This is a genomic window from Pseudomonas sp. MF08875 (genome assembly GCF_059862525.1).
In genome coordinates this window covers 1-197,104 of record NZ_JCBCUW010000003.1, presented here as the reverse complement: position 1 = coordinate 197,104, position 197,104 = coordinate 1, and the positions used below count along the sequence as shown (strand labels likewise).

Here is a 197,104-nt window from a genome sequence, read left to right as displayed (position 1 = left end):
CTGAGTCAGCTGCCGGTAATGCGTAGTCATCTGCGCTTGAATCCTTCGGTGTGAGAGCCTGGATTCTACCGGTGGCTGGCTCTCTGCCTCTCGTTTCAAGCGTTGCGCTTATTCTATGAATTCAGGCTATATTTCTTACAACTTGAACAACTTTGCTTTAACCCTGTCCTACCAGGCCAATGGCTAATAACAAGAACAAACACCCGCGAGATCTGTTTATACATCATGCCATCACATACAACGGTTGTATTAAACGAATTCAATAAAAAAGGCCCTGCACTGCAGGGCCTTTTCTTATACACACCAGCTAAAACATCAAAACAGCTTGCGGCCCTTGTTGGCCGCAATGCGCATGCGCAATGCATTCAGTTTGATAAAGCCCGCTGCATCTTCCTGGTTATAAGCGCCACCATCTTCTTCAAAGGTCGCGATATTGGCATCGAACAGCGACTCATCGGACTTGCGCCCAGTGACAATCACATTGCCCTTGTACAATTTCAGGCGAACCACACCGTTCACGTGAGCCTGGGAAGCATCAATCATTTGTTGCAGCATCAGACGCTCTGGGCTCCACCAGTAGCCGGTATAGATCAGGCTGGCGTACTTGGGCATCAACTCATCTTTAAGGTGAGCGACCTCACGGTCCAGGGTGATGGACTCAATGGCGCGGTGCGCACGCAGCATGATGGTGCCGCCAGGGGTTTCGTAGCAGCCACGGGACTTCATACCGACGTAACGGTTCTCGACGATATCCAGACGACCGATGCCATGTTCGCCACCGATGCGGTTCAGGGTGGCCAGAACGGTGGCCGGAGTCATTTCGACACCGTCCAGGGCAACGATATCGCCGTTACGGTAGGTCAATTCCAGATACTGCGGGGCATCGGGAGCCTTCTCCGGGGAGACGGTCCAACGCCACATGTCTTCTTCGTGCTCGGTCCAGGTGTCTTCCAGCACGCCACCTTCATAGGAGATGTGTAGCAGGTTGGCGTCCATCGAGTACGGGGATTTCTTTTTGCCATGACGCTCGATCGGAATGCCGTGCTTCTCGGCATAATCCATCAGCTTCTCGCGCGACAGCAGGTCCCATTCACGCCACGGCGCAATGACTTTCACACCGGGCTTGAGGGCGTAAGCGCCCAGCTCGAAACGCACTTGATCGTTGCCTTTACCGGTCGCGCCATGGGAGATGGCATCGGCACCGGTTTCGTTGGCGATTTCGATCAGGCGCTTGGCGATCAACGGGCGGGCAATGGAAGTACCCAGCAGGTACTCGCCTTCGTAAACGGTGTTGGCGCGGAACATCGGGAAAACGAAATCACGCACAAATTCTTCGCGCAGGTCGTCGATGTAGATTTCTTTCACGCCCATGGCTTGTGCCTTGGCGCGTGCAGGTTCGACCTCTTCGCCCTGACCCAGGTCAGCGGTGAACGTCACCACTTCACAGTTGTAAGTATCCTGCAGCCACTTGAGGATCACCGAAGTGTCCAGGCCGCCGGAATACGCCAGAACGACCTTGTTTACGTCCGCCATGCCATCACTCCACCGGGTTCTACGGAAAGCCGACAAGTCTACCGTTCCAAGCGGATGATTTACAGTGGCGCGACAGCTTATGACGACGAAGCGACAGATTATGTCGAGCGGGCGACTAGCGCTGCTTCAAGACGTCGCAGCCGCGTTGGACGTGGAAGCGGCTTGCGGGGCCGGTTTCTCGACGGGCGCGACCCGTTGCAGATGAATGTTGACCCGACGGTTCTTGGCCCGGTTGGCGGAGTTGGTGTTGGCCACCAAGGGATAACGTTCGCCATGGAACCTGATGGTCACCTGGGATTCTTCTATGCCGTTGGCCTTGAAGAACTCCATCACCGCCAAGGCCCGGCGGCGCGACAAATCGCGGTTGGTCAAACGGTTGCCGCTGTTATCGGAGTGGCCGTCGAGTTCGATGTGGTTGACCGTGGGGTCGGCCTTCATATAGTCGAGCATCACTTGCAACTTGGCCTTGGCTTGCTCATCGAGCTCGATGCCGCCGCCCGGAAACCCAACCTGGCCCAGCTTCACTTGTTCGAAGTTCATGGGCAGGAGCTTGGCCACGCAACCTTGATAGTCGCTATAGGCCTTGCTGAATCGCACCGGCAACAGGCGGATTTCCGAAACCCCTGCGTCGCGGGAGTAGTGGCGCACGACAGGGCTGCGGCCGTCCATCAGGCCGCTGATAAGCCGGCCAGCCTGGGCTTGAGAGCTGTTGAACAGTACATCGCCACTGCCACTTCTGACCGTCCCCAAGTTGATATCAGCACGCCCCGGCTGCCACGGGGCCGCCGCCGCCAGCAATGTCGCCGAGCCACCGCCGAGCAAGGCGTTAAAGGCTTTGAGGCGAAACGTCGCCTGCTCGCCCGCGCGGCGCACGAACTCGCCAGAGCCGAAATCGGTGATCGGCTGCGCCAGGCGACACTCGAACTTGTCGCCTTCGACCTTCCACTCAATGCTCTCCAGACGAGTCTGGAAAGTCAGGGCCATGGCCGGCAGGCTGGCAAACACACTGAGCAAGGCTAGATAACGCTGGCGCACGGGCGGCTCCACTGGCTTCTACAACTGAAAAGACCGATACATTCATTTACGGCATACCTTGAGCATATCGGTTGCCAGCGACAAAACTTGATAGCGAGTGCCTGCAAGAGTCTTTTCCGGTAGCATTCGCCTCAGTTTGACCCGCCTGGAATCCCCAATGTCCGACCGCCTGACCCTGCTGCGTCCCGACGACTGGCACATACACCTGCGTGATGGTGCTGCTCTGCCCAATACTGTGGCGGATGTTGCGCGCACCTTTGGTCGCGCCATCATCATGCCCAACCTGGTACCCCCGGTGCGCAACGCCGCTGAAGCCGATGCCTATCGCCAGCGCATCCTCGCTGCGCGGCCGGCCGGCAGTCGCTTCGAGCCGCTGATGGTGCTGTACCTCACCGACCGCACCCAACCGCAAGATGTCCGCGAGGCCAAGGCCAGCGGCTTCGTGCACGCCGCCAAACTGTACCCGGCTGGCGCAACCACCAACTCGGACTCCGGCGTCACCAGCATCGACAAAATCCTGCCGGCGATCGAGGCCATGGCCGAAGTCGGCATGCCTTTGCTGATTCATGGTGAAGTCACCCGTGGTGATGTCGATGTCTTCGATCGCGAAAAATTCTTTATCGATGAACACATGCGCCGCGTGGTCGAGTTGTTCCCGACCCTGAAAGTGGTGTTCGAGCACATCACCACCGCCGATGCAGTGCAGTTTGTCAGCGAGGCTTCGGCTAACGTGGGGGCGACCATCACCGCCCATCACCTGCTCTACAACCGCAATCACATGCTGGTGGGCGGTATTCGGCCGCACTTCTATTGCCTGCCGATCCTCAAGCGCAATACTCACCAGCAGGCACTGCTCGACGCCGCCACCAGTGGCAATGCCAAGTTTTTCCTCGGTACCGACTCGGCCCCCCATGCTCAGCACGCCAAGGAAGCCGCCTGCGGTTGCGCTGGTTGCTACACCGCTTATGCGGCAATCGAGTTGTATGCCGAGGCCTTCGAGCAACGCAACGCGCTGGACAAGCTCGAAGCGTTCGCCAGCCTCAATGGCCCGCGCTTCTACGGTTTGCCGGCCAATACCGATCGCATCACCCTGGTCCGCGAAGACTGGACCGCCCCTACCAGCCTGCCGTTCGGCGAGCTGACTGTCATCCCGCTGCGCGCCGGTGAAAAACTGCGCTGGCGCCTGCTGGAGGAACACCCGTGAGTGAAGACCATTACGATGACGAGCAAGAAGGCCATGGCGGCGGCGGTTCCCGTCACCCGATGGCGGCCCGCTTCCGGGGCTACCTGCCTGTCGTGGTCGACGTAGAAACCGGCGGCTTCAACTGCGCCACCGACGCACTGCTGGAAATTGCCGCCACCACTATTGGCATGGACGAAAAAGGTTTCGTGTTCCCCGAGCACACCTATTTTTTCCGCGTCGAGCCTTTCGAGGGCGCCAACATTGAAGCCGCTGCCCTGGAGTTCACCGGAATCAAGCTCGACCACCCGCTACGTATGGCAGTGAGTGAAGAAGCCGCGCTGACTGACATCTTTCGCGGTGTACGCAAAGCGCTGAAGGCCAATGGTTGCAAACGAGCGATCCTGGTCGGTCACAACAGCAGCTTTGATCTGGGGTTCCTCAACGCCGCCGTGGCGCGCCTGGACATGAAGCGCAACCCATTTCACCCGTTCTCCAGCTTCGATACCGCCACACTGGCCGGCTTGGCTTACGGCCAGACTGTACTGGCCAAGGCCTGCCAGGCTGCGGATATCGATTTCGATGGCCGCGAGGCGCATTCGGCGCGCTATGACACCGAGAAAACCGCAGACCTGTTCTGTGGCATCGTCAACCGTTGGAAGCAAATGGGCGGTTGGGAAGACTTCAACGACTGATCGGCTTTGCTTGCCCCATAAAAAATCCGGAGCCCCATAAGGGCTCCGGATTTTTTGTGCCGGCTCAATAAGGGTCTATTGGAACAGCGACTCGCTGGATAAGCCATTTTTTTCCAGGATCTCGCGAAGACGTTTGAGCCCCTCGACCTGGATTTGCCTGACCCGCTCCCGGGTCAAACCAATCTCAAGGCCAACATCTTCAAGGGTACTGCTCTCGTGGCCACGCAACCCGAAGCGGCGTATCACCACTTCACGCTGTTTGTCCGTCAGCTCCGAGAGCCACTGGTCGATGCTTTGCGACAGATCGTCGTCCTGCAGCAACTCGCAAGGGTCGGTAGGGCGATCGTCCGTCAAGGTGTCCAGCAAGGTTTTATCCGAATCCGGACCTAGCGAGACATCCACCGAGGAAACCCGCTCGTTAAGGCCTAGCATGCGCTTGACCTCGCCCACCGGTTTTTCCAGCAGGTTGGCGATTTCTTCAGGGGAAGGTTCGTGATCGAGTTTTTGCGTCAATTCCCGTGCGGCCCGAAGGTAGACGTTCAGTTCCTTGACCACATGGATCGGCAACCGGATGGTCCGGGTCTGATTCATGATCGCGCGCTCGATGGTCTGACGGATCCACCAGGTTGCGTAGGTCGAAAAACGGAAGCCTCGTTCCGGGTCGAACTTCTCCACCGCGCGGATCAAACCGAGGTTGCCCTCTTCGATCAGGTCGAGCAGTGAAAGCCCACGATTGACATAGCGTCGGGCGATTTTCACCACCAGCCGCAAGTTGCTTTCAATCATGCGCTTGCGCCCGGCCGGGTCGCCACTTTGCGACAAGCGCGCAAAATGAACTTCTTCTTCCGGTGATAGCAGTGGGGAAAAGCCGATTTCATTGAGGTACAACTGGGTCGCGTCGAGCGCCCGGGTGTAGTCAATGTATTTGTGTTGCTTGAGTGAAGCGGAGTGTTTGGATTTGGTGCGAACTGAAGGTGTTGCAGATCCCTCATTCGACATCGAATCCGTAGCGATGCCGGCCTCCATCAGGAGAACCTCATCATCGATGTCAAACTCCGGCACTTCTTTACTGAGAGCCATTGTTATAGTCCTTTGGTGAGTTCGACCTCAAGCTCAAGCGGCGCCTTTATCCTTGGCAACGCTGGAGCCTGTTCCTTCTACGTGAGGGAACAGGCTGACAACCGATCAACGGCGTGGCAGGAATTGCAGTGGGTCTACAGGCTTACCCTGACGGCGAATCTCAAAGTGCAGTTTCACCCGGTCTGTACCAGTTGACCCCATTTCGGCAATAGCCTGCCCGACTTTGACCTGCTGCCCCTCCCGAACCAACAGCCTGCGGTTATGACCGTAGGCACTGACGTAGGTATCGCTGTGTTTGATGATGACGAGCTCGCCGTAGCCCCGCAAGCCACTCCCGGCGTACACGACCGCCCCATCAGACGCAGCTAAAACAGGCTGTCCCAAATCCCCGGCGATATCAATCCCTTTATTCAAACTACCGTTTGAAGAGAATTTTCCAATCAAAACGCCATTTGCCGGCCATCCCCAACCCTTGGGCGCCGGGCCTGCGGGCGGCAGCGGCGCGAGGGTAGGCTTACTCGCCGGAGCGGTTATCACGCCGTTGGTAGTGCCCGCCGGGCGACGGGTCACAGTGGTCTTGCTGGAAGAAGACGGGGTCGAAGTGGACTGCGTGACGACAGTGGTTGGCGTTGAACCCGAGCGACCATCGAAGCGAATCGTCTGACCCGGATGGATGGTGTAAGGCGGTGGAATATTGTTGCGTGCAGCGAGGGCCTTGTAGTCCCAACCATAGCGGAAGGCGATCGAAAACAGGGTGTCGCTGCGTTTGACCACGTACTGACCTGTGGTCACTACCGGCCGCTGAAGCGCTGCATTATTGCGATCGACCACCCGTACATTGCCCTTGGGCGTGCTGGAACAGGCAGCCAACATGGAACTCAAGACAAGGCCAATCACCAGTCGCTGAAAGCTTTTTACATCCATACGCTGCGCAATGGCTGTGAGACTCACCCGCCGCTCCCTTTGTGGTGGCTGATAAAAAAGAGTGCCCGTTGAGGCTTGGAATGTCGCCAGTATAACCGGCTGCGCATGCTTTACCGACGCCAAGGCCCATTCGATGGGTTTATCTGGCTATCGGTTCATGCTCGGGTTTTGTTTATTCTTTTCGGCGCCGTTATAGGACAGGCGACCGCGCACAGAATTCATCGCGTTTATATAAATGCTCAGGCCAGGGGGCCATTGAGCAACGGCACAAAACGTACGGCACCGAGAACCTGCCGAGAAAAACCCTGCTCCTCGCGGGTAATCAGCATCAATTGCTGAACTTCGCCAGCCCCCACCGGAATCACCAACCGCCCGCCAGGGGCCAACTGATCGAGCAAGGCCTGCGGCACATCAGTGGCCACCGCAGTGACGATAATGCCGTTATACGGTGCCAGCGCCGGCCACCCTTCCCAGCCGTCGCCCCAGCGGAACACCACGTTTCGCAGGTTCAACTCCACCAGGCGTTCCTTGGCGCGGTCCTGCAGGACCTTGATGCGCTCAACGGAAAACACCCGTTCCACCAATTGCGACAGCACCGCCGTCTGATAGCCCGAGCCGGTGCCGATTTCCAGCACCTTGTCCAGAGGCCCGGCGGCCAACAGCAGTTCACTCATGCGCGCGACCATGTACGGCTGGGAAATGGTCTGGTTGTGGCCAATGGGCAGCGCGGTGTCTTCGTAGGCGCGGTGGGCCAGCGCTTCATCGACGAACAGGTGCCGTGGTGTACGGCGGATCACCTCCAACACCTGGGCGTTGGACAACCCTTCTTCATACAAGCGCTGGATCAAGCGCTCCCGCGTGCGCTGGGAGGTCATGCCGATACCGCGCCGCAGCATGTCGTCTTGCTCGCGAGCCATCAGCGCAGCCCCTCCAGCCAGCCTTCGACGCTGGCAAAGGCGTCGTTGAAGGTGCGATCGAGTTGCAACGGCGTAATCGAAACGTAGCCCTGCATCACCGCGTGGAAATCCGTACCAGGACCGCAGTCGTCGGCATCGCCAGCAGCCGCGATCCAGTAGCCGGAACGGCCGCGCGGGTCGACCACTTCCACCGGTGCCGCCGCCCGGGAACGGTGCCCCAGGCGCGTCAGTTGCACGCCGCGGATATGATCCACGGGCAGATTAGGCACGTTGACGTTGAGCACAGTGCGCGGTGGCAGCTGTAACCCGGCCTGGGCCTCGATCAGCTTGCGCGCGAAGTGGGCGGCCGTCGGCAGGTTCTCGACCTGGCGCGAGACCAGCGAAAACGCGAAGGACGGACGCTCCAGGAAACGCCCTTCCAGCGCCGCGCCGACGGTGCCCGAATACAGCACGTCATCCCCCAGATTGGCGCCCAGGTTGATCCCGGATACCACCATGTGCGGCGCCTGCGCGAGCAAGCCGTTGACCCCCAGGTGAACGCAGTCGGTGGGGGTGCCGTTGACGCTGATAAAGCCGTTGGCCAGGGTTTGCGGATGCAACGGACGGTCGAGCGTCAGCGAGCTGCTGGCGCCGCTTCGTTCCTGGTCCGGGGCGATCACCACGCACTCGGTGTAATCCGCCAACGCAGCATGAAGCGCGGCGAGGCCGGGGGCCGTGACCCCGTCGTCATTAGAAATCAGAATACGCATGGGCTGTCCGTCTGCCCCACCGGCACCAGATCGACAAGCTCGCGCACCAGTACAGTGGCAAAGCATCCGGCCGGCAGGACGAATTCCAGTTGCAGAATGTCAGGCTCGGGATAATGCCACGTCAAACCGCCAATGGGCAGCCGCAGGATTCGACGCTCATGTTTCATGCCCGCGGCCACCAGCCAATCGCGCAGGTCCGGCTCACTGCCCGCGACACCTTGCTCCAAGGCATGGGTCGCGCCGCCGGCCGGCGACTCGCCTTCGCCCCACTGCGGCCCGGTGGGGTGCAGGTCGAGAATGGCCAAGCGCGGATCACTGCACTCGGCCTCCCCGGCCGGGAAGAAGCTGCGGCTGTCGGTGAAGGCCAGGAGGTCGCCCACCTGGGCGCGCTGCCAACTGCCGTCGGCAACCCGCGCCGCCAGTACTTGGTTGAACAAAAAACTGCGGGCCGTGGACAGCAGCCGCGAGCGCACATTGCGTTGCTCCGGCAGTGCCTTACGCACAGCCCAGCCACGGGCGTCAACCACATTGCCGCCGTTGTGGCCGAAACGTTGCGTACCAAAATAGTTGGGAATGCCCTGACGGGCGATCAAGCGCAAGCGCTCGTCGATGGCCGCGTGGTCGCCGCTCAGTTGGGTGAGGCGCAAAGTAAAGCCGTTGGCCGAATGGGCACCGCGTTGCAGTTTGCGTTTGTGCCGCATGCTTTTGAGGATGGTCAACGTGTCGTTCTGCGCTGCCGACAGATCCGGGTCGGCCTTGCCCGGCAGTTGCAAGCTGAACCATTGGCGCGTCAACGCCTGGCGATCCTTGAGGCCCGCATAGCTCACCGTACGCAACGGCACGCCGGCAGCCTTGGCGATGCGCCGCGCCGCTTCTTCGGTGTTGAGGCCGCGTTTTTCGACCCACAACCACAGGTGTTCGCCATCGCCGCTCAAGGGGATATCGAGCACTTCATCGACCTGGAAATCTTCCGCGCTGGCTTTGAGTACGGCACTGCCAAGGGATTCGCCGTAGGCACGTGGGCCCAGCAATTGCAGGTCGTTCATGAGCGTTGCAACAAGGCGACGGCGTGCACCGCGATGCCTTCTTCACGGCCGACAAAGCCGAGCTTTTCAGTGGTGGTGGCTTTTACGTTCACTTGATCCAACTCGACCTGAAGATCCGCGGCAATCAACGCACGCATCGCTTCGATGTGGGGGGCCATTTTCGGCGCCTGGGCAATGATGGTGTTATCGACGTTGGCGACTTTCCAGCCTTTGGCATGGATCAATGCGACAACGTGGCGCAGCAGCACGCGGCTGTCGGCGCCCTTGAATTGCGGGTCGGTGTCCGGGAAGTGTTTGCCGATGTCCCCCAGCGCCGCCGCGCCGAGCAGGGCATCGCTCAAGGCATGCAGCAGCACGTCGCCGTCGGAATGGGCCAGCAGCCCGCAATGGTGGGCAATTTGCACACCGCCCAGGGTGATGAAATCGCCTTGTGCGAAACGGTGTACATCGTAGCCGTGGCCAATACGCATAAAAAAACGCCCCGATTGAGTCAGGGCGTGATTCTACCTGCTTTGGCGCACATTAGGCGCCTAGCGCACGCGCGTGATGGGCCAAGTGCTCGTCGATGAAACTGGCGATGAAAAAGTAGCTGTGATCGTAGCCCGGTTGCAGGCGCAGGGTCAGCGGATGGCCCGCCAGCCTGGCGGCCTGTTGCAGGGCCAGAGGTTTGAGTTGGGTTTCAAGGAAGTCATCGCGGTCGCCCTGGTCCACCAGCAACGGCAGCTTCTCCCGGGCTTGGGCAATCAGCGCGCAGGCATCCCATTCGCGCCAGCGCGAGCGGTCCTCGCCCAGGTAACGGGAAAACGCTTTCTGACCCCAAGGGCAGTCGATGGGGTTGTTGATTGGCGAAAAGGCTGACACCGATTGGTAACGCCCCGGATTGCGCAATGCACACACCAGCGCCCCGTGACCGCCCATGGAGTGACCGCTGATACCGCGCTTCTCCGAGGCCGGGAAATGCGCTTCGACCAACGCCGGCAATTCCTGCACAACATAGTCATGCATCCGATAGTTTTTTGCCCACGGCGCTTGCGTAGCATTGAGGTAGAACCCGGCCCCCAAGCCAAAATCCCACGCGCCATCCGGGTCGCCCGGCACATCGGTGCCACGGGGGCTGGTGTCCGGGGCGACGATTATCAACCCCAACTGCGCCGCCATGCGCTGGGCGCCGGCCTTGTGCATGAAGTTCTCATCGGTGCAGGTCAGGCCCGACAGCCAATACAGCACTGGCAACTTGGCGCCCGACTCGGCCTGCGGCGGCAGGTACACGGCAAACACCATGTCACAACCCAACACCTCGGAGCGGTGCCGGTAACGCTTGTGCCAGCCGCCGAAGCTTTTCTGGCAAGAAATGTTTTCCAGGGGCATTGAAGGCTCCCAGCCGCAAGCGTCAAACCACAGGCTGCAAGAAGGCGCACCCTCTTGCAGATAACTGCTTGCCGCTCGCCACTATTGGTCAGAAGTGGATGACAGTACGAATGCTTTTGCCTTCATGCATCAGGTCGAAAGCCTTGTTGATATCTTCCAGGCCCATGGTGTGGGTGATGAAGGTGTCCAGTGGGATCTCGCCGGTCTGGGCCATTTCCACGTAGCTGGGCAACTCGCTGCGCCCACGCACGCCGCCAAACGCCGAACCGCGCCAGACGCGACCGGTGACCAATTGGAATGGCCGGGTAGCGATTTCCTGGCCCGCACCGGCGACGCCGATAATCACCGACTCGCCCCAGCCCTTGTGGCAGCACTCCAGCGCCGCGCGCATCAGCTGCACGTTGCCGATGCATTCGAAGGAAAAGTCCACGCCGCCGTCAGTCATATCGACAATCACCTCCTGGATCGGGCGATCGAAATCCTTGGGATTGACGCAGTCAGTGGCACCCAGTTGCCGAGCGATGTCGAACTTGGCCGGATTGATGTCGATGGCAATGATGCGCGCCGCTTTGGCCTTGACCGCACCGATCACCGCCGACAAGCCAATGCCGCCCAGGCCGAAGATCGCCACGGTGTCACCCGGCTTGACCTTGGCGGTGTTGAGTACTGCGCCGATGCCAGTGGTGACGCCGCAACCCAGCAGGCAGACCTTTTCCAGGGGCGCATCCTTGGCGATTTTCGCTACGGAGATTTCCGGCAGCACGGTGTACTCGGAAAAGGTCGAAGTACCCATGTAATGGAAAATCGGCTGGCCTTTATAGGAAAAGCGAGTAGTGCCGTCAGGCATCAGGCCTTTGCCCTGGGTGGCGCGAATGGCCTGGCACAGGTTGGTTTTGCCCGACAGGCAGAACTTACATTTCCCACATTCGGGCGTGTAAAGCGGGATCACATGATCGCCCACCGCCACCGATGTCACGCCTTCACCGATGGCCTCGACTACCGCGCCACCTTCATGGCCAAGGATCGACGGGAAGATGCCTTCCGGGTCCGCGCCGGACAACGTGTAGGCATCGGTGTGGCAGACCCCGGAGGCCACGACTCGCAGCAGAACTTCGCCTGCCTTGGGCATCGCGACATCGACTTCAACGATCTCAAGGGGTTTCTTGGCCTCGAAGGCAACGGCGGCGCGTGACTTAATCATGCTGACTCTCCAGTGAATTAAAACGAGGCTGGGAGTGTAAAACAGCGCTGAACGATTAATAATCCAACCAAAAGCAAAACATTATTGCTACACAGGGATAATCAAGGAAGCCGCCATGACCGAGAACCGCTGGGAAGGCATAGACGAATTCGTCGCCGTGGCCGAATGCAGCCAGTTCACCGCAGCCGCCGAGCGTCTTGGGGTTTCGTCCTCCCATATCAGCCGACAAGTCGCACGCCTTGAGGAGCGCCTTCAGACAAAACTCCTCTACCGCAGCACCCGTCGCGTGACCCTGACCGAGGCCGGCCAGACGTTCCTGCAGCACTGCCAACGCCTGCAGGACGGTCGCGAAGAAGCCTTGCGCGCCGTGGGCGACCTGACCAGTGAACCCAAGGGCATGTTGCGCATGACCTGCGCGGTAGCTTACGGCGAGCGTTTTATCGTGCCGCTGGTGACCACCTTCATGGGCCTCTACCCGCAGTTGCGGGTGGATATCGAGTTGAGCAACCGCCCCCTGGACCTAGTGCATGAAGGCCTGGACCTGGCGATTCGCCTGGGCCGCTTGCAAGACTCGCGGCTGGTGGCTACGCGCTTGGCGCCCCGGCGCATGTACCTGTGCGCCTCGCCTTCCTACTTGGAGCGTTACGGCCGGCCCCATAGCCTGTCGGAATTGAGCCGCCACAACTGTCTGATCGGTAGCTCCGACCTGTGGCTTTTACAGCAGGATGGCCGGGAATTTTCCCAACGGGTCCAGGGAAACTGGCGATGCAACAGTGGGCAAGCGGTGCTGGATGCGGCGCTGCAAGGCGTCGGGCTCTGCCAATTGCCGGATTACTACGTGCTGGAGCACTTGCACAGCGGCCGCTTGATTGCCCTGCTCGACGCCCATCAGCCGCCCAACACCGCCGTTTGGGCGCTCTACCCGCAGCAACGGCACTTGTCGCCCAAGGTGCGCAAACTGGTGGAGTTCTTGAAGGAAGGCTTGGCCCTGAGGCCGGAATATCGCGGTTGAAGCTTATGTACGGGTGGCCCAGCGCAGGCGCAGCCACTCCAGGTCTTCCGGGCGGGTGACCTTGATATTGTCCGAACGGCCCTCGATCAGGCGTGGCGCCAGGCCCGCCCACTCCATGGCCGAGGCTTCGTCGGTGACCACGGCATCCGCCACCAGGCTGTCGGCCAAGGCCCGGTGCAAGGCGCCGAGGCGGAACATCTGCGGGGTGTAGGCCTGCCAGATCTGGCTGCGATCCACGGTTCCCAGCACCCGCCCCTGGGCATCGACGCGTTTGAGGGTGTCGCGGGCCGGCACCGCCAGCAAGCCGCCCACCGGGTCGTCGGCCAATTCGCTGAGCAAATGGTCGAGGTCATCCCGGGCCAGGTTCGGCCGCGCGGCGTCGTGCACGAGCACCCAGTCATCATCGCCCGCGCCCTGGGCGTGCAGATGCAATAAAGCATTGAGGACCGAGCCGGAACGTTCATCGCCGCCCTCGACCCGCTGGATCCGCGTATCGCTCGCGCATGCCAGGTTCGGCCAATAGGGATCGTCCAGCGCGAGGCTGACCACCAGGCCTTTGAGGGACGGGTGATCGAGGAAACAGCCGAGGCTGTGTTCAAGAATTGTGCGTGTGCCCAAGGCCAGATACTGCTTGGGGCGGTCCGCGGCCATACGGGCACCGACGCCCGCGGCAGGAATCACGGCCCAGAAGGCCGGCAAGACAGGAATCATTGAGCCAACTGGTAGAGGGTTTCGCCCTCCTTGACCATTCCCAACTCATGGCGAGCCCGTTCTTCAACGGTCTCCATGCCTTTTTTCAACTCGGTGACTTCCGCGTCCATCACTCGGTTACGCTCCAGCAACCCTTCGTTCTCGGCGTGCTGGTCAGCAATTTGCTGGGTCAAGTCGGCCACTTGCGCCAGGCTGCCATTGCCCACCCATAGGCGGTACTGCAAGCCGGCCAGCAACAAGAGCAAGACAAGGAACAACCAATTGGGACTGCGCATCGAATATCGGGTTTCCAGTGAAAAAAGACAGCCACGCCAACAACTTCGGATCAACCAATAGCACGAAGCCTGGAAGAACCAGGCCCGTACCAATAAGACATCAGATTAGTGGCAAAACCGTCGATCGCACGACTTTTCCGACACAATCCGGTGTCTTTTTTACCATTTAGTGCTTAACCGCGAAACTCACCACGGCCGTTGTACTTGGCCTTGGCGCCCAGTTGCTCTTCGATACGCAGCAATTGGTTGTACTTGGAGACACGATCGGAACGGCATAGCGAGCCGGTCTTGATCTGGCCAGCCGCAGTCCCGACCGCCAGGTCGGCAATGGTCGAGTCTTCGGTTTCGCCGGAGCGGTGCGAGATCACGGCGGTGTAGCCAGCAGCCTTGGCCATCTGGATGGCTTCCAGGGTTTCGGTCAGGGTGCCGATCTGGTTGAACTTGATAAGGATCGAGTTGGCGATCTTCTTATCAATGCCTTCCTTGAGGATCTTGGTGTTGGTCACGAACAGGTCGTCGCCCACCAATTGGGTTTTCTCGCCGATCTTGTCGGTAAGAATTTTCCAGCCAGCCCAGTCGGACTCATCCAGGCCATCTTCGATGGAGATGATCGGGTAGCGTTCGGTCAGGCCCTTGAGGTAATCGGCAAAACCTTCAGCGGTGAACACCTGGCCTTCGCCGGACAAGTTGTACTTGCCGTCTTCAAAGAACTCGCTGGCCGCGCAGTCCAGAGCCAGGGTCACGTCGGTGCCCAGGGTGTAGCCCGCATTGGCCACGGCTTCGGAGATGACCTTGAGGGCATCTTCGTTGGACGCCAGGTTCGGCGCGAAACCACCTTCGTCACCCACCGCAGTGCTCAGGCCGCGAGCCTTGAGGACAGCCTTGAGGTGATGGAAGATCTCGGTGCCCATGCGCAGGCCATCGGAGAACGTCTTGGCGCCGACAGGCTGCACCATGAATTCCTGGATATCGACGTTGTTGTCGGCATGTTCGCCGCCGTTGATGATGTTCATCATCGGCACCGGCATCGAGTACACACCCGGCGTGCCGTTGAGGTTGGCGATGTGGGCGTACAGCGGCAGGTCCTGGTCCTGGGCTGCCGCCTTGGCCGCAGCCAGGGACACAGCGAGGATCGCGTTGGCACCCAGGGAGCCTTTGTTCTCAGTGGCATCCAGGGCGATCATCGCGTGATCCAGGCCTTTCTGGTCAACCGGGTCCTTGCCCAGCAGCAGCTCACGGATCGGGCCGTTGATGTTGGCTACGGCCTTGAGTACGCCCTTGCCCAGGTAACGGCTCTTGTCGCCATCACGCAACTCCAGTGCTTCACGGGAGCCGGTGGAAGCACCGGACGGCGCGCAGGCGCTGCCGATGATGCCGTTGTCGAGAAGCACGTCGGCTTCCACAGTGGGATTGCCACGGGAGTCGAGAACTTCACGACCTTTGATGTCGACGATTTTTGCCATTGTTGTAAACACTCCAAAGTTGACGAAAACGACGCAGCTGAAGGAAACCTGAGTCGTCTGCGCGGTACGCGGGGCAGCCCGGCAGACAACAAAACTCAGGCCCGAGGGCCTGAGTCATAAAAACGTGCGGTACTTTACCGGAGAAATCAGCTTTACGCGGTTTCTACCGTCGGAAAACTCTTCACCAGTTCGTCCAGGGCCTTGAGCTGGGCCAGGAACGGCTCCAGCTTGTCCAGACGCAGGGCGCAAGGGCCGTCGCACTTGGCGTTGTCCGGGTCGGGGTGGGCTTCCAGGAACAGGCCGGCCAGGGCTTGGCTCATACCTGCCTTGGCCAGGTCGGTGACCTGGGCGCGGCGACCGCCCGCTGAATCGGAGCGACCGCCAGGCATTTGCAGCGCGTGGGTCACATCGAAGAAAACCGGGTACTCGAACTGCTTCATGATGCCGAAGCCGAGCATGTCCACCACCAGGTTGTTGTAGCCGAAGCTCGAACCACGCTCGCAGAGGATCAACTGGTCGTTACCCGCTTCCACGCACTTGCTCAGGATGTGCTTCATTTCCTGAGGCGCGAGGAACTGGGCTTTCTTGATGTTGATGACCGCGCCGGTCTTGGCCATGGCCACCACCAGGTCGGTCTGGCGGGACAGGAAGGCCGGCAACTGGATGATGTCGCAGACCTCGGCCACCACGGCAGCCTGCGCGGGCTCGTGCACGTCAGTGATGATCGGCACGCCGAAGGCTTGCTTGATGTCCTGGAAAATCCGCATGCCTTCTTCCAGGCCTGGGCCACGGTAGGAGGTCACGGACGAACGGTTGGCCTTGTCGAAGCTGGCCTTGAACACGTAAGGAATACCCAGTTTCTGGGTAACCTTCACATACTCTTCGCACACCTGCATGGCCATGTCGCGGCTTTCCAGCACGTTCATGCCGCCGAACAGCACCATTGGCTTGTCGTTGGCGATTTCGATGTCGCCGACACGGATGATTTTCTGTGCCATGGGGATCACGCCTTCTTCTGGTGTTGAGCCAACGCGGCCTTGACGAAACCGCTGAACAACGGGTGACCGTCACGGGGCGTCGAGGTGAACTCGGGGTGGAACTGGCATGCGACAAACCACGGATGATCCGGCGCTTCGACCACTTCCACCAGCGCGCCATCACCGGAGCGACCGGAGATTTTCAGGCCGGCCTCGATCAGGCTTGGCAGCAGCTTGTTGTTGACTTCATAACGATGGCGATGGCGTTCGACGATCACGTCCTTGGCATAGCAATCGTGTACCAGGGAGCCGGCGACGAGCTGGCAGTCCTGAGCGCCCAGGCGCATGGTGCCGCCCAGGTCGGAGGATTCAGTACGGGTCTCGACGACACCGGTGGCATCTTCCCACTCGGTAATCAGGCCCACGACCGGGTGAGCGCTGGTGTGGTCGAACTCGGTGGAGTTGGCGTCCTTCCAACCCAGAACGTTACGGGCGAACTCGATGACCGCCACTTGCATGCCCAGGCAGATACCCAGGTAGGGCACCTTGTTTTCGCGGGCGAATTGCACGGCGGTGATCTTGCCTTCCACGCCACGCAGGCCAAAGCCGCCGGGTACCAGGATCGCGTCCACGCCTTCGAGCAGCGCGGTGCCCTGGTTCTCGATGTCTTCGGAATCGATGTAGCGCAGGTTGACCTTGGTGCGGTTGGTGATGCCAGCATGGCTCATCGCTTCGATCAGCGACTTATAAGCATCCAGCAGCTCCATGTACTTGCCGACCATCGCGATGGTGACTTCGTGTTCCGGGTTGAGCTTGGCGTCGACCACCTTCTCCCACTCGGACAGATCCGCGCCTTCGCATTGCAGGCCAAAGCGCTCGACGACGAAATCGTCCAGGCCCTGGGAATGCAGGATGCCCGGGATCTTGTAGATGGTGTCGGCGTCTTCCAGGGCAATCACCGCACGTTCTTCGACGTTGGTGAACTGGGCGATCTTGCGACGCGAGGAGATATCGATCGGGTGGTCGGAGCGGCAGACCAGTACGTCCGGCTGCAGGCCGATGGAGCGCAATTCCTTGACCGAGTGCTGGGTCGGCTTGGTCTTGGTCTCGCCAGCGGTGGCGATGTACGGCACCAGGGTCAGGTGCATCAGCATCGCGCGCTTGGCGCCGACTTCAAAACGCAACTGGCGGATCGCTTCTAGGAACGGCTGGGATTCGATGTCGCCCACGGTGCCGCCGATCTCGACCAAGGCCACGTCGGCATTGCCGGCACCCTTGATAATGCGGCGCTTGATTTCGTCGGTGATGTGCGGGATCACCTGGATGGTGGCGCCCAGGTAGGCACCACGGCGCTCCATGCGCAGCACGTGTTCGTAAACCCGGCCGGTGGTGAAGTTGTTGTCCTGGGTCATGGTCGTGCGGATGAACCGCTCGTAGTGGCCCAGGTCCAAGTCGGTCTCGGCGCCGTCGTGGGTGACGAACACTTCACCGTGCTGGAACGGGCTCATGGTGCCCGGGTCAACGTTGATGTACGGGTCCAGTTTGAGCATGGTGACCTTAAGTCCCCGCGCCTCCAGGATGGCCGCCAATGAAGCCGATGCGATGCCTTTCCCCAATGAAGAAACAACACCGCCCGTGACGAATATGTAGCGCGTCATGAAAAACCCTAGAAGTCTGCGTTAAAGCGGTCCGAGCCGCCGGGGAAAGCGAAGGAAGGCCGAAGCCCCCGATCACCTGCATTAATTACAGTGCATCTTTCAAAAAAACCGCCGCGTTGGGACAGACCGGAAGTGAAACCACCGGTACGTTGTTCGCTACACATTTTTTGGAATCGCCCAGCAAAGACTGCTTGGTAATCGGCAACTGCTGCAATTCAGGCGAATCCACAGAAGTTGTATCAAGAAGGGAGCGTAGTCTACCGGAAAGCCCCTTCCAGCTCAAACCTTGATCTCAGGCAGGAGGCTGCCACCGCAATTGCCACGGGCCATCGGCAGCACCATCCAGGCCCGCCACGCCGCCCACCGCCAGCAGTTCGCCGCCTCTGTACAGCAGCGGCAATCGGCCACGGGCAAAGCCTGGCACACCCCGTTCGTTGAGCAAACGCTTGAGATCGCGATGGCCGCGCCCCACCACCGCCATCACTTCGCCGCCCTGGCGATAACGCACCCGCAGCCGCCCGTCGGGCGCCGTGCCGGTCAATGCGAGGCAGCCGTTATCCGGCAACGCCAAAGCTTGGCGCGGATCGACCCAGCCCAGGTCGCCAACCGGTTCGCGCAGCCAGGCACCGGCCAGCCACCACAGGCGCCCGCCCGCGCGCTGCAACTCGCCGTCCGCCAGCCGCCAGCGTGGATGCCGACCTGGCGCGGCGTCGCGCAGGCTCTCCCATCCCGCCCAGTGATCGCTGTCCGGCAACCGGGTCATGGGCGCCAGCCAATGGCTCAGGGCATTGCGTTGCCGGGCCGGGGACAGTCCGGTAAACGCCGCCATTTCCAGCGAAGGCAGCCCCAGCCAATCGAACGCGCAGGCCGCGCGGGCCGTTTGCAAATCCATCAGCGCCAACTCATCGAGCAAGCCTTGGGCTTCCTGCACATGGGCGGCGCTGCGGGCCATGGCGGCCACGGCTTGTGGCCAGCGCTGGAGCAATGCAGGAAAGATCTCTTGTCGCAGATAGTTGCGGGAAAACTGCTGATCCTGGTTGGACGGGTCGTCAATCCAGCACAAGCCATGCTCGCGGGCATAGGCCGCCAACTCGGCCCGCGACACGTCCAGCAGCGGGCGCAGCAACTGCCCTTGCCCCAGCGCACGCTGCGGCGGCATCGCCGACAGGCCTCTGACCCCAGCACCGCGCAACAGGCGAAACAGCAAGGTTTCGGCCTGATCGTCACGGTGCTGGGCGGTGAACAGCACCTCGTTGCTCCCCAGGCTTTGAGCGAAGGCAGCATAGCGGGCCTCACGAGCCGCTCGCTCAAGGCTCGCCCCGGCCTTCACCTGCACGTGGATCACCCGCAATGGCACGCCAAGGGCGTCGCAAACAGCCTGGCAATGTGGCGGCCACGCATCCGCCACCGATTGCAGGCCATGATGCACATGGATGGCCGTCAGCCTGGGCAGGGAATGGGTGTGCGCCAATTGGGCAAGAAGGTGCAGCAGGACGGTGGAATCGAGCCCCCCGGAGAAGGCAACGTGCCAGATCGGGGACGTGCGCCAAGGGGCCAGGTTCAGCAGCAGTTTGGCGGGTAGATCCATGGCTGACTGATTCATTTCGATCACTTCGCCCAAATCCAATGTCGGAACGGGCCGGACGGCGCTCCGCTTGCCCGCGAAGAGTCCATGGCCTCCAACATTAATGTTGGTTGTGCCGACGCCTTCGCGAGAAAGCCCGCTCCCACAGGGGTGTCGCTGGGTCAGGTCAGAGACCGTAGCTCATCAAACGCTCATAGCGACGGGCCAACAATGCATCGTTATCGAACTTTTTCAGCATCGCTAACTGCGAACTCAGCTCGGCGCGAATCGATGCAGCGGCGGTAGCCGGGTCACGGTGGGCGCCGCCCAAAGGCTCGCCAATCACCTTATCGACAATGCCCAGACCCTTGAGGCGCTCGGCGGTGATGCCCATGGCTTCGGCGGCGTCCGGAGCTTTTTCGGCGGTTTTCCACAGGATCGACGCACAGCCTTCCGGTGAGATCACCGCGTAGGTGGAGTACTGCAGCATATTCAGTTGGTCACACACGCCAATCGCCAGGGCGCCGCCGGAGCCACCTTCACCGATCACGGTGGCGATGATCGGGGTTTTCAGGCGCGCCATGACGCGCAGGTTCCAGGCAATCGCTTCGCTCTGGTTGCGCTCTTCGGCGTCGATGCCCGGGTACGCGCCCGGGGTGTCGATGAAAGTCAGGATCGGCATTTTGAAACGCTCGGCCATTTCCATCAGGCGGCAGGCCTTGCGGTAGCCTTCGGGGCGCGGCATGCCGAAGTTACGGCGTACCTTTTCCCGGACTTCACGCCCTTTCTGGTGGCCGATAATCATCACCGGTTGGTCTTCGAGGCGGGCAACGCCGCCGACAATGGCCGCATCGTCGGAGAAATGACGGTCACCGTGCAGTTCGTCGAACTCGGTGAAAATGTGCTCGATGTAGTCCAGGGTGTACGGGCGCCGCGGGTGACGCGCCAGGCGCGCGATCTGCCAACTGGTCAGCTTGCCGAAGATGTCTTCGGTCAGGGTGCTGCTCTTGGCCTGCAGGCGGGAGATCTCATCGCCGATATTCAGCGAATTGTCGTTACCGACCAAGCGCAACTCTTCGATCTTGGCTTGCAGGTCGGCGATTGGCTGTTCGAAATCTAGAAAATTCGGGTTCATAGGCGTCCGTCTTGGGTCGACGTCCAAGAGAGCTTGGGCCGGCCGGTTGTCTATTCGCGCCCTACCTTAAGGGAGAGGCGCGTTCAGGTCGAGATTAAAAATTCAGGTCAGGACCGGCGCCCACGCGGGGCACCAGGCCATCAACGGTATTGGAGGAAGACGTTGTCTCGCCCGAACTGGTCACGCAAGGCTTGAATCAAGCTGTCCGCCGGGTCGATTCGCCAGGTTTCGCCGAACTGTAGCAGCGCCTTGGCATCGGGGCCGCTGTATTCCAGGGTGATCGGGCAGGCACCGCGATGACGCTTGAACAAGTCGCCCAGCACCCGCAATTGGTCGCCCTTGAGGGCGTCGGCCTGCACCTTCAGGCGCAGGCTCTCGGCCAGGTTCGTGCGTGCGTCTTCCATGCTCATCACGCGCTTGACCCGCAGGCGCAAGCCACCGGAGAAGTCGTCGTTGCTGACCTCGCCTTCGACCACCACCATCGCGTCGGTCTGCAACAACGATTGCGCCGAATGGAATGCCTCGGCAAACAGCGACGCTTCGATGCGCCCGGAGCGGTCATCGAGGGTGATGAAGCCCATCTTGTCGCCCTTTTTGTTCTTCATCACTCGCAAGGCAATAATCATCCCGGCGACCGTTTGGGTGTCGCGCGCCGGTTTCAGGTCGATGATGCGCTGACGGGCGAAGCGGCGGATTTCCCCTTCGTATTCGTCGATCGGGTGGCCGGTCAGGTACAGGCCCAGGGTGTCTTTCTCACCTTTGAGGCGTTCCTTGAGGGTCAGTTCCTTGGCCTTGCGGTGGTTGGCGTAGACATCCGCGTCCGCCTCGACGAACAAGCCGCCGAACAGGTCGGCATGGCCGCTGTCATGGGTGCGCGCGGTCTGTTCGGCAGCCTTGATGGCTTCTTCCATGGCCGCCAGCAGCACAGCCCGGTTACGGTCGATATTGGCCTGGTAGGCCTTGGTTTCATCGAAGAAGTGCGGGCCGAGGCGGTCTAGGGCGCCGCTGCGGATCAAGCCGTCCAGGGTGCGCTTGTTGATGCGTTTGAGGTCGACCCGGGCGCAGAAATCGAACAAGTCCTTGAACGGCCCGTCCTGGCGCGCTTCGGTGATGGCCTCCACCGGGCCTTCGCCGACACCCTTGATGGCACCGAGCCCGTAGATGATCCGGCCTTCGTCATTAACGGTGAATTTGAATTCCGAGGCGTTCACATCCGGCGCGTCGAGACGCAGCTTCATGGTGCGAACTTCTTCGATCAAGGTGACAACCTTGTCGGTGTTGTGCATATCCGCCGACAACACCGCCGCCATGAACGGCGCCGGGTAGTGCGCCTTGAGCCAAGCGGTCTGGTACGACACCAGGCCATAGGCGGCGGAGTGGGACTTGTTGAAGCCGTAACCGGCGAATTTCTCCACCAGATCGAAGATGTTCCCCGCCAGGTCCGCGTCAATATTGTTGGTTGCGCAACCTTCGATGAAGCCACCGCGTTGCTTGGCCATCTCTTCGGGTTTCTTCTTACCCATGGCCCGGCGCAGCATGTCCGCGCCACCAAGGGTGTAGCCGGCCATGACCTGGGCAATCTGCATCACCTGTTCCTGGTACAGGATGATGCCGTAGGTCGGCGCCAATACGGGCTTGAGGCCCTCGTACTGGTAGTCGCAGTGGGGATACGCCAACTCGGCGCGCCCGTGCTTACGGTTGATGAAGTCGTCCACCATGCCCGATTGCAGCGGGCCGGGGCGGAACAGCGCCACCAGGGCGATCAAGTCTTCCAGGCAGTCGGGCTTGAGCTTTTTAATCAGCTCTTTCATGCCACGCGACTCAAGCTGGAACACCGCCGTGGTTTCGGCTTTTTGCAGCAGGCTGTAGGTGGGCTTGTCGTCCAGCGGGATGAACGCGATGTCCAACGGCGCTTCATTGACCTTGGCGCGGTCGCGGTTGATGGTCTTGAGCGCCCAGTCGATGATCGTCAGGGTCCGCAGGCCAAGGAAGTCGAACTTCACTAGGCCGGCCGCCTCCACGTCGTCCTTGTCGAACTGGGTTACCAGGCCATCGCCTTCTTCGTCGCAGTAAATGGGCGAAAAGTCAGTCAACTTGGTCGGTGCGATCACCACGCCACCGGCGTGCTTGCCGACGTTACGCACCACGCCTTCGAGCTTGCGGGCCATGGCCCAGATTTCTGCGGCCTCTTCATCGACCTTGATGAAGTCGCGCAGGATTTCTTCCTGTTCGTAGGCTTTTTCCAGGGTCATGCCGACTTCGAAGGGGATCATCTTCGACAGCTTGTCCGCCAGGCCATAGGACTTGCCCTGCACCCGCGCCACGTCGCGGATTACAGCCTTGGCCGCCATGGAACCGAAGGTGATGATCTGACTGACCGCGTTGCGGCCGTACTTTTCGGCCACGTATTCAATGACCCGGTCGCGCCCGTCCATGCAGAAGTCGACGTCGAAGTCGGGCATCGAAACCCGTTCCGGGTTAAGGAACCGTTCAAACAGCAGGTCATATTCCAGCGGGTCGAGGTCGGTGATCTTCTGCACATAGGCCACCAGCGACCCTGCACCCGAACCCCGCCCCGGGCCTACCGGGACGCCGTTGCTCTTAGCCCACTGGATGAAGTCCATCACGATCAGGAAGTAACCGGGGAAGCCCATCTGGATGATGATATCCAGCTCGAAATTCAAACGGTCGACATAGACCTGGCGCTTGGCCTCGTAATCCTCAGTGGTGTCCCGGGGCAGCAGGACGCTGAGGCGCTCCTCAAGGCCATCGAAGGACACTTTGCGAAAGTATTCGTCGATGGTCATGCCATCGGGGATCGGGAAGTTGGGCAGAAAGTGCTTACCCAGTTTCACTTCGATGTTGCAGCGCTTGGCGATCTCCACGCTGTTTTCCAGCGCCTCAGGCAAGTCGCTGAACAGCTCGGCCATTTGCGCGGCGCTCTTGAGGTACTGCTGGTCGCTGTAGTTCTTGGAGCGACGCGGGTCGTCAAGGGCGCGGCCCTCGCCAATGCACACGCGGGTTTCGTGGGCTTCGAAGTCTTCGGGCTTGATGAAGCGCACATCGTTGGTTGCCACCAGCGGCGCGCCAAGCTTCTCGGCCAGGGCTACGGCCGCGTGCAGGTGCTCTTCGTCGTTGGGCCGGTTGGTGCGCTGCACTTCCAGGTAGAAGCGCTGCGGGAACACCGCCATCCAGTCCCGTGCCAGGACCTCGGCCTCGTCCGGGTTGCCGCCCAACAGGGCCAGGCCGATCTCACCCTCCTTGGCCGCTGACAACATAATCAGGCCTTCACTGGCCTCGGCGACCCATTCGCGCTCGATGATGATCGAGCCATTGCGCTGGCCATCAATGAAGCCACGGGAAATCAGTTCGGTGAGGTTGCGATAGCCAACCGCGTTCATCGCCAGCAGGCTGATGCGGCTCAGGGCATTGTCCGGGTCTTTGTTCGACAGCCACAGGTCAGCGCCGCAGATCGGCTTGATGCCCGCCCCCATGGCGGCTTTGTAGAATTTGACCAGGGAACACATGTTGTTCTGGTCGGTGACCGCCACGGCCGGCATGTTCATACCGACGAGGGTCTTAACCAGCGGTTTGATCCGCACCAGACCATCGACCAGGGAGTATTCAGTGTGCAGGCGCAGGTGAACGAATGAAGCCGGCATAGTGATCCTGTCCAGAAAGCGTAAAGACAACAAGGCCCGGATTGTACCGGGCCCTGAGTAAAACATCAGCCTGTTGGCTAAACCCTGGTCTTGGCGTCCAGCGCCTCGTAGGCCAGGCGCACCGGTGCGAAAGAGCGCCGGTGAATCGGTGTGGGGCCCAAGCGCGCCAGGGCTTCGAGGTGCACTGGGGTGGGATAACCCTTATGCCCGCCGATGCCGTAGCCGGGGTAGATCAGTTCCATGGCGGCCATTTCCCGGTCACGGCTGACCTTGGCCAGGATCGAGGCGGCGGCGATCGCCGGCACCTTGCTATCACCCTTGACCACCGCTTCGGCCGGCATCGCCAGCTTCGGGCAGCGATTACCGTCGATCATCGCCAACTTCGGCTGAATGCTCAGGCCCTGCACCGCGCGCTGCATGGCCAACATGGTGGCGTGCAGGATGTTGAGCTCGTCGATTTCCTCGACTTCCGCCCGGGCGATGCACCAGCTCAGGGCTTTTTCGCAAATTTCGTCGTAGAGCTTTTCGCGCCGGGCCTCGGTGAGCTTCTTCGAATCATTGAGGCCGATGATCGGGCGATTGGGATCGAGGATCACTGCCGCCGTGACCACCGCGCCGCACAACGGGCCGCGGCCCACTTCATCGACACCGGCCACCAGGTCCTGAGCATCGGCGACCAGAGTGAAATCCAGGCCCATTTGCTTGAGGCTGCTCATACGGATTTGCCGATCAGGTTCAGCACCGCGTCCGCCGCTTGATTAGAGGCGTCGCGGCGCAAGGTGCGGTGAATTTCGTCGAAACCGCGGGTTTGTTCCTCACCCCCGTCGATCAGGGGCGCCAGGGTCAGGGCCAAGGCGTCGGCAGTGGCCTCGTCCTGCAGCAACTCGGGCACCAGCAAACGCTGGGCCAGCAGGTTAGGCAACGAAATGTAGGGGCTTTTGACCATGCGCTTGAGAATCCAGAACGTCAACGGCGCTAAGCGATAGGCCACTACCATCGGCCGCTTGTATAACAAGGCTTCAAGGGTCGCAGTGCCAGAGGCGATCAACACCGCATCGCACGCAGCCAAGGCCTGGTGGGAACGGCCGTTGAGCAGGGTCAGTGGCAGGTCGCGGCCGGCGAGCAGCTCTTCCAGTTGCGCACGGCGCTCCGGGCTGGCGCAGGGCATGACAAACCGCACGCCAGGACGCAACGCACGCAAGCGTTGGGCAGCATCGAGAAACAACGCCCCCAGGCGCCCGACTTCACTGCCACGACTGCCTGGCATCAACGCCACTAGAGGGCCATCAGGTAGCCCCAGTTCTTCGCGGGCCGCAATGCGGTCGGCCTCCAGTGGAATGGCATCGGCCAAGGAGTGCCCCACAAACCGCACCGGCACACCCTTCTCTTCGTAGAACTGGGCCTCGAACGGGAACAGCGTGAGCATCAGGTCGCAGCCTTCGCGGATTTTCAGCACGCGCTTCTGCCGCCATGCCCAGACCGACGGGCTGACGTAGTGCACGGTCTTGATCCCGGCCTGGCGCAGCTTGAGTTCGATATTGAGAGTGAAGTCCGGAGCGTCGATGCCGATGAACGCATCCGGCTTCTCGGCGATCAGAGTCGCGATGAGCTTCTTGCGCCGTGCCAGCAGCTCACGCAAGCGCCCGAGCACTTCCACCAAGCCCATGACCGCCAGGCGCTCCATCGGAAAATAGGACACCAGGCCCTCAGCTTCCATCAGCGGGCCGCCGACGCCGATGAATTCCACATCGGGGTGACGAGCCTTGAGCGAACGCATCAAACCTGCGCCCAGGATGTCCCCGGATGCCTCACCCGCCACCAACGCAATACGCAAAGTCGTCATGGTTATCGGGTAATGCCGCGGGACGAGGACTGGATCGAGTCACGGAATACCGCGACTTCGGGGAACTGCGCCGAGGGTTCGGCCAATTGCGCCAATGCCTGGTCAACCGTCAGGCCTTGGCGATAAACGGTTTTATAGGCGCGACGCAGGGCGTGGATCACCTCGTCGCTGAAGCCGCGACGGCGCATGCCTTCAAAATTCATGCTGCGTGCTTCGGCGGGGTTGCCAAATACGGTCACATAGGCCGGTACGTCCTTGCCAATGGCCGTGCCCATCCCGGAAAAGCTGTGGGCGCCGATGTGGCAATACTGGTGCACCAGGGTGAAACCGGAGAGGATCGCCCAGTCTTCGACGTGAACATGGCCGGCCAGTGCGGTGTTGTTGACCAGGATGCAATGGTTACCGATCACGCTGTCGTGACCGATATGGGCATAGGCCATTATCAGGTTGTGGTCGCCCAGGGTGGTTTCGCTGCGGTCCTGCACGGTGCCGCGGTGAATGGTCACGCCTTCGCGGATGACATTGTGGTCACCGATGACCAGGCGGGTTTCCTCGCCTTTGTATTTGAGATCGGGGGTGTCTTCGCCTACCGAGGAGAACTGGTAGATACGATTGTGCCGGCCGATCCGGGTCGGGCCCTTGAGAATCACGTGCGGCCCGATCACCGTCCCCTCGCCGATTTCCACACCGGCACCGATGATCGACCAGGGGCCGACCTCGACATCGTCGGCCAGTACGGCCGACGGATCGATGATTGCGCGAGGGTCAATCAAACTCATAGCTTGCGTTCCGCACAGATGATTTCAGCGGAGCAGACCGGCTTGCCGTCCACCGTGGCCTGGCACTCGAACTTCCAGATCTGACGCTTGCAACTGATGAACTTGGCTTCGAGGATCAACTGGTCACCCGGCAACACAGGCTGGCGGAAACGCAGTTTGTCGGAGCCGACGAAGTAGTACAGGGTGCCATCCGCCGGCTTCACGCCCATGATCTTGAAGCCCAGGATACCCGCGGCCTGCGCCATGGCCTCGATAATCAGCACACCCGGCATGATGGGGTGGGCTGGAAAGTGACCATTGAAGAAGGGTTCGTTGATGCTGACATTCTTGTAGGCACGAATGCGCTTGCCCTCAACATCCAAGTCCACCACCCGATCCACCAGCAGGAACGGGTAACGGTGAGGCAGGTATTCGCGAATCTCGTTGATGTCCATCATTTCGGGGGGAAGCCTGTAGTAAAGATTGGGAGCACGCGACAACGCGCACTCCTCAAGTAGCAAATCAAGGAGGCAGTCTAGCGGCCGTGCACACTTGATATGGAAAGGGTATCAGCCATCAGATGAAGCAATACCGCCGGGGGTCACGTCCCCTACACGCTTTTCCAGTTGGCGCAAACGCCGCGCAATGTCATCGAGTTGCCGAATGCGGGCCGCGCTTTTGCGCCATTCGGCCGCGGGCTGCATTGCCGTGCCGGAGGAGTAGGCACCCGGCTCGGTAATGGAGTGGGTGACCATGGTCATGCCGGTCAGGAACACGTTGTCGCAGATATCGATATGCCCCACCAGGCCAACGCCACCGGCGAGCATGCAATGCTTGCCGATCTTGGTGCTGCCCGAGATCCCCACGCACGCAGCCATGGCCGTGTGGTCACCGACCTGCACGTTGTGGGCAATCTGGATCTGGTTGTCCAGTTTCACGCCGTTGCCAAGAACTGTATCGGCCAATGCACCGCGGTCAATGGCGGTATTGACGCCGATCTCGACGTCATCGCCGATCAATACACCGCCCACTTGCGCGATCTTCTGCCAGACACCCTTCTCATTGGCAAAGCCGAAGCCCTCGCCACCCAGCACGGCCCCGGACTGGATCACCACACGTTTGCCGATGCGCACGTCGTGGTAGAGCGTGACCCGCGGGGCCAGCCAACCGCCCTCGCCGATCTGCGAGCGAGCGCCGATAAAGCAATGGGCGCCCACGGTGACACCGGCCGCAATGTGCGCACCGCTCTCGATCACGGCAAACGGGCCGATGCTCGCCAGCGGATCGACCACTGCGTCCTCGGCCACCACCGCTGTCGGGTGGATACCAGCCTGTGCCACGGGCTTGGGGTCGAACAAATGGGAGACCCGTGCGTACGCCGCGTAAGGGTCGGGCACCACCAGCGCGTCGCCGGCATAGCCTTCGGCATCCGCGGCCTTCAACAGCACCGCAGCCGCGTGGCTATCACCCAGGTACTTGCGATACTGGGGGTTTGCCAGGAAGCTCAACTGAGCTGGGCCGGCCTCTTGCAAAGTGGCCAGCCCAGTGATTTCTTTCTCCGGGTCGCCACGCAGGGTGGCGCCAAGGAACTCGGCCAACTGGCCGAGTTTTTTAGTCGCGATCATGGATTACTTCAGCTGATTCATACGCTCGATAACTTGGCGAGTGATGTCGTACTGAGGTTTGACATCAATCACTGCACCCCGCTCGAAGACCAGGTCAAAGGCACCTTTCTTGATGACTTCTTCCACGGCGCTGTCGAGCTTTGGCTTGAGTTGCTTGAGCATTTCACGGTCGGCAACGGCTTTGGCTTCGTTCAGCTCCTTGGATTGGAACTGGAAGTCGCGGGCCTTTTGCTTGAATTCCAGCTCGAGACGTTCACGCTCGCCCTGGGCCATTTTGTCGCCACCGCTGACCAGGCGATCCTGGATGCCCTTGGCGCTGCTTTCCAGAGTCTTGAGCTTGGTCAACTGCGGGCCGAACTTTTTCTCGGCATCCACGGCGTACTTCTTCGCCGCATCGGACTCCAGCAAGGCCATTTGGTAGTTCAGTACCGCGATTTTCATTTCGGCAAATGCCGGGGTCGCTACCAGGACAGTCGCCAGGAGAACCAATTGAGTCAACTTACGCACGATGCACTCCTACAAAATCCATTGTCGTTATCTAGGGTCAGACTCTTAGAAAGTCTGGCCAAGGGAGAATTGGAACACCTGGGTCTCAGCCTCATCCGGTTCCTTGATCGGCATCGCCAGCGCAAAGCTCAACGGGCCGAGTGCGGTAATCCAGGTCACGCCAATACCGACGGAACTGGCCAGACCATCAAGACCGATGTCGTTGCATTCAACTTTTTTGCCTTTAGTCGTCTTGCCGGTATTGCAGTTGGTGTCGAAGACATTACCCACATCCCAGAAGACCGAGGTCCGCAACGAACGCTGATCCTTGATGAATGGCAGCGGGAACAGAACTTCCACGCCACCTTGAATCAGGACGTTGCCACCGAACGGCAGTGGGTCCTGGTCCGGGTCCTTCTTGTTCGGAGTGCTGCGCGGACCAAGGGTGCTGTCCTTGAAGCCACGTACCGAGTTGAAGCCACCGGCATAGTAGTTCTCATAGAACGGCAAGCCGTCGGTGTCGCCATAGCCGTCACCGTAACCCAGTTCGGTGTGCAGGCGCATGGTGTAGTTATCGCTCAACGGCTGGAACAACTGGCCGCGATAATCAAGCTTGAAGAACGCCAGGTCGCTGCCCGGGGTGGTGGCCTCCAACACTACGCTCTGGGAATGACCACGGGTGGCCAGCACGCCTTTGTTCAGGGTGGACTCGGACCAACCGGCCGAAGCTTTGAAGTTCAGGTAGTTATCACCTTCTTTGGCCACGAAATCATTGATCTCGTCGACGGTGTAGGTGCCCGTGTTGATCTTGTCCTGCTGAGCTGTGAGGCCGAAGGTCAAGCGGGAAGTCTCGCTGATCGGGTAGCCGACGCTGACGCCCGCACCCAGGCTGTCCACGGCGTAACTGGCCAGATCGACATCGAGTTCGTCGTAGTCAGTGGTGCGATAGAAGGCGTTGTAGCCCAGGCTGACGCCGTCGGCAGTCCAGTAGGGGTCCACATAGCCGAAGTTATAGCGGCTCTGGTATTCGCTGCGGGTCAGGCCGACGCTGACCTTGTTACCCGTACCCAGGAAGTTGTTCTGGGTGATCGAGCCGCCGAGGATCAGACCGGCGCTCTGGGCAAAACCCACGCTGGCGGTGATCGAGCCGGAGGCTTGTTCTTCAACGCTGTAGTTGACGTCGACTTGGTCATCCACACCCGGCACGGCCGGTGTCTCGACGTTCACTTCCTTGAAGAAGCCCAGACGCTCCAGACGGGTCTTGGACTGGTCGATCAGGTAGGTCGAAGCCCAGCCACCTTCCATCTGGCGCATTTCGCGACGCAGCACTTCGTCTTCGGACTTGGTGTTGCCACGGAAGTTGATGCGGTTGACGTAGGCACGCTTGCCCGGATCGACCACGAAAGTGATATCAACCGTGTGATCTTCGTCGTGGGGCTGCGGCACGCCGTTGACGTTGGCGAAGGTATAGCCTTCGTTACCGAGGCGGCGGGTAATGAGTTCGGAGGTGGTGGTCATCAACTTGCGCGAGAACACCTGGCCCTGTTGCACCAGCAGCAATGCCTTGACCTGCTCTTCAGGGACTTTCAGATCACCGCTGAGCTTGACCTCACGAACGCTGTACTTCTCGCCTTCGTTGACGTTGACGGTGATGTAGACGTGTTTTTTGTCCGGCGTGATCGACACCTGGGTGGAGGCGATATCCATGTTGATATAGCCACGGTCCAAGTAGTAGGAACGCAGCCGTTCCAAGTCACCGGACAGCTTTTCACGGGCGTACTTATCGTCGTTCTTGAAGAAGGACAACCAGTTGGTGGTTTTCAGCTCGAACAGGTCGATCAAGTCGTCGGCCGGGAAAACAGTGTTGCCCACCACGTTGATGTGCTGGATCGCCGCAACCGTACCTTCGTTGATGTTGACCTTGAGGCCGACGCGGTTACGCGGCTGCGGCACCACTTCGGTGTCGACCGTAGCCGAGTAACGACCCTGGGCGACGTATTGGCGCTGCAGCTCGTTACGCACACCTTCGAGGGTGGCACGCTGGAAAATCTCGCCTTCGGCCAAGCCCGACTGCTTGAGGCCTTTCATCAGGTCTTCGGTGGAAATCGCCTTGTTGCCATCGATCTCGATGCTGGCGACAGAAGGACGCTCGACGACCGTGATGACGAGGACATTGCCGTCACGCCCCAGTTGGATGTCTTGAAAGAAACCGGTTTTGAACAGCGCACGAGTGGATTCCACCAGGCGACGATCGTCAGCCTGTTCACCGACGTTCAACGGCAAGGCACCAAAGACGCTACCCGCGGAGACCCGCTGGAGGCCATTGACGCGAATATCGGAGATAGTGAAGGACTCGGCGTGAACTTCGGCGATCATCAATACGGAGAGAACCGCAGTTAGCAGCAGACGTTTCATGAAGTCCTTTCTTATTCCAACTGGCAATAAACAAACTGCCGCAAAATGCGGCAGATTCGCAATTCGGCGAAGCGCTACAGCCGACCCAGATCGTTGACCAGGGCAAGCAACATCACCCCGACCACCAAACTGATACCGATCTGTATCCCCCAACCCTGCACCCGATCCGACAAGGGGCGACCACGCACCCACTCGATCAGATAAAACAACAAATGCCCCCCATCCAGTACCGGGATGGGCAACAAATTTAGAACTCCAAGGCTAATACTCAGATAAGCCAGGAAATTCAGGAAATCAGCAACGCCCGACTGGGCAGAAGCGCCCGCCACTTTAGCAATGGTTATCGGTCCACTCAAGTTTTTTACCGAGAGCTCGCCGAACAACATTTTCTTGAGTGAATCCAGGGTCAGCACACTCATGGTCCAGGTGCGTCGCGCGCCCTCGCCAATGGCCTCCAGCGGGCCGAAACTGACCTCGCGGATCATTTCCGGCGGCCAGTCGATACCTTTGACGCCAGCCCCCAAGTAGCCACTGGCAGCTTTCCCATCACCACGACTGGCCAAGGTAACCGGCACATCGATCCGTGCCCCATCACGCTCGACTTGCAGAATGATTGCGGTTGCAGGGCGCACGCGTACCCAGTCCACCACCTGCTGCCATTCATTCAGCGCCTGGCCATCGACCGCCAACAGACGATCACCGGTTTTCAGGCCAGCAGCCTGGGCCGGACCTTTGGGGTCCAGTTCCGCCAGCACCGGCGGCAACGCCGGCCGCCACGGACGAATGCCCAGTGAGCGGATCGGATCCGGCTCGTCGGCCCCCTTGAGCCAGCTATCCAGCACCAGCTCACGGGGCGAATCAGCGGAGGCGCCCGGCTCGCGCACCAGCAATTGCAGGGAGCCGCTTTCACCCAGGCGCCGCACCAGTTGCAGATTAACGGCAGCCCAACCGGAAGTCGGCTCGCCATCGATGGCGACGATTTCCTGCCCAGCTCCCAGGCCAGCCTTGGCGGCGATACTGCCCGCCTCTACGGCACCAATGACCGGCCGCACCTGCTCGCTGCCGAGCATCGCCAACACCCAGAAGAACACCAGGGCCAGCATGAAGTTGGCAATCGGCCCGGCGGCCACGATGGCGATACGCTGGCGGACGGTCTTGCGATTGAAGGATTGATCCAGCTGTTCGGCCGGCACCTCGCCTTCACGCTCATCGAGCATCTTGACGTAGCCGCCCAACGGGATGGCGGCGATCACGAATTCCGTGCCATGGCGGTCGTGCCAGCGCACCAGCGGCATGCCGAAACCCACGGAAAAACGCAGAACCTTCACGCCACAGCGACGCGCGACCCAGAAGTGACCGAATTCATGGAAAGTGACCAGCACACCCAGCGCAACCAGGGTGCCGACAATCATATAGAGCGCGCTCATTTACCTTCTCCACATTCCTGACCCGCCCAGACTCGCAGCCTCATGCTACCGCCCGTGGCGCTTGAGCCACTGCCCGGTCAACTCGCGCGCCCGGGCATCCGCCGAGAACACCGCGTCGAGCTCATCGACCGCCACCACAGGCTCACGATTCAAAACTTCCTCGATGATACTCGCGATCTCCGGGTAACGGATGCGCCCCTCGAGAAACGCTGCCACTGCCACTTCGTTGGCCGCATTCAGGGACGCCGGCGCACTCGCGCCCGCCTCTGCTGCTTGACGCGCCAGGCGCAGGCAAGGAAAACGCTGCTCATCCGGGGCCTGGAAGTCCAGGCGCGCGATAGCGAACAGGTCCAGCGGCGCCACGCCGGAGTCAATGCGCTGCGGCCACGACAAGGCATTGGCGATGGGCGTGCGCATGTCCGGGTTACCCAACTGCGCCAGCACCGAACCGTCTATGTAGTCCACCAGCGAATGGATCACGCTTTGAGGATGAATGACTACTTCGACCTGGGCCGGCTTTGCATCAAACAGCCAGCAGGCCTCGATCAACTCCAGGCCCTTGTTCATCATGCTGGCCGAATCCACCGAGATCTTGCGGCCCATGGACCAGTTCGGATGGGCACAGGCCTGTTCCGGCGAAACGTGCTCAAGCTCCGACAGGGGCGTGTGTAGGAACGGGCCGCCGGAGGCGGTCAACAGAATCCGCCGCACGCCGACCTGCCCCAGGCCCCTGGCAAAATCGCCGGGCATGCACTGAAAAATCGCGTTGTGCTCACTATCCACCGGCAACAGCAACGAACCACTCTTGCGCACGGCTTGCATAAACAGGGCGCCGGACATCACTAGCGCTTCTTTATTGGCCAGCAAGATTTTCTTGCCGGCATGTACGGCCGCCAGGGTCGGGCGTAAGCCTGCCGCACCGACGATCGCAGCCATCACGGCATCGACCTCAGGATCGGCCGCAACTTGGCACAAGCCCTCTTCGCCCACCAGCACTTCAGTACGCAAGCCCGCGGCTCGTAACTCATCCTGCAAGTCCCGGGCGATGGCTGCCTGCGGCACCACCGCGAAACGCGGCGTATGGCGCACGCACAGTGCGAACAACTCCTTGAGGCGGCTGAAACCGCTCAGGGCAAACACCTGATAACGATCCGGGTGGCGGGCAATCACATCCAGCGTGCTCAGACCGATGGAGCCAGTCGCCCCGAGCACGGTGACCTGCTGGACCCGACTCACGAAGCCGCCATCCACAGCAGCACGGCGAATACCGGAACAGCTGCGGTCAGGCTATCGATACGATCCAACACACCGCCATGGCCCGGCAGCAGGTTGCTGCTGTCCTTGATCCCGGCCTGGCGCTTGAACATGCTTTCGGTCAGGTCGCCCACCACGGAAATCAGCACCACCACCGCCGCGCCGATCAGGCCGGACAGCATCTGGGCAACGCCCCATTCGCGAACGACGCCAACCGCCAGGGTAATCAGCAGGCTCAGCAGCAAACCGCCATAGACCCCTTCCCAGCTCTTGCCCGGGCTGACCTGTGGCGCGAGCTTGCGCTTGCCGAAGGCCCGACCGGAAAAATAGGCACCGATATCCGCCCCCCAGACCAGCACCATCACGGCCATGATGAGCCAGTTACCCAGCGGGTACTGCTTAATCAGAACCAGGCCTTGCCAGGCTGGCAGCAGGATCAGCAGGCCGATCACCAGCTTGCAGGCTGCGCTGGACCACAGCGGTGCAGTGCGCGGGTAAGTCAGCACCAGGAACGTCGCCACCACCCACCACAACACCGCGGCGCCGAGCACCCAAGGCGCCAGCCCCGGGAAGGTGTGCATAAGGAACAACGCCGCAGCGACCAGCACCGCGAAGGCAACGCGCTGGGGCTGGGCAGCAAAGCCGGCCAGCCGCGCCCACTCCCAGGCCCCCAGGGTCACCACCAGAGCGATGAACAAGGCGAAACCCGCCCCTTCGAGCAGGAAAAACCCGCACAAGGCGATCGGCAGCAGGATCAGTGCAGTAATGATTCGTTGTTTAAGCATTAAACCCGGGCTCCAGCTTCGACCTGCTCGCTCGTTTTACCGAAACGGCGCTGGCGGGAAGCGAAATCGGCCAGCGCGGTACGCATGGCATCGTGTTTGAAGTCCGGCCAGAACAGGTCGGAGAAATACAACTCGGCGTAAGCCAACTGCCACAGCAAGAAGTTGCTGATGCGGTGTTCGCCGCCGGTACGGATGCACAAGTCCGGCAATGGCAGGTCGCCGGTGGCCAGACAGGTTTGCAGCAACTCGGGCGTGATGTCCTCAGGTTGCAAGTGCCCGGCCTGGACTTCCCGCGCCAAACGCTGGGCAGCCTGGGCTATATCCCACTGCCCACCGTAATTGGCCGCAATTTGCAGCACAAAACGGTTGCTGCCGGCAGTCAGCGCCTCGGCCTCACGCATCGCCGCCTGCAATTGCGGATTGAAACGCGAGCGGTCACCGATGATGCGCAAACTGATGTTGTTGTCATTCAGGCGCTTAGCCTCGCGGCGCAGTGCCTTGAAGAACAGGTCCATCAAGGCACTGACTTCGTCGGCCGGGCGCTGCCAGTTCTCGCTGGAGAATGCGAACAGCGTCAGCACTTCGACCTTGGCTTCGGCGCACACCTCTATAACGGCGCGCACCGCGTCCACGCCCGCCTTATGCCCGGCAACACCGGGCATGAAGCGTTTCTTGGCCCAACGGTTATTGCCATCCATGATGATCGCGACATGCCGCGGCACAGAGGACAGAACCGCTTGCTTGGTCTTTTCCATGAAAACGCCCAGACCCTTATACGGCCATCAGGTCAGCTTCTTTTTGCTTGGTAGCCGCGTCGATTTCAGCCTCGGCCTTGTCGGTCAGCTTCTGGATATCAGCGGCAGCACGGCGCTCTTCGTCCTCGCTGATTTCCTTGTCCTTAACCAGCTTCTTCAGCTCACCCAACGCATCACGACGGATGTTGCGCACAGCCACACGAGCGTCTTCGGCAGCGCTGCGCGCCTGCTTGGTGAAGCCCTTGCGGGTTTCTTCGGTCAGGGCAGGCATCGAGATCAGCAGCAACTCACCCAGGTTGGTCGGGTTGAGGTTCAGGCCTGCACTCTGGATAGCCTTATCGACCGCAGCGAGCATGTTGCGCTCGAAAGCCACGACCTGCAGGGTGCGCGAGTCTTTCACAGTGACGTTGGCGACGCTGCTCAATGGGGTGTCGGCGCCGTAATAAGGCACCATCACGCTACCGAGGATGCTGGGGTGTGCCTTACCGGTACGAATCTGGCCGAATGCGTGGCTCAGAGACTCCAGGGATTTCTGCATACGCGCTTGGGCGTCTTTCTTGATGTCGTTAATCATTGCTGGCTTTCCTCGATCAGCGTCCCTTCAGCGCCGCCATGCACGATGTTCAGCAGGGCGCCGGGCTTGTTCATGTTAAATACGCGCAGCGGCATTTTATGGTCGCGGCACAGGCAAATAGCTGTCAGATCCATCACACCCAGCTTGCGATCCAGCACTTCATCATAGGTCAGATGATCGAACTTCTCGGCATGCGGGTCTTTGAATGGGTCAGCAGTGTACACCCCGTCCACCTTGGTGGCCTTGAGCACCACATCGGCGTCGATTTCAATCGCGCGCAGGCAGGCGGCCGAATCCGTGGTGAAGAACGGATTACCCGTACCAGCGGCAAAAATCACCACTTCCTTGGCATTGAGGTGACGCATGGCTTTGCGGCGGTCGTAATGGTCAGTCACCCCGACCATGGAGATCGCAGACATCACGATGGCGGAGATATTGGCGCGCTCCAGCGCATCGCGCATGGCCAGGGCGTTCATCACAGTGGCCAGCATGCCCATGTGGTCGCCTGTAACGCGATCCATGCCGGCAGCGCTCAATGCCGCGCCGCGGAACAGGTTGCCGCCACCGATCACCAGACCGACCTGGACACCGATGCCGACCAGTTGGCCGACTTCCAGCGCCATGCGATCCAGGACCTTAGGGTCGATCCCGAACTCTTCCGAGCCCATCAGGGCCTCGCCGCTAAGCTTGAGTAGAATGCGTTTATAGCGAGCCTGATAACCACTGCCCTGCTGAGCCATTGCGAATCTCTCCTGCGGCGTATTTTAAAAATTCTTTGCAAGCTGTTTGCAGCCTGCGCTTACTTCTAGCTCGACGCTATCACAGCGCCATCGGAACACGGCTTTGTAAGCCAGTTCCGGGAAGAAACCAAATAAATTGGCAACCCCATTTGAAAAGAGGCTGCGCGCGTGAGCGGGCAGCCTCCTTTGGGCGACAGTTGGAAACCGTCTTATTGCTTGCTGGCAGCAACCTGCGCGGCAACTTCAGCAGCGAAGTCGTCCACAGGCTTCTCGATGCCGTCGCCTACTTTGAAGTAGGTGAAGGAAACGATTTCAGCGCCGGCTTTCTTGGCCAGGTCGCCGACCTTGATTTCAGGGTTCTTGACGAACGCCTGCTCAACCAGGCTGGCTTCGGCCAGGAACTTGCTGATGCGGCCTTTAATCATGTTTTCAACGATGTTTTCCGGCTTGCCGGCGATCTTGTCAGCGTTGAGGGACAGGAATACGCCCTTCTCACGCTCGATCGCTTCAGCGGAAACTTCCGACGGCAGCAGGAACTCAGGGTTGGTCGCCGCTACGTGCATAGCGATGTCCTTGGCCAGTTCAACGTCGCCGCCCTTCAGAGCCACCGCAACACCGATCTTGTTACCGTGCAGGTAACCACCGACCACGTCACCTTCAACCCGTGCCAGGCGGCGGATGTTGACGTTTTCGCCAACCTTGCCGACCAGAACCAGGCGATCGGCTTCTTGAGCTTCGATCAGCGGAGCGACGTCAGTCAGTTTGTCGGCGAACGCCTTTTCAACGCTTGCAGCAACAAATGCCTTGAAGTCGTCCTGCAGAGCCAGGAAGTCGGTCTGCGAGTTCACTTCCAGCAGAACGGCGGTTTTACCGTCTTCTTTCAGAGCGATAGCACCTTCAGCAGCGACGTTGCCTGCTTTCTTGGCAGCCTTGATGGCGCCGGAAGCACGCATGTCATCAATGGCTTTTTCGATGTCGCCGCCGGCCTTGGTCAAGGCCTTTTTGCAATCCATCATGCCTTCGCCGGTACGCTCACGCAGTTCTTTAACCAACGCTGCAGTAATCTCTGCCATTTTCAAAATCCTCTTGGATAGGTTTTCAACCATTCCACCCGATCAAACGGGCGATCAATTCTTCCCGAATCTCCGTTGTAGGCCGCCGCACATTACAGCCGTTGCAGCTAGGTTGCCGACAAATGGTTTTCGAGGTGGCAAAAAGGGGGCCAAGCCCCCTTTTTGCTTACTGAGTCAACGCCAGGGCGTCGATTACTCAGCTGCGGCTACTGGAGCTTCTTCAACGAACTGCTCGGTACCGCCAGCGACGTGGTTGCGGCCACGGATAACAGCGTCAGCCATCGCGCCCATGTACAACTGGATGGCGCGGATTGCGTCATCGTTGCCTGGGATGATGTAGTCAACGCCTTCCGGGCTGCTGTTGGTATCGACAACGCCGATAACCGGGATACCCAGCTTGTTGGCTTCGGTGATCGCGATGCGCTCGTGGTCAACGTCGATCACGAACAGTGCGTCAGGCAGACCGCCCATGTCCTTGATACCACCCAGGCTGCGGTCCAGTTTTTCCAGGTCGCGAGAGCGCATCAGCGCTTCTTTCTTGGTCAGCTTGGCGAAAGTACCGTCTTCGGCCTGAACTTCAAGGTCACGCAGACGCTTGATGGAAGCACGAATGGTCTTGAAGTTGGTCAGCATGCCGCCCAACCAGCGGTGATCGACGTACGGCGAGCCGCAACGTGCTGCTTCTTCAGCAACGATCTTGCCAGCGGAACGCTTGGTGCCGACGAACAGAATCTTGTTTTTGCCCTGGGCCAGGCGCTCTACGAAAGTCAGAGCTTCGTTGAACATTGGCAGGGTTTTTTCAAGGTTGATGATGTGGATCTTGTTACGCGCGCCGAAAATGTATTTACCCATTTTCGGATTCCAGTAACGGGTTTGGTGACCGAAGTGGACACCGGCTTTGAGCATATCGCGCATGTTGACTTGGGACATGATAGTTCCTTGATAAGTCGGGTTTGGCCTCCACGTATCCCAATGACCAACCAGCAGCATAAAGCTGAAGGCACCCAGGTCATCGTGTCGACACGTGTGTGGATTTAAGCTTCGCGGGGCATCCCCGGAAAGCGGCGCATTTTATACCACAGACAAGTCAAAAACGAAACCTGGAATAGCATCGCCATCGCCACGTTCTTGGCCTCTGCGGGAATCGCCCAGAAATGCGCCCTCGCGCCTATATAGAAGGCGCAATGCACAGACCCTCATGATTTGCGCCGATCGTCTGTTAGAATCGCGTTTTTCCGGGCCGCGGGCAGGCTTGCCGTCAAAGCCGCCGCGCGCGCCCACATTCCTTCAAGTTGCGCCTTCGAGCGCTAGAGAGCCCGTATGACCGTCACCCTCAAGACTCCAGAGGACATCGCAAAAATGCGTGTCGCCGGCAAACTGGCCGCCGACGTGCTGGAAATGATCGCCGAACACGTCAAGCCCGGCGTCACCACCGAAGAGCTGGACCGCCTCTGCCACGACTACATCGTCAACGTCCAGGGCGCTATCCCGGCGCCGCTGAACTACAAGGGCTACCCCAAGTCGATCTGCACCTCGATCAACCACGTGGTCTGCCACGGCATCCCGAACGAGAAACCACTCAAGGATGGCGACACCCTGAACATCGACGTAACCGTCATCAAAGATGGCTATCACGGCGACACCAGCCGCATGTTCCACGTCGGCACCGTGCCGGTCTGGGCCGAGCGCCTGTCCCAAATCACCCAGGAATGCATGTACAAAGCCATCGAACTGGTCAAGCCTGGCTGCCGCCTCGGCGACATCGGCGAAGTCATCCAGAAGCACGCGGAAAAGAACGGCTTCTCGGTGGTGCGCGAGTTCTGCGGCCACGGTATCGGCAAGGTGTTCCACGAAGAGCCGCAGATCCTGCACTACGGCCGCGCCGGCACCGGCATGGAGCTCAAGGAAGGCATGACCTTCACCATCGAACCGATGATTAACCAGGGCCGCGCCGACACCAAGGTGCTGGGCGATGGCTGGACCGCCATCACCAAGGACCGCAAGCTCTCGGCCCAGTGGGAACACACCCTGGCGGTGACCGCCACCGGCTACGAGATATTCACCCTGCGCAGCGATGACACCATCCCTCGCGTTTCGGCCTGATCCGCCCCGCGCCCAGCGCCTATAAAGGAAAGCAATCGATGCCGCAGGTGGACCCAGAACTCTTCGACCGCGGCCAGTTCCAGGCCGAACTGGCCCTCAAGGCCAGCCCGATTGCCGCTTTCAAGAAGGCCATTCGCCAGGCCCGCGAAGTGCTCGACGAGCGCTTTCGCGCCGGGCGCGATATCCGCCGCTTGATCGAGGATCGCGCCTGGTTCGTCGACAACATCCTGCAAAAGGCCTGGGAGCAGTTCACCTGGAGCGAGGACGCCGACATTGCCCTGGTGGCGGTCGGCGGCTACGGGCGCGGTGAGTTGCACCCCTACTCCGACATCGACCTGCTGATCCTGCTCGACAACGCCGACCATGAGATTTTTCGCGACTCCATCGAGCGTTTTCTCACCCTGCTGTGGGACATCGGCCTGGAAGTCGGGCAAAGCGTACGTTCGGTGGACGAATGCGCCCAGGAGGCCCGCGCCGACCTGACGATCATCACCAACCTGATGGAAAGCCGCACCATCGCCGGCCCCGAGCGCCTGCGCCAACGCATGCTGGAAGTCACCAGCACCGCGCACATGTGGCCGAGCAAGGAATTCTTCCTGGCCAAGCGCGCCGAGCAAAAGGCCCGGCACCACAAGTACAACGACACCGAATACAACCTGGAACCCAACGTCAAAGGCTCCCCCGGTGGCCTTCGGGATATCCAGACCCTGCTCTGGGTGGCGCGCCGCCAGTACGGCACCCTGAATCTGCGGGCCCTGGCCGGCGAAGGCTTCCTGGTGGAGAGCGAAAACGCCCTGCTGGCGTCGTCTCAGGAGTTCCTCTGGAAAGTGCGCTATGCCCTGCACATGCTGGCCGGGCGCGCCGAAGATCGCCTGCTGTTCGACCACCAGCGCTCTATCGCCAGCCTGCTGGGCTTTACCGGCGATGACGCCAAACAAGCCATCGAAAGCTTCATGCAGCAGTACTACCGAGTGGTCATGAGCATCGCCCAGCTCAGCGACCTGATAATCCAGCACTTCGAGGAAATCATCCTCGCCCCGGCCGACGAGGCGCCGCCCCAGCCCCTCAACTCGCGCTTCCAACTGCACGACGGCTATATCGAAGTCAGCCACGTCAACGTGTTCAAACGCACACCGTTCGCCATGCTGGAAATCTTCCTGCTCATGGCCCAGCACCCGGAAATCAAGGGCGTGCGCGCCGACACCGTGCGCCTGTTACGCGAACATCGCCACCTGATCGACGACGATTTCCGCAACGATATCCGCAACACCAGCCTGTTCATTGAACTGTTCAAGTGCGAGATCGGCATCCACCGCAACCTGCGCCGGATGAACCGCTACGGCATTCTCGGGCGCTATCTGCCGGAGTTCGGCTTTATCGTCGGGCAGATGCAGCACGACCTGTTCCACATCTACACGGTCGATGCCCACACCCTGAACCTGATAAAGCACCTGCGTAAGCTGCAATACACCCAGGTGTCAGAGAAATTTCCGCTGGCCAGTAAGCTCATGGGCCGCTTGCCCAAGCCTGAGCTGATCTACCTCGCCGGCCTGTACCACGACATCGGCAAGGGCCGCCACGGCGACCACTCGGAAATCGGCGCCGTCGATGCCGAGGCGTTTTGCCAGCGTCACCAATTACCGCTGTGGGACAGCCGCTTAATTGTCTGGTTGGTGCAAAACCACTTGGTGATGTCCACCACGGCCCAGCGCAAGGACTTGTCCGACCCGCAAGTGATCCACGACTTTGCCCTGGCAGTAGGCGACGAAACGCGCCTGGACTACCTCTACGTGCTCACCGTGGCCGACATCAACGCCACCAACCCCACGCTGTGGAACTCCTGGCGTGCCAGCCTGCTGCGCCAGCTCTACACCGAGACCAAGCGCGCCCTGCGCCGCGGCCTGGAAAACCCAGTAGACCGCGAAGAGCAGATCCGCCAGACCCAGAGCGCGGCCCTAGACATCCTCGTGCGCGGCGGCAACGACCCCGACGACGTGGAGCAGCTCTGGTCGCAACTGGGCGACGACTACTTCCTGCGCCACACTGCCGGCGACGTCGCCTGGCACACCGATGCCATCTTGCAACAGCCCGCCGACGGCGGCCCGCTGGTGCTGATTAAGGAAACCACCCAGCGCGAGTTCGAGGGCGGCACGCAGATTTTCATCTACGCTCCCGACCAGCACGACTTCTTCGCCGTAACCGTGGCCGCAATGGACCAGCTCAACCTGAACATCCACGACGCACGGGTCATCACCTCCAGCAGCCAGTTCACCCTCGACACCTACATCGTGCTCGACACCGACGGCGACTCGATCGGCGACAACCCGGAGCGGGTCAAGCAGATCCGCGACGGCCTGACCGAAGCCCTGCGCAACCCGGACGACTACCCAACCATCATCCAGCGCCGCGTACCGCGCCAGCTCAAGCACTTCGCCTTCGCCCCGCAAGTGACCATCCACAATGACGCCCAACGCCCGGTGACCGTGCTGGAACTCAGCGCCCCCGACCGCCCGGGCCTGCTGGCGCGCATCGGCGGGATCTTCCTGGAGTTCGACCTGTCGTTGCAAAACGCCAAGATCGCCACCCTGGGCGAGCGCGTGGAAGACGTCTTTTTCATCACCGATGCCCACAACCAGCCGCTGTCCGACCCAGAGCTGTGCCAACGCTTGCAGGACGCCATCGTCGAGCAGTTGAGCGTCAACCAGGAACCCAGCGCGCAAGGTTTCAAGCTAACGATCTGAGCCCACTCACACCCCTGTAGCACAACGGCGCCGGCCCACCGCCCTTGCGGCCGCGCCTGCCTCCACACTGAATGCACGAGCCTGTGACCATGAACAACGCCCTGAACCAGTTGCAGCCCTACCCCTTCGAGAAACTGCGAGCCCTGCTGGGCAGCGTGACGCCAAACCCGGACAAACGCCCGATTGCCCTGTCCATTGGCGAACCCAAGCACAAGTCCCCCGCGTTCGTGGCCCAGGCGCTGGCCGACAACCTCGACCAAATGGCGGTCTACCCCAGCACCCTGGGCCTGCCAGCACTGCGCGAAGCCATCGCGACGTGGTGCGAACGACGCTTCGACGTGCCCCAGGGCTGGCTCGACCCGGCACGGCACATCTTGCCGGTAAACGGCACCCGTGAAGCCCTGTTCGCCTTCACCCAGACCGTGGTCAACCGCAGCGACGACGCCCTAGTGGTCAGCCCCAACCCGTTCTACCAAATCTACGAAGGCGCGGCGTTCCTCGCCGGGGCCAAGCCGCTGTACCTGCCGTGCCTGGCCGACCACGGCTTCAACCCCGACTTCGATGCCGTGCCGGCCGACGTCTGGGAACGCTGCCAGATCCTGTTTCTGTGCTCACCGGGCAACCCCACCGGCGCACTGATCCCGCTCGACACCCTGAAAAATCTCATCGCCCTGGCCGATAAGCACGACTTTGTGATCGCCGCCGACGAGTGCTACAGCGAACTGTATTTCGACGAACAGACCCCGCCACCGGGCCTGCTCAGCGCCTGCGTGGCACTGGGCCGCCAGGACTTCAAACGCTGCGTGGTGTTCCATAGCCTGTCCAAGCGCTCCAACCTGCCCGGCCTGCGTTCAGGCTTCGTGGCCGGCGACGCCGAAATCCTCAAGGCGTTCCTGCTGTACCGCACCTACCATGGCTGCGCGATGCCGATCCAAACCCAACTTGCCAGCATTGCGGCGTGGAACGACGAAGAACACGTCGCCGCCAACCGTGCCCTGTACCGCGAAAAATTCGACGCGGTACTCGACATCCTCAGCCCAGTGCTGGACGTGCAGCGCCCCGATGGCGGTTTCTACCTGTGGCCCAACGTACAGGGCGACGACGCCGCGTTCTGCCGCGATCTGTTCGTCGAAGAGCACGTCACCGTCGTGCCGGGCTCGTACCTGTCACGCGAAGTCGATGGCCACAACCCCGGCGCCGGTCGCGTGCGCCTGGCACTGGTCGCCCCCCTGGCCGAGTGCATAGAAGCGGCCACCCGCATGCGCGACTTCATTATCCGCAAGCGCTAACTTACAGCGCCCCACCCTGTGCAACGCAGGGTGGGGCCACCATCAAAAGCCAAACAAAAATATCAAGTTACAGCAGCACCATCCCGCGCACTTTACAACCTTCACTATCAAACTAACCTTCTATAAACAAAACAACTTACGCCTCTACGGAAAGAGGCCACCATGCAATACAACAAGGAAGTTATTCTATGCCCCCCCACCACTTCTGCAAGATAACCTGCCCACACAATGAACAGCACGCTTATAGCTGTGCGATTAACGAAAACCCGCTTAACGCACTCTGCCAACCCACTAACAGCCGTTCAAAACGCGCCGTTGGCTTCTATAGCAAGTTCTGGAGCCCTGGCCGGACTATCACCATCACCTTCACGCAGGCTTTGCCTGAAGCGATCAAGGCCCGAGTTGAGCAGGTCATCCGGATGTGGGAGCCCTATGTCAACTTGAAGTTCGAGTTTGAAGACGGTGACCATGGCGATATTCGTATTGCACTGAACGCCAAGTTCAACGAATCAGTGATGGGTACCGACGCGTTGTCCGTCCCCTCCTATGAGCCAACGCTGAGCATCGCAACCCCGCATACCAGCGAGGATTTCAACCCCACGCTCTTGCATGAGTTCGGCCACGCTCTAGGGTTGAGCCACGAACACCAACATCCCAGCGCCAACATTCCCTGGGACAAGGAAAAAGCCTTTCGTTATTTCCAAGAAACCCAAGGATGGACTCTCGAGGAAATCACCTACAACTTGTTCGATATCGATAATAGCCCCGATATTTATCGTGGCTCTTACGACCCCCACTCCATCATGCATTATGAAATACTCAACGATCTAACCATCGGCGATTGGACAGTTGGCTATAACACAGAACTCAGCGAACAGGACAAAATCAGTATCAGTAATATCTACCCACCTGCCTAAATTTTTAACCCACCTAAAAACCAGGCACTTCAGGGCAGGCATCAAAAACCATCATCCTTTGACCCCGCCCTGATTCATAAAAGCCTATAGAACTACAATTTTCCGACCAAACACCTCGTTACAACAACGACACTTCACAACTGCACCGTTGAAACTAACCTAACTCTTGCCCCTTCCTACACACACCATGAACAACCGAGAGACACCCCCATGAATACAGACGATCTTCGCAAAGTTCCCACGCCCTCCGTACAGAAGGCGGACAATACCAATAGCACTGAAAATTCATCTCCTGCAGAATCCGCCGAAGACTCTAACAAAGCGAAACGCTCAACGGGTTTTATTAGTAAGTTCTGGCCTAATCGCAGTACGATCACCGTCAGTTTCATGGAAGATCTTTCCGACGAATTGAAATACCGAGTAGAACGAGTCATTCGGCGCTGGGAACCTCACATGAGTCTGGCCATGGAGTTCGTGGAAGGCAGACAGGCAAATATCCGCATTTCCCTCAATGGCATGCAGAATCGCTCAGAATTAGGTAATAACGCACTGTATATACCCGCTGACATTCCAACCCTGACGCTGGCGACCCCGTCCAACCACCCCTCGTTCGAGCCCGACCTCCTGCATGAGTTCGGCCATGCGCTAGGTTTGAACCATGAACATCAGCATCCTGACGCCAACATCCCCTGGGACATGGATAGAACCTATCGTTACTTCAAAGAGAGATTCGGTTGGGATGAGAACGACGTCAACAGCCAAATTTTCGAAGTTCATTACGACGCAGATGTATTTCGCGGCAGTTATGACAAAAAATCCATCATGCACTATCAAGTGCCTAATGAAATCACTCTTGGCGACTGGGAAGTAGGGGTCAATACCACTATTAGCGAGCAAGATAAAATTAACTTGCGCAAGATCTATCCATCCAACTAATTACGCACATTCCCCTGAATCAAAATTCAGCGCACGCCCCGGCCAATCAATCGGCAGCGTCGTGCGCTGATAGATCAAAGGCTATGGTTTTCACTTCACCTGGCCCAAATTCGCCTCACTCATGTCGAGCTCTCCCAGTACTTCACGCAATACGTCGTCGCCTATCTGGTGATGCCGGCTCAGGCTGTACAACTCCAGGCGCTGGGCCCGCAAAGCTTTCAAGCGCAGGCGCCGCTCCAACAGATCCATCTGCGAGGCCAGGGCCTGGGCTTCGGCGGAATCGTTGAACACCTCCAATTGATGGCGGTACTCGGACATGATCCGCGCCTTAAGCTCCGCGGCCAGGGCCGCTTGCGCCGCGTCCTGGGGGTTGATGGCCTCGGCCAACTCCTCCACCTCCAAGGCATGGATCGCCGCCTCGGCGGTCTTGCGCCAGGCGTCACGAATTTCACTGCGACGCTTGTCGTCCGGGCTGGCCTCGATGCCGCGTAGCAGCAAGGGCAAGGCGATGCAGGCCGCAATCAACGACAACAGGATCACCCCGGCGGCGATAAAGATCAGCAAGTCGCGCTCAGGGAAATCCTTGCCCGGGCCGATCAGCAGCGGCACCGACATCACGCCCGCCAGCGTCACCGCCCCACGCACCCCACCCACCGTCAGCAACCAGCACGAGCGCGCCGTCGGCACCTGGGTCAATTCGCCCTTGCCGCGCCAGCGCCGCAGCAGGCCGGACAAACGCCAGATGCTTTGCACCCAGACAAAGCGCAACAACAGCAGGGCGAGGAAAATCGCCACCACGTCCAAGCAGCGATAGAGCAGCGTCGGCCACAGCGAACTCTCGTGGCTGACCACCGCCTTGATGATGTCCGGCAGTTGCAGGCCCAGCAGCAGGAAGATCAGGCCATTGAAGGCGAACTCCAACAGCGACCACACACTGCGGTTGAGCAGCCGCGTGCTGGTCTGGCGCGGCAGCAAATCGAGCCAGCTCTGCATCATCCCCGCCGCCACCGCCGAGAGGATGCCCGAGGCGCCAAGGCGTTCGGCCAGCACATAGGCGGCGAACGGCAGCAACAACATGAACACCACGTGGGTCGCCGGGTCGTCCCAGCCGCGGGCGATCATCCACGCCCGCAACCGCCCCACCAGCCAGCTCAGGGCCACGCCAATGGCCAGGCCGCCCAGCGCCACCAAGACAAACGTCAGGCTGGCGTTGGCCAGGGAAAACACCCCGGTCACGGCCGCCACCAGGGCGAACTTGAAGGTCACCAGGCCCGAGGCGTCGTTCATCAGCGCCTCGCCCTGAAGCATGTGCATCAGGGGCGTGGGCAAGCGGTTCTGGGAAATCGCCGAAACCGCGACGGCATCGGTGGGCGACAGCACCGCCGCCAGGGCAAACGCCACCGCCAGCGGGATGCTGGGCAACAGCCAATGAATGAAGTAACCAGTGCCCACCACCGTGAACAGCACCAACCCCACCGCCAGGGTCAGGATCGGCCCGCGCAACTTCCACAATTCGCGCTTGGGCATGCGCCAGCCATCGGAAAACAACAGCGGTGGCAGGAATAAAAACAGGAACAGTTCCGGGTCCAAGGCCACATGCAGGCCCAGGGTCGGCCACGCCAGCAAGGCCCCGGCGCCGATCTGCACCAGCGGCAGCGGCAGGGGAATCACCCGCCCGACCAAACGGGAAACGCTCACCAGCATCAGCAGAATGAGGACGGTATAAGCGGTTTGCATAAAGCGTGATTCCCAGCGATGGCATTTATCAGGCAACAGATGGCCATTTAAGTGCCATATTAGCCACTTAAGCTAGCGCCCACCGTTGCACCAAAGTCGCACCGCCGCCCGCGCGGGCGCACAAAACCCGATTGACGCCGACTCATGGCATAATCCGTGCCCTTTGGTACCCGGCACCTGTTAAAGGAGGCAATTTCTTGACCGCTCCAAGCAAAACGTTGCACCTTTTCGGCATCAAAGCCTGCGACACCATGAAAAAGGCGCGCACCTGGCTCGATGAACACGCTGTCAGCTATGACTTTCACGACTATAAAACCGCCGGCATCGACCGCGCGCACTTGACCCAATGGTGTGACGAGCACGGCTGGCAAGTGGTGTTGAACCGCGCCGGCACGACCTTTCGCAAACTCGACGACGAATGCAAAGCCGATCTCGACCAGACGAAAGCCATCGAACTGATGCTCGCCCAACCCTCGATGATTAAGCGCCCGGTGCTTGATCTGGGTGACAGAACCCTGATTGGCTTCAAGCCAGAAATCTACGCGGCAGCCCTCACGTAAGCCTGCCCATTCTTTTTTGTAGAGGTAACCGCATGTCCAATTCTTCGTTCAGCCTGGCCTTCGGTGTCGGCACCCAGAACCGTCAAGGTGCATGGCTGGAAGTGTTCTACGCCCAACCCCTGCTCAACCCATCGGCTGATTTGATCGCCGCCATCGCGCCGATCCTGGGTTACAGCGAAGGCAACCAGGCTATCGCCTTCAGCACCGCGCAAGCGGCGCAACTGGCCGAAGCGGTCAAGCCGTTCGACGCCACCCAAGCCGCCCTGCTGACGCGCCTGGCCGAAAGCCACAAGCCGCTGGTGGCCACCGTCCTGGCGCAAGACAGCCAACTGAGCTCCACCCCCGAGGCCTACCTCAAGCTGCACCTGCTGTCCCATCGCCTGGTCAAGCCCCACGGCCTGAACCTGGCCGGGATCTTCCCGCTGCTGCCGAACGTGGCCTGGACCAGCCAGGGCGCCATCGACCTGGGCGAGCTGGCCGAGCGCCAGCTCGAAGCACGCCTGCGCGGCGACTTGCTGGAAGTGTTCTCGGTGGACAAGTTCCCGAAAATGACCGACTACGTGGTTCCGGCCGGCGTGCGCATCGCTGACGCCGCGCGCCTGCGCCTGGGCGCTTACGTGGGCGAAGGCACCACCGTCATGCACGAAGGTTTCGTCAACTTCAACGCCGGCACCGAAGGCCCGGGCATGATCGAAGGCCGCGTCTCGGCAGGCGTGTTCGTCGGCAAGGGTTCGGACCTGGGCGGCGGTTGCTCGACCATGGGCACCCTGTCCGGTGGCGGCAACATCGTCATCAAGGTCGGCGAAGGCTGCCTGATCGGCGCCAACGCCGGCATCGGCATCCCCTTGGGCGACCGCAACACCGTGGAGTCGGGCCTGTACATCACCGCGGGCACCAAGGTGGCGCTGCTGGACGAGAACAACCAACTGGTCAAAGTGGTCAAGGCCCGCGAACTGGCCGGCCAGACCGACCTGCTGTTCCGCCGCAATTCGCAGACCGGCGCCGTGGAATGCAAAACCCACAAATCGGCCATCGAACTGAACGAAGCGCTGCACGCTCACAACTAAGCAGCCACTCGATGCCCCTGGAACGGGTCGCCTTCGGGCGGCCCGTTCGCCCATACGAGCCCCCGACACCATGCTTGTGCCCTCGCCCTGGCGCGCCGACTTCCCGGCCATCGCCGCCCTGCAACGCCAGGCCCAGATCTACCTGGACAACGCCGCCACCACGCAAAAGCCCCAGGCCCTGCTCGATGCCCTGCACCATTACTACGCCAATGGCGCAGCCAATGTGCACCGTGCCCAGCACCTGCCCGGCGCCCACGCGACCCAGGCCTTTGAAGACAGCCGCCACAAAGTGGCGCAATGGCTCAACAGTGGCGATAGCGGGCACATCGTCTTCACCCACGGCGCCACCAGCGCGCTGAACCTCCTGGCCTATGGCCTGGAGCCTCTTTTCAACCCGGGCGATGAAATCGTCATCAGCGCCCTGGAACACCACGCCAACCTACTGCCCTGGCAGCAACTGGCCCAGCGCCGGGGGCTGAAACTGGTGGTCGTACCGGTGGACGCCGAGGGCCTGATCGACCTCGCCGCCGCCGCACGCCTGATCGGCCCGCGTACCCGCGTGCTGGCCGTCAGCCAGTTGTCCAACGTCCTCGGCACCTGGCAGCCGTTGGCGCCGCTCCTGGCCCTGGCCAAGGCCCAAGGCGCCTTGACCGTGGTCGATGGCGCCCAGGGCGTGGTCCATGGCCGCCATGACGTGCAGGCCCTGGGCTGCGACTTCTACGTGTTTTCCAGCCACAAGCTGTACGGCCCCGATGGCGTGGGCGTGCTCTTTGGCCGCCACGATGCACTGGCGCAACTGCGCCACTGGCAATTTGGCGGCGAGATGGTGCAAGACGCCGACTATCAACACGCCACCTTCCGCCCCGCGCCCCTGGGTTTGGAGGCCGGCACGCCGCCGATTGCCGCCGTGATCGGCCTGGGCGCCACCCTCGATTACCTCCGCTCCCTCGACCAGGACGCCGTGGCCGCCCACGAAGCCGCGCTGCACGACTACCTGCTGCGTGGCTTGCAGGCGCGCAACGGCATTCGCCTGCTGGGCCGCCCCCACGTGGCGCTGGCCAGTTTTGTCGTCGAAGGCATACACAACGCCGACCTCGCCCACTTGCTCACCGAACAAGGCATCGCCGTGCGCGCCGGCCATCACTGCGCCATGCCTCTGCTCAAGGGCATGGGGCTGGCCGGGGCGATCCGCGTCTCCCTGGCGCTGTACAACGACTCCGACGACTTGGAGCGCTTTTTCGAGGCGCTGGATCAGGCCCTGGAGCTGTTGCGATGAGCCTGCCCGGCGAGGCCGAACAAGCCTTGCAAGCCTTCGCGGCCGCGGGCGCCTGGGAGCAACGCGCGCGCCTGCTGATGCAATGGGGTGAGCGCTTGCCGGCCTTGAGCGATGAGGAAAAAACCGAAGCCAACCGAGTGCAGGGCTGCGAAAGCCTGATGTGGCTGGTGGGCGAGTTGCAGGACGGCCACTGGCAGTTTCGGGCCAGCAGCGAGGCGCGGTTGATCCGTGGGTTGGTGGCGTTGCTGCTGGCGCGGGTCAATGGCTTGTCGGCAGCAGACCTGCAAACCGTCGATTTGCCGGGTTGGTTTGCCCAACTGGGCCTGTCGCGCCAGTTATCGCCGTCGCGCAGCAACGGCTTGAATGCGGTATTGCAGCGCATGCGCCAACTCAGCCAAGCACAGGGCTGACATGGGCACGGGCTTGCCAGCGTTGGCGGGCCTTCAATCGCGGCCGTATTGCCTGGCAGATTGCTATCGCAGGCAAGCCCGCGCCTACAGGTAGCGCGATACTCAGGGCGCCTTCACCCGCTCCGCAGGCCGGCGCACACCAGCCACGATCTTATCCACCGCTTTGGTCGCCGCGACCATGCCGAACGTCGCCGTGACCATCATCACCGCGCCAAAACCACCGGCGCAGTCCAGTTTCACGCCGTCGCCCACGAAGCTCTTTTGCAGGCAAATGCTGCCGTCGGGTTTCGGGTAGCGCAGCTGTTCGGTGGAGAACACGCAAGGCACGCTGTAATGGCGCGTCACTGTGCGCGAGAAGCCGTAGTCGCGGCGCAGGGTGGAGCGCACTTTTGAGGCCAGCGGGTCGTTGAAGGTGCGGTTCAGGTCGCAGACCTGGATCAGCGTCGGGTCGATCTGCCCGCCCGCGCCGCCGGTGGTGATGATCTGGATCTTGCGCCGCTTGCACCAGGCAATCAGCGCGGCCTTGGCGTTGACGCTGTCAATGCAGTCGATCACGCAGTCGATATCCGGGGTGATGTACTCGGCCATGGTCTCGCGGGTGACGAAGTCGGCCACCGCGTGCACCGTACAGTGCGGGTTGATGCCGCGCAGGCGCTCGGCCATCACCTCGACCTTGGCCTTGCCCACGGTGCTGTCCAGGGCGTGCAACTGGCGGTTGCTGTTGCTCACGCAGACGTCGTCGAGGTCGAACAGGGAAATCTCCCCCACCCCTGAACGGGCCATGGCTTCCGCCGCCCAGGAACCGACCCCGCCCACCCCGACGATGGCCACATGGGCCGCCCGCAACCGCGCCAGGCCTTCGATGCCATACAAACGGGCGATACCGGCAAACCGTGGATCTTCTGTGCTCATTGACCATTACCCCAAAAACCGGCGCGCATTATAGGGCCAGCCGCCGCCAAGTTCTAAGGCTGATTGCCGCCCGGCCCAACAGGGGGAGCGAGTCTGCTCGCGATGACGGCATTCCCACTACCGCTGAGTTTTCGCCGCCAGACGTAAGCACTTTCCCCTTCAAATGTGCGCCAACCTACCAGCAAGTGTAGGATGCGATCCCTTTGCCACTGCCGAACGCGCCCTCGTTCAACAGCCCAAGGGACCCGCTCTCGTTATGTCATCGCGTAAATTTGGACTCAACCTGGTGGTTGTGCTGGCCATCGCCGCCCTGTTCAGCGGTTTCTGGGCGCTTATCAATCGCCCAGTCAGCGCCCCCGACTGGCCTGCACAGATCTCCGGTTTTTCCTACTCGCCCTACCAACAGGGGCAGTACCCGCAGAAGCACCAATACCCCACCAACGAGCAGATGCGCCGCGACCTGGAGATGCTCAGCAAACTCACCGACAACATCCGCATTTATTCGGTGGACGGCGCCCTGGGCGAGATTGCGACCCTGGCCGAAGAGTTCGGCCTGCGGGTGACCCTGGGCATCTGGATCAGCAAGGACCTGGCGCGCAACGAGCGGGAAATCCTCAAGGCCATCGACATCGCCAACCACTCGCGCAGCGTGGTGCGGGTGGTGGTGGGCAACGAGGCGGTGTTTCGCCGTGACATCAGCGCCGACGACTTGATCGTGCTGCTCGACCGGGTGCGCGCCGCCGTCAAAGTGCCGGTGACCACCTCCGAGCAGTGGCATATCTGGAAGAACAACCGGCAACTGGCCCAACACGTGGACCTGATCGCCGCCCACATCCTGCCCTACTGGGAAAACGTGCCGGTGAATGAGGCAGGGCAGTTCGTCATGGACCACGCCCAAGCGTTGAAAAAACGCTTCCCGAAAAAGCCCCTGCTGCTTTCCGAAGTAGGTTGGCCGAGCAACGGCCGCATGGGCGGCGGCGCCGACGCCACCCCGGCCGAGCAGGCGATTTACCTGCGCAGCCTGGTCAACCGCCTCAACCGCCAGGGCTACAACTACTTTGTGATCGAAGCCTTCGACCAACCGTGGAAGGCCAGCGACGAAGGCTCGGTGGGCGCCTATTGGGGCGTGTTCAACGCCGCGCGCCAGCAGAAATTCAACTTCGAAGGCCCGGTAGTGGCCATCCCCCAATGGCGCGTGCTGGCCATCGGCTCGGTGGTGCTGGCGTTGCTGTCGCTGACCCTGCTGATGATCGACGGCTCGTCACTGCGCCAGCGCGGGCGCACCTTCCTGACCTTTATCGCGTTTCTGTGCGGTTCGGTGCTGGTGTGGATCGGCTACGACTACAGCCAGCAATACAGCACCTGGTTCAGCCTCACCGTGGGCTTTTTGCTCGCGCTCGGCGCGCTGGGGGTGTTTATCGTGCTGCTGACCGAGGCCCATGAATTGGCCGAAGCGGTGTGGACCCACAAGCGCCGCCGCGAGTTCCTACCCGTTGAGGGAGCTTCACCCTACCGGCCCAAGGTGTCGATCCACGTGCCTTGCTACAACGAGCCGCCCGAGATGGTCAAACAGACCCTCGATGCCCTGGCCGCCCTCGACTACCCGGACTACGAAGTCCTGATTATCGACAACAACACCAAGGACCCGGCCGTGTGGGAGCCGGTGCGCGACTACTGCGCCAGCCTGGGCCCGCGCTTCAAGTTCTTCCACGTCGCGCCCCTGGCCGGGTTCAAGGGCGGCGCGCTGAATTACCTGATCCCCCACACCGCCGCAGATGCGCAGGTGATCGCGGTAATCGATTCCGACTACTGCGTACACCCCGACTGGCTCAAGCACATGGTCCCGCACTTCGCCGACCCGCAGATCGCGGTGGTGCAGTCGCCCCAGGACTACCGCGACGCCCACGAGAGCACCTTCAAAAAGCTCTGCTACGCCGAGTACAAGGGGTTTTTCCATATCGGCATGGTCACCCGCAACGACCGCGACGCGATCATCCAGCACGGCACCATGACCATGACCCGCCGTTCGGTGCTCGAAGAATTGGGCTGGGCCGACTGGTGCATCTGCGAAGACGCGGAGTTGGGCCTGCGGGTGTTCGAGAAAGGCCTGTCGGCGGCCTACTCCCACACCAGCTACGGCCAGGGCCTGATGCCCGACACCTTTATCGACTTCAAGAAACAGCGTTTTCGCTGGGCCTATGGCGCGATCCAAATCATCAAACGCCACAGCGCCAGCCTGCTGCGCGGCCAGGGCAGCGAACTGACCCGCGGCCAGCGCTATCACTTCCTCGCCGGGTGGCTGCCGTGGGTGGCCGATGGCATGAACATTTTCTTCACCGCCGGTGCCCTGCTGTGGTCGGCGGCGATGATTATCGTGCCGCACCGGGTCGACCCACCGCTGCTGATCTTTGCCATCCCGCCGCTGGCGCTATTCGTATTCAAGGTGGGCAAGATCCTGTTCCTCTACCGCCGCGCGGTGGGGGTGGACCTCAAGGACGCGTGCTGCGCAGCCCTGGCCGGGTTGGCGTTGTCCCACACCATCGCCAAAGCGGTGCTGTATGGTTTTTTCACCCGCAGTATTCCGTTTATTCGCACGCCCAAGAACGCCGCCACCCACGGCTTCTGGCGGGCGATCTCGGAGGCCCGCGAGGAGCTGTTCATCATGCTGCTGTTGTGGGGCGCGGCGCTGGGCATCTGCCTGGTGCAAGGCCTGCCGGGCAATGACATGCGCTTCTGGGTGGCCATGCTGCTGGTGCAATCGCTGCCGTACCTGGCGGCGCTGGTCATGGCGTTTCTCTCATCCCTGCCCAAACCTGGGCCGGCGAGCGCATAAAACCACCGAACGGCGGCCAGTGGCCGCTGTTTTGCTATAAGATTACGGCCCTTTGTGCGCCTCGCCCCCAAGGCCTGCCCGCTGCCACAGCGAGGCGCCAGCGGTTTTATTCAGCCTTGTGCCCATACCCTGTTTCCCGGAGTTCTCCATGACGGCCCACGCCGACCTTTCGCCCACCCTGCAACTCGCCTGTGACCTGATCCGCCGCCCGTCCGTGACGCCGGTCGACGCTGACTGCCAGAAGCTGATGATGCAGCGCCTGGGCGATGCCGGTTTCCAGTTGGAGCCGATGCGCATCGAGGATGTGGATAACTTCTGGGCCAGCCACGGCAAGCACGATGGCCCGGTGCTGTGTTTCGCCGGCCACACCGACGTGGTGCCCACCGGCCCGGTACAGGCCTGGCAGACCGACCCGTTCGACGCAGTGATCGACGAGCACGGCATGCTCTGCGGGCGCGGCGCGGCGGACATGAAGGGCAGCCTGGCGGCCATGACCGTGGCCGCCGAGCGGTTTGTGGGCGACTACCCGGACCACCGGGGCAAAGTCACCTTCCTGATTACCAGCGATGAAGAAGGCCCGGCCCACCACGGCACCAAAGCCGTGGTCGAACGCCTGGCCGCGCGCAAGGAACGCCTGGACTGGTGCATCGTCGGCGAGCCGTCGAGCACCACCCTGGTGGGTGATGTGGTCAAGAATGGCCGGCGCGGCTCCCTCGGCGCCCGCCTCACGGTGCGCGGTGTGCAGGGCCACGTCGCCTACCCACACCTGGCGAAGAACCCGATCCACCTCGCCACCCCAGCCCTGGCGCAATTGGCCGCCGAGCATTGGGACAATGGCAATGCGTTCTTTCCGCCCACCAGTTTCCAGATCTCCAACCTCAACTCCGGCACCGGCGCCACCAACGTGATCCCCGGTGAACTGGTGGCGGTGTTCAACTTCCGCTTCTCCACCGAGTCCACAGTCGAAGGCCTGCAAAAACGCGTTGCCGATATCCTCGACCAACATGGCCTGGACTGGCACGTGGACTGGGCGTTGTCGGGCCTGCCATTCCTCACCGAACCGGGCGCGCTGCTCGACGCGGTGTCGGCGAGCATCAAGCAGGTCACCGGCCGCGACACCCAGGCCTCCACCAGCGGCGGCACCTCGGACGGGCGCTTCATCGCCACCATGGGCACGCAAGTGGTGGAACTGGGCCCGGTCAACGCGACCATCCACCAGATCAACGAGCGGGTTCTGGCCAGCGACCTCGACGTGCTGACCGAAATCTACTACCAGACCCTCGTCAAGTTGCTCGCCTGATGCTCACCTGCCCTATCTGCACCGCGCCGCTGGCCGAGGTCGACAACGGCGTCGCCTGCCCCGCCGGGCACCGCTTCGACCGCGCCCGCCAGGGTTACCTGAACCTGCTGCCGGTGCAGCACAAAAACAGCCGCGACCCGGGCGATAACCTGGCGATGGTCGAGGCGCGCCGCGACTTCCTCAACGCTGGGCATTACGCCCCGGTGGCCAAACGCCTGGCGCAACTGGCCGCCGAGCGCGCCCCCCGGCGCTGGCTCGACATCGGTTGCGGCGAGGGTTACTACACCGCGCAAATCGCCGATGCCCTGCTGCGCGCCGACGGCTATGCCCTGGATATCTCCAAGGAAGCCGTCAAACGTGCGTGCAAGCGCAACCCGACGCTGACCTGGTTGATCGCCAGCATGGCCCGCGTGCCGCTGGCGGACGCCAGTTGCCAGTTCCTGGCCAGCGTGTTCAGCCCCCTCGACTGGCAAGAAGCCAAGCGCCTGCTCAGCCCCGGCGGCGGCCTGATGAAAGTCGGCCCCACCCGCGGCCACCTGATGGAGCTGCGCGAGCGCCTGTACGACGAAGTGCGCGAGTACACCGACGACAAGCACCTGGCCCTGGTGCCCGAGGGCATGAGCCTGCAACACAGCGAAACCCTGGAATTCAAGCTGCACCTGGCCAACCCCCAGGACCGCGCCAACCTGCTGGCCATGACGCCCCACGGCTGGCGTGCCAGCGCCGAGCGCCGCGCCGAGGTCATCGACCAGGTGGCGCCGTTCGAGGTCACCGTGTCGATGCGCTACGATTACTTCGTTTTGTCTTAACCCCTAAATTCAAGGGCCCGGGCCGTTGCCTGGGCACGCAAAATCCGCGAGTGGATTTTTCAGACCCGCAGTGAGGACGTCCATGCGCCAACCCGATATCGAGATTTACCTCAAAGACACTGACACCGACTACAAGGCCATCGCCGCGTGGCTCGGCGCCGCCCTGGGGCCGTGCACCGACTGGGTGCAAAAAGGCCAGACCTACAAATGCCGCGCCGGCAACGTGCCGGTGACCTGGCTGCCCAAAGCCGTGGGCAAGTGGAACAGCCTGCACCTGGACAGCGACCAAACGCCGTGGGACGACGACATCGCCTGCGCCCGTGCCGCGTTCGCCGCGCTGAACATCGAAGTGCGCTGCGCGCCAGGCAGTTGGGTCGAGGAGGAAGGCGAGGAAGCGGCCGACCGCTGGATTCGCATCAGCAGCGACGGTGAAGAAGAAATCACCTGGAAAACGGCCTAACCTCTGCCATTTACCGGCAACCTCTGTGGGAGCGGGCCCTGCCCGCGATAGCGGTGGGTCAGCACTCATTGATGCTGAATGGGCCGCGCTCATCGCGAGCAGGCTCGCTCCCACAGTGGGTAATTGCCTGACCGCGCAAAACTCCACTTCAGTGGAGTTTTTTTTGCCCCGGATTTATGGCTGCAACTGCTGCGGCGTTTCTTCGCCCATGCAGCGCACGGCGCGCTTCTTGTTGTTGACCAGCACACCGGTCAGGCCTTTTTGCTCGGTGTCGAACAACACCAGCACGCCATCGATGCACTGCGCCACTTCGGCGGCCGGTTGCAGGGAGATCTTGTAGTCCTCGCCCGGTTGGGTCTTGAGCATGGTGAAGTCGTTGAGCAGCAGCGCGTCTTCGGGCTTGGCGAAGTGCAGGTAGCCGTAGTACCACAGGCACGCCACGGTGCCGATGATGCTGCAGACACCCGTGATAATCAGGGGGATGGCGTTACGTTCTTCACTCATTGCGGACTCTCTGAAGGTTCAATTGCAGGATTCGTGGGCGGCGGATAGTTCGGCACTTCGGCCAGGCGGCGCAAGCCGTTGAAATGCTGCGGGTCATCCAGGTAACGCAGCATCACGGCGCGCCAGACCGGGTCGGCGAACGTCTGCACGTGGCCACCGCGGGTCAGTTGCAGGACCCTGGGCGGGGGCGCAGCTTGATACAGTCCGATGCCGTTGGAAAGAGGCACGATAGGGTCATCGAGGCTGTGGTAGATCAATTTCGGCACGGTGCCCAGGCGCGGCGCGGCGTAGATCGCACTGTCGGCATCCGGCACCAGCCAAGACAGCGGCACTTGCAGCGGCCACGTCAGCCAGGACGTGCCCAGGGCGAAGCGCCCGACCGCACGGTAGCTGGCCGGCACGCCATCGAGCACCAGGGCCTTGAGCTGGCGCTCGCGCTCGGGGTGCGCGGCCAGGTAATGCACCGCCAGCGCCCCGCCCAGGCTCTGGCCCAGCAGCACCAACGGCTTGCCCTGGACCTCGGGCGCCGCGTCCAGCCAGGCGAACGCGGCGTCAATGTCTTGGTAGATCGCCGGCAAACGCGGCGTGCCCTCGGACACGCCATAGCCGCGGTAGTCCAGCAGCAGCACTTGATAGCCTTGCTCGGGCAGCCACCAACTACCGCCCAGGTGCGCCGCCAGGTTGCCACCATTGCCGTGCAGGTGCAGCACCGTGCCCTTGACCGCCACCCCCGGCTTGGCCGGCAGCCACCAGCCGCGCAGGCGCACGCCATCGGCGGTGGTCAGGTTGACATCGCGGTACGCCAGCCCCGCTTTGGTCGGGGTGAACGGCAGGCCCGGCTCGGGGTAAAACAGCAGCGAGCTGCAACCGCCCAGGGCCAACAACAGGCACAGAATGCCGAGGGTTCTCATCCGGTGACGCCTCGTGAAAGGGGTGGAAAGACAATCGCGTAAAAGCCTCAGCGTTCTCCTGTGAAAACGACGCTGGCGTGGGAGCGGGCTCGCCCCCTCTCACAGACACAAGGAAAAAATCCCACATAGAGCCAGCAAAGAACTCACAGGATATTGGAGTAATCCGCCTCGATCCGGTCCAGGCTCAGGTGGTTGAGGAAGTTGGAGAAGCACATCCACGCCGACAGGGCATTCATGTCGCGGAACTGGTCGGGCAAGTACTTGGGCGGCACCACCAGGCCTTCGTCCACCAATTGGCGCAGGGTACGCATGTCCTCCAGGGTGGTTTTGCCGCAAAACAGCAGCGGCACCTGCTCCAGCTTGCCTTTGCGCACGGCCAACTGAATGTAGTTGTAAACCATGATGAAGCCCTTGAGGTAGGACAAGTCCTTGGTGAACGGCAGGCCATTGGGCACCGAGCCACGGAAAACCCGACTGGCGTTACCGTAGCTTTCCGCCATCTCGAAGCCCTGCTCGCGGAAGAACTCGTACACCTGCAAAAAGTCCGCGCCCTCCTCCACCATGTGGATGGCACGGGTGCGGTTGGTCAGTTTGCGCAAGCGGCTGGGGTAGGAAGCGAAGGTGATGATTTCCATCAGGATCGCCAGGCCTTCCTGGGTCACGGTCGAGGACGGCGGGCCTTTGGACAGGAAGGTGCAGATCGGCTGGTTCTGGCCGTTGAGGGTAGTGCCCACGTGCACCAGGCCTTCGTGGACTTCCAGGGCGCGCACGTCGCGCTCGTTGAACATGGCGTCGGTGCGGATCTTGATGTAGTCGGCGCCGGCCGCCGCGTCCGCGACAATGCCGTCGGACTCGAACACCCGGATGGTTTCCTCGGCCTCGCCAAACACCTTGTTCAGGCGGCTTTGCAGCAGGCTCACGGCTTGCTTGGCGCTGAGCAGCTTGGGTTCGTCCTTGAGGTCGCCGCGCCCGTCGATGTTGTTCAGGTAATCGGACAGCATCAGGCCCAGGTCGGCCAGGGTCGGGTCGCCGGCGTGGAAGGCATCGGAGGCGGCGCCATACAGCTCCTGGGATATCAGGCCGAAATCCTCGGTGCCGCGCGCTTCGAGCATGCGCACCACCATGCGGTATTCCTTGCACATGCGCCGCATGATCTGCCCGACCGGGTTGAACTGGCCCAGTTGCCGGGTGATGTCGCGCTCGATGTTCTGGAACTCCAGCTTGACCTTGCTGGAGTCGAACGCCAGCGGCCGGCCCAGGTAGTAGTCGCGGTCCACGGCGGGCATTTCCTTGCCCTTGCCCTTGAGAAAGCCCCGGCGGATGTTGTCGTCCCACTTCACCGCATCCAGTACGCGGATCGGCGTCTGCGCCATCACGATGCGATCAGACAAGGCGCGTATCGTTTGCTGGTAATCGTCCACCCGAAACTCCTCTGAATGCTTTACGGCTTGGCGTTGGCTGGGCGTTTGTAGCGGGCCACTTCGACAAAGGCGTCGGCGTTGGCCGGGTCATCGAGGTAGGCGAACACCTGCGCCATGGGGCTTTGGACTGCCAGCCCCGGGCCTTGTTCGGTGTCCAGCGGCGCGCCCTTGAGCAGGCCCCGCGCCGCGGCATCGCCGATTGCCTCAAGGTCGAGACTGTAGACCACCAATTCGTGGTCTTCATCGAGTTCAAAGCCTGCCAGGGTGAAACCGCCACCATAGGCGGCGGGCACTTTGCCCCAGGCGTACCAGCGCACATCGTGGCGGGTCACGGTAAAACCGTAGGCTTCGCGCTCCCGGGGGCGGGCCCGGGCGTAACTGACCGCTTGGTATTGGTCCTTGCCGACGCGGCTCAACTCCAGGTTGAGGGGCTCGCCCCAACTGTTCTTGCTGGTCCATTTGCCCAGCAAACCGGCCGGCAGGGCCTGGTGCTCGGCCATCGGTTGGGTGAAGGTCACCAGGCAGCCGCCTAGCAGCATGAAGGCCAGGGTCATCAGCAGCACACGCCAGGTTTTCATTGGTTTCTCCTGATTGACCCCACTCGGCGCCCTAGGCCGAGGCCAGCACCAAGTGCATGTGGCGCTTGAGGATGCCGAGCATTTCTTCTTCGGCTTGTGGCTCAGGGCCATTAAGCAGGCCCTGATACTCCATCCGTCCGATAATCGCCGTCAACACTTTGGCATCCTGCTGTGGCTCACGCGACCCCAGCACCTGGAAAAAATGGCAAGTGCCCTGTAGGAGAATTTGCTGGTGCGAGCGCACCAACAGCGCCAACCGTGGGTTGAGCAGGGCTTCCTGGCGAAACGCCTGCTCGGCCATCAGGTGCTCGCGGCGGGTGTGCAACTGGTGCTGCACGTAGTCGGCGGTCAGCCGCGCGATGTCGTCGGCCAGTTGGCTGCGCGCCGCCACGCTGCCATCGCCAAAGGCGACCATCTCGCGCAGCAGGCCTTCGTTGTTGGCCCACAGCTTGGCCATGAAGGCCGCACTGCGTTCCACGTATTGGGCGAAGGTATCGGTGAGCAGGTCATCGATATCCTTGAAGTAGTAAGTGGTCGCCGACAGCGGCACCGCTGCCTCGGCGGCCACGGCACGGTGGCGTACCGCTCGCACGCCATCGCGCACGACGATGCGCATCGCCGCATCGAGAATGTCCTGCCGACGCTGCTCACTGCCCTGGCGGCTGGGCTTGCGCCCCTGGTACTGAACGCTTTGCGCGACCGCAGTGGCAACGCCAGCTGCACCTTCTTGAGCAATTGCAGGGTTCACGGCAGGTCTTCCTCTTTACGGTCGGATAGGTAACAAGTTGATACGTTTGTTCCATTCAGGCAATAAAAAGCCGCCCGGCAAGGCTGATATCGGCCAAACCAGGCAAACCCTGAACGGCGCTGTAGCAAGCGGGCTTGCTACAGCGCGGGTTGCCTTGGCTGGTTGATATCAGCCCGCTGTAGGCGGCGGGGGTGCAGTCGCGTCAGGCTTGCGGGCGCATGTGCGGGAAGAGGATCACGTCGCGGATCGACGGGGAGTTGGTCAGCAGCATCACCAAGCGGTCGATGCCAATGCCTTCACCGGCGGTCGGCGGCATGCCGTATTCCAGCGCGCGGACGAAATCGGCGTCGTAGTGCATGGCTTCGTCGTCGCCGGCATCCTTGTCGGCCACCTGGGCCATGAAGCGCTCGGCCTGGTCCTCGGCGTCGTTGAGCTCGGAGTAGGCGTTGGCGATTTCACGGCCGCCGATAAACAGCTCGAAGCGGTCGGTGACATTCGGGTTGTCGTCGTTGCGGCGCGCCAGCGGCGAGACTTCAAACGGGTATTGGGTGATGAAGTGCGGCTGTTCCAGCTTGTGCTCCACCAGTTCCTCGAAAATCATCACCTGCAACTTGCCCAGGCCTTCAAAGCCCAGCACCTTGGCGCCGGCCTGCTTGGCGATGGCACGGGCCTTGTCGATGTCGTTGAGGTCATCGGCAGTCAGTTCAGGGTTGTATTTGAGGATCGAGTCGAACACCGACAGGCGCACGAACGGCTCGCCGAAGTGGAACACCTTGTCGCCGTAGGGCACGTCGGTGCTGCCCAGCACCAGTTGCGCCAGCTCGCGGAACAGTTCTTCGGTCAGGTCCATGTTGTCTTCGTAGTCGGCGTAGGCCTGGTAGAACTCCAACATGGTGAATTCGGGGTTGTGGCGGGTCGAGACACCTTCGTTGCGGAAGTTGCGGTTGATCTCGAAGACCTTCTCGAAACCACCGACCACCAGGCGCTTGAGGTACAGCTCGGGGGCGATGCGCAGGAACATTTCCATGTCCAGGGCATTGTGGTGAGTCTCGAACGGCTTGGCCGCCGCACCGCCGGGGATGGTTTGCAGCATGGGCGTCTCGACTTCAAGGAAGTCGCGGGCCATCAGGAAACTGCGGATGTGGGCGATCACTTGCGAGCGCACGCGGAAGGTCTGGCGTACTTCTTCGTTGACGATCAGGTCAACGTAGCGCTGGCGGTAGCGCTGCTCGGTGTCGGAGAGGCCGTGGTGCTTGTCCGGCAGCGGGCGCAGGGATTTGGTGAGCAGGCGCACGCTGGTCATTTCCACGTACAGGTCGCCCTTGCCGGAACGGGCCAGGGTGCCTTCGGCGGCAATGATGTCGCCCAGGTCCCAGGTTTTCACCGCGGCCAGGGTTTCTTCGGGCAGGGTCTTGCGGTTGACGTAGACCTGGATACGCCCGGTCATGTCCTGGATCACCATGAACGAGCCACGGTTGAGCATGATGCGACCTGCCACCTTGACCGGAATCGCCGCTTCGGCCAGTTCTTCCTTGGTCTTGTCGGCGTACTGCTTCTGCAAGTCTTCGCAGTAGGCGTCGCGACGGAAGTCGTTGGGGAAGGCGTTGCCCTTGGCGCGCTCGGCCGCAAGCTTTTCCTTGCGCAGGGCGATCAGGGAGTTTTCTTCCTGTTGCAGGGCTTGGTCGAGTTGTTGGTCGCTCATGTCTTTAAAGATTCCATCACAGGTTCGTTGCCCCCAGCCTGCGGCTGGGGATCGCGGGCAAGCCCGCTCCCACAGGGAGCGCGCCATGCCCCGTATTGCGGACTTACAGGCCTTGTTTGAGGCTGGCGATCAGGTATTCGTCGATATCGCCGTCGAGCACTTTGTCGCAGTCGCTGCGCTCGATGTTGGTGCGCAGGTCTTTGATGCGCGAAGCGTCCAGCACGTACGAGCGGATCTGGTGGCCCCAGCCGATATCGGACTTGGTTTCTTCCAGAGCCTGAGACGCGGCGTTGCGCTTTTGCACTTCCTGCTCATACAAACGGGCCCGCAGCATTTTCATGGCGGTGTCTTTGTTCGCATGCTGGGAACGTTCGTTCTGGCAGCTGACCACGGTGTTGGTCGGTACGTGGGTGATACGCACGGCCGAGTCGGTGGTGTTCACGTGCTGGCCACCGGCGCCGGAGGAACGATAGGTATCGATCCGCAGGTCGGAGGGGTTGATGTCGATTTCGATGTTGTCGTCGATTTCCGGCGACACGAACACGGCCGAGAACGAGGTGTGGCGACGGTTGCCGGAGTCATACGGGCTCTTGCGCACCAAGCGGTGCACGCCGATCTCGGTACGCAACCAGCCAAAGGCGTATTCGCCCTTGATGTGCACGGTGGCGCCCTTGATCCCGGCGACTTCGCCGGCGGACAGTTCCATGATCGTGGCGTCGAAGCCACGCTTGTCGGCCCAGCGCAGGTACATGCGCAGCAGGATGTTGGCCCAGTCCTGGGCCTCGGTGCCGCCGGAACCAGCCTGGATATCCAGGTAGGCGTTGTTGGCGTCCATCTCACCGCTGAACATGCGACGGAATTCGAGTTTTTCCAGGGACTCGCGCAGGCGCTCGACTTCGGCGGCTACGTCATCGACGGCAGCCTGGTCTTCTTCCTCGGCGGACATCAGCAGCAGGTCCTTGGCATCGGCCAGGCCACTGTGCATTTCATCCAGGGTTTCTACGATCTGCGCCAGCATCGAACGCTCGCGCCCCAGTTCCTGGGCGTAGGTTGGGTTGTTCCAGACACTCGGATCTTCAAGCTCGCGATTGACCTCGGTCAGGCGCTCATGCTTTTGATCGTAGTCAAAGATACCCCCGAATAGTTTCGGAGCGCTCGGACAGGTCCTTGATACTGTTAAGGATCGGGTTGATTTCCATGGCAGGCAGCACTCGTTGGCGAACTTTTGAAAGCCGGCGAGTATAAACGCAATCAGCCCACAGCGGCAGCCCGCCTGGCAGCCGACAGGCAAATCAATCGGCCACAAGCGCACGGTGCCCGTCGTCAATGCCTTGGGCGGCAAACAGCCCGCTGCGGCTCGAACACCTACAGCAACTTCCCTGCTTATTCGCAGTAAGCAGATACGCTGCTGCATATGTAGGAAACAATAACCCGCACTAGAAGACACTTCGCACAATAACCGTTATTGCACTAAACCCAGGTTTTTCCTAACACTATTCAGGCAAGCAATAACACCCGCCAACAATCAGGAAAAAGTTGCGCATAACAACTACTGCCTATTTTCTGACTTACTCAACGGAGGAAAATAAAAGTGTTCGACATCAACCAACACCGACACAATTATTTCTACAACCTTGAAACCGTGATTGACGGCATCATTCCCGATGCGCTGTGCGACACCCTCAGAGAACGGGCCAACGCTATTATCCAGGCCAATAAAGTTGACCTGGTTCGGCATGAAAGCCTGGGCACCGATGCCGTATCGGACTTGGGGGGCGCTTATAACCATCACATCTTCAAGGGCAGCGATATCCGTCAGCACTTTCCCGAACTCAACGCGGTGTATCACTCGCTGGTACCGCTGATAAGCCTTATCACCCACACGGACACCGTGGTGTCGCCCTACCCGGCATCGGATATCAATATAAAAGCCTACCCGCCCGGCGGCGGAACCCTGGGGCTGCATTACGACACCAACGGCATCACGGTATTGCTGTTCCTGACCACCAACCATGAAGCGCCGTTGCGCATGCAGGTCGAACGCTCCCACCCGAGCAAGAAGCAACCCTGGGTCGAACACCGCAAGATCTTCGCCAAGAAGGGTTCACTGCTGGTCATGCAGGGGCGCAAAAGCCTTCACGACAGCGAGCCCACGGTGACCGAACAGAAGCTCTCGGTGGTGTACAACTACTACGAGCGCCACGACACCTACCGCCACGAAGACTTCGATAATTTCGTCTACTACGGCATCAAGCCCAAGACCCTGGAACCCGAGCAGACCGCCTAGGCGATACCAGCACTGCACTGGGCGCCAGCGGCTCATCGCCGGCGCCGCGTCTAACCACAACCTGTGGAACCTTGCATGAAGTTAAAAAAAATCGATCTGTTGGCCGGCGTATTGGTGACCGTGATCTGGGGCTGTAACTTTTCCGTGATCGGCCTGGGGCTCAAGTCCCTCGACCCTTTTCTACTGACCCTGCTCAGGTTTTTCCTCTGCGCCATACCCCTGGCCCTGTTCATCAAGAAGCCGCCGAACATCGGTTACCGCACCTTGGCGTTATATGGCGTGCTGTTTGGCGCCGGGTTGTGGTGGGTGGTCAACTTTGCCATGTATAACGGCCTGTCGCCGGGCATGTCTTCGGTGTTCTTGCAGTTCAGTGCGTTTTTTACCATCGTGCTAAGTAGTCTATTTCTTAAAGAAAAGATTAACGCCGTGCACGGGGCCGGTATGTTACTTGCCGGTGCCGGGTTATTGATGATGTTGTACTTGGCCGAACAATCGTCCACCACGACGGGGATCTTGTTGGTATTGTTGGCGGCACTTTCCTGGTCGCTGTGTAACCTAATCGTCAAAGTCAAAAAACCGCAGAACATGATCGCGTTTATTGTCTGGTCGAGTTTATTTTCGGTGCCGGCGATTTTAATCATGACCCTGTTTGCCGAAGGGTTGCGCCCATTTCGCAATTTGCTCGACGACTTCACTTGGGGTGCGGGCTTTTCGCTGTTTTTCCAGAGTTACATCACCACGATCCTGGGCTACTGGGTGTGGAACAACTTGATGAAACACTACCCCGCGTCGCTGGTCGCACCGTTGTCGCTGATCGTTCCGGTGTCGGGGGTGCTCACCTCCTACCTGTTTTTCGATGAGCGCCTGAGCCCCGCCCAAGGGCTGGCGATTGCGCTGGTGCTGATCGGCATTGCGATCTTCATCAATTCAGAGCGGATTGCCCGGCGCTTTATCAAGGCCACGCCCGGCACCGCCTCGCCCCTGTGAGTGCCGCACGGCAGCCACAGGGCGGGCGGTCACTCAACGCCCACCCGGTTGCGGCCGTTGTGCTTGGCCAGGTACAGGCCCTTGTCCGCCGCCGAGATCAGCTGCCGGCAATCGCTGCCCTGCTGTGGGGTGATGGTGGACAGGCCGATGCTGATGGTCAGGCTCGCGCCTTCGGTGGGGGCGATGTGGGGGATTTTCAGGGCGGCGACGGTCTGGCGCAGTTTTTCCGCCACCAGGCGCGCACCGCCGGGCGAGGTGTTGGGCAGCACCAGCACGAACTCTTCGCCGCCGTAGCGGGCCGGCAGGTCCGAGGGGCGGCTGCTGGCATCGCGAATGGCCAAGGCCACTTTGCGCAGGGCTTCGTCGCCCTCCAGGTGGCCGAAGGTGTCGTTGTAGGTTTTGAAGTAGTCGACGTCGATCATCAGCAGCGACAACTGGGTCTGGTCGCGCATGGCGCGGCGCCATTCCAGTTCCAGGTATTCGTCGAAGTGGCGGCGGTTGGACAGCCCGGTCAAGCCGTCGGAGTTCATCAAGCGTTGCAGCACCAGGTTGGTGTCGAGCAACTGCTGCTGGCTGACCCGCAGCGCCCGGTACGCGGCGTCACGCTGCAACAGGGTCATGAAGGAGCGCGAGTGATAGCGGATGCGTGCCACCAGTTCGATGTTGTCCGGCAGCTTGACCAGGTAATCGTTGGCCCCGGCCGCGAAGGCCGCGCTTTTAATCATCGGGTCTTCCTTGGTGGAGAGCACGATGATGGGGATGTCCTTGGTGGCCGGGTGGTTGCGGTACTCGCGCACCAGGCTCAGGCCGTCCAGGCCGGGCATGACCAGGTCCTGGAGGATCACCGTGGGCTTGATGCGAATCGCCTGGGCAATGGCCTGGTGGGGGTCAGAGCAGAAGTGAAAGTCGATGTTCTCTTCATTGGCCAGCCCACGCCGCACAGCTTCGCCGATCATCGCTTGGTCATCGACTAACAACACCATGGCGGCATTTTCATCGTTCTTGAATTCGTCGAGCTGTAAGTTATGCATGTGCGGTCACCTGAAAGACTACGTGGCCAAAAAAGCAGTAATTGTCGGTCATTGGGCAAATATCTCCAGCAAACGTGGGGCGATCCTGTCCAGCGGGCAGATCTCCACGGCGGCGTCGATGGCGGCGGCAGCCTTGGGCATGCCATACACCGCGCAACTGTTCTGGTCCTGGGCGATGGTCAGGTAGCCCTGCTGGCGCATCAACTTGAGCCCTTGGGCGCCGTCGCGGCCCATGCCGGTAAGCAAGACACCCACGGCATCGCCGTTCCAGTAACTGGCGACGCTCTCGAAAAACACGTCGATGGACGGCCGGTAGATCTCGTTGACCGGCTCGGCGGTGTAAGCCAGGGTGCCGTTTTTCAATAAGCGGATATGGTGGTTGGTGCCGGCCAGCAGCACGGTGCCGGGTTGCGGCGGCTCGCCCTCGCGGGCCAGGCGCACCGTCAGGCCCGAGGCGCTGCTCAGCCATTCGGCCATGCCTTGGGCGAACACCTGGTCCACGTGCTGCACCAGCACGATGGCGGCGGGAAAGTTGGCCGGCAAGCCCTTGAGCAAGATTTCCAGGGCTGCCGGGCCACCCGCCGACGAGCCGATGGCCACCAGGCTCTGGCGCTGCACCATGGTGCGCAGGGGCTTGGGCTCGGCGCGCACGCGGCTGCCGCTCTGCCCCACCAGCCAACCGATATTGAAGATCTTGCGCAGCAGCGGCGCGGCGGCCTCCTTGGCATTGCCGCCGCCGATGGCCGGTGTATCGACCACATCCAGCGCGCCGTGGCCCATGGCCTCGAATACGCGGTGGACATTCTGCTGGCGATCGACGGTGACGATGACGATGGCGCACGGGGTTTCGGCCATGATCCGCCGCGTGGCTTCCACGCCGTCCATCACCGGCATTATCAGGTCCATCAGGATCAGGTCTGGGGTCAGCTCGGCGCAGCGCTGCACCGCTTCCTGGCCATTGCTGGCCACCCACACCACTTCATGGGCGGGCTCGAAGGCCAAGGCGCGGCGCAGGGCCTCGATGGCCATGGGCATATCGTTGACGATGGCGATTTTCATGCGTGGGCTCCTCCGATGAGCTCAACCACAGCATCGAGCAGGGCGTCGTCATGGAAGCTGGCTTTGGCTAGATAGTAGTCGGCCCCAGCGTCCAGTCCACGGCGACGGTCTTCTTCACGGTCCTTGTACGACACCACCATCACCGGCAGTGACTGCAAACGGTTGTCGCGGCGCAGCAGGGTAACCAGCTCGATGCCGTCCATGCGCGGCATGTCGATGTCGGTAATCAGCAGGTCGAAGTTCTCCGAACGCAGGGCGTTCCAGCCGTCCATGCCATCGACCGCCACCGCTACGTCGTAACCGCGGTTGAGCAGCAACTTGCGCTGCAACTCGCGCACGGTGAGGGAGTCATCCACCACCAGCACGCGCTTGCGTGCCACTTGGGCCACGTGTTGGCTGTGGCGGGCGATGCGTTCCAGGCGCCCGGTGTTGAGCAGTTTGTCCACCGAACGCAGCATGTCTTCGACATCAACGATCAGCACCACCGAGCCATCGTCCAGCAGCGCCCCGGCGGAAATGTCCTGGACCTTGCCCAGACGATCGTCCAGGGGCAGCACCACCAGGGTGCGTTCGCCGATAAAGCGTTCCACCGCCACCCCATACACCGCATCGCGCTCGCGGATTACCACGACCTTGAGTGTTTGCGCGGCGTTTTGCGCGGCCGGGCGTTGCAACAGCTGGCTGGCGGCCACCAGGCCGACATGGCGGCCTTCGTGCCAGAAATGCTGGCGGCCTTCGACCTGCACGATGTCGTCCGGCTCCAGGTCGCACATGCGTTCGATGTGGGCCAGCGGAAAGGCGTAGGCCTCCTCGCCCACTTCCACCACCAGGCTGCGCACCACCGAGAGGGTCAGCGGCACTTCCAGGTGGAAGCGGCTGCCCTGCCCCGTGGTCTGCTCCAGCACCACCGCACCGCGCAGTTGGCGCACCATGTGCTGCACCGCGTCCAGGCCGACGCCGCGCCCGGACAGCTCGGTGACCTTGTCCCGCAGGCTGAAACCCGGCAGGAACAGGAAGGTCAGCAGCTCTTCTTCGCTCAACTGGGCGGCGGTTTCGGCCGGGGACAACTGGCGCTCGATGATGCTGCGGCGCACCCGGTCCAGGTCGACACCGTTACCGTCGTCACTCAGTTGCAGCACCAGCAGCCCGGCCTGGTGGGAAGCGCGCAGGCGGATCAGGCCTTCGGCGGGTTTGCCGGCCAGCAGGCGCTGCTCGGGCATTTCGATGCCATGATCCACCGCATTGCGCAGCAAATGGGTCAGAGGCGCTTCGAGTTTCTCCAGCACGTCACGGTCGACCTGGGTTTTTTCCCCTTCGATCTCCAGGCGCACTTGCTTGCCCAGGCTGCGGCCCAGGTCGCGGACCATACGCACCTGCCCCGCCAGCACATCGGCGAAGGGCCGCATGCGGCAGGCCAGGGCCGTGTCATAGAGCACCTGGGCGCGTTGGCTGGCCTGCCAGCCGAACTCATCCAGCTCGGCGGCCTGTTCGGCCAGCAGTTGCTGGGATTCGGCGAGCATGCGCCGGGCATCGCTGAGCACTCCCTGGGCTTCGAGGCTCAGTTCGTGTTCCTTGAGGTGTACGTTGAGGCTTTCCAGGGCGCGCAGGCCGTTGTTCTGCATGCGCTTGAGGCGCTGCAACCCGGTCAGCCAGGGCTTGAGGCGCTGGGTTTCGACCAGGGATTTGCTCGACAAATCCAGCAGGCTGTTGAGCCGCTCGGCGGTCACCCGCAACACCCGCTCGCCGCCCTCGGTGACGGTGCGCGTGCCACGGCCCCGCTCCACCGTGGGCGCCGGCATCTGCGCTTCGCGCAGCAGGGTATCGAGTACCGGCGCCTCGGGGGGTGGTTCGCTGGGTTCCGGCGCCGCGGGCACCGTGGACACTGTGGGCGGCGCGGGCACGGGGGCGGCGGCCGGGTCGAGCAGGCGCTCCATCAGGCCCACATAGGCCTCGATATCCGCTGGCGCAAGGCTATTGCCCGGCGTGGCGATGCGCATCAGGTAATCGGTGCCTTGCAGCAAGGCGTCGATGTGCTCCGGGCGCAGCAGCAGGCGCCCTTCCTGGGCACTGACCAGGCAATCTTCCATCACGTGGGCGACGCTGACCCCGGCGTCCACGCCGACGATCCGCGCCGCGCCCTTGAGGGAGTGGGCGGCGCGCATGCAGGCTTCGAGCTGGTCGGCCTGGGTCGGGTTGCGTTCCAGGGCCAGCAGCCCGGCGTTGAGAACCTGGGTCTGGGCGTCGGCTTCCAGGCTGAAGAGTTCCAGCAACGAGGCGTCGCGCATCTGATCGGGGGTCATGTCAGGCTCCGGGTCACGGCGGCCAGCAGTTGTTCTTCATCGAGCCAGCGCAGGCTGCGGCCCTTGAAAGGCAGCACGCCACGGGTGTACTTGGCGCTGGCCTGGGGGCCGGGCACCGAGGCGGCGTCGAGGGCGTGCTGGTCGATGGCGTGGATGCCATCCACCTCATCCACCGGCACCACCACCGGGCCACCGTGGGCGGCGATGATAAGCATGCGCGGCGTCACCCGCCCGCCGGCTGAGGCCACGGGGGCGGGGTCCAGCCCCAGCAGCTCCACCAGCGACAGGCACGCCACCAGCGCACCGCGCACATTGGCCACGCCGAGCAAGGCCCGCGAACGCTGGTGCGGCAGGGAGTGAATGGGTTGCTGCGGCGCCACTTCCACCAGGCAACGGGTCACCAGGCCCAGCCACTCTTCGCCCAGGCGGAACATCAACAGCGAGCGGGTGACGACGTCGGCTTCCTGCTCGGCGCCGGCGTGGTGGTCTTCCTGTTGCAGGGTGTAGCGGTCGAGCAGGCGCGTGGCGGCGGCCGAATACACCGCGCAGTTGCGGCAATGGATATGGTCGGCCAGCAAGGGGCAGGTTTTGTCGCCATGGATGCCGATACGGTTCCAGCAGTCATCGATGGCCTGGGCATCGGCGCAGGTGACGTTCAACGCAGCGGATTGACTCATCGTTTACGCTCACTGTCGGCGCCGCGCTCACTGCGCGCGGCACGTTGCTGCAATCGGCGGGCCCCCGCCTCGTCGCCCTGGGAAGCCAACAGGGCGGCCAAGTGCATCAGGGCTTCGGCGTGTTGCGGGTCCAGGTACAAGGCCTTGCGGTAAAAGCCCTGGGCCTGCAGCGCGCTACCGGCCACGTCGCTGAGCAGGCCGAGCCAGTAGAACACCTGGGCCACCGGCTCGTGGCTGCGCAAATACTGTTCACAGGCGCGCTGCGCTTCGCTGCTTTTCCCTTCATTGGCCAGGGCAGCGATGGTGGCGAGCAAGGCCTGGGCATCGCTGGCCGGGGCCACAGGTTTACTCACCGGGCTGGCGGGCGCGCTGCTGATAAAGGGCCGCGCCCGCACAGGCAAGGGTGCCGGGGCGCGAATCGGCGGCGGCACCGGCAAGGGTGTGGGCACAAAGCGGGGTGCAGGTTCCACGGCGGTGTGGCGGCTGAAGGCAAAAGACTGGGCAATGCCAATCGAACGCATGCCCAAACGCCCCAGCAGGCTGCCTTCGGCCGGGCCGATGAACAGCACGCCGTCGGTGTGGGTCAGGCGCTTGAGCACCTCGAACACCTGCTGCTGGGTGGGCTGGTCGAAGTAGATCAGCAGGTTGCGGCAGAACACGAAATCAAAGGGCGCTTCATTGGCCAGCAAGGTCGGGTCGAGCACGTTGCCCACGTTCAGCGCCACTTGCTCGCGCACCCGCGCACTGAGCTGGTAGCCGTCCGCCCCGGCGCTGAAGTAGCGCTCGCGAAAATCCCCCAGTTGCCCACGGAACGAGTTCTTGCCGTACACCGCGCGCTTGGCCCGCTCCACCGACAGCGGGCTGACATCCAGGCCCTGAACCTTGAACTGATGGGGCGCCAGCCCCGCATCGAACAGCGCCATGGCGATGGAGTACGGCTCCTCGCCCGTGGAACACGGCAGGCTGAGGATGCGCAGCGCACGCATGTTGTTCAGCTCGCCCAAGCGCTTGAGGGCCAGTTTGCCCAGGGCGGCGAAGGATTCGGGGTAACGGAAGAACCAGGTTTCGGGGACGATCACCGCTTCGATCAACGCCTGCTGCTCGTCCCGCGAGCCCTGCAAGCGTTGCCAATACTGGTCGCTGCTCAGGCCCTCGGCCGCCAGGCTGCGCTGGCGCACGGCGCGCTCGATGATTGCCGGGCCGACGGACGCCACGTCCAGGCCGATGCGCTCTTTGAGGAAGTCGAAAAACCGCTGGTCGCTGCTCATGGCTGCGCCTCCAACGGATCGAGGCCCGTTGCCTGCGCGGGGAACAACAGCCCCCGCACGTCGTCATCCAGCAGGTCGGCGACACGGATCCATTGCACCAGGCCCTCTTCGTCCTGGCGCACCGGGCCCAGGTAGCGGGCAGCGGGGTTGTCCAGGCCATAGGGCTGGAAGTCTGCCGGGTTGCAGCGCAGGGTATCGGTGGCCTGTTCGAGCACCAGCCCCAGCACTTGGCCGGGGCGGTAGTTGACCAGCACCCAGCGCGTGCTGGTGCGCGCCTGGGCCGGGTGGCCGAAGGCCAGGGCACTGAGGTCGATCACCGGCACCACCACACCGCGATGGCCGAACACCCCGGCGACCCAGGCCGGGGCCCGGGCGATAGGCTTGAGCGGCAGGCGCGGGAGCACTTCCAGCACCTCGGTGGCCTTGAGGGCAAAGCGTTCGTTGGCAATGCGAAACAACAGGAACAGCGCCGCGCTGGCGCCCTGTTTGAGCGCGCTCTGGCTCATCAGACTTTGAAACGCGAGACGCCGCTGCGCAGCCCCACCGCGACCTGGCTCAACTCGTCGATGGCGAAACTGGCCTGGCGCAGGGATTCCACGGTCTGGCTGCTGGCATCGCCCAGTTGCACCAGCGCATGGTTGATCTGCTCGGCGCCGGTGGCCTGGGCCTGCATGCCTTCATTGACCATCAGCACCCGCGGCGCCAGGGCCTGGACCTGATGAATGATCTGCGACAGTTGCTCGCCCACCTGCTGCACCTCGGACATGCCGCGGCGCACCTCTTCGGAGAACTTGTCCATGCCCATTACCCCGGCCGACACCGCCGACTGGATCTCGCGCACCATTTGCTCGATGTCGTAGGTGGCGACGGCGGTCTGGTCCGCCAGGCGTCGCACTTCGGTGGCGACCACGGCAAAACCGCGGCCGTACTCACCGGCCTTTTCGGCCTCGATGGCGGCGTTGAGGGACAACAGGTTGGTTTGGTCGGCGACCTTGACGATGGTCACCACCACTTGGTTGATGTTGCCGGCCTTCTCGTTGAGGATCGCCAACTTGGCGTTGACCAGGTCGGCGGCGCCCATCACCGAGTGCATGGTGTCTTCCATGCGCGCCAGGCCCTGTTGGCCGGAGCCGGCCAACACCGAGGCTTGGTCGGCGGCGGTGGAGACTTCGGTCATGGTGCGGACCAAGTCTCGGGAAGTGGCAGCGATCTCCCGGGAAGTAGCGCCGATTTCCGTGGTCGTGGCCGCCGTTTCGGTGGCGGTGGCCTGTTGCTGCTTGGAGGTGGCAGCGATTTCCGTCACCGAAGTGGTGACCTGCACCGATGAGCGCTGGGCCTGGGACACCAGGGCCGTGAGCTCGGCCATCATGTCGTTGAAGCCGGTTTCCACGGCGTTGAATTCGTCCTTGCGCGCCAGGTCCAGGCGCCCGCTGAGGTCGCCGGTGCGCATCACGTCGAGGATTTCTACGATGCGCTTCATCGGCGCCATGATGGTGCGCATCAGCAGCCAACCGCACAGGCCGGCGGCGATCACCGCCAGCAGCAGGGAAACGCCCATGCTCACTTTGGCGGCGGTGACTGCATCGCCAATGGCATTGGTGGCGCTGGTGGCCGACTCGCGGTTGTGGTCGATGACCCCGTTCAGATGCTGGCGCCCGGCTACCCAGGCGGGGGTCAATTCGTTGTCCAACGCCGCGCGGGCCTGGTCGTAGGCCTTGGCTTCGTACAGCGCCAGCACATTGTTCAGGGCTTTGTTGAAGGCCTGGTGGCGCTGCTCGAATTCATCGAAGGAGGCTTTGTCGAGCGCATCGAAAATGGTGCCGTGATAGTTGGCGATTTCCTGGTTCAGCCGCGCCTCGAAACTGGCGTAGGCGGCCTTGTCGGCCGGGGTCAGTTCGCGGCGGTCGGACAGGCCGACAATCTGCTGGGTCAGCACGTAGCTGTCGACCCAGGCGCTGCGGATCATCGAGCTGTAATAGACCCCCGGCACCGCGTCGGCGCGGACCATTTCTTCGCTGGACTCGATCTTCAACAGGCGGGAATACGAGACCACCACCATCAACAGCATGATGGCAATGATTACCGCAAAGCTCGCCAAAATGCGTTGGCGCAACGTCCAGTTCTTCACAGTCAGTCCTCGGGGGGCGTTCAAATGGGGGGGAGTATAGCCGAGGCGGTGCCATCATTAAGCACGCGGATGTGTGGTGGCGCAAAAGTCCGCACAAAAAACCTGGAATAGGCTCTGGATCGGGGGTTTGGTCGGGGTTTAGGCGTTTTTTTAAGGTGCCGATACGGCCCTGCGGGAGGGGGTAATGGCCATTGCCAGGCCATTAATGGGCCAGAAGCCCTGATGCGGGTGTTGTGGTAGCAAGCGGGCTTGCCCGCTTGCTACACAAGGGGTCAGGCAGAGGCCTGGCGTACCTGTTTTTCCAGTTCGGCCTTGAGCCCCGGTTCCAGCTTGAGCTGGCGGGCCAGTTCGTCGAGGTAGGACTTTTCCATGAAGCTTTCTTCGTCCACCAGCATCACGCTGGCGATGTACATCTCGGCGGCCATTTCCGGGGTGCTGGCGGCGCGGGCGACGTCGACGGGGTCCAGGGGTTTGTTGAGCTCGGCGTGCAGCCAGTGTTGCAGCTCCTGGTCGTTGTCCAGCTTGGTGAACTCACCTTCGATCAGCGCACGTTCGCGCTCATCCACATGGCCATCGGCCTTGGCCGCCGCCACCAGGGCCTTGAGGATCGCCTGGCTGTGCTGCTCCACCTGGGCGGCGGGCAAGCGGTCGAGGGTCTGGGGCTCGTTGCGCGGGGCCGTGCCCTGCTGGGCCTGCCAGTTGCCGTAGGCCTTGTAGGCCAGCACGCCGAGGGCGGCGAGGCCGCCGTAAGTCAGGGCCTTGCCGCCAAACTTGCGGGCTTTTTTGTTGCCCAGCAAAAGGCCCATGGCGCCCGCCGCCAACGCCCCGCCGCCCGCGCCGGAGAGCAGGCCACCCAAGCCTCCCGAGCCACCGAGCAAACCGCCCAGCGCACCTTTGTCGGCACCTTTGTTCTGGGTGCCGCCCGCTTTGTTCTGCAGCATGTCCTGGCCGGACTTGAGCAGTTGATCGAGCAATCCACGGGTGTTCATTTGTTGCCTCCAATAAATGGGATTAGCCGGAACAATAAGGCCATCAGCGTAGAGCTAAGTGCCCTTCGACAGTTTTCAAGAGTACTTCCAGATGTTGCTTACCCCTTGACGAGCCGGCAGGCGGTGATCCTCGGCTTTCTAAAAAAAAGATATAGACTCGAGCAAATCTATAAAAACGCCTAACCGGTAAACCCCATGATGACCCTGCGCCAGATCCGTCACTTCATCGCCGTGGCCGAAACCGGCTCCATCTCGGCCGCCGCCCAAGCGGTGTATATCTCCCAGTCCACCCTGACCCTGGCTATCCAGCAGCTGGAGCAGGAAATCGGCGTGACCCTGTTCAACCGCCACGCCAAAGGCATGACCCTGACCCACCAGGGCCATCAGTTTTTGCGCCAGGCCCACTTGATCCTGGCCACCGTGGACAACGCCAAGCGCAGCCTGCAACAGAGCACCGACCAGGTGGCCGGGCAACTGATCGTCGGCGTCACCAGCCTGGTGGCCGGTTACTACCTGGCAGACCTGCTCACCCGCTTTCAGCGCGCCTACCCCAACGTGGAAATCCGCGTGATGGAAGACGAGCGGCCCTACATCGAGCACTTGTTGGTGAGCGGCGAAATCGACGTGGGGGTGCTGATCCTGTCCAACCTGGAAGACCGCCACGCCTTGCAGACCGAGGTGCTGACCCACTCGCCCCATCGCCTGTGGCTGCCGGCCCAGCACCCGCTGCTGGAGCGCGACAGCATCAACCTGGCGGATGTGGCCCGCGAGCCGCTGATCCAGTTAAACGTCGATGAAATGGACCGCAACGCCCAACGCATGTGGGCCGCCGCCAGCCTGCAACCGCGCATCACCCTGCGCACCGCCTCCACCGAAGCGGTACGCAGCCTGGTGGCGGCGGGCCTCGGCGTGTCAGTGCAACCGGACATGACTTACCGCCCCTGGTCGCTGGAGGGCGACATCATCGAGGCGCGGCCCCTGGCCGACCTCAACCAAACCCTGGACGTCGGCCTGGCCTGGCGCCGGGGCACGGCGCGCCCGGCCCTGGTGGACCCCTTCCTGACCGTGGCCCGCGAACAACCCCATACCGGGCGCAAGCCATCTATTTAATCGAATGCCACCTTCGGTATTTAGTATTTGTCGACCTCACGCCCGACCTCTAGTCTCAGCGAACCCAAATAAGAAAGGTCGGGCGCACCCAGCGGGAAGCCCCAATGACCGTACAAAAAAAGAGAACCTCCAAGATGGCTGGCGCGCAGACGCAACTGTCCACCGCATTGCTGATCGACGGCGAACTGGTCCAGGGCCAGGGCGTGGCCGAGCCGATCCTCAACCCCGCCACCGGGGAGGTGCTGACGCGCATCGCCGAGGCCAGCACCGAACAGGTCGAAAGCGCCGTACTGGCCGCCCACCGCGCCTTCGCCGGATGGTCGCGGACCACGCCGCAACAGCGCTCCAATATTCTGCTGGCGATAGCCGGGGCCATCGAAAAACACGCCGACCACCTCGCCCGCCTCGAAGCCCTCAATTGCGGCAAGCCCCTGCACCTGGCGCGCCAGGACGATTTGAACGCCACCGTGGACGTGTTCCGCTTTTTTGCCGGTGCGGTGCGCTGCCAAACCGGGCAACTGAGCGGCGAATACCTGCCGGGCTACACCAGCATGGTGCGCCGCGACCCCATTGGCGTGGTCGCCTCGATTGCACCGTGGAACTACCCGATCATGATGGCCGCGTGGAAAATCGCCCCGGCCCTGGCCGCCGGCAACACCCTGGTGTTCAAGCCGTCGGAACACACGCCGCTGTCGATCCTGGCCCTGGCGCCGACCCTGGCCGAGCTGCTGCCGCGCGGGGTCATCAACATCATCTGCGGCGGTGGCGAAGGCGTGGGCAGCCACTTGGTCAGCCACCCGAAAGTGCGCATGGTGTCGCTGACCGGCGATATCGTCACTGGCCAGAAAATCCTCCAGGCCGCAGCCAAAACCCTCAAACGCACGCACCTGGAGCTGGGCGGCAAGGCGCCGGTGATCGTCTGCGACGACGCCGACCTGCAAGCGGTGGTCGAGGGTGTACGCAGCTACGGCTACTACAACGCCGGGCAAGACTGCACCGCCGCGTGCCGCATCTACGCCCAAGCCGGCATCCATGACCGCCTCGTCGCCGAACTGGGCGCAGCGGTCAGCAGCCTGCGCTTTGCCGGCAAGCGCGACGCCGACAACGAAATCGGCCCGCTCATCAGCACCCGCCAGCGCGACCGCGTGGCCAGTTTCGTCGAACGTGCCCTGAACCAGCCCCATATCGAGCGGGTGACCGGCGCGGCGGTGCACTCCGGTGCCGGGTTCTACTACCAGCCCACGCTGCTGGCCGGGTGCAAGCAAGGCGACGAAATCGTCCAGCGCGAAGTGTTCGGGCCGGTGGTGACGGTGACCCGTTTCGATGAACTGGCACAGGCCGTGGACTGGGCCAACGATTCGGAATACGGCCTGGCGTCGTCGGTGTGGACGCAGAACCTGGACAAAGCCATGCAAGTGGCCGCCCGCCTGCAATACGGCTGCACCTGGATCAACAGCCACTTCATGCTCGTCAGCGAAATGCCCCACGGCGGCCTGAAACGCTCCGGCTACGGCAAGGATTTGTCCAGCGACTCATTACAGGACTACAGCGTGGTCAGGCACATCATGGCCCGCCATGGTGGGCAGTTGTGAACGGCAAGTTTCAAGCGGCAAGCCGATGCGGGCGGCCCTTGTTCGTGCCGCTTGCCGCTTAAAGCTTGCCGCTCGCCCCTAAGAGCTACGCTTCAACAACCCACAATAACTACAACCGCCGAGGGAATCCCATGTTCGCGCACAAGACCGCACTGCTCAGTGCACTCACCACCGCGTTGCTGGCCAGCGCCAGCCTGCAGGCCGCCGAACCGCTCAAGGCTTTGGGTGCGGGCGAGGGGCAGTTGGATATCGTCGCCTGGCCCGGCTATATCGAGCGCGGCGAAAGCGACAAGGCCTACGACTGGGTCACCGGGTTCGAGAAGGAAACCGGCTGCAAGGTCAACGTCAAGACCGCCGCCACCTCCGATGAGATGGTCAGCCTGATGGCCAAGGGCGGCTACGACCTGGTCACCGCCTCGGGCGACGCCTCGCTGCGCCTGATCGTCGGCAAGCGGGTGCAGCCGATCAACACCGCGCTCATCCCCAACTGGAAAAACCTCGACCCACGTCTCAAGGACGCGCCCTGGTATGTGGTCGGCCAGCAGACCTTCGGCACCCCGTACCAGTGGGGCCCCAACGTGCTGATGTACAACACCGACGTGTTCAAGCAGGCGCCAACCAGTTGGAACGTGCTGTTCGAGGCCCAGAACCTGCCCGACGGCAAGGCCAACAAGGGCCGCGTGCAGGCCTATGACGGGCCGATCTACATCGCCGATGCGGCGCTGTACCTCAAGTCGGCCAAGCCGGAGCTGGGCATCCAGAGCCCCTATGAGCTGACCGAAACCCAGTACCAGGCTGTGCTCGAACTGCTGCGCGCCCAGCAACCGCTGATCCACCGCTACTGGCACGACACCACGGTGCAGATGAGCGATTTCAAGAACGAAGGGGTGGTGGCCTCCAGCGCCTGGCCGTATCAGGTCAACGGCCTGATAAACGAAAAGCAGCCGATTGCTTCCACCATTCCCAAGGAAGGTGCCACCGGTTGGGCCGACACCACCATGCTCCACGCCGAGGCCAAGCACCCGACCTGCGCCTACAAGTGGATGGACTGGTCGTTGCAACCCAAGGTACAGGGTGACGTGGCGGCGTGGTTCGGCTCCCTGCCGGCGGTGCCCGCTGCGTGCAGCGCCAGCGAACTGCTGGGCGGCGAAGGGTGCAAGACCAACGGTTTCGACCAGTTCGACCAGATCGCCTTCTGGAAAACCCCACAGGCCGAGGGCGGCAAGTTCGTGCCCTACAGCCGCTGGACCCAGGACTACATTGCGATCATGGGCGGTAGATAAATACTGCTGCCCTTGTGGGAGCGAGCCTGCTCGCGATAGCGATCCGAGACTCATGATCGATATCGACGGCTACACCGCCATCACGAGCAGGCTCGCTCCCACAGAAGGGCTGCACCGGTAGGGATACCGTGCCTCCCCACATCACGTTCGACCAACGCCTTGTTTTTTCAGAAGTCCAGGCAGGGCCGCTGCGACGGCCCGCGCCTTTTTGGAGCACCGCACCATGACGCTTGCAGTCCAATTCACCCAGGTTTCCCGACAGTTCGGCGAAGTCAAAGCCGTCGACCGGGTTTGCATCGATATCCAGGACGGCGAGTTCTTTTCCATGCTCGGCCCCTCCGGCTCGGGCAAGACCACCTGCCTGCGCCTGATTGCCGGGTTCGAGCAGCCCAGTGCCGGTTCCATCCGCATCCACGGCGAAGAAGCCGCCGGGTTGCCGCCGTACCAGCGCGACGTCAACACCGTGTTCCAGGATTACGCCCTGTTCCCCCACATGAACGTGCGTGACAACGTGGCCTACGGCCTCAAGGTCAAGGGCGTGGCCAAGGCCGAACGCCTGGCCCGGGCCGAGGAAGCCCTGGGCATGGTGGCCCTGGGCGGCTATGGCGAGCGCAAACCGGTGCAACTGTCCGGCGGCCAGCGCCAGCGTGTGGCCCTGGCCCGCGCCCTGGTCAACCGCCCCCGCGTCTTGCTGCTGGACGAACCCCTCGGCGCGCTGGACCTGAAACTGCGCGAACAAATGCAAAGCGAGCTGAAAAAGCTCCAGCGCCAACTGGGCATCACCTTCATTTTCGTCACCCACGACCAGACCGAAGCGCTGTCGATGTCCGACCGCGTGGCGGTGTTCAACAAGGGCCGCATCGAGCAGGTGGACACCCCGCGCAACCTCTACATGAAACCGGCCACGCCTTTCGTCGCCGAGTTCGTCGGCACCTCCAACGTGATCCGTGGCGAACTGGCCCAGCGCCTGAGCGGCAGCGCCCAACCGTTTTCGATCCGCCCCGAGCACGTGCGCTTTGCCGAGGGCCCGTTGGGCGCCGGCGAGGTGCAAGTGCGCGGCGTGCTCCACGACATCCAATACCAGGGCAGCGCCACCCGCTATGAGTTGAAACTGGACAACGGCCAGGCCCTGAACATCAGCCAGGCCAACACCCAGTGGCTGGACACCACGGCCCGCCATGCGGTCGGCCAGCCCCTCAGCGCGCGCTGGGCCCGTGAAGCCATGGTGACGCTGCGCGACACCGACGCAGGCGAGGTATGACATGAGCCTGGCCCTGACCCAACCGCCGCTGCGCCGGTTTTCCAACCTGCTGTACCGCAAGCCCAACCTGTACCTGTCGCTGCTGCTGGTGCCGCCGCTGATCTGGTTCGGCGCGATCTACCTCGGCTCGCTGCTGACCCTGCTGTGGCAAGGTTTCTACACCTTCGACGACTTCACCATGGCCGTTACCCCGGACCTGACCCTGGGCAACTTCGCCGCGCTGTTCCAGCCGTCGAACTTCGACATCATCCTGCGCACCCTGAGCATGGCCATCGTGGTCTCCCTGGCCAGCGCCGCCCTCGCCTTCCCCATCGCCTACTACATGGCGCGCTACACCACGGGCAAGACCAAGGCGTTTTTCTACATCGCGGTGATGATGCCGATGTGGGCCAGCTACATCGTCAAGGCCTACGCCTGGACCCTGCTGCTGGCCAAGGGCGGCGTGGCGCAGTGGTTCGTCGAGCACCTGGGGCTCACGCCGGTGTTGCAGTTCATCCTGGGCATCCCGGGTGTGGGCGGCAGCACCCTGTCCACCTCGCACCTGGGGCGTTTCATGGTGTTCGTCTACATCTGGCTGCCGTTCATGATCCTGCCGATCCAGGCCTCCCTGGAACGCCTGCCGCCGTCCCTGCTGCAAGCCTCGGCCGACCTGGGCGCCAAGCCGCGCCAGACCTTCATGCAAGTGATCCTGCCGCTGTCGATCCCGGGCATCGCCGCCGGCTCGATCTTCACCTTCTCCCTGACCCTGGGCGACTTCATCGTGCCGCAACTGGTAGGCCCGCCGGGCTACTTCGTCGGCAGCATGGTCTACGCCCAGCAGGGCGCCATCGGCAACATGCCCATGGCAGCGGCCTTCACCCTGGTGCCGATCGTGCTGATCGCCATCTACCTGTCCATCGTCAAACGCCTGGGGGCCTTCGATGCACTCTGAAAAATCTTCCTGGGGCCTGAAGATCGCGGCCTGGGGCGGGTTGGTGTTCTTGCACTTCCCGATCCTGATTATCTTTCTCTACGCCTTTAACACCGAAGAAGCGGCGTTCAGCTTCCCGCCCCAGGGCCTGACCCTGAAGTGGTTCAGCGTGGCCTTCTCGCGCCCGGACGTGCTCGAAGCCATCAAGCTGTCATTGCAAATCGCCGCCATCGCCACCCTGATCGCCATGGTGCTCGGCACACTGGCCTCGGCGGCGCTGTATCGCCGGGACTTCTTCGGCAAACAGGGCATCTCGCTGATGCTGATCCTGCCCATCGCATTGCCGGGGATCATCACCGGTATCGCCCTGCTGGCGACCTTCAAGACCCTGGGCATCGAGCCGGGGATGTTCACCATCATCGTCGGCCACGCGACCTTCTGCGTGGTGATCGTCTACAACAACGTCATCGCCCGCCTGCGCCGCACCTCCCATAGCCTGATCGAGGCCTCCATGGACCTGGGCGCCGACGGCTGGCAGACCTTCCGCTACATCATCCTGCCCAACCTCGGCTCGGCTTTGCTGGCCGGCGGCATGCTGGCGTTTGCCCTGTCGTTCGACGAAATCATCGTCACCACCTTCACCGCCGGCCACGAACGCACCCTGCCGCTGTGGCTGCTCAACCAACTGAGCCGCCCGCGCGACGTACCGGTGACCAACGTGGTGGCGATGCTGGTGATGCTGGTCACCATGATCCCCATCCTGGGCGCCTATTACCTGACACGCGGCGGTGAAAGCGTGGCGGGCAGCGGCGGGAAGTAAGCCTTGGCGCGCCTTGCTCCCACGCACCGACAAAAAGAAAAACTCAGCTTTGAAAAGGACCGCACCATGCAAACCAAACTCCTGATTAACGGCCAACTCGTCGCCGGCGAAGGCCCGGCCCAAGCGGTGCTCAACCCGGCCCTGGGCCAGGTGCTGGTGGAAATTGCCGAAGCCAGCGAAGCCCAAGTCGATGCCGCCGTGCGCGCCGCCGACGCGGCGTTCGAGGGCTGGTCGCAAACCCCGCCCAAGGACCGCGCCCTGTTGCTGCTCAAACTGGCCGACGCCATCGAGGCCCACGGCGCGGAACTGGCGAAGCTGGAGTCGGACAACTGTGGCAAGCCCTACAGCGCCGCCCTCAACGACGAGATCCCGGCCATTGCCGACGTGTTCCGCTTCTTCGCCGGCGCCAGCCGCTGCATGGGCGGTTCGGCCGGTGGCGAATACCTGGCCGGCCACACCTCGATGATCCGCCGCGACCCGGTGGGCGTGATCGCCTCCATCGCGCCGTGGAACTACCCGCTGATGATGGTCGCCTGGAAAATCGCCCCGGCCCTGGCCGCCGGTAATACCGTGGTGCTCAAGCCGTCGGAACAAACCCCGTTGACCGCCCTGCGCCTGGCGCAACTGGCGGCGGATATTTTCCCTGCCGGCGTACTCAACCTGGTGTTTGGCCGTGGGCCAACGGTGGGCAGCCCTCTGGTGAACCACCCCAAAGTGCGCATGGTGTCGCTGACCGGCTCCATCGCCACGGGGGCAAACATCATTTCCAGCACCGCCGACAGCGTCAAACGGATGCACATGGAACTGGGCGGCAAGGCGCCGGTGCTGATCTTCAACGACGCCGACATCGATGCCGCCGTCGAAGGCATCCGCACCTTCGGTTTCTACAACGCCGGGCAAGACTGCACCGCCGCGTGCCGCATCTACGCCCAGGCCGAGATCTACGACGCGTTCGTCGAGAAGCTCGGCGCGGCGGTGGCCAGCCTCAAGTACGGCCTACAGGATGACCCGGCCACCGAGCTGGGGCCGCTGATTACCGCCCAACACCGCGACCGCGTGGCCGGGTTTGTCGAGCGGGCCGTGGCCCAGCCCCACATCCGCCTCATTACCGGCGGCAAAGCCGTGGCCGGCGACGGCTTCTTCTTCGAGCCCACGGTGCTGGCCGACGCCCAGCAGGACGACGAAATCGTGCGCCGCGAAGTGTTCGGCCCGGTGGTTTCGGTGACCCGCTTCAACGACGAAGCGCAAGTGCTGGCCTGGGCCAACGATTCGGACTACGGCCTCGCCTCGTCGGTATGGACCGCCGACGTCGGCCGCGCCCATCGCCTCGCCGCGCGCCTGCAATACGGCTGCACCTGGGTCAACACACACTTTATGCTGGTCAGCGAAATGCCCCACGGCGGTCAGAAACTGTCCGGTTACGGCAAGGATATGTCCATGTATGGGCTGGAGGACTACACCACGGTGCGCCATGTGATGTTCAAGCACTGAGCCCGCAAAACCTGCCCAGAAACCTGTTCTGTGGGAGCGTTCCCACAGACTGGCATGCCCTGCCTTGCGCCCGCTGTCCCATAAGAAAACACCTCAGGAATCCCCATGGATATCACCCGTCGCGACTTCCTCAACGGCGTCGCCATCACCGTCGCCGCCGGCATGACCCCGCTGCAATTGCTGCAAGCCGCCCCCGACGGGCGCTATTACCCGCCCGCCCTCACTGGGCTGCGGGGCAGCCATGTCGGCTCGTTCGAAATCGCCCACCAAATGGGCTGGGATAAGAAAGTGTTCAACACCGATCACCTGCCCGTCAGCGAGGATTACGACCTGGTGGTGGTCGGCGGGGGCCTGAGTGGATTGTCGGCGGCCTGGTTCTACCGGGAGAAACACCCCCACGCACGCATTCTGATCCTGGAAAACCACGACGACTTCGGCGGCCACGCCAAGCGCAACGAATTCCAGGCCGGCGGGCGCACGATCATCGGCTACGGCGGCAGCGAGGCCTTCCAGTCGCCTAATCACCTGTACAGCGCCGAGGTCAACGGCCTGCTGAAAAAACTCGGGGTCGATATCAAGCGTTTTGAAACCGCGTTCGACCGCCCGTTCTATCCCAGCCTCGGCCTGTCGCGGGGGGTGTTCTTCGACAAGGAAAACTTCGGCGAAGACAAACTGGTCAGCGGCGACCCGACGCCCATGGTCGCCGACGACATCGCCCCGGATCAGTTACACGCCCGCAGCCTGCACGACTTCATCAACGACTTCCCGCTGCCGCAAAGCGACCGCGACGCCCTGATCGCCCTGCACACCGCGCCGCGGGATTACCTCGCCGGCAAAACCCAGGAAGAGAAAACCGCGCACCTGGAAAGCACCAGTTATCGCGACTTTTTACTCAAGGACGTAGGCCTGACCCCGGCCGCCGTGAAGTACTTCCAGAGCCGCACCAACGATTTCATGGCCCTGAGCATCGATGCCGTGGCGGCGTATGACGCCTACAACGTCGGTTTCCCCGGTTTCAGCGCGATGAACCTAGAGCCCATCAGCGAAGAAGCCCAGGCGGAAATGGAAGAGCCCTACATCTACCACTTCCCCGACGGCAATGCGTCCCTGGCGCGGTTGTTGGTGCGCAGCCTGATTCCCACCGTGGCCCCGGGCCATGACATGGAAGACATCGTCCTCGCGCCGTTCGACTACGCCAAACTCGACCAGCCCAAGGCCCCGGTGCGCCTGCGCCTCAACAGCACGGTGGTCAGCGTGCGCAATGTCGGCGCCGGCGTGCATATCGGCTACAGCCGCGGCGGGCAACTGAGCCAGGTGCGGGGCAAGCGTTGCATCATGGCCTGCTACAACATGGTCATTCCCTACCTGCTGCGCGACCTCCCCGCCGACCAGGCCCACGCCTTAAGCCAGAACGTGAAGTTCCCGCTGGTGTACACCAAGGTGTTGATCCGCAACTGGGAGGCGTGGCGCAACCTGGGTGTGCATGAGATCTACGCTGCGACCCAGCCCTACAGCCGCATCAAGCTCGACTACCCGGTGAGCATGGGCGGCTACGAACACCCGCGTGACCCGAGCCAGCCCATTGGCCTGCACATGGTCTACGTGCCCACCAGCCCCACCAGCGGCATGACCGCCCGCGACCAGGCCCGCGCCGGCCGTGGCCGCCTCTACGGGCAAACTTTCGAGGTGCTCGAAGCGCAACTGCGCGACCAACTGCAACGCATGCTCGGGCCGGGCGGCTTCGACCACCAGAACGACATCCTGAGCATCACCGTCAACCGTTGGTCCCACGGCTACGCGTACTTCTCCAACAGCCTCTATGACGATGCCGACGAAAGCGAAAAATGGATGAACCTGGCACGCCAGCCTGTCGGCAATGTGAGCATCGCCAACTCGGATGCGGCCTGGAGCGCCTACGCCCACGCGGCCATCGATGAAGCACACCGAGCGGTGGAGGAAGTGGGCTAACCGCCCACCGGTCCCCTAAGGGCCGTGGCTGGCCTACACCTACTGTGTGAACAGGCTTGTGTGGTGTGGGCGGGGCTTGTTTTTTCCTCTGTGGGCGGGATTTTTCTTCTGTGGGAGCGAACCTGCTCGCGATGGCGGCATTCCAGCCGCCACAAGTGCATCGCCTGTCCTGGCCTCATCGCGGGCCGGGCCCGCTCCCACAGGGTGGGTAGGATTTTTCTCTCATCTGGGGGCGGGATTTTTCTTCTGTGGGAGCGAGCCTGCTCGCGATGGCGGCATTCCAGCCGCCACAAGTGCATCGCCTGTCCTGGCCTCATCGCGGGCCGGGCCCGCTCCCACAGGGGGAGCGGGGGTTTGCCGTGCTAAAACCGTGAGACGCTGCGCATCGCATCCACCAGGTAGCGCATGGCGGTGCGGTCGGCCTCGGACAAGGTTCGGTATTGCTCCACCAACTTCAACTCTTCTGAACTCAAGCGCCGGGTGCGGCGCGTCAGGCCCAGGCCCGAGAGAAAACCCAACAACCTGACTGCGCTCTGTTCTTTTGCCATGGACGATGTCCCTCTGCATTCGGAATAACTTCAGACACTTCATCGCCCTGCGTCCCTTTTCAGCAGCGGCTGTCCCTGTGCCGCTGTTTGAAACCTTCCGGCTTAAGGGCTGAAGCCGGTGATGGGCTTAAGAATAGAAAGTTTTTTCAGATCGTGAGAATTTTTTAGAGTAATTAGTCAAAAAACTTCCCAGCGGTTTTTTCACCCTAAACAATCACCGTGATCCGCTACCATCGCGCACCCACGCCACTCATCCCCACAAGGACGTTACTGATGACCGGCCCCCTCCCCCCTGCGACGCGCCTGCACACGGTCGATGCCCTGCGCGGTTTTGCCCTGTTGGGCATTCTGGCAGTCAATGTGTGGGCGTTTGCCGACCCGATGTACGGCACCGGCGCCACCAGCCTGTTTTACGCCAGCCCCCTCGACCACGTGCTGCGGGTGCTCACCAGCACCCTGGTGGAAACCAAGTTCTACCTGCTGTTCTCCTTCCTGTTCGGCTACAGCTTCACCTTACAAATGGCCAGCGCCGAGCGGGCGGGCGCGGCGTTCGTGCCGCGCATGCTGCGCCGGCAACTGGGTTTGCTGGTGCTGGGGGTGCTCCATGGCGTGCTGTTGTTCCATGGCGAAATCCTCACCATTTACGCCGTGCTGGGCCTGGTGCTGCTGGCCGCGCACCGTGTGCGGCCCAAAACCGCCGTGCTCATCGCCTGCACCTTGCTGTTGACGACGGGGACGGTGTTCATCGTCGCCGGCGCCCTGGCCATCAGCAGCGGCGACCCGTTCGACACGGTGATTACCGCCAGCGATCCCGCCCTTACCGCGTACCGCAACGGGCCGTTGGCGACCCTGGCCTATCACGCCAGCCGTTTTGTGCCGACCCAAGTGTTTTTGTGGATCATCCAGGGCCCCAGCGCCCTGGCGATGTTCCTGCTGGGCTTTGCCGCCGGCCGCCAGCAATTACTGAGCGCCCCAGACCCCGTGCAGCCCTACGCGCGCAGGCTGCTGGCGATTGGCTTGCCCATCGGCCTGCTGGGCGGGTTGTTTTATGGCCTGGTGGAGACGTTCATCCCCGGCGGCGGCCTGGAATTGCTGGCCTTCGGCATCGGCCAATTGAGCGCGCCACTGCTGACGGCGAGCTATGGGCTGCTGATGCTGCGCCTGTTCCGCGGCGCGGGTGGGGAGCCCCTGGTGCGGCACCTGGCGCCGTTGGGGCGGATGTCGTTGAGCAACTACGTGCTGCAATCGGTGGCATTGGGCCTGTTGTTCAGCGGCTATGGCGGGGCGCTTATCGCCGAAATGCCATCACCGTTGCTGCTCGTCTCGGTACTGGTCATTTTCACCGTGCAACTGCGCCTGAGCGCGTGGTGGCTGGCGCGCCACCCTTACGGGCCGCTGGAATGGCTGCTGCGGGCGGTGACGTTGCGGCAAGTGCCGGCATGGCGGCGGGCCTGAAAAAACCCAGCCCCGCTCAACGGAGCAGGGCTGGGGCGTGGCGCAGGGTCAATCCCGCAGGTCGGATTCGTGGATCGGTGAGTCGCGGTGGGTTGCCCGTTGGTACTGCGCCGGCCAGGTGGCTTGGCGGCTGCCCAGGTCATCGTCGGCGTGCAGCGGCCAGTACGGGTCGCGCAGCAGTTCCCGGGCCAGCAGGATGATATCGGCCTGGCAGGTGCGCAGGATGTGCTCGGCCTGAGCCGGCTCGGTAATCAGGCCGACGGTGCCGGTGGCGATACCTGACTCCTTGCGCACCCGCTCGGCAAAGCGCGTCTGGTAGCCCGGGCCGATGGGGATTTCCGCGTTGGCTGCGGTGCCGCCGGAGGACACGTCGATCAAATCCACCCCAAGGGCCTTGAGGCGCCGCGCCAGTTCCACGGTTTCGTCCGGGTTCCAACCGTCCTCGACCCAATCGGTGGCCGAAACCCGCACAAACAGCGGCAGCTCTTGCGGCCACACCTCGCGCACCGCCTCGGTGACTTGCAGCACCAGGCGAATGCGGTTGTCAAACGAGCCACCGTATGAGTCCTGGCGCTGGTTGCTCAGGGGCGAGAGAAATTGGTGCAGCAGGTAACCGTGGGCCGCGTGCACCTCGACTACCTTGAACCCCGCTTCCAGGGCACGTTTGGCGGCCTCGACGAAGGCCTGGATGATCTCGCCGATCTGCCCTTCGCTCAGTTGCACGGGCGCGGTGTGTTCCGGGTCGAAGGCAATGGGCGACGGGCCGACCGGCACCCAGCCCCCGTCCGCCGGTTTGACGCTGCCATGCTTGCCCAACCAGGGCCGGTGGGTGCTGGCCTTACGCCCGGCGTGGGCCAGTTGGATGCCGGCCACGGCACCCTGGGCGGTGATGAACCGGGTGATGCGTTGCAGGGGTTCGATCTGTGCGTCATTCCATAGGCCCAGGTCTTGGGCGGTGATGCGGCCATCGGCGGTGACGGCGGTGGCTTCGGTGAAAATCAGGCCGGCGCCACCCACGGCGCGGCTGCCCAGGTGCACCAGGTGCCAGTCGTTGGCCAGGCCATCAACGCTGGAATACTGGCACATGGGTGACACCGCGATGCGGTTGGGGAGGGTCAGTTGACGCAGGGTATAGGGCTCAAGCAGCAGACTCATGGGGCACCTCTCGATCAGTGGTCAGGCTCCAGGGTTCTGTTTGAATAGTCCGCGAGTGACAAGAAGGGTGCAGCGCCCGCCCCCGCGGGCAAAAAATGAAGGATAGGTCACAAGGCCAATCAAGCAGTGCTTAGAGACTAGTCGACAACCCGCGATGCAGGAGGGTTCGCTTTATCGGTGCGAATCAACGCGGCTCGATGTGGGCGATCATCAGTTGCACACTTTCCTTGCCGCGAAACTCGTTGAGGTCGAGCTTGTAGGCCAGTTCCACCCAATCCACCCGGGCGTTGGCCCAGGCCTGGGGGTCGATGCCAAAAGCGATGCCGTCGATTTTCACCGAGCCACATTCGCTTTTGAGCACCACTTTGAGGTGGCGCTCGCCGACGATGCGTTTTTCCAGCAACTGGAACACCCCGTGGAACAACGGCTCGGGAAAGTGCTGGCCCCAGGGCCCGGCGTCGCGCAGGGCGCGGGCCAGTTCCAGGTTGAACTCGGTCATCGCCAGGGCGCCATCGGTGAGCAGGCGCCCGGTCAGGTCTTCTTCGCGCAGTTGGCGGCGCACTTCGGCGTCGAAGGCCTCGGCGAACAACGGGAAGTTTTCCTGGGGCAGGCTCAGGCCCGCCGCCATGGCGTGGCCGCCGTATTTGCCCATGAGGTCCGGGTGCTGGGCGGCGACGACACTCAGGGCATCGCGGATGTGAAAGCCCTGCACCGAACGCCCGGAGCCTTTGAGCATGCCGTCCCCCGCGTCGGCGAAGGCGATGGTGGGCCGGTGGTAGCGGTCCTTCATACGCGAGGCGAGGATGCCGATCACGCCCTGGTGCCAGTCCGGGTCGAACAGGCACAGGCCGAACGGCATCGATTCCACCGGCAAGTCCTTGAGCTGGGCCAGGGCCTCGCGCTGCATGCCTTGTTCGATGGATTTGCGATCCTTGTTCAGGTCATCGAGTTGCACCGCCATGTCCCGCGCCAACTCCGGGTCGGCGGTGAGCAGGCATTCGATGCCCAGGCTCATGTCGTCCAGGCGCCCCGCCGCGTTCAGGCGCGGGCCGAGGATGAAGCCCAGGTCGGTGGAGGTGATGCGCGACGCCTCGCGCTTGGCCACGTCGAGGATCGCCTTGATGCCCGGGCGGGCGCGCCCGGCGCGGATCCGCTCCAGGCCCTGATGCACCAGGATGCGGTTGTTGGCATCCAGCGGCACCACATCGGCGACGCTGCCCAGGGCCACCAGGTCCAGCAGGTCGCCGATGTTGGGCTGCGCCTGGTTGGCGTAGCGGCCGAGGCTGCGCAGGCGTGCGCGCAGGGCCATCAGCACGTAGAAAATCACCCCGACGCCGGCCAGGGCCTTGCTGGGGAACGCGCAACCGGGTTGGTTGGGGTTGACGATGGCGTCCGCCGCGGGCAACTCCTGGCCGGGCAAGTGGTGGTCGGTGACCAGCACCTTCAAGCCCGCCGCCTTGGCCGCCGCCACGCCTTCGACGCTGGAAATGCCGTTGTCCACGGTTATCAACAGGTGCGGCTCACGGGTCAGCGCCACTTCGACGATTTCCGGGGTCAGGCCGTAGCCGTACTCAAAACGGTTGGGCACCAGGTAATCGACATGGGCCGCCCCCAGCAAACGCAGGCCCAGCAGGCCCACGGTGCTGGCGGTGGCGCCGTCGGCGTCGAAGTCGCCGACGATGAGGATGCGTTGGCGCTCGTCCAGCGCGGTCACCAGCAAATCCACCGCCGCCTCGATGCCCTTGAGCTGTTGGAACGGGATCAACCGCGCCAGGCTCTTGTCCAGCTCAGCCTGGGATTGCACGCCACGGGCGGCGTACAAGCGGGTCAATAGCGGTGGCAGGTCGCCAAGAAACGGCAGGGTGGCGGGCAACGGGCGGGGTTCGATACGCATAGGGCGGTGCAGGCTTCTCGTTATCAGGCAGGGAGCGGCGGTTGGCGAAGGGGCGAGCGATCAGCCGCGTTCGCCCATCAGCCACTGCAACTGGACTTCGTGCTGGCCGCGGTCGTCGGTGACGAAAATCGTCCCTTCGCTAATCATCACGTCCCACTTGATGACGCGGGGCATGTCCTTGGCCAGGGTTTCGAGGACGTCTTCGGGCACGGCGGCGACGTTGACGTTCTTCAGGTTTTTCACCGCGGGGATGACCTTGCCTTCCCATACGCGCAGGCTGCCGTAGGCCAGCAGGCTGGTGCGTTCGGTGCGCCGCGAGCACCAGGTCAGGCGCTCGGCGTCGGGTTGGCCGACTTCGATCCAGTGCAGCACGCGATCATCCAGGCTTTTTTCCCACAAGGCCGGCTCGTCCACTTCCGAAAGGCCACGGCCAAACGACAATTGCTCGTTGTACCAGAAGGCGTAGGCCAGCAGGCGCACGGTCATCCGCGTTTCGGTTTCCGAGGGGTGGCGGGCGATGGTTTGCTTGACGCTTTCGTACACCCCGCGGTCGAGGTCGGTGAGGTTCAGTTCAAACTTGTAGGTCGTGGACGGCTGGGCCATGAACGGGCTTCTTGATACGGGGAAAGGCGGCAAGTCTAACCGATGCGTGAGTCATTCAACGAATCCGTGACGCATCGCCCTTTAGCCGGAATGCCCGGCTATGTTAAAAGGCTGACTTCGCTTAGTCGTTTGTCCTACAGGATCTTTCATGCCGCTTACTGCCAAACCTCTGTCCGGGGTCAAAGTCGTCGAACTCGGCACTTTGATCGCCGGGCCGTTTGCCTCGCGCATCTGCGGCGAATTCGGCGCCGATGTCATCAAGGTGGAATCCCCGGACGGCGGCGACCCGCTGCGCAAATGGCGCAAGCTGTATGAAGGCACGTCGCTGTGGTGGTTCGTGCAGGCGCGCAACAAGAAGTCCCTGACCCTAAACCTCAAGCACCCCGAAGGCCTGGCCATCCTCAAGCAGTTGCTGGGCGAAGCGGACATCCTGATCGAGAACTTCCGCCCTGGCGTATTGGAAAAACTTGGCCTGGGCTGGGACGTGCTCCACGCCCTGAACCCGAAACTGGTGATGGTGCGCCTGTCCGGCTTCGGCCAGACCGGGCCGATGAAGGACCAGCCCGGTTTCGGCGCGGTCGGTGAATCCATGGGCGGGCTGCGCTACATCACCGGGTTCGAGGACCGCCCGCCGGTGCGCACGGGGATTTCCATCGGTGATTCGATTGCTGCCCTGTGGGGCGTGATCGGCGCACTGATGGCGCTGCGACATCGCGAGATGAACGATGGCCAGGGCCAAGTGGTGGACGTGGCGCTGTATGAAGCGATCTTCGCCATGATGGAAAGCATGGTGCCGGAGTTCGATGTGTTCGGTTTTATCCGCGAACGCACCGGCAACATCATGCCGGGCATCACGCCCTCCTCCATCCACACCAGCGCCGACGGCAAGCATGTGCAGATCGGCGCCAATGGCGATGCGATCTTCAAGCGCTTCATGCACACCGTTGGCCGCGACGATTTGGCCAATGACCCGGCGCTGGCCAGCAATGATGGGCGCGACAGCCGCCGCGACGAGCTGTATGGGGTGATTGATCGCTGGGTCAGTGCCTTGCCGCTGGAGACGGTGATCGAGCGCCTGAACCAAGCCGAAGTACCCGCCAGCCGGATCTTCAGCGCCGAGGATATGTTCAGCGACCCGCAGTTCCTGGCCCGGGAAATGTTCCTGCAGGCCAAGCTGCCCGACGGCAAGAACTTCAAGATGCCGGGCATCGTGCCCAAACTTTCCGACACGCCCGGCAGCGCGCAATGGGTGGGCCCGCAACTGGGCGAACACAACAGCCAGATACTGGGTGAGTTGGGTTTCGACGCCGAGCAGATCCGCCGCCTGCATGAAGCAGGAGCCATTTAAACTGGCCAGCCGTTTTCGACCGGCGGCGGCGCGCCTGAACCTGCTGCTGCGGCGCTGCCGGGCGCTGCTGGCGTTCGGCCTGCTGATGGGGCTGTGCGCCATGCCCCAAGCGGCGCAGGCCAAGCAAGTGCTGGTATGGCTGTTACGCGACTTACCGCCGCTGACCATTTTCGAAGGCCCGCAAAAGGGCCGTGGTGTGATCGACCAACTGATGCCCGCGCTGATCGCCAGCCTGCCGGAGTACGAACACAGCATCCTGCGGGTCAACCGCGCCCGCGGCTTGCAGATGCTCCAGGAACCCACTTTCACCTGCGACCCGTCTTTGCTCTGGAGCCAGGAACGGACGCGTTGGATCGCCTATTCCAGCCCCAGCCTGCGGATCATGAGCAACGGTTTGGCGGTGCGTCGGCAAGACCGTGAAGCCCTGGCGCCCTTTATCCAGGACGGCGAAATCGACCTCGCCGCGTTGCTCGCCAGCGATGGCAAAAAACTCGGCGTGGTGGCCGAGCGCAGCTATGGGCAGAACGTCGACCAATGGCTCAAGCAGGCCCCCGCCCAGGCCCTGACGGCGCACTACGGCAATAATGCTTTGGGCAGCCTGCTGCAAATGCAGCGCCTGGGGCGCTTGAGCGCGTTGTTGGGGTATTGGGCAGAGATCCGCTACCAGGCGCAGCAGCAAGGCATCGACCCGGCCGAGTTGAGCTTCTATCCAATCCGCCAGACTCCGCACTATCAATCGCTGCATATCGGCTGCTCGGACACCGAGGAAGGTCGTCAGGTCATCGCCCGCATCAACCAAACCCTGCACACCCTGGACTTGCAACAACTGAGCGAAAGCTACGCCGCGTGGCTAGACACCTCCATGCGCGGCGCCTATCGCGAGGAGATCCGGGGCTTTTTCGCGGCCCCGCCGCAGCCCTGAGAAACGCCGGGCAAAAAGAAACCCCGAGAAGTGGGGAGACGACTCGGGGTTAAACGTGGTCTATCGAGACCAGTACAACAAGCGGCAAACACCGGAGCACAATGTTTGATCCTGCTGTTAAAAACTCTGACTGACTAAAGCTGTGGAAGGTTCCCACAAAAAACCAATCAATTTCCTCTAGCACGGGCCAGATCCGCCGCAGCACTACGCATGGCGGCGATCAGGCAGGGCTCCAAGCGGCCTTCGGCAATCATCAGGTCCCGGTGCAAACCGTCGACCACATCGGTCAGCAAGCGCCGGTCATGCAGTTGCAACTGATTGACCTCCCGTTCAAGCACGATGCCACCGGCGGCATTTCTCAGGGTTACCAAGCAATGGCCCTCGGCGCCGCAGGGTGTCAATGCCACCCGGTAAGGGCTCAAGGCCTCGGACAGTAACAGGCTGATACTTTCCATCTCGTCACCACTCAATAGTCCGGACATGAAATGCCTGAAAGCAGGCTGTTTCTAGATGACCTGCGGCCCGGCGAAAAAGTTCGACGTGCCTGCCAGCCTTGGAAAGGCCAGCATGCTCCGTGAACATGACACAAAGAAAACAGCCCATGGCTTCAACGTTGCACATCCCCGGACTCGATCCAGCCGCCCATCAAGCCGCGCAACTCCCCCTGGGCGCTATAGAACGGCACCGTCCACTGGTAGACATCCAGGGTTCCTTCCCTGAAGGTCAACTGCCGATTGATGAAGCGGGACTTCTGGCTGGCCAACTGTTCGATCAGCTCCCTGTGCAACTGCTCGGCGGTTTCCCGGGGCAGCAGGTCGATATCCGTCAGCAACCGGCCCTTGACCTGGTCCTGGCGCACTGAAAAGCGTTCTTCATAGCTCTTGTTGCACAGCACCAGGCGTGCCTGCTGGTCGCGGACGAAAATCGGCGTGGGGATGGCATTGAGCAGGGCACTCTGGAAAGCCAACTGGTCGCTGAGTTGTTGCTCGGCCTTGAGGCGCAACTGCACCTGCTCGTTGAACCGGCGGCGCCATGCCATCGAGATCAGGAAAAAAGCCCCGGTAACGATCCCGCCCAGGCACAACCACGAGTACAGGCGCTGCCACAGTGATGGTGGGGTCTGCGCGATACCGCCCACCCATTTCTGGCGCATGGCGCGCAACTCGGCGGCCGTGAACGCATCAAGTGCCTTGTTGATGATGCTCAACAGTTGTGGGTGTTTTTTGTGCATCGCCAGGTGATCGGGCTCCCAGATGCCGTCGACGCTATGACCGACCTTGAGCGCCCCGGCCGGATAGAGATAGGCACCGGTTTCGTTTTCGATGGTGGCGTCGACCTCACCGTTCTCGACCAACGCCCTGGCCTCTGCCTGGGTCATGACGGTGTGCAACTTGATGGCCGGGTAATCGAGCTGGATCTTGCGCTCCAGTGCATGCCGGGCAGGCAGCGCCAACCGCTTGCCGGCGAGGTGTTCCAGGGCCTTCGGCTGCGACTCGCCGGCGCGCACCACGAACACCCAGCTCGAACCACCGTAGGCGTGGCTGAAGTTGAGGAATGCCCGGCGCTCCTCGTTGATCGCCAGGGTGGTGCTCATGTCTGCCGTGCCATTTTCCAGCAACTCAAGCATCTGCACCGTTGAGGAAACTTCCTGATGGACAAAACGCAGGCCGGTCAGCAATGAAATGCGGCCAAGAATGTCGTTGTTCAGCCCCGCCCATTCACCGCTTTCATCCTTGAACAGGTACAGCGGATACGGCAATGAAGCCACCACCACTTGCGGGTGTTCGCGGATCCATTGCAACTCGGCGTCGTCCAGGCCCAGAACGTTGCCCACCGCCTGCATGTCGCGACCGAACAGCGACGCCCCCTGGGCCGTTGCCGTGAGCCCCAGGACCCCCAATAAAAACAGCCAGCTCAAGGCTGGCTTAAACCACTCTAAGAACCTCATTTGCACTTTCCTTCACTGTCATTCGCCCGTCCTTTGGGGGGCGAAACTGCGACAAGTGTGGCACGCACAAATGCGAAAGCCCGTCAGGTGACGGGCTTAAAAATGTGACAGTTCTAGTCGGTCAAAGTGGCTTGCCGCGGTTGCCATGCTGACTGACAAAGGCCTGTACGGTTTTCAGGTCGTTGGCCAGAACCGTGCACCTCTCTTCTCGCTCAAACAAATCAGAAAGGTGAGCAGGCAGCTCAAGGGCTTTTCCTACTCCAGCTTTCTCGACAGCCTCAGGGAATTTCACCGGGTGGGCGGTGCCCAAGATCACCATCGGGACATCCAGACTGCGTCGGCACTCACGGGCCGCCCGAACACCGATGGCAGTGTGCGGGTCGAGCAACTCGCCGGTTTGCTCGAAGACATCGGCGATGGTTTCGCAGGTCTGCTCATCGTCCACTGCCAGAGAGTCGAACAGCTTGCGGGTTTCGGTCCACCGGTCCTGTTCGACGCTGAAACCGCCGCCCTGCTTGAAGCTGTCCATCAGGCCGGCCAGCGCCGCGCCATTGCGCCCGTGCATGTCGAACAACAAACGCTCGAAGTTCGACGACACCATGATGTCCATCGACGGCGACAGGGTGGCGTGCAGGGTTTCCTTGACGTACTGATTACCGCTCATGAAGCGGTGCAGGATGTCGTTGCGGTTGGTGGCCACGATCAATTGGTTGATCGGCAGGCCCATGTTGCGGGCCAGATAGCCGGCGAAGATATCGCCGAAGTTGCCGGTCGGCACCGAGAACGCCACCGAGCGCGCCGGGCCGCCCAACTGCAGCGCCGCGTGGAAGTAATAGACGATCTGGGCCATGATCCGCGCCCAGTTGATGGAATTGACCGCCACCAGGCGCGTGCCCTTGAGGAAGCCCTGGTCGGCGAAACTGGCCTTGACCATTTCCTGGCAGTCGTCAAAGTTGCCTTCGATGGCGATGTTGTGGATGTTCTCGCCAAAGAGCGTGGTCATCTGCCGGCGCTGCACTTCCGAGACGCGGTTGTGCGGGTGCAGGATGAAAATGTCGACATTTTCGCAATGCTTGCAGCCTTCGATGGCCGCCGAGCCGGTATCGCCGGAAGTGGCGCCGATGATGACCACTCGCTCGCCGCGCTTTTGCAGCACGTGGTCAAGCAAACGGCCGAGCAGTTGCAGGGCAAAGTCCTTGAACGCCAGGGTGGGGCCGTGGAACAGCTCCAATACCCATTCGTTGCCGTTGAGCTGGCGCAACGGCGCCACGGCGCTGTGGGAAAACACGCCGTAGGTTTCTTCCAGGATCTTTTTGAAGTCGGCGTCGGCAATGCTACCGGTAACGAACGGGCGCATGACCCGGAACGCCAGCTCGTGGTAAGGCAGGCCCGCCCAGGAGGCGATTTCTTCCTGGGTGAAGCGCGGCAGGTTTTCGGGTACGTAAAGACCGCCATCGCTGGCCAGACCGGCCAACAGGACATCTTCGAAATTGAGGGCCGGTGCCTGGCCGCGGGTGCTGATATAGCGCATAAAGGCAAACCTTTGGTTTGGGCTTCAAGCTACAAGCCATAAGCGACAAGTTGAAAGCGACTGTGCTTTAACCTGCAGCTTGCAGCTCGAAACTTGCCGCTGAGTTAGTTCAAGTGTTCGACGCGGATACGTACGACCGGCCCGACCACGCCCTGGAGCGCTTCCAGTGCCCGGATGGCGTCGTTGATGTGCTGTTCCAGCACACGGTGCGTCAGCAGGATCATCGGCACCAGGCCGTCGTGTTCCTCGACTTCCTTCTGCATGATCGATTCGATATTGATGCCGCGCTCCGACAGGATGCTGGCCACCTGGGCCAGTACGCCTGGGTGATCCTTGGCCTGGATGCGCAGGTAGTAGGCACTTTCGCATTCCTCGATCGGCAGGATCGGGTGGGCCGACAGCAGGTCAGGCTGGAACGCCAGGTGCGGCACGCGGTTTTCCGGGTCGCTGGTCATGGCGCGGACCACATCCACCAGGTCGGCGATGACCGAGGAAGCAGTCGGTTCCATGCCGGCGCCGGCGCCGTAGAACAGGGTCGAGCCGCAGGCATCGCCATTGACCATGACCGCGTTCATCACGCCGTTGACGTTGGCGATCAGGCGATCGGCCGGGATCAGCGTCGGGTGCACGCGCAGTTCGATGCCCGCAGGCGTACTGCGGGCGACACCAAGGTGCTTGATGCGGTAGCCCAGGGCTTCGGCGTAGTTCACGTCAGCGGTGGTCAGTTTGGTGATGCCTTCGGTGTAGGCCTTGTCGAACTGCAGCGGCACACCGAATGCGATGGATGCCAGGATGGTCAGCTTGTGGGCGGCATCGATGCCTTCCACATCGAACGTCGGGTCGGCTTCGGCATAGCCAAGGGCCTGGGCTTCGACCAGCACGTCCTCGAAGGTACGACCCTTCTCGCGCATTTCGGTGAGGATGAAGTTGCCTGTGCCGTTGATGATCCCCGCCACCCAGTTGATGCGGTTGGCCGAGAGACCTTCGCGGATCGCCTTGATAACCGGGATACCGCCAGCCACGGCTGCTTCGAAGGCCACGATCACGCCCTTTTCCTGGGCCTTGGCGAAAATCTCGTTGCCGTGCACGGCAATCAGCGCTTTGTTGGCGGTGACCACGTGCTTGCCGTTTTCGATGGCTTTCAACACCAGTTCGCGGGCGATGGTGTAGCCGCCAATCAATTCGATGACGATATCGATTTCAGGGTTGGTGGCGACGGCGAAGACATCGTTGGTAATGGGGGTACCGGTAATCTCGCATTGAGGGTTTGGCGTACGCATGGCAATTTGAGCCACTTCGATTCCACGCCCGGCACGGCGGGCAATCTCCTCGGCGTTACGCTGAAGTACGTTGAAGGTACCGCCACCGACGGTACCTAACCCACAGATGCCTACTTTGACCGGATTCACGCTGAACTCCCCATAAAACGGCCGACTCAAGGTCGGCCGTGGAAAACAGCCGCACACGCGCGGCCCTCTGTTAATGGAACGGCGAACGTTTTCGCCGGGCCATGATCGCCAAGACTCGGCGACGCAAAATTATTTCGCACCCAACGCCAGTTTGGCGATTTGTGGTGCTGGCTGATAGCCCGGAATCACTTGGCCATCGGCCAAAACGATGGCCGGTGTGCCATTAACGCCAATGGACTGACCCAGGGCGAACTGCTTGGAAACCGGATTGACGCACTTGGCTGACTTGATTTCCTTGCCGTCGACCATCTGGTCCATGGCAACTTTCTTGTCCTTGGCACACCACACCGCTTGCAGTTGTTCATCGCCCGGCGAACCGAGGCCCTGGCGCGGGAACGCGACGTAGCGCACTTCGATGCCGCGCTTGTTCAGCTCGGGCACTTCGGCGTGCAGCTTGTGGCAGTACGGGCACGTGGTGTCCGTGAATACGGTGATGTGGGATTTGGTTTCGCCGATCGCCGGGTAGACCACGGTGTCGGCCACGGGAATGCCATTGACCAGTTTGGAAATGCCCAGGCGTTCGGTTTTTTCGGTCAAGTTGACCGGTTTGCCGTCCTTCAACTGGAACAGGTAGCCCTGCATCACGAATTGGCCGTCGGCGCTGGCATAGAGCACACGGCTGCCTTTGAGCTTGACTTCGTACAGGCCGGCCAATGGGCTGGCGGTGATGGTCTCGACCGGCACGTCGAGTTGCAGGTTTTCAAGGCTCTTGCGAATAGCTTGCTCGGCGCTGTTATCGGCCACGGCAAAGGTACTGGCCAACGCAAAGGCTGCGGCGGCGAAAATGTGGGTCAAGCGCATGGGAACTCCTGAAGGCGGACTAGTGAAGCGAGCAAAACACCGCACGCGAACAGCGGTTTTTGACGCCCACTGTGCAAACCGGCAAAGCCTACCACATAAGGCCTGCCAGGCTCAGCCCCGCGGATGATGCTGGGCGTGCATCTCCTGCAACCGTGCCCGCGCCACGTGGGTGTAAATCTGGGTAGTGGACAGGTCACTGTGGCCCAGCAGCATCTGCACCACCCGCAGGTCGGCGCCGTGGTTGAGCAAATGGGTGGCGAAGGCGTGGCGCAGGGTGTGGGGCGACAGCGTCTTGCTGATGCCGGCCACCTGCGCCTGATGCTTGATGCGGTGCCAGAAGGTCTGGCGGGTCATCTGCTCGCCGCGCAGGCTGGGGAATAGCACATCGCTGGGGCGCTCGCCCAACAGCTCCGAGCGCGCACCACGCATGTAGCGCTCAACCCAGACGATCGCCTCTTCGCCCATGGGCACCAGGCGCTCCTTACTGCCCTTGCCCATCACCCGCAGCACGCCCTGGCGCAGGTTGACCTGCTCCAGAGTCAGGCTAATCAGTTCAGTCACCCGCAAACCGCAGGCATAAAGCACCTCCAGCATGGCGCGGTCGCGCTGGCCGATGGCCTGGCTCAGGTCTGGCGCAGCCAACAGGGCCTCCACGTCAGCTTCTGACAGGGACTTGGGCAAAGGACGACCCAGTTGCGGCATATCCACCTGCAACGTCGGGTCAATGGCGATCAATTTTTCCCGCAGCAGGTAGCGATAAAAGCCACGCACCCCCGACAGAAATCGGGCCGTGGAGCGTGGTTTGTAGCCATGCTCCAAGCGCCAGGCCAAATGATCGAGGATCAACTCGCGCCCCGCGCCCGGCAATTCAAGGCCCTGCTCCTGCATCCAGCCATTGAACAGCGCCAGATCGCTGCGATAGGCCTGGCGGGTATTGTCGGACAGACCCTTTTCCAACCACAGGGCATCCAGAAACTGATCTATCAGGGGGTGGTCAATGGCAGGCATGGGCACTCGGGAATCACAACGGGGGCCGGCTACAAAAAAGACGACCGATAGTAATTGGCCGCTAGTCTTTCACAGCCCGCCCTATTCACAAAGCAGAGGCCCCTCAGTCAGCGAACCCGGGCAAGACGGGAACCGGGCGCTTGGCTTCGTCGATGGCGACAAAGCTGAACAAACCGTGGATAGCCTTCTCGCGGCCGTCGCAACTCATGCTTTCGACGAAAACTTCGACTTCTACCTTGAGGCTGGTGTTGCCCACTTTAATCACGCGCCCGATCAACTCAACGATGGAGCCAGCGGGGATGGCGTGATTGAAGTCGATGCGGTCCGTAGACACTGTCACCAGGGGCAAACGGCAAAAACGGGTGGCGGTAATGAACGACACCTCATCCATCCATGCCAAGGCGGTGCCGCCGAACAGGGTGTTGTGGTGGTTGGTGGTGGGCGGGAACACGGCTTTGGTGACGTGGGTGACACTCAGGTCGGTGCGACGCTGGATTTCTTCGAGGCGGGTGGTCATGGGCAAGGGCCTGGATCGGTTTTATGACGGGCAACAAAAAAGCAGCCCGTAGGCTGCTTTTTTCTGCATCGGGAAGCTGGACTTAAGCCAGTTTTTCCTTGATGCGAGCTGCTTTGCCCGACAGGTCGCGCAGGTAGTACAGCTTGGCTTTACGAACATCACCGCGACGCTTGACAGCCATGCTGTCGATTTGCGGGCTGTAGGTTTGGAAAGTACGTTCCACGCCAACACCGTTGGAGATTTTACGAACAGTGAAAGCACTGTTCACACCACGGTTACGCTTGGCGATTACAACGCCCTCGAACGCTTGCAGACGCGAACGGTCGCCTTCCTTCACTTTCACCTGAACGACAATGGTGTCGCCCGGGGCAAAGGTTGGGATCTCTTTGGTCATCTGCTCTGCTTCGAGTGCAAGGATGATTTTGTTAGTCATGCTGTGCTCCTAAGGCAAGTCGTCGGACTTACCATCGATACGTTGTTAACTATCGTCCCGCTCGCGGATGTATTCCTCGAGCAGCTTCTTCTCTTCTCCAGAAAGCGAGCGGCTTTCCAGAAGATCGACGCGTCGTTCATAGGTCCGACCAAGGGACTGCTGTAAACGCCAACGCCGGATGTGTGCGTGATTGCCACTTAGCAATACGTCGGGAACACGCTGATCCGCATACACCTCCGGTCGGGTGTAGTGCGGGCAATCCAGCAAACCATCCGTGAAGGAGTCTTCCTCCGCGGAGTCCGCATGCCCTAAAGCTCCGGGCAGCAGTCGTGTAACCGCATCTATCAGGACCATCGCCGGCAGCTCACCGCCAGACAGGACATAGTCCCCAATCGACCACTCTTCATCGACATGAGCCTCAATAAAGCGCTCGTCAATGCCTTCATAGCGGCCGGCAATCAGGATTAGTGCTTCCTCATTCGCCAGTTCGCGTACCGCCGACTGTTTCAGCTGGCGGCCTTGGGGTGACAGGTAAATTACCTTCGCCGCCTCCCCGGCTGCGGCCTTGGCCTGGACCAGGGCGTCTTCCAGGGGTTTGATCTTCATCACCATGCCCGGGCCACCGCCAAATGGGCGATCGTCCACAGTGTGATGTCGATCTGTGGTGTAGTCTCGCGGATTCCAACAGGTAAGCTGCAACAGCCCCTGTTTCACCGCGCGGCTGGTTATGCCGTACTCGCTGATGGCGGAAAACATCTCGGGAAACAGACTAATAACTTCTACGCGCAGGCTCGCCACGACTAGAAATCCGCGTCCCAATCCACCTTCATCTCACCCGCTGCCAGGTCGACGGCCAACACGCATTGCTCGGTATAGGGCAACAGGCGTTCGCGATCATCCAGGCTGCCAGCGCAAGGCTTGACCACCATTACATCATTGGCGCCGGTTTCCAGAAGATGATCGATTTTTCCCAGCAGTTGCCCGTGAGTATCGATGACCTTCAGACCTTCCAGCTGGTACCAGTAGTACTCGCCGTCGGTCAATTCAGGGAACAGGTTGCGCGGCACGCAGATCTCATAACCGGCCAGAAGACGCGCTTCTTCACGATCATCGAGACCCTTGAGCTTTGCGACCAGGAACTTGTCGTTCCCGCGTCCGCTGACCAGCTCGACCTGTTTGACGCTGCCTTCGCGCTTGAGCGTCCAGGTTTTGTATTCCAACAGGTTTTTAATCGGATCAGTAAAGGAGTAGACCTTCACTTCGCCGCGAACGCCGTGAACAGAATAAATCTTGCCGATAACGATCAAATCATCAGCTGCATCTGGCGTCGCGTTCATATTGCTCAGGCCGCAGCCTTAGCAGCGTCCTTGAGCAACTGAGCAACACGCTCAGAAGGTTGTGCACCAACGCTCAGCCAGTAGGCTACGCGCTCTTGGTTCACGGACAGACGAACTTCTTGACCACGAGCAACAGGGTTGAAGAAACCAACCTGTTCCTTGTGCGAACCGTCGCGCGGGTTGCGGCTGTCGGTTACGGTCAAGTGGTAAAACGGGCGCTTTTTGGAGCCGCCAAGGGCAAGACGGATTGTTAGCATGTGAAGATCGTTCCTGTAGTCGGTGCTGCAAATCTAAATGCACAGCGGGCATAGGTGCCCGAAAGGCCGCATATTCTAAGGAATATCCGGACTTTTGCAAATGTCTTTTTCCGGCACCTACTCAGCGCGCCATTCAGATCTGCTATAGAGCCGTCGTTCAAAACGGCAAGTCAGCGCCCGCCAATGACGGGTTTGCTGGAGATCCCGCGTCCCCGCGGGAAACGCCGGCATGGCTGCCGACGCGGATTCTTTACATTTTCGGCATACCGCCGCCGGGCAACATACCGCCCATGCCGCGCATCATTTTGGCCATGCCGCCTTTGGCCGAGAACTTTTTCATCATCTTCTGCATCTGCTTGTGCTGCTTAATCAAGCGCCCGATGTCCTGCACCTGGGTGCCGGAGCCCATGGCGATCCGACGCTTGCGCGAGCCACTGATAAGTTCAGGGTCGCGGCGCTCGGCCGGGGTCATGGAGTTGATGATGGCTTCCATCTGCTTGAACTGCTTTTCTGCCGCACCCTGGGCGTTGCCCATTTGCGCCAGGTTGACGCCGCCGATGTTCGGCAACTTGTCCATCAGGCCGCCGAGGCCGCCCATGTTCTTCATCTGCTGCAATTGGTCGCGGAAGTCTTCGAGATCGAAGCCTTTGCCCTTCTTCAGTTTCTTGGCCAGCTTATCGGCCTTGTCCTTGTCGAGGGTCTGTTCGGCCTGCTCGATAAGGCTGAGCACGTCGCCCATGCCCAGGATGCGCGAGGCGATCCGCTCGGGGTGGAACGGTTCGAGCGCTTCGCTCTTCTCGCCCATACCGATGAACTTGATCGGCTTGCCAGTAATGGCGCGCACCGACAGCGCGGCGCCGCCACGGGCATCGCCGTCGACCTTGGTCAGGATTACGCCGGTCAACGGCAGCGCATCGCCAAAGGCCTTCGCCGTGTTGGCGGCGTCCTGGCCGGTCATGGCATCGACCACGAACAGGGTTTCAACCGGGTTGATCGCCGCGTGCAAGGCCTTGATCTCGCCCATCATCTCTTCGTCGATGTGCAGGCGGCCGGCGGTATCGACGATAACCACGTCGATGAATTTCAGTTTTGCTTCTTTAATAGCTGCTTGCGCAATCTCGACCGGCTTCTGGCTCAGGTCGGAAGGGAAGAAGGTCACACCCACTTCGCCAGCCAGCATTTCCAGCTGCTTGATCGCCGCCGGGCGGTAGATGTCGGCGGACACCACCATCACCGACTTCTTCTTGCGCTCCTTAAGGAAGCGCGCCAGTTTGCCGGCGGTGGTGGTCTTGCCCGCACCCTGCAGGCCGGCCATCAACACCACGGCAGGTGGCACGGCGCTCAGGTTCAGGTCTTCGTTGGCCGCGCCCATGAGGCTTTCGAGTTCGGCCTGGACGATCTTCACGAAGGCCTGGCCCGGCGTCAGGCTACGCGACACCTCGGTGCCGACTGCGCGTTCCTTGACCGAATTGACGAAGTCCTTGACCACCGGCAGGGCGACGTCGGCTTCGAGCAACGCCATGCGCACTTCGCGCAGGGTGTCTTTGATATTGTCCTCGGTCAGCTTGGCCTTGCCGGTGACATGGCGCAGCGTCTGCGAGAGACGGTCGGTTAAGTTTTCAAACATGCGCGATCCTTTCAGGCCCTATGTAGACCGGGGGTAATGGCGGCCCAGCCCGTGAAAAACGTACGCTAGGCGAGCCTGCGGCGTGGGCAGGGCGCGGATTATAGCGAAGACTTGGCCTGGCGCCCACCTCGCTGTCTGCTTGCATGGTCTTTCGTGCCTAGGGGTTCTATGCCAAACTCATCGGCTTTCGGGCTTGCCTAACAGGATTTATGCTCCCCTTGTCACCCAGTTTGCTCACCACACTCGCCGCCGCCTGTTTATACGCCGCTGCGACTCTCTATCAAGGCTCGCGCCTGGCAACCGGTGCCAAGGCGAACAAGCGCCTGCTGATCGGGCTTGGCATCCTTGCCATCCTGGCTCACAGTGCCAGCCTCTTCACCCACCTGTTGACGCCTGTCGGCCTGGGCCTGGACTTTTTCAGCGCCGCCAGCCTGATCGCCGCCGCCGTGATCGCCCTGACGCTGCTGGCCTGTTCGCGCATCCCGGTGGAGAACCTGCTGCTGTTGCTGTTCCCCCTGGGGATGGCCACGGTGCTGCTGGCGCAGTTCGCCCCGGCCGGTACGGTGCAGATCATCAATGAGGCGCCGGGCATCCTGGCGCACATCCTACTGTCGATCCTGGCCTACGGCATGTTCACCATCGCCGTGTTCCAGGCCTTGCTGTTGCTGTTGCAAGACCATCAGCTCAAGCACAAGCACCCGTCCGGCCTCATCAAGAACTTCCCGCCGCTGCAAACCATGGAAAGCCTGCTGTTCGGCTTCCTCTGGGCCGGTTGGGCCCTCCTGTCGGCTTCGCTGATTTCCGGTTGGCTGTTCGTCGAGAACCTGTTCGCCCAGCACCTGGTGCACAAAACCTTGCTGGCGTGCCTGGCCTGGATCGTGTTCAGCGTGTTGCTGTGGGGCCGCACACGCCTGGGATGGCGTGGGCACAAGGCGATCCGCTGGACCCTCGCTGGCTTCTGCCTGCTGATGTTGGCCTACTTCGGCAGCAAGCTGGTTCGCGAATACATCCTGCATATCTGACGAGCCGCGATCATGGATAACCTGGCCCAGGGCCCGCTGCTTGCCGTACTGCTCCTGTTGGTGCTGTGGTCGGGGTTGTTCACCGCCATCGAAGTCGCCCAACAACAGCTACTGGCCCGACGCCAGGCTTCGCGCGGCGGCGATAAACCGCTGGCGCGCCTGAGTTTCCCCCGCGAAAGCCTGATCCTGTGCAACACCCTGAGCCGAGTGCTGGCAGCCATCATCACCACACTGCTGGCCCTGCACCTATGGCAGGAAAACGGCCCCTGGCTCGCCTGCCTGATCGTTACCAGCCTGCTGCTGGTAGTAGCCGAATACCTGCCCCGCACCCTCGCCGCCCGTTACCCAGAGGCCATTCTCGGCTTCGGCAATACCTTACTGGGCGCGCCGTTGAAGCTGCTCTACCCGCTGGCCTGGCTACTCAACGGTGCGGCGCACCTGCTGGCGCGCCCGTTTGTCCGACGCCCCGGCGCAGTCAAGCAGAGCGACGATGCACCACCGCCCCACGATGAACACGCTGACGCCGATCATCCGGCCAACCGCCCGCACCTGCTGTCGGGCATCCACGCGCTGGACAACATCACCGTCAATGACATCCTGGTGCCGCGCAGCGACGTAGACGGCATCAACCTCGACGACCCGATCGAAGCGATCATCGAGCAACTCAAGGCCTCCAAGCGCACGCGCCTGCCGGTGTTCCACAGCGATATCAACCAGGTCGAGGCGGTGCTCAACACCCGCCAGATCCGCCATCTGCTGGCCGACGCCAGCCTGACCAAGGACGCCTTGCTGGCAGCCTGTCACGAGCCATACTTCGTGCCCGAAAGCACGCCCCTACAATTGCAGTTGCTCAATTTTCACAAGCAACAGCGGCGCCTAGGCATGGTGGTGGACGAATACGGCGAAGTGCTGGGCATTGTCACCCTGGAAGACATCCTCGAAGAAATCGTCGGCGAATTTGAAAACGAACAAAACCTCGATAACCCGCATATCCAGCCCCAGCCGGATGGGCGCCTGGTGATCGACGGCGCAGCCTCGATCCGCGAGCTGAACAAGAGCCTGGGCTGGCATCTGCCTTGCGATGGCCCGAAAACCCTCAACGGCCTGGTCACCGAAGCATTGGAGACCATTCCCGAGAGCGCGGTGTGCCTGAAAATCGGCCGCTATCGCTTGGAAATCCTCGAAACCGAGGACAATCGCGTCAGCCGCGTGCTGATCTGGCCGACAAAAGCGCTGTAGCGGCGCAAAGCCCCGCGCCCGGCCCTTGCTGGATCGTTAGGCCCCTTCCTATAATCGACCCCGCTTACCCAAGCCCCGCCGTACCGCGTGCTATCCGCACCTGCCGGTCCCCGGCCCCGCTCCACCGCGTCTTGACGGTGCGCGCTCCCATCCCGAGCCAAGCCTGCGCAGCCCTGATCCCTGGGTGTTCGACCATAATAATTCGCTCCAACGGAGCCTAAGACTGTCAGGGATATCCGCATGACCACCAGCACGACCATGAGTGACGCCGCACCTGTTGCGCCGACCAACTCGGCCACCCGCGTGGCCACCGCCAGTTTCATTGGCACCGCCATCGAGTTCTATGACTTCTACGTCTACGCCACCGCCGCCGCGCTGGTGATCGGCCCAGTGTTCTTTCCCCAGACCTCCGGCACCGCACAGATGCTGTCGGCGTTCCTGACCTTCGGTATCGCTTTCCTCGCCCGCCCTCTGGGTTCGGCGCTGTTCGGCCATTTTGGCGACCGTATCGGGCGTAAATCCACCCTGGTGGCGTCGTTACTGCTGATGGGCGTGTGCACCACCCTGATTGGCGTCTTGCCCGGCTACGCCACCATTGGCGCCTGGGCGCCGATCCTGCTGTGCGTGCTGCGTTTCGGCCAGGGCCTGGGGCTGGGCGGGGAATGGGGCGGCGCCGCATTGCTGGCCACGGAAAATGCGCCCAAAGGCAAGCGCGCCTGGTTCGGCATGTTCCCGCAACTGGGGCCTTCGATCGGCTTCCTCGCAGCCAACGGCCTGTTTCTGACGCTGGCCATGACCCTGGACGACGAACAGTTCCGCTCCTGGGGCTGGCGCATTCCATTCCTGCTCAGTGCCGCGCTGGTGATGGTCGGCCTGTATGTGCGCCTGAAACTGCACGAAACCCCGGTGTTCGCCAACACCGTCGCCCGCCAGGAGCGGGTAAAGATGCCGCTGGTTGAGCTGTTCAGCCAATACTGGGCCCCGACCCTGCTGGGCGCCGCCGCGATGGTGGTGTGCTATGCGCTGTTCTACATCTCAACGGTGTTCTCCCTGAGCTACGGGGTTTCCACCCTGGGCTACAGCCGGGAAACCTTCCTCGGCCTGTTGTGCTTTGCCGTGTTGTTCATGGCCGCCGCCACGCCGCTTTCCGCCTGGGCCAGCGACCGTTATGGGCGCAAACCGGTGCTGATTGTCGGCGGCGTGCTGGCGATATTGTCGGGGTTTCTCATGGAGCCGCTGTTGACCCAAGGCTCGACCTGGGGCGTAGCACTGTTCCTGTGCATCGAGCTGTTCCTGATGGGCGTGACCTTCGCACCCATGGGCGCCCTGCTGCCAGAGCTGTTTCCTACCCACGTGCGCTACACCGGCGCGTCGGCGGCCTATAACTTGGGCGGTATTGTCGGCGCCTCGGCGGCACCGTTCTTCGCCCAGAAACTGGTGGCCATGGGCGGTTTGAGTTGGGTCGGCGGGTACGTCTCGGCGGCAGCGGTGCTCAGCCTGGTGGCGGTGCTGTGCCTGAAGGAAACGCGGCATAACGATTTGAATCGGGTGGTTTGACACCAGCGCATCGCGGGCAAGCCCGCCCCACAGTGCGGTTCACTGTGGGAACGCACTTGCCCGCGATAAAAGCGCCCCGATTACAGCTCTACAACCACTGCTTGGGCAGCGCGTGTAGCTTTGGCGCGGGCCGCTTCGATGGACTCGTCCCGCGCCAGGGCCACGCCCATGCGGCGCTGGCCGTTGACTTCAGGTTTGCCGAACAGGCGCAACGCCGTGTCCGGCTCGCTCAGGGCCTGGCCCAGATTGGCGAACGCGGTCTGGGTCGATTGCCCTTCGACCAGAATCACTGCCGACGCCGAAGGCCCGAACTGACGGATCAGCGGGATCGGTAGGCCCAGGATCGCCCGTGCATGCAGGGCAAACTGCGACAAGTCCTGGGAAATCAGAGTCACCAGGCCGGTGTCGTGGGGGCGCGGCGAGACTTCGCTGAACCACACCTGATCGCCCTTGATGAACAATTCCACGCCAAACAGGCCACGCCCGCCCAGGGCTTCGGTGACCGCCTTGGCGACCCGCTCGGACTCGGCCAGGGCAATCGGGCTCATGGCTTGCGGCTGCCAGGATTCCTGGTAATCGCCCTTCTCCTGGCGGTGGCCCACCGGCGCGCAGAACATGGTGCCGCCCACGTGGCGCACAGTCAGCAAGGTGATTTCGTAGTCGAAGTCGATAAAGCCTTCGATAATCACCCGACCCTTGCCCGCACGGCCGCCTTCTTGGGCGTAGTCCCAGGCTTTTTGCACGTCATCGGCGCTGCGCAACAGGCTCTGGCCCTTGCCCGAAGAACTCATGACCGGTTTGACCACACAGGGGAAACCCAGGTCCTGCACGGCCTTGCGGTAGTCTTCGACGGTGTCGGCAAAGTGGTAAGGCGAGGTCGGCAGGTCCAGCTCTTCGGCGGCCAGGCGCCGGATGCCTTCGCGGTTCATGGTCAGGGAGGTGGCGCGCGCGGTAGGGATCACGGTGAAGCCTTCGGCCTCCAGCTCCACCAGGGTCGCGGTGGCAATGGCTTCGATCTCGGGCACGATGAAGTGCGGCTTTTCGGCCTCGATCACTGCCCGCAACGCGGCGCCATCGAGCATGTTGATAACGTGGCTGCGATGGGCCACCTGCATCGCCGGCGCGTTGGCGTAGCGGTCCACGGCGATCACTTCAACGCCCAGGCGTTGCAGCTCGATGACCACTTCCTTGCCCAATTCGCCGCAACCACACAGCAAAACGCGGGTCGCGGTTGGCGACAATGGAGTTCCGATACGGGTCATTTCAGGTCCTCAAAGGAGCAGATCATCGAGGGACGCACGCCGGGCGCGCTTCCCGTGGGGAGAAAGCGCGGCATTTTACATGAACCGCGACACTTGGCCTCAGTTGGCGACCGGGTTGCGGCGTAAACGCCAAGCCATGGCCAGCCACACCACCGTCACGCCGGCGAACTTGGAACCCAGGGCGGTGAGCACCACACCGGGGGTGAGCGCGCCGATCAGGCCGAAGAAGATAAAGGTATCGAGTGGAATGCTCAGGGCCGAGCTGATCCACAAGCGGTCGTGCAGCGGGCGTTTGGTGATGCTGAACACCAGCCAGTCGATGCATTCGGAGACCGCGAACGCCGTGGCGCTGGCCAGGGCAATGGAAGGGTCGGACGTCAGGTACGAGAGCACCAGCGCCGCCAGCATGGCGATGATTGCGCCGTGGCCGAAGCGGGTCTGCACCATGTCGCGCAGCACAAACACCAGGCCACCCCAGGCAGACCAGATGATGTCCAGGTGCGGCGCGGTGGAAAAGGCGTAGTTAATCAGCACGACACTGCTGATATAGGCAATCAGGAAGAGCATGGGGCGAGGGACCTGTGAACAAGGCGCACAGGGTACTGCACAATTAAAATGATGTCGTCTTGGATATCGTTATCGCGGGCAAGCCCGCTGCTGCGCCGGCTCAGGCACCCGAGCGCCCCGGAATCATCCACAGCCGCCCATTCGCCTTCGCCCGCTCATGGCACACGCCCAGCACCCTACGGCGCTCGGCGTTGTCCATGCGGCTCCATCGGGTGATTTCGTCGACATTGCGCTGGCAACCGGTGCAAATATCCTGCTCGTCCAGGGCGCAGATACTGACGCAGGGCGAGGCTACCGGGCGTTCGCTGGCGGTCATGGTTCCTGCTCGGCCAGGTCGCGGGCGTAGCGCTGGGCGTTATGCACATAGTGCGCGGCGCTGGCCTGGAGCATGTTCTTTTGCGCTTCGGTCAACTCGCGCACCACTTTGCCTGGCGAGCCCATGACCAGCGAACCATCGGGGATTTCCTTGCCTTCACCGATCAGCGAGTTGGCGCCGATGATGCAGTGCTTGCCGATCTTGGCACCGTTGAGGATCACCGCGTTGATGCCGATCAGGCTGTAGTCGCCCACCGTGCAGCCGTGGAGCATGGCGTTGTGGCCGATAGTGACGCCGGTGCCGATCGTCAGCGGGAAGCCCATGTCGGTGTGCATCACCGTGCCATCCTGCACATTGCTGTCCTTGCCGATCAGGATCAGCTCGTTGTCCCCACGCAGCACTGCGTTGAACCAGACGTTGGCGCCCTCCTCCAGCTTGACCTTGCCCACCAGCGTGGCGTTCGGCGCAACCCAGCTCTGGGGGTGGGTTTGGACAAGGGCATCGCCCAAGCGGTATTTCATCAGGTAATCCTCACGGCTCACGGCGCCATACGAGCGATGGCTTCAAATATTGATAAAGCTCTTGGGGGGGTGGTGCAGGCTGATCTTCGCGTCATAGAGCAAATTAACCAACTCGACGATCATGATCGCGGTCAGGCCCCAGATCTTGTACTCGCCAAAGCGGTAGCTGGGCACATACCAACTGCGGCCCTGGTAGTCGATGCGGTGGGTGTGCTCACGCGGGTCCTGGCGGAAAAACTCCAGAGGCACGCTGAACACGGCCGCGATCTCGGCGTCATTGGCGCGGTATTCGACGAAGTCGGGAACCACCCCGACAAAAGGCGTGACACGGATGCCATGCAAGGAAATCAGTGGGCTGAGGGGCCCGATCACTTCCACCAGGCCCGGCGGCAGGCCGATTTCTTCTTCGGCCTCACGCAGGGCGGTGAACACTAGGTCCGGGTCTTCCGGGTCGCGGCGCCCACCGGGAAAGGCCACTTCGCCACCATGGGTCGAGAGGCCGCTGGCGCGCAGGGTCAGCACCAGCTCCGGCTCGTCGCTGCGAGTGATGGGCACCAGCACCGCGGCTTCGGGAAAACGCCGGTCGGTTTCCAGGGTGCGCGGGGTGTGGTTGCTTACACGGTGAAGTAGCTCGTCCAGCATGAGTCATCTCGATCTGTTGGCTACTGGGCATCATGCACCAAAGGAATCACTCGCCCAACCCCAAAAAACCCGGCATGTCGCTTAACGACAACTTGCAGGCAAGCGACCCGCCACGCCAAGATAGCCGCAGCCTTTTCGGAAGCCCCCGTATGAATTTTTGCAGCCAGTGCGGTCACCCGGTTACCCAGCGCATTCCCGATGGCGACTCACGCCTGCGTTTTGTCTGCGATCACTGCCAGACCATTCACTACCAGAACCCCAACATCGTCGCCGGGTGCCTGCCCACCTGGGGCACGCAAGTGCTGTTGTGCCGCCGCGCCATCGAACCGCGCCTGGGTTACTGGACGTTGCCGGCCGGGTTCATGGAAAACGGCGAGACCGTACAGCAGGCCGCCGAACGCGAAACCGCCGAGGAAGCCTGCGCCCGCGTGCGCAACCTGAGCCTCTACACCTTGATCGATGTGCCTCATATCAGCCAGGTGCATGTGTTCTTTCGCGCCGAGCTGGCCGACCCGGATTTCGCCGCGGGCATCGAGAGCCTGGAAGTGCGGCTGTTCGAGGAGGCCGACATCCCTTGGTCAGAGCTGGCTTTCCGCACCGTGGGGCGTACCCTAGAATGCTTTTTCGCTGACCGCCGCGCGGGCCTCTACCCAGTGCGCAGCGAATCCATACCGCCGCTGGCCCAGCCTGCGATCACTTAAAACAACAACACCGTACCTTGGGAAATCGTTTCAATGCGCTGGTTGCTTGCACTGCTCTGCCTCTCTGTCATGGCTGTATCCCAGGCCTCCCCGATGGGAACCCTGGACGGCAAAATCATCGAAAAAGTGCTGGTGCTCAAATCGGCCCATCAACTGCAACTGATAAACGATGGCAAACCGCTCAAGACCTACCGCATCTCCCTGGGCAAGAAACCCAAGGGCCCCAAGCTGATGGAAGGCGACAAACGCACCCCCGAGGGCTTCTATTGGCTGGATTGGCGCAAAACCAGCGACCGCTTCAACCTGGCCATGCACATTTCCTACCCCAACATCACCGACGCCGCCCGCGCCCGCCGCGAAGGCGTACCGCCAGGCGGAATGATAATGATCCACGGCACCCCGGACTCCGAGGAATACCCGGAGGACTACTTCCACACCCTGGACTGGACCGACGGCTGCATTGCCATGCGTAACGTTGACATGCGCGAAGTGTGGGGCCTGGTCAAGGACGGCACGATGATTGAAATCCGGCCGTGAGCCTTTGGGCCCGCCCACAAAAAACCCGCTGACCGTTTCCGGTTCAGCGGGTTTTTCATTTGAGCGGCCCAGGAGTCAGAAATCCTCCAACCGCCACACTTCATAGGCTGGGGTTTCGTAGGGGTGGCTGAGTTTGAGGGCCGCGACGGCGGCCACTATCGACTCATTTGCCACCACCAACTCGACTCGCCATTCCTCTACCTGCTCGACCTCGCCGGTTTGCCCGAGGAACGGCTGGCTGCCGTCCAAAGGGCGGAACTGGCCAAACCCGAGCACCTGCCAGGCGCACTGGTCGTAGGCGCCGATCCGTCCGCCACCGGCGGCGAATACGGCACTTTTGACCTGCTCCACGTGGCTGGGCGGAACGAAGAAGGCGAGTTTGTACACGGCCTTAGTTCACCCACACACGGGCGTTGCGGAACATGCGCATCCATGGCGCGTCTTCGTTCCAGTCTTCCGAGCGCCACGAGTTCTGCACGGCACGGAACACCCGCTCCGGGTGCGGCATCATGATGGTCACGCGGCCGTCGCGGCTGGTCAGGCCGGTGATCCCGCGCGGCGAGCCGTTCGGGTTAGCCGGGTAGCTTTCGGTGACCTTGCCGTGGTTATCGACAAAGCGCATCGCCACACAGCCGGACAGGTCGGCTTCGAGCAGGGCCTCTTCGCTTTCAAACTCGGCATGGCCTTCACCGTGGGCGATGGCGATTGGCATGCGCGAGCCGGCCATGCCCTGCAGGAAGATCGAGTTCGACTCCTGCACCTGGACCATGGCCACCCGGGCTTCGAACTGCTCGGAGCGGTTGCGCACGAAGTGCGGCCAGAACTCGCTGCCGGGGATCAGTTCGTGCAGGTTGGACATCATCTGGCAACCGTTGCACACGCCCAGAGTGAAGCTGTCATTACGCTCGAAGAAGCCCTGGAAGGCATCGCGGGCGCGGCTGTTGAACAGCGCCGACTTAGCCCAGCCTTCACCGGCGCCCAGTACGTCGCCGTAGGAGAAACCGCCGCAGGCCACCAGGCCTTTGAACTCGTTGAGGTCGACACGGCCAGCGAGGATATCGCTCATGTGCACGTCGATCGCGCTGAAACCGGCGCGGTCGAAGGCTGCGGCCATTTCCACCTGGCCATTGACGCCCTGCTCACGCAGCACGGCAACTTGTGGGCGGATGCCTTTTTTGATGTAGGGCGCGGCCACGTCCTGGTTGACGTCGAAGCTGAGCTTGACGCTCAAACCCGGGTTGTCTTCCTCCAGGATCAGGTCGAATTCCTGTTCAGCGCAGTCGACGTTGTCGCGCAGACGCTGGATCTGGTAGCTGGTTTCAGCCCACTGACGTTGCAACAGGCGACGCTGACCTTCAAACACGGTGTCGCCATTGAAGATGATGCTGATATCGCCACTGTTCACCGGTTGGCCGATAACCGAGACGCAATCGCCCAGGCCGGCGGCGCTGAACTGTGCAAGCACGTCCGGGGTAGCGTCCTGGCGAACCTGGATCACCGCGCCCAGCTCTTCGTTGAACAAAATGGCGGCGATATCGGCCGAGGTTTCGGCCACGCCATCGAGGTTCAGGCTCAGGCCGCAATGGCCGGCAAAGGCCATTTCCACGGTGCTGGTAAGCAGGCCGCCGTCGGAACGGTCGTGATAGGCCAGCAGGTGGCCATCAGCGTTCAAGCCCTGGATCACGGCGAAGAAGGCCTTGAGGTCTTCGGCGTCGTCAACGTCCGGGGCCTGGCTGCCAAGCTTGCCGTGAACCTGGGCCAGGATCGAGGCGCCCATGCGGTTCTGGCCACGGCCCAGGTCGATCAGAATCAGGTCGGTGGTGCCCTTGTCCATGCGCAACTGCGGGGTCAGGGTCTGGCGGATGTCGGTGACCGGCGCGAACCCGGTGACGATCAACGACATCGGCGACGTCACGGTCTTGTCCACGCCTTCATCGTTCCAGCGCGTAGCCATGGACATGGAGTCCTTGCCCACCGGAATGGTGATGCCCAATTCCGGGCACAGCTCCATGCCGACAGCCTTGACCGTGTCGTACAGACGCGCGTCTTCACCGGGGTGGCCGGCCGCGGACATCCAGTTGGCCGACAGTTTGATGTCGGAGATTTTGCCAATGCGCGAAGCAGCGATGTTGGTCAGCACCTCGCCGATGGCCATGCGGCCCGACGCCGGGGCGTCCAGCAGGGCCAGCGGCGTGCGCTCGCCCATGGCCATGGCTTCACCGGTGTAGACGTCAAAACTGGTGGCGGTGACGGCAACGTCGGCCACCGGCACTTGCCATGGGCCGACCATCTGGTCACGGGCCACGAGGCCGGTAATGGTGCGGTCGCCGATGGTAATCAGGAAGCTCTTGCTGGCCACCGCTGGGTGGTGCAAGACACGCTCGACGCACTCGGCGATGTTCAGGCCCGAGGGGTCGAAGTCATCGCCCAGCTCGCTTTCACGAACCGCCGAACGGTGCATGCGCGGGGCCTTGCCCAGCAGCACTTCCAGCGGCATGTCCACGGGGCTGTTGCCGAAGTGGCTGTCGGTGACCGTCAGTTGCGGCTCGGCAGTGGCTTCGCCGACCACGGCGAACGGGCAGCGCTCGCGCTCGCAGATCGTCTGGAAACGGGCGAAATCCTCAGGGCCAACGGCCAGCACGTAGCGTTCCTGGGATTCGTTGCTCCAGATCTCGTGCGGGGCCATGCCCGGCTCATCGTTGGGAATGTTGCGCAGCTCGAAGCGACCGCCACGGCCACCGTCGTTGACCAGTTCCGGGAAGGCGTTGGACAGGCCGCCTGCGCCGACGTCGTGGATGAAGCTGATGGGGTTTTTGTCACCCAACTGCCAGCAACGGTCGATGACTTCCTGGCAACGACGCTCCATCTCCGGGTTTTCCCGTTGCACGGAAGCGAAATCCAGGTCCGCCGAGCTGGCGCCAGTGGCCATGGAGGATGCCGCACCGCCGCCCAGGCCGATGAGCATGGCCGGGCCGCCGAGGACGATCAGCTTGGAGCCGACAACGATCTCGGCCTTCTGCACGTGTTCGGCGCGGATGTTGCCCATGCCGCCGGCCAGCATGATCGGCTTGTGGTAACCGCGCACTTCATCGCCACGGGGGGTGGTGATGGACTGCTCGAAAGTACGGAAATAGCCCGTCAGGGCCGGACGGCCGAATTCGTTGTTGAACGCTGCGCCGCCCAGCGGGCCTTCGATCATGATGTCCAGCGCGGTGACGATGCGCTCGGGCTTGCCGTAAGGCACTTCCCAGGGCTGCTCGAAACCGGGGATCTGCAGGTTAGATACGGTGAAACCGGTCAGGCCGGCCTTGGGCTTGGCGCCGCGACCGGTTGCACCTTCATCGCGGATCTCGCCACCGGAACCGGTGGACGCGCCCGGGAACGGCGCAATGGCGGTCGGGTGGTTGTGGGTCTCGACCTTCATCAGGATGTGCACCGGCTCCTGCACCGCGCCGTACTGGCGGGTCTCAGGGTTCGGGAAGAAACGCCCGGCCACGCTGCCGACGATGACCGACGCGTTGTCCTTGTAGGCCGACAGGACACCTTCACTGTGCATCACGTAGGTGTTCTTAATCATGCCGAACAGGCTTTTCTCCTGGCTCTGGCCGTCGATATCCCAACTGGCGTTGAAGATCTTGTGGCGGCAGTGCTCGGAGTTCGCCTGGGCGAACATCATCAGTTCGATGTCATGAGGGTTGCGGCCCAGGCCAACGAAGGCGTTGACCAGGTAGTCGATCTCGTCTTCCGCCAGGGCCAGGCCCAGTTCGCGGTTGGCGGTTTCCAGCGCGGTACGACCGCCGCCCAGCACATCGATAGCGGTCAGCGGCTTGGGCTCGGCGTGGCTGAACAGACCGGCAGCCTGCTCCAGGTCGCCGAGCACGATTTGCGTCATGCGGTCGTGCAGGGCATCGGCCACCAATTGCGCCTGGGCCTCACTGAATTCACCGGCTACATAGAAGGCAATGCCGCGCTCCAGGCGCTGGACCTTCGCCAGGCCACAGTTGCGAGCGATGTCGCTGGCCTTGCTCGACCACGGCGAGATGGTGCCAAAACGCGGCAGCACCAGGAACAGGCGGCCGGTCGGCTCTTGAACAGGAACGCTTGGGCCGTACTTCAGAAGGCGCGCGAGCACCTGCTGTTCGTCGCCGGTCAGGACGCCGGTAACTTCGGCGAAGTGAGCGAATTCAGCATACAAGCCACTGACAGCCGGAACCTTCTGGCTCAGTTGCTCAAGGAGTTTGCTGTGGCGAAAGGCAGAAAGGGCAGGAGCGCCGCGCAGGATCAACATCTTCGGGACAGCCTCGGGAAGGGGTGTGCTTTGAGGCCGCGTATTCTAGCCTAAACCGCCCGCGACAGCACCCGAAACGGCACGCCACGGGCGAGCCGGACATCGCCTGAGCATCGCATCGGGGTAACCGAGGCCAGCGAGGGGCGAGGCGCATAGTTTTTTTGCGTCGAAATATGCCAGAACAACAGCGGCGCTTCAGGCCCGCCAGAGTGTTTGCCCTGCGCTAGCAGACCTGCCTCGCGCTGTCGAGATATGGCGCTGGTGGTCCTTTGCGTATACTGCGCAGATGTTTTCCCAAATGGCTTTCCGTCCGCGCTGCGCCAAATGGCTCATCGCAACCGGACTCTTCCTGATGCTCGGTGCCTGTGTTGATAAACCCAGCACACTGGAGCGCGTAAAGGAGGATGGCGTACTGCGGGTGATAACCCGCAACAGTCCCGCCACCTACTTTCAGGACCGCAACGGCGAAACCGGCTTCGAATACGAGCTGGTGAAACGTTTCGCCGACGATCTGGGCGTAGAGCTGAAGATCGAAACCGCCGACAACCTTGACGACCTCTTCGATCAGTTGGGCAAGCCCAACGGCCCTGTGCTGGCTGCTGCCGGTCTGGTCAGCAGCGAGAAACGCAAACAGCAGGTCCGCTTTTCCCACACCTACCTGGACGTCACCCCGCAGATCATCTATCGCAACGGCCGCTCCCGCCCCACCAACGCGGCCGACCTGGCTGGCAAGCGCATCATGGTGCTTAAGGGCAGCACCCACGCCGAGCAATTGGCGGCACTGAAACAGAAATACCCTTCTATAGAGTACGAAGAATCCGACGCCGTCGAAGTAGTTGACCTACTGCGCATGGTGGACGAAGGGCAAATCGACCTGACCCTGGTCGATTCCAACGAAGTGGCGATGAACCAAGTCTACTTCCCCAATGTGCGTGTCGCCTTCGATCTAGGCGAAGCCAGCCAGCAAAGCTGGGCGGTAGCCGCCGGCGAAGACAACAGCCTGCTCAATGAGATCAACGAATACCTGGACAAGGTCCAGGCGAACGGCACCCTGCAACGCCTAAAGGACCGCTACTACGGCCATGTCGATGTGCTCGGTTATGTTGGCGCCTACACCTTCGCCCAGCACCTGCAACAACGCTTGCCTAAGTACGAGAAGTTCTTCAAGACCTCGGCCAAGGCAGAAAAGGTCGATTGGCGCCTGCTGGCGGCCATCGGCTATCAGGAATCGTTGTGGCAACCGGCCGTGACTTCCAAGACCGGGGTGCGCGGCCTGATGATGCTGACCCAGAACACCGCCCAGGCCATGGGCGTGTCCAACCGCCTCGACCCCAAGCAGAGCATCAGCGGCGGCGCTAAGTACCTGGCCCTTATAAAGGCACAACTGGACGACAAGATCGAAGAACCGGATCGCACCTGGTTCGCTCTGGCGGCCTACAACGTGGGCGGCGGCCATCTGGACGACGCCCGCAAGCTCGCGGAAAAAGAAGGGCTGAACCCTAATAAATGGCTGGATGTAAAGAAAATGCTGCCGCGCCTGTCGCAGAAGCAGTGGTATAGCAAGACCCGCTACGGCTATGCCCGGGGCGGCGAGCCGGTGCATTTTGTGGCCAACATTCGGCGTTACTACGACATCCTGACCTGGGTCACGCAGCCGCAGTTGGAAGGCGATCAGGTCGCCGAAGGCAACCTGCATGTACCTGGCGTGGACAAGACCAAGCCAGCCCAAGAAACCCCGCCGCTCTAACCCCCTGAATCGACTGTGGGAGCGAGCCTGCTCGCGATGGTGCCGCAGCTATTCGCATTGCTCTACCGCGACAATACCGCTATCGCGGGCAAGCCCGCTCCCACAGGGTTTGGTTGTCTTCAGGCCTTTGCGGCGGCCGCCAGGATCAGCGCCTTCATCTCCGCCACCGCGCCCTTGAAGCCGACGAACAGCGCATGGGCCACCAGCGCATGGCCGATGTTCAATTCGTTGATGCCCTTGATCGCCGCCACCGCTTCGACGTTGTGATAGTGCAAACCATGCCCGGCGTTGACGATCAAGCCCTGGGCCAAGCCGCAAGCCACACCATCGACGATGCGTTGCAACTCATCGGCCACGTCACTTGGAGTTTGCGCATCGGCGTAGCGGCCAGTATGCAACTCGATGGCCGGAGCACCGACACGCCGCGAAGCTTCGATTTGCCGCTCGTCGGCGTCGATAAACAGCGAAATTTCACAGCCGAAGCTCGCCAGGCGTTCCACCGCGGCCTTGATACGCGCTTCCTGGCCGGCCACGTCGAGGCCGCCTTCTGTGGTCAGTTCCTGACGGGTTTCCGGCACCAGGCAGATGTGCGCCGGGCGGATGCGCTCGGCAAACAGCATCATTTCTTCGGTGACGCCCATTTCGAAGTTCATGCGGGTTTGCAGCACGTCCTTGAGCAACAGCACGTCGCGCTCCTGGATATGCCGGCGATCTTCACGCAGATGCACGGTGATGCCATCGGCGCCCGCCTCTTCGGCGTCCAGCGCAGCCTTGACCGGGTCCGGATAACGGGTGCCGCGGGCCTGGCGTAAGGTCGCCACGTGGTCGATGTTCACGCCAAGAAGAATGCGATTGCTGGTGGTCACGAAAAGCGCTCCAAAAGACAGGGAAGTTGGGCGCACAGCATACAGGCTAGGGCTTGCGAAACAACTCGCGGCTCACCAGTGGCCGCCCGCCTAGGTGCACCGCCAGGGCCTGGCGCATCAGGCGCTTGGCCGCAGCCAACGCGCCGGTTGCACTCCAGTCGGCCTCGGCCATGGCCAACAATTCGGCACCGTGGAACAGGCCCGGTTGCACCAGGTAAACCCTCTCCAGGCCCGCGTCGACGACCAGGCGATAGAGGCCGTCCGGTGCAACCGGGTTGCCCTCAATGTCTGAGCCCAAAGCAAAACCGTAGCCCAGATCATCCAGCAGCCGCCATTCGAAAGCCCGCAGCAGCGGCTCCAGAGGGCGGCCTTCGGCCAAGGCCAGCAAGGTGGCGCTGTAGTGCTCGAACACCGCTGGGTGCGGGTCTTCGGCAGGCAACAGGCGGATCAGCAACTCATTGAGGTAGAGACCGCTGAACAGCGCCTCTCCGTTGAGCCAATTGGACGCGCCGGCGCTTTCCATACGCCCGACGTTCTTCAACTCGCCGCGCCCGCGAAACTCCACTTCCAGCGCCACGAACGGCCGGGCCAGTGTGCCCGCCTTACCCCGCGCACTACGCAACACCGCCCGCAGCCGCCCCTGCGGCGTGAGGAAATCCACCAGGGCGCTGGTTTCGCGGTAGGCGCGGCTATGCAGGACGTAGGCGGGTTGACCGGTGGGGGGAGTCGAGGACATGGCGGTTCTCACGGACGCGGTACAGTTTTATGAACAGCACAAACCAATGTGGGAGCGGGCCTGCCCGCGATGGCGGACTAACACTCAACATCACTGTTGAATGCTGCATCCTCATCGCAGGCAGGCCCGCTCCCACAGGAATGCCCCGGTGTACCGCAAACCGAAACTACAGGTCGCCGTAACCCAGCGAACGCAATGCCCGCTCATCGTCAGACCAGCCACCCTTGACCTTGACCCATAGGTTAAGCATGACCTTGGAGTCGAACAGCAGCTCCATGTCCTTGCGCGCTTCGGTGCCAATGCGTTTGATGCGCTCGCCCTTGTCGCCAATGATGATTTTCTTCTGGCCATCGCGCTCGACCAGGATCAGAGCGTGGATGTGCAGAGTCTTGCCCTGCTGCTTGAACTCTTCGATTTCCACGGTGATCTGGTACGGCAGTTCGGCCCCCATCTGGCGCATGATTTTCTCGCGTACCAGTTCGGCGGCAAGGAAACGGCTGCTGCGGTCGGTGATCTGGTCTTCCGGGAAAAAGTGTTCGTTTTCCGGCAGATGATTGGCGATCACGCGCTCCAGGGCTTCAAGGTTATGCCCGTGCTGTGCCGAGATCGGCATGATCTGAGCGTTGGGCAATTGCTCCTGAAGCCAGCTCAGGTGCGGCATCAACTCGGCCTTGTCTTCGATGCGGTCGGTCTTGTTCAGCGCCACGATCAACGGGCCAGTCACGTACTGCACGCGCTCAAGAACCATCTGGTCTTCGTCGGTCCACTTGGTGCGGTCCACCACGAAGATCACCACATCAACGTCCTTCAACGCGGCCGAGGCAGTTTTGTTCATGTAGCGGTTCAGGGCTTTTTCGCCGCCCTTGTGCATACCCGGGGTATCGACGTAGACAGCTTGCACATTGCCTTCGGTCTTGATGCCCAGCATGTTGTGGCGCGTGGTCTGGGGTTTGCGCGAAGTGATCGCCAGTTTTTGCCCCAGGATATGGTTCAGCAGCGTGGACTTGCCCACGTTGGGACGGCCGACGATGGCAACATAGCCACAGCGAGTTGCGGTTGAATCAGTCATGGCCATTCTCCACGCCCAGGGCTATCAGAGCTGCGGCCGCCGCTACCTGTTCGGCAATACGACGGCTCACACCCTGACCTCGGCTTTTTTCATTCAATAGGGTGATCTCGCATTCGACGAAGAACGTCCGGCAATGCGGCTCACCCTGGATATCCACCACTTCGTAACGCGGCAGTTCGCAACCGCGGGACTGCAAAAACTCCTGCAGGCGGGTTTTGGGATCTTTGTTGGTGTCAACCAGGGTCAGCGTTTCAAACTCCGAAGCCAGCCAGGCCAATACGCGCTCGCGGGCCACTTCCATTCCGGCATCGAGGTAGATCGCCCCAATCAGGGCCTCCAGGGCATCGGCCAGGATCGATTCACGGCGAAAACCGCCGCTCTTCAATTCGCCAGAACCCAGGCGCAGGTACTCGCCCAGGTCGAAACCACGGGCCAGTACTGCCAGGGTCTCGCCCTTCACCAGGCGTGCGCGCAAACGCGACAACTGGCCTTCGCGAGCCAGGGGGAAGCGGTCGAACAAGGCTTCACCGGCGACGAAGTTGAGGATGGCATCACCGAGAAACTCCAGGCGTTCGTTGTTGCGCCCGGCAAAACTGCGGTGGGTCAGGGCCAGGACCATCAGTTCCTGGTCCTTGAAGGTGTAACCGAGCTGACGCTCAAGACGGCTTAAAGAGACGCTCACGGCTTATCCACGCTGAGTTCGTGGTCGAGATCCGCCAGGGCGAGGCCCTGGAGGGCTAGAACAATTAACGCTGTGTTCAAAAATAACTTCCTGAATATCGTTGGCTGCATAGGGGCGGCCCGTTTGGCGGCACCAGAAATGCATTCGGCGCTGTGGTCAACAGCGCCGTGGGTGATTACTTGATAAGGCCAACCCGCGAGAAGTTCGGCAGGTGGCTGAGTTTCGGCTCCGGCCAGCTCATCCAGACCGCGAAAGCCTTGCCGACGATGTTCTGGTCGGGAACCATGCCCAGCAGATCCTTGGGAATGCTGGGGTCATCCCAATAGCGACTGTCGTTCGAGTTGTCGCGGTTGTCGCCCATCATGAAGTAATGCCCGGCGGGCACGACCCACTGGCGATCCGGCGGCGACCGGTAGCGGCTCATTTCCTTGCGGATCAGGTGCTCGGCCTCGCCCAGTTTTTCCTTGTACAGCTCGGCGCTGCCCAGGGTGCCCGGCTCGGCGCCCACCAACTGCTCGGCGACCGACTGACCATTGACGAACAAACGCTTGTCGGCGGTATAACGCACCTCATCGCCTGGCAGGCCGACCACACGCTTGATGTAGTTGACGTTCGGGTCGCTTGGGTAGCGGAACACCATCACATCACCGCGTTGCGGGTCACCGACCTCTATGACTTTCTTGTCGATCACCGGCAAGCGAATCCCGTAGGAAAACTTGCTCACCAGGATGAAATCGCCCACATCCAGAGTCGGCTTCATCGAGCCAGAGGGAATCTGGAATGGCTCGACCAAGAACGAACGCAGCACCAACACGATGAACAGCACCGGGAAGAACGATTTGCCGTATTCAACCAGCAAAGGCTCTTTGTTCAGTTTCTCGATCACCAACACATCGGGCTGGCTGACGCTGCCCTGATATTGGGCAACGGCCCCCCGGCGACGCGGCGCCAGAAACACCAGGTCGAGCAACGCCAGCAGGCCGCAAACGGCAACAGCGATGACCAGCAACAGCGGGAAATTTAGCGACATAGGACCTAACTATCCAACCTGAGCACTGCAAGGAAGGCTTCTTGTGGAATTTCCACGTTACCGACCTGCTTCATGCGTTTCTTACCGGCCTTCTGCTTTTCCAACAGCTTGCGCTTACGGCTGACGTCGCCGCCATAGCATTTGGCCAGTACGTTCTTTCTGAGAGCCTTGACAGTGGTCCGCGCCACAATCTGCCCGCCAATGGCGGCCTGGATTGCCACATCGAACATCTGCCGAGGAATCAGCTCCTTCATTTTCTCGGTCAATGCACGCCCTTTGTAGTGGGCGTTGTCGCGGTGGACGATCAACGCCAGGGCGTCAACTTTCTCACCGTTAATCAGTACATCCAGCTTGACCAGGTTCGCCGACTGGTAACGATCGAAATGGTAATCGAGCGAAGCATAGCCGCGGCTGGTGGATTTGAGACGGTCGAAGAAGTCCAGGACCACTTCGTTCATCGGCAAATCGTAGGTCACCTGGACCTGGGTACCGAGGAAGAGCATGTCGTGCTGCACGCCACGCTTCTCGATGCACAGGGTGATGACGTTGCCCAGGTGTTCCTGGGGCACAAGAATGTTGGCCCGCACGATAGGTTCGCGCATGTCCTCGATCGACGACAGATCCGGCAGTTTCGACGGGTTATCGACGTAGATCGTCTCACCGGTCTTGAGCAGCAGCTCGAAGATCACGGTCGGGGCGGTGGTAATCAGGTCCAGGTCGTACTCGCGCTCCAGGCGCTCCTGGATGATTTCCATGTGCAGCATGCCCAAAAACCCGCAACGGAAGCCGAAGCCCAAGGCGTCGGAGCTTTCCGGGGTGTACTGCAGGGACGAATCGTTGAGGGTCAGCTTTTGCAGCGCCTCGCGAAAGTCCTCGAAGTCGTCGGAACTGACCGGGAACAGGCCAGCGTAGACCTGCGGCTGGATGCGCTTGAAGCCAGGCAGTACATCGACGTCCGGGGTGGAGCTCAAGGTCAGGGTGTCGCCCACGGGTGCACCGTGGATGTCCTTGATGCCGGCGATGATGAAGCCCACTTCGCCCGCTTTCAGATCGACGGTGGCGGTGTGCTTGGGGTTGAACACGCCCACGCTATCCACCAGGTGGATCTTGCCGGTGGACTTGACCAGGATCTTGTCGCCCTTCTTCACGCGGCCATGGCGCACGCGAACCAGGGACACGACGCCCAGGTAGTTGTCGAACCAGGAGTCGATAATCAACGCTTGCAGCGGATCTTCGATATTGCCGGTCGGCGCGGGGATGGTCGCGACCAGGCGTTCGAGCACTTCGTCGACACCCAGGCCGGTCTTGGCACTGCAGGTGACGGCGTCGGTGGCATCGATGCCGATGATTTTCTCGATTTCTTCCTTGACCCGGTCCGGATCGGCCTGTGGCAGGTCGATCTTGTTCAGCACCGGCATTACTTCCAGGCCCTGCTCGATGGCCGTGTAGCAGTTGGCCACGGACTGGGCTTCGACGCCCTGGCCGGCATCGACCACCAGCAAGGCACCTTCACAGGCCGCCAGCGAACGGCTGACTTCATAGGTGAAGTCAACGTGGCCGGGGGTGTCAATGAAGTTCAACTGGTAGTTGATACCGTCCTTGGCTTTGTAATAGAGGGTGACGCTGTGGGCCTTGATGGTGATCCCGCGTTCACGCTCCAGGTCCATGGAATCGAGTACCTGGGCTTCCATCTCGCGCTCGGCCAGGCCACCGCACATCTGGATGAAACGGTCAGCCAGCGTCGACTTGCCATGGTCAATGTGGGCGATGATGGAGAAATTGCGGATATGACTCAAATCACTCACGGATGAACACTCAAAAAGGCTGCAGGCATAGCCCGCCGAAAAATAGCCGGGAATTGTACCTGATCCACGGCGCCAGCGTCACGTTCACCTGTCAGCAGCGCACAATGAAAAACGCCCCGGTCTTTCGACCAGGGCGCTTTGCGTGCAGCCTGATACGGGCTCAGCCGGCCCGGCGCAGCAGCCAGACGCCTGCCAGGGCGCAAATCCCGGCCGGCACCAGCACCGCGAACAGCGGCGAGAAGCCGAACACCAGGCTCGAGGGGCCGAGCAAGTCCTGGGCGATGCGGAAGGTGAAACCCACCAGCACACCGGTAAACACGCGCTGGCCCAAGGTCACCGAACGCAGCGGGCCGAAGATGAAGGAAATCGCCATCAGCACCAGCGCCGCCGTAACCAAGGGCTGCAGCACCTTGACCCAAAAGGCCAGCCAGTAACGGCCATTGTTCAGGCCCTGGTCGGCCAGGTAGTGGATGTAACCCCACAGGCCGGTGATGGACAGCGAGTCCGGGGCCATGACCACGGTGCTCAGCAGTTGCGGGCTGAGGGCCACGTCCCAGCGCTCTTCGGGCACATTGACCACTTCAGTGCTGTCGCCATGGAACAGGGTGGTGGTGACGTCCGTCAGTTGCCAGTGATCCTGATCGAACGTCGCCCGCCGGGCGAAACTCGACGATTGCATGTGCCGCTCCTTGTCGAAGCGGTAGCGGGTGACACCGTAGAGCAAGCCGTTGGGTTGCACCGAGTTGATGTGGATGAACTCGTCGCCCTGCCGGTGCCACAAACCGTGCTTGGCGCTTTGCGCCTCGCCGCCGCCCTGGGCCAGGGAGCGGTTGGCCTGGGCCATGTTTTCCGTGGCCGGGGCGACATACTCGCCCACCAGCACGCCCACCAGCATCAGTACCAGCATCGGCTTCATCACCGCCCAGACGATGCGCCCGATGGACACCCCGGCCGCACGCATGATGGTCAGTTCGCTGGCGCTGGCCAGGCTGCCCAGGCCGATCAGGCAGCCAATCAGCGCCGCCATCGGCAGCATGTCGTAGACCCGCCGTGGCGCGGTCAGCAGCACGAAGCTCAGCACATCGACCAAGGTATAGGTGTCGCTGACGTCACCCATTTCATCGATGAAGGCGAACAGGGACGCCAGGCCGAGGATGATCCCCAGCACGGCGATGATGGCCATGAATACGCTGCTACCAATGTAGCGGTCGAGCTTACCCACGGGCCACCTCCAACACACTGCGGCGACTCGCCATCTTCAAACGCCACGGCTCCCAGTACAAAAGCCCCAGGCCAATGGCCAGGAAAATCCCGTGAACCCACCACAAGCCCAGCGCGGGCGGGATCTTGCCTTTTTCCAGGGCGCCACGGGCCGCGATGAGGATGCTCAGGTAAGCCATATAAAGGAGGATCGCTGGCAGCAGCTTGAGGAAACGCCCTTGGCGCGGGTTGACCCGCGAGAGCGGCACCGCCATCAGCGTCACGATGAACACCAGCAGCGGCAGCGATAGGCGCCATTGCAGCTCGGTGCGTGAGCGCAGGTCGTCGTTCCCCAGCAGGGTACGGGTGGACATGGCGTCACGGTCGGTCACTTCGTCACTGACATCCGGCTTGGGCAGCAGCACGCCGTAAGTGTCGTACTTGATGGCACGGTAGTCCGCCTGCCCGGGGTTGCCATCGTAGCGATAGCCGTTTTCCAAGATCAGGTAGCGGTTGCCATCCTCCTGGACCTCCTGGCGGCCCTTCTCGGCCACCAGCACGGAAATGCCCCGGTCTTTCTTGTCCGCCGACACCCGTTTCTCGGAAATAAACACACCGGCCAGGTTGGTGCGGTCGTCGGACAGTTTTTCGGTGTAGGTCACCCGCGTGCCATCGCGCAGCGCTTGGAAGCGGCCGGGCACCAAGGTGTCGAACTCGGTCATCGCGTCCTGCTTGTTGAGCAGCAACTGGAACTGGTTGGCCCCTTGCGGCGCCAGGCTCAGGCTCAGCCAGGCGACGATCAGCGCCACCAGCGCGGCCGGCACCATGGTCATGCCCAGCAGGCGTTGCTGGCTCATGCCGGTGGCCGAGAGCACGGTCATTTCGCTTTCCAGGTACAACCGGCCATAGGCCAGCAGAATGCCGAGAAACAGCCCCAACGGCAGGATCAGTTGCAAAAAGCCCGGCAGGCGAAACCCCATGATGAGGAACAGCGAGCCTGGGTCCAGCGCGCCAGAGGCAGCCTGAGCCAGGTATTTGATGAAGCGCCCGCTCATGATGATGACCAGCAGCACGGCGCTGACGGCGCTGAGGGTCAACAGGACTTCGCGGGATAGATAACGGAAGACGATCAAACCAGACACTCCAGGGTTGTCAGGCTAAGGCGGCCAAACAAGCAAACGTCGCGAGCGGGCGCGCAATAGACGGCCGCCGAAAAAGATGGCGCATTATCCTGTGATTGGGTGCGCCTGTCACTGCGCATGCGCTGCGAGGGTTGTCAGCCTCGGGCGGCGAGGTTCAAACTGGCCGCTTTGTCGCTGGCACGCACCGGCGCCTTTCTTTATAGAACACGCCTCAAGCGCCCGCTGCCTGGCGGTGCGCCTATTGACCATTTATTCAGGGAGCCGGACATGGAATTGGTTGTAAAGAGCGTTAACCCAGAAACCGTGAAGACCGCCACCGTGGTCGTCGCTGTCGGTGAAGGCCGCAAACTGGGCGCCAGCGCCAGCCGCCTCGACGAACAAAGCGGCGGCGCCATCAGTGCCGTGCTCAAGCGCGGCGACCTGGCCGGCAAAATCGGCCAGAGCCTGCTGCTGCACAACCTGCCCAACCTCAAAGCCGAACGCGTGCTGCTGGTGGGCGTGGGCAAGGATCAAGAGCTGGGCGACCGCCCTTTGCGCAAAATCGTCGCCGCCATCCTCAGCACCCTCAAAGGCCTGGGCGGCAGCGACGCCGTGCTGGCCCTGGACGACGTGCAGGTCAAGGGCCGCGACAGCTACGGCAAGACCCGCCTGCTGGCCGAAACCCTGCTCGACGGCCAATACAGCTTCGACCGCTTCAAGAGCCAGAAAGCCGAACCCCACGCCCTGAAGAAAATCACCCTGCTGACCATCAAGGCCGCCCAGGCTGAAGTCGAACGCGCCGTGACCCACGCCCAGGCCATCGCCGGCGGCATGGCGTTCACCCGCGACCTGGGCAACCTGCCGCCAAACATCTGCCACCCAACCTTCCTCGGCGAGCAAGCCAAGGAGCTGGGCAAGGCTTATAAAAGCCTGAAAGTCGAAGTCCTGGACGAGAAGAAAATCAAGGAACTGGGCATGGGCTCGTTCTACGCCGTCGGTCAAGGCAGCGAGCAACCGCCACGCCTGATCGTGATGCAGTACAACGGCGGCAAGAAATCCGAGAAACCCTTCGCCCTGGTCGGCAAGGGCATCACCTTCGACACCGGCGGCATCAGCCTCAAGCCCGGTGCCGGCATGGATGAAATGAAATACGACATGGGCGGCGCGGCCAGCGTGTTCGGCACCCTGCGTGCGGTGCTGGAACTCAAGCTGCCGATCAACCTAGTGTGCATCCTGGCCTGCGCCGAGAACATGCCCAGCGGCAAGGCCGCCCGTCCTGGCGATATCGTCACCACCATGAGCGGCCAGACCGTGGAAATCCTCAACACCGACGCCGAAGGGCGCCTGGTGCTGTGCGATGCCCTGACCTACGCCGAACGCTTCAAGCCCCAGGCTGTGGTCGACATCGCCACCCTGACCGGCGCTTGCATCGTTGCCCTGGGTTCCCACACCTCGGGCCTTTTGGGCAACAACGACGAACTGATCGGCCAACTGCTCAGCGCCGGCGTGCAGGCCGACGACCGCGCCTGGCAACTGCCGCTGTTCGATGAATACCAGGAGCAACTGGACAGCCCGTTCGCCGACATCGCCAACATCGGCGGGCCGAAGGCCGGGACCATCACCGCGGCCTGCTTCCTGTCGCGCTTTGCCAAGAACTTCAACTGGGCACACCTGGACATCGCCGGCACAGCCTGGACCAGCGGCGGCAAGGACAAAGGCGCCACCGGCCGGCCAGTGCCGCTGCTGACCCAATACCTGATCGATCGCGCCAACGCCTGAACCCAATGAGCACGGGCGGCGTTGCTCCATTCAACGCCACCCGGGCCCAGGAACCGCAATGACCCAAGTCGACTTTTATATCCTGCCCAGTGCCGATCCTTCGGCGCGCCTGGATTTTGCCTGCAAGCTCACCGAAAAAGCCTGGCGCATGGGCCACCGCATCTACCTGCATTGTAGCGACGCGGCTCAGCGCGACGATCTCGACGCCCGCCTCTGGCGTTTTAAGGGCGAAAGCTTCGTGCCCCACGGCCCGGCCGAAAGCGAGCGCGACGGCCAGGTGGTCCTGGGCCTGGGCGACGACTGCGGCGAGCACCAAGACCTGCTGGTCAACCTCGCCCTCAAGGTCCCGGCCTTCGCCCCGCGCTTTGCCCGCGTGGCGGAAGTGGTGGTCGAAGACCCGGCAATTCGTCAGGCCGCACGGGAGAGTTTCCGCTTCTACCGTGAACAGGGCTATCCTCTGCAAGATCACAGATTACAGCGACTCTGAGCCCACGATGGACACCCCGAACCCACTACAAAAATCCGCGCACCTGCTGGACGACCTTGAGTCGATCCGCCAACTGCTCGGCGACGACAACCTGCAACCGCCGCTGCTGACCGAAACGGTCGCCAGCGAGGTGCAAATCCCCCTGCTATTCGAGCAAATCAGCGCCCAGCTCCCGGCTGCACCTGCGCCCAAACCAACCCCCGCACCCGCTCGCGTCGCGGACAACGGTCCCGACACTCTGCTGCACCTGGAGAGCGAACTGCGCGCCGCGGCCCAGCTCATCATGCAAGACGTCATCGACGACTTCGCCCCTCACATCGAAACCGAAATCAAGCGCCGCCTCGAAGCGCGGATGGAGCGGCTACTGGCCGCAGCTACAAGCGGCAAGCTTTAAGCGGCAAGCCGAGCACTCTCTTCTTGTAGCTTGCAGCTTGTGGCTTGCCACGCCCCCCGCCGCTATACTTCCCGGCTTTTCCTGAATAAATGCCAATAGGGTCCCGCCGCGCATGGATAAGACCTACCAGCCGCACGCCATTGAAACTTCCTGGTACAACACCTGGGAGTCCGAGAACTACTTCGCCCCGCAAGGCGCGGGCGATTCCTACACCATCATGATCCCGCCACCGAACGTCACTGGCAGCCTGCACATGGGCCATGGCTTCAACAACGCGATCATGGACGCCCTGATTCGCTTTCGCCGCATGCAGGGGCGCAACACCCTGTGGCAGCCAGGCACCGACCACGCTGGCATCGCTACGCAGATGCTGGTAGAGCGCCAACTCGAAGCCAAGGGCCAGAGCCGCCACGACCTGGGCCGGGAGAAGTTCCTGGAAAAAGTCTGGGAATGGAAAGCCGAGTCCGGTGGCAACATCACCCGTCAGATCCGTCGCCTCGGCTCGTCCGTAGACTGGAGCCGCGAACGCTTCACCATGGATGATGGCCTGTCGGAAGCGGTCAAGGAAGCCTTCGTGCGCCTGCACGAGGATGGCCTGATCTACCGTGGCAAACGCCTGGTCAACTGGGACACCAAGCTGCACACCGCGATTTCTGACCTAGAAGTGGAAAACCACGACGAAAAGGGCTTCCTGTGGAACCTCAAGTACCCGTTGGCTGACGGCGCCAAAACCGCCGAGGGCAACGACTACCTGATCGTCGCCACCACCCGCCCGGAAACCATGCTGGGCGACTCCGCCGTTGCGGTTAACCCCAACGACGAGCGCTACCAGGCCCTGATCGGCAAGTTCGTCGAACTGCCGCTGGTCGGGCGCCGTATCCCGATCATCGCCGACGACTACTGCGACCCAGCGTTCGGCACCGGTTGCGTGAAAATCACCCCGGCCCACGACTTCAACGACTACGAAGTGGGCAAGCGCCACAACCTGCCGCTGCTCAACATCTTTGACAAGAACGCCAGCGTGCTGCCGGCCTGCCAAGTGTTCAACCTCGACGGCACCCTCAACGACAGCGTCGACGGCCAGATCCCGGCGCAGTACGCCGGCCTGGACCGCTTCGAGGCCCGCAAGCAGATCGTCGCCGACTTCGATGCCGCCGGCCTGCTGGTCAGCGTTGACGACCACGCCTTGAAAGTGCCCAAGGGCGACCGCTCCGGCACCATCATCGAGCCGTGGCTGACCGACCAGTGGTACGTCTCCACCAAACCCCTGGCCGAGCCCGCGATTGCCGCCGTTGAAGACGGCCGCATCCAGTTCGTGCCCAAACAATACGAAAACATGTACTTCTCCTGGATGCGCGACATCCAGGATTGGTGCATCAGCCGCCAACTGTGGTGGGGCCACCGCATTCCGGCCTGGTACGACGAGGCCGGCAAGGTCTATGTCGGCCGCGACGAAGCGCAGGTGCGTGCCAAGCACAACCTGGGCCCGGACGTGGCGCTGCAACAGGACAACGACGTCCTCGACACCTGGTTCAGTTCCGGCCTGTGGACCTTCTCCACCCTGGGCTGGCCAGAGCAGACGGAGTTCCTGAAGAAATTCCACTCCACCGACGTTCTGGTCACCGGTTTCGACATCATTTTCTTCTGGGTCGCCCGGATGATTATGCTCACCATGCACCTGGTGAAAAACGAAGACGGCACGCCGCAAGTGCCGTTCAAAACTGTCTACGTGCATGGCCTGGTACGCGACGGCCAGGGCCAGAAGATGTCCAAGTCCAAGGGCAACGTCCTGGACCCGCTGGACATCATCGACGGCATCGACCTGGAAACCCTGGTGCAAAAACGCACCACCGGCCTGATGCAGCCCAAACTGGCGAAAAAGATCGAGAAGCAGACCCGCGACGAGTTCGCCGACGGCATCGCCAGCTACGGCACCGACGCCCTACGCTTCACCTTCTGCTCGCTGGCGTCCACCGGCCGCGACATCAAGTTCGACATGGGCCGCGTCGAAGGCTATCGCAACTTCTGCAACAAGATCTGGAACGCTGCGCGCTACGTGCTGGACAAGGGCGAAGATTGCGGCCAGAACGGCGAAGCGGTGGAGCTGTCCCTGGCCGATCGTTGGATCATCTCCCAGTTGCAGCGCACCGAAGCCGAAGTGACCCGCCAACTCGACCAGTTCCGCTTCGACCTGGCGGCGCAGGCCTTGTACGAGTTCATCTGGAACCAATACTGCGACTGGTACCTGGAACTGTCCAAACCCGTGCTGTGGGACGAAAACTCGCCCATCGAACGCCAGCGCGGCACCCGCCGCACCCTGGTACGCGTGCTCGAAGTGGCGATGCGCCTGGCCCATCCGTTCATGCCGTTCATCACCGAAGAAATCTGGCAGCGCCTCGCGCCGCTGGCCGGTATCGAGGGCAAAACCATCATGCTGCAGCCTTGGCCAGTGGCCAACGAAGCTCGCATCGATGAGGCGGCCGAAGGCGATATCGAATGGCTCAAGAGCTTGATGCTCGGCACGCGCAACATCCGTGGCGAGATGAACATCGGCCCGGGCAAACCCCTGCCGCTGTTCCTCAAAAACGTCAACGCCCAGGACCAGCGTCGCCTGAGCGAAAACGAAGCGATGCTGAAAAAACTGGCCAAGCTCGAATCCATCACCGTATTGGCCGCGGGCCAAGAAGCGCCGCTGTCCGCCACCGCCCTGGTGGGTGAGATGGAAGTGCTGGTGCCCATGGCCGGCCTGATCGACAAAGCTGCCGAACTGGCGCGCCTGGACAAGGAAATCCAGCGCCTGCAAGGCGAAGTGCAACGGGTCGGCGGCAAGCTGTCCAATGCCGGTTTCGTTGACAAGGCCCCGGCCGAAGTCATCGACAAGGAGCGCGCCAAACTGGCCGAGGCCGAACAGGCCCTGGGCAAGTTGGCCGAGCAACATGCGCGGATTGCCAGCCTGTAAGGTGTCGCCCGTATGAAAAGAGACCTTCGGGTCTCTTTTTTTTGGCCCCCAAACGCCCTGCGCAAAAACACCGGGGGAGCGAGCAGGCTCGTACAGTTGATCGGTACTCCCCATAGATGTGGGACAATGCCCGCCACTTTGAGCCAACCCCCGAATCGACCCGCCCATGACCGCCCCCAGCAAACCTAAAGCCCCGCGCACCAAAACCAAGCCTGCCAAGGCTGTAGAGCCACGCGCCAAGGCCAGCCTGCACCCGCGCAACCGCCACCAGGGTCGCTACGACTTCCCGGCGCTTATCAAGACCACACCGGAATTGGCGCGTTTTGTGATCCTCAACCCTTACGGCAAGGAAAGCATCGACTTCGCCAGCCCCGATGCGGTGCGGGTGTTCAACCGGGCGCTGCTCAAGTCCTTCTATGGCGTTGCCCACTGGGACATTCCCGCCGACTACCTGTGCCCGCCAGTACCGGGACGTGCCGATTACGTGCACTTCCTCGCCGACCTGCTGGCCAGCGTCAACGAAGGCGTGATCCCCCGTGGCGCGCCGGTCAAGGTGCTGGACATCGGCATGGGCGCCAACTGCGTCTACCCGTTGATCGGCTATAGCGACTACCGCTGGCACTTCCTGGGTTCGGAGATCGACCCCAAGGCCATCGCCGCCGCCAAGGCCATCGTGCAATCCAATGGCCTGAACAAAGCCATCCAGTTGCGCCAGCAAAATAACCCCAAACACATCCTGCTGGGTTTGCTTGAGGCCAACGAACGTTTCGACCTGACCATGTGCAACCCGCCGTTCCACGCCTCGATGGACGAAGCGACCCGTGGCAGCGAGCGCAAATGGCGCGCCCTGGGCCGCGCCGACCCCAAGCGCCAGTTGCCGGTGCTGAACTTCGGCGGCCAATCGGCAGAGTTGTGGTGCGAGGGCGGTGAAGCGCGCTTCGTCACCCAGCTGATCGCCGAAAGCGCCCATGTGCCCCAGCAAGTGCTGTGGTTCAGCACCCTGGTTTCCAAAGCCTCGAACCTGCCCGCGATCCAGACCGCCCTAAAAAAGGCCGGCGTCCTGCAAAGCCAAGTGGTGGAAATGTCCCAGGGCCAGAAGCAAAGCCGCTTCGTCGCCTGGACGTTCCAGACCGAGGCGCAACAGCAAGCTTGGCGCCAACGCTGGGCCCGCAAGGACTGAGCACCAACAAATCGCAGGCAATAAAAAACCGTGCCCGGATCGCTCCGGCGCACGGTTTTTTTTGAACTTCGGTCTTACTTGTTAACAGCGTCGGTCAGGCCTTTAGCCACAACCAGCTTGATAACTTTTTTGGCAGCGATTTCGATGGCAGCGCCAGTCGAAGGGTTACGGCCAGTACGGGCAGGACGCTCGGTCACTTTCAGCTTGCCAATGCCTGGCAGAGTGATTTCGCCGCCATTTTCCAACTGATCGGCAACGATTTGGGCCAGTTGGTCCAGAGCGTTGCGTGCGGTGGTCTTCGGCTCGCCGATGGCACCAGCGATATCGCTGATCAGTTCGTCTTTAGTCATAGCCATTGTGGTGTTCCTTCCCTATCAAATTCATTTGGATTGCAGAGTGCAGTGTCAGCCATCGAGCCAGATCTTCTGGACCTGGCACCCCGGTTGGAACCACGACGGGTCGGGGCTATAGATACCGAAATCAGGGTTTGGTTCGACCTGACAGTGCTGAATGCACGCTTAACGCCGAGAGTTCGCGTAAGACGGGGGCAAAACTAGCACAGAGACGGGGAAATATCCGCCTCTACCTACCCAATTGGTCAGCTTTATCGCCTCAAACCCATAAAAAATTGCATGACACGGGTCAGAACCGCCCAAATCTGTCGTCGGACAGCGCCCAAACCCGCAGGTACGGTACACTTGGGCCTTTTCCGGCGAGCCCGCCCCCGCCCTTCCACCAGCCGAGAAGCCCATGCCGATCCGTCATTGCATCGTCCACTTGATCGACAAAAAACCCGACGGTACGCCTGCCGTTCTTCATGCCCGCGACTCGGAACTGGCAGAGTCGACGGCCATCGAAAACATGCTCGCCGACCTCAACGAGAGCTACAACGCCAAGCAAGGCAAGGCGTGGGGGCTGTTCCATGGCGAATCAGGGGCGCACCCGTTCAGCGGCTGGCTCAAGGAATACCTGGACGGCGGCAAGGACTTCACCGCGTTCAGCCGCGTCGCGGTCGAACACCTGCAAAAGCTGATGGAAGAGTCCAACCTGTCGGTCGGCGGCCATGTGCTGTTCGCCCACTATCAACAGGGCATGACCGACTACCTGGCCATCGCCCTGCTACACCACAGCGAAGGCGTGGCTGTTACCGAGCAACTGGACGTGACGCCCTCGCGCCACCTGGACCTGGGCCAGTTGCACCTGGCGGCGCGGATCAACATTTCCGAGTGGCAGAACAACAAGCAGTCCAAGCAGTACATCTCCTTTATCAAGGGCAAGAATGGCAAGAAAGTCTCGGAGTACTTCCGCGACTTCATCGGCTGCCAGGAAGGCGTCGATGGCCCCGGCGAAACCCGCACCCTGCTCAAGGCCTTCAGTGACTTCGTCGAAAGCGAAGACCTGCCGGAAGAATCGGCCCGCGAGAAAACCAAGACCCTGGTGGACTACGCCAGCAGCCAGGCCAAGCTCGGCGAGCCGATGGGCCTGGAAGAGTTGTCGGAATTGATCGACGAAGAACGGCCCAAAGCTTTCTACGACCACATCCGCAACAAAGACTACGGTCTGTCCCCGGAAATCCCTGCCGACAAACGCACCCTCAATCAATTCCGCCGTTTCACCGGCCGCGCTGAAGGCCTGTCCATCAGTTTCGAGGCGCACTTGCTGGGCTCCAAGATCGAGTACGACGAAGAAGCCGGCACCCTGATTATCAAGGGCCTGCCCACCCAACTGACCGATCAGCTCAAGCGCCGTAACTGATGCTGGGCGGTGTATTGAAGAAAATCCTGCTGGTTTTGCTGGTGGTGGTGATCTATCAGAACTGGGGCAAGGTCGAGCGCTTGTTCAACCCCGGGGAAGCGGTCTCGCAGGCAACCCGCACCCAGGCCAAAGTGGTGTTCTACACCACCGCGTGGTGCGGTTACTGCCAGAGCACCCGGCGGTTTCTCGACCACAAAGGTATCCCGTACCAGGAGTTCGATATCGACAAGGACGCCCAGGCCCGCCAGGCCTACCAGGCACTGGGCGGTGGTGGAATTCCGATCTTGGATGTCAACGGTACGCTGATCCGCGGCTACGAGCCGAACGCCATCCTCAAGGCCCTACCGTAGCAAGCGGGCTTGCCCGTGCTCGGTCGCGTAGCGGCCCAACACCGTCAAGGGCAAGCCCGCTTGCGCCTCATTGCGCTTCGATGCGAAAGCCTAAACGCGGGAAGTGCACATGCACCACGCCTGCGCGTTCGTCTTCGCGGCGCAGGATCAATTCTTCGCTGCCGGCAAACAGCAACTCACCGGCCACCGGATCGACACCGTAGTCGGTCGCCGCGATCAGCACTGGCTGGCCGGGTTTCACACCGTTGGGTTCAGCGAACACCTCACTCGGCAACACCGCCGGTTGCGCCGCGCGGGCCACCTGCAAGGCCTCTTCGGCGCTCATGTCGCTGGCTGCGCCTTGGCCAAACGCCAATACCCGCGCGAACCAGGCCGAAACCGCCGGATAGGCGTCCACCAACGGTGCCGTGACGGGTGTGCCCTTGAGGAACCACAAAGGGTGGGCCATGGCGAAGTCGGCGATCGACGGCTCGCCGAAGAGGAAATCCCCCGGCTCATGCTGCAACTGCTGTTCCAGGCGCGCCATGATGCTCGGCCACTGGTGACGGGCCTGCTGCGCCGACAACCGGCTGGCACTGCCGCCATTGAACAACCCGGCACGGTCGGCCAGGAACGCCTTGACTGCTTCGGGCGGCAATTGGGCAAACCGCAGGGCCACGGATTCGGGCTGAAACACCAGGCTTACCGCGTGCTGGAACACCACCGAGTCTGCCCACGCGGCGAACGCCGTCACGATCATTTCCTGGCCTTGGGGGAACAGCGTCGGCGCAGCTTTTTCCTGCTCCAGGCGCCGGGCGATCAGGGCCGTATCGCAGTAGATATCGGCGCCGACTTGCAGCACCGGGGTCTTGCGGTAGCCGCCGGTCAGGGCTGTGAGGTCGGGTTTGGGCATCATCGGCGGGATTTTCACCGAGCGCCAGGATAGGCCTTTAAAGCCCAGCAGCAAGCGGGCCTTTTGCGCGAATGGGGACGTCGGGTAGTGGTGCAGGATCAACGCGGACATGCTGGAAACCTTCGCCGTTGTGGGGAATGCGCAGCTTAGCGCGCAAATCCGCGCCAGTGCCTGATGGGAACCCATCAGTCAGCGTGATGGGCCCACTGCGGCGCTGGCCACCAGGCATTCCTTGGCGCTCTTACGCAGTTTTTTAATCAGCCGCTCCTGGCGCAGCGCTTCGCCCTTGTCGCGGCAGGCTTCGGTATACACCAGCGCCACCGCTGGGCTGGAGAGAAAAAACCGCGCGCCCTTGCCCCGTTGGTGAGCGGCGAAACGGCGCACCGGGTCATCGCTGATGCCGCAGTACAAGGCGCCATTGGCGGCGCGCACCAGGTACACGAACCAGGTTTTGGGGCTGGGCAGGTCGTTCACGGGGCAATCTGGGCGAGGAAAGAGAAGCCGCGATCTTATCAGCGACTGGCCTGGAATGCCTTCAAGCCCTTCAGGGCCTGGCCCCGCACGGCGTTGCGCACCAGGGGCGTCCAGCCCAGCAACAGGCCTTTGGTGCCCAAGGCCTGACGCGCCCAACGCCACAGGTCGAAATGGTCGTGGTGCTCGCAGATCTTGCCGTCGCGAAACACAAAGCGTGCCTGGATATCGTTGACCACCACCCGGCCAGTTTGGCTGAACAGGTAGGTGGCGACCCAGTGAGCGCTACCGGTGTTGCCCTCGCTGCGCACGCTGTCGAAGGTCAAGGTGAAATCCTTGGCCCGGGTGGTGAGCATGCGCCACATGTCACCGGCATCACGGCCACGCAACGGGCCGAACGCTGGGTCGTGGAACAGCACGTCGTCGGTGTAGCAGGCGCTCATCGCCTCGGCATCCAGACGCTGGAACGCGCGATAGAACTCGGTAATCAGGGCGTTATGGGCGTCAGTCATGGCCAGGCTCCACAAGTAAAAAGAATGCAGCACGATAATCCGCCAACGCCGGGAAAACCACGGGCATTCGCTGGGCGAATGGCAATGGTGCTAAGGCACCATGCCGCTGCTGCGGGCATAGGTGAACAAGTCCACATCGGTGGAGATGCACAAGCGCTGCATGGCGGTGCTCTTTTGCTTGCTGATGGTGGAAATGCTGCGGTTGACGTGGGCTGCGATCTGGCTGACGGTCATGCCGCTGGCGAGCATGCGTACCACTTCACGCTCCTTGCCAGACAACTGCGGTTGCGCCGAAGGGTCGCCGCACCCCGCCTCCACCAGTTGCTCCCGCAGGCACTCGCTGACGAAGGTCTGGCCTTCGCTCACGGCCCTGATGGCCCTGGGCAGTTCCCGGGCCGAGGCGCTCTTGGCCACGATGGCCTGGGCACCGTGGGCAAAGGAGGCACGCAGGGTAGCGACATTGGCGAACATGGTCACTAGGATCACGGGCAGGTGCGGGTACTGACGGCGCAACAGGCCCAGCAGGCCGTAGCCATCGGACTGACGGTTGCCCGGCATGGCAAAGTCAGTGACCAGCACGTCACAGGGAACGCTGCCCACCAAGGCCAGCAGTTCATCGGGGCCATCGGCCTCGCCTACGACCTTGCAGCGCCCTCCGGCCTCGATCACCACTCGCTGGCCGACACGCACAATGGGGTGGTCGTCGGCGATTATGACGCGCAGCATCGGTGCTCTCCCTGGATGATGGCAAATTGAATTCGCGCAAAGTACCGCTGCCGCACGCCTCTCACAACCGGCAAAAAAACGCGCTAAACAACCATCCCCCGTGTTTGCGAGAGCGCGCATAAAGCCCACAAAACAAAAAGAAAAAGCTTACATACACAAATTACAGACACAGAAGAAACATCCTGCATTTGTCGTGCGAAATGTGGGTTATCACCTACAAGGCGACCAATTGATTGAGGCAGGCTTGCACCTCATCGCGAAAGTGCGCCAGGGCCTGGTCGTTCACGGCCACCCCTGAGGCCAGGACCGCGCTTATCAGTTGCGTGCCGCGCCGCTCCAGATCCGCCATCCCCAGGAAAGCAATGCCCCCCACCAAGCGGTGCAGGCGTTCGGCGGTGGTCCCCGCATCCCGTGCAATACGCGCCTGGGCCAATATCAGGCTGTCTGCCCGGACCTCCTCGATCAACTTGGCCAGCATCAGGTCGACCATTTCGGGGCAACCGAAAATGTTCACTAGTTGCGCCCGCGTCGGCAGCAGGCAGGCTGCCCCCCGGGGTGCGAGCCCAGCAGGTCCTGGTGCCATGAGGGCCGACGCGGGTAGCCAGCGTTCGAGTACTTCGCGCAGTTTTTCCAGGGTTAGGGGTTTGAGCTGCCAGGCGTCCATGCCGGCTTCGGCGCAACGTTGAGCTTCATGGGGGTCGCGGCTGGCGGTCAGGGCGATGATGGGGACGCGCGGGCTGCCCTCGGCCTGCTCACGACGGCGCACTTCGCGAGCCATGGCGTAGCCGTCCATGACCGGCATGCGGCAATCACTGATGAGCAGGTCAAAGGGCCGACGCCTCAAGGCTTCCAGCGCCGCGAGGCCATCGGCGACCACCTCGTGGCCCACCTGCAGGCGTTGCAGGCACCAGCCCATCAAGATGCGGTAAGCCGGGTGGTCCTCCACCACCAGCACGGTCGATGCCTGCCAGCACAAGGGTGGGGCCGCCATTCCCGGACCCTGTCCGGGGTTGCCGCCGGGCTGCCTATTCAGTGCTGGCATCAGCAGGGGCGCACAAAAGCTAAGGAAAACATTCTGATGGTCTTACAGAAAAATTCGGGCAGCGACCTTAGCCAACTCATCAGACATTTAGCGATACAAGAACTACGAAAAGACAAAAAATCCTACAAGTAAATCTACAAATTCCGACGAACAGCCGTCCCGAACGGAAAATTCGCCAATGTCGTAATTGTTGTATTTCCCCTGCGCCGCCCCCCCCGATAGATTTCGCCCTACCCCACCAGAGGGTAAAAACACCTCCCACGGAGGGCTTGAATCAGACCCGCTACCTGGATACCTGCCAGGGCTTTTTGCCACTCGCACATTCAGCCCGGCGCGTCAGCCGACCTTGCACCGGACATAGATCAAATGAACAAGTTTGCCCTCGCACTCTGCAGCGCCCTGTTAATTGCCCACAGCGCCTCGGCATTGGCCGCCAGCTCGACCGAGTTGGCTATCAAAGGCCTGATTACCCCCAGCGCCTGCACCCCCACACTGTCTTCGAGCGGTGTCATTGACCTGGGCAAGATTTCTGCCAGCGACCTGGATGAAATGGGGATCACCCCCATCGGCAAACGCACGCTGCAAATGAACGTCACCTGCGAGGCCCAGACGTTGATGGCGCTCAGTTCCACGGACAACCGCGCCGGGTCCGCCTACGTCAACGGTCTCTATGGCCTGGGGCTAATCAATGGCGACCAGAAGCTGGGCTACTACGACCTGACCCTGATGCGCCTGGTGGCCGACAGCATTCCCGCTCAGGTGATCTGGTCCGCAGACAAGGGCGCCACCTGGGAAAATAAGATTTACCTGATGCCAGGTACCTGGGTCTCGGCGGCGGCATTGGGCGGCCCGCTGCAACCGATCCCGGTTAAGGAAATGAACGTGGATGTGGACGTGGGTATTCGCTTCGCGCCAGCTGCCGAGTTGGACCTGAGCAACGAAGTGCCTATCGACGGCTCCACCACGCTGGATGTGATGTACCTATAAGCCCCGTCGACGTTTGCCAGCCTGTTATCCCGGCTGGCTCAAAGTGGACACACCGCCGATCTTAACAACGGAGATCAAATGAACAAATTTGCCATCGCGCTCAACACCGCCCTATTGATTGCCGCAACACCCACGGCGTTTGCCGCCAGTTCAACCGAATTGGCCATCAGTGGCCTCATTACTCCCAGCGCCTGCTCCCCCATGCTCTCCAGCGCAGGCGTTGTCGATTACGGCAAGATCTCGGCCAAAGACCTCAATGCCAGCGGGGCGACCGCCCTGCCTAATGTCACGCTGCAGTTAACCATCGATTGCGAGGCGGCCACGCTGTTTGCCCTCGAGCCCCTGGATAACCGTAGTACCTCGGGTTTTCCCGGGAGTAGCTACGGCATCGGTTTCGTCAACGGGACCAAAAAGCTCGGCACCTATTACTTGGAGATGAAGAACCCTCTAGCCGATGAAGTGCCGGCGCATACCATCGCGTCCGGCGACAACGGCGTCACTTGGTACAAGGAAAAATTCATGGACCCCGGCTACCTCCATGCCATCAGTTCCCCTGTGGACAACTCCACGCCGATCCCCCTCAAGAACCTGAAGATGGACCTGCTCATCAACACCAGCATTCTGAGAACAGACAACATGGATCTGAGTGACGAGGTGCCGATCGACGGTTCCGCCACGCTTGATGTGATTTACCTGTAACCCCGACCCGAAGGAGCTTTATCGCCCTATGAACCTTTCAGTACCCATGCTGTTGACCGGGCTGTTATTCGCGCCCGCGCTGCTGGCCGCCAGCAATACTCAACTGGCCGTCAACGGGGCGATTACCCCCAATGCCTGCCAGCTGAACCTGACCGGCGGCGGCGACATCGACCATGGCAAGGTGTCAGCCCAAACGCTCAACGCCGACCAGTACACCAGCCTGCCCACCGTGGTGATCGACATGGAGGTGGTCTGCGAAGGTTCGACCCTGCTCGCCTTCAACACCGTGGACAACCGCTCCGGTTCGTCGGCCATCAATGACAACTGGCATGGCTTGGGCATGGTCAATGACGAGGAAAAACTGGGCAGCGTTTACCTGGGCATCATCAATAGCCAGGCGGACGACATGCCTGCCGGTGCCATTCTGTCCAGGGATGGCGGCGCCACCTGGATGCCCACCACCTACCTGGGCCACAACGGCATGACAGCCATTGCCCTGACCAGCCAGCCGCTGGTGCCGGCGGCGCTCACGACCCTCAAGGCACAACTGCGGTTCAACACCATGATCGCCCGCGCCAATGACCTGACCCTGACCGACGAAGTACCGCTCGACGGCCATATCACCGTGCAAATGAAATACCTGTAATCGGGCTCAGCCTGTTTAAGCCCTCTTCTAGAAAGGAACTCTTTAGCAATGAACAAGACACTTGGTTTCGCCGCTTGCGCCCTCCTGCTGGCCACTTCACACGCCAGCTTCGCCGCATCCACCGTAGACCTCACCGTCAAGGGCCTGATCGTGCCGAGCGCCTGCGTACCGGCCCTGGACGGAGGCGGCACCATCGACATCGGCAAGATCTCGGCCAAGGACCTGAACCAGGACACCTCGACCCAGGTCGCCAGCAATACCCTGCAAATGACCGTCACCTGCGAAGGCAAGACCCTGATCGCCCTCAACGCCATCGACAACCGCGCGGGGTCCGCGATCGACACCGATGGCTACGGCCTGGGGCTGATTAACAGCAACCAGAAACTGGGCAAGTACACCCTCGGCCTGCTCAACCCGCAAGCCGACAGCGTCGCCGCGCAGACTATCGCTTCCACCGACGGCGGCCTCACTTGGGGCCAGGGCAGCGACTGGACGCCCGGGCTGTACATGTCGGTAGCCGCCCCAAGCGACCTGAGCGTGCCGATCCCCGTGCAGATCTGGAACGTGGAACTGGTGGTCAACACCATCATCGCCGCTGCCAGCACCCTGGACCTGACCAATGAAGTGCAGATCGACGGCCTCTCCACCCTGGAAGTGAAGTACCTGTAAGCGCCAATGCCCCTGCCGCGCATCTTGGTGCAGCAGGGGCAACAGGCCTCCCCCATGAACCGGACGCACTCACCCCCAGTGAACCGCAGCCCATGAACACATCCACCCGCACACCCACCCTGCTGCTCTCGCTGCTGGCTACCACCACGGCCCTGGCCGACTCTAGCGTGCAACTGGCCGTGCAGGGCGCACTCACACCCAGCGCCTGCGTCGTGTTGCTGTCCAAAAACGGAATCATCGACCTGGGCCGGATTCCCGCCAAAAGCCTGAACAAGGACGAGTTCACCGTACTGCCCAGCCAGATACTGGAACTGAACGTGACCTGTGGCTCACCCACCCTCTATGCCCTGGTGGGCATGGACAACCGCGCCGACTCTTCCCTGGCGCCGGGGTTCTTCTACGGCTTAGGCAAGAACATCCATGCCCCCGTCGAACGCCTGGGCTCGGTGGCGTTTTCCTACCGCAACCCCGTAGGCGATGGGCAAGCCGTGCAACCACTGGCCTCCAGCAACAACGGCGCCTCCTGGTTTCCCGAGCCCAACGCCTACCCGAGAAACTACATGGCCTTCGCCCAGCCCGGAGCGATCGTACCCCGGCCCCTCACAAGGCTCGACACCCTCGTGCGGATCGACACCTCGATCAACGCCGCGATGTACCTGACCCTGGATCAAGAGGTGCCGCTGGACGGTTCGATCACCCTGGACCTGCGGTATTTGTGATGCCTCCCTTTAACCCCTACGGACATCCCATGACCACGCACACTCCCCCTCGCTGGCTCGCCGCCTGCCTCGCCAGCCTGACCCTGGGCCTTGGCGCCCCGGCCGCCGCCGACGGCATGATCCCTGACACCTCGGTGGTGATAATCGAAGAGGAACAGGGCGAAGCCCAGGTCTCGGTGACCAACAGCGATCCGACCCTGGCCCTGCTCAACGTCACCCTCGAAGACATCCCCGAAGACACCGAACCCCTGGTATTCGTCACACCACCTCTATCCCGAGTCGAGCCGTCAAAGACCCAACTGGTGCGCTTTATTCTGCAAACCGAAAAGCCCTTGCTGACCCAACGCCTAAAACGAGTGATTTTCGAAGGCATGCCCCAGGGCCGTTCCGCCGTGGCCGACGGCCATGCCAGGGTGGGCGTCACCGTGCGCCAGAACCTGCCGGTGATCCTGCACCCCAAGGGCCTGGCGAAAAACCGCACGCCCTGGACCGACCTGACCTGGCGTCTGGGCGATGGCCAGTTGCACGTCACCAATGCCACGCCTTACGTGGTGCGTCTGGCCCAGGAGCTGCAACTGCTGCCGGGAAAGACCAGCGCCATGCTGCCGCGCACCTACGTGCTGCCAGGGGAAACCCTGAGCGTGGCAGCCAACAGCCCCGGTGCGACCAGCGTGCGTCTGCAACCGGCCACGGTGTACGGCTTTGCGGTGGCAGCCTACGAGGCACCACTGCAATGACCCCGCAAGTGCCTCTCATGTAATAAGCGGGCTCACCCGCGCTGGGGTGCGCAGCGCCCCTTAGTTTCTGTGGCCGCCGTTTTTTACGGCCGCTACGCGACCGAGCGCTTGCTACAACGCACAACGGCGGCGGCCACAACGCATTTCACAACCTGAGAACCCTGCGTGAACACAGTAGACATTGACCGTGATGGCAAAGCCGTGCCCGGCGTTTCCATCTGCGCCTATACCAGCGCGCTACCGACCCGCAGCGCTCTGGCCCTGGCCACCGCCGTGCTGCTGGCCGACGCCCGGGCGGCCAGTGCATCGACCTTCGACCTGCAAACCCTGCAACAACGGGGCATCGACCCGCACCTGGCCAGCTTGTTGCTGCAAGCGCCGCGTTTCACCCAGGGCGAGCACCGGGTGACGCTGACCGTCAACGGCCAACGCCGGGGCCGAGTCGATGCGCGCTTCGATCAAGACGGCAAGTTGTGCCTGGCCCCAGCGCTGCTGAGCGCGGCGGGCCTGCGCCTGGGCAGCGATGACAGTTGCCAGGGCTTTTTGCGTGAGTACCCGCAAACCCTGATCGAACAAGACCCGGCCAGCCTGAGCCTGGCGCTGGTGGTGCCCACCGACGCCCTCCGCCCGCAGGAGCGGGAACTGTCAGGCTATGAAACCGGCGGTTTCGCCGGCCTGCTCAACTACGACCTCAGTGGCCTGTACAACCGCTATGGCGACGACAGCAGCCGCTTCGGCTCGGCCAACACTGAGGTGGGCTTCAATGCTGGCGACTGGATCGTGCGCAGCCGCCAGGTGCAGACCTGGCAGGATGACAGCTCCCGCGCCACCCACCTGGAAGCCTACGCCCAGCGCACCTTCGCCCAACACCAAGCAGTACTCCAGGCCGGGCAGATCAACCTCTACAACCCGGTACTCGCCGGGGCACAGATCACCGGCGTGCAGGTGCTCACCGAACAGGCCCTGCAAGACCAGGCCCAGGGCGCCAGCATCCAGGGCGTCGCCAACAGCCCGGCGCAGGTCGAGGTGCGCCAAAACGGCGCGTTGATCCACTCCACCGTGGTGCCCGCCGGGCCCTTCAGCCTAAGCAACGTGCGCCGCCTCAACAGCCGCGCCGATGTCGAGGTCACGGTCAAGGAAAGCGCGGGCGAGGAACGGCGCTTCACCGTCCCCGCCGCCATGCTCGGCATCGGCCTGCCCGCCCCCGGCTTCTCGGTGGCTGCCGGGCAAGTACGCAACCTGGGCGACAGCCGCGGCGAAGCCCCATGGGTGGTCAGCGCCGGTTGGAGCGGCGCGCTCGGCCCCCACACCAGCTATGGCCTCGGCGCACTGGCGGCCAGCGATTACCGCTCCGTCGGCGCCAGCCTGGGCCTGACCCCATGGCCGGCCAGCCAGGTGCAAGTGGCCGTGCAAGCGGCCGACAGCCAGGCCGACGAAACAGCGCGGGGGATGCAGGCTGACCTGTCGCTGTCCCAGCAAATCGGCGAGCGCTGGTCGGTCAGCGCCGGCACCTCGTACCGCACCCGAGGCTACCGGGAATTACAGGACGCCGCCTTCGATGCCGACTCGCGCTCCAACACCAACGCACGCTACCGCGACCAGCAAAGCCTCAGCGCTGCCTGGTCGCACCCTTGGCTGGGGGCCTTCAGTGGCGGCGTGTCGCGCACCACCTCCTTTGGCGGTAAAAGCAGTGATCGCGCCCTGGCCTCCTGGGGCACCAACCTGGGCGCGGTGTCGATTTCCGCCAGCGCCGAATGGCAAATGGGCGGCGCTGCCCACCAGGACAACAGCCTCTACCTGAGCGTCAGTGTGCCCCTGGGCGGTAATCGCCGCGGTCGCACCTGGGTGCGCGACTCCGGCGGCGAGCACCGCACCGGCCTAGGCATGAGCGAGCAGGTCAACGATCAGTTCAGCTACCGCGTCGGGGTGGAGCAAGACACCCGCGATCATCAGGTCGAATCCTCCCTGGGGGTTTCCGTGCTGCCGCGCTACAGCCAACTGGACCTGAACTACACCCGCGACGATAGCGAACGCTCCAGCTACCAGGGCGGCATGCGCGGCGCCGTGGTGCTGCACGGCACCGGCATGACCCTGTCGCCTTACCCGGTGCGCGACACCTTCGCCGTGCTGTCGGTGGCGGACATGAGCGGTATCAAAGTCAGCACCCCCAGCGGCCCGGTATGGACCGACTGGCAAGGCCAGGCTGTGGTGCCGCAGGTCAGCGCCTACGGCCGCACCCCGGTGCAAGTGCAGACCCGCTCACTGCCGCGCAATGCCGACATCGGCAACGGCCTGGCGATGATCGCCGCCGGCCGTGGCGCCGTAGACCGTGTCGAGTTCGAGGTGAGCAAAACCCGCCGCGCGCTGCTCACCGTTAGCACACCCCAAGGCCAACCGCTGCCACGGGGGGCCACGGTAAGTGACGCCAACGGCGAATTCGTCACCCTGGTGCTGGAGGGCGGCAAGGTGTTCCTGACCAACGTCCTGGAGGTGCCGCGCCTGTGGGTCAAGGCCCCCGGGCAACCGCGCTGCGAACTGAGCTACGAACTAGCAGCCCAGCCCGACCTCGACCGTTACTACGAAACTGCCCCGGCCCTGTGCCGCGAAGCCACCGGAGAACAGCCATGAACCTCGTACCTTCCTTCTGGATGGCCGCCTGTGCCTTGGCCCTACTCGGCGCAGTCGCCCCGCAGGCCAGCGCCAACACCTGCCAACTGAACCTGAGCGAACCGCTGCTGGATTTCGGCCTGATGAACCGCGCTGCCCGCAACCCCTCGGCCCCGCAATGGCTGTTGGGTGAACGGCGCATCAGCGTGCAGCTCAATTGCCCCCAGGCCCAAGACATGACCCTGTTCTACCGCGCCGCCGCCGCCGCCGCCAGCGCCGAACGCCTGCGCTTCACCGAACGCGGCAGCTACGCCCTGCGTGTACAGGAGGCGGTGCTCGACGGCCAAGCCGTGGAACTGGGCTTGCTCGCAGGCAGTGGCCAGGCGCCGGGGCACGTCGCCCAAGCCCTGGCCTGGCGACCGAACCACGCCATCACCCCGCTGCGCGATGGCGTGCCCGCCCAGGGCAAGAGCCTGGCGCTGGTGGTGCAGGTCAGTGCCTGGGCCCAAGCCGATGCCACCCAACTGCGCGAAGCCGTCACCTGGGAAACCTCAGGCCTGCTCGACTCAGTCGCCACGGGCCGCTCGCAGCCCCTGACCCTGCAAGCCCGCTTCGCCCCGGCGGCCTGCGAACCCAGCCTGTCGGGCGGCGGCGTGGTGGACTTGGGCAAGCTCTCGGCCAGCGACCTGCGCCCCGACGAACACACTCGCTTGCCGGCCAAAAGCCTGCTGCTGAGCATCCGTTGCGACGCACCCACCTCCTTTGCCCTGGTGATGCACGACAACCGCGAAGGCACCGCCACTGGCGGCGCCGACGAAACCGCCTACGGCCTGGGCCTGGACAACAGTCGGCAAAAAATTGGCCGTTATTACCTCAACATCAACCCCGCCGATATTAGCGCCGATGCCTTGCCCCAGGTCTACCGCACCGACTCCACCACCGCCGGCACAGCCTGGAGCGGCGCTAGCAACCAACCCATTCCCATCGGCGCGCGCAGTTACCTGGGTTTCACTGCCACCCCCGGCAGTCACGCCGGCCCCGCAGCCATCCAGAACCTGAGCGGCAACATCAGCATCCAGGCCTGGATCGCCCCGACCCAGGCCCTGGACCTGAGCAACGAAGTCGCACTCGACGGCTCGGGCACCATCGAGATCATCTACCTGTAACGCAGCGAGGGCTTCACCATGAACGCAAGACTGAACACTTGGGCGGCCATCGGCCTCCTCAGCGCCGGCGCTCCCGCCCTGGCCGCCTCAACAGTGGACCTGGCGGTCAACGGCCTGATTACCCCGACAGCGTGCACCCCGACCCTGTCCAGCGGTGGCCTGATCGACTTCGGCAAAATATCCCAGCAAGACCTCAACGCCGACAAAGGCACGCGCCTGCCCCGCCGCAACCTGACGCTGGCCATCGACTGCGACGGCTTGAGCCGCTTCGCCCTGCGCATGCGCGACAACCGCGACGGCACCGCCATGGTCAACAGCGAGATCTACTACGGCCTGGGGTTGGACAACGCAGGCAACCGCATCGGCCTGTACTCGGTGACGTTCGACCCCACGCTCACCGTCGCCGACAGCCATGGGCAGATCTTCGGCACAGAATCCACCACCGCTGGCCTGGCGTGGCGCATGGCCAACCTCAACCCGATCCAGGTCGGCGCCCGCAGCTACCTGGGTTTTACCGACATCCAGGGCAGCACCAGCGGCCCGGCGGCCTTGCAACACCTGACGAGCCTGTTGGGTGTTGAGGTGGTGATTGCGGCCAAACAGGTGCTGGACCTGAGCACCGATGTGCGGCTCGATGGGTCTGGGACGTTGGAGTTGGTTTATTTGTAGGGGGGGAGGATCGTGGGGTCACCTCACCCAAGGAACAAGAAGCGGCCGTCCTGAAAAAAGGATTTGTCCGACATCAGCTCGGGAGGCCCAGTCCTTACCCTCTGCGCTCGCGTGCGCGCCAACCCCGGCGCTGACGAGCACTGGGCCAGCACAGCGCCCAAGGAGGCCCTGTGAGCCAATGCGACCCCTCGAAAATCTGCTCCATCTGTGACCAAAAAGGCCTGGCGCTCTTGCCGCTGCGCTATGCCGTGGCCCGTCCCGCCCAACTCAGTGCTCCGCCCTTGCAGGCGCCTTTCGGTCAGGGCCTGGAGCAGGTGCCGTTGCCCGGCGACAGCGCCCACTACACCCTGCGCCACCTACGCGGCGGTTACCTGTATGTGTTCAATGAAAGGCGTGGCGAGTGGAAGGCCTATGTAGTGACCACCGATGCCTACCTGTTTGAGTACGACATCCACGACAAAACCCCGCCCAACCTCGAAGGGGCTGTGCCTTGTAAACGCATGGCCAAGTCGGCGTCCTCGCGCTGCGTGATGATTCCTGATGCGACTCGCTCCACAAAAATCTGGCTGGGTTTCAGCGACGTAGCCTGGACGGCACGGGTGCTGGAGCGCCACCGGCAGCAGGCTTACCGGGAACGCCATATGCGCTGCATCGATATCGGGGCGTGGTCCAACAGCCAGGGGCAGCAGGCGCACTTGGCCGGTTTGGCCACGGCCCACGAGTGCGTGGCCGAGTATCACCTGCCGGCCCCGGGAGACGGGGCGTTGAGCGATTCCCCCCAGGTTTTTCAGAGCGGTCACGACGACCTTGAGCCGTTTTTGGCCAGTGCCCTGGCCTCAAGCCAAGGCGTGCCAGCCGCCATGGTGGCGCTGATGGACCCGGTGGGCATTGCCTTGGAACTCAACAGTCTCACCCTCGGCCAGGTGGAACGGTTTGAGCGCCAAGATGATCGTGACTGGAAAAAAGCCACGTCAACGGCCATCCAGGGACTGCGCCAGATGATGGAAGAAGACGCCGTGGCCAAGGCATTGCAGCGCCATCAAGGCGAGCGTTATGCAACGTTAGAAGGCATGCCGCTATACCCGGAATGGAGCGAAGCGGACCGTAAGCGCAACGACCTGATCTTTTCCACCTTGCCTGCGGCTCAAGAGCAAAAAGCCCGTACCCAAGCCTGGGCGCGCTATGTCGATAATTACCGCGAAGACGACCGTGCCGCTTTTGAGGCGCAACTGCAGGTTGACCTCGAGCGCTTTATGCAGCAGACGGTCACGCCGCTGGTGCAGGCCTTGGCCGGCTGGTACTGGAGCGAGGCTTTTCGCCACAGCATGCAGTGCAACCACGACGAGGAGGAATGGGACAGCGGGCTGTGTTTCACCACGCTGGTGACCACGTGTTTGACCGGGTTGACCGGCCACGCGTTGATTCTCGACAGGCTGGTGGAAGATTTGCGCGGGCGCTACAGCGACCCCGACAACCTCACCCTGCGAGCCCTGGTGTTGAACAACCGCCAGATTGCCGCGCGCCTGGATGAAGCCGCCACACCGGAGCTGGCCCTGGGCAATCCTTTCGCCTGGCGCAACGTGCTCAATGCCTTCGCCCATGTGCTGCATGAGTACGACAAAGGCCAGGTCGGCGGCGGCTTGGCCAGGGCGGCCGGGTGGGCTCACCAAATTAGCGGGGCCATGGTGCGCAGCCTGGGCACCCCTTTGAAGGCCGGGGCATCCGGGGCGCTGGATTTGGGGATCCGCTACCGCCTGCTGGGGTTGCTGGGGGCCTTGTCGGGCAAGCAGATCCTGGCGTTGTCGACCACGGCATCCGAGGCGCAGATGGCGCACATCATCAGCGAAAAAGTAGCGTTGTTGCAGCCGGGGATTGACCGCAAGGCCTTGCAGGACAAAGTCAGCAAGGAGCTCAAGCAACTGGAACGACAAGCAGGCGTGCGCGAACCCACAGGCAACAGAAATGCCCGCCAGAAAAAGGTTTTCAACTGGTACCTGATGTACGACGCCGACGTGGGCAAAGCCTTGACCGTCGACCACCGCGGCAAACTGAACAGCAACGCACCCTTGCTCCTGAGCCAGGACGAACTGCGGCGGGTGGTGGCACAACGTCAGGCGACCTTGCCCAGGCTGGCGAACCTGGATGTCGGGGTCGGCGTGGTGGGTGGGGTATTGGATGGGTGGAATGCGTACATGGCGGTGCAGTTGGTGGATAAAGAGGGAGTTACGGCGAAGGCGGGGGTTAATTTGACGGCGGCGGTGGTGGGTTTGGCGGGTGCTGGGGCTGATCTTGCACACCGCGCGTGGAGTAGATACCCAATTGAGCAGATGCGTTTGGCTCAGAGCTTAAGACGAATTATCGAAAGTAAAGCAATAAAACTTGGTGGACTTGAATTCATAGGTCGAACACTTGGAGCCGTTGCTGGAGGTTTGACTGCTCTCGTAGATTTAATGGGCGCGTTTGATGCGAAAAATAAAGGAGATAGTCCGGTTTTCTTTTTGCGTTTGTTTACGGGGCTTATAGGGCTTGGTGCCTCGCTTGGGATACTGTTTGGTTTTATGACTGCCGGTTTCGGGTTTGTGGTTTTCCTAGTTCTTGCGGGGCTTTCTTTGCTTGGGGACTGGATTGTTAATGTGATTACAGATAATAAAATTGAGATTTGGTTAGGTCAAACGCCATTTGGCATCGAGAGGACTGTCCCATTTGAAAGTCTATCTGCACAGGACGTAGCATGGAAAATACTTTTAGGGGTACAAGATGAGGTGGGTAAATGAGTGCGAGGGGGCGAATTTTTGACGGTTGGATAACTCGTTATAAAATCAATCGTCCGTTAAATAAGTATGAGATTGATGAGAGGCTTCGAGTTGGCGTGCCAATAAATTTACCTCCAGTAGATAAAGGCATAGTTAAAATGAATGGTGTTTTCGTTGAGTATGTCGATCGCTATTTTTTTCTCCGCGGCTGGGCTGCGATGTGGGGGGGTGATTTTCGCTATTGTTTTACTGTGGTTTGCAATCCTGTTTGGCTCTGCGGCATATGCTCTATACAAGGAGGATAGCGCTCTCCCGATAAATCGGCTGTTTGATCTCTCATTCGCACCTTTCTTGTTTGTGGGTTTGCTGTTGATTGTATTTGTCGTGGTGATTTTGAAAGATTTTTTTCGATATACTTACTATCCTATTCGTTTTAACCGTAAGACGCGTAAGGTGTATGTCTTTGCGGGGAGTAAATATCTTAGAGCAATGGAGGTCAACTGGGATGACGCTTATTGGTTTATCGGTCGAGCGAGTGATGGCTCTAGTGTTATATATGATTTGCGCTGTCATATACTTAGTGTGGATGGTTTTGTTGAGTGCACTTTTGCGATAGGGTATTTGAGTGATACGCGCGCAGAGGCTTTGCAACACTGGGAAATGATCCGCCGTTACATGGAAGAGTCCCCAGCCACTTTGCCCTTCCCACCCCTGGCGTTGGTTATTTCCACCGAGCCAACTTGGCGAAACTGCTTGACCATACAAGTCGGCGGTACAAGTGGGCACTCTCCCTCTTTTATGTTGTTGACCGTGCCCTGGGCATTTTTTCGTTGGATATCCCAACTCACCTGTCGGCGCCCGCGCTGGCCTGATGAGGTGGAAGAGGCCTGCCAAGTCCCTCTGGACGATCCTTATCGTTTGCCTGAGCCTGTGTCGTGCGGGGTGGTTGCCGGTATGGATGCAGCAGCAGAGGCCGCCTTGCTTGAGTATCGCGAGAAGGCGCAACTCGCTGCCGAAGCTTATGAAAACGCCCATCCGAAGCCGGATAGCCACTAATGCCTGAATGCGACCCATCGAAAATCTACCGCGTCTGCGACAAACGAGGCCTGGCGCTATTGCCGTTGCGCTACGCCGTGACCCGTCCCGCCCAACTCAGTGCACCGCCCTTGCAGGCGCAAGGAAGGTCATCATCGACCGTCATTTGACCTTGCCGAGATTGGCGAACATGGATGTTGGGGTCAGCGTCGTGGGCGGAATATTGGATGGATGGAACGGCTACATGGCGATGGAGTTGATGGGTAAAGAGGGAGTAACGGTTAAATCGAGAATCAACTGGCGGCGGCCTTAGTTTGTCGGGGCCAAGCTGGATATGGCGGATCGAGTTTTGAAATAGTTGCACCTCAAAAAAACACCCCCGCCCGCACCAAGAAAACAGATGAACCCTACCCCACCTTCTCACTCACCACATTTACATATAGCGCCCGCCCGGCCCCCAGCCCCGCGATGATCGCTCCCAGGCCAATGACCCCGAAGATCCACCCCAGGGCCGTCCAGCCGCCGGTCCAGTCGTGCACCAGGCCCACAGCGAAGGGCCCCATGGACGCTAGGGTGTAGCCAAAACCCTGGGCCATGCTCGATAAATTCGCCGCCACGTGGGCGTCGCGCGAGCGCAGCACGATCAGGGTCAGCGCCAGGGCAAAGGTGCCGCCCTGGCCCAGGCCCAGCAGGATCGCCCAGCCCCAGAGGCCGTCGAGGGGCGCGTACAGGCAGCCGAACAACCCCGCCAGGGCCAGCAGCATGACGATGACAATCGCCAGGCGCTGGTCCTTGCCCCGCGTCGCCAGCCAGGGCGCGGCCAGGGAGCTGGCCAACTGCACGATCACCGAACCCGACAGCACCAACCCTGCCTGGGTTGGCGTCAGGCCCCGGCCGATAAGGATCGACGGCAACCAACCGAACACGATGTAGGCCAGGGACGATTGCAGGCCCATGTACAACGTCACCTGCCAGGCCAGCGGATCGCGCAATAGCCCGCGCACCCGGTAGGCGGCATGGTGCGCACCTTGGCGACGCCCCACTTGCGGCAACCAGAACATCGCCGCCAGCACCGCCGGCACCACCCAAAAGCCCAGGCCCATGGCCCAGTTCTGGCCAAAGTGCTGGCTCAGCGGCACGGTCGCCCCCGCCGCCATCGCCGCGCCCAGGCACAGGGCCATGGTGTAGACCCCGGTCATGGTGCCCGCGTGCTTGGCGAAATCGCGCTTGACGATACCCGGCAACAACACGCCGATCACACCGATGCTGGCGCCAGCCAGGATGCTGCCGGCAAACAACCCGACCTCACCGAACGAACTGCGCAGGACAATGCCGCCGCCCAGGGTGAGCAAAATGCCCAGCACCACCCGCTCGGCGCCAAAGCGCCGTGCCAGCACCGGCGCCAGGGGCGCGAACAGGCCCAGGCACAGCACCGGCAAGGTGGTCAGCAACCCGGCCTGGGCCGCCGACAACCCCAGGTTGCGCGACACCTCGCCCAGCAGCGGCGCCATGCTCGACAGGGCCGGGCGCAGGTTCAGCGCCACCAGCACCAGCCCCAGCAACAACAGCCAAGGGCGCAGCACCACAGGGGGGGCGTGTTGCACCTGCTCGTCGTCGGCTTCAGCGTCGATCAGCAGTTCCTCCAACTCGGCCGTGCGCTTGGCGTGAGGGCTGTCGTGGGGCCGGGCAGGCAAGGCGTTGTCGGTTTCAGGGCTCATTAATCAGTTGCCTCATCAGGGCCTTGGCCCGTTCTGGATCTTGTTGTTCAACCGCCGCCAACAGTTCGATATGCAAGTCGAACACTTCCTGGCGCCGTGGCGTGATGTTCAGGGTCTGGCGCAATTGCGCGCCGACGATGCTGGAAAAATAACGATACAGCTCGCTCAAGGTCGGGTTGTGCGCGGCCGCCACCAAGCGCCGATGGAAGGTCAGGTCGCAGGCGATGTAGTGGTCGAGGTCGCCGTGGTAATGGCGGCCGCTGATGTCCAGCGCCTCATGCAGGGCCTTGAGGTCCTCATCGGTACGGCGCAGCGCGGCCAGGCCGATGGCTTCGACCTCAAGGATCTGCCGGGTTTCGCGGGCCTGATTCAGGGAACAGCGCGATAGCACCTTGAGGGTGTCCATCGGGTCGACCACGGCACGCAGGTAACTGCCATCACCCTGGCGAATCTCGATCAGCCCGCAAAACGCCAGCACCCGCATGGCCTCGCGCACCGTGTTGCGGCTGATGCCCAACTCGCTCGCCAGTTCCGGCTCGGTGGGCAAGCGCTGGCCTACCACCCACAGGCCGTTGGAGATGCGCAGGCGTAATTGCTCCAGGGCCTGATCCACCAGAGAGCGCTTAACGATTGGAAGTATTTCTGTCATTGAATTTCGCCTTTTCATCCAATCATCGGATGAATTTTCCGACATGCTAGCCAGCTTTATCAGCACATTCAATGCGCCATAAAAATAAGCCGGCCGAAGCGCACGGCTGGGCGGCATTGAGCTGGGCTTGAGCCTGGAACAGATGCAAGACGTCATCTACCCGTTGCAGGGCCGGGCGCTCTACAAGTCGCCGACCACCTACACCGGCCCACGTGTCTGGCAGGACGTTTACAACACGCAATCACACGGTCTGGAGATTTGCATCAAGTGGGTCATCGCCGCCCGGCAGGAAATCGGTGCAGAAATGAAGCGCATCCGCCGCAGACTGCACCTGTCGCAAAAAGACGCAGTGCTATTGCTGTCCGGTGGCGGGCACAACGCGTTTTCCCGTTAGGAACGCGGCGAGGTATTGCCGCCTAAGCCGTTGGCCGTGCTGATGCGTTTGCTGGATCGATACCTGCATCTGTTAGCCGATGCCAGGACGCTGGGAGAAGGGGTGGATCTACGGCAACTCAAGCAGCGGGGGCACAAGGATCACGAGACCCTGACCGCTACCTGACAGGCAACGTGTGGGAGCGAGCCTGCTCGCTCCCACAAGAGCCCATCTTAATTAATTGCCCATCAATGCAGGATCTGGCTCAGGAACAGCTTGGTGCGGTCATTTTGCGGGTTATCGAAGAAGTCGTTCGGTGCGGCCTGTTCGACGATTTCACCCTTGTCCATGAAGATCACGCGGTTGGCCACGGTGCGGGCAAAGCCCATTTCGTGGGTCACGCAGAGCATGGTCATGCCGTCTTCGGCCAGGCCGATCATGGTGTCCAACACTTCTTTGACCATTTCCGGGTCCAGGGCCGAAGTGGGTTCGTCGAACAGCATGATCTTGGGTTTCATGCACAGCGCCCGGGCAATCGCCACGCGCTGTTGCTGGCCACCGGAAAGCTGCCCCGGGAACTTGTGCGCCTGCTCTGGAATGCGCACGCGCTCCAGGTAATGCATGGCGATTTCCTCGGCCTTGCGCTTGGGCAACTTGCGCACCCACATCGGCGCCAGGGTGCAGTTCTGCAGGATGGTCAGGTGCGGGAACAGGTTGAAGTGCTGGAACACCATGCCCACTTCTCGGCGGATCGCTTCGATCTGCTTGAGGTCGTTGGTCAGTTCCACGCCATCGACCACGATGCGCCCCTGCTGGTGTTCTTCCAGGCGATTGAGGCAGCGGATAGTAGTGGACTTGCCCGAACCTGAAGGCCCGCACAAGACAATACGCTCGCCTTGCTTGACGTCCAGGTTGATGTCCTTGAGCACGTGAAACTGGCCGTACCACTTGTTCACGCCCTGCATCTGAATAATGCCTTCAGGGCTCACAGGCTGTTTGATTGCTTCGCTCATCAGAAAACTCCTAACGCTTGTGGCCGGTGTCGAGTTTGCGTTCCAGGTGCATGGAATAGCGCGACATGCCAAAACAGAAAATCCAGAACACCAGGGCCGCGAACACATAGCCTTCAGTGGCCATGCCTAGCCACTTGGGGTCGGCGGCGGCTTGCTTGACGCTGTTGAGCAGGTCGAACAGGCCGATGATGATGACCAGGCTGGTGTCCTTGAACAGGGCGATGAAGGTGTTGACGATGCCCGGAATCACCAGCTTCAAGGCCTGCGGCAGAATCACCAGGCCCATGCTGCGCCAGTAGCCCAGGCCCATGGCCGCCGCCGCTTCGTACTGGCCCTTGGGGATGGCCTGCAAGCCACCGCGCACCACTTCGGCAACGTAGGCTGACTGGAACAGGATCACCCCGATCAGCGCCCGCAGCAGCTTGTCGAAGTTCATGCCTTCAGGCAGGAACAACGGCAGCATCACCGAGGACATGAACAGCACCGTAATCAACGGCACACCGCGCCAGAACTCGATGAACGTCACGCAGACCACACGAATAGCTGGCATGTTCGAGCGCCGCCCCAGGGCCAGGACGATGCCCAACGGCAAGGCGCCGGCGATGCCCACGGTGGCGATCACCAGGGTCAGCATCAGCCCGCCCCATTGGCTGGTGGCCACGGTGCTCAGGCCCAACCAGCCGCCGTGGAGCAAGGTGTACGCCAGGATCGGGTAGACCACCAGAAAGCTCAGGCCGTAGATCGCCTTGCGCGGGAAACGCGAAATGAACAGTGGCGCGACGCCTATCACCGCCAGCCACACGGTCAGGTCCACGCGCCAGCGCAGATCGGCTGGGTAGTAGCCGTACATGAACTGGCCAAAGCGCTGCTGGATGAACACCCAGCAGGCGCCCTCCTTGGTGCAATCAGCCCGCTCGGTGCCGACCCAATTGGCGTCGATGACCGCCCAACTGAGGATCGGCGGCACCACCAGGTAGATCAGGTAGAACGCGAACAGGGTCAGCAGGGTGTTGAGCCAACTGGAGAACATGTTGGCGCGCATCCACGCCACGATGCCGATGCTGCTACTCGGCGGGGGCATGTCGGGTTTGAAGGTATGGGTTGTCATGCGCGTTTCCTCACCGCTCGATCAGCGCAATGCGCTTGTTGTACCAGTTCATCAGCAGGGAAATGCTGATGCTGATCGCCAGGTACACGCTCATGGTGATGGCAATGACCTCGATGGCCTGCCCGGTCTGGTTGAGCACCGTGCCGGCAAACAGCGACACCATCTCCGGGTAGCCGATACCGGCAGCCAGGGACGAGTTTTTCGCCAGGTTCAGGTACTGGCTGGTCAGCGGCGGAATAATTACCCGCAGCGCCTGGGGGATGATGACCTTGCGCAGGGTCGGGCCGTTGCGCAGCCCCAGGGAGTGGGCCGCCTCGGTCTGGCCATGGCTGACCGACTTGATCCCCGAACGCACGATCTCGGCGATAAACGCCGCGGTGTACACCGTCAGGGCCAGGGTCAGGGCCAGCAGTTCCGGGATCAGCACCCAGCCGCCGACAAAGTTGAAGCCTTTGAGCTGGGGCATTTCCCAATGCACGGGCACGCCGAACATCAGGGTGCACAGCGCCGGAATCACCAGCAACAGCGCCAGGCCCACCCAGAACTTGTGGAACGGCACGCCGGTGGCGTCAAAACGCCGGTTGGCCCAGCGGCACATCAGCCCGATGGCCGCGATGGCCACCAGCACGCTGACCACGAACGGCCAGAAGCCTTCCGCGCCAATGGCCGCAGGCATGTTCAGGCCCCGGCTGCTGACAAAGAAGGTGTCGCCGAAGTTGTGGCTGTTGCGCGGCCCCGGCATGGTCAGGAACACCGCGAAGTACCAGAACAGGATTTGCAGCAGCGGCGGGATATTGCGGAACACCTCCACATAGACCGTCGCCAGTTTGCTGATGATCCAGTTGGGCGAAAGCCGCGCCACACCGACGATGAAGCCCAGGAGGGTCGCCAGGATCACGCCGATGAAGGTCACCAGCAGGGTGTTGAGCAGGCCGATGACAAAGACCCGGGCATAGCTGTCCGCCTCGGTGTAGTCGATCAGGTGCTGGGCGATGCCGAAGCCGGCGCTGCGTTCAAGGAAGTCGAAACCGGAGGTGATGCCCCGGTGTTGCAGGTTGGTTTGGGTGTTGTCGAACAGGTACCAGCCCAGCGAAACAACGGCCACGATGGTGATGATCTGAAATAGCCAGGCACGCACTCGCGGATCGCTGAGGCTGAACCTCTGCTTGGGTGCGCCAATTGTTTTTTGCATGAAGTGCCCCAGGAAAAATGGAACAGAACATCACCCGGCGGTTGGCCCGCCGGGTGATAGATCCATCAGCGCACGGGTGGTGCGTATTGAATGCCGCCGTTGTTCCACAGGGCGTTCAACCCGCGGTCGATTTCCAGTGGCGTGCTCTTGCCCAGGTTCTTCTCGAACACTTCACCGTAGTTGCCTACTTGCTTGACCACCTGCACGACCCAGTCCTTGGGCAGTTTCAGGTCCTTGCCGTACTCGCCGTCAGCGCCCAGCAGGCGAGCGACGTCCGGGTTCTTGGTGGACTTGGCCTCAGCCTCGACGTTTTTCGAGGTGATGCCCGCCTCTTCGGCGTTGAGCATGGCGTAGCCGGTCCAGCGCACGATGGCCAGCCATTCGTCGTCGCCGTTACGTACCACCGGGCCCAGGGGTTCCTTGGAGATGGTTTCCGGCAGCACCACGTAGTCCTTGGGCGACGCCAACTTGCTGCGTTGCGCAAAGAGTTGCGACTTGTCGGAGGTCAGCACGTCGCAACGCCCGGATTCCAGCGACTTGGCGCTTTCATCGGAGGTGTCGAAGGTGATCGGGGTGTATTTGAGACCGTTGCCGCGAAAGTAGTCGGAGACGTTCAGCTCGGTGGTGGTACCGGCCTGGATGCAGATGGTCGCGCCGTCCAGCTCCTTGGCGCTCTTGACCCCCAGCTTGTTGTTCACCAAAAAGCCGATGCCGTCGTAGTAGGTGATAAAGCCGGGGAACTTCAAGCCCATGCCCGCGTCACGGGAACTGGTCATGGTGGTGTTGCGCGACAGCACGTCGATTTCGCCCGATTGCAGCGCGGTGAAGCGTTCCTTGGCGTTCAACTGGCTGAATTTCACTTTGGTCGCGTCGCCAAACACGGCGGCGGCCAGGGCGCGGCAGACATCAGCGTCGATGCCCAGGATCTTGCCGGTGGCGTCCGGTACCGAGAAACCCGGCAGGCCATCACTGACACCGCACTGTACAAAGCCTTTCTTTTTCACCGCGTCCAAGGTTGCGCCCGCCTGGGCAAACCCGCTGACACCGAGTACCGCTGCGGCAGTCACGACGGCCAGGGTGGATTTCAACATCTTCATTCAAACCTCCAGTTTTGCTCTTGTTGTGTCGGAGCGAGAGTCTTGCCGCACCCTTGTGAGGCGCTGTTGACCCGTGTTGGCGTTTTTTTGGGCCAAGCGGCGTAAGACCTTCGCTATGAGTCTAGTAGGAGAATTCCCAAATCACGGGAAACCTCACGGCTCACCAAGCGGTCGAACGGGCTATGCCCTTTGCAGTTCGCCGAACCGTGAAGCGGCTGGTGAACGCCCATCCCTGGAGTGATTGCTGTCCCACGAGCACGGGGGCCTGGTAGTGTTACCGCCCCGCGTAGGATCGTCTGTACGAACTTACACATAGCAAACGTCGTACCATTCCTACCGCTAAAGCGATTCAGCGACACTGCAATAGCAAAACGTGCAGCAATGCGACATCTTCGTAACCGACAACCCTGACGCGCCCCCAAAACTCGCACCCACTCTGCGCGCGTGCACAACAATGGAGCAGCCATGACCGAGCCCTTGATTCTTCAACCCGAAAAAGCCGCAGATGCCTGCGTGATCTGGCTGCACGGCCTGGGCGCCGACCGTTATGACTTTCTGCCGGTGGCCGAGGCCTTACAGGAAACCCTCAAGACCACACGCTTCGTCTTGCCCCAAGCACCGACCCGCCCCGTGACCATCAACGGCGGCTACGCGATGCCCAGTTGGTACGACATTCTGGCCATGAGCCCGGCCCGGGCCATCAGCCGCGAACAGCTGGATGAATCCACGCAAAGTCTCACCGACCTGATCGAAGAACAGAAAACCCTTGGCATAGAGCCTTCGCGGATTTTCCTCGCCGGTTTTTCCCAGGGCGGCGCCGTGGTGCTGCACACCGCATTCGTGCGATGGCAGGGTGCCTTGGGCGGCGTGATTGCCCTGTCTACCTATGCGCCGACCTTCAGCGACAGCCTCCAATTGTCCGCCAGCCAACAGCGCATTCCGGTGCTGTGCCTGCACGGCCAATACGACGAAGTGGTGCAAAACGCCATGGGCCGCAGCGCCTACGAACACCTGAAATCCCGCAATGTCACCGTGACATGGCAGGAATACCCAATGGGCCACGAAGTGTTACCCGAAGAAATCCACGACATCGGCACCTGGCTGGGCGAACGCCTGCGCTGACCCTGGCGCAGGCTCTTTAAGCAATCCACTACGCCGCGCCCGGTTCTTGCATTACACTGGCCGGCACTTAACCAATTGATGAGATGACCGTGCTCAAAGCACTCAAGAAGATGTTCGGTAAAAGCGAGGCTGAGCAGCTCGCCCCTGTTTCCAGCGCCCCTTCTTCCAGCCCCAGCCAGCCGGCCTGCGGTCATCCGCCCAGGCCATCCGAGCCTCAGGTTGCGCCCAGGGCCCCTCGCCCTGACGCGGAAAAACCACCGCAACCGCGTCGCGAGCGGGCGCCAAAACCGCCAGTAGCGGCCTGGAAACTCGAAGACTTCGTCGTCGAACCCCAGGAAGGCAAGACCCGCTTCCATGACTTCAAACTCGCCCCGGAACTGATGCACGCCATCCAGGACCTGGGCTTCCCGTACTGCACGCCGATCCAGGCCCAGGTGCTGGGCTTCACCCTCGCCGGCAAGGACGCCATCGGCCGCGCCCAGACCGGCACCGGCAAGACCGCCGCGTTCCTGGTGTCGATCATCACCCAGCTGCTGCAAACCCCGCCGCCCAAGGAACGCTACATGGGCGAGCCGCGGGCGCTGATTATCGCGCCGACCCGCGAACTGGTGGTGCAGATCGCCAAAGACGCCGCCGACCTGACCAAGTACACCGGCCTCAACGTGATGACCTTCGTTGGCGGCATGGACTTCGACAAGCAGCTCAAGCACCTCGAAGCGCGCCACTGCGACATCCTGGTCGCCACGCCGGGCCGCTTGCTGGACTTCAACCAGCGCGGCGACGTGCACCTGGACATGGTCGAAGTGATGGTGCTGGACGAAGCCGACCGCATGCTCGACATGGGCTTCATCCCGCAGGTGCGCCAGATCATCCGCCAGACCCCGCCCAAGAGCGAACGCCAGACGCTGCTGTTCTCCGCCACCTTCACCGAAGACGTGATGAACCTGGCCAAGCAATGGACCACCGACCCGTCCATCGTCGAGATCGAAGCCCAGAACGTGGCCAGCGAAAACGTCGAGCAGCACATCTACGCCGTGGCCGGCGCCGACAAATACAAGCTGTTGTACAACCTGGTCACCGACAACGGTTGGGAAAGGGTCATGGTTTTTGCCAACCGCAAGGACGAGGTGCGGCGCATCGAGGAACGCCTGGTGCGCGATGGCGTGAACGCGGCGCAGTTGTCGGGCGACGTGCCGCAGCACAAGCGCATCAAGACCCTGGAAGGTTTCCGCGAAGGCAAGATCCGCGTGCTGGTGGCAACCGACGTTGCAGGGCGCGGCATCCACATCGACGGCATCAGCCACGTCATCAACTTCACCCTGCCGGAAGTGCCGGACGACTACGTGCACCGCATCGGCCGCACTGGCCGCGCGGGCGCCGATGGGGTGTCCATCAGCTTCGCTGGCGAGGACGACTCCTACCAGTTGCCGTCCATCGAAGCGCTACTGGGCCGCAAGATCAGCTGTGAAACCCCGCCCACGCACCTGCTGCGGGCCGTGGAGCGCAAGCGCCCGTAAACCTGCGGGCAAAAAAACAGGCGCAGCCGGCAACGGACTGCGCCTTTTTTACGCCTGGCAATTGCAGATAAAAACTAAAAGTCCATAATGGACAAATTAGTTTAATCCAGCCGATCCGGGAGCTTCTGTATGTCCAGCACGCCTTACGTGATTGCCCAACCCCAGGCGCGCCAGCTCCTGGCCCAGGTCGATGTGCCGCAGATTTTGCGCAAGCTGTTCCGCGACCTCGCTGCCGGGCACGCAGTGCAACCGGCCCAGCAACGGGTGGAGTTCCCCCAGGGCGCGGGGGATTTCATCAACTACCTGGGCGTGTTGGCCGAGGACGGCGTGTACGGGGTCAAGACTTCGCCCTACATCGTGCGCGCCGAAGGCCCGTTGGTTACCGCGTGGACGCTGTTGATGTCGATGCACAGCGGCCAGCCGCTGTTGCTGTGCGATGCCGGCGAGTTGACTACCGCCCGCACCGCCGCCACCACCGCCGTGGCGGTAGACGCCCTGGCGCCCGCCACCGCCACGCGTCTAACCCTGATCGGCAGCGGCCCGGTGGCCTTGGCCCATTTGCACTACATCAAAGGCCTGCGCCCGTGGCAGGACATCCGCCTCTACTCCCCTGCCCTGGCGCACAAAAGCGCCGAGGAACTGGCCGGTTTGCGTGGCCTGGACCCGCGCCTGGAGATTGCCCACAGCCGCGAACAGGCCTTGCACGACGCCGATGTGATCCTGCTCTGCACCTCTTCGGCCGGCCCGGTGATCGACCCGGCCACCCTGAGCAAACCGGCGCTCATCACCTCCATCAGCACCAACGCGCCCCGCGCCCACGAGGTACCGCCCCAGGCCCTGGGCGCCATGCAGGTGTACTGCGACTACCGCCAGACCACCCCAGGCGCGGCCGGGGATATGCTGATCGCCGCCGAACAACACGGCTGGAGCGCGGACGCCATTGTCGGTGACCTCGCCGAACTGCTCAGCGACCAGACCCCACGCCCAACCTACGAACGCCACGTGTTCTTCCGCTCCATCGGCCTGGGCCTGGAAGACATCGCCCTGGCTAATGCCTTGTACCGCCAGCTCACCCCCCAGGCGCTGTAGCCAGCAGGCTTGCCCGCGCTCGGCTGCACAGCAGGCGCACACCATCAAGGAGCGCTTTGCGCTCCAGTGCGGGTAAACCCGCTTGCTACGGATGACCGACCTAGTCAGGAGCCCCCATGCCCCAAGCAGACTTCATCATTATCGGCGCCGGTATTGCCGGTGCTTCCACTGGCTTCTGGCTGTCGCGCCAGGGTCGCGTGGTGGTGCTGGAACGCGAATCCCACCCCGGCTATCACTCCACCGGGCGCTCGGCGGCGATCTACACCGCCGCCTACGGTACGCCCCAGGTGCGGGCGCTGACCCTGGCCAGCCGGGAGTTTTTCGACCACCCGCCCGAGGGCTTCTGCGAGCACCCGTTGCTGTCGCCCCGGGGCGAAATGACCGTGGACTTCACCGGTGACGCGGCCGAGCTCAACAACCAATACCTCAGCGCCAAAGCCACCGTGCCACAGATGCAATTGCTCAGCGCCGACGAAGCCTGCGCACGCCTGCCGATCCTGCGCCGGGACAAGGTTCACGGCGCGATCTACGACCCCAGCGCCAGCGACATCGACACCGACGCCCTGCACCAGGGCTACCTGCGCGGCATCCGGCGCAATGGCGGCCAGGTCCACACCGACACTCAAGTGCTGGGCCTGCACCGCGACGCCGAGGGCCAGTGGCAGGTGCAAACCCGCGCACAAACCTTCAGCGCGCCAATCATCGTCAACGCCGCCGGCGCCTGGGCCGACCAGCTCGGGGCAATGGCCGGCGCCGCCCCACTGGGCCTGCAACCCAAACGCCGCGCGGCGTTTGTCTTCGCCGCACCCGAAGGCGTTGAGACGCATCACTGGCCGATGCTGGTCAGCCTCGACGAATCCTTCTACATGAAGCCCGACGCCGGCATGTTCCTCGGCTCGCCGGCCAACGCCGACCCGGTCGAACCCCACGACGTGCAGCCTGAAGAACTGGACATCGCCATGGGCATCTACCAGATCGAAGAAGCCACCACCCTGACCATCCGCCGCCCCACCCGCACCTGGGCCGGGTTGCGCAGCTTTGTCGCCGATGGCGACCTGGTGGCCGGGTTCGACCCGCAGGTGCCGGGGCTGTTCTGGGTGGCGGCCCAGGGCGGTTACGGCATCCAGACCTCCCCCGCGATGGGCATGGCGTCGGCCGCCCTGGTATGCGCCCAGGACCTCCCCGAGCCCCTCGTGCGCTGCGGCCTGAACGCCGCCATGCTGTCGCCGCAACGCCTGCGCGGGTGACGCCCCGCCCCGATTGCGGCACACTCGCAGCGCCCTGTTAAAGGGCGCTGACCTCGCCCGGAGCACCACCATGACCCCACCCCACGCCGACCCGGCCCTGGATAACTTCCGCGCCATTGCCGACGCCATTGCTACGCTGTTTTATCCCCACGCCGAAGTGGTGGTGCACGACCTGCGCACGCAAAAGGTCGACTACATCGCCAACAATCTGTCCAAGCGGCAAATCGGCGACGACGCGGCCCTTGAGGACATGCTCACCGGTGACAGCAGCGAACGGAACATCGGCCCGTATGAAAAGCTCAACTGGGACGGCCAGAAAATCCGCAGCCTGAGCAGCGTGATGCGCGACAGCCACGGCCAGGCGATGGCCGTGCTGTGCATCAACCTGAATATCTCGCTGTTTGAAAGCGCCAAGGCGGCGCTGGACCTGTTTCTGTCACCGAGCAGGCTGATCGCCCAGCCGGACTCGCTGTTTCGCGATGACTGGCAGGAGCGCATTAACACCTTCCTCCACGCCTGGCTGCGCGAGCGGCAACTGAGCCTCAACCTGCTGACCCGCGACCACAAGCGCGAACTGGTGCTGGCACTGCATGCCGAAGGCGCCTTCAAGGGCAAAAGCGCCTCTCACTACGTCGCCAACGTGCTCAACATGGGCCGGGCGACGGTGTACAAGCATTTGAAGGAAGCGAAGGCGGGGTAAAGAGCTGACGCTGTGGAGCGAATAGCCCTGTGGGAGCGGGTGGCGACCCGACGAATGCATCGGATGTACTGGCGCTATCGCGGGCAAGCCCGCGCCCACAGCTGAACTGTACTGTGGGTGGGATTTTCATTTTTCCTCTGTGGGAGCGAGCCTGCTCGCGAGGGCGGCACTGAGTCGCGCTGACGAATAGCAGGGGGTAAGGCAGTTGCTCCCACAGGGAAGCGGCAGGCGTATCAGTCGCCGTAGATATCGGACTTGAAGTATTTGGCCTGGATCTTCTGGTATTCGCCGCTGGCGCGGATACCGTCGATGGCCGAGTTCAGTTCGCTCACCAGGGCTTCGTTGCCCTTGCGCACGGCGATGCCGGCGCCTTCGCCCACGTATTTGGGGTCTTTGAGCTCCGGGCCGACAAAGGCAAAACCGGCGCCGTTGGGCGTGTTGAGGAAACCCTGCTCCAGCGGGATGGTGTCGGCGAACACGCCGTCCAAGCGCCCGGCGGCCAGGTCCATGAAAATTTCTTCGTTGCTGGTGTAGCGCACGATCTCGATGCCCTTGGCTTCCATCACTTCGGTGGCATAGCGGTCGGTGGTGGTGGCGCGCTGCACACCGATGCGCTTGCCCTTGAGGCTGGCGTACTGGTCGTCGACCACCGCGCCTTGCTTCATCGCCAGGCGTGAGGACGTGAAATAGTACTTGTGAGTGAAATTGACCGATTTCTTGCGCTCATCGGTGATCGTCATGGACGACAACGCCGCGTCGATTTTCTTCACTTTCAGCGACGGAATCAGGCCATCGAATTCGCCCTCGACCCATTGGCACTTGACTTGCATTTGCGCGCACAAGGCGTTGCCAATGTCGTAGTCAAACCCGGCGATTTCCCCTTTATCCGTCTTGTAGGCGAACGGTGGGTAAGCGGCCTCGATGCCGATGCGCAGGGTTTTCTCGGCGGCAAACAGGCCGCTGCTGGCCAGAAGGCTCAGGGCCAGGCCGGTAATCAGGGGGAGCTTTTTCATGGGTGTTCTCTCGAAGTGGGCGGAAGAGAGGCAGAGGGATGCAGCAACGACTTGATTTGTACTTATAAATCCATACTGGACTTTTACGTACACCTCGTCAATCGAACGTAAACACCTCCCACCACGGCCCCGGGTGAGGGCCATGCTGGAAGGTGCAAGCAAGGTCAGTGCCGACAGCGTCAGCCCGCGTAAATATCGCCCAACGACGACTGGCGAATCCGCTGCGCCTGCTCGCGGAACGCCTCGAAAAAGCGCTGGCTGTTGCCGAGGGTATCGGCGTGACGGTTTTCATTGCTGTCGCCTTGCAGCGAAGGCTGCTGGGGCGCCTCGTCCTTTGCATTACTGCCGGTGGGGTCACCATTGAGGCTATCAATCCGGCTCAGCGTGCTGCGAACGGTACCTACAGTGCTCAAGGCAAACTTGGTCACGCCCACTCCCCGGTTCACCCAGGTGGGCGCTTCTTGGCCAAGCGAGAGCGACCACCCGCTGTATTTCTGGACACCCGCCAACAACCCGACACTACCTGGCGAAAGCCGTCCCGGGGCCGCACCAGCCACCGCGTTGCTCGCCGCAGCCTGGGCAGCGGAGCGGCCCGCCAGAACGGCCCCGGCGGCGCCCAACGCGGTCGCGGCCAAGCCAAAGCCGAAGGAGGCCCAGCCCAGATTATTGACATGCTGCGATCGGTCCCAGCCCATCGCCAGGTCCACGGCCTCGACACCCAGGCCGGCAATCCCCAGGGTGCCACCCACCAGGCCCAGGCTGCCCCCAACCAGGCCTAAGGCCGTCATCCCGGTCAACGTCACCGCGGCAGCACCCAATAGTGGTGCAACGGCAGCGCCCAGTGTGACCACCGACAGCACCAGCGAAGCCACGCCCAGTACCCATTTCAGCCACGTAGGCACCCAACCGCTGGGGTCATTGAGGTTGACCGGGTTGCAGTAGCAGTAGGCGTAGCTATTTCTACCGCCTTCGCCGAATGGGCTCATCGGATCCGGCGAGAGGAAGATCATCAGCTCAGGGTCATAGCTACGCCGACCACCGCCCAGGTGATACAGGCCCGTGGCACCATCCAGGCGCTCACCGTTGAACGCCGGATACTGGCGATCCACCAGGGCCTGGATCTGCGCGCCCTCGGTCGCTGCCGTGCCATAGCCATAAGGTAGGTAGTGCCGATGCTCCTGCGCCTGCCCTGCACGAAGCACCCCACGAATGCTGCCTGCGGCATCCAGCACCTGCAGCTGTGCAGCAGACTCGCCGCCCGTGCGGGCCAGCACCTGCTCTTCATTGCGCCGGAAACTCACCTTGAGCGCCCCCTGGGCCAACCCTTCCAGCCGCCCGCCGCCGTAACCCAAGTGGACCGGCGGCTCACCATCGATACTTTGGCTGACCTGCCGCGCATCGGCGTCATAGCGGTAGGCAAGGTTGGCGCCGGCGCTATGTACGCCAATCAGTTGTTCAAGCCCGTTGAACTCGTAGATGCGCCCCGCCGTACCGCGGACCAGGTTGCCCGATTCGTCATAACTCAAGCGCTCGTCCCGGGGCGGGTGGCTGTGGGTCAGGCGCGTCAGTTGGCCAGGGTCGGTGCCTTCGAAATAACGGGTACAGGTGTCCTCACTGCCATCGCGCAAGCGGGTGACCACTTGGGTGATGTTGTCGAGGCCATCATAGGTGAAGCTCTGGCTCGCCACTGGCCGCCCCAGGGCGTCCTTGGGGAACTGCGGCCCCTGGCACTGGTAAGCGCTCAAGCGCTGGTAACCGTCATAGGTGAAAGTCTCCTCGATCACAACCTGCCGGGCGGGATCGCGCAGGGTCCGCGATGCCAATAACCCATTGGGCAGGTAAGTGCTGGAGATGGTTTGCAGCAACCCGCCATTGCGGATGAATTCACGCTCCTGCTCCCGGCCGAACGGGTCATGCTTGAGCGCCATCACCAGCCTTTCGCTGCCTTGGCGGGTTTCCACGTGGATGACACGGCCGAAATGGTCATAGCCCTGGGTCACCACCAACGAACCTGCGGTCATCGACAGCAAACGCCCCGCATGGTCATAGTCGAACTCGACGGCCTCACCAAAGTCGGACTGTTGTTGCACCAAACGGCCCGAGGAGCCATAGCGGTAACCAAACGCGCGCGTTACGCCGTCACTGACCTGGGCGTCCGCCACGAGACGGCCATGGATGTCGTAATCGAGCTTATGCGCCCTGTCCGCTTCCTTGGAGCTGAGCAACAACGCCGAAATCGGGTCGTACTCGAAAGTCCGGTCAGGGTGTTTTTCCAGAGTACTGCGCACCACCAGGCCCAAATGTGGATCGTAAGTGTGCTGATCCACGTGTCCACGAGGGGAGGTGCTGGAAGACGGTAGTAGCGAGCCAGGCCCGTATTGCCAATGGGTCGGTTTGCCAGAGCCTCGTTGCTGGGACTGCAATCGCCCCAGGTCATCAAACGCGCGGGTGGCCAGCGCAACCCCGTCGACTGTGATGCTCGCCACCCGCACCTCGCTGCTTCCCGGCGCGTAGCCCAACACCGTCTTGCGCTGGGCCTGGCCCCCAGGCGGCGTTTCAGCAATGAGGACCACCCGGTCAAACAGGTCGTAGGTGAACTCGGTGCGTTTGCCGTTTTGATCGACCGTTCGCATTCGGCGCCCAAAACCATCGTACTCATGGGTGACCTTCGTCACCCGCTCGCCGGACGAACTCAAGTGCTCGACCCGCAGCGGCTGCCCAAAGTCATTGAAGTGGGTTTGCGTCAGGTCCAAGCCGACGACCCCTTGTGTGCGCAGGTTCAGGCGCGGGTCGGACTCATCGATATGTACCGTGGCATCCGGTGCGGTCGTGCGGCTCAGTTGCCCCCAGCCGTTGTAGGCGAACTCGGTCACCAGGGTGCGCACGTTGTTTTCATCGAGATAGTCGATCAGGGTTTGCCGGATTTTTTGCCCCAGGGCGTTGTAATCCAGGCGTTTGAGTACCTGTTCCTTCTGCTCGTCGCCGGTTCCGATCAACCGGGCGCAGGACACCTCCCGGCCATCGCCATCGTAGCGCGTGACAACGCTAACCCCCTTGGCGTCCGTGGCGGTCATCCGCGCCAGCAGCAAATTGCTCGCATTGGCATAGACGTAACTGCGCTGGGCTGCTGCGGCCGTACCCGGCGCCGAAACTTCTGAAACGAGGCGTCCAAGGGCATCGTAGGAAAACGCCAAGGTCGCCCCATCCTCCCCAGTCAGGGCAAGCATGCGCCGGGTACTGAGAGATAAGGTTTGCGAAGACTTGAGCCACTGATTTTCATCGCCACCCACGCGGCGGATCAGCTTGTTCTGTACCAGGCTGTCGCCTTCGAGGCTGTAGGTACATTGCATGGCGACGGACACCTTATCCTGGGTGGTCACGGACGCTTGCAGCCGACCATGCTCGCCCCACTGGCCCGGCGCGTTGTAATGGGTGAGGCGGGTCTGGACCCCTGTGCCGGTAGTGATTGAGGCGGGCAACACAAAAGCAAGGCCGTTGCTGGCGGCCAAGGCGTAGTAGGTGTAGTCGGTAGTCTTGGCCGCCGTCGTTGGGCCACCGGTAGGCGTCGCGGGAAGCTCCCTGGACTGTTTCAGGAAGCGCACGAACGCCCCGTGAGGCTCTGCCGGGCAGCGTTGTACGCCTTGGTCCATCGCCCCTGCGACCGGGTAGAAGTCGTATTCCCTGCGCAGCCCCGACGGCTCGACCCGAGTCAGCTCATTGCCATAGTCGTCGGTGGTGATTTCGGTCACCTCCTTGCGCCCGGCCTGATCGGCAAACAACCTGAAATGGCGGGTGGTACGCCGAGGCAGTTGGAGATTGGCGGGCTGCTCGGCGAAAAGCCGGCCCGGCACCGCGTTGTACTCAATCTCGCGCTCGGTGAGCGTGCCCGCGCAATCGGTGACCTCCCGGGTCAGGAGGTGAAACTTGTTGTACTCGGTGCGCACCACCTGCAGCACCTTATTGGCGTCGTCCCCTTCCTGGCTGCGGACCTCGGTCCAGTAGTCGTAGAGGCCCAGGACCAGGTACAGGTTATCTTCGCCGTCGACAAAACCACCGGAGAACGGGTAACCCGTGAAGTTTTGGGAAGCACTGTAACGGTACGTACGCTTCAACGAGGGTTGGCCAGCGCCAGGAAAGCGAGTCCAACTCTTGACCCGGGGCAGGAACGTGTTGTCCCGGTACTGATGGCCATTTTCCTCGTAGTCGATCCGCTCATCCCCCCCCATAGGGGACTTCACCCGCCTGATCGCCACCAGGCCGCTGCGCAAAGCCTCGTACTCAAACACATAGCTACCGGGCACCCCAGGCCCCATCGGCGCATGCGCCACATCGACGCGCACCAACTGTTCATTGAATTGTTCAAACCAGGTGCGGGCAAAACGCCCGCCTTCGATGCGGGCCTCCACTCCTGCCAACCGCCGGCCGGAATAGTGCAGCACCAGCAGGTCTTCCCCTTGCTGGTTGACGATTCGCTCCAGTGCACCTTGCGGATCGTAGCGAAAGTGCACGCGCTCACCGCTCTCGAACTGCACAGTACTGATGATGTACGGCCTCAGGCTGTTCTGACGGCGCAGGACCTCGACCGTGCCGTCCTTGTAGATCACGTGCAGGCTATCGACGTCCGGGCGTTTGACCACCAAATCTTTCAACTTGCGGTCCTTGAGCGCCATCACACCGCCCACGGACGGCATCCCGTGGGTCTGGAACTGCTCGCCCGTCAACAACGTCAGGCGGCGGGTGTTGAGATCGAACTCGGTATTACTCAGTCGCCAACCAATGCCATAACCATCGTTACGCGGGTTGTACATGGAAAACGACAAGTTGATATCGCGGCTGGCCTCGACCGGCCCCTTCGGGTAAAGCGTGGTCAATCGTACCTGGCAGCCATATTGGCCAGTGCGAGGATCGACCTGACCATTCAAGTGGGCACTGAAATTGAAGGCGTTGGAATACACATTCATGGATGAATGTCTCCTCTTAACTCGGATTCAGGATGAAGTAACGGATACCGAGACGACAACTCGATATCCGTGAAAGTAGCGAAATTCAATCAACCGTGGTCGCGCAATACCAGAACATTCGATTCATCTTCAGAGCCCAGCAAGAAACTATGTTCCACACCGTAGTTATCCAAAATCCGCCAAACGACATCACGACCCTTGACAAGTCTCAAAAACATTCTCGCCCAAACACGAATCGCGCGCATTTGCGTCGGGTACTTATCAATCCGAAACGTTTTATTCTCATGACCCTTGACCGGACAAACATCAATCACCCGCAATGTAGTTACAGCAGAGTCTATATCGATCACGCCCCCCACCAGCATGGTGCTGTTCATTCGAAAGTCACTATAGAAGGGGCGCAACGCACGCCCTACGCCAGCGATATCGACTGCATTGTCGATCCCTAAGTTCTTGACCAGGCGCAAACCCGCCGGCAGGCTCCAATAGTAAACATCGATATCGAGAAAAACGGGGTTGGCCGACAAGGCATCATCTCGTTCAGCGACGAGTTGCGCGGCGCGCAGTTTTTCATAAGGCCGAGTGGGTTCGATAATCACCGATGAGCCAGCCCCCACGTTGTAGGTGGTGTATGTCTTGCCCCCCACCACTACCCGAGCCATGAAACGCTGGGCTTCGATCGCCACGCGCGCATCGACCCGCAAATAGCGCTCTACCACCTCGCCGCCGCCCGTAGTACCGGCCGATGAGGCAATTGGGGAACCACCCCGCAAGCCCGTATCGAACTCGTTTTTGGTGGTATCACACGACCATCCGGTTGGCAGTTTTTCATTTTCATTGGCCGAGTAACGAGTAATTGTGAGGCTGGCAAGCTCCTCGGGAGTCAGGGGTTCAGACTCTCCGACTTCCCATTCATCACGGATGAAGCGCCTTTCCTTATCGATAATTACTTCGACCTTACATTGATGCCGGCCGTTGGCATAAAGTGCCTTTGTCGAATCTCCCACACCGGGCAGTACAACTTTGAAGATATTGACAATATATTTATCAGCAGAAACCATATTCACTCTCCCTGTGTGCCTTGCGGCATGGTTCGCGCACTGATTGCAGACGTGTCAGTGAGCGCGCATAAATCTACAAGTTAAAATAACAACCAGAAGCACAAGTGACCCGCCATTACTGCCACAAGCAAACTTTAAGGCCTTTCCTCTAGCGTTAACTGAAGCGTATCAGAAAAACAAAAACCGTCACCTCAAGAGCAAGAGCAATAAGTTTCATTTTGTGAGATTAGAAAATCGAACAATATAGGTAACAGCACCGTTTCCTCGCGCAAAAGTACAAAGGATTAATCCAACACGCGAAATAGTACCCACAGCCATACGCCGAAGTAACGAGCCCCTACGGTTAAACTTTTAAGTAAATAGAATTTATTCCCAGCAGGCGAGATCAAGGCTATTAATCGCGCTTTACTCGATCACTGTCGCAACAAGTTGTACGAAGTTACTTCCAGCGATCCGCCGCCGCGTGGTCGCTGTCGCGGCCTTCGACCCAACGCGGGCCATCGGCGGTGGTTTCTTTCTTCCAGAACGGGGCGCGGGTTTTGAGGTAGTCCATGACAAAGGCGCAGGCGTCGAATGCGGCCTGGCGATGGGCGCTGGCGGCGGCGACGAAGACGATGGGCTCGCCCGGTTCCAGGGCACCAACGCGGTGCAGCACTTCAAGCTTGAGCAACGGCCAGCGCTGCTCGGCTTCACCCGCGATCTTGGCCAGGGCTTTTTCGGTCATGCCCGGGTAGTGCTCCAGGAACATCCCGGCCACGTCTTGGCCATCGTTGAAGTCGCGCACGTAGCCGACAAAACTCACCACCGCGCCCACACCGGCATTGGCCGCGTGCATCGCGTTGACTTCAGCGCCGGGGTCGAACGCCATGAGTTGCACGCGAATGGCCATCTCAGCCTCCGGTCACGGTGGGGAAAAACGCCACTTCATCGCCATCGGCCAGCGGTTCGTCGAGCTGGCACAGGTCTTCGTTGCGGGCGCACATCAGGTTTTGCTCACGCAGGACCTCGGCGCCGTCACGCTGTGCCAACAACAGGCGCACGTCATTGACGGTGGTGAACTCGCCTTCGACGCTCAACGCGTCCACGCCCAGCGCCTCACGGTAACGGGCAAAGAACTTGACGTTGATGGTTTTCATTGCGCATCCGCCTGGTAGTGGCCGCTCTTGCCGCCGAGTTTTTCCAGCAGGCGCACCGACTCGATGGTCATGCCCCGGTCCACGGCCTTGCACATATCGTAGATGGTCAGGGCCGCGACGCTGGCGGCGGTCAGGGCTTCCATTTCGACGCCGGTCTGGCCGGCGAGTTTGCAGCGGGCCACGATCAGCACCGCGTCGTCGCCCTGGGCGCTGAGCTCGACCTTGATGCTGGTCAGCAGCAGCGGGTGGCACAAAGGGATCAAGTCGCTGGTTTTCTTCGCCGCCTGAATGCCGGCGATGCGCGCCACGGCGAACACGTCACCCTTGGGGTGGCCGCCGCTGACGATCATGTTCAGGGTGTCGGGGAGCATGCGCACAAGCGCCTGGGCCACGGCTTCACGGGAGGTCACGGCCTTGTCGGTGACGTCGACCATGTTGGCGCGGCCTTGGGAATCGAGATGGGTCAGCACGGGGTTACTCCTTATCAGGAGGCCCGATTGTAAACCCGTGGGTCAGTTTCCCGCAGGGCTGATTGACCGGGTGGGTGCGACAGGACGCCGCTGCGGGGGTGAACACACGCTTGTGGCAGCCAAATACCTGTGGGAGCGGGCTCTGCCCGCGATGGCGGTCTACCAGCCAGTTGATGTACCGACTGGTGAGCCGCTATCGCGGGCGGGCCCGCTCCCACGGGGTTAGGGGTTAGAGGTGGCTCTCGGCGTATTCGGCCAGGATCGAGCGCGGCACCCCTTGCAGGGTGATGTGGACGCCGTTGGGGAAGTCCTTGAAGCGTTCGGTCAGGTAGGTCAGCCCCGAGCTGGTGGCCGACAGGTAAGGGGTATCGATCTGCGCCAGGTTGCCCAGGCACACCACTTTGGAACCGGCGCCGGCACGGGTGATGATGGTTTTCATCTGGTGCGGGGTGAGGTTCTGGCATTCATCGATCAGGATCAGGCTTTGCTGGAAACTGCGCCCACGGATGTAGTTGAGGGATTTGAACTGCAACGGCACCTTGCTGAGGATGTAGTCGACGCTGCCGTGGGTGTTCTCGTCGTCCATGTGCAGGGCTTCGAGGTTGTCGGTGATGGCGCCGAGCCAAGGCTCCATTTTTTCCGCCTCGGTGCCGGGCAGAAAGCCGATTTCCTGGTCCAGGCCCTGCACGCTGCGGGTGGCGATGATGCGCCGGTAACGCTTGCTGACCATGGTCTGCTCGATGGCCGCCGCCAGGGCCAGGATGGTTTTGCCGGAACCGGCCGCGCCGGACAGGTTGACCAGGTGGATGTCGGGGTCGAGCAAGGCATACAGCGCCAGGCTCTGGTAGATGTCTCGCGGTTTGAGACCCCAGGCCTCCTGGTGCAGCAGGGGCTCCTGGTGCAGGTCGAGGATCAGCAACTTATCGACCTGGATTTCCTTGATCCAGCCGACAAAACCCTGCTCATCGATGATGAACTCGTTGATGTGCACCGCCGGCAGGTTGTCGATCAGTTGCACCTGGTGCCAGGTGCGGCCGTGGTCCTGGCGGGTTTCGACCTTGCTCACGCGGTCCCAGAAGGAGCCGGTCATGGTGTGGTAGCCATTGGGCAGCAGCGACACGTCGTCGACCAGTTGGTCGGTGCTGTAGTCTTCGGCCGCAATTCCGCAGGCGCGGGCCTTGAGGCGCATGTTGATGTCTTTGGTCACCAGCACCAGGGGCAGCGACTTGTCGCGGGCGTGCAGGTCCAGCAACTGGTTGATGATGATGTTGTCGTTCAGGTGCTCAGGCAGCACCAGGTTGGGCTCGGCGCGCTTGCTCATCAGGATCGACAGCAAGCCCTTGGGCCCGCTCTTGCCGCGCTGGATCGGCACACCCAGTTCGACGTCCTGGGGCGTGGCATCGCCCAGGGTCTTGTCGATCAGGCGGATCGCCTGGCGGCATTCGGCCGCAACGCTGTGATGGCCACTCTTGAGCTTGTCCAGCTCTTCAAGCACGGTCATCGGGATGGCCACGTGGTGTTCTTCAAAATTGAGCAGGGCGTTGGGATCGTGAATCAATACGTTGGTATCGAGTACATAAAGGATTGGCTGGTTGGAGGAAGGTCTGCGTCCGTTATCATCCATACTCGGTCACCTTTTTGGGAGCCAGTCGACGCAATCGCTGCGCCTCGAAATGGCCGCCGAATTTCACCTGTGGGGACTCAAGTGAACCTGACACGTGTGGGTCTTGGAAGACGCCACCTGTGTTGCAGGTTTCGGCGGTCTGCCTTCGTAATACTCCAAAACCTGTGACAGGAAAAAGCACTTTGACGCTTTTTTGAAGTTTATTTTGCAGAGTGACCAATAGCCCTTGGCGCACCGCCATCAGGCAACTAGAGTCAATGGTTACGCCGTGGTCATTTGCCGCAGCCCATCGCCTCCAGCCCCAGCAAATACGGGGTTCGGCCCGTTTCAGCGAAACCCGTCCTGGCAATCCTCCCAACCGATGCCACTTTGCGCCGTTTGCGTGACCAACCAGGGCAACGCGGTCTTGGCGCCGTCCTGGCGCGCATTGAAGTTAATGACCCCGTGGCGCCACAGCAGCATCAGGGTCAGCACCCGGTCGGCGCTCTGCTGGGGGCTGAGGCGGCCGGAGGTGTCCTGCGGGTCGATGTCCCACAGCGCCACCTGCAAACCCTGGGCACGCAAGAACCCGCCGGCGTCGGCCCGGCGCTGGCCGTAGGGTGGGCGGAACAGCGGCACGAAGTTCTCCGGCAGTTTGTTTTTCACCAGGTCCACGCTGCGCTCGATGGAGTATTGCCAGTCCTGCCAATGGCTGTGGGAGCGGTACTCCCAGCCCTGCACCCCCACGCATTGGCGCGAGTACAGCGCCTGCAGCGAAGCCACCGAACCCTGGGCCAGGCGCGCCTGCACCTCGGCGCCGAGTACAAAGAAAATCGCGCTCAGGTTGGCCTTGCGCAGGTAATCGGCCAGCCACGCGGCGTTGTCGGGCTGCAGCGCCGCCGAGCTGTCGAAGGTGAGCAAAAACAAGCGGTCGTTGAGTTCATCGCCATTGCGTTCGTAGTCGCCAAAGCGCTCGATTTCGCTGCTGGTCTGCGGGAAGAGCGCGGCCTTGCGCAGTTGCTCGTCCAGGTAACGCTCATGGAAGCTGCGGCTGGGCTCGGCCCAGCGGGCGTAGAACGAGTCCTCGCCCAGGGCGAACTTGCCGGCCTGCTCGCGCAGGGTGTCCAGGTCCTGCACCCAATAGCAGAACGAGGCGTCCTGGTCGCAGCTTTGCTGGGCGAAGTTGTAATTGGCCAGCAGGCGCTGCCACATCCGCTCGCGCACCCGCTCGATGGCGTCGCGGTTGATCTGGCGCAGCCCCAGGCGTTGCTTGAGGGCGGTTTCGTCCAGGGCTTCGGAGGCCAGCAAGGCGCGGGCGAAGGTCAGGATCTCGGCCCGCGAGGCGACGTCGAACAGGGTCGGGCTGCTCAAGGGTTCGGGCCAGGTGCTGCGGTCCAGGGTCGCCACGTCACCGGGCGCGGCCAGCGCGCCGACGCTCAACAACCCAGCCATGAGAAAACACGCGATACGCAAGGGACTGCCTCCATAACAAAGCCCGCGCGGCACTATAGCCGATTCGCGGGTGCGCTCCCCGCTTGCTACGGCCAGGCTATGGCCGTCATAGGTGGAGTCAAAACGCCATAGCCCCTAGAATCGCCGCACGTTTACAGGAGACGACTTCATGCTGATGGTGATTTCCCCCGCCAAAACCCTCGACTATGAGACCCCGCCCGCCACGTCGCGCTTCACCTTGCCGCAGTACCTGGACCATTCCCAGGCATTGATCGAGCAGTTGCGCGAGCTGAGCCCGGCGCAGATCAGCCAGTTGATGCACGTTTCCGACAAAATCGGTGGCCTCAACGCCGCGCGCTTCGGCAGTTGGACGCCAGCCTTCACCCCAGACAACGCCAAACAGGCGCTGCTGGCGTTCAAGGGCGACGTCTACACCGGCATGCACGCCGAAGACTTCAGCCAAGCCGACTTCGACTACGCCCAACAGCACTTGCGCCTGCTGTCCGGCCTCTACGGCCTGCTGCGCCCGCTGGACCTGATGCAGCCCTATCGCCTGGAAATGGGCACCAAACTGGCCAACGCCCGGGGCAAGGACCTGTATGCGTTCTGGGGCACGCGCATCAGCGAATGGCTCAATGAGGCCCTGGCCGAACAGGGTGACGACGTGCTGCTCAACCTGGCCTCCAACGAATACTTCTCGGCGGTCAAGCGCAGCGCCCTCAACGCGCGCGTCATCAACACCGAGTTCAAGGACCTGAAAAACGGCCAGTACAAGATCATCAGTTTCTACGCGAAAAAGGCCCGGGGCCTGATGAGCCGCTTCGTCATCCAGGAACGCATCAACGACCCCGCCGCCCTCAAGCACTTCGACGCCCAGGGCTACCGCTTCAGCGCCGAACAGTCCAAGCCCGACAGCCTGGTGTTCCTGCGCGATCACGCGCCCCAGTAACAGCCCATACAAATCCCTGTGGGAGCGAGCCTGCTCGCGATGGCCAAGTGTCCGTCACACAGGCAACCATCGCGGGCGAGCGGAGCGCCGCCCGGCCCTCTCCCACACAGGCCGTCTCCATACAACCTTGTCCTACAAAACCCGTTGTTCTCACCTTGCCCTACACGCCTCGCAGAAAAAAATTGCAAAATATTTCGTAGTGGCACGTGACTTCTTTATCGATAGTGGCAAATAACTATCTACCCCGCTGAACTCCCCGCAACTAAGGGGCCAAACTGCAAATGCTATCAATATAGTATTAGTGCCATCTTTTTAAATATCCGCCCAATTGCGCAGAATCGAGATGAGTGGCCTGGAACTATGTGTTCCGAAGCGGCTCCTACAACCGGTAACGATTCTCACAAGATTTGTAAGAGATGACCTACACAACAACTTCCGCGCTGTCACTAAGTTGTCATTAAAACGTTGACTGGCCGGTCGAGTATTCAAACAACGGATCGAGAACTGGAGATAAGCATCATCACTATCCCCTACCAGGCCCCGGCTTAGCTCATCCCAACAGCCCGGCGCAGGCTCACCGGCAAGGTCCCCATCCCTTGCCCCAACGCCTGCCACCGCGGCTCGCGCACTGCCCCTGAAGGCAGTGCGCGACATTTCAGGGCAAGCCCTTATAACAAGGCCAAGTTGCGCACAACTTGAGTGCAGTTAATTAGCCACTCGAACTTTGTATGCCCGCACAGTGCATCGCGGCGCCTGTTCGCCCGTTATTCGAGTGCACCGACAACAGCAAAATCATTAACTCCGGCCATCTAATTGGCGTGATTAATACAGAGGTAAATACGATGCGCATCAGCATATTCGGTTTGGGTTACGTCGGCGCAGTCTGTGCCGGTTGCTTGTCCGCACGGGGCCATGAAGTCATTGGCGTGGATATCTCCCAAGACAAGATCGACCTCATCAACGCCGGCAAATCCCCCATCGTCGAACCGGGCCTGGGCGAATTGCTTGCCCTGGGCATTCACACCGGCCGCCTGCGGGGCACCACCGACTTCGCCGAGGCCATCCGCGGCAGCGACCTGTCGATGATCTGCGTCGGCACACCGAGCAAAAAGAACGGCGACCTGGAGCTCAACTACATCGAAGCCGTGTGCCGCGAGATCGGTTTTGTCCTGCGTGACAAGAGCACCCGCCACACCATCGTGGTGCGCAGCACCGTATTGCCCGGCACCGTGAAAAACGTGGTGATCCCGATCCTCGAAGACTGCTCCGGGAAGAAGGCCGGGGTGGATTTCGGCGTGGCGGTCAACCCCGAGTTCCTGCGTGAAAGCACGGCGATCATGGACTACGACATGCCGCCTATGACCGTCATCGGCGAGTTCGACAGCGCCAGCGGCGACGTGCTGCAAGCCCTGTACGAAGAACTCAAGGCACCGATCATCCGCAAGGGCATCGAAGTGGCCGAAATGATTAAGTACACCTGCAACGTCTGGCACGCCACCAAGGTCACCTTCGCCAACGAGATCGGCAACATCGCCAAGGCCGTGGGCGTGGACGGCCGTGAAGTGATGGAAGTGGTGTGCCAGGACAAGACCCTCAACCTCTCCCAGTACTACATGCGCCCAGGCTTTGCCTTCGGCGGCTCCTGCCTGCCCAAGGACGTGCGCGCCCTCACCTACCGCGCCAGCTCCCTGGACGTCGAAGCGCCACTGCTCAACTCGCTGATGCGCAGCAACGAATCCCAGGTGCAAAACGCCTTCGACATCATCAGCGGCCACGACAAACGCCGCGTCGCCCTGCTGGGCCTGAGCTTCAAAGCCGGCACCGACGACCTGCGCGAAAGCCCCCTGGTGGAACTGGCCGAAATGCTCATCGGCAAGGGCTTTGACCTGAGCATCTACGACAGCAACGTCGAATACGCGCGCATGCACGGCTCGAACAAGGACTACATCGAATCCAAGATCCCCCACGTCTCGTCCCTGCTCAACGCCGACTTCGACTCGGTGATCGACAACAGCGACGTCATCATCCTGGGCAACCGCGACGAGAAATTCCGCGCCCTGGCCCAGACCGCCCCGCAGGGCAAACAAGTGATCGACCTGGTCGGCTTCATGAACCAGGCCACCAGCGTCAGCGGCCGCACTGAAGGAATTTGCTGGTAAGAGCAGCGGCAAGCGGCCAGTGAAGCGCTGTTCACTGGCCGCTTGCAACTGGCCGCTCCTTCTCTCTTTTGCGGAAAAGCCTATGTCCAAGCTAAATCAATTTTTCCTGCAAGCCGCTGGCTGGCTGTTGTACCTGAGCCTGTTGATGGGGCTGGCCGCGCTGTTGCCGCCGTCGATTTTCGACGCGCAGTCGCGCGACTTCATTTTCCTGATTGGCGCGGTGGGGATCTGGCGCTACTCCATGGGCGCCACCCACTTCATTCGCGGCATGCTGTTTCTCTACGTGGTCTACCCGCACCTGCGGCGCAAGGTGCGCAAACTCGGCGCCTCGGCAGACCCCTCCCATGTGTTCCTGATGGTCACCAGTTTTCGCATCGACGCCCTGACCACCGCCCAGGTCTACAGCTCGGTGATCCGCGAAGCCATCGACTGCGGCTTCCCCACCACCGTGGTCTGTTCCCTGGTGGAAATGTCCGATGAGCTGCTGGTCAAAAGCCTGTGGGCCCGGATGAACCCGCCCGAGCGCGTGCAACTGGATTTCGTGCGCATCGCCGGCACCGGCAAGCGCGATGGCCTGGCCTTTGGCTTTCGCGCCATCTCCCGGCACCTGCCGGACGACCGCGCCGTGGTCGCCGTGATCGATGGCGACACCGTGCTGGCCGAAGGCGTGGTGCGCAAGACCGTGCCCTGGTTCCAGTTGTTCGGCAATGTCGGCGGCCTGACCACCAACGAATTCTGCGAAGTGCGCGGCGGCTACGTGATGAGCCAATGGCACAAACTGCGTTTCGCCCAGCGCCACATCAACATGTGCTCCATGGCCCTGTCCAAGCGTGTGCTGACCATGACCGGGCGCATGTCGGTGTTCCGTGCCCGGGTGGTGACCGACCCGGCGTTCATCGCCGATGTGGAAAGCGACTCCCTGCAACACTGGCGCCTGGGCCGCTTCAAGTTTCTCACCGGTGACGACAAGTCCAGTTGGTTCAGCCTGATGCGCCTGGGCTACGACACCTTCTACGTGCCCGACGCGGCCATCCACACCGTGGAACACCCGCCCGAAAAAAGCTTCATCAAGGCCAGCCGCAAACTGATGTTCCGCTGGTACGGCAACAACCTGCGCCAGAACGCCCGCGCCCTGGGCCTGGGGGTCAAGCGCCTGGGCCTGTTCACCAGCGTGGTGCTGTTCGACCAGCGCGTGTCGATGTGGACCAGCCTCCTGGGCCTGACGGTAGCAATCATCGCCAGCTTCAAGTACGGCACCGCGTTCATCCTCGTCTACCTGCTGTGGATCGGCATCACCCGCCTGCTCCTGACCCTGCTGCTGGCCTGTTCCGGGCACCGCATCGGCCCGGCCTACCCGCTGATCCTCTATTACAACCAGATCGTCGGCGCGCTGGTGAAGATCTACGTGTTCTTCCGCCTCGACCAACAATCCTGGACCCGCCAGGACACCAAACTGACCCGCGACCTGCAAAGCGCCCAGCGCTGGTTCAACACCTGGTCGTCGCGAACCATGACCTTCTCCGCAGGCAGCATCTTCGTCGCCGTGCTGCTGATGATGGTTTGACCCGACCCGCCCGAATCAACAAGGACCTGCACCATGAACAGCTCACTCAACACCCGCGGCGCCAACGTCAACGTCGTCCACGAATCCGAAGCCCAGCGCCAGCACGCCCGGGTCAAGATCCCGGCCAAACTGCGCTTTATCGACGCCAGCGGCACCCCCCTGATGGCCCGCGTCGAAGACCTCAGCGCCGGCGGCCTGTGTTTCAACGCCGGCACCGGCAAACCCCTGGCCCTGGGCCAGGTACACAAGGGCCGCTTGCAGTTTGTCATCGACAACCTGGGCCTGGGCATGGACGTCGAACTGCTGATCCGCTCCTACGACCGCCAAAGCGGGCGCACCGGGTGCGAGTTCCAAAACCTCGAACCGCAAGACATCGCCACCCTGCGCCACCTCATCACCTCGCACCTGGCCGGCGACATCGTGACCCTGGGCGACGTGCTCGCCACCCTGCAACGGGACAACTTCACCAAGGCGCGCAAGGTCAAGGACAGCGGCAGCGGCATGAGCGTCTTTGGCCGTTTGCGCGCCGTGGTTTTCAGCGCCGGGATCTTCATCGTCGGCTTGGTGGCGTTCGGTTTTATTTTCAAATCGGTGTACGGCCTGTACTTCGTCAGCCACGCCCAGGCCGGCCTGGTGAGCGTGCCGGGGATGAACGTGACCATGCCCCGCGATGGCACCGTGCAAAGCCTGGTCAAGGCCGACGGCATGGCCGCCAAGGGCGCGCCGCTGGCCACGTTCAGCACCAGCATGCTCGACGTACTCAAGGGCCACCTGGACGAAGACCAATTGCAACCGGCCAAGGTCGAGGAACTGTTCGGCAAGCAAATGACCGGCACCCTCACCTCGCCCTGCGACTGCGTCGTCACCCAGCAACGGGTCGCCGACGGCCAGTACGCCAGCAAGGGCGACGTGATCTTCCAACTGGTGCCGCGCCATAGCCAGGCCAACGTGGAAGCACGCTTCACCTACCGCCAGTTCGCCGACGTGCACCCCGGCACCCAGGTCAACTTCCAGGTCGCCGGCGAAGATGACGTGCGTCGCGGCACCATCGTCAGCAGCACCAGCCTCAACAGCGCCGACCTGGCCTCCGACATCCGCGTCCAGATCAAACCCGACGCCCCCCTCGACAGCGCCCTGGCCGGCCAACCGGTGGACGTGCGCAGCGACCGCGGCCCGTCGATGAACTGGCTGATCGACAAAGCCATGGCCGCCGGGCTCTGAGGGAGGACATGGCCATGACCACTTCACCCTCATCCCTGTGGGCACAAGCCTCTGTGGGAGCGGGCCTGCCCGCAATACAGGCCACGCGGTTTGCCTGGCAAACCCTGGCGAAGCTTTCGCAGCGCGGCACCGCCCCGACCGGTCCGGCCCCCACACAGGCTCGCCCCCGCAGCAGCGGCCTCGCCCTCTGCGCCCTGGCCCTGGCCCTGGCCCTGGCCCTGGCCGGTTGCGCCGGCCTGCCCGACCAGCGCCTGGCCAACGAAGCCCTCAAGCGCGGCGACACCGCGCTGGCGGCGCAGAACTACCGGCAACTGGCCAACCTGGGCTACAGCGAAGCCCAAGTCGGCTTGGCCGATATCCAGGTCGACAGCCGTGACCCGGCCCAACTCCAGCAGGCCGAAGCCACCTACCGCGCCGCCGCCCCGGTTTCGCCCCGCGCCCAGGCCCGCCTCGGGCGCCTGCTGGCCGCCAAACCCGGCGCCAGCGCCGCCGAACACCGCGAAGCGCAAACCCTGCTGAAAAAAGCCGCCGCCGCCGGCGAAGGCAACACGCGCCTGGCCCTGGCCATGCTCTACCTGCAACACCCTACAAGCTTCCCCGACGTCGATGCCCAGCAGCAAATCAGCCAATGGCGCGACGCCGGCTACCCCGAAGCGGGCCTGGCCCAGGTGCTGCTCTACCGCACCCAGGGCAGCTACGACCAGCACCTGGACGAAGTCCAAGCCATCTGCACCGCGGCGCTGGCCAGCACCGACATCTGCTACGTCGAACTGGCCACCGTCTACCAGAAAAAGGCCCAGCCCGAGCAACAGGCCGAGCTGATTAAACAGCTGCAAGCGGCCCATGCCCGCGGCACCGTCACTGCGCAACGGGTGGACAGCGTGGCCCGGGTGCTGGGCGACGCCAGCCTCGGCCAACCCGACGGCAAAACCGCCCAAGGCCTGCTCGAAGGCATCGCCCCCGGCTACCCGGCCGCGTGGGTCAGCCTCGCCCAATTGCTCTACGACTTCCCCGAACTGGGCGACACCGACACCCTGCTCCAGTACCTGGACAACGGCCGCGCCGCCGACCAGCCCCGCGCCGAACTGCTGCTGGGCAAGCTCTACTACGAAGGCAAAGTGCTGCCCGCCGACGCCCAGGTGGCCGAAGCGCACCTGCAAAAAGCCGTGGGCCGCGAGGTAGCCGCCGACTATTACCTGGGCCAGATCTACCGCCGTGGCTACCTGGGCCAGGTCTACCCGCAAAAGGCCCTCGACCATCTATTGACCGCCGCGCGCAACGGCCAGAACAGCGCCGATTTCGCCCTCGCCCAGCTCTTTTCCCAGGGCAAAGGCACCCGGCCCGACCCGGTCAACGCCTACGTCTTCAGCCAACTGGCCAAAACCCAGGACAGCCCCCAGGCGCATGAGCTGGCCCAGCAACTCGACGCCCAATTACCGCCCGCCCAACGGGCCCAGGCCCAACGCCTGCTGCAACAGGAACAGGCCGCCCGCGCCGCCATCAGCCCGGCCGCCCTGCCCCTGCACGCCCTGCAAGCAGAAGCCGGCGAGGAACCCCTATGAAGCTCAACCCATTCGTCAAGGCCGGCCTCGGCCTGTCCTTCGCCCTGCTGTGGTCGTGCCCGACCCTGGCGGCACTGACCGCAGACAAGAACTTCGGCCTGGAAGTGAAAATCACCGGCCAATCCGAAGACGACCGCGACCTGGGCACCGCCCGTGGCGGCGACGTCAACGGCATCGGCCTGGACCTGCGCCCCTGGCTGTACGGCGAGCGCGGTCACTGGAGCGCCTACGCCATGGGCCAGGCTGTGGCCGCCAGCGACATCATCGAAACCGACACCCTGCAACAAGCCAGCGCCGACGCCAGCCAACCCACCGACAACGGCGACCGGCGCAGCAAAAAAAACTACCTGGCCCTGCGCGAGTTCTGGGTCGGCTACAGCGGTTTCACGCCCTACCCCGGCGAGCAGCTCAAGTTCGGCCGCCAACGCCTGCGCAACGATGACGGCCAGTGGCGCGACACCAACATCGAAGCGCTGAACTGGACCTTCGACACCACCCTGCTGCGCGCCAACCTCGGCGCCGCCGAGCGCTTCAGCGAATACCGCACCGACCTCAAGGCACTCTCGCCCCAAGACGAAGATCGCCTGCACCTCTACGCTGACGTTGCCTACCAATGGACCCCCGGCCACTGGCTAGGCCTGCGCGGCCACCACAGCCAGGACGACGGCCAACTCGACTACCCAGTGCCGGGCCAAGCGGCCGATTCCCTGGACAAAAAACAGAACGGCGACCTCACCTGGTTGGGCCTTGAGGCCAACAGCGACGCCTACAACTGGCGCAACAGCAACACCGTCAATTACTGGGGCAGCGTTACCGGCATGCAGGGCGAGCGCGACCGCGTCAACCCCTTGAGCGCCGACGGCAGCCCCCCGGCCAACGCCAAGCGCCACGCCAACCTCGACGGCTGGGCCACCGACCTGGGCCTGCGCCTGCGCCTGGACGAACACTGGCAAGTGGGCGCCGCCTATGCCCGCGCCAGTGCCGACTACGAGCAGAACGGCCTGCAAAGCAACCGTTCCAACTTCACCGGCACCCGCTCGCGGGTGCACCGCTTCGGCGAAGCCTTCCGTGGCGAAACCGGCAACCTGCAAACCGCCACCCTGTTCGGCTCCTGGCAACTGCGCGACGACTACGACGCCAGCCTGGTCTACCACAAGTTCTGGCGCGTAGACGGTAAGCAACCGGTGGCCGGCAGCGGCATCAACGCAGTGGACAGCGACGCCGGGATTGCCGGCTCCGCCCTGCCCCAGGCCGATGGCAACAAAGACCTGGGCCAGGAAGTGGACCTGGTGGTCACCAAATACTTCAAGCAAGGCCTGCTGCCCGCCGCCCTGAGCCAGTCCATCGACGAACCAGCGGCCCTGGTGCGCTTTCGCGGTGGCGTGTTCAAGCCCGGCGATGCCTATGGCAAGGACGTCGACTCGTACATGCACCGCGCCTTTGTCGACGTGATCTGGCGCTTCTGATGGGAGCCTGTGCGATGAACCCCCACGCCTTCAAAGCCCCGCTGCTGGCCGCCCTGCTGCTGTGCGGCGCCACCGCCCAGGCCAGCGTCGAAGCCAAGGCGCCGACCCTGGCCAAAGAGCTGCAACAGGCCAAGACCTACACCGTCAGCAGCGCCCCGACCGCGCCGCTGGACCTGCCCAAACCGGCGCTGCCGGATCTCTCCGGCTACACCGCCGACGCGGTGGCGGCCAAGGTCGACCGGCGCCAACGCGGCAAGGCCAGCGTGCGCCGGATGATGCAAGAGAACGCCCTCAAGGACTTCATCGGCGGCGACAACAAAATGGCCGAATGGGTGGTGCGCCAACACGGCATCCCCCAGGCGATTTTCATCGACGACGGCTACCTCAACCTCAAGGACCTGGCCAAAGCCGTACCCAGCCAATACCTGCGCGAAACCGCCCCCGGCGTGTACCTGGCGCGCCTGCCCATCGTGGTCGGCGAAAAAGGCATCCTGGAAATCGACGGGCAAACCCAAGAGCTGCGCCTGTCCCAGGAGGCCGGTTCGTTTCTGGTCAACGACGGCCAATTGTTCGTGCGCGACAGCAAAATCACCGGGTGGCGCGAGCAGGCCAACGGCCCGGCGACTTTCCGCTCGGCCAAGGAGTTCCGCCCGTTCCTGCTGGCCTGGGGCGGCACCCAGACCTACATCGTCAACAGCCAGATGGCCAGTTTCGGCTATGCCAACAGCAAGTCCTACGGGGTGAGCATTTCCCAGTACACGCCCAACATGGCCAAGGTGCTCAAGCGCAAGGAGCCCACGGGCTGGATCATCGATTCCGAGTTCTCCGACATGTGGTACGGCTTCTACTGCTACGAAACCCAAGGCTTCGTCATCAAGGGCAGCACCTACCGCGACAACATCGTCTACGGCATCGACCCCCACGACCGTTCCCATGGCCTGGTGATCGCCGACAACACCGTGCATGGCACAAAAAAGAAGCACGGCATCATCATTTCCCGTGAGGTCAACGACAGCTTCATCTTCAACAACCGCAGCTACGACAACCAACTCTCGGGCCTGGTGATCGACCGCAACAGCGTCAACAACCTGATCGCCGACAACCACATCTACCGCAACCACACCGACGGCATCACCCTCTACGAGAGCGGCAACAACCTGCTGTGGGGCAACAAGGTCATCAGCAACCGCCGCCACGGCATCCGCGTGCGCAACAGCGTCAACATCCGCCTCTACGAAAACCTCGCCATGGCCAACGGCCTGACCGGCGTATACGGCCACATCAAGGATTTGAGCGACACCGACCGCAACATCGAACTCGACCCCTTCGACGCCCAGGTTTCGCTGATCCTGGTGGGCGGCGAGCTGGCCGGCAACGGCAGCGGCCCGCTGTCCATCGACTCGCCGCTGAGCATCGAGCTGTACCGCGTCTCGATGCTGGCGCCGACCAAATCCAGTGGCATCAGCTTCAACGGCATCCTGGGCGAGCGCCAGGACGAAATCCTCGACCTGCTGGTGCGCCAACGCAAAGCCGTGCTGATCGACCCCGTTGAACGCCAGACCCCTTTGCAGCCATGAGGACGCCCGCCATGAAGCCCCACATCAAAACCCTGCTGGGCCTTTCGGGCCTGACCCTGGGCCTGCTCGCCGCCGCCGGCACTGCCCGCGCCGACCAGCCCGCGGCCCCGGTCTTCAGCGCCGAGCCGTGCTGCAACCTGTGCCCAGCCGCCCACGACGCGAAAAACTACACCACCCGCTACCAACAGAACTTCACCACCCTGGTGCAAGCCCAGGGCGACTGGCTATTCCGCACCCAGGAAGACCTGCGCACCGAGTTCGACACCAGCGCCGCCGGCTACAAGCGCCTCCAGCAATTGCACGACGCGTTCAAGAGCAAAGGCGTGGAACTGGTGCTGGTCTACCAACCCACCCGGGGCCTGGTGAACCGCAGCAAGCTCAACCCCGCCGAGCAGGCACGCTTTGATTTCGACAAAGCGCTGCGCAATTACCAAGGCATGCTCGGGCGCTTCGCCGCCATGGGCTACGTGGTGCCCGACCTCTCGCCCCTGGCCGACGAACGCCTGCCCGAGACCCTGCCGGCCCACGACTTCTACTTTCGTGGCGACCAGCACTGGACCCCCTACGGCGCCCAGCGCACGGCGAAAATCGTCGCCGCCAAGGTCAAGCAACTGCCGCAATTCGCCGACATTCCCCAGCGCGCATTCGAAACCAAAAAAACCGGGCGCATGGGCAAGACCGGCACCCTGCACAACATGGCCGGGCAACTGTGCGGCACCAGTTACGCCATCCAGTACATGGACCAATTCACCACCGAGCCCAAGGGCGAGGCCGGCGACGGCGACCTGTTCGGCGACAGCGCCCAGGCGCAGATCACCCTGGTGGGCACCAGCCACAGCGGCAAGAACTACAACTTCGCCGGTTTCCTGCAAGAGGCCATCGGCGCCGACATCCTCAACGTCGCGTTCCCCGGCGGGGGCCTGGAAGGCTCGATGATCCAGTACCTGGGCAGCGAAGAATTCCAGAACAACCCGCCGAAAATCCTGATCTGGGAATTCTCGCCCCTGTACCGCCTCGACCAGGAAACCACCTACCGGCAAATGATGGCCCTGCTGGACAACGGCTGCGAAGGCAAACCGGCGCAGATGAGTGCCAACAAAACCCTTAAGCCGGGCAAGAATGAACTGCTGGTCAACAGCCGTAACCTGGACCTGCGCAACGGCAACCACCAGGTCGATATCCGCTTCGCCGACCCCTCGGTGAAAACCCTGCAAGCCACCCTCTGGTACATGAACGGCCGCCACGAGGACATCAAGCTCGACAAACCCGACACCGCCGACACCGACGGGCGCTTCGCCTTCGAGCTACGCACCGACGAAGACTGGGCCGCCCAGACCCTGCTCGCCGTCGAGGTGCAAGGCCCCGAGGCCGGTGCCCAGGGGCAGAAAGTCCAGGCCCGGGTTTGCCAACGCAACACCTTCCCCAGTGCCGGGCAACGCACCGCCCAACTGGCGCCATGAGGTTACTTATGCACAGCCCATTTACCCGTTTGTTCACCCCGGCCTTGCTGGGCCTGGCTCTGTTCGCCGGCGCAGCGGATGCCGCGCTGCGCCCGCCCCAGGGCTACTTCGCCCCGGTGGAAACCTTCAAGACCGGCGACTACACCTCCGACTGCGGCGCCATCCCCGCGCCCTACACCGGCGCCCTGCAATTTCGCAGCAAATACGAAGGCTCGGACAAGGCCCGCGCCACCCTCAATAGCCAGTCGCAAAAGGCCTTTCGCGACAGCACCGCGAACATCACCACCCTGGAGCGGGGCGTGAGCAAACAGGTGATGCAGTTCATGCGCGACGGCCGCCCCGAGCAGTTGCAATGCACCCTGGACTGGCTCACCGCGTGGGCCGGGGCCGATGCGCTGATGTCCAAGGACTTCAACCACACCGGCAAATCCATGCGCAAATGGGCCTTGGGCAGCATGGCCTCGGCCTATATCCGCCTGAAGTTTTCCGAGTCCAGGCCCTTGGCCCGCCACGAACCGCAAGCCCAGCAGATCGAGGCCTGGTTCGCGAACATGGCCGAGCAAGTGGTGCGCGACTGGGACAACCTGCCCCTGGAAAAAACCAACAACCATTCGTACTGGGCCGCGTGGTCGGTGATGGCCAGCGCCATCGCCACCGACCGCCGCGACCTGTTCGACTGGGCGGTCAAGCAATACAAAGTCGGCGCCAACCAGGTCGACGCCCAGGGCTATTTGCCCAACGAACTCAAGCGCCAGCAACGCGCCCTGGCCTACCACAACTACGCCTTGCCGCCCTTGGCGATGATCGCCAGTTTCGCCCAGGCCAACGGTGTGGACCTGCGCAACGAAAACCACGGCGCCCTCAAACGCCTCGGCGAACGGGTGTTGGCCGGGGTTCAAGACGCCGACGACTTCCAGGCCCGCAGCGGCAAAAAACAGGACATGAGCGACCTCAAGGTCGAGGCCAAATTCGCCTGGCTCGAACCCTTCTGCAGCCTCTACACCTGCGCGCCGGACGTGCTGGCGCGCAAGCGGCAGATGCAGCCGTTCAAGACCTTCCGCCTCGGCGGCGACTTGACCCGGGTGTATGACCCACGCAAAGGCACTTGAACCCCTGTGGGAGCGAGCCCGCTCGCGATGACGGCGGCACAGCCTGAGATCGCGAGCAGGCTCGCGCCCACCGACCCAGGCTCGCGCCCAAAGGTGGCGGGCAAGGCATGAACTGATCGCCCCCCAGTTTCCACCGGGGGGTTTGGGGGGGCCGTTGGCCCTTACTGTTGGCTACACACGGAGAGATCGGGATGGTGTTTTCATCCAATGTGTTCCTGTTTTTGTTCTTGCCGATTTTCCTCGGCTTGTACTACTTGAGCGGGCAACGCTACCGCAACCTGCTGCTGCTGATGGCCAGCTACGTGTTCTATGCCTGGTGGCGGGTGGACTTCCTGGCGCTGTTCATCGGCGTCACCCTGTGGAACTACTGGATCGGCCTCAAGGTGGGCGCCGCCGGGGTGCGCACCAAACCGGCGCAGCGCTGGCTGTTGCTGGGGGTGGTGGTGGACCTGGGCATCCTCGGCTACTTCAAGTACGCCAACTTCGGCGTCGAGAGCATCAACGCCATGATGACCTCGGTGGGCCTGGAGCCCTTTATCCTCACCCACGTGCTGCTGCCCATCGGCATCTCGTTCTACGTGTTCGAGTCCATCAGCTACATCATCGACGTGTACCGCGGCGACACTCCGGCCACGCGCAACCTCATCGATTTCGCGGCGTTCGTGGCGATCTTCCCGCACCTGATCGCCGGCCCCGTGCTGCGCTTTCGCGACCTGGCCGAGCAGTTCAACCACCGCACCCACACCCTGGATAAATTCTCCGAGGGCTGCACGCGGTTCATGCAGGGTTTCATCAAGAAGGTGTTCATCGCCGACACCCTGGCGGTGGTCGCCGACCACTGCTTCGCCCTGCAAAACCCCACCACGGGCGACGCCTGGCTCGGCGCCCTGGCCTACACCGCGCAGCTGTACTTCGACTTCAGCGGCTACAGCGACATGGCCATCGGCCTGGGCCTGATGATGGGTTTTCGCTTCATGGAAAACTTCAAGCAGCCCTACATCAGCCAGTCCATCACCGAGTTCTGGCGGCGCTGGCACATCAGCCTGTCCACCTGGCTGCGCGACTACCTCTACATCACCCTGGGCGGCAACCGCAAAGGCACCCTCACCACCTACCGCAACCTGTTTTTGACCATGCTCCTGGGCGGTTTGTGGCACGGCGCCAACATCACCTACATCGTCTGGGGCGCGTGGCACGGCCTGTGGCTGGCGATTGAAAAAGCCATCGGCCTGAACACCACGGCGCGTAGTTTCAACCCCGTGCGCTGGGCCCTGACCTTCCTGCTGGTGGTGATGGGCTGGGTGATCTTCCGCGCCGAAAACCTGCACGTGGCCGGGCGCATGTACGGCGCCATGTTCAGCTTCGGTGACTGGCAGCTCTCGGAACTCAACCGCGCCAGCCTCACCGGCCTGCAAGTGGCCACCCTGGTATTGGCCTACGCCACCCTGGCGTTCTTCGGCCTGCGCGACTTTTATCGCGACCGCCCAGGCCAACCCCAACCGGTGGGAGCGAGCCCTGCTCACGATGGGGCGGCCGCCACATCGCTGGCAGCGCTGTCGCGAGCAGGCTCGCGCCCACAAGAGCAGGTCGCTCAGGGACACAGCATCACCCTCGACTGGCCCCGCTATGCCCTGCGTGCCCTGGTGCTGCTGCTGTTTATCGCCTCCATCCTGAAACTCTCGGCGCAAAGCTTTTCGCCGTTCCTTTACTTCCAGTTCTGAGGGCGCCTGCCATGACCCGCTCTTTACGCCTCCTCTACATCGCGCTGTTCCTGGCCCTGCTGCTCGTGCTGGGCGGCTGGTCGCTGCGCAGCTTTTTCGGCTTTGCCACCGGCCCCGACGCCAGCGTGCTCAACGGGCGCTGGAGCAAAGCGGTAGAGACCCACTACGACGACCAATTCCCCATCAAACGCCTGGGCACCAACCTGTGGGCCGCGCTGGATTTCAAACTGTTCAACGAAGGCCGCCCCGGCGTGGTGCTGGGCCGCAGCCAATGGCTGTACAGCGACGAAGAGTTCAACCCGGCCGTCAACGAAGAACTCAACCTGCAAGGCAACTACGCCCTGGTCGAAGGCGTGCGCCAGGCCCTCAAGGACAAAGGCGTGCAACTGGTGATGGCGGTGGTGCCGGCCAAGGCGCGCCTGTACCCCGAACACCTGGGCGAAGTGCAACCGGCGCGCATCCACGCCGACCTGTACCGCGACTTCCACGCACGCCTGGCCGCCCACCGGGTGCTGGCCCCCGACCTGCTCGGCCCCCTGCAACGGGCCAAACAGGCCGGCGAGCAGGTGTTCCTGCGCACCGACACCCACTGGACCCCGCAAGGCGCGCAGATCGCCGCCGAGCAACTGGCCCACACCATCCGCGCTAAAACGCCCCTGAGCGGCGAGCCCCAGCGCTTTGTCACCGAGGCCAGCGAGCGGGTCAGCCACCAGGGCGACCTGCGCCGCTTCCTGCCCCTGGACCCACTGTTTGAGAACCTCATGCCGGCCCGCGAGCCCCTGGACAAACGCGTGACCCGTGCCGTCGAGCCTGGCGCCGGCGACGACGCCCTGTTCGCCGACCGCGAAGTCCCGGTGGCGCTGGTGGGCACCAGCTACAGCGCCAACCCCGACTGGAACTTCGTCGGTGCCCTCAAGCAAGCCCTGAGCAGCGACGTGCTCAGCTACGCCGAAGACGGCCACGGGCCGATCCTGCCGATGCTCAGCTACCTCAAGAGCGACGACTTCATCCACCACCCGCCCCAGGTGCTGATCTGGGAATTCCCCGAGCGCTACCTGCCCGTCAACAACGACATCGGCGACGCCGACCCGCAGTGGGTCGCGGCGCTCAAGCAAACCGGCGCACGCCAACAAAGCGTGGCCAGCAGCCCTAAACCCGAGACGCCCACCCGGGCGCAAAACTGAAGAAGAGAGGTACACCCATGACCTTCCCCACCCGTTTCGCCCACACCCTCGTCCTGGCCGCCGGCCTGGGCCTCATGGCCCCCGCCTTCGCCGGCGACGCCGCGCTCTACGGCCCGGTGGCGCCCAAGGGCTCCAGCTTTGTGCGCGTGTACAACGCCAGCAATGCCGAAGTCAGCGCCACCGTCGGCAGCACCAGCCTCAACGAGGTCGGCCCCCTGGCCAGCAGCGACTTCAGCTTCATGCCCGGCGGCGACTACAGCGCCAAAGTCGGCAGCCAGAACCTGGCGGTGAAACTGGCCGCCGACCACTACTACACCCTGGTCACCACCGGCAAAGGCCAACCGCAACTGATCGAAGAACCGCCGTTCAAGAACAAACAGAAATCCCTGGTGCGCGTGCAAAACCTCAGCGACAAACCCCTGACCCTGAAAACCGCCGACGGCAAGACCGAAGTGGTCAAGCGCGTGGCCGCCCAAGGCCGTGGCGAGCGCGAAATCAACCCGGTGAAAGTCAGCCTGGCCCTGTACGACGGCAACCAGAAAGTCGGCGACGTCAAACCCGTCGCCCTGGAGCGCGGCGAAGCGGCGGTGCTGTACGTCACCGGCCAGGGCGCCAGCCTTTCTCCCGTGTGGGTCAAGGCGCGCTGAGTGCGCCCAGCTACTAGCGGCAAGCTGCAAGTAAAAAGCCCTTACTTGCCGCTTGAAGCTTGCCGCTTGCAACTGCCCTCCCCCTCTTTTTTCGGAGAAAAACCATGATCCCAGTCATCCTGTCCGGCGGTAGCGGTTCGCGTCTGTGGCCGCTGTCGCGCAAGCAATTTCCCAAGCAGTTCCTGGCCCTGACCGGCGAGCACACCCTGTTCCAGCAAACCCTGGAACGCCTGGTGTTCGACGGCATGGACGCGCCCATTGTGGTGTGCAACAAGGACCACCGCTTTATCGTCAACGAACAGTTGGCCAGCCGTGGCCTGGACACCCAGCGCATCCTGATGGAGCCATTCGGGCGCAACACCGCGCCGGCTGTGGCCTTGACCGCAATGATGCTGGTCAACGAGGGCCGCGATGAGCTAATGCTGGTGCTGCCCGCCGACCACGTGCTCGACGATCAAAAAGCCCTGCAACGCGCCCTCGCCCTGGCCACCGTGGCCGCCGAGCGCGGCGAGATGGTGCTGTTCGGCGTGCCGGCGACCAAACCGGAAACCGGCTACGGCTACATCAAGGCCAACCTCGATGCCGCGCTGCCCGAAGGCGTGAGCCGGGTGCAGCGCTTTGTCGAAAAACCCGACGTCAAACGTGCCACCGCATTCATCAAGGAGGGCGGTTACTTCTGGAACAGCGGCATGTTCCTGTTCCGTGCCAGCCGCTTCCTCGAAGAGCTGAAAAAACACGACCCGGACATCTATGACACCTGCCTGCTGACCCTGGAACGCAGCGAACAGGACGCCGACACCCTGACCTTCGACGAAGCCACCTTCGCCTGCTGCCCCGACAACTCCATCGACTACGCCGTGATGGAAAAAACCCTCGACGCCTGCGTGGTGCCGCTGAGCGCCGGGTGGAGCGACGTGGGCTGCTGGTCGTCGCTATGGGAAGTCAACGCCAAGGACGCCAACGGCAACGTCACCAAGGGCGACGTGGTGATCCAGGACAGCCGCAACTGCATGATCCACGGCAACGGCAAACTGGTTTCGGTGATCGGCCTGGAAAACATCGTGGTCGTGGAAACCAAGGACGCGATGATGATCGCCCACAAGGACAAGGTCCAAGGCGTCAAACAGATGGTCAACACCCTCAACGCCCAGGGCCGCAGCGAAACCCAGAACCACTGCGAGGTCTACCGCCCGTGGGGCTCCTACGACTCGGTGGACATGGGCGGGCGCTTCCAGGTCAAGCACATCTCGGTCAAACCCGGCGCGTGCCTGTCGCTGCAAATGCACCACCACCGCGCCGAACACTGGATCGTGGTCAGCGGCACCGCCGAAGTCACCTGCGATGACAACGTGTTTTTGCTCACCGAAAACCAGTCCACCTACATCCCCATCGCCTCCGTCCACCGCTTGCGCAACCCGGGCAAGATCCCCCTGGAAATCATCGAAGTGCAGTCCGGCAGCTACCTGGGCGAAGACGACATCGAACGCTTCGAGGACATCTACGGCCGCTCCACCCCGCTGGAGCGCGGCGTGTCGGTGAAAACCATCGCCCAGTGACGAGCCGCTGGTGTAGGGGGGCTGCCTGTGTGGGAGCAGGCTTGCTCCCACACAGGCCCAAGTGCCGGCGCTGCCTACCCGACCCTCTGCATTTGCAGTCGGTAGGGGGTTGGCTTTTTACCTTGCAATGAAACTACTACCGCCATCCAAACCTGTACTCAAACAACGACAGAGGCATTGGATACCGCCCTTTTCACCGACAAGTACTCTTGAATCGAAATCCACTTGCCCGAGCTGTATATTTCGACAATTCCCTCAGGCACGTCACCGCCCATATAGAAAGTTTCATATTCCCCTTGAGACACGTAACCAAGTGCATTCACTAAATGTGGAACCCGTATTACCCCAGTGCGGATTAGCTCTTCTGCATCTGTGGCTATGATATTGGCCATTGCCCTGAACGGAACATCGACCTTTCGTGTATCCACCCTCACCAACACACTATTTGGCCGCTGCGAGAACCGCTTTGCAACAGGGAGATTAGGCGTAAAAGAAAGCACTTTCCCGGATAGGCCCGCCTGCATTCCACTGTGTTCAAACAGTTGTCGGGTGAACGCTTGCGTGTGTGGACTTTCAGCGCCTGACGCCCGAACCAAACCAACAGGCTCGATCGCCCCCTCATAATGACTACGGTAAAGAAAACCTCCAACAGGTACATTCTGCCGGGCTACACCCTCATAAACACTAGCGGCGAATTTTTCGAAATCCTCTTGCCGCGTGGTTTTACTAAATCGTTGTGCGAGTGCATAAACTGCCCGATCAAATACCGGTGCGTTTTCTGCAAGTGCAGGAACCGGAGTTGACTCACTTTCACTCGTTGTAAAGGTGCGTTTTAACCAACGCAGCACCCGCGAGGGTGCCAAACCTTTCAAATCAACATCCATAATCGGACTATCCCTAACCATTCTATAAAAGTTCAACCCATCAATATTTCCCGCCGGGTCCGGATTAACCCAACGCTGTAACCACGGCATGTAATACCTAAAGCCGTCCTGAATTCATAGAATAAGCGCAACGCTTGAAACGAGAGGCAGAGAGCCAGCCACCGGTAGAATCCAGGCTCTCACACCGAAGGATTCAAGCGCAGATGACTACGCATTACCGGCAGCTGACTCAGG

The 197,104-nt window shown here is 62.0% G+C and carries 172 protein-coding genes and 4 pseudogenes; 73 read left to right on the top strand and 103 right to left on the bottom strand.

Features of this window, described 5'->3' with window-relative positions:
* Nucleotides 1-315 precede the first annotated feature (315 nt).
* Nucleotides 316-1,533 carry an argininosuccinate synthase gene (locus tag AC19YT_RS03185; protein ID WP_095106457.1) on the bottom strand — a complete coding sequence of 406 codons (1,218 nt, stop codon included), beginning with the start codon at nucleotides 1,531-1,533 and terminating at the stop codon, nucleotides 316-318.
* Nucleotides 1,534-1,659: 126 nt separating this feature from the next.
* A complete protein-coding gene (locus AC19YT_RS03180) occupies nucleotides 1,660-2,568 on the bottom strand; it encodes a flagellar protein MotY (RefSeq protein WP_500609695.1) in 909 nt (302 codons plus the stop codon).
* Between the two features lie 157 nt (nucleotides 2,569-2,725).
* Between AC19YT_RS03180 and pyrC the strand changes: the two genes are divergently transcribed.
* Both pyrC and rnt read left to right on the top strand, forming a co-directional pair.
* The gene (gene pyrC, locus AC19YT_RS03175; RefSeq protein WP_500609694.1) at nucleotides 2,726-3,772 is read left to right on the top strand and encodes a dihydroorotase; all 1,047 of its coding nucleotides are present in this window, start codon (nucleotides 2,726-2,728) and stop codon (nucleotides 3,770-3,772) included.
* Nucleotides 3,769-4,443 (top strand): ribonuclease T, encoded by a 675-nt coding sequence (gene rnt / locus AC19YT_RS03170; protein WP_095106453.1) that lies wholly within the window; start codon nucleotides 3,769-3,771, stop codon nucleotides 4,441-4,443. The genes pyrC and rnt overlap by 4 nt, the downstream gene beginning before the upstream one ends.
* Nucleotides 4,444-4,518: 75 nt before the next feature.
* On the opposite strand, the gene rpoS is transcribed toward rnt, so the two are convergent.
* From rpoS to AC19YT_RS03130, 8 genes are all read right to left on the bottom strand, one after another.
* On the bottom strand, nucleotides 4,519-5,523 hold the full coding sequence (rpoS, locus tag AC19YT_RS03165; RefSeq protein ID WP_095106451.1) for an RNA polymerase sigma factor RpoS: 1,005 nt from the start codon (nucleotides 5,521-5,523) through the stop codon (nucleotides 4,519-4,521).
* Between the two features lie 105 nt (nucleotides 5,524-5,628).
* Nucleotides 5,629-6,474, bottom strand: a complete 846-nt coding sequence (locus AC19YT_RS03160) for a peptidoglycan DD-metalloendopeptidase family protein (protein WP_500609693.1) — start codon at nucleotides 6,472-6,474, stop codon at nucleotides 5,629-5,631.
* A gap of 212 nt (nucleotides 6,475-6,686) precedes the next feature.
* Nucleotides 6,687-7,322: a protein-L-isoaspartate(D-aspartate) O-methyltransferase gene (locus AC19YT_RS03155; protein WP_176465036.1), complete on the bottom strand. Its 636-nt coding sequence runs from the start codon at nucleotides 7,320-7,322 to the stop codon at nucleotides 6,687-6,689.
* Nucleotides 7,323-7,363: 41 nt separating this feature from the next.
* On the bottom strand, nucleotides 7,364-8,113 hold the full coding sequence (surE, locus tag AC19YT_RS03150; RefSeq protein WP_095106445.1) for a 5'/3'-nucleotidase SurE: 750 nt from the start codon (nucleotides 8,111-8,113) through the stop codon (nucleotides 7,364-7,366).
* Nucleotides 8,101-9,159 carry a tRNA pseudouridine(13) synthase TruD gene (truD, locus tag AC19YT_RS03145; RefSeq protein ID WP_095106443.1) on the bottom strand — a complete coding sequence of 353 codons (1,059 nt, stop codon included), beginning with the start codon at nucleotides 9,157-9,159 and terminating at the stop codon, nucleotides 8,101-8,103. The genes surE and truD overlap by 13 nt, the downstream gene beginning before the upstream one ends.
* On the bottom strand, nucleotides 9,156-9,629 hold the full coding sequence (gene ispF / locus AC19YT_RS03140; protein WP_095106441.1) for a 2-C-methyl-D-erythritol 2,4-cyclodiphosphate synthase: 474 nt from the start codon (nucleotides 9,627-9,629) through the stop codon (nucleotides 9,156-9,158). The genes truD and ispF overlap by 4 nt, the downstream gene beginning before the upstream one ends.
* A gap of 52 nt (nucleotides 9,630-9,681) precedes the next feature.
* The gene (gene fghA, locus AC19YT_RS03135) at nucleotides 9,682-10,527 is read right to left on the bottom strand and encodes an S-formylglutathione hydrolase (protein ID WP_095106439.1); all 846 of its coding nucleotides are present in this window, start codon (nucleotides 10,525-10,527) and stop codon (nucleotides 9,682-9,684) included.
* A gap of 88 nt (nucleotides 10,528-10,615) precedes the next feature.
* Nucleotides 10,616-11,728, bottom strand: coding sequence for an S-(hydroxymethyl)glutathione dehydrogenase/class III alcohol dehydrogenase (locus AC19YT_RS03130; RefSeq protein WP_095106437.1), 1,113 nt, complete (start codon nucleotides 11,726-11,728; stop codon nucleotides 10,616-10,618).
* Nucleotides 11,729-11,843: 115 nt separating this feature from the next.
* Between AC19YT_RS03130 and AC19YT_RS03125 the strand changes: the two genes are divergently transcribed.
* Nucleotides 11,844-12,740: a LysR substrate-binding domain-containing protein gene (locus tag AC19YT_RS03125; RefSeq protein WP_500609692.1), complete on the top strand. Its 897-nt coding sequence runs from the start codon at nucleotides 11,844-11,846 to the stop codon at nucleotides 12,738-12,740.
* Nucleotides 12,741-12,743: 3 nt separating this feature from the next.
* Here AC19YT_RS03125 and ispD read toward each other — a convergent pair whose 3' ends face one another.
* The 23 genes from ispD to rpsB form a co-directional block, all read right to left on the bottom strand.
* Nucleotides 12,744-13,451, bottom strand: a complete 708-nt coding sequence (gene ispD, locus AC19YT_RS03120) for a 2-C-methyl-D-erythritol 4-phosphate cytidylyltransferase (protein ID WP_095106433.1) — start codon at nucleotides 13,449-13,451, stop codon at nucleotides 12,744-12,746.
* Nucleotides 13,448-13,726, bottom strand: coding sequence for a cell division protein FtsB (gene ftsB, locus AC19YT_RS03115; RefSeq protein WP_095106432.1), 279 nt, complete (start codon nucleotides 13,724-13,726; stop codon nucleotides 13,448-13,450). The genes ispD and ftsB overlap by 4 nt, the downstream gene beginning before the upstream one ends.
* 173 nt (nucleotides 13,727-13,899) lie before the next feature.
* Nucleotides 13,900-15,189 carry a phosphopyruvate hydratase gene (gene eno, locus AC19YT_RS03110; RefSeq protein ID WP_095106431.1) on the bottom strand — a complete coding sequence of 430 codons (1,290 nt, stop codon included), beginning with the start codon at nucleotides 15,187-15,189 and terminating at the stop codon, nucleotides 13,900-13,902.
* Between the two features lie 152 nt (nucleotides 15,190-15,341).
* Nucleotides 15,342-16,187: a 3-deoxy-8-phosphooctulonate synthase gene (gene kdsA, locus AC19YT_RS03105; protein WP_095106429.1), complete on the bottom strand. Its 846-nt coding sequence runs from the start codon at nucleotides 16,185-16,187 to the stop codon at nucleotides 15,342-15,344.
* A 5-nt stretch (nucleotides 16,188-16,192) separates the two neighbouring features.
* A complete protein-coding gene (gene pyrG / locus AC19YT_RS03100; RefSeq protein WP_095106427.1) occupies nucleotides 16,193-17,824 on the bottom strand; it encodes a CTP synthase in 1,632 nt (543 codons plus the stop codon).
* 292 nt (nucleotides 17,825-18,116) lie between these two features.
* On the bottom strand, nucleotides 18,117-19,427 hold the full coding sequence (gene tilS, locus AC19YT_RS03095; protein WP_500609691.1) for a tRNA lysidine(34) synthetase TilS: 1,311 nt from the start codon (nucleotides 19,425-19,427) through the stop codon (nucleotides 18,117-18,119).
* Nucleotides 19,428-19,575: 148 nt separating this feature from the next.
* Nucleotides 19,576-20,523 carry an acetyl-CoA carboxylase carboxyltransferase subunit alpha gene (locus AC19YT_RS03090; protein ID WP_095106425.1) on the bottom strand — a complete coding sequence of 316 codons (948 nt, stop codon included), beginning with the start codon at nucleotides 20,521-20,523 and terminating at the stop codon, nucleotides 19,576-19,578.
* A gap of 140 nt (nucleotides 20,524-20,663) precedes the next feature.
* Nucleotides 20,664-24,185, bottom strand: a complete 3,522-nt coding sequence (gene dnaE, locus AC19YT_RS03085; protein ID WP_500609690.1) for a DNA polymerase III subunit alpha — start codon at nucleotides 24,183-24,185, stop codon at nucleotides 20,664-20,666.
* A 77-nt stretch (nucleotides 24,186-24,262) separates the two neighbouring features.
* The gene (gene rnhB / locus AC19YT_RS03080; RefSeq protein WP_500600022.1) at nucleotides 24,263-24,901 is read right to left on the bottom strand and encodes a ribonuclease HII; all 639 of its coding nucleotides are present in this window, start codon (nucleotides 24,899-24,901) and stop codon (nucleotides 24,263-24,265) included.
* Nucleotides 24,898-26,028, bottom strand: a complete 1,131-nt coding sequence (lpxB, locus tag AC19YT_RS03075; RefSeq protein ID WP_500600023.1) for a lipid-A-disaccharide synthase — start codon at nucleotides 26,026-26,028, stop codon at nucleotides 24,898-24,900. The genes rnhB and lpxB overlap by 4 nt, the downstream gene beginning before the upstream one ends.
* A 2-nt stretch (nucleotides 26,029-26,030) precedes the next feature.
* Nucleotides 26,031-26,807 carry an acyl-ACP--UDP-N-acetylglucosamine O-acyltransferase gene (gene lpxA, locus AC19YT_RS03070; RefSeq protein WP_095106420.1) on the bottom strand — a complete coding sequence of 259 codons (777 nt, stop codon included), beginning with the start codon at nucleotides 26,805-26,807 and terminating at the stop codon, nucleotides 26,031-26,033.
* A complete protein-coding gene (gene fabZ, locus AC19YT_RS03065; protein ID WP_095106418.1) occupies nucleotides 26,804-27,244 on the bottom strand; it encodes a 3-hydroxyacyl-ACP dehydratase FabZ in 441 nt (146 codons plus the stop codon). Before fabZ ends, lpxA begins: the two co-directional genes overlap by 4 nt.
* Before the next feature lie 111 nt (nucleotides 27,245-27,355).
* Entirely contained in the window at nucleotides 27,356-28,411 is a 1,056-nt protein-coding gene (lpxD, locus tag AC19YT_RS03060) for a UDP-3-O-(3-hydroxymyristoyl)glucosamine N-acyltransferase (protein ID WP_095106416.1), read from the bottom strand.
* A 3-nt stretch (nucleotides 28,412-28,414) separates the two neighbouring features.
* Complete coding sequence (locus tag AC19YT_RS03055; protein WP_019692093.1) at nucleotides 28,415-28,918, bottom strand: OmpH/Skp family outer membrane protein; 504 nt, start codon at nucleotides 28,916-28,918, stop codon at nucleotides 28,415-28,417.
* A 45-nt stretch (nucleotides 28,919-28,963) separates the two neighbouring features.
* Complete coding sequence (gene bamA / locus AC19YT_RS03050; RefSeq protein ID WP_095106414.1) at nucleotides 28,964-31,312, bottom strand: outer membrane protein assembly factor BamA; 2,349 nt, start codon at nucleotides 31,310-31,312, stop codon at nucleotides 28,964-28,966.
* 74 nt (nucleotides 31,313-31,386) lie between these two features.
* A complete protein-coding gene (rseP, locus tag AC19YT_RS03045) occupies nucleotides 31,387-32,739 on the bottom strand; it encodes a sigma E protease regulator RseP (protein ID WP_095106412.1) in 1,353 nt (450 codons plus the stop codon).
* Nucleotides 32,740-32,784: 45 nt separating this feature from the next.
* A complete protein-coding gene (ispC, locus tag AC19YT_RS03040) occupies nucleotides 32,785-33,975 on the bottom strand; it encodes a 1-deoxy-D-xylulose-5-phosphate reductoisomerase (RefSeq protein WP_500600027.1) in 1,191 nt (396 codons plus the stop codon).
* Nucleotides 33,972-34,778, bottom strand: coding sequence for a phosphatidate cytidylyltransferase (locus AC19YT_RS03035; RefSeq protein WP_500609689.1), 807 nt, complete (start codon nucleotides 34,776-34,778; stop codon nucleotides 33,972-33,974). Before AC19YT_RS03035 ends, ispC begins: the two co-directional genes overlap by 4 nt.
* Nucleotides 34,778-35,533 carry a polyprenyl diphosphate synthase gene (gene uppS, locus AC19YT_RS03030; RefSeq protein WP_095106406.1) on the bottom strand — a complete coding sequence of 252 codons (756 nt, stop codon included), beginning with the start codon at nucleotides 35,531-35,533 and terminating at the stop codon, nucleotides 34,778-34,780. The genes AC19YT_RS03035 and uppS overlap by 1 nt, the downstream gene beginning before the upstream one ends.
* A 16-nt stretch (nucleotides 35,534-35,549) precedes the next feature.
* Nucleotides 35,550-36,107, bottom strand: coding sequence for a ribosome recycling factor (gene frr, locus AC19YT_RS03025; protein ID WP_095106404.1), 558 nt, complete (start codon nucleotides 36,105-36,107; stop codon nucleotides 35,550-35,552).
* Nucleotides 36,104-36,847: a UMP kinase gene (pyrH, locus tag AC19YT_RS03020; protein ID WP_095106401.1), complete on the bottom strand. Its 744-nt coding sequence runs from the start codon at nucleotides 36,845-36,847 to the stop codon at nucleotides 36,104-36,106. The genes frr and pyrH overlap by 4 nt, the downstream gene beginning before the upstream one ends.
* Before the next feature lie 209 nt (nucleotides 36,848-37,056).
* Nucleotides 37,057-37,920: a translation elongation factor Ts gene (tsf, locus tag AC19YT_RS03015; RefSeq protein WP_095106399.1), complete on the bottom strand. Its 864-nt coding sequence runs from the start codon at nucleotides 37,918-37,920 to the stop codon at nucleotides 37,057-37,059.
* A 192-nt stretch (nucleotides 37,921-38,112) separates the two neighbouring features.
* Nucleotides 38,113-38,850, bottom strand: a complete 738-nt coding sequence (gene rpsB / locus AC19YT_RS03010) for a 30S ribosomal protein S2 (RefSeq protein WP_095106396.1) — start codon at nucleotides 38,848-38,850, stop codon at nucleotides 38,113-38,115.
* Between the two features lie 390 nt (nucleotides 38,851-39,240).
* Between rpsB and map the strand changes: the two genes are divergently transcribed.
* From map to AC19YT_RS02985, 5 genes are all read left to right on the top strand, one after another.
* On the top strand, nucleotides 39,241-40,023 hold the full coding sequence (gene map / locus AC19YT_RS03005; protein ID WP_095106392.1) for a type I methionyl aminopeptidase: 783 nt from the start codon (nucleotides 39,241-39,243) through the stop codon (nucleotides 40,021-40,023).
* 38 nt (nucleotides 40,024-40,061) lie between these two features.
* The gene (locus AC19YT_RS03000) at nucleotides 40,062-42,764 is read left to right on the top strand and encodes a [protein-PII] uridylyltransferase (protein WP_095106387.1); all 2,703 of its coding nucleotides are present in this window, start codon (nucleotides 40,062-40,064) and stop codon (nucleotides 42,762-42,764) included.
* Between the two features lie 89 nt (nucleotides 42,765-42,853).
* Nucleotides 42,854-44,053 carry a succinyldiaminopimelate transaminase gene (gene dapC / locus AC19YT_RS02995; protein ID WP_500609688.1) on the top strand — a complete coding sequence of 400 codons (1,200 nt, stop codon included), beginning with the start codon at nucleotides 42,854-42,856 and terminating at the stop codon, nucleotides 44,051-44,053.
* Nucleotides 44,054-44,241: 188 nt separating this feature from the next.
* The gene (locus AC19YT_RS02990) at nucleotides 44,242-44,970 is read left to right on the top strand and encodes a M12 family metallopeptidase (RefSeq protein ID WP_500609687.1); all 729 of its coding nucleotides are present in this window, start codon (nucleotides 44,242-44,244) and stop codon (nucleotides 44,968-44,970) included.
* A gap of 210 nt (nucleotides 44,971-45,180) precedes the next feature.
* Nucleotides 45,181-45,906 carry a zinc metalloprotease gene (locus tag AC19YT_RS02985; protein WP_500609686.1) on the top strand — a complete coding sequence of 242 codons (726 nt, stop codon included), beginning with the start codon at nucleotides 45,181-45,183 and terminating at the stop codon, nucleotides 45,904-45,906.
* A 90-nt stretch (nucleotides 45,907-45,996) separates the two neighbouring features.
* Here AC19YT_RS02985 and AC19YT_RS02980 read toward each other — a convergent pair whose 3' ends face one another.
* Nucleotides 45,997-47,643 (bottom strand): Na+/H+ antiporter, encoded by a 1,647-nt coding sequence (locus AC19YT_RS02980; protein ID WP_500609685.1) that lies wholly within the window; start codon nucleotides 47,641-47,643, stop codon nucleotides 45,997-45,999.
* A 251-nt stretch (nucleotides 47,644-47,894) separates the two neighbouring features.
* Here AC19YT_RS02980 and AC19YT_RS02975 point away from each other — a divergent pair, with 251 nt between their 5' ends.
* The 4 genes from AC19YT_RS02975 (at nucleotide 47,895) to AC19YT_RS02960 (ending at nucleotide 50,956) form a co-directional block, all read left to right on the top strand.
* Nucleotides 47,895-48,203 carry an arsenate reductase gene (locus tag AC19YT_RS02975; RefSeq protein ID WP_500609697.1) on the top strand — a complete coding sequence of 103 codons (309 nt, stop codon included), beginning with the start codon at nucleotides 47,895-47,897 and terminating at the stop codon, nucleotides 48,201-48,203.
* 32 nt (nucleotides 48,204-48,235) lie between these two features.
* The gene (gene dapD / locus AC19YT_RS02970; RefSeq protein ID WP_095106370.1) at nucleotides 48,236-49,270 is read left to right on the top strand and encodes a 2,3,4,5-tetrahydropyridine-2,6-dicarboxylate N-succinyltransferase; all 1,035 of its coding nucleotides are present in this window, start codon (nucleotides 48,236-48,238) and stop codon (nucleotides 49,268-49,270) included.
* A gap of 70 nt (nucleotides 49,271-49,340) precedes the next feature.
* On the top strand, nucleotides 49,341-50,546 hold the full coding sequence (locus tag AC19YT_RS02965; RefSeq protein WP_500609684.1) for an aminotransferase class V-fold PLP-dependent enzyme: 1,206 nt from the start codon (nucleotides 49,341-49,343) through the stop codon (nucleotides 50,544-50,546).
* Nucleotides 50,543-50,956, top strand: a complete 414-nt coding sequence (locus AC19YT_RS02960; RefSeq protein WP_500598221.1) for a SufE family protein — start codon at nucleotides 50,543-50,545, stop codon at nucleotides 50,954-50,956. Before AC19YT_RS02965 ends, AC19YT_RS02960 begins: the two co-directional genes overlap by 4 nt.
* A gap of 102 nt (nucleotides 50,957-51,058) precedes the next feature.
* Here the strand turns inward: AC19YT_RS02960 and tcdA are convergent, their stop codons facing one another.
* Nucleotides 51,059-51,868, bottom strand: a complete 810-nt coding sequence (gene tcdA / locus AC19YT_RS02955; protein ID WP_500609683.1) for a tRNA cyclic N6-threonylcarbamoyladenosine(37) synthase TcdA — start codon at nucleotides 51,866-51,868, stop codon at nucleotides 51,059-51,061.
* 256 nt (nucleotides 51,869-52,124) lie between these two features.
* Between tcdA and AC19YT_RS02950 the strand changes: the two genes are divergently transcribed.
* The 4 genes from AC19YT_RS02950 (at nucleotide 52,125) to AC19YT_RS02935 (ending at nucleotide 57,270) form a co-directional block, all read left to right on the top strand.
* Nucleotides 52,125-54,701: a glycosyltransferase gene (locus AC19YT_RS02950; RefSeq protein ID WP_500609682.1), complete on the top strand. Its 2,577-nt coding sequence runs from the start codon at nucleotides 52,125-52,127 to the stop codon at nucleotides 54,699-54,701.
* A gap of 148 nt (nucleotides 54,702-54,849) precedes the next feature.
* Nucleotides 54,850-56,001: a succinyl-diaminopimelate desuccinylase gene (gene dapE / locus AC19YT_RS02945; protein WP_500609681.1), complete on the top strand. Its 1,152-nt coding sequence runs from the start codon at nucleotides 54,850-54,852 to the stop codon at nucleotides 55,999-56,001.
* A complete protein-coding gene (locus AC19YT_RS02940; protein ID WP_095106358.1) occupies nucleotides 56,001-56,810 on the top strand; it encodes a putative RNA methyltransferase in 810 nt (269 codons plus the stop codon). The genes dapE and AC19YT_RS02940 overlap by 1 nt, the downstream gene beginning before the upstream one ends.
* An 82-nt stretch (nucleotides 56,811-56,892) precedes the next feature.
* Complete coding sequence (locus AC19YT_RS02935) at nucleotides 56,893-57,270, top strand: hypothetical protein (RefSeq protein ID WP_500598215.1); 378 nt, start codon at nucleotides 56,893-56,895, stop codon at nucleotides 57,268-57,270.
* Nucleotides 57,271-57,444: 174 nt separating this feature from the next.
* On the opposite strand, the gene AC19YT_RS02930 is transcribed toward AC19YT_RS02935, so the two are convergent.
* The 7 genes from AC19YT_RS02930 to prfB form a co-directional block, all read right to left on the bottom strand.
* Nucleotides 57,445-57,774, bottom strand: coding sequence for a PA3694 family proteiin (locus tag AC19YT_RS02930; RefSeq protein WP_095106355.1), 330 nt, complete (start codon nucleotides 57,772-57,774; stop codon nucleotides 57,445-57,447).
* Entirely contained in the window at nucleotides 57,771-58,685 is a 915-nt protein-coding gene (locus AC19YT_RS02925) for an alpha/beta hydrolase (RefSeq protein WP_095106354.1), read from the bottom strand. The genes AC19YT_RS02930 and AC19YT_RS02925 overlap by 4 nt, the downstream gene beginning before the upstream one ends.
* Before the next feature lie 143 nt (nucleotides 58,686-58,828).
* Complete coding sequence (locus AC19YT_RS02920; RefSeq protein ID WP_500598229.1) at nucleotides 58,829-60,058, bottom strand: flavohemoglobin expression-modulating QEGLA motif protein; 1,230 nt, start codon at nucleotides 60,056-60,058, stop codon at nucleotides 58,829-58,831.
* A gap of 68 nt (nucleotides 60,059-60,126) precedes the next feature.
* Complete coding sequence (locus AC19YT_RS02915; RefSeq protein ID WP_500598212.1) at nucleotides 60,127-60,684, bottom strand: hypothetical protein; 558 nt, start codon at nucleotides 60,682-60,684, stop codon at nucleotides 60,127-60,129.
* Between the two features lie 31 nt (nucleotides 60,685-60,715).
* Entirely contained in the window at nucleotides 60,716-61,432 is a 717-nt protein-coding gene (locus AC19YT_RS02910; protein WP_095106349.1) for a TetR/AcrR family transcriptional regulator, read from the bottom strand.
* A gap of 202 nt (nucleotides 61,433-61,634) precedes the next feature.
* Nucleotides 61,635-63,134: a lysine--tRNA ligase gene (gene lysS / locus AC19YT_RS02905; RefSeq protein WP_095106347.1), complete on the bottom strand. Its 1,500-nt coding sequence runs from the start codon at nucleotides 63,132-63,134 to the stop codon at nucleotides 61,635-61,637.
* A gap of 103 nt (nucleotides 63,135-63,237) precedes the next feature.
* A protein-coding gene (gene prfB / locus AC19YT_RS02900; protein WP_141233936.1) for a peptide chain release factor 2 occupies nucleotides 63,238-64,333 on the bottom strand; the annotation gives its coding sequence in 2 pieces (ribosomal slippage) (nucleotides 63,238-64,260 and nucleotides 64,262-64,333; 1,095 coding nt in all).
* Nucleotides 64,334-64,725: 392 nt separating this feature from the next.
* Between prfB and AC19YT_RS02895 the strand changes: the two genes are divergently transcribed.
* Nucleotides 64,726-65,421, top strand: a complete 696-nt coding sequence (locus AC19YT_RS02895) for a hypothetical protein (RefSeq protein WP_095106345.1) — start codon at nucleotides 64,726-64,728, stop codon at nucleotides 65,419-65,421.
* 75 nt (nucleotides 65,422-65,496) lie between these two features.
* Nucleotides 65,497-66,408: a DMT family transporter gene (locus tag AC19YT_RS02890; RefSeq protein WP_500609680.1), complete on the top strand. Its 912-nt coding sequence runs from the start codon at nucleotides 65,497-65,499 to the stop codon at nucleotides 66,406-66,408.
* 29 nt (nucleotides 66,409-66,437) lie between these two features.
* On the opposite strand, the gene AC19YT_RS02885 is transcribed toward AC19YT_RS02890, so the two are convergent.
* The 9 genes and pseudogenes from AC19YT_RS02885 to AC19YT_RS02845 form a co-directional block, all read right to left on the bottom strand.
* Complete coding sequence (locus tag AC19YT_RS02885; RefSeq protein ID WP_095106342.1) at nucleotides 66,438-67,439, bottom strand: response regulator; 1,002 nt, start codon at nucleotides 67,437-67,439, stop codon at nucleotides 66,438-66,440.
* A 48-nt stretch (nucleotides 67,440-67,487) separates the two neighbouring features.
* A complete protein-coding gene (locus tag AC19YT_RS02880; protein WP_095106341.1) occupies nucleotides 67,488-68,498 on the bottom strand; it encodes a chemotaxis response regulator protein-glutamate methylesterase in 1,011 nt (336 codons plus the stop codon).
* Nucleotides 68,495-70,798, bottom strand: coding sequence for a hybrid sensor histidine kinase/response regulator (locus AC19YT_RS02875; protein WP_500609679.1), 2,304 nt, complete (start codon nucleotides 70,796-70,798; stop codon nucleotides 68,495-68,497). The genes AC19YT_RS02880 and AC19YT_RS02875 overlap by 4 nt, the downstream gene beginning before the upstream one ends.
* Complete coding sequence (locus AC19YT_RS02870; protein WP_095106336.1) at nucleotides 70,795-71,475, bottom strand: chemotaxis protein CheW; 681 nt, start codon at nucleotides 71,473-71,475, stop codon at nucleotides 70,795-70,797. The genes AC19YT_RS02875 and AC19YT_RS02870 overlap by 4 nt, the downstream gene beginning before the upstream one ends.
* A complete protein-coding gene (locus tag AC19YT_RS02865; RefSeq protein ID WP_095106331.1) occupies nucleotides 71,472-72,743 on the bottom strand; it encodes a CheR family methyltransferase in 1,272 nt (423 codons plus the stop codon). Before AC19YT_RS02865 ends, AC19YT_RS02870 begins: the two co-directional genes overlap by 4 nt.
* A complete protein-coding gene (locus tag AC19YT_RS02860) occupies nucleotides 72,740-73,249 on the bottom strand; it encodes a chemotaxis protein CheW (RefSeq protein ID WP_095106327.1) in 510 nt (169 codons plus the stop codon). The genes AC19YT_RS02865 and AC19YT_RS02860 overlap by 4 nt, the downstream gene beginning before the upstream one ends.
* Nucleotides 73,249-74,424 (bottom strand): annotated as a pseudogene (locus tag AC19YT_RS02855) (methyl-accepting chemotaxis protein); the annotation flags it as partial. The pseudogene AC19YT_RS02855 and the gene AC19YT_RS02860, both read right to left, overlap by 1 nt.
* Nucleotides 74,398-74,811: pseudogene (locus tag AC19YT_RS02850) on the bottom strand (MCP four helix bundle domain-containing protein); the annotation flags it as partial. The pseudogenes AC19YT_RS02850 and AC19YT_RS02855, both read right to left, overlap by 27 nt.
* A gap of 332 nt (nucleotides 74,812-75,143) precedes the next feature.
* A complete protein-coding gene (locus AC19YT_RS02845; RefSeq protein ID WP_500609678.1) occupies nucleotides 75,144-75,860 on the bottom strand; it encodes a tellurite resistance TerB family protein in 717 nt (238 codons plus the stop codon).
* 195 nt (nucleotides 75,861-76,055) lie between these two features.
* Here AC19YT_RS02845 and AC19YT_RS02840 point away from each other — a divergent pair, with 195 nt between their 5' ends.
* The 8 genes from AC19YT_RS02840 (at nucleotide 76,056) to AC19YT_RS02805 (ending at nucleotide 86,295) form a co-directional block, all read left to right on the top strand.
* The gene (locus AC19YT_RS02840; RefSeq protein WP_095106320.1) at nucleotides 76,056-76,970 is read left to right on the top strand and encodes a LysR family transcriptional regulator; all 915 of its coding nucleotides are present in this window, start codon (nucleotides 76,056-76,058) and stop codon (nucleotides 76,968-76,970) included.
* A 104-nt stretch (nucleotides 76,971-77,074) separates the two neighbouring features.
* On the top strand, nucleotides 77,075-78,562 hold the full coding sequence (locus AC19YT_RS02835) for a gamma-aminobutyraldehyde dehydrogenase (RefSeq protein ID WP_095106318.1): 1,488 nt from the start codon (nucleotides 77,075-77,077) through the stop codon (nucleotides 78,560-78,562).
* A 131-nt stretch (nucleotides 78,563-78,693) separates the two neighbouring features.
* Nucleotides 78,694-79,845, top strand: coding sequence for a putative ABC transporter substrate-binding protein YdcS (gene ydcS, locus AC19YT_RS02830; RefSeq protein WP_500598202.1), 1,152 nt, complete (start codon nucleotides 78,694-78,696; stop codon nucleotides 79,843-79,845).
* 223 nt (nucleotides 79,846-80,068) lie between these two features.
* On the top strand, nucleotides 80,069-81,106 hold the full coding sequence (locus tag AC19YT_RS02825; RefSeq protein WP_095106314.1) for an ABC transporter ATP-binding protein: 1,038 nt from the start codon (nucleotides 80,069-80,071) through the stop codon (nucleotides 81,104-81,106).
* Nucleotide 81,107: 1 nt separating this feature from the next.
* A complete protein-coding gene (locus AC19YT_RS02820) occupies nucleotides 81,108-82,037 on the top strand; it encodes an ABC transporter permease (RefSeq protein ID WP_095106312.1) in 930 nt (309 codons plus the stop codon).
* The gene (locus tag AC19YT_RS02815) at nucleotides 82,027-82,836 is read left to right on the top strand and encodes an ABC transporter permease (protein WP_095106310.1); all 810 of its coding nucleotides are present in this window, start codon (nucleotides 82,027-82,029) and stop codon (nucleotides 82,834-82,836) included. The genes AC19YT_RS02820 and AC19YT_RS02815 overlap by 11 nt, the downstream gene beginning before the upstream one ends.
* 66 nt (nucleotides 82,837-82,902) lie before the next feature.
* Nucleotides 82,903-84,327, top strand: a complete 1,425-nt coding sequence (locus tag AC19YT_RS02810; protein ID WP_095106308.1) for a gamma-aminobutyraldehyde dehydrogenase — start codon at nucleotides 82,903-82,905, stop codon at nucleotides 84,325-84,327.
* Between the two features lie 105 nt (nucleotides 84,328-84,432).
* Nucleotides 84,433-86,295, top strand: a complete 1,863-nt coding sequence (locus tag AC19YT_RS02805) for an NAD(P)-binding protein (protein WP_500609677.1) — start codon at nucleotides 84,433-84,435, stop codon at nucleotides 86,293-86,295.
* A 362-nt stretch (nucleotides 86,296-86,657) separates the two neighbouring features.
* Here the strand turns inward: AC19YT_RS02805 and AC19YT_RS02800 are convergent, their stop codons facing one another.
* Complete coding sequence (locus AC19YT_RS02800; protein ID WP_095106305.1) at nucleotides 86,658-86,843, bottom strand: hypothetical protein; 186 nt, start codon at nucleotides 86,841-86,843, stop codon at nucleotides 86,658-86,660.
* Nucleotides 86,844-87,116: 273 nt separating this feature from the next.
* Here AC19YT_RS02800 and AC19YT_RS02795 point away from each other — a divergent pair, with 273 nt between their 5' ends.
* Complete coding sequence (locus tag AC19YT_RS02795; RefSeq protein ID WP_500609676.1) at nucleotides 87,117-88,298, top strand: DUF418 domain-containing protein; 1,182 nt, start codon at nucleotides 87,117-87,119, stop codon at nucleotides 88,296-88,298.
* Between the two features lie 48 nt (nucleotides 88,299-88,346).
* Here AC19YT_RS02795 and AC19YT_RS02790 read toward each other — a convergent pair whose 3' ends face one another.
* From AC19YT_RS02790 to AC19YT_RS02780, 3 genes are all read right to left on the bottom strand, one after another.
* The gene (locus AC19YT_RS02790; protein WP_500598192.1) at nucleotides 88,347-89,453 is read right to left on the bottom strand and encodes an NADH:flavin oxidoreductase/NADH oxidase; all 1,107 of its coding nucleotides are present in this window, start codon (nucleotides 89,451-89,453) and stop codon (nucleotides 88,347-88,349) included.
* A gap of 184 nt (nucleotides 89,454-89,637) precedes the next feature.
* On the bottom strand, nucleotides 89,638-91,347 hold the full coding sequence (gene recJ, locus AC19YT_RS02785; RefSeq protein WP_095106300.1) for a single-stranded-DNA-specific exonuclease RecJ: 1,710 nt from the start codon (nucleotides 91,345-91,347) through the stop codon (nucleotides 89,638-89,640).
* A gap of 60 nt (nucleotides 91,348-91,407) precedes the next feature.
* Nucleotides 91,408-91,950 (bottom strand): YaeQ family protein, encoded by a 543-nt coding sequence (locus AC19YT_RS02780; RefSeq protein ID WP_095106298.1) that lies wholly within the window; start codon nucleotides 91,948-91,950, stop codon nucleotides 91,408-91,410.
* 148 nt (nucleotides 91,951-92,098) lie between these two features.
* Between AC19YT_RS02780 and AC19YT_RS02775 the strand changes: the two genes are divergently transcribed.
* Entirely contained in the window at nucleotides 92,099-93,298 is a 1,200-nt protein-coding gene (locus AC19YT_RS02775; RefSeq protein WP_500609675.1) for a CaiB/BaiF CoA transferase family protein, read from the top strand.
* Nucleotides 93,279-94,220, top strand: a complete 942-nt coding sequence (locus AC19YT_RS02770) for a TIGR02285 family protein (RefSeq protein WP_500609674.1) — start codon at nucleotides 93,279-93,281, stop codon at nucleotides 94,218-94,220. Before AC19YT_RS02775 ends, AC19YT_RS02770 begins: the two co-directional genes overlap by 20 nt.
* A 167-nt stretch (nucleotides 94,221-94,387) precedes the next feature.
* Here AC19YT_RS02770 and AC19YT_RS02765 read toward each other — a convergent pair whose 3' ends face one another.
* From AC19YT_RS02765 to ffh, 12 genes are all read right to left on the bottom strand, one after another.
* Nucleotides 94,388-94,675, bottom strand: coding sequence for a DUF3509 domain-containing protein (locus tag AC19YT_RS02765; RefSeq protein WP_095106293.1), 288 nt, complete (start codon nucleotides 94,673-94,675; stop codon nucleotides 94,388-94,390).
* 152 nt (nucleotides 94,676-94,827) lie between these two features.
* Nucleotides 94,828-96,168, bottom strand: coding sequence for a transporter substrate-binding domain-containing protein (locus tag AC19YT_RS02760; RefSeq protein ID WP_500609673.1), 1,341 nt, complete (start codon nucleotides 96,166-96,168; stop codon nucleotides 94,828-94,830).
* 121 nt (nucleotides 96,169-96,289) lie between these two features.
* On the bottom strand, nucleotides 96,290-97,699 hold the full coding sequence (gene thrC / locus AC19YT_RS02755) for a threonine synthase (protein ID WP_095106289.1): 1,410 nt from the start codon (nucleotides 97,697-97,699) through the stop codon (nucleotides 96,290-96,292).
* A gap of 104 nt (nucleotides 97,700-97,803) precedes the next feature.
* Complete coding sequence (locus tag AC19YT_RS02750) at nucleotides 97,804-99,108, bottom strand: homoserine dehydrogenase (RefSeq protein ID WP_095106287.1); 1,305 nt, start codon at nucleotides 99,106-99,108, stop codon at nucleotides 97,804-97,806.
* 129 nt (nucleotides 99,109-99,237) lie between these two features.
* Complete coding sequence (locus AC19YT_RS02745) at nucleotides 99,238-99,969, bottom strand: DsbC family protein (RefSeq protein ID WP_095106285.1); 732 nt, start codon at nucleotides 99,967-99,969, stop codon at nucleotides 99,238-99,240.
* A gap of 111 nt (nucleotides 99,970-100,080) precedes the next feature.
* Nucleotides 100,081-100,977, bottom strand: a complete 897-nt coding sequence (gene xerD, locus AC19YT_RS02740; RefSeq protein ID WP_500609672.1) for a site-specific tyrosine recombinase XerD — start codon at nucleotides 100,975-100,977, stop codon at nucleotides 100,081-100,083.
* Nucleotides 100,978-101,080: 103 nt separating this feature from the next.
* Nucleotides 101,081-101,494 carry an acyl-CoA thioesterase gene (locus AC19YT_RS02735; RefSeq protein ID WP_095106282.1) on the bottom strand — a complete coding sequence of 138 codons (414 nt, stop codon included), beginning with the start codon at nucleotides 101,492-101,494 and terminating at the stop codon, nucleotides 101,081-101,083.
* Between the two features lie 82 nt (nucleotides 101,495-101,576).
* Complete coding sequence (gene rplS, locus AC19YT_RS02730) at nucleotides 101,577-101,927, bottom strand: 50S ribosomal protein L19 (protein ID WP_003175895.1); 351 nt, start codon at nucleotides 101,925-101,927, stop codon at nucleotides 101,577-101,579.
* A 45-nt stretch (nucleotides 101,928-101,972) separates the two neighbouring features.
* On the bottom strand, nucleotides 101,973-102,725 hold the full coding sequence (gene trmD, locus AC19YT_RS02725) for a tRNA (guanosine(37)-N1)-methyltransferase TrmD (RefSeq protein WP_500598182.1): 753 nt from the start codon (nucleotides 102,723-102,725) through the stop codon (nucleotides 101,973-101,975).
* Between the two features lie 2 nt (nucleotides 102,726-102,727).
* Complete coding sequence (gene rimM, locus AC19YT_RS02720; RefSeq protein ID WP_095106280.1) at nucleotides 102,728-103,264, bottom strand: ribosome maturation factor RimM; 537 nt, start codon at nucleotides 103,262-103,264, stop codon at nucleotides 102,728-102,730.
* A 5-nt stretch (nucleotides 103,265-103,269) separates the two neighbouring features.
* Nucleotides 103,270-103,521 (bottom strand): 30S ribosomal protein S16, encoded by a 252-nt coding sequence (rpsP, locus tag AC19YT_RS02715; RefSeq protein ID WP_007944872.1) that lies wholly within the window; start codon nucleotides 103,519-103,521, stop codon nucleotides 103,270-103,272.
* A gap of 250 nt (nucleotides 103,522-103,771) precedes the next feature.
* The gene (gene ffh, locus AC19YT_RS02710) at nucleotides 103,772-105,148 is read right to left on the bottom strand and encodes a signal recognition particle protein (protein WP_095106278.1); all 1,377 of its coding nucleotides are present in this window, start codon (nucleotides 105,146-105,148) and stop codon (nucleotides 103,772-103,774) included.
* Between the two features lie 209 nt (nucleotides 105,149-105,357).
* Here ffh and AC19YT_RS02705 point away from each other — a divergent pair, with 209 nt between their 5' ends.
* The 3 genes from AC19YT_RS02705 (at nucleotide 105,358) to AC19YT_RS02695 (ending at nucleotide 108,966) form a co-directional block, all read left to right on the top strand.
* On the top strand, nucleotides 105,358-106,170 hold the full coding sequence (locus AC19YT_RS02705) for a cytochrome C assembly family protein (RefSeq protein WP_095106277.1): 813 nt from the start codon (nucleotides 105,358-105,360) through the stop codon (nucleotides 106,168-106,170).
* A 12-nt stretch (nucleotides 106,171-106,182) separates the two neighbouring features.
* Nucleotides 106,183-107,409: an HlyC/CorC family transporter gene (locus AC19YT_RS02700; RefSeq protein WP_500598180.1), complete on the top strand. Its 1,227-nt coding sequence runs from the start codon at nucleotides 106,183-106,185 to the stop codon at nucleotides 107,407-107,409.
* A 240-nt stretch (nucleotides 107,410-107,649) separates the two neighbouring features.
* Complete coding sequence (locus AC19YT_RS02695) at nucleotides 107,650-108,966, top strand: MFS transporter (protein WP_500609671.1); 1,317 nt, start codon at nucleotides 107,650-107,652, stop codon at nucleotides 108,964-108,966.
* Between the two features lie 80 nt (nucleotides 108,967-109,046).
* On the opposite strand, the gene purT is transcribed toward AC19YT_RS02695, so the two are convergent.
* The 5 genes from purT to AC19YT_RS02670 all read right to left on the bottom strand — a co-directional run bounded on the left by purT (nucleotide 109,047) and on the right by AC19YT_RS02670 (nucleotide 112,274).
* Nucleotides 109,047-110,228 (bottom strand): formate-dependent phosphoribosylglycinamide formyltransferase, encoded by a 1,182-nt coding sequence (gene purT / locus AC19YT_RS02690; protein ID WP_095106271.1) that lies wholly within the window; start codon nucleotides 110,226-110,228, stop codon nucleotides 109,047-109,049.
* A 99-nt stretch (nucleotides 110,229-110,327) separates the two neighbouring features.
* Nucleotides 110,328-110,795 carry a VUT family protein gene (locus AC19YT_RS02685; RefSeq protein ID WP_095106269.1) on the bottom strand — a complete coding sequence of 156 codons (468 nt, stop codon included), beginning with the start codon at nucleotides 110,793-110,795 and terminating at the stop codon, nucleotides 110,328-110,330.
* Between the two features lie 100 nt (nucleotides 110,796-110,895).
* Nucleotides 110,896-111,111, bottom strand: a complete 216-nt coding sequence (locus AC19YT_RS02680) for a DUF1289 domain-containing protein (protein WP_095106267.1) — start codon at nucleotides 111,109-111,111, stop codon at nucleotides 110,896-110,898.
* Nucleotides 111,108-111,632, bottom strand: a complete 525-nt coding sequence (locus tag AC19YT_RS02675; RefSeq protein ID WP_500609670.1) for a gamma carbonic anhydrase family protein — start codon at nucleotides 111,630-111,632, stop codon at nucleotides 111,108-111,110. The genes AC19YT_RS02680 and AC19YT_RS02675 overlap by 4 nt, the downstream gene beginning before the upstream one ends.
* Before the next feature lie 42 nt (nucleotides 111,633-111,674).
* The gene (locus tag AC19YT_RS02670) at nucleotides 111,675-112,274 is read right to left on the bottom strand and encodes a CoA pyrophosphatase (RefSeq protein ID WP_095106263.1); all 600 of its coding nucleotides are present in this window, start codon (nucleotides 112,272-112,274) and stop codon (nucleotides 111,675-111,677) included.
* 149 nt (nucleotides 112,275-112,423) lie between these two features.
* Here AC19YT_RS02670 and AC19YT_RS02665 point away from each other — a divergent pair, with 149 nt between their 5' ends.
* Both AC19YT_RS02665 and AC19YT_RS02660 read left to right on the top strand, forming a co-directional pair.
* Complete coding sequence (locus tag AC19YT_RS02665) at nucleotides 112,424-112,975, top strand: NUDIX hydrolase (RefSeq protein ID WP_500598175.1); 552 nt, start codon at nucleotides 112,424-112,426, stop codon at nucleotides 112,973-112,975.
* Between the two features lie 33 nt (nucleotides 112,976-113,008).
* On the top strand, nucleotides 113,009-113,512 hold the full coding sequence (locus AC19YT_RS02660) for a L,D-transpeptidase family protein (RefSeq protein WP_095106261.1): 504 nt from the start codon (nucleotides 113,009-113,011) through the stop codon (nucleotides 113,510-113,512).
* 75 nt (nucleotides 113,513-113,587) lie between these two features.
* On the opposite strand, the gene AC19YT_RS02655 is transcribed toward AC19YT_RS02660, so the two are convergent.
* Both AC19YT_RS02655 and purL read right to left on the bottom strand, forming a co-directional pair.
* The gene (locus AC19YT_RS02655; protein WP_095106259.1) at nucleotides 113,588-113,899 is read right to left on the bottom strand and encodes a YqfO family protein; all 312 of its coding nucleotides are present in this window, start codon (nucleotides 113,897-113,899) and stop codon (nucleotides 113,588-113,590) included.
* A 4-nt stretch (nucleotides 113,900-113,903) separates the two neighbouring features.
* Nucleotides 113,904-117,800, bottom strand: a complete 3,897-nt coding sequence (purL, locus tag AC19YT_RS02650) for a phosphoribosylformylglycinamidine synthase (protein ID WP_500609669.1) — start codon at nucleotides 117,798-117,800, stop codon at nucleotides 113,904-113,906.
* Between the two features lie 286 nt (nucleotides 117,801-118,086).
* Here purL and mltF point away from each other — a divergent pair, with 286 nt between their 5' ends.
* Nucleotides 118,087-119,547, top strand: coding sequence for a membrane-bound lytic murein transglycosylase MltF (gene mltF, locus AC19YT_RS02645; RefSeq protein WP_095106254.1), 1,461 nt, complete (start codon nucleotides 118,087-118,089; stop codon nucleotides 119,545-119,547).
* A gap of 119 nt (nucleotides 119,548-119,666) precedes the next feature.
* Here the strand turns inward: mltF and pdxJ are convergent, their stop codons facing one another.
* The 8 genes from pdxJ to lptF form a co-directional block, all read right to left on the bottom strand.
* Nucleotides 119,667-120,413 (bottom strand): pyridoxine 5'-phosphate synthase, encoded by a 747-nt coding sequence (gene pdxJ, locus AC19YT_RS02640; protein WP_500609668.1) that lies wholly within the window; start codon nucleotides 120,411-120,413, stop codon nucleotides 119,667-119,669.
* Between the two features lie 46 nt (nucleotides 120,414-120,459).
* Nucleotides 120,460-121,149: a DNA repair protein RecO gene (gene recO / locus AC19YT_RS02635; RefSeq protein ID WP_095106250.1), complete on the bottom strand. Its 690-nt coding sequence runs from the start codon at nucleotides 121,147-121,149 to the stop codon at nucleotides 120,460-120,462.
* A gap of 166 nt (nucleotides 121,150-121,315) precedes the next feature.
* Complete coding sequence (gene era, locus AC19YT_RS02630) at nucleotides 121,316-122,218, bottom strand: GTPase Era (protein WP_095106248.1); 903 nt, start codon at nucleotides 122,216-122,218, stop codon at nucleotides 121,316-121,318.
* The gene (gene rnc / locus AC19YT_RS02625; RefSeq protein WP_095106246.1) at nucleotides 122,211-122,900 is read right to left on the bottom strand and encodes a ribonuclease III; all 690 of its coding nucleotides are present in this window, start codon (nucleotides 122,898-122,900) and stop codon (nucleotides 122,211-122,213) included. Before rnc ends, era begins: the two co-directional genes overlap by 8 nt.
* A gap of 175 nt (nucleotides 122,901-123,075) precedes the next feature.
* Entirely contained in the window at nucleotides 123,076-123,930 is an 855-nt protein-coding gene (lepB, locus tag AC19YT_RS02620; RefSeq protein WP_095106244.1) for a signal peptidase I, read from the bottom strand.
* A 5-nt stretch (nucleotides 123,931-123,935) separates the two neighbouring features.
* Nucleotides 123,936-125,735: a translation elongation factor 4 gene (lepA, locus tag AC19YT_RS02615; RefSeq protein WP_095106242.1), complete on the bottom strand. Its 1,800-nt coding sequence runs from the start codon at nucleotides 125,733-125,735 to the stop codon at nucleotides 123,936-123,938.
* Between the two features lie 160 nt (nucleotides 125,736-125,895).
* Nucleotides 125,896-126,957, bottom strand: coding sequence for an LPS export ABC transporter permease LptG (gene lptG / locus AC19YT_RS02610; RefSeq protein WP_095106240.1), 1,062 nt, complete (start codon nucleotides 126,955-126,957; stop codon nucleotides 125,896-125,898).
* Nucleotides 126,950-128,068 (bottom strand): LPS export ABC transporter permease LptF, encoded by a 1,119-nt coding sequence (lptF, locus tag AC19YT_RS02605; RefSeq protein WP_095106238.1) that lies wholly within the window; start codon nucleotides 128,066-128,068, stop codon nucleotides 126,950-126,952. The genes lptG and lptF overlap by 8 nt, the downstream gene beginning before the upstream one ends.
* A gap of 276 nt (nucleotides 128,069-128,344) precedes the next feature.
* On the opposite strand from lptF, the gene AC19YT_RS02600 reads away from it, so the two are divergent.
* The 5 genes from AC19YT_RS02600 (at nucleotide 128,345) to rlmF (ending at nucleotide 134,855) form a co-directional block, all read left to right on the top strand.
* Nucleotides 128,345-129,835, top strand: coding sequence for a leucyl aminopeptidase (locus AC19YT_RS02600; RefSeq protein ID WP_500598165.1), 1,491 nt, complete (start codon nucleotides 128,345-128,347; stop codon nucleotides 129,833-129,835).
* A 58-nt stretch (nucleotides 129,836-129,893) separates the two neighbouring features.
* Entirely contained in the window at nucleotides 129,894-130,322 is a 429-nt protein-coding gene (locus AC19YT_RS02595) for a DNA polymerase III subunit chi (protein ID WP_500609667.1), read from the top strand.
* A gap of 7 nt (nucleotides 130,323-130,329) precedes the next feature.
* Entirely contained in the window at nucleotides 130,330-130,716 is a 387-nt protein-coding gene (locus AC19YT_RS02590) for a DNA polymerase III subunit chi (protein ID WP_500609666.1), read from the top strand.
* A gap of 112 nt (nucleotides 130,717-130,828) precedes the next feature.
* Nucleotides 130,829-133,675, top strand: a complete 2,847-nt coding sequence (locus AC19YT_RS02585) for a valine--tRNA ligase (protein WP_095106231.1) — start codon at nucleotides 130,829-130,831, stop codon at nucleotides 133,673-133,675.
* A gap of 166 nt (nucleotides 133,676-133,841) precedes the next feature.
* Entirely contained in the window at nucleotides 133,842-134,855 is a 1,014-nt protein-coding gene (gene rlmF, locus AC19YT_RS02580; RefSeq protein ID WP_095106230.1) for a 23S rRNA (adenine(1618)-N(6))-methyltransferase RlmF, read from the top strand.
* 74 nt (nucleotides 134,856-134,929) lie between these two features.
* Here the strand turns inward: rlmF and AC19YT_RS02575 are convergent, their stop codons facing one another.
* Nucleotides 134,930-135,211 carry an HU family DNA-binding protein gene (locus AC19YT_RS02575; protein ID WP_095106229.1) on the bottom strand — a complete coding sequence of 94 codons (282 nt, stop codon included), beginning with the start codon at nucleotides 135,209-135,211 and terminating at the stop codon, nucleotides 134,930-134,932.
* Between the two features lie 394 nt (nucleotides 135,212-135,605).
* Here AC19YT_RS02575 and yejK point away from each other — a divergent pair, with 394 nt between their 5' ends.
* Together yejK and AC19YT_RS02565 are read left to right on the top strand one after the other, a co-directional pair.
* Nucleotides 135,606-136,610: a nucleoid-associated protein YejK gene (yejK, locus tag AC19YT_RS02570; protein ID WP_095106227.1), complete on the top strand. Its 1,005-nt coding sequence runs from the start codon at nucleotides 135,606-135,608 to the stop codon at nucleotides 136,608-136,610.
* Nucleotides 136,610-136,960, top strand: a complete 351-nt coding sequence (locus AC19YT_RS02565; protein WP_500609665.1) for a glutaredoxin family protein — start codon at nucleotides 136,610-136,612, stop codon at nucleotides 136,958-136,960. The genes yejK and AC19YT_RS02565 overlap by 1 nt, the downstream gene beginning before the upstream one ends.
* Before the next feature lie 67 nt (nucleotides 136,961-137,027).
* On the opposite strand, the gene AC19YT_RS02560 is transcribed toward AC19YT_RS02565, so the two are convergent.
* The 5 genes from AC19YT_RS02560 to AC19YT_RS02540 all read right to left on the bottom strand — a co-directional run bounded on the left by AC19YT_RS02560 (nucleotide 137,028) and on the right by AC19YT_RS02540 (nucleotide 140,552).
* Nucleotides 137,028-137,963 carry a glutathione S-transferase family protein gene (locus AC19YT_RS02560; RefSeq protein ID WP_500609664.1) on the bottom strand — a complete coding sequence of 312 codons (936 nt, stop codon included), beginning with the start codon at nucleotides 137,961-137,963 and terminating at the stop codon, nucleotides 137,028-137,030.
* A 78-nt stretch (nucleotides 137,964-138,041) separates the two neighbouring features.
* Nucleotides 138,042-138,326, bottom strand: coding sequence for a GIY-YIG nuclease family protein (locus AC19YT_RS02555; RefSeq protein WP_095106223.1), 285 nt, complete (start codon nucleotides 138,324-138,326; stop codon nucleotides 138,042-138,044).
* Between the two features lie 38 nt (nucleotides 138,327-138,364).
* Nucleotides 138,365-138,835 (bottom strand): nuclear transport factor 2 family protein, encoded by a 471-nt coding sequence (locus AC19YT_RS02550; protein ID WP_095106221.1) that lies wholly within the window; start codon nucleotides 138,833-138,835, stop codon nucleotides 138,365-138,367.
* Between the two features lie 90 nt (nucleotides 138,836-138,925).
* The gene (locus AC19YT_RS02545) at nucleotides 138,926-139,561 is read right to left on the bottom strand and encodes a response regulator (protein ID WP_095106219.1); all 636 of its coding nucleotides are present in this window, start codon (nucleotides 139,559-139,561) and stop codon (nucleotides 138,926-138,928) included.
* A gap of 214 nt (nucleotides 139,562-139,775) precedes the next feature.
* Nucleotides 139,776-140,552 carry a response regulator gene (locus AC19YT_RS02540; RefSeq protein ID WP_500609663.1) on the bottom strand — a complete coding sequence of 259 codons (777 nt, stop codon included), beginning with the start codon at nucleotides 140,550-140,552 and terminating at the stop codon, nucleotides 139,776-139,778.
* A gap of 417 nt (nucleotides 140,553-140,969) precedes the next feature.
* Between AC19YT_RS02540 and AC19YT_RS02535 the strand changes: the two genes are divergently transcribed.
* The 12 genes from AC19YT_RS02535 (at nucleotide 140,970) to AC19YT_RS02480 (ending at nucleotide 153,460) form a co-directional block, all read left to right on the top strand.
* Nucleotides 140,970-141,590, top strand: a complete 621-nt coding sequence (locus AC19YT_RS02535) for a DUF1120 domain-containing protein (protein WP_500609662.1) — start codon at nucleotides 140,970-140,972, stop codon at nucleotides 141,588-141,590.
* Between the two features lie 78 nt (nucleotides 141,591-141,668).
* Nucleotides 141,669-142,289, top strand: a complete 621-nt coding sequence (locus AC19YT_RS02530; protein WP_500609661.1) for a DUF1120 domain-containing protein — start codon at nucleotides 141,669-141,671, stop codon at nucleotides 142,287-142,289.
* 28 nt (nucleotides 142,290-142,317) lie between these two features.
* Entirely contained in the window at nucleotides 142,318-142,935 is a 618-nt protein-coding gene (locus AC19YT_RS02525; RefSeq protein WP_095106211.1) for a DUF1120 domain-containing protein, read from the top strand.
* A gap of 48 nt (nucleotides 142,936-142,983) precedes the next feature.
* Nucleotides 142,984-143,604, top strand: a complete 621-nt coding sequence (locus AC19YT_RS02520) for a DUF1120 domain-containing protein (RefSeq protein WP_095106210.1) — start codon at nucleotides 142,984-142,986, stop codon at nucleotides 143,602-143,604.
* A 92-nt stretch (nucleotides 143,605-143,696) separates the two neighbouring features.
* Nucleotides 143,697-144,323 carry a DUF1120 domain-containing protein gene (locus tag AC19YT_RS02515; protein WP_500609660.1) on the top strand — a complete coding sequence of 209 codons (627 nt, stop codon included), beginning with the start codon at nucleotides 143,697-143,699 and terminating at the stop codon, nucleotides 144,321-144,323.
* A gap of 29 nt (nucleotides 144,324-144,352) precedes the next feature.
* Nucleotides 144,353-145,060: a fimbria/pilus chaperone family protein gene (locus tag AC19YT_RS02510; protein WP_095106207.1), complete on the top strand. Its 708-nt coding sequence runs from the start codon at nucleotides 144,353-144,355 to the stop codon at nucleotides 145,058-145,060.
* 165 nt (nucleotides 145,061-145,225) lie between these two features.
* Entirely contained in the window at nucleotides 145,226-147,688 is a 2,463-nt protein-coding gene (locus AC19YT_RS02505) for a fimbria/pilus outer membrane usher protein (RefSeq protein WP_095106206.1), read from the top strand.
* Nucleotides 147,685-148,833 carry a DUF1120 domain-containing protein gene (locus AC19YT_RS02500; RefSeq protein ID WP_500609659.1) on the top strand — a complete coding sequence of 383 codons (1,149 nt, stop codon included), beginning with the start codon at nucleotides 147,685-147,687 and terminating at the stop codon, nucleotides 148,831-148,833. The genes AC19YT_RS02505 and AC19YT_RS02500 overlap by 4 nt, the downstream gene beginning before the upstream one ends.
* An 18-nt stretch (nucleotides 148,834-148,851) precedes the next feature.
* Nucleotides 148,852-149,502: a DUF1120 domain-containing protein gene (locus AC19YT_RS02495; protein WP_095106203.1), complete on the top strand. Its 651-nt coding sequence runs from the start codon at nucleotides 148,852-148,854 to the stop codon at nucleotides 149,500-149,502.
* A 170-nt stretch (nucleotides 149,503-149,672) separates the two neighbouring features.
* On the top strand, nucleotides 149,673-152,276 hold the full coding sequence (locus tag AC19YT_RS02490) for a T6SS effector BTH_I2691 family protein (RefSeq protein ID WP_500609658.1): 2,604 nt from the start codon (nucleotides 149,673-149,675) through the stop codon (nucleotides 152,274-152,276).
* A 159-nt stretch (nucleotides 152,277-152,435) separates the two neighbouring features.
* Entirely contained in the window at nucleotides 152,436-153,311 is an 876-nt protein-coding gene (locus AC19YT_RS02485; RefSeq protein ID WP_500609696.1) for a DUF6708 domain-containing protein, read from the top strand.
* On the top strand, nucleotides 153,311-153,460 hold the full coding sequence (locus tag AC19YT_RS02480; RefSeq protein ID WP_500598139.1) for a hypothetical protein: 150 nt from the start codon (nucleotides 153,311-153,313) through the stop codon (nucleotides 153,458-153,460). Before AC19YT_RS02485 ends, AC19YT_RS02480 begins: the two co-directional genes overlap by 1 nt.
* Nucleotides 153,461-153,697: 237 nt before the next feature.
* On the opposite strand, the gene AC19YT_RS02475 is transcribed toward AC19YT_RS02480, so the two are convergent.
* Nucleotides 153,698-155,008, bottom strand: a complete 1,311-nt coding sequence (locus AC19YT_RS02475; RefSeq protein ID WP_500598138.1) for a CynX/NimT family MFS transporter — start codon at nucleotides 155,006-155,008, stop codon at nucleotides 153,698-153,700.
* A complete protein-coding gene (locus tag AC19YT_RS02470) occupies nucleotides 154,998-155,657 on the bottom strand; it encodes a FadR/GntR family transcriptional regulator (protein WP_500609657.1) in 660 nt (219 codons plus the stop codon). The genes AC19YT_RS02475 and AC19YT_RS02470 overlap by 11 nt, the downstream gene beginning before the upstream one ends.
* 106 nt (nucleotides 155,658-155,763) lie before the next feature.
* Here AC19YT_RS02470 and AC19YT_RS02465 point away from each other — a divergent pair.
* A pseudogene (locus AC19YT_RS02465) lies at nucleotides 155,764-156,216 on the top strand (type II toxin-antitoxin system MqsR family toxin).
* 62 nt (nucleotides 156,217-156,278) lie between these two features.
* Here AC19YT_RS02465 and AC19YT_RS02460 read toward each other — a convergent pair.
* From AC19YT_RS02460 to AC19YT_RS02445, 4 genes are all read right to left on the bottom strand, one after another.
* The gene (locus AC19YT_RS02460; RefSeq protein WP_095106197.1) at nucleotides 156,279-157,043 is read right to left on the bottom strand and encodes an amino acid ABC transporter ATP-binding protein; all 765 of its coding nucleotides are present in this window, start codon (nucleotides 157,041-157,043) and stop codon (nucleotides 156,279-156,281) included.
* Nucleotides 157,044-157,053: 10 nt separating this feature from the next.
* The gene (locus tag AC19YT_RS02455) at nucleotides 157,054-158,151 is read right to left on the bottom strand and encodes an amino acid ABC transporter permease (RefSeq protein ID WP_095106195.1); all 1,098 of its coding nucleotides are present in this window, start codon (nucleotides 158,149-158,151) and stop codon (nucleotides 157,054-157,056) included.
* 10 nt (nucleotides 158,152-158,161) lie between these two features.
* Complete coding sequence (locus tag AC19YT_RS02450; protein ID WP_095106193.1) at nucleotides 158,162-159,343, bottom strand: amino acid ABC transporter permease; 1,182 nt, start codon at nucleotides 159,341-159,343, stop codon at nucleotides 158,162-158,164.
* Nucleotides 159,344-159,408: 65 nt separating this feature from the next.
* Nucleotides 159,409-160,440 (bottom strand): amino acid ABC transporter substrate-binding protein, encoded by a 1,032-nt coding sequence (locus tag AC19YT_RS02445; protein ID WP_095106191.1) that lies wholly within the window; start codon nucleotides 160,438-160,440, stop codon nucleotides 159,409-159,411.
* A gap of 465 nt (nucleotides 160,441-160,905) precedes the next feature.
* Between AC19YT_RS02445 and AC19YT_RS02440 the strand changes: the two genes are divergently transcribed.
* The 5 genes from AC19YT_RS02440 (at nucleotide 160,906) to AC19YT_RS02420 (ending at nucleotide 166,115) form a co-directional block, all read left to right on the top strand.
* Nucleotides 160,906-161,562 (top strand): alpha/beta hydrolase, encoded by a 657-nt coding sequence (locus AC19YT_RS02440; RefSeq protein WP_095106189.1) that lies wholly within the window; start codon nucleotides 160,906-160,908, stop codon nucleotides 161,560-161,562.
* 83 nt (nucleotides 161,563-161,645) lie between these two features.
* Nucleotides 161,646-163,079, top strand: a complete 1,434-nt coding sequence (gene rhlB, locus AC19YT_RS02435) for an ATP-dependent RNA helicase RhlB (protein WP_500609656.1) — start codon at nucleotides 161,646-161,648, stop codon at nucleotides 163,077-163,079.
* A 129-nt stretch (nucleotides 163,080-163,208) separates the two neighbouring features.
* Nucleotides 163,209-164,168, top strand: coding sequence for an ornithine cyclodeaminase family protein (locus AC19YT_RS02430; RefSeq protein ID WP_500609655.1), 960 nt, complete (start codon nucleotides 163,209-163,211; stop codon nucleotides 164,166-164,168).
* Between the two features lie 116 nt (nucleotides 164,169-164,284).
* On the top strand, nucleotides 164,285-165,415 hold the full coding sequence (locus tag AC19YT_RS02425; RefSeq protein WP_500609654.1) for an NAD(P)/FAD-dependent oxidoreductase: 1,131 nt from the start codon (nucleotides 164,285-164,287) through the stop codon (nucleotides 165,413-165,415).
* Between the two features lie 70 nt (nucleotides 165,416-165,485).
* Nucleotides 165,486-166,115 carry a helix-turn-helix transcriptional regulator gene (locus tag AC19YT_RS02420; protein WP_095106181.1) on the top strand — a complete coding sequence of 210 codons (630 nt, stop codon included), beginning with the start codon at nucleotides 165,486-165,488 and terminating at the stop codon, nucleotides 166,113-166,115.
* Between the two features lie 233 nt (nucleotides 166,116-166,348).
* On the opposite strand, the gene AC19YT_RS02415 is transcribed toward AC19YT_RS02420, so the two are convergent.
* From AC19YT_RS02415 to AC19YT_RS02380, 8 genes are all read right to left on the bottom strand, one after another.
* Nucleotides 166,349-167,128 carry an ABC transporter substrate-binding protein gene (locus AC19YT_RS02415; protein ID WP_500609653.1) on the bottom strand — a complete coding sequence of 260 codons (780 nt, stop codon included), beginning with the start codon at nucleotides 167,126-167,128 and terminating at the stop codon, nucleotides 166,349-166,351.
* A 179-nt stretch (nucleotides 167,129-167,307) separates the two neighbouring features.
* Complete coding sequence (locus AC19YT_RS02410; RefSeq protein WP_500609652.1) at nucleotides 167,308-172,089, bottom strand: RHS repeat domain-containing protein; 4,782 nt, start codon at nucleotides 172,087-172,089, stop codon at nucleotides 167,308-167,310.
* 89 nt (nucleotides 172,090-172,178) lie between these two features.
* Complete coding sequence (locus AC19YT_RS02405) at nucleotides 172,179-173,150, bottom strand: hypothetical protein (protein WP_095106174.1); 972 nt, start codon at nucleotides 173,148-173,150, stop codon at nucleotides 172,179-172,181.
* A 439-nt stretch (nucleotides 173,151-173,589) separates the two neighbouring features.
* Nucleotides 173,590-174,039, bottom strand: a complete 450-nt coding sequence (moaE, locus tag AC19YT_RS02400) for a molybdopterin synthase catalytic subunit MoaE (protein WP_500609651.1) — start codon at nucleotides 174,037-174,039, stop codon at nucleotides 173,590-173,592.
* Nucleotide 174,040: 1 nt separating this feature from the next.
* Nucleotides 174,041-174,286 (bottom strand): molybdopterin converting factor subunit 1, encoded by a 246-nt coding sequence (gene moaD / locus AC19YT_RS02395; RefSeq protein WP_500609650.1) that lies wholly within the window; start codon nucleotides 174,284-174,286, stop codon nucleotides 174,041-174,043.
* On the bottom strand, nucleotides 174,283-174,756 hold the full coding sequence (gene moaC, locus AC19YT_RS02390; RefSeq protein ID WP_095106168.1) for a cyclic pyranopterin monophosphate synthase MoaC: 474 nt from the start codon (nucleotides 174,754-174,756) through the stop codon (nucleotides 174,283-174,285). The genes moaD and moaC overlap by 4 nt, the downstream gene beginning before the upstream one ends.
* A 229-nt stretch (nucleotides 174,757-174,985) precedes the next feature.
* Nucleotides 174,986-176,380 carry a PhoH family protein gene (locus AC19YT_RS02385; protein WP_095106166.1) on the bottom strand — a complete coding sequence of 465 codons (1,395 nt, stop codon included), beginning with the start codon at nucleotides 176,378-176,380 and terminating at the stop codon, nucleotides 174,986-174,988.
* 327 nt (nucleotides 176,381-176,707) lie between these two features.
* Nucleotides 176,708-177,811 carry a polysaccharide deacetylase family protein gene (locus AC19YT_RS02380; RefSeq protein WP_371856213.1) on the bottom strand — a complete coding sequence of 368 codons (1,104 nt, stop codon included), beginning with the start codon at nucleotides 177,809-177,811 and terminating at the stop codon, nucleotides 176,708-176,710.
* Nucleotides 177,812-177,980: 169 nt separating this feature from the next.
* On the opposite strand from AC19YT_RS02380, the gene yaaA reads away from it, so the two are divergent.
* The 13 genes from yaaA (at nucleotide 177,981) to AC19YT_RS02315 (ending at nucleotide 195,986) form a co-directional block, all read left to right on the top strand.
* Entirely contained in the window at nucleotides 177,981-178,760 is a 780-nt protein-coding gene (gene yaaA / locus AC19YT_RS02375) for a peroxide stress protein YaaA (protein ID WP_500598122.1), read from the top strand.
* Nucleotides 178,761-179,602: 842 nt separating this feature from the next.
* Nucleotides 179,603-180,919 (top strand): nucleotide sugar dehydrogenase, encoded by a 1,317-nt coding sequence (locus AC19YT_RS02370; protein ID WP_095106160.1) that lies wholly within the window; start codon nucleotides 179,603-179,605, stop codon nucleotides 180,917-180,919.
* Nucleotides 180,920-181,001: 82 nt separating this feature from the next.
* Nucleotides 181,002-182,483, top strand: coding sequence for a mannuronan synthase (gene alg8 / locus AC19YT_RS02365; protein ID WP_095106159.1), 1,482 nt, complete (start codon nucleotides 181,002-181,004; stop codon nucleotides 182,481-182,483).
* 33 nt (nucleotides 182,484-182,516) lie between these two features.
* Entirely contained in the window at nucleotides 182,517-183,704 is a 1,188-nt protein-coding gene (locus AC19YT_RS02360; RefSeq protein WP_095106157.1) for an alginate biosynthesis protein Alg44, read from the top strand.
* Between the two features lie 14 nt (nucleotides 183,705-183,718).
* Complete coding sequence (gene algK, locus AC19YT_RS02355; protein WP_500609649.1) at nucleotides 183,719-185,266, top strand: alginate biosynthesis TPR repeat lipoprotein AlgK; 1,548 nt, start codon at nucleotides 183,719-183,721, stop codon at nucleotides 185,264-185,266.
* Nucleotides 185,263-186,732, top strand: a complete 1,470-nt coding sequence (locus AC19YT_RS02350) for an alginate export family protein (protein WP_500600187.1) — start codon at nucleotides 185,263-185,265, stop codon at nucleotides 186,730-186,732. The genes algK and AC19YT_RS02350 overlap by 4 nt, the downstream gene beginning before the upstream one ends.
* A complete protein-coding gene (algG, locus tag AC19YT_RS02345) occupies nucleotides 186,732-188,309 on the top strand; it encodes a mannuronan 5-epimerase AlgG (protein WP_095106154.1) in 1,578 nt (525 codons plus the stop codon). The genes AC19YT_RS02350 and algG overlap by 1 nt, the downstream gene beginning before the upstream one ends.
* Before the next feature lie 11 nt (nucleotides 188,310-188,320).
* Nucleotides 188,321-189,769 (top strand): alginate O-acetyltransferase, encoded by a 1,449-nt coding sequence (locus AC19YT_RS02340; protein WP_500609648.1) that lies wholly within the window; start codon nucleotides 188,321-188,323, stop codon nucleotides 189,767-189,769.
* A gap of 8 nt (nucleotides 189,770-189,777) precedes the next feature.
* Nucleotides 189,778-190,878: a mannuronate-specific alginate lyase gene (locus AC19YT_RS02335; RefSeq protein ID WP_500609647.1), complete on the top strand. Its 1,101-nt coding sequence runs from the start codon at nucleotides 189,778-189,780 to the stop codon at nucleotides 190,876-190,878.
* Nucleotides 190,879-191,069: 191 nt separating this feature from the next.
* On the top strand, nucleotides 191,070-192,599 hold the full coding sequence (locus tag AC19YT_RS02330) for an MBOAT family O-acyltransferase (RefSeq protein WP_500609646.1): 1,530 nt from the start codon (nucleotides 191,070-191,072) through the stop codon (nucleotides 192,597-192,599).
* Between the two features lie 11 nt (nucleotides 192,600-192,610).
* Complete coding sequence (locus AC19YT_RS02325; protein WP_500609645.1) at nucleotides 192,611-193,783, top strand: alginate O-acetyltransferase; 1,173 nt, start codon at nucleotides 192,611-192,613, stop codon at nucleotides 193,781-193,783.
* A 17-nt stretch (nucleotides 193,784-193,800) separates the two neighbouring features.
* The gene (locus AC19YT_RS02320; protein ID WP_500609644.1) at nucleotides 193,801-194,430 is read left to right on the top strand and encodes an alginate O-acetyltransferase AlgF; all 630 of its coding nucleotides are present in this window, start codon (nucleotides 193,801-193,803) and stop codon (nucleotides 194,428-194,430) included.
* Between the two features lie 104 nt (nucleotides 194,431-194,534).
* The gene (locus AC19YT_RS02315) at nucleotides 194,535-195,986 is read left to right on the top strand and encodes a mannose-1-phosphate guanylyltransferase/mannose-6-phosphate isomerase (RefSeq protein ID WP_095106144.1); all 1,452 of its coding nucleotides are present in this window, start codon (nucleotides 194,535-194,537) and stop codon (nucleotides 195,984-195,986) included.
* An 854-nt stretch (nucleotides 195,987-196,840) separates the two neighbouring features.
* On the opposite strand, the pseudogene AC19YT_RS02310 reads toward AC19YT_RS02315, so the two are convergent.
* Nucleotides 196,841-196,975: pseudogene (locus tag AC19YT_RS02310) on the bottom strand (RHS repeat-associated core domain-containing protein); the annotation flags it as partial.
* Nucleotides 196,976-197,104: the final 129 nt, after the last annotated feature.

Excerpts from the sequence above, each read along its gene's own strand:
- dapC (WP_500609688.1), top strand. The coding sequence starts at position 42,854 with ATGAACAACGCCCTGAACCAGTTGCAGCCCTACCCCTTCGAGAAACTG.
- map (WP_095106392.1), top strand. The coding sequence starts at position 39,241 with ATGACCGTCACCCTCAAGACTCCAGAGGACATCGCAAAAATGCGTGTC.
- rpoS (WP_095106451.1), bottom strand. The coding sequence starts at position 5,523 with ATGGCTCTCAGTAAAGAAGTGCCGGAGTTTGACATCGATGATGAGGTT.
- tcdA (WP_500609683.1), bottom strand. The coding sequence starts at position 51,868 with ATGAGCACAGAAGATCCACGGTTTGCCGGTATCGCCCGTTTGTATGGC.
- AC19YT_RS02975 (WP_500609697.1), top strand. The coding sequence starts at position 47,895 with ATGAAAAAGGCGCGCACCTGGCTCGATGAACACGCTGTCAGCTATGAC.
- dapE (WP_500609681.1), top strand. The coding sequence starts at position 54,850 with ATGACGGCCCACGCCGACCTTTCGCCCACCCTGCAACTCGCCTGTGAC.
- lpxD (WP_095106416.1), bottom strand. The coding sequence starts at position 28,411 with ATGATCGCGACTAAAAAACTCGGCCAGTTGGCCGAGTTCCTTGGCGCC.
- AC19YT_RS02515 (WP_500609660.1), top strand. The coding sequence starts at position 143,697 with ATGAACACATCCACCCGCACACCCACCCTGCTGCTCTCGCTGCTGGCT.
- AC19YT_RS02565 (WP_500609665.1), top strand. The coding sequence starts at position 136,610 with ATGCTGGGCGGTGTATTGAAGAAAATCCTGCTGGTTTTGCTGGTGGTG.
- pyrH (WP_095106401.1), bottom strand. The coding sequence starts at position 36,847 with ATGGCTCAGCAGGGCAGTGGTTATCAGGCTCGCTATAAACGCATTCTA.
- AC19YT_RS02685 (WP_095106269.1), bottom strand. The coding sequence starts at position 110,795 with ATGCTCTTCCTGATTGCCTATATCAGCAGTGTCGTGCTGATTAACTAC.
- xerD (WP_500609672.1), bottom strand. The coding sequence starts at position 100,977 with ATGCCTGCCATTGACCACCCCCTGATAGATCAGTTTCTGGATGCCCTG.
- AC19YT_RS02470 (WP_500609657.1), bottom strand. The coding sequence starts at position 155,657 with ATGACAGAAATACTTCCAATCGTTAAGCGCTCTCTGGTGGATCAGGCC.
- AC19YT_RS02840 (WP_095106320.1), top strand. The coding sequence starts at position 76,056 with ATGATGACCCTGCGCCAGATCCGTCACTTCATCGCCGTGGCCGAAACC.
- AC19YT_RS03000 (WP_095106387.1), top strand. The coding sequence starts at position 40,062 with ATGCCGCAGGTGGACCCAGAACTCTTCGACCGCGGCCAGTTCCAGGCC.
- eno (WP_095106431.1), bottom strand. The coding sequence starts at position 15,189 with ATGGCAAAAATCGTCGACATCAAAGGTCGTGAAGTTCTCGACTCCCGT.
- AC19YT_RS03035 (WP_500609689.1), bottom strand. The coding sequence starts at position 34,778 with ATGCTTAAACAACGAATCATTACTGCACTGATCCTGCTGCCGATCGCC.
- recO (WP_095106250.1), bottom strand. The coding sequence starts at position 121,149 with ATGTCCTCGACTCCCCCCACCGGTCAACCCGCCTACGTCCTGCATAGC.
- rhlB (WP_500609656.1), top strand. The coding sequence starts at position 161,646 with ATGACCGTGCTCAAAGCACTCAAGAAGATGTTCGGTAAAAGCGAGGCT.
- AC19YT_RS02915 (WP_500598212.1), bottom strand. The coding sequence starts at position 60,684 with ATGAAAACCTGGCGTGTGCTGCTGATGACCCTGGCCTTCATGCTGCTA.
- AC19YT_RS02535 (WP_500609662.1), top strand. The coding sequence starts at position 140,970 with ATGAACAAGTTTGCCCTCGCACTCTGCAGCGCCCTGTTAATTGCCCAC.
- ffh (WP_095106278.1), bottom strand. The coding sequence starts at position 105,148 with ATGTTTGAAAACTTAACCGACCGTCTCTCGCAGACGCTGCGCCATGTC.
- AC19YT_RS02860 (WP_095106327.1), bottom strand. The coding sequence starts at position 73,249 with ATGAGCCAGAGCGCGCTCAAACAGGGCGCCAGCGCGGCGCTGTTCCTG.
- AC19YT_RS02920 (WP_500598229.1), bottom strand. The coding sequence starts at position 60,058 with ATGGCGCAGACGCCGATCCGCGTACTGGATGCGGTGAAGTGGGACGAC.
- AC19YT_RS02965 (WP_500609684.1), top strand. The coding sequence starts at position 49,341 with ATGCTTGTGCCCTCGCCCTGGCGCGCCGACTTCCCGGCCATCGCCGCC.
- AC19YT_RS02735 (WP_095106282.1), bottom strand. The coding sequence starts at position 101,494 with ATGACCACCCGCCTCGAAGAAATCCAGCGTCGCACCGACCTGAGTGTC.
- AC19YT_RS02820 (WP_095106312.1), top strand. The coding sequence starts at position 81,108 with ATGAGCCTGGCCCTGACCCAACCGCCGCTGCGCCGGTTTTCCAACCTG.
- AC19YT_RS02550 (WP_095106221.1), bottom strand. The coding sequence starts at position 138,835 with ATGACTGACGCCCATAACGCCCTGATTACCGAGTTCTATCGCGCGTTC.
- AC19YT_RS02360 (WP_095106157.1), top strand. The coding sequence starts at position 182,517 with ATGAACAGCTCACTCAACACCCGCGGCGCCAACGTCAACGTCGTCCAC.
- AC19YT_RS02675 (WP_500609670.1), bottom strand. The coding sequence starts at position 111,632 with ATGAAATACCGCTTGGGCGATGCCCTTGTCCAAACCCACCCCCAGAGC.
- yaaA (WP_500598122.1), top strand. The coding sequence starts at position 177,981 with ATGCTGATGGTGATTTCCCCCGCCAAAACCCTCGACTATGAGACCCCG.
- fabZ (WP_095106418.1), bottom strand. The coding sequence starts at position 27,244 with ATGATGGACATCAACGAGATTCGCGAATACCTGCCTCACCGTTACCCG.
- AC19YT_RS02450 (WP_095106193.1), bottom strand. The coding sequence starts at position 159,343 with ATGCAAAAAACAATTGGCGCACCCAAGCAGAGGTTCAGCCTCAGCGAT.
- AC19YT_RS02525 (WP_095106211.1), top strand. The coding sequence starts at position 142,318 with ATGAACCTTTCAGTACCCATGCTGTTGACCGGGCTGTTATTCGCGCCC.
- AC19YT_RS02980 (WP_500609685.1), bottom strand. The coding sequence starts at position 47,643 with ATGCAAACCGCTTATACCGTCCTCATTCTGCTGATGCTGGTGAGCGTT.
- recJ (WP_095106300.1), bottom strand. The coding sequence starts at position 91,347 with ATGCGTATCGAACCCCGCCCGTTGCCCGCCACCCTGCCGTTTCTTGGC.
- AC19YT_RS02410 (WP_500609652.1), bottom strand. The coding sequence starts at position 172,089 with ATGAATGTGTATTCCAACGCCTTCAATTTCAGTGCCCACTTGAATGGT.
- lysS (WP_095106347.1), bottom strand. The coding sequence starts at position 63,134 with ATGAGCGACCAACAACTCGACCAAGCCCTGCAACAGGAAGAAAACTCC.
- lpxB (WP_500600023.1), bottom strand. The coding sequence starts at position 26,028 with ATGACGACTTTGCGTATTGCGTTGGTGGCGGGTGAGGCATCCGGGGAC.
- AC19YT_RS02800 (WP_095106305.1), bottom strand. The coding sequence starts at position 86,843 with ATGGCAAAAGAACAGAGCGCAGTCAGGTTGTTGGGTTTTCTCTCGGGC.
- AC19YT_RS02530 (WP_500609661.1), top strand. The coding sequence starts at position 141,669 with ATGAACAAATTTGCCATCGCGCTCAACACCGCCCTATTGATTGCCGCA.
- rnhB (WP_500600022.1), bottom strand. The coding sequence starts at position 24,901 with ATGAGCAGCCTCAAGCAAATGGGCCTGGATTTCACTCTGGTCGCCGAT.
- AC19YT_RS03185 (WP_095106457.1), bottom strand. The coding sequence starts at position 1,533 with ATGGCGGACGTAAACAAGGTCGTTCTGGCGTATTCCGGCGGCCTGGAC.
- tsf (WP_095106399.1), bottom strand. The coding sequence starts at position 37,920 with ATGGCAGAGATTACTGCAGCGTTGGTTAAAGAACTGCGTGAGCGTACC.
- rlmF (WP_095106230.1), top strand. The coding sequence starts at position 133,842 with ATGACCGCCCCCAGCAAACCTAAAGCCCCGCGCACCAAAACCAAGCCT.
- AC19YT_RS02520 (WP_095106210.1), top strand. The coding sequence starts at position 142,984 with ATGAACAAGACACTTGGTTTCGCCGCTTGCGCCCTCCTGCTGGCCACT.
- AC19YT_RS02660 (WP_095106261.1), top strand. The coding sequence starts at position 113,009 with ATGCGCTGGTTGCTTGCACTGCTCTGCCTCTCTGTCATGGCTGTATCC.
- AC19YT_RS02460 (WP_095106197.1), bottom strand. The coding sequence starts at position 157,043 with ATGAGCGAAGCAATCAAACAGCCTGTGAGCCCTGAAGGCATTATTCAG.
- AC19YT_RS02745 (WP_095106285.1), bottom strand. The coding sequence starts at position 99,969 with ATGCGCTTGACCCACATTTTCGCCGCCGCAGCCTTTGCGTTGGCCAGT.
- AC19YT_RS02805 (WP_500609677.1), top strand. The coding sequence starts at position 84,433 with ATGGATATCACCCGTCGCGACTTCCTCAACGGCGTCGCCATCACCGTC.
- AC19YT_RS02835 (WP_095106318.1), top strand. The coding sequence starts at position 77,075 with ATGACCGTACAAAAAAAGAGAACCTCCAAGATGGCTGGCGCGCAGACG.
- AC19YT_RS02890 (WP_500609680.1), top strand. The coding sequence starts at position 65,497 with ATGAAGTTAAAAAAAATCGATCTGTTGGCCGGCGTATTGGTGACCGTG.
- AC19YT_RS02770 (WP_500609674.1), top strand. The coding sequence starts at position 93,279 with ATGAAGCAGGAGCCATTTAAACTGGCCAGCCGTTTTCGACCGGCGGCG.
- AC19YT_RS02935 (WP_500598215.1), top strand. The coding sequence starts at position 56,893 with ATGCGCCAACCCGATATCGAGATTTACCTCAAAGACACTGACACCGAC.
- AC19YT_RS02865 (WP_095106331.1), bottom strand. The coding sequence starts at position 72,743 with ATGAGCAGCGACCAGCGGTTTTTCGACTTCCTCAAAGAGCGCATCGGC.
- AC19YT_RS02445 (WP_095106191.1), bottom strand. The coding sequence starts at position 160,440 with ATGAAGATGTTGAAATCCACCCTGGCCGTCGTGACTGCCGCAGCGGTA.
- AC19YT_RS02335 (WP_500609647.1), top strand. The coding sequence starts at position 189,778 with ATGCACAGCCCATTTACCCGTTTGTTCACCCCGGCCTTGCTGGGCCTG.
- AC19YT_RS02425 (WP_500609654.1), top strand. The coding sequence starts at position 164,285 with ATGCCCCAAGCAGACTTCATCATTATCGGCGCCGGTATTGCCGGTGCT.
- AC19YT_RS02700 (WP_500598180.1), top strand. The coding sequence starts at position 106,183 with ATGGATAACCTGGCCCAGGGCCCGCTGCTTGCCGTACTGCTCCTGTTG.
- AC19YT_RS02810 (WP_095106308.1), top strand. The coding sequence starts at position 82,903 with ATGCAAACCAAACTCCTGATTAACGGCCAACTCGTCGCCGGCGAAGGC.
- AC19YT_RS02875 (WP_500609679.1), bottom strand. The coding sequence starts at position 70,798 with ATGACCCCCGATCAGATGCGCGACGCCTCGTTGCTGGAACTCTTCAGC.
- AC19YT_RS02320 (WP_500609644.1), top strand. The coding sequence starts at position 193,801 with ATGACCTTCCCCACCCGTTTCGCCCACACCCTCGTCCTGGCCGCCGGC.
- AC19YT_RS02540 (WP_500609663.1), bottom strand. The coding sequence starts at position 140,552 with ATGGCGGCCCCACCCTTGTGCTGGCAGGCATCGACCGTGCTGGTGGTG.
- AC19YT_RS02485 (WP_500609696.1), top strand. The coding sequence starts at position 152,436 with ATGTCGATCGCTATTTTTTTCTCCGCGGCTGGGCTGCGATGTGGGGGG.
- AC19YT_RS03125 (WP_500609692.1), top strand. The coding sequence starts at position 11,844 with ATGACCGAGAACCGCTGGGAAGGCATAGACGAATTCGTCGCCGTGGCC.
- AC19YT_RS02590 (WP_500609666.1), top strand. The coding sequence starts at position 130,330 with ATGGACACCCCGAACCCACTACAAAAATCCGCGCACCTGCTGGACGAC.
- ftsB (WP_095106432.1), bottom strand. The coding sequence starts at position 13,726 with ATGCGCAGTCCCAATTGGTTGTTCCTTGTCTTGCTCTTGTTGCTGGCC.
- AC19YT_RS02845 (WP_500609678.1), bottom strand. The coding sequence starts at position 75,860 with ATGAACACCCGTGGATTGCTCGATCAACTGCTCAAGTCCGGCCAGGAC.
- AC19YT_RS02600 (WP_500598165.1), top strand. The coding sequence starts at position 128,345 with ATGGAATTGGTTGTAAAGAGCGTTAACCCAGAAACCGTGAAGACCGCC.
- AC19YT_RS02705 (WP_095106277.1), top strand. The coding sequence starts at position 105,358 with ATGCTCCCCTTGTCACCCAGTTTGCTCACCACACTCGCCGCCGCCTGT.
- algK (WP_500609649.1), top strand. The coding sequence starts at position 183,719 with ATGACCACTTCACCCTCATCCCTGTGGGCACAAGCCTCTGTGGGAGCG.
- mltF (WP_095106254.1), top strand. The coding sequence starts at position 118,087 with ATGTTTTCCCAAATGGCTTTCCGTCCGCGCTGCGCCAAATGGCTCATC.
- fghA (WP_095106439.1), bottom strand. The coding sequence starts at position 10,527 with ATGCCCCTGGAAAACATTTCTTGCCAGAAAAGCTTCGGCGGCTGGCAC.
- pyrG (WP_095106427.1), bottom strand. The coding sequence starts at position 17,824 with ATGACGCGCTACATATTCGTCACGGGCGGTGTTGTTTCTTCATTGGGG.
- alg8 (WP_095106159.1), top strand. The coding sequence starts at position 181,002 with ATGTCCAAGCTAAATCAATTTTTCCTGCAAGCCGCTGGCTGGCTGTTG.
- rpsP (WP_007944872.1), bottom strand. The coding sequence starts at position 103,521 with ATGCTAACAATCCGTCTTGCCCTTGGCGGCTCCAAAAAGCGCCCGTTT.
- AC19YT_RS02330 (WP_500609646.1), top strand. The coding sequence starts at position 191,070 with ATGGTGTTTTCATCCAATGTGTTCCTGTTTTTGTTCTTGCCGATTTTC.
- AC19YT_RS02510 (WP_095106207.1), top strand. The coding sequence starts at position 144,353 with ATGACCACGCACACTCCCCCTCGCTGGCTCGCCGCCTGCCTCGCCAGC.
- AC19YT_RS02960 (WP_500598221.1), top strand. The coding sequence starts at position 50,543 with ATGAGCCTGCCCGGCGAGGCCGAACAAGCCTTGCAAGCCTTCGCGGCC.
- AC19YT_RS02765 (WP_095106293.1), bottom strand. The coding sequence starts at position 94,675 with ATGGAAAGTATCAGCCTGTTACTGTCCGAGGCCTTGAGCCCTTACCGG.
- AC19YT_RS02500 (WP_500609659.1), top strand. The coding sequence starts at position 147,685 with ATGAACCTCGTACCTTCCTTCTGGATGGCCGCCTGTGCCTTGGCCCTA.
- AC19YT_RS02325 (WP_500609645.1), top strand. The coding sequence starts at position 192,611 with ATGACCCGCTCTTTACGCCTCCTCTACATCGCGCTGTTCCTGGCCCTG.
- dnaE (WP_500609690.1), bottom strand. The coding sequence starts at position 24,185 with ATGCCGGCTTCATTCGTTCACCTGCGCCTGCACACTGAATACTCCCTG.
- pyrC (WP_500609694.1), top strand. The coding sequence starts at position 2,726 with ATGTCCGACCGCCTGACCCTGCTGCGTCCCGACGACTGGCACATACAC.
- AC19YT_RS02680 (WP_095106267.1), bottom strand. The coding sequence starts at position 111,111 with ATGACCGCCAGCGAACGCCCGGTAGCCTCGCCCTGCGTCAGTATCTGC.
- AC19YT_RS02440 (WP_095106189.1), top strand. The coding sequence starts at position 160,906 with ATGACCGAGCCCTTGATTCTTCAACCCGAAAAAGCCGCAGATGCCTGC.
- ydcS (WP_500598202.1), top strand. The coding sequence starts at position 78,694 with ATGTTCGCGCACAAGACCGCACTGCTCAGTGCACTCACCACCGCGTTG.
- AC19YT_RS02930 (WP_095106355.1), bottom strand. The coding sequence starts at position 57,774 with ATGAGTGAAGAACGTAACGCCATCCCCCTGATTATCACGGGTGTCTGC.
- thrC (WP_095106289.1), bottom strand. The coding sequence starts at position 97,699 with ATGCGCTATATCAGCACCCGCGGCCAGGCACCGGCCCTCAATTTCGAA.
- AC19YT_RS02775 (WP_500609675.1), top strand. The coding sequence starts at position 92,099 with ATGCCGCTTACTGCCAAACCTCTGTCCGGGGTCAAAGTCGTCGAACTC.
- AC19YT_RS02925 (WP_095106354.1), bottom strand. The coding sequence starts at position 58,685 with ATGAGAACCCTCGGCATTCTGTGCCTGTTGTTGGCCCTGGGCGGTTGC.
- AC19YT_RS02585 (WP_095106231.1), top strand. The coding sequence starts at position 130,829 with ATGGATAAGACCTACCAGCCGCACGCCATTGAAACTTCCTGGTACAAC.
- ispD (WP_095106433.1), bottom strand. The coding sequence starts at position 13,451 with ATGATTCCTGTCTTGCCGGCCTTCTGGGCCGTGATTCCTGCCGCGGGC.
- AC19YT_RS02825 (WP_095106314.1), top strand. The coding sequence starts at position 80,069 with ATGACGCTTGCAGTCCAATTCACCCAGGTTTCCCGACAGTTCGGCGAA.
- rseP (WP_095106412.1), bottom strand. The coding sequence starts at position 32,739 with ATGAGCGCGCTCTATATGATTGTCGGCACCCTGGTTGCGCTGGGTGTG.
- AC19YT_RS02545 (WP_095106219.1), bottom strand. The coding sequence starts at position 139,561 with ATGCTGCGCGTCATAATCGCCGACGACCACCCCATTGTGCGTGTCGGC.
- AC19YT_RS03090 (WP_095106425.1), bottom strand. The coding sequence starts at position 20,523 with ATGAACCCGAATTTTCTAGATTTCGAACAGCCAATCGCCGACCTGCAA.
- AC19YT_RS02455 (WP_095106195.1), bottom strand. The coding sequence starts at position 158,151 with ATGACAACCCATACCTTCAAACCCGACATGCCCCCGCCGAGTAGCAGC.
- AC19YT_RS02950 (WP_500609682.1), top strand. The coding sequence starts at position 52,125 with ATGTCATCGCGTAAATTTGGACTCAACCTGGTGGTTGTGCTGGCCATC.
- purL (WP_500609669.1), bottom strand. The coding sequence starts at position 117,800 with ATGTTGATCCTGCGCGGCGCTCCTGCCCTTTCTGCCTTTCGCCACAGC.
- AC19YT_RS02495 (WP_095106203.1), top strand. The coding sequence starts at position 148,852 with ATGAACGCAAGACTGAACACTTGGGCGGCCATCGGCCTCCTCAGCGCC.
- frr (WP_095106404.1), bottom strand. The coding sequence starts at position 36,107 with ATGATTAACGACATCAAGAAAGACGCCCAAGCGCGTATGCAGAAATCC.
- AC19YT_RS02415 (WP_500609653.1), bottom strand. The coding sequence starts at position 167,128 with ATGAAAAAGCTCCCCCTGATTACCGGCCTGGCCCTGAGCCTTCTGGCC.
- AC19YT_RS02665 (WP_500598175.1), top strand. The coding sequence starts at position 112,424 with ATGAATTTTTGCAGCCAGTGCGGTCACCCGGTTACCCAGCGCATTCCC.
- AC19YT_RS02350 (WP_500600187.1), top strand. The coding sequence starts at position 185,263 with ATGAAGCTCAACCCATTCGTCAAGGCCGGCCTCGGCCTGTCCTTCGCC.
- AC19YT_RS02340 (WP_500609648.1), top strand. The coding sequence starts at position 188,321 with ATGAAGCCCCACATCAAAACCCTGCTGGGCCTTTCGGGCCTGACCCTG.
- lepB (WP_095106244.1), bottom strand. The coding sequence starts at position 123,930 with ATGTCGCTAAATTTCCCGCTGTTGCTGGTCATCGCTGTTGCCGTTTGC.
- yejK (WP_095106227.1), top strand. The coding sequence starts at position 135,606 with ATGCCGATCCGTCATTGCATCGTCCACTTGATCGACAAAAAACCCGAC.
- AC19YT_RS02695 (WP_500609671.1), top strand. The coding sequence starts at position 107,650 with ATGACCACCAGCACGACCATGAGTGACGCCGCACCTGTTGCGCCGACC.
- AC19YT_RS02405 (WP_095106174.1), bottom strand. The coding sequence starts at position 173,150 with ATGGTTTCTGCTGATAAATATATTGTCAATATCTTCAAAGTTGTACTG.
- AC19YT_RS02870 (WP_095106336.1), bottom strand. The coding sequence starts at position 71,475 with ATGAGTCAATCCGCTGCGTTGAACGTCACCTGCGCCGATGCCCAGGCC.
- era (WP_095106248.1), bottom strand. The coding sequence starts at position 122,218 with ATGACTGATTCAACCGCAACTCGCTGTGGCTATGTTGCCATCGTCGGC.
- AC19YT_RS02315 (WP_095106144.1), top strand. The coding sequence starts at position 194,535 with ATGATCCCAGTCATCCTGTCCGGCGGTAGCGGTTCGCGTCTGTGGCCG.
- AC19YT_RS02475 (WP_500598138.1), bottom strand. The coding sequence starts at position 155,008 with ATGAGCCCTGAAACCGACAACGCCTTGCCTGCCCGGCCCCACGACAGC.
- AC19YT_RS02560 (WP_500609664.1), bottom strand. The coding sequence starts at position 137,963 with ATGTCCGCGTTGATCCTGCACCACTACCCGACGTCCCCATTCGCGCAA.
- purT (WP_095106271.1), bottom strand. The coding sequence starts at position 110,228 with ATGACCCGTATCGGAACTCCATTGTCGCCAACCGCGACCCGCGTTTTG.
- AC19YT_RS02595 (WP_500609667.1), top strand. The coding sequence starts at position 129,894 with ATGACCCAAGTCGACTTTTATATCCTGCCCAGTGCCGATCCTTCGGCG.
- ispF (WP_095106441.1), bottom strand. The coding sequence starts at position 9,629 with ATGCGTATTGGCCACGGCTACGATGTACACCGTTTCGCACAAGGCGAT.
- truD (WP_095106443.1), bottom strand. The coding sequence starts at position 9,159 with ATGAACGACCTGCAATTGCTGGGCCCACGTGCCTACGGCGAATCCCTT.
- AC19YT_RS02790 (WP_500598192.1), bottom strand. The coding sequence starts at position 89,453 with ATGAGTCTGCTGCTTGAGCCCTATACCCTGCGTCAACTGACCCTCCCC.
- AC19YT_RS02795 (WP_500609676.1), top strand. The coding sequence starts at position 87,117 with ATGACCGGCCCCCTCCCCCCTGCGACGCGCCTGCACACGGTCGATGCC.
- rplS (WP_003175895.1), bottom strand. The coding sequence starts at position 101,927 with ATGACTAACAAAATCATCCTTGCACTCGAAGCAGAGCAGATGACCAAA.
- AC19YT_RS02985 (WP_500609686.1), top strand. The coding sequence starts at position 45,181 with ATGAATACAGACGATCTTCGCAAAGTTCCCACGCCCTCCGTACAGAAG.
- AC19YT_RS02420 (WP_095106181.1), top strand. The coding sequence starts at position 165,486 with ATGACCCCACCCCACGCCGACCCGGCCCTGGATAACTTCCGCGCCATT.
- AC19YT_RS02880 (WP_095106341.1), bottom strand. The coding sequence starts at position 68,498 with ATGAAAATCGCCATCGTCAACGATATGCCCATGGCCATCGAGGCCCTG.
- algG (WP_095106154.1), top strand. The coding sequence starts at position 186,732 with ATGGGAGCCTGTGCGATGAACCCCCACGCCTTCAAAGCCCCGCTGCTG.
- AC19YT_RS03130 (WP_095106437.1), bottom strand. The coding sequence starts at position 11,728 with ATGATTAAGTCACGCGCCGCCGTTGCCTTCGAGGCCAAGAAACCCCTT.
- AC19YT_RS03155 (WP_176465036.1), bottom strand. The coding sequence starts at position 7,322 with ATGACCTCCCAGCGCACGCGGGAGCGCTTGATCCAGCGCTTGTATGAA.
- rpsB (WP_095106396.1), bottom strand. The coding sequence starts at position 38,850 with ATGTCCCAAGTCAACATGCGCGATATGCTCAAAGCCGGTGTCCACTTC.
- uppS (WP_095106406.1), bottom strand. The coding sequence starts at position 35,533 with ATGGAAAAGACCAAGCAAGCGGTTCTGTCCTCTGTGCCGCGGCATGTC.
- lpxA (WP_095106420.1), bottom strand. The coding sequence starts at position 26,807 with ATGAGTTTGATTGACCCTCGCGCAATCATCGATCCGTCGGCCGTACTG.
- AC19YT_RS02780 (WP_095106298.1), bottom strand. The coding sequence starts at position 91,950 with ATGGCCCAGCCGTCCACGACCTACAAGTTTGAACTGAACCTCACCGAC.
- bamA (WP_095106414.1), bottom strand. The coding sequence starts at position 31,312 with ATGAAACGTCTGCTGCTAACTGCGGTTCTCTCCGTATTGATGATCGCC.
- AC19YT_RS02940 (WP_095106358.1), top strand. The coding sequence starts at position 56,001 with ATGCTCACCTGCCCTATCTGCACCGCGCCGCTGGCCGAGGTCGACAAC.
- rimM (WP_095106280.1), bottom strand. The coding sequence starts at position 103,264 with ATGAACGCGACGCCAGATGCAGCTGATGATTTGATCGTTATCGGCAAG.
- AC19YT_RS02575 (WP_095106229.1), bottom strand. The coding sequence starts at position 135,211 with ATGGCTATGACTAAAGACGAACTGATCAGCGATATCGCTGGTGCCATC.
- AC19YT_RS02885 (WP_095106342.1), bottom strand. The coding sequence starts at position 67,439 with ATGCATAACTTACAGCTCGACGAATTCAAGAACGATGAAAATGCCGCC.
- surE (WP_095106445.1), bottom strand. The coding sequence starts at position 8,113 with ATGCGTATTCTGATTTCTAATGACGACGGGGTCACGGCCCCCGGCCTC.
- AC19YT_RS02990 (WP_500609687.1), top strand. The coding sequence starts at position 44,242 with ATGCCCCCCCACCACTTCTGCAAGATAACCTGCCCACACAATGAACAG.
- AC19YT_RS02815 (WP_095106310.1), top strand. The coding sequence starts at position 82,027 with ATGCACTCTGAAAAATCTTCCTGGGGCCTGAAGATCGCGGCCTGGGGC.
- moaE (WP_500609651.1), bottom strand. The coding sequence starts at position 174,039 with ATGGCCATTCGCGTGCAACTCATGGCGTTCGACCCCGGCGCTGAAGTC.
- AC19YT_RS02670 (WP_095106263.1), bottom strand. The coding sequence starts at position 112,274 with ATGCTGGACGAGCTACTTCACCGTGTAAGCAACCACACCCCGCGCACC.
- dapD (WP_095106370.1), top strand. The coding sequence starts at position 48,236 with ATGTCCAATTCTTCGTTCAGCCTGGCCTTCGGTGTCGGCACCCAGAAC.
- tilS (WP_500609691.1), bottom strand. The coding sequence starts at position 19,427 with ATGAATCAGTCAGCCATGGATCTACCCGCCAAACTGCTGCTGAACCTG.
- AC19YT_RS02370 (WP_095106160.1), top strand. The coding sequence starts at position 179,603 with ATGCGCATCAGCATATTCGGTTTGGGTTACGTCGGCGCAGTCTGTGCC.
- AC19YT_RS02760 (WP_500609673.1), bottom strand. The coding sequence starts at position 96,168 with ATGAGGTTCTTAGAGTGGTTTAAGCCAGCCTTGAGCTGGCTGTTTTTA.
- AC19YT_RS02430 (WP_500609655.1), top strand. The coding sequence starts at position 163,209 with ATGTCCAGCACGCCTTACGTGATTGCCCAACCCCAGGCGCGCCAGCTC.
- AC19YT_RS02480 (WP_500598139.1), top strand. The coding sequence starts at position 153,311 with ATGCCTGAATGCGACCCATCGAAAATCTACCGCGTCTGCGACAAACGA.
- kdsA (WP_095106429.1), bottom strand. The coding sequence starts at position 16,187 with ATGGCACAGAAAATCATCCGTGTCGGCGACATCGAAATCGCCAACGAC.
- AC19YT_RS02385 (WP_095106166.1), bottom strand. The coding sequence starts at position 176,380 with ATGGATGATAACGGACGCAGACCTTCCTCCAACCAGCCAATCCTTTAT.
- moaD (WP_500609650.1), bottom strand. The coding sequence starts at position 174,286 with ATGAAAACCATCAACGTCAAGTTCTTTGCCCGTTACCGTGAGGCGCTG.
- AC19YT_RS02380 (WP_371856213.1), bottom strand. The coding sequence starts at position 177,811 with ATGGCTGGGTTGTTGAGCGTCGGCGCGCTGGCCGCGCCCGGTGACGTG.